Raw genomic sequence first — 230,686 nt, 5'->3', positions numbered from 1 at the left:
TGCCGACGGGGACGTCGGCGATGCACGACCACGATCGAGGCGAGACCTGTGGGATCTGACGAAGCAACGACCTGGGGGCGGGTCGACGAGAACGGGACGGTGTACGTCCGGTACGAAGACGGCGAGCGAGCCGTCGGCGAGTACCCGGACGCCACCGCGGACGAGGCCCTCGCCTACTTCGCGCGGAAGTACGCCGACCTGGAGGGCCAGGTGAAGATCGCCGAGCAGCGCGTCCAGCGCGGCGCCAGCGCGAACGACGTGTCCCGTACCGTCGCACACCTCCGCGAGCAGCTCGCCGACGCCCGCGTCGTCGGTGACATCAAGTCGCTCGAGGACCGCGTGCAGGCGCTCACCGACCAGGTCGGGTCGCTCACGAAGGAGCAGGCCGAGCAGGCGCAGCAGGCGCTGACCGAGGCGCTCGCGTACCGCGCCGCCCTCGTGGAAGAGGCCGAGGGCCTCGCGGCGGTGGACCCGGCGCGTGCCCAGTGGAAGCAGATCACCGCGCAGCTCGACGACGTGTTCGCACGGTGGCAGCAGCACCAGCACGACGGCCCGCGCATCCCCAAGAACGAGGCCAACGAGCTCTGGAAGCGGTTCCGCGCCGCCCGCTCGACCGTGGACCAGCACCGTCGGGCGTTCTACTCGGAACTCGACGCCCAGCACCGCGACGCCCGGAGCCGCAAGCAGGACCTCGTCGCGCAGGCCGAAGCGCTCGCGCCGCGCGGCTCCGACGCGATCCCGACCTACCGGCAGCTGCTGGACGACTGGAAGCGTGCGGGCCGGGCGGGCAAGCGGCACGACGACGCACTGTGGGCACGGTTCAAGGCGGCCGGTGACGTCCTCTTCGAGCAGCGTCACGCCGAGGCTGCCATCGAGAACGAGGAGTTCTCCGCCAACCTCGAGGCCAAGCAGGCACTCCTGACCGAGGCCGAGCCGCTGCTGCAGGAGACCGACCGGGTGGCCGCGCGTCGGACCCTCACGGGCATCCAGCGCCGGTGGGACGAGATCGGCAAGGTGCCCCGCGGGGACGTCCGTCGCATCGAGGACCGCCTGCGCCAGATCGAGGACCACGTCCGGAGCCTCGAGGACGAGCACTGGAAGGCCTCGGACCCGGAGCGCAAGGCCCGGCAGACCGGCCTCGCGAGCCAGCTCGAGGACGCCATCGGCAAGCTCGAGTCCGAGCTCGCGGCGGCGAAGGAGTCCGGGGACGCCCGGAAGATCAAGGACGCGCAAGAGGCCCTCGACGCCCGGAAGATCTGGCTCGACGCGCTCGGCGGCTGATCGTCGCACCGCACGCAGGACGCCCCGCGACCGATCGGTCGCGGGGCGTCTTGCGTGTGTGGGCTCGGCGCGCGATCGGGCCCGGTCGTCGGCGTGCGTACTTCCCCGAGAGCGACACAGTTGCGGGTCGTGCGCCCGGAGTTCTGTCGCGATCTCGAGAGCGACACGACGAGCCTGTCGCTTTTGCGGAACAGACGCCGGGCCAGTGGCCGGCCGGCTCGGGGGCGCACGCACGACGCTCGTGCCGCGCGGCCGACGTCAGACGGGTGCGGGCAACCCGAGGAGCAGGCGGATGTCGCGGTCGTCCTGCCGCATCTGCTCGGCGAGCTCGTCCATGGACGAGAACTTCACCATGCCGCGGACGTACGAGACGAACAAGACCGCGATCGTGTCGCCGTAGAGGTCGATGTCGACGTCGAGCAGGTGCGCCTCGATCTGCTTCTCCGGCACCCCCTCGAACGTCGGGTTGTTGCCGACCGACACCGCCGCCGGGTACACCGTGCCCTCGTGCAGCACACGAGCGGCGTAGACACCGTCGGCGGGGACGAAGCCCTCGCAGTGCGGGTCGAGGTTGGCGGTCGGGTACCCCATCGCGCGGCCCCGCTGGTTGCCGTGCACGACGACGCTGCGCACCGCGTGCTCGCGGCCGAGGAGCCGCGCGGCCTCGGCGACACGCCCGACACCGAGGAGCTCGCGGATCCACGTCGAGGACACCCGACGCTCGCCGGCCGGCCGGACGTCGTCGACGAGGTCCACGTCGTCGATGAGCTCGACCGTGAACCCGTACCGCTCCCCCAGACGGCGGAGCAGCGCGACGTCGCCGGCGCCGCGACGACCGAAGCGGAAGTCGCTCCCGACGAACACCAACCGTGCGTGCAGCGTGCCGACGAGGATCTCGGACACGAAGTCCTCGGGCTCCTTCGACTGGAGGTCCTGGTCGAAGTGCAGGAGCACCGTCGCGTCGACACCCACCTGGTCGAGCAGCTCCCGACGCTGCGCCGTGCTCGTCAGCGCCGGCGGGGTCTTCACGGGGTCGATCACGCTGAGCGGGTGACGATCGAAGGTGACGACGGTCGACACGAGTCCCTGCTGCTCCGCCGCGCGTTCGAGGTGCGCGATGACGGCACGGTGGCCGACGTGCACGCCGTCGAACTTGCCGATGGTCACGGCGCTCGGCCCGAAGCCGTCGGCCACGTCGGCGAGGTCGTCGTAGTACTGCACGGGGGTCCCTACTCGCCCACGCGGGCGGTCGTGGACGGGTCGGTCCGGTCAGCGGTCGACGCGGTCGCCGCCGTGCGGTGGTGCTTGCGGAGCCACCACAGTCCCGCGATCGGCAGCACGAGCGGCGCGAAGAGGTACCCGAGGCCGTAGTACGACCAGACGGTGTCGTCCGGGAAGAGCTGGCGGTCGAGCAACGAGAGGGTCCCGACGACGAGGACACCGGCCATCTCGAAGCCGATCGTGACGCAGGCCACGCGGTACCAGGCGCGACCGGGCGCGATCAGGGCGATCATCGCGACGATGTACACGACGGCCGCGACCGCGCTCAGCGTGTAGGCGAACGGTGCGAAGGAGAACTTCTCGATGATCTGCACGACACTGCGACCCGTCGCGGCCAGCGCGAGGATGCCGTAGACGGCGATGAGGACGCGGCCGACGCCGGTCGCGAGTGAGGATCTGGTCGCCATTGCACCGATTCTACCGACGCCCACCGTCACCGATGACCGGGACGTCACGGGTCGTCGGGTCAGGTCAGTGCGAACCAGATCTGGTACATCCGGTAGACCATCACGGCGACGGTGAACGCTCCGGCGCCGAGGACGACCGTGCTCCACCGCGTCCGGTCGATGAGCGCCCAGACGATGGCCGCCGGCGGGACGAGGAGCACCGACACCGCGTACACGCCGAACTCGAGTGCGTTGCCCTGCGGCGGGCTGCCGACCGCGGGCAGCACGAGCGAGATGACGCCCTGCGCGAGCAGCAGCAGCTCCACGAGGACGAGCGAGCCGACCGTGTAGTCGTTGGGCTTCCGACCGACGAAGCCGACGACGACCGCGAACAGCCCGGCGACGACCGCCACGACGAGCTGCACCCACATGAACCACTCGATCACGGGTCAGGCTCCCGTCGGGGTGGAGAGGGCAGTCGGGAAGTTGGTGATGACCCGGAGCTGGCCACGACGGACGGAGACCAGCCCGACGAGGCGGTCCGACCCCGAGGCGATGGCGGCGACCGGGCCGTCGTGGTCCGGGTGCTCGGCGCGCACGCGCTTGCCGTCCGCGAGGTCCTTCGCAGCGACCGGGTCGAGCGCGACCGTCGGGAAGAGGGTCCGCGCCACGTCGACGGGACGCAGGAGCGCTGCCCGCACGTCGACCGAGTCGTCCTCGATGTCGACCGCGTCGTCGACGTGGAACGGCCCGACGTCGATGCGCCGGAGTGCGGTGAGGTGCGCTCCGGTGCCGAGCGCGGCCCCGACGTCGCGAGCGAGTGCACGGACGTACGTCCCCGACGAGCAGGCGACCACGACGTCGAGGTCGACCACCTGCACCTCGGCACCGTCCACGGAGACCGTGTGCTCCTGACGGCCGGTCACGTCGAAGCGCGACACCGTGACCGTTCGGGACTTGAGCACGACCTCCTCGCCCTTCCGCGCGAGGTCGTACGCTCGACGGCCGTCGACCTTGATGGCGCTCACGGTCGAGGGCACCTGGTCGATCGTGCCGCGTTGTGCCGCGACCGCCGTCTCGACAGCGGCCTCGGACACGTCCGCGCCGGAGACGCCCGTCGCCGCGGTCGGGTCGCCGTCGGCGTCGTCGGAGTCCGTCGAGACACCGAGACGGATCGTCGCGGTGTACGTCTTGCCGAGGCCGACGAGGTGCGTCAGCAGCCGGGTGGACGGCCCGGCACCGAGCAGCAGCAGCCCGGTGGCCATCGGGTCGAGGGTGCCGGCGTGGCCGATCTTCTTCAGGCCGAGCCGACGTCGAGCGATCGACACGACCCGGTGACTGGAGATCCCCTGCGGCTTGTCGACGAGGAGGATCCCGTCCGGCGGCGATTCGAGCACCCGGAGAGGTTACCAGCGCCCGTCACGACCGCGGTCCGTTCAGCAGGCGTCGTTCCACTCGCGGCGGGGGTGCTCAGGGTCGGTGACGTCGAGCACGGCGGACGCGGCGATCTTGACGTCCGCCCGGCGTTCGAGCCGTCCCTCCTCTTGCTCGACCCACAGCGACCACCGCCACAGGCCACGGACGCCCGGGTCGAGGACGCCGTGACCGTGCACCACGAGCACGCCGGGACCTGAACCGGTGGAGCGGAACGGTGCGACGAGCTCGGACCGGAGCTGGTCGGCCGACGCCGAGGGGGCCGCAGCGGCCATCGCCTGCACCCCGTGCTGCTCGAAGCCGGCGACGAGCGCCGCGGCCACGTGCTCGAGGTCGGTCCCGGACTGTCCGTCGATCCCGACGACGGTCCGGTTCGTGCCGACCTGCGCGATCGCCTCGGCCGCGATCGCGGCCATGGTGTCGGTCTCCTGCGGTGCCCAGCGTGCCATGCACCCCACCGTAGGCTGTCCTGGTGAACGCGAGTCGAGCCTCCGGGCCGGGTGTGGAGAACGCGCGACCTGTGGACGGCACCGCCGAGACCGGCGCCCCCGACATCGCCACCCCGCTCATCGCGTGGTTCCGCGCCGAGGCGCGCGACCTCCCCTGGCGCCGTCCCGGCTTCCCCGCCTGGGGCACGCTCGTGAGCGAGATCATGCTGCAGCAGACGCAGGTCGCGCGTGTGGTCCCCCGACTGGAGGCGTGGCTCACCCGCTGGCCGACCCCTCGCGACCTCGCGCAGTCGCCACCGTCCGACGCGGTGCGCGCGTGGGACCGGCTCGGCTACCCGAGACGGGCGCTCGCGCTGCACGCGGCCGCGACGGCGATCGCCGAACAGCACGACAACGTCGTGCCGCGCGACGTCGACGCGCTCCTCGCGCTGCCCGGCATCGGCGACTACACGGCACGGGCCGTCGCGGTCTTCGCCTACGGCGACCGGCACCCCGTGGTCGACGTCAACGTCCGCCGCGTCCTCGCACGGGCCCTGCTCGGTCAGGGTCAGCCCGGTCCCGCGAAGGCGAAGCAGGACCTCCCGCTCATGGAGTCGGTGCTGCCGGCGGACCGCGACGACGCCGCCGCCACGAACGCCGCGGTGATGGAACTCGGAGCGCTCGTCTGCGTCGCCCGCTCCCCCGCGTGCGACGCCTGCCCGATCGCGGACCGCTGCGCCTGGCGCGCCGCCGGGTACCCGGACCACGACGGGCCGCGCGCACCGAAGCAGGCCAGGTTCGCCGGGAGCGACCGGCAGGTGCGGGGCCTCATCATGGCGGAGCTCCGCGCGAGCGACGTGCCGGTGCTCCGGCCGGAGATCGACCTCGTCTGGCCGGACGCCGAACAGCGGGAGCGTGCACTCGCCTCGCTCGTCCGCGACGGACTGGCCGTCGGCGACGATGCGGGCGGGTACACGCTCCCGGTCGGCTGAGGACTACGCCCGAGCGGCGTCGTCCTCCTCCTCGTCGTCGTCGTGCTTGTACGGGTCGGCGTCGCCGGCGTACTGCGCTCCCGCCGAGGCGGCACGGACCTGCGCGTCCCGGACCTGCGCCTGCGCGAGCAGGTCCTCCATGTGCGCCGAGGTCTCCGGGAGCGCGTCCGCGATGAACTCGAGGGACGGGGTGAGCCGCGCCGTGATGTTCTTGCCGACCTCGCTGCGGAGCATGCCGGTCGCCGCCTTGAGCGCCGCTGCCGAGTCGGCGCGCTCCTCGTCGGTGCCGTACACGGTGTAGAACACGGACGCGTGCTGCAGGTCCCCCGTGACACGGACGTCGGTGATCGTCACGAAGCCGAGTCGCGGGTCGCGGAGGCCTTTGTCGAGCCGGCGTGCGACGACTTCCTTGATGCGGTCCGCCATCTTGCGGGCGCGCTGCGGGTCAGCCATGGGTGCCTCCTGGGGCAGGGATTCTTCTGGTGGAACGGGTGGACCCCGCCGCTCCCTGGGGGAACGGCGGGGTCCAGGATAGCCAGGCGACTAGTCGCGCGGCTTCTCGACGAGCTCGGTCGTCTCGATCTCGTCACCGATCTGGATGTCGTTGTACTTGCCCAGACCGATACCGGCCTCGAAGTCCGTGCGGACCTCGGTGACGTCGTCCTTGAAGCGACGCAGGGACTCGATCGCCAGACCGTCGGCGATGACGACACCCTCGCGGATGACGCGCGCCTTGGCGTTGCGGGTGATCGTGCCGGAACGGACGATGACACCGGCGATGTTGCCGAACTTGGAGGAACGGAACACCTCGCGGATCTCCGCGACGCCCGACTGGACCTCTTCGTACTCGGGCTTGAGCATGCCCTTGAGGGACTGCTCGATGTCCTCGAGTGCGTTATAGATGACCGAGTAGAAGCGCACGTCGATGCCTTCACGGGCTGCACGCTCGCGGGCCTTGACGTCCGGACGGACGTTGAAGCCGACGACGATCGCGTTGTCGATCGTGGCGAGGTCGATGTCCGACTCCGTGATCGCACCCACACCGCGGTGCAGGATGCGCAGCTGGACACTGTCGTCCACCTCGATGTCGAGGAGCGACTGCTCGAGTGCCTCGACGGCACCGGAGACGTCACCCTTGATGATGAGGTTGAGCGAGTCGACCTTGCCCTCTTCGAGTGCACGGGTGAAGTCCTCGAGCGAGATGCGCTTGCGGGCCTTGGCCAGCTGGGCGTTGCGCTCGGCGGCCTCACGCTTCTCGGCGATCTGACGAGCCGTGCGGTCCTCTTCCGTGACGAGGAACGTGTCACCGGCGCGCGGCACCGACGACAGACCCTGCACCTGAACCGGACGCGACGGGGTCGCTGCCTGGACGGCGACACCGTTCTCGTCCGTCATCGCACGGACGCGACCGTAGGCCGTGCCCGCGACGATGGCGTCACCGACGTGGAGCGTGCCGGACTGGATGAGCACGGTCGCCACCGAACCACGACCCTTGTCGAGTCGGGCTTCGATCGCCACACCGCGGGCGTCCTTGTCGGGGTTCGCACGCAGGTCGAGACCGGCGTCGGCCGTGAGCAGCACCGCGTCCAGGAGGTCCTGGATGCCGATGTTCTGACGGGCCGACACGTCGACGAACATGACGTCGCCGCCGTACTCCTCAGCCACCAGGTTGTACTCGGTGAGCTGCTGGCGGACCTTGGCCGGGTTCGCGCCTTCCTTGTCGATCTTGTTCACCGCGACCACGATCGGCACACCGGCCGACTGGGCGTGGTTCAGCGCCTCGATCGTCTGGGGCATGATGCCGTCGTCCGCCGCGACCACGAGGATCGCAATGTCGGTCACCTGCGCACCACGGGCACGCATGGCGGTGAACGCCTCGTGACCAGGGGTGTCGATGAAGGTGATCGGACGCTCGACGCCCTCGTGCTCGGTGACGATCTGGTACGCACCGATGTGCTGGGTGATGCCGCCGGCCTCGCCCTCGACGACCTTCGAGTTCCGGATCGCGTCGAGGAGGCGGGTCTTGCCGTGGTCGACGTGACCCATGACGGTGACCACCGGGGGCCGCTGCTGCAGCACCGAGTCGTCCTCGTCCTCGAGTTCGCCTTCGAGGTCGATGTCGAAGCCCTCGAGGAGCTCCTTGTCCTCGTCCTCCGGCGAGACGATCTGGATCTTGTAACCCAGCTCCTCACCGAGGACCTCGAACGTGGCCTCGTCCAGGGACTCCGTGGCGGTCGCCATCTCACCGAGGTGGAACAGCACCGTCACGAGGTTGCCGGGGCTCGCGTCGATCTTGTCCGCGAAGTCCGAGATGCTCGCACCGCGACGCAGACGGATGACCGTGGTGCCGTCGCCGCGCGGGACCTGCACGCCGCCGAGCGACGGCGCCTGACGCATCTCGTACTCGGCGCGCTTCGTCCGCTTCGACTTGCGGGCACGGCTCTTGCCGCCACCGCGACCGAACGCACCTGCGGTCCCACCACCGGGACCGCGGCCACGACCGCCACCACCGGCGGGACGCGGGCCGCTGAACGCCGGGCGGCTGAAGCCACCACCGGCGCCGCCACCGGCACCACCGGGACGGTTGAAGCCGCCGCCCTGACCGCCTCGGCCGCCACCCTGGCCCGGGCGCTGCCCGAAGCCGTTCGGACGACCCTGCTGGCCGGGGCCACCCGGACGGGGAGCACCGGGGCGCGGGACACCGGGACGCGGCGGGGCCGGACGCGGGATGCCGTTGCCGCCACCCTGACCGGCGGCCGGGCGCTGGCCCATGCCCTGGTTCTGCGAGTACGGGTTGTTGCCGGGGCGCGGCGGGCGGGAGCCCATGCCCTGGCTCGACGCGTAGGGGTTGTTGCCCGGACGCGCGCCCGGCTTCGGGCCACCCGGCTTGGGGCCGGCGGCCGTGTTCGGCTTCGGCGAAGCGGAACCGGTGGCCTGGCCACCCTTGTTCGCCGTGCCCGAGGCCTTCTCGGCCGCTGCGGCCTTCTGCGCGGCCTCTGCCTCGGCCTGACGCTGTGCGACCGACTTCGGCGCGGCCGGGGTCGGCGCGTCGGAGGCGGGCTGCTCAGCGGCGGGTGCCTGCGGGGCAGGGGTCGGCGTCGCCGGACCCGGCTTCGCACCGGGCTTCGGCGCGGCGGAGCGGGATGCCGTGCCCGGCTTCGGGGCGGCGGCACCGGGCTTCGGCGCAGCTGCTCCGGCCGCGGGCGCGGCGGTGTTCGACGCCGAGGCGCCGGCCGCCTGCAGCGCAGCACGGAGCTTGCGCGCGACGGGGGGTTCCACACTGGAGCTCGGGCCCTTGACGAACTCGCCGAGCTCCTTGAGCTTCTCCATTGCGGTCTTGCTGTCGACACCGAGTTCGGATGCGATCTCGTGTACGCGTGGTTTTGCCACTGTTCTCCTTCACGGGTCCTGCCCCGTGAAGGGGCAGGACTCACTGGATGACGGGTCTCATTTCGAGCCGCTCATCAGTTGTCCATAAGCCGTTCAGCCTGTTCTGTCGTGTCCGGGCGCTCGGATGCCGGCGCGGCCGTGAGGCCTTGCAGGTACTCGAGGACCGAGGACGTGTCGGGTTCGCGATCCAGCCGAAGTGCCCGGCGGAATGCCCGGCGCTTGACGGCCAGCTCGTAGGCGTCGACGGTCGGGGTGAGCCACGCTCCCCGGCCCGGCATGACTGCCTTCGGATCCGCCACGACTCGCCCGTCGCCGAGGGCGACGACACGGAGGAGGGAGGATCGGGGCGCGCGACGGCGACTGCCGATGCACGTTCTGACGGGTTCCACCTTACTCCTTGCCTCGGACGGACGCGATCCGGCACGCCCGGTGGGCCCACGCCGGCAGCGAAACGCCGCCGACGCGACGCCGTCCGCGAGGCTGCGCCTGCGCGGTCACGCTCCGTTGCGACGGTTCGTCGCGGTCACTCGTCGCCGTCGAGGATCGAATCCGGTTGGATGTCGATCCGCGCACCGGTGAGCTTCGCGGCGAGACGGGCGTTCTGCCCCTCCTTGCCGATCGCGAGCGACAGCTGGTAGTCGGGTACGAGCGCACGGACGGCCTTCGTCGAGGCGTCGAGCACGAACGCACTCGTCACCTTCGCCGGCGACAGCGCGCTCGCCACGAACGTCGCGAGGTCGGGCGACCAGTCCACGATGTCGATCTTCTCGGCACCGAGCTCGGTCGTCACCGCACGGACGCGCGCACCGAGTTCGCCGATGCAGGCACCCTTCGCGTTGACGCCGGGCTCGTTGGCCTTGACCGCGAGCTTCGTGCGGTGGCCGGCCTCCCGGGCGAGCGAGGTGATCTCGACGACCCCCGACGCGATCTCCGGGACCTCGAGCGCGAACAGCTTCCGGACGAGCCCGGGGTGCGTGCGCGAGACGGTGATCTGCGGGCCCTTCGGACCACGGCCGACGCTCGTCACGTACACCCGGATGCGGCTGCCGTGCTTGTACTCCTCGCCCGGCACCTGCTCCTCGGGCGGCAGGATCGCCTCGACGGTGCCGAGGTCGACGTGCACCATCTTCGGGTTCGGCCCCTGCTGGATGACGCCGGCGACGATGTCGCCCTCCTTGCCGCGGAACTGGCCGAGGATCTTGTCGTCGCCGATGTCGCGGAGGCGCTGGTTGATGACCTGCTTCGCCGCGAACGCCGCGATGCGCCCGAAGTCGCTGGGCTGGTCGACGGCCTCGCCGACGACTGTGCCCTCCTCGTCGCGCTCGGGCACGTAGACGGAGACCTCGCCGCTCTTGCGGTCGAGCTCGACCCGGGACTGTGCGTCCGCCGGCTCGCCGTTCTCGGCGGTGTGCTTGTGGTAGGCCGTCAGGATCGCCTGCTCGATGATCTGGACGAGTTCTTCGAACGGGATCTCCCGCTCGCGCTCCATGAGTCGCAGGACTGCGAGATCGATCTTCACCGAGGTGCCTCCGTATTCAGCTGAGTCGCCTCCGCAGTGGAACGTCGCGGAAGTCGGCGACCAGCGTACCCCAGAACGGCCTGGAGGCGCGGTGCCAGCTGGCACCGCGCCTCCAGGCCGTCGTGTCGTCCCGTCGCGGGCGTGACTCGCTAGATCGCGCGGACCGCGTCGAGCAGCTCCGCGACCGGCACGTCGCGGCGCTCACCGGACGCGCGGTCCCAGAGCTCGACGACGCCGTCGGCGGCGTTCCGCCCCGCGACGACGACGATCGGCATGCCGAGGAGTTCCGCATCCCGGAGCTTCACGCCGGGCGACACCTTGGGACGGTCGTCGTAGACGACCTCGAAGCGGTCGCCTTCGAGCGTGTCGACGATCGAGGTCGCGAGGTCGTAGGCGACCGAGTCCTTGCCGGTCGCGACGACGTGTACGTCGAACGGCGCGACGTTCTTCGGCCAGACCAGGCCCTTCTCGTCGTTGTGCGCCTCGGCGAGGATCGCGAGGATCCGCGTCACGCCGATGCCGTACGAGCCCATCGTGACCGTCGCGAGCTTGCCGTTCTCGTCCTGCACCTTGAGGCCGAGCGCCTCGGCGTACTTCCGGCCGAGCTGGAAGACGTGGCCGATCTCCATGCCGCGAGCGGTCTCGAGCGGACCGGAGCCGTCCGGGGCCGGGTCGCCGGCGCGGACGTCGGAGACCTCGGCGACGCCGTCCGCCGTGAAGTCACGGCCCATGACGAGCCCGGACACGTGCACGCCGCGCTCGTTCGCCCCCGTGATCCAGGCCGTGCCGTCGACGACGCGGGGGTCGACGAAGTACCGGACGCCGGACGCGCTCTCGGCGCCGAGGACCTGCGGACCGATGTAGCCCTTCACGAAGACGCCGGGGTGCTGCTTGAAGTCGTCGTCGCCGGCGGCCTCGACCTCGGCGGGCGCGAAGGCCACCTCGGCGCGCTTGAGGTCGACCTCGCGGTCACCGGGCAGGCCGACGACGACGACCTCACGGGTGCCGTCGAGGTGCGTCAACGCGAGGACCACGTTCTTGAGCGTGTCAGCGGCGGTCCAGGGGGCGCCGTCGCGCGGGGCGACCTCGTTCGCGTGCGCCACGAGGGTGTCGATCGTGGGGGTGTCCGCCGCGGGGAGCAGTACCGGCTCCGGCTGCCCCTCGATCGGCAGCGACTCGGGCACCGGGGTGACGTAGGCCTCGACGTTCGCCGCGTAGCCGCCGGCGCTGCGCACGAAGGTGTCCTCGCCGACCGCGATCGGGTGCAGGAACTCCTCGGACTTCGAACCGCCCATGGCGCCGGCGTCCGCCTTGACGATCGCGTACTCGAGGCCGAGCCGGGCGAAGATCCGCTCGTAGGCGTCACGCATCGTCTGGTAGCTGCGGTCGAGACCGGCGTCGTCGATGTCGAACGAGTACGCGTCCTTCATCGTGAACTCGCGACCGCGCAGGAGACCGGCACGCGGGCGGGCCTCGTCGCGGTACTTGTCCTGGATCTGGAACAGCGTGACGGGGAGGTCCTTGTACGACGAGTACAGGTCCTTCACGAGCAGTGCGAAGAGCTCCTCGTGCGTCGGCGCGAGGAGGTAGTCGGCGTCCTTGCGGTCCTTGAGGCGGAAGATGCCGTCGCCGTACTCGGTCCAACGGTTCGTCGCCTCGTACGGCTCGCGCGGTGCGAGTGCCGGGAGCAGGACCTCCTGCGCACCCGCCGCGACCATCTCGTCGCGGATGATGCCCTCGATGCGGGCACGGACCCGGAGGCCCAGCGGCAGCCAGGCGAATATGCCCGGGGCCTGGCGACGGACGTACCCGGCGCGGACGAGCAGCTTCGCGCTCGTCACCTCGGCGTCGGAGGGGTCGTCGCGGAGCGTGCGGAGGAAGAGATGGGAGAGCCGTGTGACCACGGGGCAAGCCTAGCGGCGCGGCGCTCACCCAGCGGTCCCGGTGACGGACGGGAGGCGCGGTGCCAGCTGGCACCGCGCCTCCCGTCGGTCAGGCAGTGACCGCTACGGCGTCGTGATGACCTGGACGGAACCGGTGGCGGCCGCGGGACCCATCTCGTCGGCGAGGCGGTTCGCCTCCTCGATGAGGGTCTGGACGATCTCACGCTCGGGCACGGTCTTGATGACCTCGCCCTTGACGAAGATCTGGCCCTTGCCGTTGCCCGACGCGACGCCGAGGTCGGCCTCGCGGGCCTCACCGGGGCCGTTCACGACGCAGCCCATGACGGCGACGCGGAGCGGGACGGTCATGCCCTCGAGCCCCTTCGTGACGTCGTTCGCGAGCTGGTAGACGTCGACCTGCGCGCGGCCGCAGCTCGGGCACGAGACGATCTCGAGCTTGCGCTCACGGAGGTTGAGCGACTGCAGGATCTGCAGGCCGACCTTCACCTCCTGCACGGGCGGCGCGGAGAGCGAGACGCGGATGGTGTCGCCGATGCCCTCGGCCAGCAGGATGCCGAACGCCGTGGCGCTCTTGATGGTGCCCTGGAACTCCGGGCCGGCCTCGGTCACGCCGAGGTGCAGCGGCCAGTCGCCCGCCGCGGCGAGCTGCCGGTACGCCTTGACCATCACGATCGGGTCGTTGTGCTTGACCGAGATCTTGAAGTCGTGGAAGTCGTGCTCCTCGAAGAGGCTCGCTTCCCACACGGCCGACTCGACGAGCGCCTCGGGGGTGGCCTTGCCGTACTTCTGCAGCAGGCTCGGCTCGAGCGACCCCGCGTTCACGCCGATGCGGAGCGAGACGCCGGCGTCCTTCGCGGCCTTCGCGATCGCGCCGACCTGGTCGTCGAACTTCCGGATGTTGCCCGGGTTCACGCGGACCGCGGCGCACCCGGCGTCGATGGCCTGGAAGACGTACTTCGGCTGGAAGTGGATGTCGGCGATGACCGGGATCTGCGACTTCTTCGCGATGATCGGCAGCGCGTCGGCGTCGTCCTGGCTCGGGACGGCGACGCGGACGATGTCACAGCCGGACGCGGTGAGCTCGGCGATCTGCTGCAGCGTCGCGTTGATGTTCGTCGTGGGCGTCGTCGTCATCGACTGCACGGAGACCGGTGCGTCACCGCCCACGAGGACCTTGCCGACCCGGATCTGCCGCGACCTGCGACGCGGGCTCAGGGCTTCGGGGACTTTCGGCAGACCGAGGTTCACTGCTGGCACGGTCGTCACTCTACGCGGTCGCGGTGACGCGACCGCCGCCGTCTCACAGGCGGGACGCGGGCGGCGTCAGCTGCGCGCAGACGCCCGTCGCGTCGGCCGCGCTCAGAGGTCGTTCGCGGAGTCGACCACCGTGATCAGCGGCGCGTACAGCCGCATCGCCGCGAGAGCACGCTCGTGGTCCTCGTCGCTCGCACCCGCGCAGGCGTCCGCGACGACCGTGACGGTCGCACCGGCGTCCGCCGCCGCGAGCGCGGTCGACAGGACGCAGCAGTCGGTGGAGACACCGGTCAGCACCAGGTGCGGGTGGTCGCCGACGACGGCCTGGAGGCCCGTCCCCCACTTGCCGAACGTCGGTTCCGTCACGACAGGGTCGCCGCGGTCGGCAGCTGCGGTCGCGAAGGGCTCGGTCAGCGCGTACAGCGGGTCGGCGTCGGGCACGAGGGCGAACGGCCAGTCGCGGTAGTACGGCACCCACGCACCCTCGGGCCGCTCGGGCGCGACGAACCGGGTGAAGACGGTCCGACCGGTGAAGCGGGGCAGCAGGTGCTCGATCGCCATCCCGGCGTGGGCGTACCGCGGTGCAGCCCAGGGACTCTCCCCCGTGAAGACCTCCTGCATGTCGACGACGACGAGCCAGGCGTCGTCGGTCACCGTCATGCGCGGCCCTCCTGGCGGCGCACGGCTCCGGCCGAGAACAGGAGCGTGCCGAGGAAGCCGACGAGCAGCGCGACGAGGACGCCGAGGTTCGCGTACGCCCACGCGCCCTCACGGCCACCGAGCCCGAACGGTCCGAGCAGGTAGCCCTGCCAGTTGAGCCACGCGGGCACCCCGGACGTGTTGGTGACGAGGCCCCAGCCCAGCACCGTGCCGACCACCACGAGACCGATCGCGACCGCCCGCACGTCACCGTAGCGACCGCGTCGGTCCTCGAGCTCGGTCTCCGCGTAGTCACGACGACGGAGCAACACGTCCGCGACGAACACCCCGGCCCACGCCGCGATCGGGACACCGAGCGTGATGAGGAAGGACTGGAACGGACCGATGAAGTCCGGCGCGAAGAAGACGACGTAGACGGCGCCGGCAACCATGAACACACCGTCCACCCCGGCCGCGACGGGCCGCGGGATGCGCACGCCCGTGCTGAGCAGGGCGAGCCCGGACGAGTAGATGTCGAGGACCGCGCCGCCCACGAGTCCGAGGATCGCCACAAGGGCGAACGGGATGAGGAACCACACCGGGAGGATCGTGGTGAGCGCGCCGATCGGATCGCTGCCGACGGCGTCGTTCAGGTCCTTCGACGAGCCCGCCAGGAGCACGCCGAGGACCACGAGGATCGCCGGGGCGAGGGCACCGCCGAACGTCGTCCACCCCACCACGCCGCGGGTGGAGGACGTGCGGGGCAGGTAGCGCGAGTAGTCGGCTGCGGCGTTCACCCAGCCGAGACCGAAGCCGGTCATCACGAGGACGAGCGCCCCCACCACGTTCTGGGCACTCCCCGACGGGAGCGCGGCGACGCGTCCGAAGTCCATCGAGGGCACGGCGAGCACGATGTACACGACCGTGAGCACGGCGGTGATCACGGTGATCCACGTCTGCAGGCGCATGATGACGTCGAAGCCCGCGATCCCGGCACCGACGACGAGCGCGGCGACGACGATGAGGGCGACGACCTTCGTCAGCACGCCGCCGTCCCACCCGAGCTCGCGGAACACGGTCGACGTGGCGAGCACGGCCAGGGCTGCCAGCGCGGTCTCCCACCCGACCGTGAGCACCCAGCTCAGGAACGACGGCAGCCGGTTGCCGCGGACACCGAACGCCGCACGGCTGAGCACCATCGTCGGGGCGGACCCACGCTTGCCCGCGATGGCGACGACGCCGCACAGCAGGAACGAGAACGCGACGCCGACGACCGTGATGATCGTCGCCTGCCAGAACGAGATGCCGAACCCGAGCACGAACGAGCCGTAGCTCAGTCCGAGCACCGAGATGTTCGCGGCGAACCACGGCCAGAACAGCCCGCGGGGCGTGCCCTTCCGGTCGGCCTCGGCGATGACGTCGGTCCCCTGGCGCTCGACCGTGCGGACTTCCGGAGCAGTGCTCATGGGTGGAAGCGTAGTGCGCGGCCGCGGCGCCGTCGCTACCCGAAGAGGTTCACGGGGCGCACGATGTCGGCGTAGATGAGCAGGGCGCTCATGCCGGCGAGGAGCACCACGACCACCATCGTGAGCGGCATCGTCTTCGCGAGGTCGATCGGACCCGGGTCCGCCTTGCCGACGAGCTTGAACGACCGGCGCTTCACGGCCTCCCACAGCGCGCCCGCGATGTGCCCGCCGTCGAGCGGCAGGAGCGGCACCATGTTGAGGACGAACAGGCCGATGTTCAGCGACGCGAGCAGGCCGAGGATCGTGTACGCCTTGTCGACGACCGGCACGCCGGACATCGACGACACCTCGCCGATCGCACGGCCGACGCCGACGACCGACACCGGGCTGTCCTGCGACCGGGCCTGCGAGCCGAACGCCGCGTTCCACACCGCGACCAAGCGCTGCGGCAGGTCGATGATGAGGTGCGCGGACGCGGAGATCTGCGCGCCCGTCGCCGGGAGGACCGCGGCGGGCGACTGCCGGACGAGCGACTGGCCGATGCTGACGCCGACGACACCGACCTGCTGCGTCTTCGTCGTGCCGTCCTCGTTCTTGGCGACGGTGCCGTCGGACAGGTAGACGTCGCGCGTGGCGCGGACGGGCGTGATCTCGAGGGTCTTCCGCTCGCCGTCCCGCTCGACCACGACCGTGAGCTCCTTGCCGGCGCTCTTCTGGAACGCCGACGACACCTCGGCGATGGTCGGGTCGGACTTCCCGTCGACCGAGAGCACGACGTCACCGGACTCGATGCCCGCCTGCTTCGCCGGGGACACCGCGTCGCCCGAGGTGCACGTGGTCGTCTGGCTGTTCGGCAGCACGCAACCGACGCTCGACGTGAACGTCGTCGTCGGCGCCCCGAAGCCGCAGAGCAGCACGCCGAAGAGCACGATCCCGATGACCAGGTTCATCGCTGGGCCGGCGACCATGACGATGATCCGCTTCCACGGGGTCAGTCGGTAGAACGCCCGCGAGTCGTCCCCGCCGGACTCCGCGATCTGTTCGGCACTGGCCTGCCGGGCGTCCTGCACGAACGCCCCGTACATGCCCGTGTTCGTGATCGCGTTCGGCCTCCCCGACGCCCGCGGCTTGAGCATGCCGACCATCGAGATGTAGCCGCCGAGGAGGATCGGGCGGATGCCGTACTCGGTCTCGCCCCGCTTGAACGACCAGATCGCCTTGCCGAAGCCGAGCGAGTACTGCGTCACCTTCACGTTGAAGAGCTTCGCGAAGGAGAGGTGCCCGAGCTCGTGGAGTCCGATCGAGACCAGCAGGCCGACGATGAAGACGACCACGCCGAGGACGAAGAGCAGGACGGATTCGACGGTCACCGGGAAAGGGTACGGGACGCTTCCCAAGACGGAGCCGAGCGCTCTCTGAGAGGCTCACCGTGCCTCCAGGCAGGGTCGGTCACCTCCGGTGCTGCCCCGCCGACGTCGCAGCCGGGAGGCACGGTGCGGGTCAGCGCGTCAGCGCGCGGTCCGCTGCGGCGCGCGCCCAGCGCTCCGCTGCCAGCACGCCCTCGAGGGAGGACTCCCCCATCGCGTGCTCGTCGACGATCCGCTCGACCGTGTCGACGATGTCGAGGAAGCCGATCGCACCCGCGTGGAAGGCCGCGACGGCCTGCTCGTTCGCGGCGTTGAACACCGCCGGGAAGGTGCCGCCGGCCTCGCCGACGCGCTTCGCGAGCGCCACCGCGCCGAACGCGTCCGCGTCGAGGGGCTCGAACGTCCACGTGCTCGCGGTGGTCCAGTCGAGCGGCACGCCGACGCCGGGCACCCGGTCCGGCCAGGCCAGACCGAGCGCGATCGGGAGCCGCATGTCGGGCGGGGAGGCCTGCGCGATCGTCGAGCCATCGACGAACTCGACCATCGAGTGCACGATCGACTGGGCGTGCACGGTGACGTCGATGCGGTCGTAGGGGACGTCGAAGAGCAGGTGGGCCTCGATGACCTCGAGACCCTTGTTCACGAGCGTCGCCGAGTTCGTCGTGACGACGAGCCCCATGTCCCACGTCGGGTGGGCGAGCGCCTGCGCGGGCGTGACGTCACGGAGCTCGGCACGCGAGCGTCCCCGGAACGGGCCGCCGCTCGCGGTGAGGACGAGGCGGCGGACCTCGCCGGCGGAGCCGGAGCGCAGCGCCTGCGCGATCGCGGAGTGCTCGCTGTCCACCGGGACGATCTGCCCGGGGCGCGCGGCCGCCTGCACGAGCGGACCGCCGACGATGAGGCTCTCCTTGTTGGCGAGGGCGAGCGTCGCGCCGGAATCGAGGGCGGCGAGGGTCGGGCCGAGGCCGACCGACCCGGTGATCCCGTTGAGGACCACGTCGGCCTCGACGCTGCGGACGAGGCGCTCGGAGTCCTCGGCGCCGAAGGCGGTGTCGCGGACGCCGAAGCGTTCCGCCTGCTGCGCCACGAGGTCGCGGTTGCTGCCCGCGCTGAGGCCGACGACCTCGAAGCGGTCCGGGTTCCGCTCGACGACGTCGAGGGCCTGGGTGCCGATCGATCCGGTGCTGCCGAGGATGATGATCCGGCGCTTGGCGGGCTGCTCGGTGGCGGGTTGCTCGGTGGCGGGTTGCTCGGTGGCGGGTTGCTCGGTGGCCGGCTGCATGGCGGTCGACTCAGCCGAGGGCGAGGATGTCCACGACGAACACGAGGGGCGCGTTCGCCGGGATGCCCGACCCCTCGGGCGGGTTCGCACCGTAGGCGTCGGCCGCCGTCGTGACGATGAGCACCTGCGAGCCGACCTTCTGGCCGACGAGCCCGGTGACGAAGCCCTTGATGAGCTGGCCCTCGGACACCGTGAACGTGGTCGGCACGCCCTTCGACCATGACGAGTCGAACTCCTTGCCGCCCTGCAGCGTCACGCCCTTGTACTGCACGAGCGCCGTGTCGCCGTCCTTGATGGCCTGGCCGTCGCCCTGCTTGAGGACCTCTACCTCGGTCTTCGACGGAGCCTTCGCACCGGACGGCACCGTGATCTGCGGCTCGCCGTCGGCCTTGTCCTCGACGGTCGGCAGCGCCGGGTCCTGCTGCTGCGGGGTGCCGGTGGCCTTCGTCGGGATCTTCGACACGATGTCCGCGACCACGACGACGTCCCCGCCGGTGTTGAAGCCGATCGCGGAGGACTGCCCGACGGTCACGACGCGATCGCCGACCTTCGAGCAGGCGAGGATCGCGCCGAACCCGCTCCCACCGACCGAGAGCGCCTGCGGGTTGCCGGTGTCGAAGCCGACGCTGCCGAGCTTGGACGCGTCCTTCGCCTGGTACACGCTGTACGACACCTGCGCGTAGTCGCCCGACTTCAGTGAGGCACCGTCGCCCTTGACTGCGACCGTCATCTGGGGCTCCGACGCGCTGAGGCCCTTGGCGAACGACACCTTCGGAGCGGTCCCGCCGCCGACCGCACCGGAGACCTTCACCGAGTCGGACGACTTGCCCGGGTCCGGGCAGGACGTGATCGCGGCGGCGCTCGCACTCGCGCTGGACGTCGCGCTCGGCGACGAGGAGGCGCTCCCCGATCCGGAGCCGGAGCAGGCGGCGAGGCCCAGCACGACGGCGGGGACCAGGGCGATCGGGAGCAGGCGGAGACGCTTCACGGGACCTTAGTCTGCCGCACCCGCCGATGAGTCCCCTGCGAGGACCCGGATCTCGGGCTCGTGGTGGACGGGGAACGCAACGGAGCGCGCGATGAAGCAGAGGCGGTTGGCCTCGGCGTGGGCTGCGGCGGCGTCCTCGACCCGGTCTGCCTCGCGGATGGTCACGACCGGGTGCAGCGTCGTCTCCGTGAGTTCCCCGGAGCCGTCGCGGTTGAGGTTGAGGCTCGCGGTCGCGCGGTCCTCGTAGGCCACGACCGTGAAGCCCTGCTGCACGGCGACGTGCAGGTAGCTCAGCATGTGGCACTGCGCGAGGGCGGCGACGACGAGCTCCTCGGGGTTCCAGCGGTCGCGGTCGCCGCGGAAGGTGGGGTCGGCGGAGCCGGCGAGGTCGTGCTTGCCCGTGGCGGAGACGACGTGGTCGCGACCGTAGTCGCGGTAGCCGCTCGTCCCGGAGCCGCGGTCCCCGGTCCAACGGACGGACACGGCGTAGGAGTGGTCGGACACGTGTGGCTCCTCGTGGCGGTGGTGGCTCTGGTGACCCTGGCCGCGCGCTCTAGCATTGCGGCATGACTGAGCGCCATCCTCTCACCGCCGACGGATCCGTCGAACTCGCCGTCCTCGACCGCAACGGCTTCGACGAGAGCCGCCACGTCGGCGCGGGGGTGGTCGTCGCGGCCGACGGCAGCGTCATCGACTCGGTCGGTGACGTCGCTGCCAGCATCTACCCGCGGTCGACGATGAAGCCGTTCCAGGCACTCGCGGTCCGACGTGCCGGCGCGTCGTTCTCGGACGAGGAACTCGTGCTCTCCACCGCGAGCCACGCCGGCACCGTCGCGCACCAGGCCGTGGCACAGCACATGCTCGAGTCGTTCGACCACGTCGAGGCGGACCTCGGTTGCCCGCCAGACATGCCCTTCGACCGGGCGACCGCCCGCACGATGGACCAGCCACGACGCGTGGCGATGAACTGCTCGGGCAAGCACGCCGCCATGCTTGCTGCCTGCCGCGTCAACGGCTGGGACGAGCAGACCTACCTCGACGTCGACCACCCGATGCAGCGCTTGGTCCGCTCAACCGTCGAGGAGTACACCTCGGAGACCGTCGACCTCGTCGGCACCGACGGCTGCGGCGCCCCGGTCTTCCCGCTCACGCTCACCGGCCTCGCCCGCGGTTTCGCGGCCGTGGTGGCCCGCGCCGACGACGACTCGGCGGCCCTGACCGATGCGGTGCTGGCACACCCGTGGGCGATCGACGGTGTGGGTCGGGCGAACACGGTGACCATCGAGCGGCTGGGGGTCCTCGCGAAGCTCGGCGCCGAGGGGGTCATGGTGATGGGACTGCCCGGCGGGGCGGCCGTCGCGGTGAAGACCCTCGACGGGGCACAGCGTGCGGGGACGCTGGCCGCACTCACGCTGCTCGAGCGCAACGGCCTGGTGAGCACCGAGGGCGTCGCCGGCGTCATGGCGGCGACCGGTGAGCAGGTGCTCGGCGGGGGTGTTCCGGTGGGGGCCGTCCGCGTCGGAGCCGGCCTGCGCTGAGCCGAGCACGCAGGCGCCGTCGGGCGCGCTCGCGCGTGTCCCGGTCCGCTCCGCTCGGCACTGCCGGGGGTTCGACGCTCGGCAGGACCGGGAGGATCCGCACCGCGCGGCCGTCGTCCGTCCGCGCGGTGCAGCCGGTGCACCCCACCGTGACCAGGAGGTCCGCTCGTCGAGGGACTTGACCGTGCTCGGCCACGAGGACGACCGTCCGCCTCGACCCCGTCCGCGCGTCAGTGCAGACGACCACCGCGGTGCCGTCCCCGGGTGCCGTGAGCCCGCCGGGGAGGTCGTCGCTGTCCCGGACCTCGGCCGCGGCGGCGCGGCACTGTACCGCGATGGCGTCGAACACCGCTCGTGCGAGGGCTCCGCGCCCGACGACGACGACGTGCGGCGCATCGGTCCGGACGGCGCGAGCGTCGCCGAGCGCGTGCCCGACGAGCACCGATCGCTCGTGGTCGACGGCGAGTGTTCCGACCGGGTCCGCTGACGCCCGGGGCTCGTCAGGTGTCGGTCCGGCGCTGGTCGACGACACCGCAGCCGACCATCCGGTCACCTCCGGCTTCGGCGCTGCCCGGGCACCGCGGCACAGCGCGCGATCCGACAACGCGAGGACCAGCCCGGCGCCGATCGCCGCCGCGCGAGCGACCCCGGACGTCGCCGCGAGCACGCCGAGGGCGACCAGCCCGAGCGCGCCGACGACGAGCACGGTCCGCGCCACGAGGAGTTCCACTCCCCCATCGCACCAGCGCACCGTCCGTCGTCGAACGCTCCGCGAACGGCTTGTGGAGGCCGAACCGACCGACCGCTCCGGTGCAGGAGGGGCCTACTGGACGAGGAAGAACTGCTCCCCGATGTCGACCCGGGCACCGCGCTCCACCCGGTAGCGGCGTCCGGGCTCACAGCGCCGGATCGACCCGTCGATGTGCCGCACGACGGTGCCGTTGCCGGAGAAACGATCGGACACCCAGAGGTCTCCACCGTCGCGACCGAGCTCGAGGTGCGTCTTGGACACCGACTTGCCCGGGTCGTGGACGGTCAGGAGGTCGTCGAACCGCTCACCCGGCTGCGGGCGCGGCAGGCGGCCGAGGAGCCCGGTGCCGTGGACGCCGAAGCGCTCCCCGGTGCTGAAGTGCAGCACGAAGGGTGCGTGGGTCGGGGTCTTCGACACGATCCGGGTCTCGTCGACGTCCGGCTCCTCGTCTCGTGCACTGGCGTCGTGAGCGCTGTCGTCGGGAGCCGTGCCGTCGGGTAGGCCGTCATCGGGTGCGTCACCGTCGTCGAGTTCGGCGCCGGCACTGGACGGGACCACCGGGCGGCCGAGTGGCGTCGCCGGGAGCTGCGTCGGCGTGGGTTCCGGCAGCCCGGGGATGGGCGGGAGCGGCGCGGCCGTGGGGACGGGCGGCAACGGAGCCGAGGTCGGGGTCTGCCCGTCCGTGGCGACCGGTCCTGCCGTCGCCGACACGTCGGGGGTGTCGCCGTCCGGAGCCGGCGCCGCATGGAGTCCGCGGGGTCGGACGGCGGCGCGGAAGAGCTGGTCGTCGTCGTCCGCAGGTGAACCGCCGAGCGATGGCTCAGCGGCGGCGACCGGGTCGTCCAGCACGTCCGCTGAACCGTCCGCTGTGCCGGTCGAGGTGTCCGTTCCGGTCGCGACCTCGTCGTGCTCGGCGACGGTGTCGCCGGCCTCGGCGGGTCCGTCACCGTCTGCGGCCCAGTCGGGGCGAGCGACGGGCAGCGGGACGATCGGTCCGGTGAACGCTGCCGTCACCGCGGGGCGCACGGCGCCGCACTCGCCGCAGAAGATGTCGTCGGGCTCGAGCGTGTGGCCACACACGTGGCAGGTGGCTCCAGCGCTCCCGGGGCTGACGAGCGGTGTCGGCCGCTGGGTCGCGGGTCGCTGCGGGGCGGGCCGTCGGTCGATCAACGGCTCGACGACGGCAGTGTCCCCGGGCTGCGGCGGGGACGCCACGGGCGCGGGACGCTCAGGTTCTCCCTGCGTAGCCCCGCTCCCGTCGTCGGAAGGGGTCGTGCGCTGGCCGCCCGCGGCGGCGTCGGAGTGCTCGGTCGCATCGTCCGCGCCACCCCCGGGGGCGTGCGCCACGTCGGTCGACGACTCGGTCGTGGTGCTCTGGGTGGCCGAGTTGGACCGTCCGATCCACCACGACGGTGTCGACGGTTGTGCCGGGGCGGCCTCCCGAGCAACAGGCGGCTGCCACGACGGAGCGTCCTGCTGCACCGGTGACTCCCACACGGGTGCCGTCGGCGGGGCCGTCGGCGCCTGGGGTGCCGTGCCGTCCGCGACCGCGCCGCGCCGAACGCGCTCAGCGACCCGGGTGACCTCGGGATCGTCGTCGGTGGGGCCGGTCGTCGGCCGCGAGGCGAAGGCGTCCGGGTCGAGCGGCGGCTCGTCGATCGGCGCGCCGCCGGCGTTCGGCGTCCACGGCGTCGGCCCGGAGCCGGCGGCGTACGGATCGGTCGGCACCGAGCGCTGCGCTGGGTCGTCCGGACGGTGGACCGGTGTCGGCGCAGATGCCTGCTCGTCCTCGCGGTGCGAGCCCGTCAGCCACGCCCGGGTCGCCGGGTCGAGGGTCGCCTCGGGCAGCCAGGCGTCCGCAGCAGGGTCCGGGCGACGGCCGTGCACGTCGGGCTGGAGGAGCGGCGGCGGCGGTGCCTGTTCGACCGGTGCGGTGGCTGCCGGGAGTCGGCTCGCCGATGCCGTCACCGCACGTCCGCACTCACCGCAGAAGATCGCTCCGTCCGGGAGCGCCGAGCCGCAGTGTTCGCATCTGATCACGTGGTGCCTCTGTCCTCACTCGGCCGACCACCCTCGCGCTGGCGTCCACGAGGTCCGAACGGCCTCCGGCCATCGTAGTCACGTGACGTCCGACCGCCCTTCGAGCCGACGGCACCGACGATGCCCGTCACCGCGCTCCGACCGGCTGCAGCGACCCGCAGCGACCGGAGGGACACTGCGGACCGGAAGCGCTCCCGCCGGTTCCGTCCCGCGCGGAGGCTCGAGATCGCCTCGTCCGTCGCGGCCCACATCCGGTCGGCGGTCGGCGCGTCGACGTCGCTCGGCCCGAACACCGCGCGGTCCGCGAGTGCGGCGAGTCCGGGTCCGCCCTCCCCCGGCGCTCCCCGGACGCTCTCACGCCTCGTCGCCGACGGTTCGACGTCGTGTCCACGGTCCACCAGGGCATCGCGGTACTCGTCCCATGCGCCGACGACCCGTGCGCGCGGCGACGGAGCACGTCGTCGTCGCCGCCGTCGGAGACGCTTCACCAGGACGATCGCGGCGAAGGGCAGGAGCACGAGCGCGACCAGTGCGAGGACACCGAGTGCCCAGGGCAACACGGCGAGCAGGATCTGCAACCACAGGGGCTGCACCGACGGTGTGTCGCGGTCGCTCTGCGGAGGCGCTTGCTGGTCCTGGTCCTGCTGGTCCGCGGGAGGCGGCGGCACGACCGTCTCCGGGCGCGTGACCGGCTTCGGCGTCTCCTGCTGCGCGTCCGGGATCTTGCGGACAGTCGGGTTCGGGTTGAGCATCACCCATCCCCACTGCGCCGTGTCGACCTCGATACGAGCCGTGACGTCCGAACCGCGGAACGTCGTCGTCCCAGCGCTCGAAGACGACCCGGTACCGGAGTCACCGCCCTCGGTGAAGCCGAGCACCACCCGCGCGGGGAACCCGAGCTCCCGCGCCATGAGTGCGGCGGCGACGGCGTACTGCTCCTGGTCGCCGACCATGAGCGGCGACGTGAGGAGCTCGGTGATCCGGTCGGCGCCGTGACCCGAGCGGCTCGCGCGGTCGTCGCCCACGCCGTGACTCACGTAGCCGGTGCGCTTGAGCTCCTGCAGCATCGCGACGAGCTTCGCGCCGTCCGAGCCCGCTGCGTCCGTGTACGCCTCCGTCGTGTCCCGCACCGCGTCGGGCACACCCTGGAGCGCCGGGACCTCCGCCGAGCCCGGCCGCGCCGACGAGAGCTGCTCCTCCGTCGGTTGATCGGGCAGCACCGCGGTGAGGTCGTAGGTCGTCCCCTGCGTCACGCCACCCACCACCGCGCCGGTGCCGGTCGAGGCGTTGTAGAAGAAGGACGTACGGTCCCGGTCGGCCCGCCGCCCCGAGAAGTCGACCTGTTCGAGGTCGCCCACGGTCGGGAGCCAGACGCCGCGGTACCCCTCGACGGTCACCCCGACACGGACGGTCGTGCCGCGGACGCCGCGCACGTCGACCGAGGTCGGCACACGTTCGAAGGTCCCGGAGGCCGAGGCTCCGTCCGATCCGCCGACCCGGTAGACGACACCGTCGTAGGTGTCGAGCGTCGCGATGCGGACGAAGCCGTCCTCCGGCAGCCCGGTCACCCGGAGCTGCGCAGCATCGGCCTCGTCGGTCTCCTCGTAGGCCCGGAACCCGCTGAGCGGGCTCACGTAGTCGCGCGGGTCGAACGGCTTCACCACGTCGGTCCGCGCCACCGTGCGACCGACCGAGGGCGGCGCGACGAGGCCCAGACCGGTCGCCACGACGGCGGCCGCCACGATCGTGCCCGTCCCGACGAGCGCCGGACGGAGCACCGACCGGGCGATCGGGACGCGGGCACCGATGGTCGAGGCCACAGCGACGGCCCGACGCGCGTGCCGCGCGGTCAGTGTCCACACCAGCGCGATGCCGGCAAGCGCCACCGCGGTCACGACCGAGGTGTCGAGTCGGCTCGGCCCCACCACGATCCCGATGACGAAGAGGACGAGCGGCGCGATCGCGCCGAGTTCCTGCCGGGAGGCACGGGTCGCCACGCTCACGCCGGTCACGGTCACGACGAGGGCCGTGACGAAGTACGGGACGAGCAAGGCCTCGTACGAGCCGACCGGCAGGCTGATGGTCACCAGCTGCTTCCAGCCGAGGGCGACGCCGGCGAAGAGGTCGAGCAGCCCCCCACCGGTGGGCAGGACCCCGTTCGCCTCGCCCGGCACGGCGGCGGGAACCCCGGTGAGCGCGAACGCCGCGACCGTCGCGATGCCCACGACCGGGGACGACAAGCGGTACGCGGCGCCGAGGAGCGCGACCAGCGTGCCGGCCAGGATCGCCGTGACCGCGGCGACCACCATCGCACCGTCGCGGTACACGGGCCACCACGAGACGCTCGCGACCGCGACGAGCAACCAGACCACGAGGGTCCCGCCGACCAACCGCAGCGCGGAGACGCGGCGAGCACTGCGCCGGGCATCGCGACGCGCTGACCCTCGGGCGCGCACCGCGGGCGCGGGAGCAGGAGCGGGGGCGCTCATGCGGCAGCCGACCGGTGCAGCGCATGGCGCAGGTCGTCCAGGTAGCCGATGGTCATGACCGTCAGGCCCGCGACCCGCAGGAAGCGCGGCTGGGCCTCGGGCTCGCAGATGACGGCCACGACCTCGACCCCCACCGGGAACCGCGTCGCCGCGAGTCGGAGCGCTGGCAGCTCGACGGTCGACCCCACCACGAGGAACGCCACCGAGATGCCCGCCGTGTCGTTGCCCACGATGCGGGAGACCTCGGCGATCGGCAGACACGCCTCGGCCAGGCCGACGCGCGCGAAGTCGTCGAGGAGGCGGGTGGGGGTCACCGTCGGCAGCGGGTGCACGGCGTACACCGGGCGCTTGGCGAACTCCGGCGTGCGCTCGGACACCACGACCGTGACGTCGCGGCCGTCCCGGATCGCCCGGGTGCCGAGCGACGCCGCGGCGCTCACCGCGAGCTCGAACTCGTCGCCGTCCGCGAACTCCGCCCGGGAGACCCCGAGTGCGACGACGAGGTGCGAGCGACGGGTGTCCTCGAACTGGCGGACCATGAGCGCGCCGGACTTCGCGGTCGACTTCCAGTGGATCGTCCGTGGGTCGTCGCCGGGCAGGTACTCGCGGATGGCGTGGAACGCGATGTCGGCCGGGGACAGGTCCGTCGTCGCCTGTCCCTCGAGGTCGCGGACGAGCCCCGTGCTCGTCGAGGGGATCGCGATCGTCCGGGGGTGCACGATGACCTGCTCCCGCGCCGTCCACACGATCTCCCGACGGACGAGCCCGACCGGGTCGGCGCGCACACCGGTCACGGGCCCCACGTCGAGCACCCCACGGCGGGTGGTCGGTACCGGGACCTCGCGTTCGAACGACCCCTTCGCCGGCACTGCCGGGATCGCCACGTCGACGAGCCCGGGACCGACCGGGACCTCGACGGTGGTCGGCACCGACGGCAGGCGACCGGGGTTCTCCGCGGTCACGACGACGCCGGCCGGGTCCCCGACCGCGACCCGGTGCTGGGGCAGCCGCATGCGGATGAGGAGCCGCGAACGCCCGATCAGGGCGATCGCCGCGACCACGACGAGCAGCGCTCCTGCGAACCCGACGACGACGACCTCGCGGAGGCCGAGCCGGTACCCCGCGACGAACGCGACGAGCGTGAGCACCGCCACCGTCCAGCCCAGGCCGGTGACGACGGACGAGACCTCGCCCCAGGCGCGCTTGACGAGCCTCCAGGCCGATGCCCAGACCTGGACGAAGCCGACGACCGCGTCCGCTGCCACACCCTCGCGGTCGCCGACCAGGCGCGTCCGGACGTTGGTCAGGCCGGCGACCGTCCCGGTGCGCTCGTAGGCGCCCGCGCCCCGACGCGACCGCGTCGAGGAGGGGCGGCGCGAACGCGTCGAGACGGGCCGGCGGTCGGTCACGAGGAGACCCGGTCCGCAGGTGGCGGCGTCTCGACCAGGAGCTGCGACACGACGGCGTTGGCGCTGACGCCGTCGAACTCGGCCTCGGCGTCGAGCACCAGACGGTGCGCGAGCACCGGTACCGCGAGGGCCTTCACGTCGTCCGGCGTGACGTAGTGCCGGCCGTTCAGCGCCGCGAAGACGCGCGAGGCTCGCATGAGGCCCATCGCGCCGCGGACGCTGACGCCGAGACGGACCTCGCTGGCCGAGCGCGTCGCGTCGACCAGGCGGGCGACGTAGTCGGCGATCACCGCATCGACGTGGACCGACCGCGCGAGGGCAGCCATCTCCGTGATCGTCGCCGCGGGCACGACGCTCGCGAGCGGCACCGACGCTGAAGGAGCCGAGGACGTCTCGAGGATCTTCACCGTCGCGGCGTGGTCGGGGTAACCGATCGACGCCTTCATGAGGAACCGGTCGAGCTGCGCCTCCGGCAGACGGTACGTGCCGGCCTGCTCGACGGGGTTCTGTGTCGCGATGACCATGAACGGTGCGGCCAGCCGGTGGTTCACACCGTCGACCGTGACCGCGGACTCCTCCATCGCCTCGAGGAGGGCGGACTGGGTCTTCGGGCTCGCGCGGTTGATCTCGTCGGCGAGCACGATGTTCGAGAACACCGGGCCGCGGTGGAAGTCGAACTCCTGCGTGCGCTGGTCGTAGACGCTGATGCCGGTGATGTCGCCGGGCAGCAGGTCCGGCGTGAACTGGATGCGGTTCGTCGACCCCTGGACGCTCTGCGCCATGGCCCGGGCGAGGCTCGTCTTGCCGGTGCCGGGGACGTCCTCGAGCAGGAGGTGGCCCTCACTGAGCATCGCCGTGACCGCGAGGCGGATCACGAAGGTCTTCCCGAGGAGCACCTGCTCGATGTTGGTCACGATGCGGCCGGCGGCGTCGGCGAACCAGGTGGCCTGCTCCGGGGTCATGCTCATGCGGGGTCGTTCCTTCGGTGGTGAGTCGTGGGTCGTGTCGCGCTACTGGGAAGCGTAGGGCGTGATCGGCGCTGGGCTCAGTTGCCGGACGGGGTTGTGGAATCGGCAGGACCGATCAGCGTGCTCATTGCCCAGGGCCCCGGAACATCGAGTCGACGTAGGCAACCGCGCTCGCACCTTCTCCGTAGGTCAAGGTCGTTCTCACGCCCGCCAAGTAGTAACCGTCAGGGATCTGATCCCCTGGCTTCCACGCGACCTCGTTGCCGTCAGCGTCATCGTGCGTCGTCGAGCACCCGAGGCCGGCAACCGAACCGTTCGGACACACCGAGACCTCGTAGCTCGGCACGCCCCCGGTGTTCGCCGGCTCAGAGACGCCGATGACACCGTTCGCGTCACTCACACCGGGTCGCACGTTCACCGGCGTCGCCGTACCGATGCTGCCGGTCGACGCGCAGTAGCGATCATCGCTCGGAGTGCGGCACGCGGTGACACTCACGGAGAGTTCTGCGCCGTAGCGAGAGGGCGTCATGGTGACACCATCCGACGAGCCTTGGAGTCGCGCGCTTGTCCCGTCCGACAGCGTCACGACGTAGTGGTTGACGCGTCCGGCCGCGTTCAGCCCGGAGACGACCACGTCGAAGCGGCCCTCGCGGTCGGCGGTGTACGGCCCTCCGCTGCCGTCGACGTTCTCGACGCCGACGTTGCCTGTGGGCGCCCCCGGCGTCACGTAGGAGTCGACCGCGCTGTTCGTCACGGAGGCCGAGCAGAAGCCGAACGAGTTCACCGCGACGACCGCGTAGTACGCGCTCGAGCCGTCTGCAGCCGAGTCGTCCGTGAGAGTGCCAGCCGTCGACCGCGACCCCAGCGGCGCGCCGGAGGGACTCGTGCACGAGAAGTTCGGACCGTCGAGGCGGTACAGCGTGTACTGCGTCACCTGCGCCCCGTTCGGCGCGGCGTCGGCGAAGCTGATCGAGACGACGGTCCGGTCACCGGGAGAGCCGCCGGCCGAGGTGATCGGTGGCGCGCCGGGCTTCGTGACCGCGGTGCCCGACGCAGAACCGCTGTTCCACGTCACCACCGTGTTGTCGCGGTCCGCATCGTTGCGGGCCGAGACGGTCACGTCGTAGTTCGCCCCGCCCGTTGCCCCGTCGAACGAGGCGGACGTGGCGGTACCCGTGTGCCGGATCGTGTCGATTCCGTCGCCCTTGATCGTGACAACGTAGTCGTCGACGGCACTCCCTCGATTCGGCGCGGGGACAGCACTCCAGTTCACATCGAGACGACCGGGAGTTGACTGATCAGCCTTGACCGAGATGCCCGTCGGCGGCGCGGGCACGTAGTCGGCGCTCATCGGCACGGACTGTGCGGAGGGCTCGCTGTCCCCGACGGCGTTCGTCGCGACGACCGAGAACCGGTAGGAGGCCTTCGGGTCGAGACCCTTCACCTGGCAGACCGTCGCGGTCCCGCAGTCCTTCGAGACGCCGTTCGTCCCGGTGACCCGGTAGCCCGTGATCGGCGAGTTGTTCGCCTGGGGCGTCGACCACGTGAGCGACACCTGGCCGCCGTCGTAGGACCCCGTCCGGGTCGGGGCACCGGGCGCGTCCGGGACGTCCTGCACGGAGATCGTCACGTCGCCCCAGACGTACCGGTCGGGGTCGTTCGTGGCGTCGGCCACCTGGTACTGCAGGTGCGCGTCCACCGGCTTCGCCGTGTCAGACACCTGGACCTGGAGCCGCGACTTGTCGGCGCTCGGTGTCACGTTCACACCGGCCGGCAGGCCGCCGCCGAGTCCGCGGATGTCGACGACGCGGAGCCGCTCGCCCGGGAACGGATTCGTCGGCTGGTCGTTCGCGAGCACGTCGATGGTGGTCGTCTCGCCGCGCTTCGCGACGCTCTTGTCCGCACCGGGTTGCACGAGGGGACGGGTCGACGCGACCACGGACACGCTGACCGTTCCGGCACGGCCGGCGTTCGCGTCGTCGGCGACACCGACGCCGACCGACGCGGTGGTGTCCTTCTCCGCGGTGTCGGCCACCTTCACGATGAGCCGCTGCCCGGAGATCGTCGCCGAGACGCCCTCCGAGGGCTGACTCACGATCGAGTAGCGGAGCTCGGGGAGGTCCTTCGGGTACGGGTAGTCGGTCAGCTTCGCGAGGTCGATGGTGCGCGACGACCCGGGCTCCATGTCGAGAGCGGACCCGGAGAACGCCGGTGGCTGGTTCGACCGCGGCAACACCTTGATCGGGAGCACGAGTGTCGCGGTCCGCCCCTTGCCCCCGTTGGCGGACGAGCCGTCCGTGACCTCGAACGAGATCGACGCGTTGCCGTAGTAGAGCTTCGCCGAGGTGAACTGCAGCGTCGAAGAGTCGACGACCAGGTCCTGCCCGTTCGCGTGCGTCGCCTTCACGGTGCCGTCGTCGGTGATCGTCGCGGTCCGGCCGTTCGCGGTGACGACGTAGTCCGACAGCGGGATCCGCACGGTCGACTCGCTCTTCACGGTGATGGCCGGTGCCGTGCGGTCGATCTGCGGCAGGGCGTCGTCGAAGCCCGGCACGTTGATGAAGCCGTAGGAGACGATGTCCGGTCGGTCCTTCCGAGCGACCGAGAACGGGATCACCTGGGACTCGTCCGTCAGCCGGACGACGATCCGCTCGTCGTCGGTGAGCCTCGCGGTGTCGCCGTACCCGTCGACGACACCGACGGTGAGGTCGGCTGCGGTGCCCTCGGCGAAGAAGACGTTCTTGAGCACGTCGACCGTGACGCTCTGCCGCCGGATGATGTCCTGCAGGTCGAGCGTGGTGTCGTCGACCTCCGGACGGAGGGGCTGCGCGTCCTTGTCGACCGTGACCGTCAGGAACGCGGTGCTCGAGCCCCCGCTCTCGTTCGTCGCCGTGTACAACACCGCGAAGTCGCCGCTCGTCGCGGACTTCGGCGGAGTGACCCGGATCTGCTGCCCCCGGAGGACCTTCGCCCGCACGGTGTCGTCGGTCGGCTCGGCCTTCGTGACCGTGAGCTGACCGCCCTCGGGGTCGGAGTCGTTCTGGAGGACGCGCACGGTCACGGACCCACCGGGTCGGATCGTCACGTGGTCGGCCTCGGCCACCGGGTTCGACGCCTGCTCGGCACGAGGGGCGATGCCGACACGGACGGTCCCCGTGGCACGGGCACCGAGGGCGTCCACCACGGTGTAGGTGAACTCGTCGGTACCCGCCGAGTAGTCGCCGGCCTCGTAGGTCAGCGAATCGGACGACACGTCGCTCACGGAGCCCTTGTCCGGGTTCGAGCCGACCCCGACGAGCTGCACCGAGTCACCGTCCGGATCGATGCCGTTCAGCGGGATCGAGACCCGCACCGACCCGCCCGCCACCACGCGTGCGGTGACCGTCTGCGGGACCGGCGGGTTGTCCGTCGCCGTGTCCTTGTCACGGACCGAGATCGAGACCGTGGCGTCGGCGTACTGCCCGTCCGGACCCGCGACGCGGTACACCGCCGTGTAGCTGCCGGGGGTCTCCGGTGCGAGGTAGCGCAGGTGGTCGCCGGACACGAACAGCAGGCCGCCGTCGCCCGGGACGTTCTGCACGAGGTCCGGTTGCAGGGTGAGCGGCTCACCCTCGGGCTGCGTGTCGTTGTCGAGCACGGGGATGTTCGCCACGTCACCGACGCGGACCGTGGCGGTGTCGGGTTGGGCGACCGGCGGCTGGACCCGGTCGGGTTTCGGGATCTCGACGACCGTGATGGTGCCGGTCGCGGAGGCCAGGCCGTTGGTCTCGGTGTACCCGAAGGTCACGGGCCCGTCGAGCGGCGCCGTGAGGGTGATGCGGACCGTGTGCTGGTCGAGGATGCTCGTCTGCACACCCGACGCGCGGTCGGGGGCGTCGAGAGCGGTGACGAGGAGGACGCCGCCCGCCGGGTCGATGTCGGTCGCGGTGACGTCGGTGTCCTTCGTCGAGAGCGTGTTGACGAACACCGTCTTCGGCGTGGTGATCGGCGGCGTCGAGGCGTCCGGCGGCGCCTGGATCGTGACGCGGACCACGCCGCTGGTCGTCTTCGATCCGTCGGTCACGGTGTACTCGAGCTGGTGGTCGCCCGCGCCGGCGCCGACGACGCGGAACGTGCCGGAGTCGTAGCTCGGCGTGATGGTGAGGCCCTTGGACGACGACACGCTCGTGAGCGTCACCGTGCCGTTGCCGCCCCGGACGTGGTCGAGTGGGTCGACGGTGAACGCCTTGCCCGCGTACCCGGCGACGGGGAACGCGTCGGCGTAGAGCGGCACGCCGCCGGCCTTCGCGACCGTGACGGTCAGGGAGCCGCGGCCGTCCGCCTGGCCGTCGCTCACGACGAGCTGCACGGAACGGTCGCCTGTGCGTCCGCTCTTGTTGCGGTAGTCCAGCAGGCCGTCAGGGGTCGTCGAGACGGTGTCGCCGTCGGCTGCGGTCGCGGACTTCAGGTACACCGGGTCGCCGTCGGGGTCGACCCAGTCGCCCAGGACGTTCGAGACGACGTGTCCGTTCTGCACGACGTTCGCGCTGGTGTCCCGGACCTGGCGGGGCGCGTCGTTCTCGGACGGTTGCCGGACCGAGACGGTGACGGTCGCGGTGTCCGATCCGCCGTTGCCGTCGGTGATCGTGTAGGGGAACTTCACCGTGCCGCGAGCGCGGGAGGTCAACGTGATCTGGAGGCGCTGACCGTCGGCGACGATCGCGACGCGACCGATCGACTCGTCGATCTTCCCGACCTCCGAGACGATGATCGGGTCGCCGTTCGGGTCGTAGTCGTTGAGCAGGACCGGGAGGCTCGTGGTGCGTCCGGGACGCGCGCCCAGCGCGTCGTCGACCGCCACCGGCGGCTTCTGGTCCTTCTCGACCTCCGGGTCGTCGTCGGAGACCTGCTCCTGCTGCTGGTCGTCGTCCTTCTTGATCAGGTCGGACCAGTTGTCGATGAGCTGACCGCTCCGGTCGATGGCCCAGGACCGCCCGCTGTCGGGGTCGTTCGCGACCACCGTGCTGCCGTTGTGCAGGATCTGCAGGGCACCGCTGCTCGTCGCCTGCTCGAGGCGCTGCACCGCGCGGCCGTCACAGGTGTCGACCGCCTGTCCGCCGGCCCATGCACCGAAGACGCAGGCACCGTCGACGTAGGGACGCGCCGCGCGACCCGAGACCGCGAGCGGGGTCGCGTCGACCGCCCCGGACGGCGACACCCGGACGATCCCGGCCGTCCCGGCGACCACCACGCTGTCCCCGTCGGTCGTGGAACGCTGCAACGCGGGCTGGGCACCGACCCGGTCACCCAGCTCGACGCGGTCGCCGTCGATGGCGAGGACCCCGTCGGTCCGGTCGAGCACCGCGACGTTGCGGCCGAACGCCGCGACCTGGAGGTCGTGGTCGGCGTCCATCCGGACGGACCACTTCTGTGCCACCGACACGGTGGTGCCGAGGTCGACGAGCGAGGCGGTCGAGGTCTTCGGGGAGTAGACCGCGACGTGGTCGTCGGAGGCGTCGAACACCGCGTCGGCGCCGAGCGTCAGGTCCGCCTTGCTCGACGCGTCGAAGTCGGCGAGGTCCGCGGCGGGCGTCGTCCAGAGCTCTCCCGTGTCCGCGTTCCCGATGACGGCCGACGACCCCGCGAAGAACACCTGCGGGGACCCGGCCGGCAGCGTCACCGGGTCGCCCACGGTGGCGTCCGTGACGTCCACCTTGGCGACCGTGCCCTTCGTCTGGTCGACGCTGTAGACCGTGGAGCCGCGCTGGAGGACGGCCAACTGGTCGGTGGAGGTCTCGACCGCCGTGTTGAGTTCGAGGACACCGGTGTTGGCTCGTCCGATCGCCCCGTACTGCGACGACGGGACCCACACGGTGCCGTCGCCGAGGTCGACCCGCTGCGTGTGGTACCCGCTCGACGTCACGGCGGCCGTGGCGACCACGGCACCGACCACCACCGACGCTGCGGTGGTGATCGCCGCCGAGCGGTGCTTCGCGAGGAAGCCGCGGATCACCGGCCGCTCCCGATGGTCGCGCAGCGCTGCGCACTCGCGACGCCGGTCTTCCCGTCACGGTTGACCGCGACCGAGATGCACTCCTCGTCGCCACGCTGCCCGGAGACCACGAAGCTCGTCCCGGACTGCTGGCTCGACGCGCCGCTGGACGACACGACGTAGGTGTCCCCGCTGTCGAGACCGGGATCGGACCAGCGGAACGTCACGGACGTGGCGGTCGTGGTGGCGCGGACGTCCGACACGACCGGGATCGCTCCGCTGCCGAGCCGACCCACCACGACGACGGTCGCCACGGCCAGCGCGGCCACGACCACGACGGTCAGGGATCCCGCCCACAGCAGGGTCGAGCGGCTCCGGCGTCGCGCACGGGTCGTCGATCCGGTGCGGTGCACGGTGCCGACGCTCTGCGCGCCGATCGTCGCGACCCCGCCCTGCACCGCGCGGCGCGCTCGACGACGACCGCCCAGGCGGGACGGCGGCTGGAGTTCGCGGATCATCGTGCGGTCGCCCTCGGGCGCCGGAGTGGCGATGGCCCAGGCCTCGACCGCGACGTCGGCCGAGGTCTGCGGGATGCCGAGTTCGGCTTCGACCTGCTGGAACCCGCGGACGAGCTCCAGCACGGTCGCCGGACGCTGCTGGGGCTTGCGGGACATCGCGGCCGCGAGCAGACGCTCGAGCGTCGGTGGGACGTCCGTGCGCCCCGTGGGCTTCACCCCGCCCTTGTCGATCCGGCTCATCAGGTCGCCGGCGCCGTTCTTGCCCCCGCGGACCTCGAAGGGGCTCCGACCGGCCAGGAGCGAGTAGACGGTGGCCGCGAGCGAGTACACCTCGGACTGGATGGTGCCGCGCGACTCGTCGCCCAGGACCTCCGGCGCGGACCACGGGATCGACATGCCGACGGGTTCGTCGGGGTCGGACTCCCCCACCGTCGCGGCGATGCCGAAGTCGGACAGCACCGGGTTGCCGTAGGCGGTGAGGAGGATGTTCGAGGGCTTGATGTCGCGGTGCAGGACACCCTCACGGTGGGCGGTCTCGAGGGCGGCACCGATGCGGATCCCGATCGCGAGCACCTCGGAGACGGGGATCGGCTCGCGCCGGTACCGATCGCTCAGTGACGACGAGCAGAGCTCCATCACGAGGTACGGCCGGCCGTCGGCGGCGACGCTGGCCTGGAACACGGTGAGGATGGACGGGTGGGTGCTCAGCCGGGCCATCAGGTTCGCCTCGGCCTGGAACATCTGACGGACCCGGTCGTCGACGACCTCGTCCAGCAGCACCTTGACCGCGACCTTGCGACGGGGCATGTCCTGCTCGTAGAGGAAGACGTCCGCGAAGCCACCGGAGCCGAGGACGTGCACGGGGCTGAAGCCCGGGATCACGGGCGGGTCGGACGGCAGTCGTCGCGCCATGCTCCCCTCCTCCCCAGCCGTCGGACGGCCGGCACGCTCGTCACGGCCATGTCATTCTACGGAAGGCCCCCGACGCCCACCCGGGCACCCTGTGGACCCCACCAGCACGGACGACCCCAGTTCGGGGGTCAGTGTCGCGGCAGCGTGTCCTCGACGTCGCCGTCGTCGGGAGCACCGTCGACCTGCAGCACGACCACGGTCACGTTGTCGCGGCCGCCCGCGATGACCGCGTCGCCGACCAGGCGCTCCGCGAGTTCCTGCGCACCCTCGACACGCGCCGCGATGCGCGCGATGCCGACGTCGCCGAGCTCCTTCGTGAGACCGTCCGAGCACACGATGTAGCGGTCTCCCTGCCGGAGCGGCAGCGTCCACCAGTCCGGCTCCGGCGGCTCACCGAACCCGACGGCTCGGGTGATGACGTTGCTGTCCGGGTGGCGCTCGGCGTCCTCGGCGCGGAGGAGCCCGGCGTCGACCATCTCCTGCACGACCGAGTGGTCCACGGTCACGCGACGCATCACCCCGTCGTCGATCCGGTACGTCCGGGAGTCCCCGACGTTGAACACGAGCGCCGCCGGCTGACCCTGCGTCGCCACCAGCGCGATCCCGGTCACGGTCGTCCCCGCGCCGATCGCGTTGCCGCCCGCCGCCCGCTCGATGTCCGCGGTCGCGAGCAGGAGCGCACGCTGGATGCCCTGCCTGGTGGTGAACGGCTGCTCCGACACCTGCGCGAGGCGCCGGACGACGGCGTCGCTCGCACGGTCACCGGCGAGGTGGCCACCCATCCCGTCGGCGACGACGAAGAACGGGGCGCCGACGATGTAGCTGTCCTCGTTGTGGTCGCGACGACGTCCGACGTCGGTCGCCGCTCCCCACGACAGGGTGAGGACGGCGCCGTCGGCACCGGGGACGTCGATGGCGTGCGCGTTGGCTGCTCGGCCGAGTTCGGTCACGTGTACTGGATCGCTCTCTGGGGGGTCGGGGGCACGGCGGTCAGGGAACCGGTCACGGCCAGTCCGGCGGGGCGGGGACGGGATCCGCGGGCGGCACCCGGAGGTGTGGCGAGAGGATCTCGACGGCGTTGCCGTCACCGATCTCGACAACCGTACCCGTCAGGACCACCGCTGACCCACCCGACGCCAGTCGGAACGGCTTCCCCGCGACCGGCCGGACGACGGTCCCGTTGGTCGACCGGAGGTCCTCGACCACGGCCGCTTCGCCCGACGCCTGCAGGAGCACGTGCGACGACGAGACCTGTCCCGACGCCGAGTGCACGGTGACGAGCAGGGGCTCGGGTCCGCGCACGATCCGCGGCAGTGCGGGCCTCCGGCCCACGACCACCGGGCGGTCGAGCCGCAGCACGTGGTCGCCGATCCGGACCGACGGCGTGCGGGTGGTCCGTGGCGCGTCGGCCTGGAGGCCCGGTGCCGGTCCGCCGCTCGGCCCCCGGTCCGCATCGGGTCGCGCTGGTGCGCCCCGGACGGCGTCGTCCGTCGCCGGACCCGGTCCGCCGCGGGGCGAGCGAGCGGGACGGACGACCGTGTCGTCGTCGGGTACCGCACGGGAGGACGTGTCACCGCTGCGGGTGCGGATGACGGTGTCGCCGAACGGGTCGTCCGAGCCGTCCGGCCTGGGGCGGATGACCGTGTCGGCATCCGGCTCAGCTGAGCGGCGCCCGCGTGACCGGATGACCGTGTCGCCGAGGGGGTCGTCGCTGCCGGCGTCGACGTTACCGGGGTGAACGCGACCGGTGTCGACGCTGCCGCGAGCGTCTCGACGGTGCCGGATGACCGTGACGTCGACGTCGTCGACACCGTCGGCGGTGCCGTGTCCTTCGTCAGCGGTGTCGTCGTCGCGCACCCGGCCCCTCCCTCGCTGCTGGTCCAACCGTAGACGATGCGGTCGACCCTGCGCGTCATCGCCGTTCCCACGTCGGCGCGACGTCGCACCGGACCATCCTCAGCACGAGCGACGCCAAGGGGTCGTCGGCCGCCGTCTCGAGCGCGTACACCGCCCGGGTCCGTGCCCGCTCGGCCGAACCGAGGCCCCAGGCAGACCAGGCGGCGACCGCCAACGCGCCCGCCGCGCCGCGGGCGCACCCGTGCGGATCGTGTCCGGCGCGCCACAGCCGCCAGGCCTCGGCTGCCCGGTCGCCCGCGGTGCGCAACCGTGCCCGGTCGGGCATCGGCCCCGCGCCGGTGAGTGCCGGCGGGAGCCGGTCGACGAACGCGTCGAACGGGACCGCCGTCCGCGGATCGGGTTCGTTCGGGTCCGCGAGGTGCTCGAGGATGGCGAAGCGCGTCGCCAGCGCCGCGCACGACGTCAGCACCGCGACCGCGGCGAGTGGTGCGAGTGGCCGGTCGGCCGGGCCGTCCGTCAGGGCGGCGCAGGCCGCGCGGAGCGTCACCGCGGCAGCGATCTCACGCGGGTAGCGCACCGCTCGGTCGTGCTCGGATCGTGTCGTGGAGGGGATCATGCACGCCATCGAAGCGCGGTCCGTGCCTCCAGGCCGGTCGTCCGCAGCCGTCCGTGGACGGCGACCAGGCGCACCCCGCCTGTGCAGGAACGACCAGCGTCAGGTGCGGACCGTCTCGAGGGACTCGGCCACGAGGTCCCACCCCTCCGACGTGCGCTCGACGACCACACCGTGTTCGTCGGCCCACGCGACCAGCTCGTCCACGGTCGAGACGTCTGCGCGGGTCCGCCCGAGCAGCGAGACGAGGCGACCCTTCGCGGTCTTGTTCCAGTGGTTGAGCGCCTTGCGCCGACCACTGCCGTCCACGCTCACGACGCGAGGTACGAGTGCCTCGGGCACGGGGCCGAGCTGACGGTACCCCTCGGAGCGGAGGTCGAGGACGAGCCCGTCGGACCGCGAGGCGAGCGCCTCGGACGACACCGTCGGCCAGTGCGAAGCGAGCCGGAGCGTGCCGAGCCGCGAGTCGTGCGACAGCCGGTACGCCGGGATCGCGTCGCCCGCTCCGATCGGCCCGAACATCGCCGACTGCACGACGACGTGGTCGGACCACCACCGACGGGTCTCGTCGTCCGCCGACTGAGCGTCGAGCGGGTCGTAAAGCACCCCGGTGTAGCGGTCGATCGCCGGCATCGTCGGCGCCGTGTCCAGCACGAGGTTCCGGAACCGCTCGGCGATCGACTTCGGACCGAGCTTCAACGCCGTCCGGGCGGAGTCCTCCTCGGAACTGACGGAGCGGGCCGCGGTGATAACCGCGGCCCGCTCGTCGGACAGTTCCGGGAAGCTGAGCGCACGCAGGTCGAGCGTGCGGCTCGGGTCCCCGCCCTCCCGCTTCGTCTCCGAGGGCGGGAGGAGGACGGTCAGTCCGGTCAGGACGCCAGCGCGGCCTGCCGCGCCACGATCGTGACCGTGTCGTGCTCGACCGACAGGAAGCCGTCGGCGGCGTCCGCGGTCACCGTCGAGCCGTCGGCCCGGGTGATGCGGACCTGGCCCTCGGCGAGGGTCGCGAGCAACGGCTCGTGCCCCGCGAGGACACCGATCTGGCCCTCCGTCGTGCGAGCGACGACCATGGTGGCGTCGCCCGACCAGACCTCGCGGTCGGCCGAGACGACGCTCACGGTGAGTGCCGCCATGTCAGCGGTTCTCCTTCTGGATCTGCGCCCACTTCTCTTCCACGTCGTTGATGCCACCGACGTTGAAGAACGCCTGCGTCGCGACGTGGTCGAATTCGCCGTCGGCGATCGCGCGGAACGACTCGATGGTGTCCTTCAACGGGACGGTCGAACCCTCGACGCCCGTGAACTTCTTCGCCATGTACGTGTTCTGCGAGAGGAACTGCTGGATACGACGAGCGCGCTCGACCGTGATCTTGTCCTCTTCGGAGAGCTCGTCGACACCGAGGATCGCGATGATCTCCTGCAGTTCCTTGTTCTTCTGCAGGATCTGCTTGACACGCGTCGCGGTCTCGTAGTGGTCGGCGCCCAGGTACCGGGGGTCCATGATCCGCGACGTGGAGGTCAGCGGGTCGATGGCCGGGTAGAGACCCTGCGACGCGATCTCACGGGAGAGCTCGGTCGTGGCGTCGAGGTGCGCGAACGTGGTCGCCGGCGCCGGGTCGGTGTAGTCGTCAGCCGGCACGTAGATCGCCTGCAGCGAGGTGATCGAGTGACCGCGCGTCGAGGTGATGCGCTCCTGGAGCACACCCATCTCGTCGGCGAGGTTCGGCTGGTAACCCACGGCGGACGGCATGCGGCCGAGCAGCGTCGAGACCTCGGAACCGGCCTGCGTGAAGCGGAAGATGTTGTCGATGAAGAGGAGCACGTCCTGCTTCTGGACATCGCGGAAGTACTCCGCCATCGTCAGCGCCGACAGGGCCACGCGGAGGCGCGTTCCCGGCGGCTCGTCCATCTGGCCGAACACGAGGGCCGTCTTGTCGAAGACCCCGGCTTCTTCCATCTCGCCGATGAGGTCGTTGCCCTCACGGGTGCGCTCGCCGACACCGGCGAACACCGACACACCACCGTGGTCCTGCGCGACGCGCTGGATCATCTCCTGGATGAGGACCGTCTTGCCGACGCCCGCACCACCGAAGAGGCCGATCTTTCCACCCTGCACGTACGGGGTGAGGAGGTCGATCGACTTGATGCCCGTCTCGAACATCGAGGTCTTGGACTCGAGCTGGTCGAAGGCCGGAGCCTTGCGGTGGATCGGCCAACGCTCGGTGATCTCGAGCTGCTCGTCGGTGTTGAGCACGTTGCCCAGCACGTCGAAGACCTTGCCCTTGGTGACGTCACCGACGGGGACCGAGATCGGAGCGCCCGAGTCACGGACCTCCTGGCCACGGACCAGACCGTCGGTCGGCTTCAGGGAGATGGCGCGGACGAGGTCGTCGCCGAGGTGCTGCGCGACCTCGAGGCCGATCTCCTGCGACGAGTCACCGATGGTGACGGTCGTGTGCAGGAGGTTGTAGATGTCGGGGATGGCGTCGTGGGGGAACTCGATGTCGACGACGGGACCCGTGACACGGGCGATCCGGCCGACACCGGGCGCCGACGACGTCTCGACCGCGGTGGTGGCGGTGTCGGTCATGGCTGGTGCCTTCCTGAGGGTGGGTAACTGTCCGCGAACGACGCGGACTACTTCTTCTTCGACGAGAGGGCGTCGGCGCCGCCGACGATCTCGGAGATCTGCTGCGTGATCTCGGCCTGACGAGCGTTGTTCGCGAGGCGGGTGAAGTCACGGATGAGGGAGTCCGCGTTGTCACTCGCCGACTTCATCGCCTTCTGCCGGGCGGCGTGCTCGGAGGCAGCCGACTGCAGCATGGCGTTGAAGATGCGGCTCTCGATGTAGACCGGGAGCAGGGCGTCGAGCACGGCGTCCGCGTCGGGCTCGAACTCGTACAGCGGGAGCGGCTCGTCGTTCGACGGCGCCTCGACGCCCTCGACGACCTCGAGCGGGAGCAGCCGGACGACCTGCGGCTCCTGCGTCGCGATGCTCACGAAGCGGTTGAAGACGATGTGGATCTCGTCCACGCCGCCCTCGGCCGTGTCCTGGAGGAACTTGCCGACGACCGCGTCGCCGATCTCCTTGGCCGTCGAGAACTCGGGCTGGTCGGTGCCGCCGACCCACTGCTGCTCGGACGGGCGCTCACGGAAGCCGAAGTACCCGACCGCCTTGCGGCCGACGAGGTAGAACACGACGTCCTTGCCCTCGCTGCGGAGGAGGGACGCGAGTTCCTCACCCTGCTTGAGGACGTTCGTGCTGAACGCACCGTTCAGACCGCGGTCCGAGGTGAACAGCACGACGGCGGCGCGCGTCGACGACTCCGGCTCGGTGGTCAGCACGTGGTCGACGTTGGAGAACGTCGCCACGGCCGACACCGCCCGCGTCACGGCCCGCGAGTACGGACCGGACGCGGCCATGCGGGCCTGTGCCTTCTGGATCCGCGACGCCGAGATCAGTTCCATCGCGCGCGTGACCTTCTTCGTGGTCTTCGCGGACTTGATCCTCTGTCGGTAGACCCGGACCTGCGCTGCCATCTAGCGACGACCCTTGACGATCTGCTCCTGGTCGACGTCCTCGGCCGACGCAGCCTCGAACTGCTCCGAGCCGAGCGTCTTGCCGTCGCTCGTCTGGAAGCCCTTCTTGAAGGCGTCGATCTCGCGGTCCATCGCGGCGACAGTCTCGTCGCTGAGCTGGTTGGTCTCGCGGAGGGTGGTGAGGACGTCCGAGTTGCGGCGGAGGTGCTCCAGCAGCTCCGACTCGAAGCGCAGGACGTCGGACACGGGGACCTCGTCGAGCTTGCCGTTGGTACCGGCCCAGATCGAGACGACCTGCTCCTCGACCGGGTACGGCGAGTACTGCGGCTGCTTGAGGAGCTCGGTCAGGCGCGCACCACGGTCGAGCTGACGGCGCGACGCCTGGTCGAGGTCGGACGCGAACATCGCGAACGCCTCGAGCGAGCGGTACTGCGCGAGCTCGAGCTTGAGCGTGCCGGAGACCTTCTTGATCGACTTGACCTGCGCGTCACCGCCGACTCGGGAGACCGAGATACCCACGTCGACCGCCGGACGCTGGTTGGCGTTGAAGAGGTCGGACTGCAGGAAGATCTGGCCGTCCGTGATCGAGATCACGTTGGTCGGGATGTACGCCGACACGTCGTTCGCCTTGGTCTCGATGATCGGGAGACCCGTCATCGAGCCGGCGCCCAGGTCGTCCGACAGCTTCGCGCAACGCTCCAGCAGACGGGAGTGCAGGTAGAAGACGTCGCCCGGGTAGGCCTCGCGGCCCGGCGGACGGCGGAGGAGGAGGGACACGGCACGGTAGGCCTCGGCCTGCTTCGACAGGTCGTCGAAGATGATCAGGACGTGCTTGCCGCCGTACATCCAGTGCTGGCCGATGGCCGAGCCGGTGTAGGGGGCGAGGTACTTGAAGCCGGCCGGGTCGGAGGCGGGAGCAGCGACGATGGTGGTGTACTCCATCGCGCCGGCGTCCTCGAGCGCGCCCTTGACGGAGGCGATCGTGGAGCCCTTCTGACCGATGGCGACGTAGATGCAGCGGACCTGCTTGTTCTCGTCGCCGGAGTCCCAGTTGGCCTTCTGGTTGATGATCGTGTCGATCGCGATGGCCGTCTTGCCGGTCTGGCGGTCGCCGATGATCAGCTGACGCTGGCCGCGGCCGACGGGGATCATCGCGTCGATGGCCTTGATGCCGGTCTGGAGCGGCTCGTGGACCGACTTGCGGGACATGACGCCCGGAGCCTGGAGCTCGAGGGCACGACGACCCTCGGCTGCGATCTCGCCGAGACCGTCGATCGGGTTGCCGAGCGGGTCGACCACGCGACCGAGGAAGCCGTCGCCGACGGGGGCCGAGAGGACCTCGCCGGTACGGGTGACTTCCTGACCCTCTTCGATGCCGTCGAACTCGCCGAGCACGATGGCGCCGATCTCGTCCTCGTCGAGGTTCTGCGCGAGGCCGAGCGTGCCGTCCGCGAAGCGGATGAGCTCGTTGGCCATGACGCCGGGGAGGCCCTCGACGTGCGCGATGCCGTCACCGGCGTCGGTGACGTGCCCGACCTCGGCCGTGGAGGCCTTCGTCGGCTCGTAGTTCGAGACGAAGTCCTTCAGGGCATCACGGATCTCATCGGGGCTGATGGTGATGTCTGCCATGGGATTTTCCTTGTTGGTTTCCGGGGCCCTTCGGCTCCGAGAGGGTGATGCTGCCGTGACGACGACAGTTCCCGTTGTGGACTTGGGTGGGGCGGCTTCGACCGTACGCTCAGCCGGCCAGCTGGAGCCGGAGCTCCGCCAGGCGCGTGGACACGGTGCCGTCGATGACGTCGCCGCCGATCTGCACCCGGACCCCGCCGACGACCGAGGGGTCGACGACCTGGTTGATGCTGATGTCCTTGCTGTACCGCTCGCCGAGGCCGCGGGCCACGCGGGCCGACTGTCCGGCGTCGAGCGGCGTCGCGGTGATGACCGTCGCGACGAGCTTGTCCGCCTGGTCCGCCACGATCCGGCTCGCCTCACGCACCAGCTCGCCGATCCGACGACCGCGCGGCTGCTGCACGAGCGCCGAGAGGATCGTCACGGTCTGCTGCGACGCCTTGGAGCCGAGCAGCCGCTCGACGAGCGCGCCCTTCTCCGCCGGACTGCCGAGCTTGGTGCCGAGCGCCAGCTCGAGGTCGGCGTCCGAACGGACGGCGGTCTCGAAGGCGAACAGCTCCGACTCGATCGAGGTGCCCGTCCCCGCGGTGGCGGCGACGGCGCGGATGCCCGCGTCCTCGATGCCCGCGAGCAGGTCTTCCTGCGACGACCAGCGCGAGCCGGCCACCGCGGTCAGGACCGCACGCGTGGCGTCCGACTGACCGGCGAAGACGCGGTCGATGAGGACCTTCTTGCCGGCCGGGTCGGCCGTCGGGTCGGACAGCAGACCGAGCAGCTGCGGCGCACCGGCGATCGCACGCCCGGAGGCGAGGATCTCGGCACCCGTGGCCAGGTCGGCGCTGCTTCCGAGGTCGGCGAGCACCGCCCTCGTGGACGCGAGTGCTTCCCTGGTGGCGCTGCGCATGCTCAGCGCTCCCCGGCCTTGGAGGCCTCGAGGTCCGCGAGGAAGCGGTCCACGACGGCGTTCGACTTCGCGTCGTCCTTGAGGGACTCGCCGATCACACCGGACGCGAGGTCCAGCGCGAGCGAGCCGACCTCGGTGCGGAGCGACTGGAGCGCGCTCTGGCGCTCGGCCTCGATCTGCGCCTGGGCGTTGGCGGTGATGCGCGCGGCATCGGCAGCAGCCTGCTCGCGGACCTCGTTGCCGATCGCGGTCGCGTCGGCACGGGCCTGCTCACGGATGCGCGATGCCTCGGCACGCGCCTCCGCCAGCTGCTTGTTGTACTCGTCGAGCGCAGCGGCGGCCTGCTCCTGAGCTGCCTCCGCCTTCTTGATGCCACCTTCGATGGCCTCGGTGCGCTCGTCGAGCATCTTCGTGATCCGCGGGATGATGACCCGCCAGAAGACCAGGAGGATGACGACGAACGCAACCAGCGACCACACGATGTCGTACACCGGCGGGATGAGGGGACTGTGCGTCTCCTCCGCCGCGATGATCAGTGCGTTCTGCATCGACTGGCCTTTAGTTGGTGAAGATGAAGTACGTCGCGATACCGATGAAGGCGAGGGCCTCGGTGAAGGCGATACCGATGTACATGAGGGTCGTCAGGCGGCCCTGGAGCTCCGGCTGGCGAGCGACGGACTCGATCGTCTTGCCGACGACGATGCCCACGCCGATGGCCGGGCCGATCGCCGCGAGGCCGTAGCCCACCGTCGCGATGTTGCCGTTGATCTCCGCGAGAACGGTCGTTGCGTCCACGTGTGTTCCTTTCAGGTGCGGCCCGGCGGATGCCGTGCCGTATGGGGGGTCAGTACAGGTCAGTGCTCGTCAGCCAGCGCGAGCTGGATGTACACGGCGGTCAGCAGCATGAAGACGTACGCCTGCAGCAGCGCGACCAGGATCTCGAAGAAGCTGAACGCGATGCCGAACGCGAGCGTCCCGACGCCGAAGAGCTTGAAGGCACCCTCGGTGTCGAACAGGAAGAACTGCGTCGCTGCGAAGAACAGGACGAGCAGCAGGTGGCCGACGACCATGTTCATGAGGAGTCGGAGCGTCAGCGTCACCGGACGGAGCACGAAGGTCGAGACGAGCTCGATCGGCGTCACGATGATGTAGAGCGGCCACGGCACCCCGGGCGGGAACAGCGCGTTGCGGAGGAACGCGCCCGGGTGCTTCCGGAGGCCCGCGTAGATGAACGCCACGTAGGCGACGATCGCGAGGATCATCGGGTACGCGATGCGGCTGGTGCCCTGCAGGTTGAACCCGGGGATGAGACCCGTCAGGTTCAGGAACAGCACCGAGAAGAAGATCGTGGCCAGGAGTGGCAGGAAGCGCTTGCCGTCCTTCTCGCCGAGGTTGTCGAACGTGTTGCGACGGACGACGTCGAACGCGTACTCGATGAGCGCCTGACCGCGACCGGGGACGAGCTTCAGCGAGCGGGTCCCGACGATCCCGATGATCAGCAGCACCGCGACGGCGATGAAGCGGATGATGACGAGGCGGTCGATCTCGAACGGCGTCCCGGCGAAGAAGATCGCGTCAGGGAAGAACTCGTTGATCGACGGACCGTGGAACTCGGCGGCGTGGCTGCTCCCCGCCGCGACGGGGTTGACCGCAGCGGTGAGGGACAGGGGAAGAGCGTGGGATAGCAGCGCTGTCTCCTGTGTCGGCGCGCGCACACACGGCACGCGATGGTGGACTTTGTGGAGGCTCGTCCGCTCCGAGCGAGGCTCCGGACGCGGACTTCGAGAAGCCTATCAGGTGCGAGAGGCTTCCCGGGCTCTCAGTCGCGGGTGTCGTCCTTCTCAGGTTCCGAGGAGGAACCGGGCAGCGACACCCCGATCGGGACCCGCGCCTTCGCGACCGCGACGACGTCGATGACGAGCGACCCGACGACCCCGACGATGATCACGACCGCGAGGATCGGGAAGTCCACCCACGCACGGTCGCGCAGCGCCACGAGCACGACGATGAAGAGCACGAACTTCAGCAGCCAGGTCCCCATCACGATGCCGAAGAACGCACCGGAGATCATCTGCCCCTTGGAGACCCGGAGCGCGACGAGCACCGACAGTGCAGTGAGTCCGAGGAACACGACGCTCAGCACGGCGCCGAGCAGGCCACCCGCCAGCCCGGGCGTGCCGGCGACGAGGAGCCCCACGACTCCCCCGACGACGGCGAGGGCGACCGCGAGCAGGCCCGCCCAGACGAGGATGCGGCGGAACACCGGCCGGACGTGGTCGAGCGCGTTCGGTGCGGTCACGTGATGTCTCCAGGGATCGTGCGGTCGTTGGCGGCCCGGTCGAGCGGGTCGAGGCTGGCGTCCACCACGGCGGCGGAGCGGTTGGCGGTCTGGGCGGCGATCTCGGTGCGCTTGCGGCCGAGCGGGGCGAAGGTGGCGACGGCGCACACCGTGAACCCGACCGCGACGAACGCCACCACCCAGTACCAGTCGACGAAGAGGAAGAGCAGGCAGCCGAACGCGACGGTGGCGGTCCAGGCGTAGAAGATCAGTACCGCGTGGAAGTGCGAGTGCCCCATGTCGAGCAGGCGGTGGTGCAGGTGCTTCCGGTCGGCCGAGAACGGCGACTTCCCGGCACTGAGCCGCCGGGTGACCGCGAGCCCGAAGTCGAGGATCGGCACGATGAGGATCGCGAAGGGCAGCAGGATGGGGATGAACGCCGGCAGCAGGGCCTGGCGTGTCTGCACGGCCGCGGGGTCGATGTTGCCCGTGACGCTCACCGCGCTCGTGGCCATGAGGAAGCCCACGAGCAGCGCACCTGCGTCCCCCATGAAGAGCTTCGCCGGGTGCCAGTTCAGGATGAGGAAGCCGAAGCACGCCCCGACGAGGACCGCGGTCAGGAGCGACGGCAGGTTGAAGAAGAACTCCGTCTGCTGCACGACGCGGTTGATGAAGAACGTGTAGAGGAAGAACACCCCGCCGGCGATGATCGCCACCCCGGCGACGAGCCCGTCGAGCCCGTCGATGAAGTTCACCGCGTTCATCACGAGCACGACCGCCAACACCGTGAAGATGAGGCTCATGTAGGACGAACCGACTCCGAGCGTGTTCCCGATCGGCAGGGAGACGATCGCCACGCCCTGCCACGCCAGGATGCCGGCGGCGATGATCTGGCCCGCCAGCTTCGTCATCCAGTCGAGGTCCCAGATGTCGTCCGCGACGCCGAGGACCACGATGATCGTCGCTCCGCCGAGGACGGCGAGCACGCGCCCCGGTTCGGAGAACACGAGCCGGAAGTAGTCGGTCCCGGCGATCGACGGGAACAGGAACCAGGCGGCGAGCATCGCCACGATGACGCCGAGGTACATCGCGATCCCGCCGAGCCGGGGCGTCGGGGTGCGGTGCACGTCACGCTCGCGGACCTTCGGGTACCACCGGAACCGGACGCCGAGCTTCCACACCAGCCAGCTGATGCAGAAGCTCACGACCGCGGCGATGGCTCCCGCGAGCAGGTAGTACTTCACGCGATCAGGTCGGCTCCGACGACCCGCGCGATCTCGTCGTCGGGGATCACCCCGTGCCGCACGATCGTCAGCTTGTCGCCGGTCGAGAGCCCGGTCGCGTCGACGATGGTCGAGCCGGTCGACGCGGCGAACCCGTCGTGCACCTCGATCGGGCCGCCGTCGAGGTACACCGAGACGCTCTCGCCGAGCATCCGCTCCGCGGCGTCGACGTCCATCGCGGCCGGGTCGCCGGTGCTGTTCGCCGAGGAGACCGCGAGCGGCCCGACCTCCTGCAGCAGCTCGAGCGCGATCCGGGAGTCCGGCATGCGGAGCGCGACGGTCCCCCGGGTCTCGCCGAGGTCCCAGTCGAGCGACGGCTGTGCGCGGAGGATGACCGTGAGGCCACCGGGCCAGAACTCGTCGACGAGGTCGCGCACCTGCTGCGGCACCTCGCTCGCGAGCGCGTCGAGCGTGGGCGGCCCCGGGATGAGCACCGGCGGCGGGGACTGCCGCGTGCGGCCCTTCGCGTCGAGCAGCCGCTGCACGGCGGCCTGGCTGAAGGCGTCCGCGGCGAGGCCGTAGACGGTGTCGGTGGGGACGACGACGAGCTCTCCCCGTCCGAGCGCGGCACGTGCGAGCCGCATCCCGGTGAGGAGACCGTCGTTGTCGGTGCAGTCGTATCGGGAGGCCATGACTCGCACGATGATAGTGCGACACAATGGGTGGCATCGTGAACGAGACCGCCGTGCCCCCGCTCCTCTTCCTGTTCGACATGGACGAGGTCCTCGTCCGCTACGACTGGCGCGTGCGGATGGAGGCCCTCGCCGAGTTCACCGGACACGACTTCGCCGAGCTCCGCCGCCGCTGGTGGGACTGCGGGAACGAGGCCAGGGCCGAGGCCGGCCACTGGCCCGACGGGGACGCCTACCTCGCCGCGTTCGAGGACGCGATGGGCTGCGACGTCCCGGAGTCCGAGTGGGCACGCTTCCGCGGCGCGGCGATGACCGAGCTGCCCGAGCGGGTCGAGGCGGTCCGGATCGCGGCCGAGCACGGGCGCGTCGGGCTGCTGACGAACAACGGTCCGCTCGCCGGGCGCTGGATCGCGCGGTGGGTGCCGTCCCTCGCGGCGGTCTTCGGCGACCACCTCGACACGACGAGCAACTTCGGTGCACGCAAGCCCGAACCCGAGGTCTTCCTGCGGGCGCTCGAGCACCACGGCGTCCCGGCCGAGCGCACCTTCTTCGCCGACGACATGCCGGTCAACGTCGAGGGCGCGCGGAGCGTCGGCATCCACGCCGTCCTGGTCGAGGAGCACACCGATCTCCGCGAGGCGGTCCGCGCCTTCGTCGCGGAACAGGAGCAGGAGCGGGTCGCCTCCCCCGTCGCCTGATCGACGCGCCGCGTCACGACCGGCCGGGAGGCACGGCTCGCGTCCGCCCGCGGGTCGCGTCAGCGGGTGGCCGTCGTGGTGCGGTCGCGGCCGGTCAGGTCGACGTGCGTCTCCGGGGAACGGAACCCCCGCGCGGCGAGGACCTCGCGGACGCCCGCACCCTGCTGTTCCGCGTGCTCGACGACGAGCAGGCCGCCGGGCACGAGGAGGCGCCAGGCGGTCTCGGTGAGCGCACGGACGGCGTCGAGGCCGTCCGCTCCCCCGTACAGCGCGAGCGACGGGTCGTGGTCCCGGACCTCGGGGTCGACCGGCACCATGTCGTCGGGGACGTACGGCGGGTTCGACACGACGACGGAGACGGTGCCGTCGAGCTCGGGCAGCGCGTCGGCGAGGTCGCCCTCGACGAGCCGGACGGTGCCGCCGTGGGCGTCCACGTTGCGTCGGGTCCACGGCAGGGCCTCGGGTGAGCGCTCGACCGCGTACACGACCGCGTTCGGCACCTCGGTGTCCATCGCGATGGCGATGGCACCGCTGCCGGAGCCCAGGTCGACGGCCACGGGCGCGGGCAGCGCGGTGGCGCGGAGCGCGTCGATGCCGAACTGCACGACGCCCTCGGTCTCTGGTCGCGGGACGAACACGCCCGGTCCCACCGCGAGCGTGAGGGCACGGAAGTGCGCCTCGCCCGTGATGTGCTGGAGCGGCTCGCGGGTGGTCCGGCGAGCGACCGCGTGACGGAAGCGCTCGACGTGCTCCGGTGCGATCGCTCCCCCGGTCAGCGCCCGGGCCTGGACGGCGCCGCGCGAGGTGTCGGTCGCCCAGGCGAGCAGGAGCTCGGCGTCGACCAGTGGAGTCGGGACACCGGCACCGTCGAGCGCCGCGGTCGCCTGCTCGAGCAGGCGATCCGCAGCGAACGGGACGGGAGTGTCGGCGGTGATCCGAGCCTCCCGGCGGGGTTCGGTCACGCGTCCTGGTCGCCGATGGCGGCCAGGCGGGCCTCTTCGTCCGCCGTGATGGCGGACTGGATGACGGGTTCGAGCGCGCCGTTCATCACCCGGTCGAGGTCGTACGCCTTGTAGCCGGTCCGGTGATCCGCGATGCGGTTCTCCGGGAAGTTGTACGTGCGGATGCGCTCGGAACGGTCCATGCCGCGGATCTGCGACTTGCGCGCGTCCGAGGCGATCGCGTCGAGCTCCTCCTGCTGCTTCGCGAGGATGCGTGCACGGAGGACGCGCATGCCGGCCTCGCGGTTCTGCAGCTGCGACTTCTCGTTCTGCATCGCCACCGTGATGCCCGTGGGCAGGTGGGTGATGCGGACCGCGGAGTCCGTCGTGTTCACCGACTGACCGCCGGGACCGGAGGACCGGTACACGTCGATCTTGAGGTCGTTCTGGTTGATCTGGACCTCTTCGGGCTCGTCGACCTCGGGGAACACCAGCACGCCCGTGGTCGACGTGTGGATGCGCCCCTGCGACTCGGTCGCCGGCACCCGCTGCACGCGGTGCACGCCACCCTCGTACTTCAGGTGCGCCCAGACGCCCTGGGACGGGTCGGTCGCGTTCGACTTGATCGCGACCTGCACGTCCTTGTAGCCGCCGAGGTCGGACTCGGTGCGCTCGAGGAGCTCGACCTTCCAGCCCTTCGTCTCGGCGTAGTGCGAGTACATCCGCAGGAGGTCGGCCGCGAAGAGCGCCGACTCCTCGCCGCCCTCACCGCCCTTGATCTCCATGATGACGTCGCGGCCGTCGTCGGGGTCGCGCGGGATGAGCAGCCGACGGAGACGCTCCTGGCGCTCCTGCAGCTGCTCCTCGAGCGCGGGGACCTCGTCCGCGAACGCCTCGTCCTCGCGCGCGAGTTCCCGGGCGGCGGCGAGGTCGTCCCCCGCCGCCTGCCAGGACTCGTACGCGGACTTGATCTGGTTGAGCTCGGCGTACCGCCGGTTCACCTTCTTCGCACGGACCGGATCGGCGTGGAGCGCGGGGTCCGACAGCTGCTGCGTCAGGTCCTCGTGTTCCGCCAGCAGCCCCGCTACCGACTCGAACACCGGTTACTCCTGGTGGCCGTTGTGGTGCCCGCCGGTCGTGGGGACCGACTTCTGCACCTGGACCAGGAACTCGACGTTCGACTGCGTCTCCTTGAGGTTCCGCAGCACGATCTCGAGGGCCTGCTGCGGGTCGAGCCCGGCGAGGGCCCGGCGCAGGCGCCACGTGATCTTGACCTCGTCGGCGGAGAGCAGCTGCTCCTCGCGACGGGTGCCGGAGGCGTTGACGTCGACGGCCGGGAAGATCCGCTTGTCCGCGAGGTGGCGGTTGAGGCGGAGCTCCATGTTGCCGGTGCCCTTGAACTCCTCGAAGATGACCTCGTCCATCTTGGATCCGGTCTCGACGAGCGCGGTCGCGAGGATGGTCAGCGAGCCGCCGTCCTCGATGTTGCGCGCCGCGCCGAAGAAGCGCTTCGGCGGGTAGAGCGCGGCCGAGTCGACGCCACCGGAGAGCACGCGACCGGAGGCCGGCGTCGCCAGGTTGTAGGCGCGACCGAGGCGCGTGATCGAGTCGAGCAGCACGACGACGTCGTGACCGAGCTCGACCAGGCGCTTCGCACGCTCGATGGCGAGCTCGGCGACCGTGGTGTGGTCCTCCGCCGGACGGTCGAAGGTCGAGGCGATGACCTCGCCCTTCACCGAGCGCTGCATGTCGGTGACCTCTTCGGGCCGCTCGTCCACGAGCACGACCATGAGGTGCGCCTCGGGGTTGTTCTTCGCGATCGCGTTGGCGATGGCCTGGAGCACGACCGTCTTGCCGGCCTTGGGCGGCGAGACGATGAGGCCGCGCTGGCCCTTGCCGATCGGCGACACGAGGTCGATGATCCGCGTCGACAGCTTCTGCGGCTCGGTCTCGAGGCGCAGACGCTCGTTCGGGTACAGGGGCGTGAGGTCGGAGAAGTCCTTGCGGGCCGCCGCCTCCTCCGCGGTCTGCCCGTTGACGGTGTCGACCTTGACGAGCGCGTTGTACTTCTGACGGCTCTGCTGCTCGCCGCCCTGGGGCTGCTTGATCGAGCCGACGATCGCGTCGCCCTTGCGGAGGTGGTACTTCTTCACCTGGCCGAGCGAGACGTAGACGTCGCTCGGGCCGGGCAGGTAACCGGTCGTCCGCACGAAGGCGTAGTTGTCCAGGACGTCGAGGATGCCCGCGATCGGGATGAGGACGTCGTCCTCGGTGACCTCCGGCTCGAGGTCGTCCTGCTGGCCGCCACGGCCGCGCTTGCGGTCACGCTGACGACGGCTGCGGCCCTCGCCCTCCTGCGCGTCCTGCTGCGGGCCGTTCTGGTTGTTCTGCTTCTGCTGGCCGTTCTGCTGGCCCTGCTTCTGCTGACCGTTCTGGTCGTCCTGCTTCTGCTGGCCGTTCTGCTTCTGCTGGCCCTGCTTCTGCTGACCGTTCTGGTCGTCCTGCTTCTGTTGGCCCTGCTGGTCGTTGCCGCCCTGGCCGTTCCCGCCCTGACCGTTGCCGCCCTGGCCGTTCTGCTCGCCGTTCTCGGCGTTCTGGCCACGCCCACGACCACGACCACGGCTGCGGCGTCCGCGACGCGAGCCGCCCTCGCCCTGCTGGTCGCCCTCGCCGGACTCGCCGCCCTGCTCGCCCGCCTGCGTGGCGGAGTCGTCCTGGGCCTCCTGGCCGGCCTGCTGGCCGCCCTGCTGCTGACCGTCCTGCTGCTGGCCGCGCCCGCGGCGCTGGCCGGCAGCCTGCGCGGCCTCTTGCGCGTCCTTCTCGGCGCGGACCTGGTCGAGCCCGGCGAGGAGGTCCTCGGTGCCGGTGTGCCCGTGGTTCTGGTGCTCGGACGCCGACGTCGGCGCCGCGTTGACGGTGCCCGCCGAGGAGGCACGGCGCGAGCGACGCGCACGGCCGCCGGTCGGCTGGTCGGTCGCCTCGGCGCCGGTGGCGGCGCCCGAGGTCGCGTCCTGCGCGGACTGCTGCTGGGCGGCCGGCTCCGGCGCAGCGGCCGGCTCGGCCGTCAGCTGCTCGGTGGCGGGCTCGGGCAGCGTCGGCTGCTCGACGACCGGGGCCTCGGCGGCGGGGGCGTCGGCCGTCGCGGGGCGCTTGTCCTCGATCGTGGCGATGAGGTCGCCCTTGCGCATCTTCGACAGGCCCGTGATGCCGAGGGAGGAAGCGATGCGCTGGAGCTCCGGGAGGCGGAGGGCGCGCAGGTCGCTGGGGATCTCCACCGGGGTGGAGTCGTTGACGTTCGTCAAGGTCGGTGTTTCCTTTCGAACCGCAGAACGCGGAGAGTTTCCACCGCCCCGGATGCACAGGGGTGCACTGACCGTCGTTCAGACGACGGACCGGGAAACGGTGATCAGAAAGAGATTGCCCCCGCGCACCGGACCCTGCACCGGCGAGGATCGTTCCTGCTGCCTATGCGGGATCGGCTTGGAGCGCCGAGTGCGCTGCCACTGTAGCACCACCCAGGTCCACGGCCAGCATGAGCGGGCGCCAGTCCGACTCCGCGTGTCGCGTCACGAGGTCCGCCGCGGTGAGCCGCTGCGCCGGATCGCTGCCGAGGACGAGGAGGCTCGGGCCGGCCCCGGAGACGACCGCCGCGAGCCCGTGCTGCCGCAGGAGCCCGATGAGCGCGTCGGTCTCGGGCATGGCGCTCGCCCGGTACGCCTGGTGCAGACGGTCCTCGGTCGCCGCCAGGAGCAGCTCGGGGCTCTGGATCAGTGCCGCGACGAGGAGCGCCGACCGCGACACGTTGAACGCGGCGTCCTCGTGGGGCACGCTCGCGGGCTGCAGGGACCGTGCGAGCTTGGTCGACAGCGTCGAGGTCGGCACGAAGACCACCGGCGAGACGCCGCGGTGCACGAGCAGCCGCTTGTACGCCGGCCCGTCCGCGGTCATCCATGCGATGGTGAGGCCGCCGAAGAGCGCCGGCGCGACGTTGTCCGGGTGCCCCTCCATCTCCGTGGCGAGCGTCAGGAGCGTCGAGGCGTCGAGGTCGACGACCCCCGCGAGGAGACCCCGCGCCGCCATGAGTCCGGCGACGATCGCCGCCGCGCTCGACCCGAGTCCGCGGCCGTGCGGGATGGCGTTGACCGCGTGCAGCTCGAGACCCGGCTGCTCGGTCACGCCACCGGCCGCGAGCCCTCGGCGGACGGCCTGGACGACGAGGTTGGTGTCGTCCGTGGCGACCTCGCCGGCACCGACGCCCTCGACCGTCACGGTCGCACCGGGCTCCGGCCGGACACGCACGGTCACCTCGTCGTACAGCGACAGCGCGAGCCCGAGCGAGTCGAACCCCGGCCCGAGGTTCGCCGACGTCGCCGGCACCCGGACGCGTACCGCCCGTCCGGCCGGTACAGCGTGCTGGGCGGTCGCGCCCTCCCCCGGTCCGGACGAGCGGTGCGTGCTCACTCGGCGCCGACCAGTCCGAGCACGTCGGCGACGGACTTCGTGTCCACCGGCACGACCGTGGGCTGGACCTCGCTGCCGTCCTCGGTGCGGAGGGCCCACTGCGGGTCCTTCAGGCCGTGGCCGGTCACCGTGATGACGACCTTCGCGCCCTTGCCGACGACACCGGCATCAGCGCGCTCGAGGAGCCCGGCGACACCGATCGCGGAGGCCGGCTCGACGAAGACGCCGACCTCGGCCGACAGGATGTGGTGCGCGGCGAGGATCGCCTCGTCGGAGATGGCGCCGAAGTAGCCGTCGGTCTCCTCGCGCGCGTCGAGGGCGTACTGCCACGAGGCGGGGTTGCCGATGCGGATGGCGGACGCGATCGTCTCGGGCTTCGGGACGACCTCACCGCGGACGATCGGGGCCGAGCCTGCGGCTTGGAAGCCGAACATGCGCGGGAGCTTCGACGAACGACCGGCGGCGACGTCCTCGCGGTAGCCGCGGGAGTACGCCGTGTAGTTGCCGGCGTTGCCGACGGGCAGGAAGTGGAAGTCCGGCGCGTCACCGAGGACGTCGACGACCTCGAACGCAGCGGTCTTCTGACCCTCGATGCGGTCGTTGTTCACCGAGTTGACGAGGTGCACCGGGTAGTTCGCCGCGAGGTCGCGCGCGATGTCGAGGCAGTCGTCGAAGTTGCCCTGCACCTGGAGCAGCTGCCCGTCGTGCGCGATCGCCTGGCTGAGCTTGCCCATCGCGATCTTGCCCTCGGGGACGAGCACCGCGGCGGTGATGCCCGCGTGCGTGGCGTACGCGGCGGCCGACGCACTCGTGTTGCCGGTCGAGGCGCAGATGACGGCCTTGGCGCCGTGCTCGACGGCCTTCGAGATCGCCATCGTCATGCCGCGGTCCTTGAACGAACCCGTCGGGTTCATGCCCTCGAACTTGACGTAGACGTCCGCCCCGGTGCGCTCGGAGAGCCGTCGCGCCGGGATGAGCGGGGTGCCGCCCTCGCCGAGGGTGACGACGGGCGTCGCCTCGGTCACGTCGAGACGGTCGGCGTACTCGCGCAGGACTCCCTGCCACTGGTGGGCCATCAGGCTCCCCTTTGTATCGGTGTGCTGTTCGGGTGCGTGGGGGTGCGTGCGGCTCAGCCGCCGACGACCCGCAACACGCTGGTGATCTCGGCGACGACGTCCTCGTTGCGGAGCGCCACCACGGTGTCGTCGAGGTCGGACTCGCGCGCCAGGTGGGTGCCGATGACGAGCGTCGCGGTCGCACCGGTGCGGTCGGCACCGGGAGCGTCCGTCTGCAGCGCGCTGGTCTGTTCGACCGTCTCCACGCTGACGCCGTGCTTGGCCAGGACGCCCGCGACCGTCGACAGGACACCGGGGGCGTCCGCGACGTCGAGCGTGATCTGGTAGCGGGTGCGCACGGTCCCGATCGGGAACACGGGCAGGTCCGCCTGGGTCGACTCGGCGACGCCGGGGCCGCCGATGACGTGTCGGCGCGCGGCGGACACGAGGTCGCCGAGGACGGCGGAGGCCGTCTCGACGCCGCCGGCTCCGGCGCCGTAGAACATGAGGTCGCCAGCGGCCTCGGCCTCGACGAACACGGCGTTCTTCGCGCCGTGCACGCTCGCGAGCGGGTGCGACTCCGGCACGAGCGCCGGGTAGACGCGGGCGGAGACGCCCTCGCGGCCGTCCTCGTCGGTCAGGCGCTCGGCCGTCGCGAGGATCTTCACGACGTAGCCGGCCTTCCGGGCCGCGCGGACCTGGTCGATCGTGATCGCGGTGATGCCCTCCCGGTGGACGGCGACGAGCGGCACCGAGGTGTGGAACGCGAGCGAGGCGAGGATCGCGGCCTTCTGCGCGGCGTCGTAGCCCTCGATGTCGGCGGTCGGGTCGGCCTCGGCGTACCCGAGCTCGGTCGCGGTGGCGAGGGCGTCCTCGAACGTCGCGCCCTGGCGGTCCATCAGGTCGAGGATGAAGTTCGTGGTGCCGTTGACGATGCCCATGATGCGGACGATGCGGTCACCGGCGAGGGAGTCGTGCAGCGGGCGGATGATCGGGATCGCCCCGGCGACGGCGGCCTCGTAGTAGAGCTGCGCACCCACCTGCTCGGCGGCGGCGAAGAGCTCCGGTCCGTGGGTCGCGAGGAGCGCCTTGTTGCCCGTGACGACGTCCGCGCCGGACTGCAGCGCCTGGAGGACGAGCGTCCGCGCCGGCTCGATGCCGCCGATGAGCTCGACGACGATGTCGGCACCCAGGATCAGCGACTCGGCGTCGGTCGTGAAGAGGTCCTTCGGCAGGTCGACGTCCCGCTCCGCCTCGGTGTCGCGGACGGCGATCCCGACGAGCTCGAGGCCGGCGCCGGCACGCGAGGCGAGTTCGTCGCCGTGCTCCAGGAGGAGCCGCGCCACCTGCGACCCGACCGAGCCGGCTCCGAGCAGGGCGACGCGGACGTTGCGGTATTCGATCATCTGGGGGTGGTTCCTGTCGTTCGGGTGTGTCACCGGCCGGGGCCGGGTGCGGGGACGACCCCGGTGTCACGGGCGAGCAGGTCGTCGATCGACTCGCCCCGGACGAGGATACGGGCTGTGCCGTCCGCCACGGCGACGACCGGCGGGCGACCGACGTGGTTGTAGTTGCTCGCGAGGCTCCAGCAGTAGGCACCGGTCGCGGCGACCGCGAGGAGGTCGCCGCGGTGCACGTCGCCCGGCAGGTACTCGTCCTGCACGACGACGTCGCCGCTCTCGCAGTGCTTGCCGACGACCCGGCTGAGCACCGCCGGCGCGTCCGAGCTCCGGACGAGACGGGCGGTGTAGTCGGCGCCGTACAGCGCGGGGCGGGCGTTGTCGCTCATGCCGCCGTCGACGGACACGTACGTGCGGGTCGCGGTCGCCTCGGACACGGGCGCGTCGAGCTCCAGCGTCACGGGCTTGATCGTGCCGACGGAGTAGAGCGTGATGCCGGCGGGGCCGACGATGTACCGACCGGGTTCCACCGCGATCTCGGGCACCGGGATCCCGCGTTCCGCGCAGGCCTCGGCGACGATCGTGGCGAGGGCCTCGGCGACGTCCTCGGGCGCGAACGCCGAGTCGGCCTCGGTGTAGTCGATGCCCCATCCTCCGCCGAGGTTGAGCTCCGGCACCGGCCCCGTGGCCACGAGCGCTGCGTGCACGTCCATGAGGCGCCGGGCGGCCTCGCGGAAGCCGGACTCGTCGAAGATCTGCGAGCCGATGTGCGAGTGCAGGCCGACGAACGCGAGGGAGGGCTCCGCGCGGACCGCCGCCGCGGCCTGCTCGGCCTCGGTCAGCGGGATGCCGAACTTCTGGTCCTCGCGGGCGGTGGCGAGGTACTCGTGCGTGGAGGCGTGCACACCGCTGTTAATCCGGATGCGGACGCGCTGCACGACACCGGCGTCGGCGGCGGCCCGGGCGACGCGCTGCACCTCCTCGTGGCTGTCGAGGACGATCGTGCCGACCCCGACCTCGACGGCGCGGGCGATCTCGGCGTCGGACTTGTCGTTGCCGTGGAAGCCGAGCATCCCCGGGTCGACACCGCCGGCCAGGGCGACCGCGAGCTCCCCGCCGGTGCAGACGTCGACGCGGAGGTCCGCCTCGGCCATCCACGCGGCGACCTGGGTCGTCAGGAACGCCTTGCCGGCGTAGTAGACGTGCGCACGGGTGCCGATCCGGCCGAACGCGTCCGAGAAGGCGGTCCGCACACGCACGGCTCGGGACTGCACGTCGCGCTCGTCGACCACGTAGAGGGGTGTGCCGAACTGCCGGGCGAGGTCCGATGCGGTGATCCCGCCCACGGCGAGCTCGCCGTCGTCCGTCCGGGTCGCGGACGCGGGCCAGATGCGCGCCGTCAGCGCGGAGGCGTCCGTCGGGAACCGCAGCCGCGGCGGGGCAAGGGGGTTCTCGCTCACGGGACCCGATCCTACCGAGCCGTGAGGAGCCTCCCGTCCGGTGTTACGAGCAGGACCCCACGGACCGCAGCCCTTCCTCGCTGAGTGGCAGGGAGTCCGCGGTGACGCGGACGGTCGCGTCGCGTGCCGTGATGTCGAGGTCGCGCACCGCGAGCTGGGACGGCAGGAAGCGTGCGGTGCACACCTCGACCGGGACGTTCGTGACGCCGGGGATCGAGTCGACCTTGAGGCCGAGCGACGAGTTGGTGATGCGGACGCTCTTCGGGGTGATCGTCACGCCCTTGCCGTCGTCCTGCGTCACGACGTCGCCGCGCGCGGCGTAGGTGATGTCGTAGCCGAGGACGGCCGTCTTGCCGGAGAGCTCGACCCCGCCGTCGACGAGCTTCAGGCGTTCGAACAGCGGGCTGTACTTCGCGAGGTCGGAGACGCTGCTCGAGGCGAGGGTCACGGTGCCGTCGAGGTCGCGTACGTCCCCCTTGCCGTCGACGGGCACGTCGTGCACGGTGACGTCGGCGGCGAGCGGGATGCCGTCGACCGTGATCTTCCGCGAGGAGATCTCGACCTGGTCGAGCGTCCCGCCGATGAGCTGCGGGATGACGATGCCGTCCGCGTGCGCGTCGACCTGACCGGTGGTGCCCTCGGGGAGCGACTGCTCGACCTGTTGGGCGATGATCCGGTCGACGACACCGCGGAGGACGAACTCGGCGATCACCACGAGGGCGGCGAGGACGACGAGCACGACGACGAGGACGATCGGCCAGCGGCGGCGCTTCGGGCGGGCGGCGGGGGCGGCGGTCATGCGTCCCACCCTGCCAGCACCCACCGTCAGCCAGCCTGGAGGCGCGGCGTGCGCCCGGTGGGCGTCCGCCGCGGGTGCGCTGGGTGCGGCGGGGTGGTGCGCTGCGCGGGGTGGCGCGGTAGGCGGTGGCGCGGGGTGGCGCGGCGCGGTCTGTGTTCGCACAACCAGAGTCGTTCCGAACCGCGCGTCCGCGTGGTTCGGAACGACTCTGGTTGTGCGGCGCACGCGGCGGAGCGGGCGCCCTCGGCGAGGGCGTCCCGGCGCGTCCGGCGCGTCCGGCGCCAGCTGCATCCGCACGACCGAAGACATCCGGCACCAAGGGGAACCGTGGTGCCGAGTGTCTTCGGTTGGGCCGCGCCCGCGTGTGGCGGCGCAGCGCCCCCGCTACATGCGCTCGGGCGCACTCACCCCGAGGAGGCCGAGGCCGTTGCGGATGACCTGACCGGTGGCGTCGTTCAGCCAGAGGCGCGTGCGGTGGAGGTCCGTCACGGCCTCGTCCCCGAGCGGTGTCACGCGGCAGGAGTCGTACCAGCGGTGGTACAGCCCCGCGAGCTGCTCGATGTAGCGCGCGATGCGGTGCGGCTCGCGGAGCTCGGCGGCCTGCCGGACGACCCGCGGGTACTCGGCGAGGGCCCCGACGAGGGTGCTCTCGGTCTCGTGCGTCAGGAGCGAGGCGTCGAACGCGGACCGGTCGACCCCGGATGCGGCGGCGTTGCGGGCGACCGACTGCGTGCGGGCGTGGGCGTACTGCACGTAGAAGACCGGGTTGTCGTTGGTCCGCTTCGTGAGCAGGTCGAGGTCGATGTCGATCGAGGTGTCGCTCGCGAAGCGCACGAGGGCGTACCGGCCGGCGTCGACACCGACGGCGTCGACGAGGTCCTCCATCGTGACGATCGTGCCGTTGCGCTTCGACATGCGCATCGGCTCGCCGTCCTTGAGCAGGTTGACCATCTGCCCGATGAGGATCTCGAGGTTCGTGCCGGGCTCGTCACCGAACGCCGCGCATATCGCCATCATGCGGCCGACGTAGCCGTGGTGGTCGGCGCCGAGCATGATGAGGTTCCGCTCGAAGCCGCGCTCGCGCTTGTCGAGGTAGTACGCCAGGTCGCCCGCGATGTAGGCCGGCTGCCCGTCCGACTTGATGACGACGCGGTCCCGGTCGTCGCCGAAGTCGGTCGTGCGGAGCCAGAGCGCACCCTCGGCCTCGTACATCTCGCCGAGCGACTGCAGCCGCTCGATGGCCCGCTCGACGGCCTTCGACTCGTGCAGCGAGTTCTCGTGGAAGTACACGTCGAAGTCGACGCCGAAGTCGTGCAGCGACGACTTGATGTCCGCGAACATGAACTCGACGCCCTCGCGCCGGAACAGCTCCTGTGCCTCGTCGCGCGGCAGGTCCCGCACGTCGGTGCCGGCCGGCAGCGTGGCGATCACGCGCGCCGCGATCTCGCCGATGTACGCGCCGCCGTAGCCGTCCTCGGGCGTGGGCTCGCCGAGCGCCGACGCGACGAGGGACCGCGCGAAGCGGTCGATCTGCGCGCCGTGGTCGTTGAAGTAGTACTCGCGGGTGACGAGTCCGCCCTGCGCCTCGAACACGCGGGCGAGGCTGTCGCCGACCGCGGCCCAGCGGACGCCGCCCATGTGGATCGGACCGGTCGGGTTCGCGGAGACGAATTCGAGGTCGATCTTCACCCCGTCGTACAGGTCGCCCTGCCCGAACGCGGCGCCCTCGTCGACGATGGTCTTGGCGATCGCGCCGGCGGCGGCCGCGTCGAGCGTGATGTTGATGAACCCGGGGCCGGCGACGTCGACCGAGGCCACGCCGTCGAGCTCGGTCAGCTCCCCCGCGATCTCGGTCGCGAGCTCGCGCGGGTTCGTCCCGAGGCGCTTCGCCAGCTGCATCGCGGCGTTCGACGCCCAGTCACCGTGCGCCCGGTTCTTCGGCCGTTCGAGGGCCGCGTGCGACTCCTCGACCGTCACCGTGTCCGAGGCACCTCGTCGCTCCACGATCCCCGTCAGGATCGACAGGTACGCGGCGGAGAGTTCGGCTGGTGTCATAGCGGTCGATCCTACCGGCGTCCACGGGCCTCCCCGGACGATGCGCCATCATGGCCGGATGACCTCCCGCAGCCGCGTCCGGGCGATCAGCGCCGCCGTCCTCGCGACCACGTCCGTCGCCGTGCTCGCCGCGTGCTCCGGCGGCGGCGGAGCGGGTCCGACGCCGTCCGCGACGCCGATCGGGAAGCCCGTGTCGCAGACGTGCGCGGAGCTGCTCCCCCTCGAGTCGCTCGCGGTGTACGGCCAGGCGTTCGAGCAGGTCGAGTCCTACCGGCCCGCGAAGGGCACACCGGCGGCCCGGATCGTCCAGCAGCGGGGGCGCGCGTGCCAGTTCCGCGAGGTGTCGGACCACTCCGTGACGATCGCGTTCGCCGTCGCCGACCTGCCTGAGAAGTCGCTCACGAACCTCAAGGACGCGCTGTACCAGCGGGGCGGATCGGTGCCGACCTACACGGTCGAGGGGTACTTCGACCTGGCGGACGACGGGGTCGGGCGGGCGGACGCGTTCGCGGACCCGTACTGGATCACCGCGTCGTCGACGCTCTTCACCGAGCCGGGTGGCGCCCAGCCAGTGGTGGACGCCGTGCGCGGCGTCGTGAAGCCGACCGCGAAGTAGACGCGACCAGATGCCGGCCTGGAGGCCCGTGGCGGCCCCGCCCCGTGCCTCCCGGCCGTCCTGTGGTCACCCCTGAAACCACGAAACCCCCACTCGGTGAGTGGGGGTTTCCCTTGTGCCCCCAGGAGGATTCGAACCTCCGCCCCTGCCTCCGGAGGGCAGTGCTCTATCCCCTGAGCTATGGGGGCCCGGGGTGTCACCAACCGTAGCAGGTCTCCGGCACCCTCCCGGACCAGGCGTGTCGCGCGACGGCTCGCAGCGGTGTTTCCCGACGCGTCACGTCGACCCCCTAGGATCACGGCCCGGTCGCCCAGCACACGACCAGGGAGAGGACTCGATGACCAGCGCCACCGGGAACCCGCAGCTCGAGCTCGCGCGCGGCGCACACGCGCCCGCGCCCCGGACCCTCCTCGACGTCCTCACCGAGACCGCGACGACGCATCCGGACGCCCTCGCCCTCGAGGACCCCGACGGCACCCTCGACTACCGGGCCCTGCTGGCGGCCGTGCACGCGCAGGCCGACGACCTCGCACGCCGAGGCGTCCGTCGCGGCGACCGGGTCGGCGTCCGCATCCCGTCCGGCGGGCGCGACCTCTACGTGTCGATCCTCGCGCTGCTGGCGGCCGGCGCCGCGTACGTCCCGGTCGACGCCGACGACCCCGAGGAGCGGGCGATGCTCGTCTTCGGCGAGGCCGGTGTCGTGGGGGTCATCGGAGCAGGCGGGGTGCTCGCCGACCGCGAGGGCACGCCCCTGCCGGTGACCGACCCCGCGGCGAGCGCTGACCTCCCCCGGCTGGAGGACGACGCGTGGATCATCTTCACCTCGGGGTCGACCGGGGTGCCGAAGGGCGTGGCGGTGACGCACCTGAGTGCTGCGGCGTTCGTGGACGCCGAGGCGCGGATGTTCCTGCAGGACGCCCCGATCGGCCCGGGTGACCGGGTGCTGGCGGGGTTGAGCGTGGCGTTCGACGCGTCGTGCGAGGAGATGTGGCTGGCGTGGGGGCACGGTGCGTGCCTGGTGCCGGCGCCGCGGTCGCTGGTGCGGACGGGGGTGGACCTCGGGCCGTGGTTGATCGCGCACACGATCACGGTGGTGTCGACGGTGCCGACGCTCGCGGCGCTGTGGCCGGACGACGCGCTGGAGCAGGTCCGGCTGGTGATCTTCGGTGGTGAGGCGTGTCCCCCGGAGCTGGCGGCTCGGATCGCGTCGCGGGGCCGGGAGCTGTGGAACACGTACGGGCCGACCGAGGCGACCGTGGTGGCGTGTGGTGCGCTCATGGACGGGAGCGCACCGGTGCGGATCGGGCTGCCGTTGGACGGATGGGACCTGGCGGTGGTGGACGATGCCGGGCAGCGGGTCGCGCCGGGTGGTGTCGGCGAGCTGGTGATCGGCGGGGTCGGGCTGGGGCGGTACCTGGACCCCGCGAAGGACGCGGAGAAGTACGCGGCGTTCCCGGAGCTCGGGTGGGAGCGGGCGTACCGGAGCGGTGACCTGGTGCGGTACGAGCCCGAGGGGCTGGTGTTCCAGGGTCGGGCGGACGACCAGGTGAAGCTCGGTGGTCGGCGGATCGAGCTGGGTGAGGTGGACGCGGCGCTGCAGGCGTTGGACGGGGTGGCCGGTGGTGCTGCGGTGGTGCAGCGGACGCCGGCGGGCAACCAGGTGCTGGTCGGGTACGTGGCGCCGGTGGCGGGGCGGGCGGTGGACGTGGCGGCGGCGAACGCACGGTTGCGCGAGGAGCTGCCGGCGGCGCTGGTGCCGCTGGTGGCGGTCGTGGACTCGCTGCCGACGCGGACGTCAGGCAAGGTGGACCGTGCGGCGCTGCCGTGGCCGCTGCCGGGGGTCGCGGACGTCGCGGACCTGCCGGAGACGGTGGCGTGGATCGCGGAGCGGTGGTCGGCGATCCTCGGGGTGCCGGTGACGGGTGTGGACGACGACTTCTTCGCGCACGGTGGCGGGTCGTTGACGGCGGCGCAGCTGGTGTCGGCGATCCGCGAGAGGTTCCCGACGACGACCGTGGCGGACGTGTACGACCACCCCCGGATCGGTGCGTTGGCCGCGGCGCTGGACGAGTCCGGTGCGGCGGAGGCGTCGGAGCGCCCGGTGGCGCCGGTGTCCCCGGCGACGGGGTTCCTGCTGACGGTGCTCGGGCTGCCGGTGCAGGTGCTCCGCGGGTTGCGGGTGCTGACGTGGACGTCGCTGGTGTCGACCGTCCTGCACGCGACGTCGTTGCCGTTCCTGCCGTCGGTGCCGTGGCCGTGGCTCGTGCTCGCGCTGCTGGTGTTCGTCACCCCGGTGGGGAAGATGGCGGTGACGGTGCTGCTCGCGCGGCTGCTGCTGCTGGGTGTCCGGCCGGGCGACCATCCGCGTGGCGGGTCGGTGCACGTGCGGGTGTGGCTCGCGGAGCGGATCGCGGAGGCGGTGGACGGTCCGTCGACGGCCGGTGCGCCGTGGATCAGCTACTACGCGCGTGCGCTCGGGGCACGGATCGGGCGGGACGTGGACCTGCACGCGCTGCCCCCGGTGACGGGGATGCTGCGGGTGGGGGCCAGGGCGTCGATCGAGCCCGAGGTGGACCTCGCGGGGCACTGGGTGGACGGGGACGTGTTCCGGCTCGGGCCGGTGCGGGTGGACGCGGACGCGGTGGTGCGGAGCCGGTCGACGCTGCTGCCGGGCGCGCACGTGGGGGCCGGCGCCGAGGTCGAACCCGGTTCGTCGGTGACGGGCCGGGTCCCCGACGGCGAGCGGTGGGCGGGTTCGCCGGCGGAGCGCGTGGGGTCGGCTCGGCACGACCGGGAGGCACGACCCGCCTCCCGTCGACGCTGGCTCGTCGCGTACGGGGTCGGCTCGGTCGCGGTGGCCGGGCTGCCCGTCATAGGGGTCGCGGTGGGACTCGCGGTGACGGCGGCGCTGGTGGGTGCGGCGCCGAGCCTCGGGGCGGCGGTGCTCCGTGCGCTCGCGGTGGTGCCGCTCGCGACGGTCGTCGCCGGGCTCGTCTACGCACTGCTGGTGGTCGCGTCGGTGCGGCTGCTCGGCCTGGGGCTGCACGAGGGACGGCACCCGGTGCGGAGCCGGATCGGCTGGCAGGTGTGGACGACCGAGCGGGTGCTCGACGCTGCGCGGACGCTGCTCTTCCCGGTGTACGCCTCGCTCGTGACGCCGCTGTGGCTCCGGCTGCTGGGCGCGCGGGTCGGACGGAACACCGAGATCTCGACGGTCCTGCTCATCCCGGCGCTGACGCAGATCGCGTCGGGGGCGTTCCTCGCCGACGACACGATGGTCGCGACGTACGAGCTCGGCGGCGGTCGGGTGACGATCGGTCGGTCGAAGGTGGGTCGTCGCGCGTTCCTCGGGAACTCGGGGATGACGGGTGCCGGGCGGTCGGTCCCCCGCGAAGCCCTGGTGGCCGTGCTCTCCGCGGTGCCGAAGAAGGCCAAGCGCGGTTCGTCGTGGCTCGGGACCCCGCCCGTGCGGCTGCGGCGGGCGACGACGACGTTCGACGAGGAGCGCACGTTCCGGCCGCCACGGAGGCTCAAGGTCGCGCGCGGCTGCTGGGAGCTGCTGCGGCTCCTGGCGCCGATGGTGTCGGCGGCGATCGCACTCGGCGTCGTCGGGACGCTCCTCGGCCTGTGGTCGACGATCGGGCTCGGCTGGACCGTCCTGCTCGCGGGTCCGGTGCTCATCGTCGCCGGTGCGGTCGCGGCCGCGGTGTCGACCACGGCGAAGTGGGCCTTCGTCGGGCGGATCGACGCGGGCGAGCACCCGCTGTGGTCGTCGTTCGTGTGGCGGAACGAGGTGCAGGACACCTTCGTCGAGACCGTCGCTCGGCCGTGGTTCGCGGAGCAGTGCACGGGGACCCCGGCGCTCGCGGCGTGGCTGCGGACGCTCGGTGCGCGGATCGGCCGCGGGACGTGGATCGAGACGTACTGGCTCCCCGAGGCCGACCTCGTGGCGATCGGCGACGGCGCCACCGTGTCGCGCGGGACCGTCGTGCAGACGCACCTGTTCCACGACCGGGTGATGCAGCTCGACGCCGTCTGGCTCGACGCCGGCGCGACGCTCGGGCCGCACAGCGTCGTCCTGCCGGCGGCGGGGCTCGGCGCGGGGTCGACGGTCGGGCCGGCGTCGCTCGTGATGCGCGGGGAGCAGGTGCCGGCCGGGTCGCTGTGGTCGGGGAACCCCATCGCGCCGTGGGCCGCGCCGCCGTGGCTGTCCGGCGATCCCGCGTCCGGCGATCCTGCGCCCGGCGGCACCGCGCCGTCGGACGGCACCGCGCCGTCCGGAGGCACCGCGCCGTCCGGCGGCACCGCGCCGTCCGACGCTCCGGCCGCGGAGCGCGCTGCCGGGACGGACGGCTCCGTGGTCGTGCCAGACTGAGCGGCACCGTGAAGCCGATGACCAGCGCCGACCCGTACACCCCGCACAGCGGCGACCGTCGGTGGAGCGCGGTGCACTACGAGCTCCGGCTCGGGTACCGCGTCGCGACGAACCGCCTCGACGGCACCGCGACCGTCACGGCGCAGGCGCACGAGACCCTCGACCGGGTCGTCATCGACCTGCACGGCCTCACGGTCGACCGGGTCGACGTCGACGGGAAGCGCGCGAAGAAAGTCGGCACCGCGACCCACAAGCTGACGGTGACGCCGCAGGAGCCGATCGCGGCCGGTACGGAGTTCACCGTCCACGTCAAGTACCGCGGCACACCGCGGCCGATCCGGAGCCCCTGGGGACAGGTCGGCTGGGAGGAGCTCTCCGACGGCGTCATCGTCGCCGCGCAGCCGACGGGGGCGCCGTCGTGGTTCCCGTGCAACGACCGACCCGACGACAAGGCCACGTACCGGTTCGAGATCACCGCCGAGGCCGCGTACGACGTCCTCGCGAACGGCGAGCTGCTCGGCACCGACCGTGCGCGGGCCGGCACGACCTGGACGTACGCGACGACCGAGCCCATGGCGACGTACCTCGCGACCGTGCAGATCGGTCGGTACCGCACGACGAAGCTCCGGAGCCCGCACGTCCCGGTGACGCTGCACCACCCGGCGGACCTCCAGGCCGCGGCGAAGACCGACTTCGGCCGCGTGCCGGACATGCTCGCGCTCTACGCCGACCGGTTCGGCCCGTACCCGTTCCCCGCGTACGGCGTGGTCGTGACCGACGACGAGCTCGAGATCCCGCTCGAGGCCCACGGTCTCGCCGTCTTCGGCCGGAACCACGTCGACGGCGAGCACGGCACCGACCGGCTCATCGCGCACGAACTCGCCCACCAGTGGTTCGGCAACTCGGTGACCGTCGCACGCTGGCGCGACATCTGGCTGCACGAGGGCTTCGCCTGCTACGCCGAGTGGCTGTGGTCCGAGCACCGGGGCGGGGAGACGGCCGACGTGCTCGCCGCGCGGTACCGGCAGGGACTGCTCGACCAGCCGCAGGACCTCGTGGTCGGCGACCCGGGCGCCCGCGACATGTTCGACGACCGGGTCTACAAGCGCGGCGCCCTGGCCCTGCACGCGGTCCGCCGGACGTTCGGCGACGCCGCGTTCTTCGCCGGCCTCCGGACGATCACCGAGCGACACCGGCACGCGTCCGTCGCCCCCGAGCACGTGCTCGACGCCTTCGCCGGCAGCGCGGGGGTGTCCGTCGACGCCGTCCGAGCCGTGACGGCACCCTGGATCGAGGAACCGGGCGTCCCCGAGCTGCCCGCTGCCTGACGACCCACGGCGTCGGAGCAACGCGAGCCGAGCTGCCGGCGGGCAGCGTCAGGCGACGTCCGCGCGCGGGCGCGGCGCGGGCGCGGCGCGGGCGCGGGCGTGTCGCTGGCGGCGTCAGGCGACGCCCGCGGGCTCGTCGACGACGACGACCTCCCCGGCCCGACGCACCTCACGCCAGACCTCGTCGAGCGAGAGTCCCACGACCGCTGCCACCGCCGCGACGGTCCCGAACGACGGCGTCGCGATGCGTCCGGTCTCGATCTTCCGCAGGGTCTCGGGCGACACCCCGGCCGCGAGCGCGACGTCGAGCATCGACCGATCGGCTCGGGCGGCGCGGAGCAGCGCCCCGAGGGCACGACCGCGGGCGAGTTCGACGGGACTGAGCGGCAGACGGACCATGCACCGATAGTAATACCGGTACGATCATCCCGTGATCGAGATCCTGACCCCGGCCGAGGTCGACCGCGCCCGCCGCACCGGAGCGCTCGTCGGCACGATCCTGCAGACCCTCCGCGACCGCACGCGCGTCGGCACGAACCTGCTCGAGATCGACCGGTGGACGAAGCAGCTCATCGAGGACGCCGGCGCCGAGTCCTGCTACGTCGACTACGCCCCGTCGTTCGGCCGCGGCCCGTTCGGCCACCACGTCTGCACCGCCGTGAACGACGCCGTCCTGCACGGGCTCCCCCACGACCGGGCGCTCGCGGACGGTGACCTGCTCACCCTCGACCTCGCCGTGTCGCTCGACGGCATCGCCGCCGACGCGGCGATCAGCTTCGTCGTGGGGACCGTGGACCCCGCCGACGCCGCGCTGATCGACGCGACCGAACGCGCCCTCGCCGCGGGCATCGCCGCCGCACGCCCCGGCGCCCGTACCGGGGACCTGTCGCACGCGATCGGCACCGTGCTGGAGGACGCGGGCTACCCGGTCAACGTCGAGTTCGGCGGCCACGGCATCGGGTCGACCATGCACCAGGACCCGCACGTGTCGAACACCGGACGGCCCGGACGCGGCTACACCCTCCGCCCGGGGCTCCTCCTCGCGCTGGAGCCCTGGGTGATGGCCGACACCGACGTCCTCGTCACCGACCCGGACGGCTGGACGCTCCGCAGCGCCACCGGGGCCCGGACGGCGCACACCGAGCACACGATCGCGATCACCGAGGACGGCGCCGAGGTGCTCACGCTCCCCAGGTGACCGGTGCTCCCCCTGCGGCGACCGCGACCACGAGGTCGTGCTCGGGCCGCACGAGGACGACCGCCTGTGCCGCTCCGTCGAGGACGACCGTGCCGCGCTCGACGTCGACGTCGACCGACCGCGGGTCCACCCGGAGGCCCCGACCGTCCCGCTTGAGGACGGCCTCCTTCGCCGCCCAGCAGGCCGCGAGCACCCCGACGTCGCCCGCGGCACGGTCGATCTCCCCACACGTGAAGGCGTCGAGCGGCGCGCGCGCCACCCGGGACACGCGCTCGACGTCGACCCCGACGGCGTCGGGCGCGACCGCGAGGGCGGTCACGCCCGCGGTTCGGGACAGGCTCACGCCGACCTCCCGGCCACCGACGGTGGCCCACGGTCGACCGTGCGCGGTGCTGCCGCAGTGCGGGCAGCCGCGCCCCGTGCGCACCCCGACCACGTCCGCGCCCGTCACCGACGCGACGGCGGCGACCAGGGCCTCCCGGTCGGCTGCACGGTCCGCGCCCGCCGGACGGAGCGTCACGACGACGGACTGGAGGCACGACTCACCCACGCAGGAAGCCTACGTGGGGGAGGTGGTGCGGTCCGTGACGACGCAGTCGTGCGTGGTCTCAGGCGTGCGTGAGCGCGATCAGCGCGACGTTCATCGTGCTGTAGAGCCCCTCGGACCGCGTCGCCTGGCGCACGCGTCCACGGAGGACCTCGTACCGGCCGTCCTCCTCGCGCACGAAACCGATCACGCCGCTCGCCGGCGTCGACACCCGGTGGTAGCCGTCCTCGAGCGGGACGACCTCGGTGTTCAGTGTTCGCTCCATTGCTGTCCCCTTCCGCTCGTCGTCGAACAGTGGCGTCAGCATACCCCGATGTGGGGGACAAACGTCCGGCACCTGTGCGGATGACGAATGTTCATGCACAGTCCCGAGATGGCCGGTCCGACTCGTGCGCGCTCTGGATAGACTCCGGGCGGCGGCACCCCCGGGAGCCGTCCCGGGGCACGAGGACGGGTCCCGCGGCTCGGATGGAGGACGGATGCGCACGGTCCACGGCGGACGCTCGAACGAGGCCGGACCCGGTCCGGGGAGCGGGACGTCACGTCCTGTGCTCCGGTGGACCACCCGCCTGGTGACCGCCCTGCTCGCCGCGTTCCTCGTCCTCGCACCCGCGACCGCGTCGCACGCCACCGCCCCCTTCCAGCTCCAAGGCGGCGCGTACGTCGTCGACCAGGCGGACGCCCTGACCTCCGCGCAGCAGTCGCAGGTGGAACAGGCCGTGCAGGACCTCTACGACAGGACGAAGACCCAGCTCTACGTCGTGTACGTCCCGACCTTCTCGGACCCGTCCGACCACACCGCGTGGGGCGACGCGTTCCGCCAGCAGAACCAGATCGACTCGGACAGCATCGTGCTCGCGGTGGCGGTCGACGACCGCATCGCGGACGTCCACCAGACGAACGAGACCGACCTGACGTCGTCCGACGTCGAGAACGCCTACCAGGACGACGCCGTGCCGCAGCTCCGGGACGGCAACTGGGCGGCGGCCGCGACCGCGTTCGCCGACGGGCTCGCCCAGACGCAGGACCCGCCGAACCTCACCGCACTGTGGGTCGTGCTGCTCGTCGTCGTGGTCGCGATCGTCGTCGTGGTGCTCGTCGTCCGTGCGCGCAACAAACGCCGCACCGCGGCGGCGACCAAGGCGCAGGAGGAGTCCCTCGCGGGTCTCGAACGCACCGCCGGGGGTGCCCTCGTCACGATCGACGACGAACTGAAGACCGCCGAGCAGGAGGTCGGGTTCGCCACCGCCCAGTTCGGCGCCGACGCCGCGAAGCCCTTCGCCGACGCCGTGGCCACCGCGAAGCGCAACGTCCGCCAGGCGTTCACGTTCCAGCAGCAGCTCGACGACGAGATCCCGGACACCCCGCAGCAGCGCGCCGAGTGGGCGAACCAGATCATCGCCATCTGCGAGCAGGCGCACGCCGCGATCGAGGCGCAGACCCAGTCCTTCGACAAGCTCCGCTCGCTCGAGGACGGCGTCGAGGACGCGTCGACCGCCCTCGCAGCGGACGTCGCCTCGGCGCCCGCGTCCGTCGCCGCCGCCTCGGCCGCACTCGAGCGGGTCCGTGCGACGTACTCCGGCCGGACCCTCGCCACGGTGTCGGACAACGTCGACCAGGCGAAGCAGGTGCTCGACTACGCGACGGAACGGTCCGCAGCGGCGACCGCGGCGATCGCGGCCGGCGACAAGGGCGAAGCGGTCGTCGCCGTGCGGGACGCCCAGCACGCCCTCGCGCAGGTGCAGCAGCTGACGGCCTCCGCCACCGCCGCCGAGACGACCTTCGCCGAGGCGTCGGCACGCGCCCAGGCGATGCGCGCCGACGTCGAGGGCGACGTCGCAGCCGCACGGTCGATGCGAACGGACAGTCCCGAGCTCGTGGCGGCCGTGACCCAGGCCGAGACGGTCCTGCGGCAGGGCATCGACCCGAAGGACCCGATCTCCGCCGTCGACGCTCTGACGAAGGCGAACACCGACATCGACGCCGCGCTCGCGACCGCACGAGGTGTCGAGGAGCAGAACCAGCGCGCCGCACGAGCACTCGACGACGCCCTGCGCGACGCCCGCTCCCGGATCAGCCAGGCTCGCGAGTACATCGCCCTGCGTCGTGGAGCGGTCGGACCGACGGCACGGACCCGACTGTCCGAAGCCGAGCGCGCCCTCGACGACGCGGTCGACCTCGCCGCGACGAACCCGGGGCAGGCGCTCCAGGCCGCACGCGCGGCCGAGCAGTACGCCGCCGCCGCGATGGACGAGGCCGGCAACGACATGGGCGGCTGGCCCGGTGCCGGGGGCGGCGGCAACGGCGCACAGCTCGGCGGGCTCGTCACCGGGCTCGTCCTCGGTGGTCTCCTCGGCGGACGCGGCGGCTCGTTCGGCGGCGGCTCGTTCGGCGGCGGCGGGTTCGGGGGCGGCGGCTTCGGCGGTGGCGGCGGAGGCTTCGGCGGAGGCGGCGGGGGCGGCGGCGGCTTCTCCGGCGGCGGCCGCTTCTGAGCGGACCGCTCTTCTCCACGGCTCCCAGACGACGACTCCACGACCAGACAGCACGAAGCGGTACTCCTCCAGAAAGGGAACAGCAATGGCCAAGCAGACGATCTTCGGTCGCATCTCCTCGCTCATCCGGGCGAACGTGAACCAGCTCATCGACAACGCCGAGGACCCGCAGCTCATGCTGGACCAGCTCGTGCGTGACTACACGAACAACATCGCGGACGCCAAGACCGCGATCGCGCAGACCATCGGTAACCTCCGCCTGCTCGAGCAGGACCACGAGGAGGACAAGAAGGCCGCCACCGAGTGGGGCCAGAAGGCCGCCAACGCCTCGGCAGCGGCGGACAAGTACCGCGCCGAGGGCAAGACCGCCGACGCCGACAAGTTCGACAACCTCGCGAAGATCGCCATCGGCAAGCAGATCGCCGCCGAACAAGAGGTCAAGGACAACGAGGGGCCGCTCGCGACGCAGAACGAGCAGGTCGAGAAGCTCAAGTCCGGGCTGGCCGGCATGGAGCAGAAGCTCGAGGAGCTCAAGTCCAAGCGCGACTCGCTCGTCGCCCGCCAGAAGACGGCGGAGGCGCAGTCGAAGGTCAACGACGCCATCGGGAACATCGACATCACCGACCCGACGAGCGACCTCACCCGCTTCGAGGAGAAGGTCCGCCGCGAAGAGGCGAAGGTCCTCGGGCAGCAGGAGCTCCAGTCGTCGAGCCTCGACTCCCAGTTCGAGAGCCTCGAGGACGTCGGCAAGGACGCCGAGGTCGAGGCCCGGCTCGCAGCGCTCAAGGGCGGCGGATCGTCCAGCATCTGACCCGTCGCTCGGCGGGCTGACCCAGCACGCACCCAGCGCGCACCCCGGACGACGCCGGACCCGGCTGCCAGACTGGCACGATGCACTTCATCGTGGTCGGTCAGTGGCAGGGTTCGGCGTCGTCCCGTGCGATGCGGCTCGGGGACGGTGCGGCGGCGATCGCGGCGGACCTCCCCCGTGCCTCGACGACGGTGGTCGAGGTGCCACCGGGCGCCGGCGACCGACTCGAGACCGCGATCGCCCGCTACACGTCGGTCCGCCAGGTGGCCGAGCGGGTCGCCGAGGAGTCCAGCGTGGCGCCCGAGGCCCCGTTCGTCGTCGGCGGCGACGGCTCGTCGTTCCTCGGCGCGACCGTCGGCCTCGACGAGGACACCGCCTTCGTCCGGATCGCGGGGTCGAGCGGCTACCGTCCGCTGAACCGTGCCCAGCCGGTGGCGGCGGAGGCGGCGGCGCTGCGGCTCGTCGTCGACCGACCGGACGACCTGTTCCCCGACCTGCCCGTCCTGTCCGGGTCGAAGGTCGTCCTCGCGGGCGTCCGCGGTGCCGAGGACAGCGAGTCGACCGCGCTCGAGCGTGCCGGTGTCCACACCCTCGACGTGGACGCCGCGACCGCCGAGGCCGTCGCCGCCGCCGTCAGCGCCACCGGAGCCGGCTCGGTGTTCGTGCACGTCGACCTCGACGTGCTCGACCCCTCGGAGGTCGACGGGCTCCTCGAACCGGTGCCCTTCGGTCTCGACGGCGCCGGCCTGGTCGAGCTCATCCAGGCGGCGACGCGGGGCCGACGGCTCGTGGGTGCCGCCCTCACCGGGTTCGCACCGGTCGACCCGGACCGCGCCGTGGACGACCTGGGGGTGATCCTGCGGGCAGTCGGGGCACTCGCGAACGCGTCCAGGACGGTCTGACCGGCGCCGCGGCCCGCGTCGCGCCGACCGCCGCGCCGCGCTTCACGGTCGGCGTGCCGCGGCGAGGCAGCCCGCGTCGCGCGGACCGCCGCGCCGCGCCGCGGTACGCCTCACGGTCGGCGTGCCGTCACCGGGGCCGCGTAGGTTGGCCACATGACGGACTACGACCTCATCGTGATCGGCGCCGGCGCAGTCGGCGAGAACGTGGCGGACTACGCCCACAAGCGCGGGCTCTCGGTCGCGATCGTGGAGGCGGAGCTCGTCGGCGGCGAGTGCTCGTACTGGGCGTGCATGCCATCGAAGGCGCTCCTCCGCAGCGGCCACGCCCTCGAGGCGGCCAAGCGCCTCGACGGTGCCGCGCAGGCCGTCACGGGTGACCTCGACGCTGCACACGTGCTCGCCCGCCGCAACTCGTTCACGTCGGACTGGAAGGACGACGGGCAGGTGTCGTGGCTCGAGTCCGCCGACATCGCCCTCCTCCGCGGGCACGCACGCATCACCGGCGAGAAGACCATCGAGGTCGGCGGGGAGACCCACACCGCGCGTGCCGCCGTCGCCGTGGTCACCGGCTCGCTGCACACGCTCCCCGACGTCCCCGGCCTGGCCGACGCGCAGCCCTGGGGCACCCGCGAGGCCACGAGCGCACAGGAGGTCCCCGAGAGCCTCCTCGTCATCGGCGGCGGAGTGTCGGGCTCCGAACTCGCGACGGCGTGGGCGTCGCTCGGGTCGAAGGTCACCCTCGTCGCCCGGCACGGCCTGCTCGGCGGCATGGAGCCCTTCGCCGGCGAGCTCGTGGCCGACGCCCTCCGTGCCCGCGGCGTCGACGTCCGCACCGGCGTCAACCCCGTTCGGGTCGACCGCGACGAGCACGGCCTGGTCACCACCACGCTCGACGACGGCTCGACGGTCGTGACGAGCGAGGTCCTCGCCGCCACCGGTCGCCGTGCCCACACCGCCGACCTCGGCCTCGAGACCGTCGGCCTCGAGCCCGGCGCCTGGCTCGACGTCGACGACACGATGCTCGTGCACGGCACCGACTGGCTGTACGCGGTCGGCGACGTGAACCACCGCGTGCTCCTCACCCACCAGGGCAAGTACCAGGCTCGTGCCGCCGGCGAGGCGATCGCCGCCCGGTTCCAGGGCACGCCGCTGCACACGGAGCCGTGGGGTGCGCACGTCGCCACCGCCGACCACGCCGCCGCTCCGCAGGTGACGTTCACGGACCCCGAGGTCGCGAGCGTCGGGCTGACCGAGGCGACGGCACGCCAGCAGGGCATCGACGTCCGCACCGTCGAGTACGAGCTCGGCAACGTCGCGGGAGCCGCGCTGCAGGCCGACGGGTACACCGGCCGGGCGAACCTCGTCGTGGACGAGTCCCGCGGCGTCGTCGTCGGGGCGACCTTCGTCGGTCAGGACGTCGCCGAGATGCTGCACGCCGCGACGATCGCGGTCGTGGGCGAGGTCCCGATCGACCGCCTCTGGCACGCCGTCCCGGCCTACCCCACGATGAACGAGGTGTGGCTGCGACTCCTCGAGACCTACGGCCGTCCGGCGTGAACCCGTTCGTCGACTCGGTCGTGTCGCGGGCCGGCTGGCTCCTCGCGACCGCGGTCGGCCTCGCCGTCGGACTCCCGCTGTCGACGGGGCCGGTCCGGATCGTCGACGGGCTCGTCGTCTGCTCGGGCCTCCCCCGGTGGGCGTTCCGTCGCGGCGGCACCTGCGTCGGCTCGGTGTACCTGACGCGCGACAACGACGGCGACCGCGTGCTCCGGCACGAGCGGGTCCACGTCGCGCAGTGGAAGCGGTACGGCATGGCGATGCCCGTCCTCTACGCGATCGCGGGGCGCGATCCGCTCCGCAACCGGTTCGAGGTCGAGGCCGGTCTCGAGGACGGCGGCTACGTCCGCTGACCTGACCGTGGTCCGGACGGGAGGCCCGTGGCGGCGCCGCCACGCCTCCCGTCCGCCTGTTGGTCGCGCAACGCGCCGCGCGCGTGTCCCCGTGGTCGCAGAACGCGTCGTCCGCCGAGAACGTGAGCGGCGTGTCGTGCGACCAACGCCCGCCAAAGGGACGTCCGACGTCCGACGTCCGACTCCGGGACGGCGACCGCCGGGCCCGGGGCCGTCAGGCGGCGGGACGCCTCGGGACGACGAGCGGCGTGCCGGTCTCCGGGTCGGGGACGACGACGCACGGCAGGCCGAAGACGTCCTCCACGAGGGACGCCGTCAGGACCTCGGCCGGCGAGCCCGCCGCGACGATCGACCCCGCCCGCATCGCGATGAGGTGCGTCGCGTACCGGGCGGCCTGGTTGAGGTCGTGCAGCACGGCGACGACCGTCCGACCCGCACGGTGCAGCCCGGCCGCGAGTTCGAGCACGTCGTACTGGTGCGCGATGTCGAGGAACGTCGTGGGCTCGTCGAGCAGCACGATGTCGGTCTCCTGCGCGAGCACCATCGCGATCCACACGCGCTGCCGCTGCCCGCCCGAGAGCTCGTCGACGCTCCGGTCCGCGAGCGACACCGTGTCGGTCTGCTCGAGTGCCGCCTGCACCGCGGCCCGGTCCGACCCCGACGACGGGTGCAGGAGGTCCTGGTGCGGGAAGCGTCCACGGGACACGAGGTCGCGCACGGTGATGCCGTTCGGGGCGATCGGCGTCTGCGGCAGCATCGCGACCCGGCGCGCGGCGACCTTCGGGCGGAGGGACGAGATCGGCGCCCCGTCGAGGTACACGGCGCCCGCGCTCGGACGCATTGTGCGCGCGAAGGACTTGAGGAGCGTCGACTTCCCGCAGGCGTTCGGCCCGATGACGACGGTCAGTTCACCGTCCGGGACGTCCACGTCGAGGTCTGACACCACCACGCGGTCGTCGTACGCGAGCGTCAGCCCACGCGCACCGAGTGCGGTCGTCGGCAGGGCGGTGGTCGGCACCGCCGCGCTCAATGTTCGGCCTTGCCGTTCCGCCAGTAGCCCATGAACGCGACCTGCTCGCGGTCGAGGCCGACCCCGCGGACGAGGTGTCGGCGCAGCTCCTTCACGCAGCCGGCCTCCCCCGCGATCCAGGCGTAGACCGGGCGCTCGTCGACGGGCGCCGGGACCTCCCAGAGGACCTGCTCGTCGACGTCCACCTCGGTGAAGTCGGTGGTGTCCGCGCAGACCGCGGACGTCCCACCGGCCGTCGTCGCCGTGACGGTCGAGGCCCAGGCGTGCACCTGGTCGGTCATCCGCACACCGTGGGTGGCGCCGTTCCGGGCGATCCAGCGGACCTCGACCCCGGACGGCGCGGTGACCGGCAGGCGGTCGGCGTCGGTCGGCACCTCGATGAAGACGTGCCCGACGGTCGCGACGTCGAGCGCCTCGAGGATGGCGCAGATGGCGGGGGCGGCGGTCTCGTCGCCGGCGAGCAGGATGCGCGTGGCGGTCCCGGGGGCGAACTCGGCAGCGCCGGTCGGCAGCTCGTCGGGCGACTCGGGCACGCGGGGTCCGATGATCCGCAGCTCGTCACCGACCCGGCATCCGGACACCCAGCGCGAGGCGGGTCCTGCGTCGCCGTGCGCCACGAAGTCGATGTCGAGCTCGTGCGCGTCGGGCCGGAAGGACCGCACGGTGTACGTGCGGAGCGGGTTGCGCACCGCGTCGGGCAGGTCGCGCCAGGCGCCGTACCAGTCGCCGTCCTCGGGCAGCTCGGTGAAGCCGTGGCCCTCGATCGGCAGCATGACCTTGATGCGCTGGTCGAGCCCGACGGCGGAGAACTCCGCGAGAGCGTCGCCCGTCAGCGTCACACGCACGAAGTGCGGGGTGAGGGACGTGACGGCTGCCACGCGGACGGAGAAGATGCGGTACCGGGCTGCCACGTGTCCAAGTATGGCATGCCTTACCTAACGCGGCCAGGGTTCGGCGCGGTGGCAGGATCGTCGCGTGTCCGATGCCGCCCTGCCCGATGCAACCGACGAGTTCGCCGACCTCGCCCGCCTCGCCGCCGCGAGCGATGTGACGGAGCCGCTCCGCGCCTCCAGGCAGGCGGTCCGCACCGCGGACGGGCACGACGTCTCCGCGATCCGGTGGGGCGACCGGGAGGCCCGGATCACCTACCTGCACGGGCTCGGCATCGACGCGCACAGCTTCGACCAGACGGCGATCGCCGTCGGCGCGCCGGCGGTCGCGCTCGACCTGCCCGGGCACGGACGGTCGTCGTGGCGCGACGACGCCGACTACGGCGCGAGCGCGACCGCGCCGACCGTGCTCGCCGCGCTCGACGCGCTGAACGTGCCGCCGGGGGTCCTCGTCGGGCACTCGCTCGGCGCCATCCTCGCGGCGCGGATCGCCGCGACCGCTCCCCAGCGCGTCACGGGCCTCGTGCTGGTCGACATGTCCCCGGACTTCGCCCAGCGCGCCGTCGACCGCATCGCACGGGCCCTCGAGGACGAGGAGCCGTTCGCGTCCCTCGACGAGGTCGTCGACCGCGCCGTCGAGGCACGGGTGGGCGACGACCGGGACGTCCTGCTGCGCGAGGCCCGGCACACCACCCGGCTCGGTGCGGACGGACGACTCGTGCGCCGGCACCACTTCCCGCACCTGCCGACCGGCCGCACGGCGTCGGTCGGGCGGTTCGCGGACGCCTGGCCGGACCTCGAGGCGCTCGAGGCACCGATCCTCCTCGTGCGCGGTGACCGCGGCTACGTCTCGCCGAAGCTGCACGCGGGGTTCGCCGAACGCCTGCCGGACGCCCGCATCGTGACCGTCGAGTCGCGGCACGCGGTGCAGAACCAGGCCCCGCTCGAACTCGCCCGCGCGATCCGGGCATGGACCGAGGATCACGAATTGTTGCACCCGGAACAGAAACCGTCGCAGCACGGCTCCGCACGCCAGTAGTCTCGTGCGAGCGCCACGCGACGACCGTCGCCACGAGCGCCCGGAAGGAACCCACAACCCATGAGTCCGCTCCTCCCCCGCACCGCCGCGTCACGCCTCGCCGTCGTCGCGACCGCGGTGGCCGTGACGTCCGCGCTCGCGCTGACCGGCTGCTCCGGATCGTCGAACGAGCAGGGCGGCGCCGACGCCACCGTGCGCGTCGGCCTGGTGCTCGAGCCCACGAGCCTCGACATCCGCACCCAGTCCGGTGCCGCGCTCGACCAGGTGCTCATCGACAACGTGTACCAGGGGCTCGTCGGCCGCACGGCGGACGGCGACGTCCGCGACGTCCTCGCGTCCTCGCACGAGGTGTCCTCCGACGGCCGCACGTACACGTTCACGCTGCGGGAGGGCACGACGTTCCAGGACGGCAAGCCCGTCACCGCGGCGGACGTGGTGTGGTCGCTCGAGCAGGTCAAGGCGAACGACACCTACGTCGACTCCGCGCAGCTCGCGAACGTCTCGTCGATCACGTCGCCGTCGTCCGACACGGTCGTGCTCCAGCTCGCGAAGCCGGACTCCGACCTGCTCTGGAACCTCACCGGCCGCGCCGGCCTCGTGCTCGAGAAGGCGGCGAAGAACGACCTGTCCGACTCGGCGAACGGCACCGGCCCGTTCGAGGTCGCCTCGGTGAAGCAGGGCGACTCGATCACCTTCGAACGCAACGACGACTACTGGGGCACGAAGGCGAAGGTCGCCAAGGTCGTGTTCCGCTACATCACCGAGCCGTCGACCGCCGTCAACGCGATGGCGAACGGCGACCTCGACGTGCAGACCGCCGTCGACGGCACGCTCAAGAGCCAGCTCGAGGGCGACCAGGACATCACGCTCCACACCGGGAAGACGACCGACAAGTACACGTTGGCGTTCAACGACGCGAAGGCGCCCTTCACCGACAAGCGCGTGCGCCAGGCCATCCGGCAGGCCATCGACGCGAAGGCGATCATCAAGGCGATCGGCGGCACCGGTGTCGAGCAGGGCGGACCGATCCCGGCGCTCGACCCCGGCTACCAGGACCTCACCGCGATCGACGCGTACGACCCCGCGAACGCGAAGAAGCTCCTCGCCGCGGCCGGGAAGCCGAAGCTCGACCTCACGCTGACGTACGCGAACATCTACCCGACGACCATCGGCGACGTGCTGAAGTCGCAGCTCGCCGACGTCGGCATCACGCTCACGGTGAAGCGGGTCGACTTCGCGACGTGGCTCTCCACCGTGTTCCAGGCGCCGAAGTCGGGCGAGCGCACCTTCGACATGAGCATGGTCGACCACGTCGAGGCGCGCGACTTCGGCAACTGGGCGAACCCGGACTACTACTTCGGGTACGACAACCAGGAGGTCCAGGACCTCTACGCGCAGTCCGTCGCGGCGACGAGCGAGTCCGCCAAGGTCGAGGCACTCCGGAAGGCCGCGAAGATCGTCTCCGAGGACGCGGCCGGCGAGTGGCTGTACACGTCGACGTCGATCACCGCGGTCCGCAAGGGCGTCACGGGCGTCCCGTTCGACGGCACGAACTCGCGGCTCGACCTGTCGAAGCTCGCCGTCCGGTGAGCCGACGGTGACGGTCGCTCCCCGTAGCATCGACCCGTGACCCGGTTCCTGATCGGGCGGCTCCTGCTGCTCGTCGTCGGCCTGCTCGTGGCGAGCATCATCGTGTTCGCCACGCTGCGGGTGCTGCCGGGCGACGTCGCGCAGATCGTGGCCGGGACCCAGGCGACCCCGGAGCAGGTGGCGCAGCTGCGGCAGGAGCTCGGGCTCGACCGTCCGGTCGTCCTGCAGTACCTCGACTGGATCGGCGGGCTGTTCCGCGGCGACCTCGGTCGGTCGCTCGTGACCGACGGGCCCGTCGCGCCGGAGCTCGTCCAGAAGCTCAGCGTCACGCTGCCGCTCGCGGGCATGTCGCTCGTGGCGGCCCTCGTCCTCGGGGTCCCCCTCGGCGTACTGGCCGCCGTGCTCCGCAAGCGTGCGGGCGGGGCGGTCATCGGCTTCGTCGCGCAGGCCGTCGCGGCGGTGCCGATCGTCTGGGCCGGGATGCTCCTCGTGGCCCTGTTCGCGGTCACGCTGCACTGGCTGCCCACGCAGGGCTTCCCGCTCGACGGCTGGCAGGAGCCGGGCCGCGCGTTCTCCTCGCTCGTGCTCCCCGCGCTGACGATCGGCGCGGTCGAGGGCGCGGTCATCCTCCGGTTCACCCGTTCGGCGACGCTCAGCGTCCTCGACGCCGACCACGTCCGGACCGCGGCGGCGATCGGGCTCACCCGGACGCAGGCGCTCCTCCGGCACGGGCTGCCCTCGGTCGCGCTGACCGTGCTCGCGGTGCTCGGGGTGCAGATCGCCGGACTCCTCGTCGGCGCCGTCGTGGTCGAGCAGCTGTTCTCGCTGCCCGGGGTCGGCAGGATGCTCGTCACCGACGTGGGTCGCCGGGACGTCACGAAGGTGCAGTCGGAACTCCTCGTGCTCACCGGGCTCGTGCTGCTCGTCGGCTTCGCGGTCGACGTCGTGCACCGGACGCTCGACCCCCGGCAGCGGGAGGCCTCCTCGTGATCCGTCGTCTCCTCGCCCGCCCGACGGGTGTCTTCGCCGTGGTCGTGCTCGGCCTGCTCGTGGCCCTCGCCGCGGTGTCGCTCGTGTGGACGCCGCAGGACCCCTTCCGCGCCGACCCGTTCCACCAGTGGGAGGGCCCCAGCGCCGCACACTGGTTCGGCACCGACGCCTCCGGCCGGGACATCGCCAGCTACCTGCTCGCCGGCACCAGGACCACCGTCCTCGTCGCAGTCGGGTCCGGCGTGATCGCGAGCGTCGTCGGCATCGTCCTCACCGCGATCGGGTCGCTGACCGCGCGGTGGGTCCGGGAGGGCACGGCGGTCCTGCTCGACATCCTCGTGGCGTTCCCGACACTCCTCACCGCGATGCTCCTCACCGCGGTGTACGGCGGCTCGCTCGGCGTCGTGGTCGTCTCCGTCGGTCTGTCGTTCGGCGTGACGATCGCCCGCGTCGGCCGCGGGGAGATCCGCCGCATCGCCCGGAGCGACTACGTCACCGCGGCCCGCGCATCCGGGGTCGGGGGTGGCGGCGTGCTGCTGCGACACCTCGTCCCGAACGCCGCACCGCTCTTCACCGTGCAGCTCTCGCTCGCGATGGCGACAGCGGTGCTCGCCGAGGCGGGACTGTCGTACCTCGGCTACGGCGCCGGGTCGAATACGGCGTCGTGGGGGTCGCTCCTGTCCGACCTGCAGGCGTACATCGGCGTGCACCCGTGGAGTGCGACCTGGCCGGGCGCCTCGATCGCGCTCGTGGTCGCGGCGCTGTCGCTCCTCGGCGATGCCGTCCGTGACGCGACGGACCCGCGGCTGACCACGGCCGACCGGTCCTCCGACCCCGGCGCCGGTACTCCCGTCGGCGCCGCCGACGTGGCCGACGCGGGGACCGCGGCCACCACCGACGCCGGCACGGCCTCCGCCACCGACCGCGACCGCACAGCGGGCGCCGGACCGGGGGTGACCGCATGACCGAGCCGACCGGACAAGCCGGGCACGCCGTCCCGGTCGACGCGACCGGCGGGCTGGAGGTGCGCGACCTCACGGTCCGGATCGCGGGGCGGACGATCCTCGACCGCGTGACGTTCACCGTGCCTCCCGGCCGACGCCTCGGCGTCATCGGCGCGTCCGGCTCCGGCAAGTCGATGACCGCCCTCGCGCTGATGGGCCTGGAGCCCGCCGGGGCCGTCGTCACCGGGAGCATCCGGCTCGACGGCACCGAACTCGTGGGGCTGCCGGACCGGGAGCGCGCCCGCCACCGCGGATCCGGGATCGGGATGGTGTTCCAGGAGCCGGGCACCGCGCTCGACCCACTCCGTCGGGTCGGGGCGCAGATCGCCGAGCCGCTGCGGCTGCACCACGGCCTCGACCGTCGAGGAGCCGCACGCCGTGCGCGCTCGCTCGCCGCGGAGGTCGGCCTGCCGGACCCCGAGTCCCTGCTCCGGCAGTACCCGCACCAGCTCTCCGGCGGCCAGCGGCAGCGCGTCTGCATCGCGATGGCCGTCGCGGGCGAGCCGTCGTACCTCGTCGCCGACGAGCCGACGACCGCGCTCGACGTCACGACCGAGGCGCGCATCCTCGAGCTCTTCGAGCGACGCTCGGCGGGCACGGTCTTCGTCACGCACGACCTCGCCGTCCTCGCCCGGATCGCCGACACCGCGGTCGTGCTCGACGCGGGACGCGTGGTCGAGGAGGGTCCCGTGCAGCAGCTGCTGTCCGCGCCGTCGCACCCCGCGACCGCCGCCCTCGTGTCCGCCGCCCGGGCCACCGCCCGCCGCACGCCCGGAGGAGACCGGTGACCGCACTGCTCGAGGGCACCGGAATGCACCGGCACTACCGGCTCCCCCGCCGGGGCCCGTTCGAACCCGGGCCCGTCCGGACCGCGGTCGACGGCGTCGACCTGACGGTCGCCGCCGGCAGCCGCCTCGGCATCGTGGGCGAGTCCGGCTCCGGCAAGTCCACCCTGGTGCGACTGCTCGCCGGCCTGGAGGCACCCACCACCGGGACCGTGTCGGCCTCCGGACGGCCTGTGGTCGCGTCGGCGTCCGCGCGGGCGTTGCGCTGGTTCCGCCGCGAGACCGGCGTGGTGTTCCAGGACCCGTACGCCTCGCTCGACCCGCGGATGCGCGTGGGCGCGATCGTCGCCGAACCCCTGCGTGCCCTGCGGACCCCCGGCTCGCACGCGTCGCTCGTGGCGTCCGTGCTCGAGCGGGTGGACCTGCCCGCGGACGCCGTGACGCGGTACCCGCACGAGTTCTCCGGCGGGCAGCGGCAGCGCATCGCGATCGCCCGGGCCGTCGTGCACTCGCCGCGGATCCTGTTCGGCGACGAGCCGATGAGCGCCCTCGACGTGGTGGTCCGCGCCCGCGTGATCGAGCTGTTCCGGTCACTCGCCGACGACCTCGGGCTCACCCTCGTGCTCGTGTCGCACGACATCGGCGTGGTGCAGCGGCTGTGCGACACGGTCGCGGTGATGTCGGCGGGGAGGATCGTCGAGCACGGGCCGGTGTCGCTCCTCGACGCGCCGCAGCACCCGGTGACGCAGGCGCTCGTGGCGGCCGCACCGACGCTGCCGTAGGGCGCGGCGGGCGGGGTCGGAACGCGCGCGTTTCGGGGGCGTGGGTGACGGGCGCGGGTGACCGGGATGGGTGACGATGACCGCACGCCAGACCCGCGCTGTGCGAGTCGTGTTCGATCCGGCGGCAACCGTTGCCCGCTCCGTGGGACTCCGGGGACGATCGAGCCGGCCGACCGGCCGCTTCTCGAAGGGGAGAACGCATGAGCAAGTCGAACGACATCAGCAGACGGACCGCCCTCGGACTCGGCGCCGCGGGAGCCGCCACCGTCGCCTCGGGCATCCTGACACCGGGCGCCGCCCAGGCGGCCGGCCGCGGGACCGGCGCCGGACACGGGTTCGGCGTCGGGCACGGCTCGGGCACCCCACACGCCGCACCACGACTGACGAAGCGCTTCGAGCCCGACAGCACGACGGTGCTGAAGAACCCGCTTAACGGATGGGCCCTCTACGGCTCCGCGGAGCCGCCGGCCGACTACTGGACGAAGTACGACGACGTCACGCTGCCCGACGGCAGCTCGATCCGGATCTCGGACGTGGCCGGGGTGCTGTACATGCGGGTGTCGTGGACGATCCTCGAGCCTTCCGAGGGCGTCTACGGCTGGGACACGAACGCCGCCTTCGCCGGGATCCTCGCCGAGGCACGGTCCCGGGGCATGCGGCTCGCGTTCCGGGTCGTGGTGGACAGCCGCGACAAGGCGAACGACTTCACGCCGGCCTGGGTCCGCGAGGCCGGAGCGGTCGGGTACGAGAACCAGGTCGGATCGCACACGGTGTGGACCCCCTACCCCGACGACCCGGTGTTCCAGGCGAAGTACTCGGCGTTCGTCGCAGCCTTCGCCGCCCGCTACGACGACCCCGAGGTGACCGACTTCATCGACGGGTACGGCCTCGGCAAGTGGGGCGAGGGGCACTCGATGAAGTACCTCGACCCGGCGAACCGCAAGCAGGTGTTCGACTGGATCATCGACCTGTACCTCGAGCACTTCACGACGGTCCCGCTCGCGCTCAACTACCACCGGCTCATCGGGGCCGGCGGTGACGAGAGCTGGGGCGCACCGGACCCGGAGAGCGAGGCGCTCCTCGACTCCGCCTACGAGAAGGGCTACGTCCTCCGTCAGGACGCCTTCGGCATGACCGACTACTACGCCGACTGGGAGAAGTCGATGGCCGCGAAGTGGCGCCACCGTCGGCCGATCATCATGGAGGGCGGCTGGGTCACCGCGCAGCACGACGTCACGAAGGACCCCCGCGGGTACGAGGACGCGGCCGACGTCCGGCAGGGCGAGTTCGACGACTCCGCCGAGGCGCACGTCAACATGATGGACCTCCGCAACGGCGAGGCGCTGTCGTGGTTCACCGCCGAGACGTACCCGCTCACGAAGCGCTTCGACGCCGAGGGCGGCTACCGGCTCCACCCGTCCGAGGTCAGCGTGCCGACGGACGTCCGGGTCGGTTCCGCCGCCTCGATCTCGCACGAGTGGACGAACACGGGGTGGGGGTACCTGCCGTCCGACCTGCCGGTCTGGCGAGGCAAGTACAAGGCCGCGATCGGACTGCTCCGCGCCGACGACACCCCGGCGCGGGTCCTCGTCGATGCGGATCCGGAGCCGTCGGAATGGCGCAAGGGCTCGCCGAGGTCGTACACGTTCGCCCCGCGGATCACCGGCGTCGCCCCGGGTCGGTACCGATGGGGCATCGCGATCGTGGACACGACCCGCGGGAACGTGCCCGCCATCGCCCTCGGCGCGACCGGGGAGCGAGCGAACGGGTGGCTCGTGGTCGGGGACGTCACCGTCCGCTGAAGCGAGCCGCCACGACCTGGACGCGACGGCCTGGAGGCACGGCACCGGTTCGGCGGACCGGCACCGGGCCTCCAGGCCGTCGCGCGGGCGCGGGGCGCACGTCACGGAACACGCGCGTTCCGTCGGAGCGCGCGTCGTTCGACGGTCGCGACGTCGGAACGCCGCGCGTCCCGGTTCCCGCCCGACTCCCGCCGGACGCGCGCGGAGCGCGCTCAGGGCGCCCCGGCGAGGAACCGGAGGGCCTGCGCGACCAGCGCGCGGTGCGCCGGTGCGGCGAAGGACGCCGAGCCGTGGCCGAGTCCGTCGTAGACGGTGGTCCCGCCTCCCGGGCGGTCGTGCACCCAGACGAGCGGGTGGCGGATCCCGTCGTGCTCGTGGTCGACGAGCACACGCACGTCGGGTGCCACCCGCTGGTACGCGTACCGCTCGTCGTCGAGCGCGAAGTCGGACAAGCCGTCCGTGACCGGGTGTCCGTCGTCCACGACCTGCACCGTGCAGGGCCCCGACGGCGGGTGCATCGTCCTCCCCCGGTCCCACACCCCGCCGAGGACGCTCTCCCACCGCCCGTCCCCGGCGAACGACGTCGACGACACGTGCACGGCGAACACCGGTACGTCGCTGGCGAGGAGCCGACCGTACCCGGCCTCCGCCCACGACAGCGGTACCGGACGGTCGTCGCGCGGGAGTCCGACGTTCACGACCACGAGGGACGGGAGCGGTCCGGACGCGAAGGAGGCGAGGGCTGCGTCGACGTCCTCCGCCTGCGTCAACGGCACGCCGGCCTCGCGGCCGATGTCGACGAGCGCCCGGTTCGTCGCGTCGAACGGGTGCCAGGGATCCGTCCACCGCCCGACCCCGCCGAGCAGGACCGGACCGTCGGTCGGCCGCTCCGCCACGCGGTGGTGATCCGTCACGCGCGGGTGATCCGGAGCGTGTGCGATCCCGAGACCGCCGGGTCGCGTTGCACGAGCAGGATCCGGTGCAGGGCTGGCCCCCACGCGGCGCGGAGCTTCTCGTCGTCGAGGTCACGTCGTTCGACCTCGACCCCGAGGGCCGCGTCGACCGCGAGGTGGGCGGGTCCGACGAGGAGCCCGCCGGGCGTCGGCTGCGGCTCGTGCAGGGTCAGGACGACGAGGGTCATGGTGCCGGGGCGGCGGAACGTCCACTCGTCGTGCACCTCGACGCTGTCCGTCGTCCGGTCGATCGAGGCGACCCGTCGGGCACGCTCGAGCCCGGAGTCGGCCGGGTACGCGGCCGCGAGGTCCATCGACAGGGACGCCCGGCCGCCGTCGTCGGCGAACGTCGTGCCGGTCGCGCGGAACGCGGCCCCCTCGTGCTGTTCGACACCGTTCGGCCACGGCACGCTGTGCCAGCTCGACCGCATGGTCCAGATGCCGTACCGCGTGTCGGGCATGAAGGTCTCGCGATGGTACACGCCGACACCGGCGTCGACGACCACCGGTTCGCCGTCGAGCGACACGATCACCGAGCCCGCGTCGTTGTGGTTGTGACTGACGTCGTTGTGGCCACCCTTCGCGGACAGGAAGAACCCGTCGGCACGGGCGACGGCGACCTCGGTTCCGGGCAGGTACAGCGACCGCGGCATGCCCGGCGCCGCGGCACCGGCGCGCTGCCAGTCCGGCGTTCGGAGCTCGTGGAGCGTCCGGAGGAACAGCGGGGCGAGTTGCCCGTCGAAGCGCAGGGGGTGCCGACGTCCCATCCAGCGAGCGTGCTGCACGACGTCGTCGTCGCCGACCACGGCGCCGAAGCGGGCGAGGAGGTGCCAGTTCGCGTTCTCGGGGAGCACGGGTGACCCGTCCGAGTGGTTGACCTGGTGGTCGGCGTCGATCTGCATGCTCATCGGGAAGCGGGCCATCGCGGCCACGGGGGCGACCGTCCACCCGTCGAACGCCCCGTGGGTGACGGTGGTCAGCAGGTCGAGCGCCTCGAAGAGCGTCGCGCCGGCCCACCACCAGTACGTTGCCCCCTCGTCGCAGCTGCCGTCGTCGTCGTACCCGGCGCGGAAGCGGTCGAGGATGCCGAGCGCACGATCGAGGGTCGCGGTGAGCCGGCCGGCGTCCGGTTCGACCACGGCGGCGCAGACGAGGACGTTCGACACGATCCACGGCGCCCAGTTGTTCGGCGGTGCGTCGTCCGTGCCGTGCCAGAAGTACTCCTCCTGCTCCCACGGGTCGAGCACCCGCCGCCGCACCTCGTGGTGCACCCGCGCGCGGATGCCCGGGAAGTCCTGTTCGAGCCGCTCCCCCGCGAACGAGTCGATCGCGGCGAGCATCCCGCCGAGCGCGGCGTCGTTGAGGTCGAGCACATCACGGCCCGGTACCGGCAGGAACGGCCGTGCGCCGTCCTCTGGCAGGGCGTAGTGCGACGGCAGGCACCAGGCGCTCAGTTCGCAGAGGCGCCAGACCGTGTCGCCCAGGGTCGCCACCCACTCGTCGTCACCGGTGACGCCGAGCGCCAGGGACGCCGTCGCTGCGGACTCCATGACGTTGCGCAGCGACCGTTCGTAGGGCCGACGGTCGCCGTCGCGGCTGTAGGTCGCCCACCGGGCGAGCGTCGGGTACTCGACCAGCGCCGTGTCGCGCCGGTCCGCGGCGGTCGAGAGCAGTGCCTCCCGGTCGACGTCGGTGGCACCCGCCCACGCCGCACGGTCCCGCACGTCGGGGGCGGCGCGCCACGAGCGCGGTCGCACGGCGGCTCGCGCGGCAGGGGTGAGCCGAGCGGCGAAGGTGGTGGCGGAGGTGGACCGGACGGCGGGGTCGGCGGTCGGGGCATCCAGGGAGGAGGGCATCGTGTTCCTCAGGCTTGGACGGCGAAGCCGTCGGGGACGATCGGGTCGGTGAACGCGCCGGTGGCGGCGAACGCCACCGTCTCGCGGACGGCGTTGCCGGCGAGCCGGCGGAGCTCGTTGCCGAGCGAACCCGCGATGTGCGGGGTGATGAAGGTGTTCGGGGTGCTGCGGAGCCGAGCGCCGGCCGGCAGCACCTCGGGCTCGGTGACGTCGAGCACCGCGGCGAGGTCGCCCCGGTCGAGTCGGTCGGCGAGGGCCTCCTGGTCCACGATGCCACCCCGGGCGGTGTTGACGAGCGTGGCACCGGGGCGCATCAGGCCGAGCACGTGCCGGTCGACGAGGTTCCGGGTCGAGGGCAGCAGTGGTGCGTGCAGCGTCACGATGTCGCTCGCGGCCGCGAGGGTCTCGAGGTCGACGGCGGTCACCCCGAGCGAGGCGGCCTCCGCGGCGTCGAGGTACGGGTCGCTGACGAGCACCCGCACGTCGTGGTCGCGCAGCCGCTCGACGACGGCTCGTCCGACGCGGGACGCTCCGACGACGCCGACGGTGATGCCGTGCATGCCGATGACCGGCCAGGACCCCTCGACGTCGACGGGAGCGCCGTCGGACGCGGCGAGGGCGGACGCCGTCGCGAACGCGCGCTTCGCTGCCAGGACGATCATCGCGACCGCGAACTCGGCGACGGGGACGGCGTTGGCGGCCGCGGACGTCGTGACGACGATGTCCCGGGCCCAGACGTCGTCGTCGACCACGGGCTTCACGGACCCGGCGGAGTGGGCGATCGCCCGCAACCGGGGCATCCGGTCGAGTCGGCGGACGTCGAGCACCGGGCTCCCCCACCCGGTGATGATGCACTCGACGTCGGCGAGCAGGCCCGCGTCGCGCGGGTCGTCGGGGTCGAGCGGGCGGTCGTGCACGAGCCGGACGGCCGGCGCGGCGTGCAGGGCCGCGACGTCCGCGGGAGCGAACACCCGCTCGAACGTCGGTCCGGGCAGGACGAAGGCGACCGCGACGGGTCCGCGGTCGGGGCGGTCGTCGGTGGCGGTCGAGCGGGGTGTGACGGGGCGTGACGTCATCGTCGGACGGCTCCTCTCCGGAGTGCAGCGTGTCCATGCCAGTGCCCCACGGTGTGCGGGGTCAAGCACGGTCACGCAAACGCTCACGAACCGAACACGGGCGGTTCGGCCGTCGATCCCCGGACGCTGAGCGTCGGAGCCAGCGTCATGTGACGCCGAGCGAACCCGGTCTGCGCGGTCGCCGAGATCCGCTCGAAGCACATCGTCGCGGCGAAGCGGCCGACATCGTTCTTCGGCGGGGCGACGGCCGTGAGCGGGACCTCGGCGAGCGCTGCGACCTCGTCGTCGTACGCCACGACGGACAGGTCTCCCGGGATCGACAGGCCCATGGCGGTGAGCGTCTCGACGAACTCGACGGCGTAGTGGTCGGAGTGCACGAAGACCGCGGTGGTGTGCGAGTCGAGGCACCGGCGGATGTACGCCTCGGTGGCCGCCCCCACGCCCTGTGTCTCGTCGATGACCTCGACGGGGGCGTCCTGGTCGAGGCCGAGTTGACGGACGGTGCGTTCGTACCCGGTGCGGAGCTGCGGGGTGGTCGGGGTGTCGAACACGGCCATGCCGATCCGGTGGTGTCCGAGCGCGGCGAGGTGTCGGACGGCGATCGCTGCCCCGGCCTCGTGGTCGCTCCGGACAGACTCGAGGTCGGACCCGACGGGGGCCTCGGCGACGGAGCGTTCCACGACGACGACCGGCATGGGTGCGGCGTCGAGGAGCTCGAGCGTGTCGAAGGCGTCGGCGACGGTGGTGGTGACGAGGAGTCCGTCGACCCCGGCGGCGATGAGACGCTCGACCTGCTGGCGTTCGCGTGCCGGGTCGTACCGCGAGACGCCGAGGACGACGCGGCCGCCCAGTGCCTCGGTGCGCTCGGCGACGCCGGCGACGATCTTCGGGAAGTAGTAGCCGGGGTCGGGGACGACGAGGCCGAGGGTGAAGAGGGCCGCGGGTCCCGGTCCGTCGGGGTCGTTCGTCGGGCGCGGTGCCGGGCGGTGCGGGGCGCCGGCGGTGGGGAGGGTCTCGACCGAGACCGCCCCGCCGTGCACGCGTTTCACGAGGCCGCGGTCGGCGAGTTCTGCGAGGTCACGGCGCACGGTCATCGCGGAGATGCCCTCGCGGTCGGCGAAGTCCGAGGCGGAGAGGCTGCCGTGGACGCGCAGCTCGGCGAGGATGCGCTCTTGGCGCCTGGTCGGGTGCATCGTTGCTCCCCCGTGGTGGGTCGGTGTTCGTTTGGTGTGCGGGTGAATGGCCCGGGTTGACCGTCATCATACGGACGCCACAGGATGACGAAACCACCGGCGGGGTCCGCCGGTGTCGAGAGTCTCGTGAGCAAGGGAGCCACATGAGCGCGACGATGGTCGACCCGGCCACGAGGGCGGAGCCGGCACGGTCCGGCTCCGCTCCGGAGGTCAGGAAGGTCCCCTTCACCGCCCGGTTGCGGCGCGACTACCCGCTGCTGGTCATGGTGGCGCCCGCGGTCGTCCTGCTGCTGTTGTTCGTGTACGTGCCGTTGCTCGGCAACGTGATCGCGTTCATGGACTACCAGCCGTACATCCCGATCTCGCAGAGCCCGTGGGTGGGGGTGCAGAACTTCGCGGTGATGTTCGCCGACGCCGACTTCTGGCGGGCGACGATCAACACGCTGGAGATCACGTTCATCCAACTGGTGCTGTTCTTCCCGGTGCCGATCGCCCTTGCACTGCTCATCCACTCGCTGGTGTGGCCGTGGCTCCGGGCGACGGTGCAGTCGGTGCTGTACCTGCCGCACTTCCTGTCGTGGGTGATCGTCGTCGGCTTCTTCCAGCAGTCCCTGGGGTCGGGCGGCGTGCTGAACCACGCGTTGCGGCAGCTGGACGTCGGCACGGTCGGGATCATGAGCGACCCGGCGACGTTCAAGCTGCTGCTGACGAGCCAGGTGATCTGGAAGGACGCCGGGTGGGGGACGATCATCTTCCTCGCCGCGCTGGCCGCGATCGACGACAACCTGTACGAGGCCGCGGCGATCGACGGTGCCGGGGCGTGGAGCCGCTTCTGGCACGTGACGCTGCCCGGGATCCGGCCCATCATCGTCCTGCTGCTCATCCTGCGGCTCGGTGAGGCGCTGTCCGTGGGGTTCGAGCAGATCATCCTGCAGCGGAACGCCGTGGGGGCCGATGCGGCCGAAGTGCTCGACACGTACGTCTACTACCACGGGGTCATCGACGGGAACTGGTCCACCGGCATCGCCGTCGGCCTGGTGAAGGGCCTCGTCGGCTTCGTCCTCATCATGGCGGCGAACAAGGCCGCCCACATGCTCGGCGAGCAGGGAGTGTATTCACGATCATGAGCACCATCGTGCGCCCGGTCTGGGCCGGCAAACCGACCCCGGTGGTCCTCGCGCTGAAGGCGGTCGGCATCGTGCTGATCCTGGCCGTCATCCTGTTCCCGTTCCTCATCGTCTTCTCGACGAGCGTCTCGAGCCAGGACGACATCACCGCTGCGGGCGGCTACGTGGTATGGCCGAAGTCGTTCGACCTGTCCGCCTACGTGCAGATCCTGTCCGGCGGCGTCGTGACCCGCTCCGTCGTCGTCACGCTCCTCGTGACGATCGTCGGCACGGCGCTGAGCCTGGCCTCGACCGTGCTCGCGGCCTACGCGCTGAGTCGGACGGGTTCGCTGTTCCAGCGGCCGATCCTGACGTTCGTGCTCATCACGTTCCTGTTCGCCCCGGGGATGATCCCGCTCTACCTGATGGTGAAGCAGCTCGGGTTGCTCGACAACTACTGGGCGCTGATCCTGCCGAGTGCGTTCAGCGTGTTCAACATGGTCGTCGTCCGCGGGTTCATGATGAGCATCCCGCAGGAGCTGATCGACAGCGCCAAGATCGACGGCGCCGGCGAGTTCCGGATCCTGTGGCAGATCGTGCTGCCGCTGTCCCGCGCGGTGATCGCCGTCGTCGGCCTCTTCTACGCGGTGGGGTACTGGAACGCGTTCTTCAACGCCCTGCTGTACCTGTCGGACTCGACGAAGTGGACGCTCCAGCTCGTGCTGCGGACGTACGTGCTGCAGGGCTCGAACCTGGTGTCCGGTGCCGGTTCCGACGCGAGCATGCAGCCGCCCGCCGAGTCCGTCCAGATGGCGGTCGTCATGATCGCGATCATCCCGATCCTCGCCGCCTACCCGCTCGTGCAGCGCCACCTCACCAAGGGCGTGCTGACCGGCGCCGTCAAGGGCTGACGCGCCCGCCACCGGCCTGGAGGCACGTGGCGGCCCTGCACCGCGCCTCCCGTCCGGTGCTCCGCACCATCCGACCCGACCGCACGCTTCGAGGGAGAAGCCATGTCCGAATCCACTGCCGGCATCAGCCGGCGCACCCTGATCTCCGGCGCCGCCTTCGGGCTCGTCGCCCTCGGCGGCGTCGGCGGTCTCGCCGGCTGCTCCGGCGGCGGAACCGCCGCGACCATCTCCGACAGGGTGGCGGCCCTGCCGACGTACGTGCCGATCACGAAGGGACCGAAGCCGGACCTGCCCGGCAACGACAAGGTGCAGCCGGTCTACTACGCGTACCCGGAGGAGGGTGAGCTCTTCCGCTCGGTGGCGAGGGACCTGACGGTCGGCGGCACCACCACGGGCTTCGTCGTGACGTACTCGGCACCGCCGCCCGCGAACAACAGCTTCCTCGACTACATCGGCGAGGTCACCGACACGGAGTACGACCTGACGTTCGTGCCCGGCGACTCGTTCGACACGAAGTTCGCGACCATGACCGCGGGCAACGACATCCCCGGGATCGTCGAGTTCCTGACGTTCGCGATGCCGCCGCGGTTCCCGCAGCTCCTCGACGCGAAGTTCACCGACCTCTCCGAGTACCTGTCCGGCGACGCCGTGAAGGAGTACCCGAACCTCGCGAACATCCCCACGCCGTCGTGGCGGAGCGCGCGCATCAACGGCAAGATCTACGGCGTCCCGGAGCACCGCCCGCCGTTCGGTTCCGTGATGGTCTGTCGCCCGGACCTCATCGAGCAGCTCACCGGTTCGGCGCCGGCACCGAAGGACAAGGACGAGTTCTTCGACATGTGCAAGGACGTCACCGACGCGAAGGCGGGACGGTACGCCATCGCCGGCGGCGGCGGAGCAGCCGGGGTCGACTGGTCGTACGACTTCATCGGCGCCACGTTCGGCGTCCCGAACCAGTGGACGAGGACGAGCGGCGGCGAGCTCGTGCACAAGAACGAGACCGACGCCTGGCTGGAGACGCTGAGCTACGTCAAGAAGCTCTGGAACGCCGGTGTCTTCCACCCGGACACGCCGAGCCTCGAGAGCGCGAAGGCCAAGACGTACATCAACAACGGCACCGTGCTCATGCACCTCGACGGCATCTCGGCACTCCTCGACCAGACGATGCCGAAGGGGATCGTCACCGGCGGGGTCGTGCCGTTCGGGGCCGACGGCGGCGCCGGTGTGAACTACCAGGGCACGTCGAGCTTCTCGTTCGCCGCGCTGAAGAAGACCACACCCGACCGGGTGAAGGCGCAGCTGCGGCTCCTCGACTACCTGTCCGCACCCTTCGGCTCGCAGGAGGCGTTCACGCTCACGCACGGGAAGAAGAACGTGCACTACACCGGCAGTGGCCCGAACGCGTCGCTGACGAAGGTCGGCGAGCAGATGATCAACGCCAGTGCCCTCTACCGGCTCGCCGCCGGGCCGCAGGTGCTCAACACTGCGATCCGGATCGACGAGCAGCTGCGGCAGTCCCATGCGTACCAGGTGGCGACGCAGGACATGTTGCTGCCGAACCCGGTGGACGGGTACTACTCCCCGTCGGCGTCGTCCACGCAGTCGGCGAGCCAGGCGTTCAACCTGCTGTGCAACGACTACGTGCTCGGGCGGACGAACCTCGCGAAGGTGGAGGCCGGTGTGAAGACCTGGACCGCCGCGGCGGGCGACAAGATGCGTCGCGAGTACACCGAGGCGATGGAGAAGCAGGGCGAGGCGTAGCGGGGCGCGTCCTCTGCAGGACCGCGCGCGTTCCGACACGCGACGCGCCCCGCGCCCCGCGCACACCCGGCCACGATCCGGACGGGAGGCCCGTGGGGGCGCCGCAACGGGCCTCCCGTCCGGATCGTGCCGGTCTGAGCGATGGAACGCGCGCCTTTCGACGTGCCGCGCGTCGATCGACGCGCGCCTCGTCGAGACGCGCGCGTCCCGTCGCCTCCGACCGGGCGCGCCCGGCGGGCACCGCCGGTCAGGCGGTCCAGGCGGGCGGGTGCCGCCGCTGCCAGCGGAGCCGGCGCTCGAGCTGGGCGCCGATCGCCAGCAGCACCCGTTCCCCACCCGGTCGCCCGATGAGCTGCACCCCCATCGGGAGCCCGGCGCCGTCGGGGTGGTCGTCGTCCGTCACATCCACCGGCAGCGTGATCGCGGGCAGCCCGGACACGTTCGCCATCGAGGTCCACGGCGAGTACGCGCACTGCCGCCGGAAGTCCTCCTCCGGGTCGTCGCCGTACCAGCCGAGCGGCCGGGGCGTCAGCGCCAGCGTCGGGGTGAGCACGGCGTCGAAGCGGTCGAACGCGCCGATGAGCGACACCGAGAACGCGTCGAGCGCCGTCATCGCGTCGAGCACCTGCGTCCCCGTGAGGTGCTGCCCCCGGTCCACGAGCCACCCGACGAGGGGCGTGGTAGCGCGCAGGTCGATGCCCGGCACGAGGGGAAGTCGGGCGGCACTCGACTCCCACGCCACGCGGAACGCCTCGGCGTAGGGCGTGCGGGGCATCGCGACGTCCTCGATGCCGTGTCCGACCTCACCGAGCACCCGGATCGCGGTCGCCACCGCGGCCCGGGCAGCCGGGTCGACCACGACGTCGACGGTGTCGTCCCACGGCGAGCCGTCGAGGACGCCGACCACGAAGCGCCCCTCTCCACGGACGGCCGCCGCGGTGAACGGGCCGTCGCCGACGTCGGGCGTCACGAGCGCGTACGGCTCCGGTTCGTCGAGGCCCGTCGGACGCACGAGGGCGTCCAGCGACATGCCGGCGTCCGCGACCGACCGCGTGAGCGGCCCGGCGACCGAGAGCCCGCCGACACCCGACCGGCCCGGCATCGCGGGGACGCGGCCACGGCTCGGCTTCAGCCCGACGAGCCCCGTGGCCGCCGCCGGGATCCGTACCGATCCGCCGCCGTCGCTGCCGATCGCCGCGGGGAGCAGTCCGGCGGCGACCGCCACCGCGGCGCCGCTCGAGCTCCCGCCCGGCGCACGCGCGGTGTCGTACGGGTTGCGGGTCGTGCCGAAGCGGGTCTCGGAGGACGACGACATCCCGAACTCGGGCGAGGCCGTCTTGCCGAGACTGACGCTGCCCGCGGCGTCCGCCGCGGCGACGAGCGGGTGGTCGGCGCTCGCCGACCGCGCGGGCAGGCTGGTCGTGCCGTTGCGCGTGACGACGCCCGCCCGGTCGTACAGGTCCTTGTCCGCAGCCGGGAGGCCCCACAGCGGCCGCGACGTCGGCACCCGTTCGCCGAGGTGGTCGGCACGGTCGCGCGCGGCCTCGGCCGTCACGGTCACGAACGCGCCGAGGCCCGCTCCGGCCGGTCCGTCCGAGTCCAACCGCTCGATCCGAGCGAGGTAGTGGTCGACCGCCTCGCGCGCGGTCACCTCACCGCGACGGATCCAGTCCCAGAGTTCCTGGGCGGACAGGTGGTGCAGTTCGAACACGGGGCCAGCCTAGGCGGCGCCCGCGCCCGGCCCACCGAGTTCCCCGGCCTGTGGAACGATCCGGAACACCACAGCACGCTCGCGGGTTGTCCCCCGCGTTCCCGACGCGCCCCTGGCGCGTCCCCGACGAAAGGTGTCCGACGTGACGATGACCGTCCTGCTCGAGGTGCAGCTCCGCGACGACCTGCCCGCCGACCAGATCGAGACCGCGATCCGCACGACGCTCGACCAGACCCGGGCCTTCGCGGGCAACGAGTCGCTCGAGGTGATCGTCGAGGACGCCGACCCGAACCACGTGGTGGTCGTCGAACGCTGGGCGACGGCAGCCGACCACGCCGCCTACGTCGCGTGGCGTGCGACGCCGGAGGGAGCAGCGCGTGAGCTCGGGTCCGTGATCGCCGGGCCGCCGACGACCCGGACGTTCGACCGGTCCATCACGCTCGACTGACCGCCCCTGCGCGGCGCGTCCGTCAGCCGCGGGCGCGACGGTAGCGGACGTGCGTCGTCAACGGCGAGTGCAGCACCTCGACCGGTTCGAAGCCGAACGACTGCGATCCGTCGAAGAGGCGCTCCCCGCTCCCCAGCAGTACGGGTGCGATGTCCAGCGTCAACTCGTCGACCACGTCCGCGGCGAGCGCCTGCCGGACGGTCGACGCTCCCCCGGCGATGTCGACGCCCCGCCCGTCAGCGGCCTCGACGGCGCGGGCGTACGCGGTGTCGAACCCCTCGGTGACGAAGTGGAACGTCGTGCCGCCCGCCATCTCGATCGGCTCGTGCTCGTGGTGGGTGAGGACGAAGACGGGTGCGTGGTAGGGCGGTTCCGGCCCCCACCATCCCTCCCACGGCTCGTCCCAGGTTCCCCGGACGGGTCCGAACATGTTCCGGCCCATGACGTACGCTCCGCGCGGCCGCATGAGCCACGAGGCGGCGGTGCGGTCGGCTTCGCCCACCTCGACACCCGGCATGTGCCAGGTGTGCAGTTCTCCGCCGCGGACGCCGAGCGGGTGGTCGAGACTCTGGTCCGGGCCGGCCACGAAGCCGTCGAGCGAGATCGACATGTGGCAGGTGGTGTCGGTGGTGGTGTCCTCGGTCATCGCGCGCTCCTCGTCGACGGTGGTGCCTCGATCATGGCAGGCGGGACGCGCTGGGGATGGGACGATTGGCGGATGACCGCCACCCTCGTCGCCAAGGACCTCGCCGGCGGGTACGCCGCCCGCACGCTGTTCGAGGGTGTCGACCTCACGGTCGCACCCGGCGACGTGATCGGCGTCGTCGGTGTGAACGGCGCCGGCAAGTCGACGCTGCTCCGTCTCCTCGCCGGGGTCGACGAGCCGCTCGCTGGCACGGTGTCGACGTCGCCGCCGGGCGCGTTCGTCGGCTGGCTGCCGCAGGAGCACGACCGGGTCGAGGGTGAGACGGTCGCCGGGTACGTCGCGCGACGGACCGGCAGCACGGCCGCGACGGTGGCGATGGATCAGTCGGCCGAAGCGCTCGGTGCCCCCGGTGCGGACGACGCAGCCGGTGAGACGTACTCGGTCGCGCTCGAGCGGTGGTTGGCGTCGGGAGCCGCGGACCTCGACGAACGGCTACCGGTCGTGCTCACCGAGCTCGGGCTGGCGAACGACCTGGACGGGCACGGTGTCGGGCCGGACTCGCTCATGACCTCGCTGTCCGGTGGCCAGGCGGCACGGGTGGGTCTCGCCGCGCTGTTGCTGTCCCGCTTCGACGTCGTGCTCCTCGACGAGCCCACGAACGACCTCGACCTGGACGGCCTCGCGCGGTTGGAGCAGTTCGTGCAGGGGCTGCGGGGCGGAGCCGTGCTCGTGAGCCACGACCGCGAGTTCCTCGCCCGCTCGGTCACCGCGGTGCTCGAACTCGACCTGGCGCAGTCGTCGAACCGGCTGTTCGGTGGTGGCTACGACGCCTACCTCGAGGAGCGCGAGATCGCACGCCAGCACAAGCGCGACGCCTACGAGGAGTACGCGGCGACCAAGGCCGACCTGGTCTCCCGTGCCCGCACCCAGCGCGAATGGTCGAGCCAGGGTGTCCGCAACGCCATGCGCAAGAACCCGGACAACGACAAGATCCGACGGCGCGCGGCGAGCGAATCGAGCGAGAAGCAGGCGCAGAAGGTCCGCCAGATGGAGTCGCGCATCGCCCGCCTCGACGAGGTCGAGGAGCCGCGCAAGGAGTGGCGCCTCGAGTTCACCATCGGGCAGGCACCGCGGTCGTCGGCGGTCGTCGCCACGCTCGCCGACGCCACCTTCACGCAGGGGGACTTCACCCTCGGCCCGGTGTCGCTCCAGGTGGACGGTGGGGACCGCATCGGCATCACCGGCCCGAACGGTGCCGGCAAGTCGACGCTCCTGCGCGCCCTGCTCGGTCGGCAGGCGCCCACGACGGGATCGGCGTCGCTCGGGTCGAGCGTGGCGATCGGCGAGGTGGACCAGGCGCGAGCGGCGTTCTCCGGGCCCGAGCCCCTGGCCGCCGCGTTCGAGGCACTCGTGCCGGAGTACGCCACCGCCGACGTCCGGACCCTGCTCGCGAAGTTCGGCCTCAAGGCGGACCACGTCGGACGGGCGGCAGCCGACCTGTCACCGGGCGAACGCACCCGGGCAGGCCTCGCGCTGCTGCAGGCCAGGGGTGTGAACGTCCTCGTCCTCGACGAACCGACGAACCACCTCGACCTCGCCGCCATCGAGCAGCTCGAGCAGGCGCTCGAGTCCTACGACGGCACGCTCCTGCTCGTCACGCACGACCGGCGGATGCTCGACACGGTCCGGCTCGACCGCCACTGGCACGTCGAGGACGGGCGCGTGTCCGAGCGCTGATCCCACGGCTCAGGACGCCGACGGCACCCCGTGTGCCGAACCGTCCGACCCACCACCGCGCACCCACGAGCCGAGGACCGGGCGCACCTCGACGAAGCCGCCCTGGACCGCCGCCGGGTTCGCACGGGCGATCGCGACCGCGGCGTCGAGGTCATCGGCCTCGACCACGCCGACCCGTCGAGCGCGGACGCTCCCGCGGCTCCCGGCGCCGGCCCGTCCGCGTCGATCCGGACCACCTCGTCGGTCGGGCCGAACGCGAACGCGGCGACGAGCGCTCCGGAGCCGATGAGGTCCTGCGCGTGGGCGTCGTGGGCGGCGAGGTCGTCCGGCGCCGGGTCGCCCGGGCCTCCGTGGATCAGGATGACGAAGTGTGGCATGGCCAGAGGTCTACTCCCCCACAGCGCAGGAGGGAAGGGCGAGACCCGGACTGCTCCGCGCAGTCCGGGTGCGGCGAGCGGACGAGGTGGTGGCAACAGATGGCAACACGATGCGAGTGCTTGCACGGAACGATCGCCGTCCACAGGATGTTGACGTTGCCATCGGGGGCAACCACGACCCAGGAGGGGGCGGATCGATGGAGATTCGCACGACCAGGCCCGGTGTGCCGGGCACGACCAGGCCCAGCACACCGGGCACGACCAGACCCGGCACACCGGGCACGACCAGACGGTGGCGCGGCATCGTCGCCGTGGCCGTCGCCACAGCACTCGCCGTCACCGGGCTGACCGCCGCACCGGCCGTCGCGGCGAGCGCCGGGACGACCGACTCCTCGTTCCGACCGGGCGAGCCGTGGCTCGACGACCAGGGGCAACCGATCCAGGGCCACGGCGGCCAGGTCGTGACGGCGACGGACGGTGACGGGAAGACGATCTACTACTGGTACGGCGAGGACCGGACCAACGGGTACAGCGACACCCGGGGCGTCCACGTCTACGAGTCGCGAGACCTGTACCACTGGAAGGACGACGGTCTCGCGCTCCGCACGATGACGAGCCGCGCGGACTTCGACGACCCGTACTTCGCGGCGCTCTACGGCGGCTACGACCAGACGCAGCGTGACGCCGTGTACCGCGACCTCGGCGTCACCGCTCCGAGCACCACCCGCCCCGGTGCGATCCTCGAGCGGCCGAAGGTCATCCACAACGCGAAGACCGGCCAGTGGGTCATGTGGGTGCACGCCGACGGGCCGACCGACTCGTCCGACGCGCAGTACGCGAAGGCGCAGGCCGGTGTGGCCGTGTCCGACTCGCCCACGGGGCCGTTCCGGTACATCGACTCGTACCGCCTCGACCGTGTGCCGGCCGACGACCCGACGAACCACCAGCCGGACTCCCCCGGCATGGCCCGTGACATGAACCTGTTCGTCGACGACGACGGTACGGCGTACATCGTGTACGCGAGTGAGGAGAACCTCACGCTCTACATCTCGAAGCTCGACGCGGACTACACGGACCTGTCCGCCGACCCGACGAAGGCGGTGGAGGGCGTCGACTTCCGCCGGCCGCAGCCGTGGATCGGCGGGCAGCGCGAGGCTCCGGCCATCACGAAGGTGGGTGGGACCTACTACCTCGTGACCTCGGGAGCGACGGGGTGGGCACCGAACGCAGCGGCGTACGCCACCGCGACGGACATCCTCGGCACGTGGACCGCGCACGGCAACCCCGCGACGGGCACGGGTGCGGACACGACGTGCGACTCGCAGAGCACGTCCTTGCTGAACCTCGGCGACGGTCGCGTGGTGTACCTCGGCGACCGGTGGAACAACGCCGAGGACCTCCGCACCGCCCCGAGCGTGTGGCTGCCCGTGACGTTCGGTGAGGGCGGGTCGATGTCGTTCTCGTGCGACGCCGGCGAGTGGTCGCTCGCGGACCTGCACCCGTACGCTCCGTGGACGGTGACCACCACGGTGCCCGGGCAGGTCACGCTCGGCGACACCGGCGCGCTGCCGAAGCGCGTCAGCGTCCGCGAGGGCGGCACGACCCGGACACGTGGACAGGAGACCCACCGCGTCACCTGGGCGGCGACGGCACTGCGGACCGCCGGCGAGCAGACCGTCACCGGGACACTCGACGACGGTCGGACGTTCACCCGCCCGGTGACGGTGCTGCCGAAGCACCTCGCCTACTTCGTCGACGCCGGTGGTCCGAGCACCCCGGACGGTCAGGGCACCGCGGACCACGCTGCCGACCTCGCGTTCCTGCAACGCCGTGGCGACCGGTTGCTGAACAGCGTCGCCGACCAGCGGTTCGGCGCCGACCCGCGGACCGGGGACCACTGGGGGTACTTCGGCACCACCGGCGGCGTCTCGGGCACGAGCGGCGGGACGATCACGTCGACCGTGCGCTGGCAGGCGGACGCCACCGACCTCGAGTACGCGCTCGGCGGACTCGGGAAGGGCCGCTACCGCGTGGACGTCGGCTTCTGGGACCCGTGGACGAAGAGCGCTCCCGGTCGTGCGGCGGCCGTCAGCGTCAACGGGACGACCGTCGCGACGGAGCAGCCGATCGACGGCTCGTTCCGCACGCTGACGTCGACCGCGAAGGTCGGGAAGGACGGCGTCGTCGACCTCCGCATCAGCCCGGCGACGAAGTACGGCATCCAGGTGAGCTGGATCATGGTGTCGAAGGCCTGAGCAAGCCGGGCACCCGGACGCGGACGCGCCCCCTCCCTGATCCGGAGGGGGCGCGTCCGCGCAGTGGTGCACAGTGCTTCAGTGCACCCCGAGCCCGAGGCGCTCGACCACCTCGTCGGCCTCCTCCTCCGGCGTGCGGTCCGCGGCGACGGTGACGTGCGCCTCGTCCGCCCCCGGCACCTCCAGCGTCGCGAGCTGCGAGGCGAGGAGCGAGGTCGGCATGAAGTGCCCCGAGCGCGCCGCCATCCGGTCCGCGATGAGCGCACCGTCCCCCGCGACGTGGACGAAGACGACCCCCGGTGCGCGGAGCACGTCGCGGTACGACCGCTTCAGCGCCGAGCACGTCACGACACCAGGGGTACCGGCGTCGAGGTGGTCCCGGATCCACCCCGCCACGACGTCGAGCCACGGCCACCGGTCCTCGTCGGTGAGCGGCGTCCCGGCCTGCATCTTGTCGACGTTCGACCGCGGGTGCATCGCGTCACCCTCCGCGAAGTCCCATCCGAGGCGCTCGGCGACGGTCGCGGCGACCGTGGACTTCCCGGTGCCGGACACCCCCATGACGACGAGCACGCGAGCGTCCAGCACCTCGGACCGACCGGCGCCCGCGCCCGCGCCCGCGCCCGAGGTCACAGGAACACCCCGGCCAGCAGGACGCCCCCGAGCCCGAAGACCGAGATGAGGCACTCCAGCACCGTCCACGTCTTGAACGTCTGCCCCACCGTGGTGCCGAGGTAGCCCTTCACCAGCCAGAAGCCGGCGTCGTTCACGTGTGACAGGAACACCGACCCGGCACCGATCGCGAGCACGAGCAGCGAGGTCATCGGCTGGGACAGGTCGCTCGCGATCGGCGCCATGATGCCCGCGGCCGTCACGGTGGCGACCGTCGCCGAACCCGTCGCGACCCGGACGAGCGCCGACACCACCCAGGCGACGAGCAGCACGGAGATGCCGGAGTCCTTCACGGCGTCGGCGATGACCCCGCCGATCCCGGTGTCGATGAGCACCTGCTTGAACCCACCGCCGGCTCCCACGATGAGCAGCACCCCGGCCACCGGCGGCAGCGCGCTCTCGAGCGACTTCGCGACGGCCGAGCGGTCCATCCCGCCGCCGATCGCGAAGAACACCATCGCGAAGACGGCCGCGATCCCGATCGCGATCATCGGCGTCCCGAGGAAGTCGAGCACGCTCACCCACGATCCGGCGGCGTCGGGCGCGACGGCCTCGCGGATCGCCTGGGCGAGCATGAGGACCACCGGCAGGAGGATGCCGACGAGCGCGGTGGTGAACGACGGGCTGCGCGGCTCGCTGATCACGCGGGTGAAGTCGCTCTTGCCGTTCGGCAGGGAGGCCGTGTCCTGCGTGGCGGGGCCGCGCCGTGCCTCCCGTCCGGCCGAGGCGGGGTCGTCGTGACCGCCGGCCGATCCGCGCGACCCGAACATGTCCGGGGCCGGGATGTCGACCCAGCGCGCGGCGAAGCGCGCGAAGACCGGACCGGCGAGCACGATGACCGGGATCGCCAGGACGATGCCGAAGGCGAGGGTCGTGCCGAGGTTCGCGCCCACCGTGGAGATCGCGACGAGCGGACCGGGGTGCGGCGGCACGAAGGCGTGCATCGTCGACAGGCCGACGAGTGCGGGCACCGCGATCTTCATGATCGGCACGTCACTGCGCTTCGCCACGAGCACGATGATCGGGATGAGGAGGACCAGACCGACCTCGAAGAACATCGGCAGACCGATCAGCGCGCCGATGAGTGCCATGGTCCAGGGCAGTGCGGCCTTCGACGACCGCCGGACGAGGGTGTCCACCACACGGTCGGCCGCACCGGAGTCGACGAGGAGCTTGCCGAACATCGAGCCGAGGCCGACGAGGATGCCGACGCTCGTCATCGTCGCACCGAACCCGTTGCCGAAGCTCGTGACCGCCTTGTCCGGGGCGAGCCCTGCACCGATGCCGACGCCGAGCGCGCCGATCGTCAGGGCGATGAACGGGTGGACCTTGAGCCACGTGATGAGCGCGATGATGACGACGATGCCGATCAGCGCGGCGATGATCAGCTGCGCGACCGGCCCGGACGGGCCGACGGTCGGCGCTGCACCCCCCTCTGCTGCGAGGACGGTCGTGTGGGCGGTGGCCGCCGTGAGCGCGTGAGGCATCTGCGCCCCTTCCTGGAGTCGCATCCGCGGGACTCCGTCGCCTTCGTGTGCTGGTCCGAGCGTTCCGCGGGACCGGCCGGTCTGCGCGTTCCCACGGACCGGCCGGCCCGGCGGTGCGCCGCCGACCCGAATAATCTGATTAATCAGACTATACGATGATCCCCAGCGCGGCACGCGCCCTCCGGCGCAGTCTGCCGCTTCGATGGACACGACGTCACGGCGCCGCGTGACACGTACTGCACGGAGGAACGATGCCGACGCCCCGCGGACTGCACGCCCAGGTGCTCGACACCCTCGGGCAGCGGATCGTCGACGGGGTACTCACCCCGGGAACGGTCGTCCGGCCCGAGCTCGTGGCCGCGGAGTTCGCCGTCTCGCGATCGGTCGTCCGCGAGGCGCTGCGCGTCCTCCAGTCACTCGGCCTCGTGGAGCCCCGGCAGCGGGTCGGCACGCAGGTGCTCGGCATCGGGTCGTGGGAGCTGCTCGCGCCCACGGTCATCCGGTGGCGCGGCGCCTCCCCCGCGTACTTCGTGCAGCAACGGGAGCTCCTCGAGCTGCGGCTCGGTGTCGAACCGGTCGCCGCCGCACTCGCGGCAGCCGCCCCGGACACGGCGGCCGTCGGGGCGGTGTCGGCGGCCGCAGCGGACATGCTGGCGGCGTGCGCCCGGGAGGACAGCCGCGCCTACCTCGAGGCCGACGTCCGCTTCCACCGCGCCCTGCTCGACGCCTCGGGGAACGCCGTGTTCCGCCACTTCGCCGGCACCGTCGAGGCGCTGCTCCGGACGCGGACCTCGGAGTCGCGGGACACCATCACCCGGTGGACGCGGGACGCCGCGGAGCGGCACGAGGCGGTGGCGCGGGCCGTCGCGGACGGTGACGCCGTCCGGGCCTCGGACGCGACGACGGCGCTGGTGCGGGTGACGCGGGACGAGTTCTTCGCGGAGGCGCCGACGCGCTGAGTGCGCGGGCGCTGGGCGCGTGCGGCAGTCGCCGGGTCGCGCTGGTCGCACGACATGCCGTCCGCGCGCCGCGCTGGTCGTTCGACACGCCGCGGACGGCGGCGCGGGCCGACACCTCCTGCGACCAGGCCGGGTACCGATCTCGCGTGGCGACCCCGGTCCGGACGGGAGGCACGGTGCCGGTCCGCCACGAGCCCCCCGTCCGGTGGTGCCACGTCACGGGCGCACGCGCCGCGCTGGTCGCACGACACGCCGTCCGCGCACCGCGCTGGTCGCACGACCCGTCGCTGACGGCGGCGCCGGACGACGCGTTCTGCGACCAGCGGGACGAGCGCCGACTCAGCGCCCGGCGCGACCCCGGGCGAAGAGGCGCGGACCGCGCAGACGGAGCCGCATCGTCACCGTGCCGAGCCATCGGTCGTACTTGTAGCCGACCTTGCCCATGCGCCCGACCTCCTCGAAGCCGAGTCGCTCGTGCAGACGGATCGACGCCTCGGCCTGACGGTCGGCGATGACGGCGACGACCTCGCGGACACCGGCGGCGCGGCACTCCTCGATCAGTGCCTCCATGAGCGCCCGCCCGAGTCCCTTGCCGCCCGCCGCCGCACCGAGGTAGATCGAGTCCTCGACGACGTGGTTCGAACGGTCGCGAGGGTTCCACGGGTCCACGAGCGCGTATCCGAGCACCTGGCCCGAGGGGTTCTCCGCGACCAGGAACGGCAGCCCCCGCCGGCGGATCTCGTCGTACCGCTGCTTCCAGCGCGCGAACGTGAACGCCGACGGGTCGAAGGTGACCGAGGAGTTCCGGACGTAGTGCGTGTGGATCTCCCGCACGTCGGGGAGGTCGCGCGGCTCGGCGGCGCGGATCGTGTACGTGAACGCGGACTCCTGCGGGACGGGGGCGCGCAGGTGTCGCGGCAGGACCCGCCGTCGCTGGTATTCCTCCTCGAGCACGGGTCGAGCCTACGGGGCGGCGGAGCCGCGGGCCCCGAGACTCGTGGTCAGCGACCGTTCTCGCGCGTCCTGCCGCGGGACACGTCGCTCAGCCCGAGACTCGGCCAGACGGCAGCCGGCAGCCGGCAGCCGCCGACAGCCGGCCGGACGCGTCAGACGGGCAGTGACCAGTCCACCGGCTCCGCGCCCTGTGCCACGAGCAGCTCGTTCACCTGCGAGAACGGTCGGCTGCCGAAGAACCCGCGGCGGGCACTCAGGGGCGAGGGGTGCGCCGACGCGACGACCGGCGTGTCCCCGAGCAGCGGTCGCACCGTCGCCGCCTGCGCTCCCCAGAGGACGGCGACGAGGGGCGCTCCCCGGGCGACGAGTGCACGGACGGCCTGGTCCGTGACGGCCTCCCAGCCCTTCCCCCGGTGGCTCCCGGCGTCGCCCGCGCGGACCGTGAGCACCCGGTTGAGCAGCAGCACGCCGCGCGACGACCACGCCCTGAGGTCCCCGTGCGCCGGGGGCTCCACGCCGAGGTCGTCGCGGAGTTCGGCGTAGATGTTCGCGAGGCTGCGCGGCACCGGCCGGACCTCGGGGTCGACGGCGAACGACAGGCCGATCGGGTGGCCGGGGGTCGGGTACGGGTCCTGCCCGAGCACGAGCACCCGGACGTCGTCGAAGGGATCGCGGAACGCGCGCAGCACGTCGGCGCCGGCCGGGAGGTACGGCCGCCCGGCCGCGACCTCGGCCCGGAGCCAGGCGCCCATCCGGTGGACGTCGTCCTCGACGGGGGCGAGCGCGGCCGCCCACCCGGGGTCGACGAGCTCGGCGAGCGGCCGCGGCTCCACGCCCGCTACGCGCCCATGGTGGCGACGGACACGGACTCGTCGCCCGCGATCACCCGCCAGACACTGCCGGTCCCCCGGACTTCGAGCGCACCCTCGCCGACCACGAGCGTGGTGTCCTCGTCGATCGCGAGGCCCGCCGTGACGAACTCGGCCTCGGCGGCGGCGATGAGCCGCGCGAGCGTCCCCGCCTGCACGGCGTGCACGTCCACGGTGAGGTCGATCAGCCCGAGGCCCTCACGGAGCTCGACCTCGTCGAGTCCCTCGGAGGCCTCCTCCGGGCAGATCTCGACCCCGCCGATGCGCCAGCCGCCCACGAGGGCGCGGTCGGCCGCGATCATCGCTCCCGCCGAGTAGCCGAGGTACGGCAGCCCGTCGCTGACGAGCAGACGGAGCTGGTCGACGATCGGCGCGACCGCGGTGAGGTAGTCGGGTGTGACGCCACCGGCGACGACGAGGGCGTCCACGTCGCTCAGCACGGTCGTGTCGAAGGCCGCACCCGCCGCGACCTCGGTCACGATCGTCTCGGCCTGCCGCGCGCCGCCGAGGGTCTCGGCGATGTCCGCGGTGCTCGACGGCGAGGTCCCGTCGGCGCGTGCGACGGAGAGGACCGCGATGCGCGGGACGGTCCGGCCGACGGCGGCCGCGCGTGCGGTGGCCTCGGCGGTGAACGGGGCGGCGACGTCCGCTGTGGCGAGGAGGCCCCCGCCGACGAGGTGGATGCTCACGACTCGGCCGTCACCGGGGCGAGGGCGCTCCACGGGAACGTGATCCAGCCGTCGACCCGACGCCAGACGTGGTCGGGCTCGAGGACGGTGCCGGGCTTCGAGTACAGGCAGGCGCTGCGGACCTCGGCACCGGCGTTCGCGATGATGTCGACCACGAGGCGCAGCGTGCGGCCGGAGTCGGAGACGTCGTCCACGACGAGCACCTTCTTGCCGGCGAGGGCCGGGGCGTCGAGCGCGGGGGCGAGGATGACCGGCTCCTCGAGTCGCTGTTCCACGTCGGTGTAGAACTCGACGTTGATCGAGCCGCACTCCTTGGTGCCGAGCGCGTACGCCACGGCTCCGGCGATGATCAGCCCGCCGCGGGCGACCGCGACGACGACCTCGGGCTCGAACCCGGACGACAGGACGTCCTTGGCGAGCAGGCGCGCGGCGTCGCCGAACTCCAGCCAGCCGAGCACCTCGGGCCCGCTCGTGACGGTCACGGTCGACGGAGCCTGGGCCACCGGCTCGGATTCGCTGCTGATCGGCATCCGACCACGGTACCGGCAGGGACCCCGCGCCCGCGACCCGCATCCCGCGCCCGGGCGCGTGCGCACGCGCGCGCCCACGCCCACGAGGGCCGCGCGGTCGCGTGGGTCAGTCGCGCGGCGTCAACCGCCCCCGCGCCAGCTTGTGCTGCGCCGACTGCGCCACCGGTCGGACGGTCACGAGGTCGAGGTTCACGTGCGCGGGCAGCTCGACCGCGTGCGCGATCGCCTCTGCGACGTCCTCGGCCACGAGCGGCTCCGGCACGTCGTCGTAGACCGCTGCGGCCTTGGCCTCGTCGCCGCGGAACCGGGTGAGCGCGAACTCGTCCGTCTTCACCAGGCCCGGAGCGATCTCCACGACCCGGATCGGCTCGCCGTTCAGCTCCAGCCGGAGGGCCCCGACGAGGGCGTGCTCGGCGAACTTCGCGGCGTTGTACCCGCCGCCGTTCTCGTACGCCACGTGCCCGGCCGTCGAGGTCACCGTGACGATGTCGGCGTGCCCGTTGCTCCGCGCGGTCCCGCGCAGCGCCGGGAGCAGCGCGGCCGTGACCTGCTTCGTGCCGATGACGTTCACCTCGAACATGGCGCGCCAGTCCTCGACGTCGGACTCCTCGACCGACGCCGACCCGAGGGCACCGCCGGCGTTGTTGACGAGCACGTCCACGCCGCCGAGCTCCGCCACCCGGCTCGCGAGCGCCGCGACGGCCGACGGGTCGGTGACGTCCACCACGAGGTACGTCGCACCGGTCTCCTCGGCGAGCGCCTGCAGCTTGGCCTCGCGACGGGCGACGGCGAGCACGTCCCAGCCTCGGGAGCGCAGGAGTCGGACGGTCGCGGCGCCGATGCCCGAGCTGGCTCCGGTGACGACTGCGCGACGAGGTGCCATGGGTGTTCCTCCGAACGCCTGGGTGTGGACACGGGTGTGGGTCACGAGCGTACCGACCACGACGTCGCGCCAGCCGGTAGCGTGGCGGGCCATGACGAGAGAAGCGGCTCCGGTGGCCCCCGCCGGGCTCGAGCCGGGGCGGGCGAAGCTGCGCATCCCGATGTGGGACACCGCGCGGTTCCTCGCGGTCACGCTCGTCGTCATCGGGCACGCGATCCAGCGCCAGACGAGCGACAGTGAGCACGCGCTCGCCCTCTACACGTTCATCTACGCCTTCCACATGCCGGCGTTCGGCGTGATCAGTGGCTACTTCTCGTCGGCCGCGACCCCGACCGCGGACCGGATGAAGCGGACGATCACGGACATCGTGGTGCCGTACATCATCATGCAGACGATCTGGACCGTCGTGCAGGCGATCGTCGAGGGCGGCAAGCAGTTCAACCCGACGCAGCCGACCTGGACGCTCTGGTTCCTGCTCGCCCTCGGGATCTTCCGGCTGATCCTGCCGTACCTCGCGCAGCTGCGGTGGCCGCTGTTCTGGGCCGTGGTGTTCAGCATCGGCGTGGGCTACTTCGACAACGTCGACTCGACGCTCTCGCTGAGCCGCGCGATCAGCCTGCTGCCGTTCTTCCTCGTCGGCTGGCAGGTCAAGCAGTGGGGGCTCTTCGACCGCTGGTACGACGCCCCCCGGCGGACCGTGGTGCGCGTGCGGGTGATCGCGGCCGCGGTGTTCGCGGCGTGGGCGGTGTCGTGTGCGATCTGGATCCCCCAGTTCAAGGAGTTCGACCTCCACCACTGGTTCTTCTACGACGACTCGTACTCGGGGCTCGGCGAGGACGCGTGGTGGGCGGGAGCGGTCCGCTTCGGCCTGATGCTGCTCGCCGCGGTGCTCACGGCGTCGTTCCTCCTGCTGGTGCCCCGACGGACGGTCTGGATCACCCGGTTCGGTGCGGCGACGATGTACGTCTACCTGCTGCACACGTTCGTCCTCTACCCGATCCGTGAGTCCGGCGTCCTCGCCGGTGAGCACTCGGCCTGGCCGTACGTGCTCCTCATGGTCGTGGTCGCCTGCGCGGTGAGCCTCTTCCTGGCGCAGCCGTTCGTGCGCAGCGCGATGCGCTGGCTCCTCGAGCCGAGGGTCGGTTGGCTGTTCCGGAAGGACGAGGTGCGGTAGGCGCGCTGCGGGCGGTGTGCTGCGCCGACCGGGAGGCACGGGTCGCCCCCGCGACGTCCGTTACGTCGCGTGGCGGGCACGCTGGTGCGGACCCGACCACCTGCGTACCGTGACGAGCGACGCAGCGCTGCCCCGGGCCTCCCGGCCGGTGCGCCGCCCATCCCGAGAACCGCACCCGACAGGAGCACCGATGAGCACGAACGACGCCGCCGCCTGGCGGTTCGAGACGACCCAGGTCCACGCCGGCGCCCAGCCGGACCCGACGACCGGTGCGCGTGCCACGCCGATCTACAAGACGACCTCGTACGTCTTCGAGAACTCGGACCACGCCCGCGACCTGTTCGCGCTCGCGCAGCCGGGCAACATCTACTCCCGGATCATGAACCCGACGAACGACGTCGTCGAGCAGCGCATCGCCGCGCTCGAGGGCGGCACAGGGGCGCTGCTGGTGTCCTCCGGGCAGGCCGCGGAGACGTACGCGGTGCTCAACATCGCGGGTGCGGGCGACCACATCGTGTCCTCGTCGTCGATCTACGGCGGCACGTACAACCTGTTCAAGTACACGCTCGCGAAGCTCGGCATCGAGACCACCTTCGTGGAGGACCAGGACGACCCCGAGGAGTGGCGTCGCGCCGTCCGACCGAACACGAAGCTGTTCTTCGCGGAGACGGTCGGCAACCCGAAGATCAACGTCCTCGACATCGCCACCGTGTCGGACATCGCGCACGAGGCCGGTGTCCCGCTGATCGTCGACAACACGATCGCGACGCCGTACCTCATCCGTCCGTTCGAGCACGGGGCCGACATCGTCGTCCACTCGGCGACGAAGTTCCTCGGCGGACACGGCACCGTCATCGGCGGCGTGATCGTCGACGGTGGCCGGTTCGTCTGGTCGGACCACGCCGAGAAGTTCCCGGAGTTCAGCACGCCCGACCCGTCGTACCACGGTGCGGTGTTCTCGCAGGCGGTCGGCGACCCGCTCGCCTACATCATCAAGGCACGGGTGCAGCTGCTCCGTGACCTCGGCGCGTCGAACTCCCCCGACACGGCGTTCGCGCTCCTGCAGGGCATCGAGACGCTGTCGCTCCGCATCGAGCGGCACGTGTCGAACGCACAGGAGATCGCGGAGTGGCTCGACCGCCACCCCGACGTCGCCTCGGTGTCGTACGCCGGGCTGCCCACGTCCCCCTGGTACGCCGCTGCGAACAAGTACGCACCGAAGGGCGTCGGTGCGGTGCTGTCGTTCGAGCTCAAGGGCGGCGTGGACGCGGGCAAGGCGTTCGTGGACAACCTGCGGCTGTTCTCGCACCTCGCGAACATCGGCGACGTGCGCTCGCTCGTGATCCACCCGGCGTCGACCACGCACTCGCAGCTCACCCCTGAGCAGCAGCTGACGACCGGGGTAACGCCGGGGCTCGTCCGCCTGTCGGTCGGGATCGAGAACGTCGAGGACCTGCGGGCCGACCTCGAGGCCGGGCTCGCCGCGGCCCGTGCCGAGTCGGAGCGCCTCCGCGCCTGACGCGGGTGCACACCGGCTCGCCCGCTGCCCCTCTTCCACGAAACGCGCGCGTCCCGACGTCCCACGTGTCGATCGACACGTGGGACGTCGCTTGTTGCACCCACATCGAACGTGACGTCGTGACCGCGACGAAACACCGGTCGATCGACGCGTGCTTCGTCGCACGCACAACGCGACCACGCGGCGCGCGCGCGACACGACCGCGTGGCGCACGCACTCCGCGACCACGAGCCACCGGGCCGGCCACACGCCCGGGGTGACGTAACACGGCGGCGGTGACCCGTGCCTCCCGGCAGACTGGTCGGACGATGGACTGGCAGACGACCCCCGAGGACTCCGTGCCGTCCTCCCTCGTGCCCGGGACCGAACTCGGCACCCTCGGCAAGCCGCCGGTCACGGGCGCATGGCGGCCCGGCGACCACCCCGGCAGCCGACACTTCGCGAGCCTCGGCGAGCAGTGGGTCCGTGGCGGGCACCTGCCGAACGTCCGGGTCGCCTACGAGACCTGGGGCACGCTGTCCCCGGAGCGCGACAACGCCGTGCTGGTGTTCCACGCGCTCACCGGCGACTCGCACGTCACGGGCGAGGCCGGCCCGGGGCACCGCACCGCCGGCTGGTGGGGCGACGTCGTCGGACCGGGCCGCGCCATCGACACCGACCGCTGGTTCGTCGTCGTCCCGAACATGCTCGGCAGCTGCCAGGGGACGACCGGCCCCTCGTCGGTCGCACCGGACGGGGTCGAGTGGGGCGCACGCTTCCCGTTCGTCACGGTGCGCGACCAGGTCGCCGTGCAGGTCCAGCTCGCCGACCGACTCGGGATCGAGCGGTTCGCCGGCGTCGTCGGTGGGTCGATGGGCGGCATGCACGCCCTCGAGTTCGCGATCACCCACCCCGACCGCGTCGCGCGGCTCGCCGTCCTCGCATCGACGGCGCAGACCACCGCCGACCAGATCGCCGCGAACTCGCTGCAGCGTGCCGCCATCCAGATGGACCCCGGGTTCGCGGACGGCGACTACCACGACGCCGCCCCGGGCGAGGGACCGCACCGGGGGCTCGCACTCGCCCGCCGCATGGCGCTCATGACCTACCGGGCGCCCGACGAGCTCAACGGTCGCTTCGACCGGTCGTGGCAGAGCGACGTGTCGCCGCTCGGAGACGACGGCCGGTTCTCGGTGGAGAGCTACCTCGACTTCCACGGCAACAAGTTCACCCGGCGGTTCGACGCGGGCTCGTACGTGACGCTGACGCACGCGATGGACTCGCACGACGTCGGGGCCGGCCGCGGAGGCGTGGCCGCCGCGCTCGGACGGGTGACCGCGCGCACGCTCGTCATCGGGGTGTCGAGCGACCGGTTGTTCCCCGTCGAGGACCAGCACCGGATCGCCGCGGGCATCCCGGACACCCTCGACGGCGACCGCGCCACGGTGGTGACGAGCGAGTTCGGGCACGACGGGTTCCTCATAGAGCAGGAGGCCGTCGGGGCGCACCTCCGGCGGCTGTTCAGCTGACGGGCGTGGTGGGCGCGGGCCGCGTGGGCGGCGGTGGGCCGCAGGACCGCGGACGGGGCCCGCGCGGATGCGGACGCGGACTGCTGGGGCGCGGACGCGGGCTGCGGGGGCGCGGACCCGGGCCGCGTCGGGCGTATTGCATCGCACCTGCGATCACAATTCGGTTCCCATCCGGTACGGCCCCGCGCGCCGAACACCCCCCAACGGGTGCCGTGCGTGGAATGATGGCGTGGTGCTCGGCTGACCGAGTCTCGACTTCGCACCACGACCACCGCACAGGACTTCGATGGAACTGATCGCACAGGAACGCGACCGGCTGCTCCGGTCGATCACCCGTGTCGTCGGCATCGTCTGCACCCTCATCAGCCTCGTCGCCGTGCTCGTCTCGTTCGCGGTCCCCGTCGGGCTCCTCCTCGGAGCCGTCGCGTGCATCGCGGCGATGATCGCCGGCTTCGTCGTGTTCGGGTCGAGCGGCTCGGTGTGGTGGACCGCCGTCATCCTCGCCGGCGGTCTCGGTGCGCTCGCGATCCTGCTCGTCGGAGCGGACGACGCCACGCGCCCGGTGATCGCGAGCGCCGTCATGCCGCTCGCTGCCGGAGGCGTCTCCGCACCGCTCATGGCCCAGCGCGGACACCCCGTCGGACTCGGCCTGACCCTCGCCGCCGGCGCCGCCACCGCCGTGGGCATGACCTGGGCGACGGGATCGTTCCTGTCCGTCGCGACCGCCGGGGCACTCCTCGGCTGGGTGCTCATCGCGGTCGTGACCGTCTGGATCTCCCGGAGCATCCCGCGCGTCGCCCGCCGCATCTACAGCATCGGCACCGCCCACCGAGCGGAGCGCCAAGCGAGCGAGACCGAGGCCCAGCGTCGGCAGGGCGCGCGGCTCCTGCACGACACCGTGCTCGCGACCCTGACGCTCCTCGCCCACTCCGGCGTCGGCGTCTCGGAGCAGGCTATGCGCGAACAGGCCGCCGAGGACGCGCGGCTGCTCCGACACCTCCGTCTCGGTGCGACCCCGCAGCCGCAGCAGTCCGGTGACTACTCGCTCACCCGCGAGGAGGAGTCCCCGCTCGGCCAGACCCTCGAGTCGGTCAAGCAGCGCTTCGGCCGCATGGGGCTCGAGGTCAGCTGGCACGGCACCGGTCAGGTGCTGCTGCCGTCCAACGTCCTCGACGCCTTCCTCCTGGCGCTCGGCGAGTGCCTCGAGAACGTCCGTCGGCACGCCGGCGTCGGCGAGGCGCACGTGACGATCGTGCACGACAACGAGATGGTCCGCGCGATGGTCACGGACTCGGGCGTCGGCTTCGACCTCACCCACGTCAGCGCCGAGCGGCTCGGCTTCAAGGAGAGCGTCGTGAACCGCCTCCGCGAGGTCGGTGGCGACGCGAAGCTGTTCTCCGCGCCGGGCTCCGGCACGACCGTCGTCCTGGAGGCCCCGCGATGAGCCAGCACCGTCCCGCAGGTCCTGCGTTCCGGCGGACGGGGCCGACGCTGTGAGCCGCGTCCCCGAGGACACCATCAGTCGCGGACTGCCCGGTGAGACCGTGCAGTCCGCTCCGCGGACCCGCCGGGAGGCACGGGAGCGGTATCGGGGCAGCGAACGTCGGCAGGCACGCGGCCTGCCGTCGACCTCCACCGGCGCCCGTTCGCTGCGCCAGGCGGCGAAGCCGGGCGCGTCGCTCGGTGCCGGGTACCTCGGCGCCGGAGCAGCCGTGCTCACCGCGATCGAGGCCGTCGCCGGCATCGTGCTGTTCCTCGCCCGCTGGCCCGAGTACAGCGACCCGTGGCTTCCCGCCGCCGCGTGGGGGCTCTACATCGTCGCCGCGCTCGGGGTCGGCTTGAGCCTGCTGACGTACGGCGAGCGACTCACCGGGGTCGCGTTCGCACTCATCTGCGTGGTGCTCGTCTGTGTCGTGACACTCGACTTCATCGGGATCTGGCCCGAGCACGACATCGCGCACTTCGCCACCGCGTCGATCGCCGCCGGGTTCGCCCTGCTCCCGATCGCATCGCTGCGGCCGGCGCGCGAGGTGGCGGCGGCCATCGTCGTCCTCGGCATCACCTTCATCGTGACGTGCCTCGTCTCGACCCCCGTGACGACCGACACGCTGCCCGGGATGGTGTCCCTCGTCGCCCTGGTCGTCGTGCCGCCCTCGCTCGCCCTGTTCGTCGTGCACCGCTTCCGCCAACTCGTGCAGAAGGAGCTCGACCGCGTCCTCGTGCAGAGCAACGTCCAGGCGCCGCAGTTCGCCGTGGGCATGCTCGCGTCGGATGAGCTCGCCCGGCTCGACCTCGCAGCCGAGAAGCTCCTCGACGCCGTCGCGAACGGCTCCGACCCGCTGCCGCTCTCCGACGCCTCGGCCTCGGTCGCGGCGTCGCTCGCCACCGAGCTCCGACTGCACCTCATCGAAGGCCGTCGCGAGACGTGGCTGTACCACGCCATCACCGAGTCCGACCACCTCGGCCGCGCGGTGAGCGTCGCCGACCCGGGCTCGCTCGCCGGGCACCTCTCCCCCGCCCAGCGCGACGGACTCCTCCAGGCCCTGTGGCAGATGGCCGGCGACGGACGGACCGCACAGCCGGGTCAGCCCGTCGTGGCCGTGGCGCTCGGCCCCGTCGGGTCGGACGGCCACCCCGTCACCGACGAGACGATGGACGTCCCGATCGTCATCGAGTCGCGGAGCGTCACGCGTCGACGACTCGGCCCGGCGACGTGGAGCGCCCTGCACCGCATCGGCCCGTTCACCGAGACCGTCCAGGACGGCACGCTGCGCATCGTGGCGCACTGCGTCGTCAACCGCCACCCGACGATGTAGCCGTCGCGCGGACCGACCGGCTGGACCCGAACAACCGGACACCCTGACCAGCCTGCCCGTACCGCGCGTCCGGTCCGCCTAGGATCGGCACAGCCCCCGAGAAAGGACGCCAGCATGGCGACTCCAGAGGAACCGATCCGACTCGCACTCGTCGACGACCACAAGATGCTCCTCGGCGCACTCACGGAGTGGATCCGCAGCGCCGCCGACGACATCACCCTCGTGGCCGCCGTCACGACCTGGCCGGAGCTGCTCACCAACCCCGCGTTCCCGGTCGACGTGGTGCTGCTCGACCTCGACCTCAAGGACTCGATCCCGGTCTCGCTCAAGATCTCCACGCTGAAGACCGCCGGCGTCAAGACCGTGGTGATGAGCACGTACTCCGAGCCGAACGTCGTCCGCGAGGCCCTCGCCTCCGGTGCGCTCGGCTACCTCGTGAAGAGCGAGGACGCGGACATGATCGTCGAGGCGATCCGCTCCGCCCAACGCGGCGAGCAGTACGTCTCCGCCGAGCTCGACCTCGCGATCAACTCCGGCGACGTCGGCGGCGTGCCGAAGCTCAGCGCCCAGGAGCGTCGCGTCATGGCGCTGTACGGCGGCGGCGAGCCCGTGAAGAGCGTGGCGTACCAGCTCGGCATCTCCGAGGAGACCGCGAAGAGCTACCTCAAGCGCATCCGCGAGAAGTACCGCGTGGCCGGGTTCGACGTCGGCACGAAGGTGGCGCTCCGGAAGCGGGCGATCACCGACGGCATCATCGTGCAGGACGGCAGCCCGGTCGGCCTGTAGCGCCGACGGCAGGGCGGCCTGTCCGCCGCCCCGCGACGCACCGCACAACCGGAGTCACCCCGAACCGCGCCGATGCGTGGTTCGGGGTGTCTTTGGTTGTGCGGACGCGATCCGCGCCGCGAGCCTCCGGGTCAGACGGTCGGGACGGGTGCCGTGATCGGGCCGGTGGACGGGTGCGACGAGCGCAGCGCCGCACGTGCCGTCGACCGCCGCTCGACCCCGTAGCTGACCGCCGTGACGCCGACGCCGAGGAGCGCGAGCACGATCCCGAGCCAGCCCGGTGCGAGGAACCCGAACCCCGCCGCGATGACCGCTCCGCCGAGGGCCGCACCGAGCGAGTTGCCGATGTTGAACGCCGAGTGGTTCAGCGCCGCCGCGATCGTCCGGGCATCGCCCGCCACGTCCATCAGCCGCGACTGGACGGCGGGCGGGATCGCCGACGAGGTCGCGCCGATGAGGAACGCGCCCACGAACATCCCGACCACCCACTGCGCCGTCAGGACCGTGACGAGGAGCGCCCCGACGAGCGCCAGGAGCCCGACGTAGATCGTGCGCTTCACGCTGTGGTCGGCAAGGTGCCCGCCGACGACCCCGCCGACGACCATGCCGAGCCCGACCACCACGAGGACGAGCGGCACCGCGGACTCGCTCAGCCCGGTGACGTTCTGGACGATCGGCGAGATGTACGAGTACACCGCGAAGAAGCCCCCGAAGCCGATCGCGCCGAGGCCCATCACGATCCAGAGCTGCGGCTCACGGAAGGCCCGCAGCTCGCGGCCGATCGTGGCGTGCTCGTCCTTCGCGGACCGCGGCACGAACGCGGCGACGGCGAGGAACGTCAGCGCGAAGAGCGCGGCGACGACGCCGTACGCGATGCGCCAACCGGCGACCTGTCCGACCCAGGTGATCGCGGGCACGCCGACGACGTTCGCGACCGAGAGCCCGAGGAGGACCATCGCGATGCCCTTGCCGCGCTTGCCCGGTCCCATCATGTCGCCGGCGACGATCGAGGCGATGCCGAAGTAGGCGCCGTGGGGCAGGCCGGCGACGAACCGTGCGACGAGCACCAGCCCGAACGACGGCAGCACGGCGCTCGCGACCGTGGCGAGGACGAACCCGACGAGCAGCACGAGGATGAGGCCCTTGCGCGGGAACTTCGCGGACATCGCGGCGATGGTGGGGGCACCGACGACCACCCCGAGCGCGTAGGCACTGACGAGCCACCCGGCGTGGGCGATGCCCGCGTCGGGGTTCGCCGCGTACTGCGACGGCAGCAGGGCCTCGGCGATGTTCGGGAGCAGCCCCATCGCCACGAACTCGGTCGATCCGATCGCGAACCCGCCGAGGGCGAGGGCGATCAGCGCGGCGGCGCGGCGCGCAGGCGTGAGGTGGGTCATGGTGCCTGTCTCTCGGACGGGAGGAGCGGGTCGGCCCGGCACGCCGTCGAGCGGCCCACGGGCGGTGCGGTGGGCCGACCGGGACGGCGGGGCACGCGCTGGTCGCGCGGCGCACCCCTCGGCGGCCCCGTCGCGAACGGCGGGCACCACCCGGATCGGGCGTCCCGGTTCAGCGGCGAACGGGTCACAGGTCGGTCGTGCCGACCTGCTCCCAGCAGTGTAGAACGCTCCAACCAACCGACGGAAGACGACGTGCCGAATCGATTCGACCGGTCACGAAGAGGTCGGCCGGAACGGACGCCCGGCCGAGGAGGTCAGGCCGCTCGACGCTCCGGCACGGTCCGAGCAGGTGCAGCGGTGGCCTCCGGGAGCTCGTCACGGTGGACCCAGCCCGCGCCGCACTCGCTGCAGGTCGCCCAGGCGTGCTGACCGTCGGCGTCCGAGTCGATGACGACCGAACGCAGGTCGCAGTCGGGGCACCAGCCGTCGTGCATCATGAGCAGCTCCTCGTCGTCGTGCGGACGCCCGCTGCGTCCGACACCGACAGGAGACACCCGACCACCGACATCCGTGGGAGGCGCGCGGCGTGTCGCGGCCGCACCGGGCGTGTGCCCAGGGCGGTCGCCCCGTCAGCGGTCGAGGGCTGCCTCGAGCCGTTCGACCTTGCCGTCCAGCTCACCCGTGTGCCCCGGGCGGATGTCGGCCTTGAGCACGAGCGAGACCCGCGTCCCGAACGGCGCGACGGCCTCGGTGGCGCGCTTCACGACGTCCATGACCTCGTTCCACTCCCCCTCGAGCTCGGTGAACATCGACGAGGTGCGGTTCGGCAGCCCGCTCTCGCGGACGACCCGGACGGCGGCGGCCACGGCGTCGTGCACGGAGCCGTCCTCGGTTGCGGCGGGACCACCGGACGGTGCGACGGAGAACGCGACGATCATGGGTCCATCCTGACTCGCGGACGCACCGAGCGCGCCGCGCCCGACGATGCACCCGCCGACGGAGCACCAGACGAGGGGGCAGCCGACGCGCCCGACCCGAGCCGCACCAGCCCGACGATCCCCCACACGAGCAGGACGACCTCGAGCACGTTCCGGAGCGTCAGCACCACGAGGATCCACGGCTGCACGGTGAGCACCTGGTCGTAGTAGCCGGGGTAGATCAGCTGCGTGAGGAACGCCGTCGGCAACGCGAGCACTGCGATCGGCAGGAACCGCCGCGCACTCGCCCGCCCGGCGACGAGCCCCCAGACCACGGGCACCGCGAACCAGCCGATGTACTGCGGCGACCCGACCTTGTTCGTCGCGACGAGTGCGGCGACGAGCACGAGCGCGAGGAGCGGCGCCGCCTGGGCCCGGGGTGCGCCGCGCCGCACGGCGAGCAGCGCGAGGACCACCCCGGCGAGCACGACGAGCGCCATGAGCGGCGTCGACACCGCCGCGGCGGCGTGGGTCCCCGCGCCGGACACCTCGAACGTCAGGATCTCGCGGTCGTAGTACACGGCGGCCCCGGGCACGCGGAGCGCCGCCGCCCACATGAACGGCGTCGCGAGGGGCGACTCGATCTGGAGCGCGCGGCCGCTCTGCTGCCCGACGAAGGAGAAGAGGTACGCCGCACCCCCGTAGAGCACGTCGACGAGCACGATGAGCGCCGTCGTCACGAGGGCACCCACGACCACACCACGCCGGTGCCCACGACGCAGGAGCACGAGGACGCCGACGAGTGCGGCGGGCCACACCTTCGTCCACGCCGCGAGGGTGAAGAGCACCGACGCGACGGCCGGCCGCGTCACCACGAACGCGACGCCGGCGAGCGCGAGGACGGTCGCCACGGTGTCGATGCGCCCGAGCGCGATCGGCCCGAGCGCGAGCAGGAAGGCGAGCCACCACCAGACCACGCGGATCCGGACGGTGCCGACGCGGGCCCGGAAGCGCCAGAGCACCACGCAGACGACGGCGTCGAGCAGCACCATGAGCACGAGCCACCCGGTGCCGATCGACGCGACACCGCCGAGCGCGGCCGCGGCCATCGGGACGATCGCGAGGATCGGGTACACCCACGCCTCGTCGACGCCGACCCAGAAGTGCGACTGCTGGCCGGTCTCGATCCAGCGACGGTAGGTGATCGTCACGTCACCGAGCGGCAGGTTGCCGGAGGTCGTCGTCAGCCACCACAGCACGGCGTGGACGGCGACGAACGCCGCGCCGAACAGGACGGGCTCGACCCAGGTTCTGCGCTGCACCGGACGAGCGTACCGACCCAGCGTGCGGGAACCCCGACAGGGGTGCCGGAGGTGACCGCTCGACGGCCGGGAGGCGCGGTGCGGGCCCGACCCGCGCCTCCCGGCCGTCAGGCGGTCGCGTCCCTGGCGGCGGGCCCGACGTCAGTCGGCGTCGCCGTCGACCGCGAGGTCGCGGACGACGCCGCCCACTCGCTCGGCCAGCCCGGTGATCGGGAACGGACCGCCGCGCGAGGCGCGGCGCGCCGCGAGGCCGTGCACGACGGCAGCCGTCGCCGCGAGGTGCGCCAGGTCGGACGGCGTGAGGGTGCGGCCGGAAGCCTCGGCGAGACCCTGCCGTGCCGCGACGAGCGCGCCGAGCACCCCGCCGAGTGCGTCCCCGGCCCCCGCGGTGGCGAGCCACGGCGTGGCGGAGGACGCGACGAGCGCGACGGTGCCGTCCGGTGTCACGACGTGGGTCCGCTCGCCCTTGAGGAGCACGACGCTCCCGGTCTGCCGGGCGGCGCGCAGTGCGGCGGCTGCGGGGTCCGCCTCGACGTCGTCGCGGGACTCGCCGAGGAGCGACGCGGCCTCGCCGGCGTGCGGCGTGAGCACCGCGAGCGGACCGAGGTCGACGAGCGGGATCGCGCCCGCGTCGACGACCACCGGGACGCCGTCGTCGGAGGCGTGGCGGAAGGCGTCGGCGGTGGCCGGGTCGAGGTCGTCGAGCGACGGCGCGGAGATGCCCGAGCCGACGAGCCACGCCTGCACCCGGCCGACGCCGGACACGACCTCCGGCCGGCGGGTGAGCACGTGCTCGGTCGCACGGTCCGGCCCGACGTAGCGGACCATACCGACGCCGGTGTGCACGGCCGCGTCGACCCCGAGGACGGCCGCGCCCGGGTACCGGTCGGAGCCGGTCGCGACGCCGAGCACCCCGCGGCGGTACTTCGTGGACTCCCCGTGCGGCACGGTGATCCACGCGGCGGCGTCGGACGGTCGGAAGGGCACGGGATCGCTCATCGTCCCGACAGTACGGTGGGGCGCATGAGTCTGTTCCTCCCCGGTCGTGTGGTGGTCTTCGACTACGGGGAGGTGATCAGCCGGACGCCGCATGCGTCACGGGACGCCCTCGTCGCCGCGACGGGCGTGCCCGCTGCCGAGCTGTTCCCCGTCTACCAAGAGCTCCGGCACGACCTCGACCGGGGCGACCTCTCGGTGCTGGCGTACTGGCGGGCCATCGGTGCCCGGGTCGGTCGGACCTGGAGCGTCACGGACGTGCACCGGTTCTGGGCGATCGACTTCACCGGCTGGTTCGAGGTCGAGCCGGAGACCCTCGCGATCGTCGAGGAGCTGCACGACGCCGGCACCCGGCTGGCCCTGCTGTCGAACGCCGGCTTCGACTTCGGTGACCCGTACCGCCGTTCGCCGATGGGGTCGCTGTTCGAGACCGTCGTCGTCAGCGCCGAGGACCACGTGCTCAAGCCCGAGCCGTCCATCTACCGCGACACGTGCGACCGTCTGGGAATCACGCCCGAGCAGATGGTGTTCGTCGACAACAGGGCCGAGAACGCCGCCGGTGCGGAAGCGATCGGGGCGGTCGGTCACCACTACACGTCCCCCGCCGGCCTGCGGTCCTTCCTGCAGGACCTGGCGGCGACGACCGCCGAAGGAGCACCCGCGTGACGCACGTCCTGTTCGAGCCGATCACCATCCGCGACCTCACCGTCCGCAACCGCATCTGGGTCTCCCCGATGTGCCAGTACTCGGTCGAGGCCCAGGACGGCGTCCCGACCCCGTGGCACCTCGTGCACCTCGGGTCGTTCGCGAAGGGCGGCGCGGGCGCGGTCGTGGTCGAGGCGACCGGCGTCGTCCCCGAGGGGCGGATCAGCCCGCAGGACCTCGGGTTGTGGAACGACGAGCAACGCGACGCCTTCCGTCCCATCGTCGACTTCGTTCACTCGCAGGGCGCGGCCGCCGGCATCCAGCTCGCCCACGCCGGCCGCAAGGCCTCGACGTTCCGCCCGTGGGAGTCCGAGCACGGCTCGGTGCCGGTCGAGCAGGGCGGGTGGCAGACCGTCGCCCCGTCGGCCGAGTCCTTCGACGGCTACGCCGAGCCCCGCGAGCTGGCCGCCGAGGACGTCCGGGTCGTCGCGCTGTCCTTCGCCGCGGCCGCTCGTCGCGCGATCGACGCCGGCTTCGACCTCGTCGAGCTGCACGCCGCGCACGGGTACCTGCTGCACCAGTTCCTCTCCCCGCTGTCGAACCACCGCGAGGACCAGTACGGCGGGTCGCTCGAGAACCGCGCCCGCGCACTCCTCGAGGTGCTCGACGCCGTCCGCGCCGAGGTCGGCGAGGGCTTCCCGGTCGTCGTCCGGTTCTCGGCGACCGACTGGGTCGACGGCGGCCTGACGCTCGAGGAGACCGTGCAGGTCGCGCGGTGGGCAGTCGAGCACGGCGCCGACCTCGCCGACGTCTCGACGGGCGGCAACGTGTCGAGCGCGCCCATCCCGGTCGGCCCGGGCTACCAGGTGCCGTTCGCCGCGGCGGTCAAGCGCGAGGCCGGCATCGGGACGATCGCGGTCGGGATGATCTCGGACGCGTTCCAGGCCGAGCAGATTGTCGCGACCGGGCAGGCCGACGTCGTCATGGTCGGACGGGAGTTCCTCCGCGACCCGTCGTTCGCCCTGCGTGCGGCGGTGGAGCTCGGCGTGCACGTGGACTACGAGCCGCAGCAGTACCACCGGGCCCGGGTGACCGCCTAGGCCGTCCCTGTACATCCTCTCGGCTTCCCGACGGCCACCCGGTACGATGATGAGCACTGTGGACGATCCTCCGAATGCCTCTTCGCCCTCCCACTCATCCGCCGCTCACACGGTGAGCATCTCCTCCCCGCACGGTCCGGGGGGTGAAGAATGAGTCCGATCGACGTCGTCATGCTGATCGGTGGCATCCTGCTGACGCTCGGCACGGGTGTCTTCGTCGCGTCCGAGTTCGCGCTCGTGAACCTCGACCGCGCCGAGGTCGAGGCCCGTCGCGACCGCGGCGAGTCCGGCCTCGCGCCGGTCATCGGTGCGCTCAAGGTCACCTCGACGCACCTCTCCAGCGCGCAGCTCGGCATCACCCTGACGACGCTGCTCACGGGCTACCTGCTCGAGCCGTCGATCGCGACGCTGCTCGAGGCGCCCTTCCTCGCGATGCAGCTGCCCGAAGCCGTGGTCGAGACCGTCGGGTCGATCGTCGCGCTCGTCATCGCGACGCTGCTCTCGATGATCCTCGGTGAACTCGTGCCGAAGAACTTCGCGCTCGCGCTGCCGCTGCAGACGGCGAAGATCGTCGTCCCGCTGCAGATCGCGTTCACGACGGTGTTCAGGCCGGCCGTCGCCGTCCTCAACGGCACCGCGAACGCTGTCCTCCGGGCGATGGGCATCGAGCCGCAGGAAGAGCTCTCCGGTGCCCGCAGCGCCGAGGAGCTCACGTCGCTGCTGCGTCGCTCCGCGTCCGAGGGCTCCCTCGAGCAGGACACCGCGACGCTCCTCGAGCGGACCATCTCGTTCTCCGAGCTCGACGCCGGCGAGGTCATGACGCCGCGGCCGCGCCTGTCCACCATCCGGGTGTCCGAGTCCGCCGAGGCGGTCCTCGCCCTCGCCCGGAAGACCGGGTTCAGCCGGTTCCCCGTCATCGAGGAGGACGCGGACGACGTCGTCGGCATCGTGCACGTCAAGCAGGCCGTCGCCGTTCCGCGCGAGAAGCGTCCGGAGGTCCCCGTCGGGGCCCTCATGACCGACGCCGAGCGGGTCCCCGAGACCATGCCCGGCGACGCCCTGCTCGCCGAGGTCCGCAGCCGCGGCTACCAGATGGTCATCGTCGTCGACGAGTACGGCGGCACCGCCGGGGTCGTCACGCTCGAGGACCTCGTCGAGGAGATCGTCGGCGAGGTGTCCGACGAGCACGACCGTGCCCGCATCGACGTGGTCCGCTCCCGCGGCTGGCTGACGTTCCCCGGGCTCCTCCGCCCGGACGAGCTCGAGGACCGCGCCGGCGTGACCGTGCCGGAGGACGGCCCCTACGAGACCGTCGGCGGGTTCGTCATGTCGACGCTCGGACGCCTGCCCGTCGTCGGCGACGAGGTCGCGATCGACGGCGGCGTCTTCCGCGTCGAGCGCCTCGACGGCCGCCGGGTGGACCGGATCCGGTACACCCCCACCGCGCCCGAGCCGACCGGGACCCCCGCCGCGCAGTCCCCCGCGACCGCGATCATCATCCCCGCGACGAAGTCCACGCCGACCGTCGACACCACGACCACGAAGGGCGGCACCCGATGACCACCGTCACCGTCCTCGCCGCCGGCGAGTCCGCCTCGTCCGCCTCCGACTGGTGGGGCATCTTCTGGCTCGTCGTGCTGCTGCTCGGCAACGCCTACTTCGTCGCGGCCGAGTTCGCCGTGATCTCCGCCCGACGCTCCCAGATCGAGCCACGGGCCGAGGCCGGGTCGAAGGCCGCGCAGATGACGCTCTGGGCGATGGAGCACGCCACGCGCATGCTCGCCACCACCCAGCTCGGCATCACGGTCTGCTCGCTGCTCATCCTCAACGTCTCCGAGCCGGCGATCCACCACCTGCTCGAGGGGCCGCTGCACCTCACCGGGTGGAGCGTCGAGGTGATCGGCACGGTCGCCTTCGTGTTCACGCTGCTCCTCGTGTCGTTCCTGCACGTCGTGTTCGGCGAGATGGTCCCGAAGAACATCTCCTTCTCGATGCCCGACCGCGCCGCGCTCATGCTCGTCCCGACGCTCTGGTACATCGGCCACGGCCTGCACTGGGTCATCGTCGGGCTGAACGAGGCCGCGAACGGCGTGCTCCGGCTGTTCAAGGTCGAGCCGAAGGACGAGGCCGTCAGCGCCTTCACCGTGGAGGAGGTGCAGACGATCGTCGAGCAGTCCCGCCGCGAGGGCACGCTCGTCGACAACGGCGGCACGCTCCGGATGGCGTTCGAGTTCACCGAGAAGAAGGTCAAGGACGTCGCGGTGCCGATGGCCGAGCTCGTCACCCTGCCCGAGGACGCCACCCCGGGTGACGTCGAGCGGGCTGTGGCGCAGCGCGGGTTCTCCCGGTACGTGCTCGTCGGCGAGGACGGCTCCCCCACGGGCTACGTGCACGTGAAGGACGTCATCGACCTGCGCCCGGACGAGTACGACGACCCGGTGCCGCCGAAGCGCATCCGGCAGCTCATCTCGCTCTACACCGAGACCGACCTCGAGGACGCCCTCGCGACCATGCGCGGCGCCGGTCGTCACGTGGCGCGGGCGTTCGACGCCGAGGGGCGCACGCTGGGCGTGCTGTTCCTCGAGGACATCCTCGAGGAGCTCGTCGGCGAGGTCGAGGACGCGACCCGACGCCGCTGACGCGCGCAACGACGGACGGGCGCGCCCCGCTCAGCGGCGACGCGAAGCGTTGCGCGGGGCGCGCCGACCGAGCTTGCGAGGGAGGGGTGCCAGCTGGCACCGTGCCTCCCGTCCGTCCTGTGGTCACGACCAGGGCGACACGCGCCCTGGTCGCGCTACCAGCTGACCGGCAGCGGCTTGCCCTCCTCGTAGCCGGCGGCCGACTGGATGCCGACGAGGGCCCGCTCGTGGAACTCGGCGAGCGACGTCGCCCCCGCGTACGTCGCCGAGCTGCGGATGCCCGTCGTGATCATGTCGAGCAGGTCCTCGACGCTCGGCCGCTCCGGGTCGAGGTAGATCGTCGACGACGAGATGCCCTCCGCGAAGAGCGCCTTCCGCGCCCGCTCGTACGGGTCGAGTCGCTCGAAGCGTTCCCGGACGGCCTTCGCCGACGCCATGCCCCAGCTCTCCTTGTACGCCTTGCCCGCGGCGTCGCGACGGAGCACACCCGGTGCCTCCAGCGTCCCGGCGAACCACGAGCCGATCATCACGGCAGACGCCCCGGCGGCCAGCGCGAGCGCGACGTCGCGGGGGTAGCGCACGCCGCCGTCGGCCCAGACGTGGGCGCCGAGGGACTTCGCGGCCGCCGCGGTCTCGAGCACCGCGGAGAACTGCGGACGGCCGACCGCGGTCATCATGCGGGTGGTGCACATCGCGCCGGGGCCGACGCCGACCTTGATGATCGATGCGCCGGCGCCGACGAGGTGCGCGACCGCGTCGGCGGTGACGACGTTGCCCGCGACGAGCGGGATGCCGAGCCCCAGCGAGGCGACCGTGTCGAGGGCGCGGAGCATGCCCTCCTGGTGGCCGTGCGCGGTGTCGAGGACGAGCACGTCGACGCCGGCCGCGGCGAGGGCCTTCGCCTTCGCGGCGACGTCGCCGTTGATGCCGAGCGCCGCGGCGACGCGGAGACGACCGTCGGCGTCGACCGCGGGCGTGTAGATGTCGGAGCGGATGGCGCTCGTCGGGCTCGTGGTCCCGACGACGCGGCCGTGGCTCGTGACCGGGGCGAAGTCGACCTCCGCCGCGGTGAGGACGTCGTAGACGTGTCGAGGGGTGCCGGCGTCCTCGGCGTCGATGCCGGTGGAGGCGCCGTGCAGGAGGTCGCCGAGGGTCGCGTCCTGACCCGCCGTGCCGAGCCGTGTCGCGGGAACGCAGCCGAGGTACGCACCGCTGCCGTCGCGCACCACGACGCCGCGCCCGGCGACCGGGAGGAGCTGCTCGAGCGCCTCGGCGACCGTGGTGTCGGCGCCGAGGTCGACCGCGGTGTCGAACGCCACCGGCTGGTCCTTCACCCAGCGGATCGCGGCGTCGAGGTCCTGCAGGTGCATGTCCTGCGGCAGGACGCCGAGGCCGCCGCGGCGGGCGAGGGTGGCGGCGAGCCGCGGCCCGGTCACCGAGTTCATGTTCGCGCTGATGATCGGGATCGTCGCCCCGGAGCCGTCGTTCGCCGCGAGGTCCACGTCGAAGCGGCTCGTCACCCCCGACCGGCTGGGGACGAGGAAGACGTCGGAGTAGGTCAGGTCGTGCGTCGGCCGCGTCTCGTAGAACCTCATGGGCCCACTGTACGGCGGCACAGGGGGTGCGGACCGCCCCGTCGGCGCCCGCGGTGCGAGCGGTGACGCGCTCGTCCGGCACGACACGCCAGGCGTCCGCCGGGAGGCACGAATCGCGTCCGGCGGTCACCGAACGGTCATCCGGGAACGGCTAGGCTTCCACGCAGTACGGCAGCAGGGTTGCTGCGTACGACACACACGAGCATCTATCGACGGAGAGTGGGCGATCGGCTGTGTCGAGCCATCTGACCGGAACTGACGAGACCGCGGGCGAATTCGGGGCCAACGAGTGGCTCGTCGACGAGCTCTACGAGCAGTTCGTCGCGGACAAGACCTCGGTCGACGAGTCCTGGTGGCCGGTCCTCGAGAAGTTCCACCGCTCCCAGACCGGGCAGGCATCGCCCGCGCCGTCCGCACCTGCTCCCTCGGGGACCACGCCCGCCGCGCAGTCGAGCACGCAGCAGCCGGCGACCGGTGACGCCCCGGCCGAGGCGAAGTCCGGCCCGATCCAGGCGAAGACCACCTCGCGCCAGCCGACGCCGCAGCCGATCCCCGCCGAGGCGAACGACGCCACGGACGAGCACGAGGAGACCCACGAGGACGTGGCCACCCCGCTCCGGGGCATGGCGAAGACCCTGGCGTCGAACATGGACGCCTCCCTGACGGTCCCGACCGCGACGAGCGTCCGGACGATCCCGGCGAAGCTCATGATCGACAACCGGATCGTCATCAACAACCACCTCCGACGGGCCCGCGGCGGGAAGATCTCGTTCACGCACCTCATCGGGTGGGCGATGGTGCAGGCCCTCAAGGAGTTCCCGAGCCAGAACGTCTTCTACGAGGAGCGCGACGGCAAGCCGTTCGTGGTCGAGCCCGCCCACGTCGGACTCGGCATCGCGATCGACGTCCCGAAGAAGGACGGCACCCGTTCCCTCCTCGTGCCGAGCATCAAACGTGCCGAGAGCCTGACGTTCGGGCAGTTCCTCTCCGCCTACGAGGACCTCGTCAAGCGCGCCCGCGACAACAAGCTCACGCCGGCGGACTTCCAGGGCACGACGATCTCGCTGACGAACCCGGGCGGCATCGGCACCGTGCACTCGGTCCCGCGCCTCACCAAGGGTCAGGGCTGCATCATCGGCGCCGGCGCCCTCGAGTACCCGGCGCAGTTCCAGGGCTCGGCGGAGAAGACCCTCGTCGAGCTCGGCATCGGCAAGACGATCACGCTCACGAGCACCTACGACCACCGCGTCATCCAGGGCGCCGGCTCAGGCGAGTACCTCAAGAAGGTGCACGAGCGCCTCATCGGGGGCCACGGCTTCTACGAGGGGATCTTCGCCGCGCTGCGCATCCCCTACAAGCCGATCCAGTGGGCGAACGACATCAACGTCGACCTCGCGCACCGCGTCAACAAGACCGCGCGCGTGCAGGAGCTCATCAACAGCTTCCGCGTCCGCGGGCACCTGATGGCGGACATCGACCCGCTCGAGTACCGCCAGCGCACCCACCCGGACCTCGAGATCGAGAGCCACGGGCTGACCTTCTGGGACCTCGACCGCGAGTTCGTCACGGGCGGGCTGGCCGGCACGACGAACGCTCCGCTCCGCGACGTCCTCGGCATCCTGCGCGATGCGTACTGCCGCACGACCGGTGTCGAGTACATGCACATCCAGGACCCGGAGCAGCGCCGCTGGGTGCAGTCGCACATCGAGGTCCCCTACGCGAAGCCGTCGAAGGACGAACAGCTCCGCGTCCTCGGCAAGCTCAACGAGGCCGAGGCGTTCGAGACGTTCCTGCAGACGAAGTACGTCGGGCAGAAGCGCTTCTCGCTCGAGGGCGGCGAGTCGACGATCGCGTTCCTCGACACCCTCATCCAGCAGGCCGCCGGCGCCGGACTCGAGGAGGTCGCGATCGGCATGGCCCACCGCGGCCGCCTCAACGTCCTCACGAACATCGCCGGCAAGACGTACGGCCAGATCTTCCGCGAGTTCGAGGGCTCCTCGTTGCCGGGCTCCGTGTCCGGTCAGGGCTCCGGTGACGTGAAGTACCACGTCGGCACCGAGGGCGTGTTCCGTGCGAGCGACGGCACGGCGATCCCGGTGACGATCGCGGCGAACCCGTCGCACCTCGAAGCGGTCGACGGCGTGCTCGAGGGCATCGTCCGCGCGAAGCAGGAGAAGCAGGGCCCCGGGTCGACGAACGTGCTGCCGGTGCTCGTCCACGGCGACGCGGCGATGGCCGGTCAGGGCGTCGTGGTCGAGACCCTGCAGATGTCGCAGCTCCGCGGCTACCGCACGGGCGGCACGGTCCACCTCGTCATCAACAACCAGGTCGGGTTCACGACCCCGCCGGAGTCCGCCCGCAGCTCGGTGTACTCCACGGACGTCGCCAAGACGATCCAGGCGCCGATCTTCCACGTGAACGGCGACGACCCCGAGGCCGTGTCCCGCGTCGCGGAGCTCGCCTTCGCCTACCGCGAGGAGTTCCACCGCGACGTCGTCATCGATCTCATCTGCTACCGCCGACGCGGACACAACGAGGGCGACGACCCCTCGATGACGCAGCCGCTCATGTACAACCTCATCGAGGCGAAGCGCTCCGTCCGCACGCTCTACACCGAGGCGCTCGTCGGCCGCGGCGACATCACGCAGGAGGAGTACGACGAGGCGCACCGCGACTTCCAGGACCGCCTGGAGCGCGCGTTCGCCGAGACGCACGAGGCGCAGACCGGCACGATCCCGGTCATCACGGGCGACGACGACGGCGCCGTGAACGGCCTCGAGCGCCCGACCTCGCAGCGGGACGACTCCGAGAACGACGTGCACGAGACCGCCGTCCCCGAGGACCTCGTCCGAGCGGTCGGCGACGCGCACAGCAACCCGCCCGCGGGGTTCTCCATCCACCCGAAGCTCCAGCAGCTGCTCGCGAAGCGCACCGACATGACGCGCAACGGCGGCATCGACTGGGCGATGGCCGAGCTCATCGCGATCGGCTCGGTCCTCGTCGAGGGCAAGCCCGTCCGCCTCGCCGGCCAGGACGCCCGACGCGGCACGTTCGTCCAGCGCCAGGCCGTCTTCCACGACCGGGTGAACGGACAGGAGTGGCTCCCGCTCGCGAACCTCACCGAGGACCAGGCCCGCTTCACCATCTACGACTCGCTGCTGAGCGAGTACGCGGCGATGGCGTTCGAGTACGGCTACTCGGTCGAGCGTCCCGAGGCCCTCGTGCTCTGGGAGGCGCAGTTCGGTGACTTCGCCAACGGTGCCCAGACGGTCATCGACGAGTTCATCTCGTCCGCCGAGCAGAAGTGGGGACAGCGCTCGGGCCTCGTGCTCCTGCTCCCCCACGGCTACGAGGGCCAGGGACCGGACCACTCGTCCGCACGCATCGAGCGCTACCTGCAGCTCTTCGCCGAGGACAACATGGTGATCGCCCGGCCGTCGACCCCGGCGTCGTGGTTCCACCTGCTGCGTCGCCAGGCCTGGGAACGGCCGCAGAAGCCGCTCATCGTGTTCACCCCGAAGGCGATGCTGCGCCTTCGCCAGGCGACGAGCCCCGTCGAGGCGTTCACGAACGGCACCTTCGAGGAGGTCGTCGACGACGACCGCCAGCTCGACGCCGGTGCCGTGCGTCGCGTGGTGCTGCACTCCGGCAAGGTCCACCACGACCTCCGCGCCGAGGCCGAGAAGACCGGCCGGGGCGACGTCGCCCTCGTCCGGCTGGAGCAGCTCGCGCCGCTGCCCCTCGAGCGCATCCTCGAGGTCCTCGGCCGCTACCCGGACGCCGAGGTCGTCTGGGCGCAGGAGGAACCCGAGAACCAGGGTGCCTGGCCGTTCGTGTGCATGAACCTCTCGCCGCACCTGCAGGGTCGGCCGCTCTCGGTCGCGTCGCGGCCGGCGAGTGCCGCACCCGCGACGGGGTCGTCGAAGCGCTCCGCCCAGGAGGCCACCGAGGTCATCCGCACCGCGCTGGGTTCGTCGGACCAGCGCTGAGCGGGAACAGGGCGAGGGCGGTCGCGCAGTGCGCGGCCGCCCTCGCCCCGTCCCGTCGGTCCGACCTCACACGATGCGGGTGTACCGGACTCCGGCCTCGTGGTACCCGCGCTTCTGGTAGAAGCGGTGCGCGCTGTCCGTCGCGGCCGCACTGACCGCGCTGAGGCGACGCGCACCCTGCTCGGCGGCCCACGTCTCGAACGTGCCGAGGAGCGCCGAACCGGTGCCGTGCCTCCTGGCCGAGTCGTCGACGACGAGCAGCAGCAGCTGCGCCGTCGGCTCGTCCGAGGCGTACGCCCACGTGACCTGCGCTCCCGCGACGGCCACCGCTCGCCCGTCCTCACCGCGCACCAACCAGGTGCGGTGCCCGGCCGCCGGCGTGAGCCGCTCGAGCCGGGAGCGCATGTCGGCCGGGTCGACCTCGTGGCCGAGGAGGCGGACGAGGGCGCTGACGTCGGCGACGTCGGCGTCGGACCAGGTGGTGACGGACTCGACAGCAAGGGTCATGTCGCGACCCTACCGAGCACGGACGGCGTGTGACGACACGCTGACCGGGCTCGCAGGCCGGCCGCCGCGCCGCCGACCAGCGTCAGTGCGTCGCCTGCTCCACGCGGATGCGGGCGAGGACCTCGGCGCGCAGCTGCTCGGGAGCGGTCTCCTTGCAGGCACGTCGGACGGTCTCGATGAGGACGACGCCGACGCGGTGCTCGCTCGTGCAGTCCTCGCAGTCCTCCATGTGCTCGCGGATGTCCGCCGCGTCCTCGCGGCAGAGCTCGCCGTGCAGGAACTCCTCGAGCTCCGCCTTGGCCTTCGAGCAGTCGCAGCCGCTCATCGTGCTTCCTTCCCTTCGACGCGACCCGAGGTCGCAACTGGCTTCCGGCCGCGTCCGCGCATCGTCGCCGTCGACGCTGCGTCCGGGACGATGCCGGTCTCACGGGCGTGGTCCGCCAGCAGCCCCCGGAGGAGGCGGCGGCCACGGTGGAGACGGCTCATGACCGTCCCCACGGGGGTCTTCATGATGTCGGCGATCTCCTGGTAGGAGAAGCCCTCGACGTCCGCGAAGTACACGGCCATGCGGAAGTCCTCGGGGATCGCCTGCAGGGCGTCCTTCACCGCCGACGAGGGCAGGTGGTCGATGGCGTCCGCCTCGGCCGAGCGCGCCGAGATCGACTGCGTGACGCTCTCCGCGCCGCCGAGCTGCCAGTCCTCGAGCTCGTCGATGGTGCCCTGGTACGGGTTCCGCTGGTTCTTGCGGTACGTGTTGATGAACGTGTTCGTGAGGATCCGGTACAGCCAGGCCTTGAGGTTCGTGCCCTGCCGGAACTGCCGGAAGGCTGCGAACGCCTTGACGAAGGTCTCCTGCACGAGGTCGGACGCGTCGGCGGGGTTGCGGGTCATCCGCATCGCCGCGCCGTACAGCTGGTCCATGAACGGCAGCGCCTGCGTCTCGAAGAGGGCGCGGAGCTCCGACTCGGACACGGTCGTCTCGTCGGCGAGGACCTCGTCCTCGTCCTGGACCGCGTCGAGCTGCGCCTCGGTCTCCTCGACCAGGTCGTGCGGAGCCGCAACGTCGTCCGGTCCCGCGACGTCGTGCGGTGCTGCCTGCGGTTCGTCGGTGGTCATCACGGCCGAGTCTAGGCCGAGCGTGGTGACCGCGACGGGCAGGTGCGTCCGCTCGCGCGTCAGGGTTGCTGTCGCCAATGGTCCTCCCGGTGGATTCAGTACCCTGGTGAACCGATGGCTGCCACGACGCATTCCCACCAGGCCCCCGCCCCTTGGACCGCCCCCCGCGCGCGCGGTCCGCTGCGCGGCGACGTCGCGCTGCCCGGGTCGAAGTCGCTGACCAACCGGGAGCTCGTGCTCGCCGCCCTCGCGGACGGTCCGTCCACCATCCGGCTGCCGTTGCACTCGCGCGACTCGGCCCTGATGGTCGCCGGGCTCCGGCAACTGGGGGTGGGCATCGAAGAGGTCGCCCCCGGGTCCGACGGCGCACCCGGTGTCCCGAACCCGTACGGCCCGGACCTCCGGATCACCCCGGCGTCGATGCACGGCGACGTCCGCATCGACTGCGGCCTCGCCGGCACCGTGATGCGCTTCCTGCCACCGCTCGCCGCGCTGGCCATCGGACCGGTCACGATCGACGGCGACCCGTACGCGCGGAAGCGGCCGATGGGCGCGATCATCCGTGCGCTCGTCGACCTCGGCGTCGACGTCACCGACGACGGCGACGGCGCGATGCCGTTCTCCTTCACCGGCACGGGCACGGTCCGCGGCGGCTCGCTGACGATCGACGCATCCGCGTCGTCGCAGTTCGTCTCCGGCCTCCTGCTGTCGGCGCCGCGCTTCACCGAGGGTCTCCACCTCGTGCACGCGGGCGAGCGGCTGCCGAGCCTGCCGCACATCGACATGACGGTCGAGGTCCTCCGGGCCCGTGGCGTGCGCGTCGACCAGCCCGCCGTCGGCGAGTGGGTCGTGCACCCCGGCCGGATCGCCGCGCGCGACGTCACCATCGAGCCCGACCTGTCGAACGCCGCGCCGTTCGCGGTCGCCGCCCTCGTCGCGGGCGGCACGGTCCGCATCCGCACCTGGCCGACCGAGACGACCCAGGTCGGTGCCGACCTCGAGACGCTCCTGCCGCTGTGGGGCGCCACCGTGACGCGGGACGGCGACGACCTCGTGTTCGACGGCGGCGTCGGGGTGGCGGGTGGGGCCTCCCTGCCGGGTGTCGAGCTGGACCTCACGCGCGGCGGCGAGCTGGCCCCGGCGCTCGTCGCGCTCGCGGCCCTCGCGGACACGCCGAGCGAGATCACCGGCATCGGCCACCTCCGTGGACACGAAACGGACCGCCTCGCCGCGCTGGCGGCGGACCTGAACCGGACGGGAGGCGCGGTGCACCAACTCGACGACGGCCTCCGGATCGAGCCCGCTCCCCTCCACGGCGCCGACTGGGCCGCGTACGACGACCACCGGATGGCGACGGCCGGCGCGGTCGTGGGCCTCGTCGTCGACGGCGTCGCCGTCGACGACATCGGCTCGACCGCGAAGACCCTGCCCCAGTTCCCCGAGCTGTGGGCGTCGCTCGTGGCGTCCGGCAGCGACACCCGGTCGGCGTCCTCGGGCGGGGTGACCCCGTGAGCTGGTGGGACGACGTCGACGGCGACGACACGGACGACGACGAGCCGTACGGACAGTACGAGTCGAAGGTCCGCATCCGGCCCAACCCGAAGGGCAACCGGCCGCGCACGAAGGTCCGACCGACGTACGAGGACGCTCCGATCGGCTGGGTGACGAACGTCGACCGCGGGCGGTACGGCGTCCTGGTCGGCTCCGGCGGTGCGGACGAGCGGGTGATCACGGCCACGAAGGCCCGGGAGCTCGGCAAGAAGTCGGTCGTCACGGGCGACCACGTCTCCCTCGTCGGCGACCTGTCCGGCGAACCGGGCTCGCTCGCGCGCATCGTGAAGGTCGCCGACCGCACCACGCTCCTCCGCCGCAGCGCCGACGACACCGACGAGGTCGAGCGCGTCATCGTCGCCAACGCCGACCAGATGCTCGTCGTGGTGGCGGCGGCCGACCCCGAGCCGCGGACCCGACTCATCGACCGCTACCTCGTGGCGGCGTTCGACGCGGGACTCGACCCGATCCTCTGCATCACGAAGACGGACCTCGCCGACCCGGCGCCGTTCCTCGAGCACTTCGCGTGCCTCTCCTTGCGGATCGTCACGAGCCGCTCGGACGACGTGCCGTTCGACGCCCTGCACGAGGTCCTCGACGACCGGGTCACCGTCACCGTGGGGCACTCGGGCGTCGGGAAGTCGACGCTCGTGAACGCCATCACCGGCGCGACCCGGGCGACCGGGCACGTCAACGCCGTGACGGGCCGGGGGCGGCACACGTCGTCCTCGTCGATCGCGCTGCGGGTGCGGGACGGCGGCTGGATCATCGACACCCCCGGCGTCCGGTCGTTCGGCCTCGGACACGTCGACCCCGCGAACGTCTTCCGGGCGTTCGCCTCCCACGCGGTGCCCGTGCGGGAGCCCGTCGACGGCATCCCCCTGTCGCAGGCGCACGACTGGGAGATCGTGGACCGGGTCGCGGACGGCGAGCTCGGGCCGACCGGGGTCGAGCGGCTCGACTCGTTCCGTGCACTGCTGACCGGGATGGGCGCGGAGGACCCCGGGCAGGAGTAGCCCACCACGACCGGGCTGGCGCGCTGGCACGCTCCCTCCCTCCCGGCGCGGTCACGACCCCCCGCTCGGGTCCGCCGCGCGGTCACCAACGGTCGCTCCGTCGACGCCACATCGACCGGTCGTGACCGCTCGGCACCAGGGTCGCGGGGCGTCGTGACCGTTCGGCACCGGGCCCGCGGGGTGCCCTGGACTCCCGACGCGCCGCGCCGGGTGTATCGTTGCCGCCTGTGTCTGAAGTTGCAAAGTACAACTACGTCTCGTCGAGTGCGACCCACGCCGCCCCGAGGGTCCACCACCCCCGACCGGACAGCGTGTGGCGCCCGAAGGGCCTCGGCGCGGTGCTGCGCCACTTCGGGTCGCACATCCTCGTCCCGCTGTTCCTCGCCGCCGGCATGGGTCTGGCGTACCTCGGCGCCTTCCACGCCCCGACGCCGCACGACCTCCCGGTCGGGATCATCGGCGAGGGCGCCGCGACGCAGGTGTTCGCCCAGACCGTGACGGACCGCTCGGACGGCGCCCTCGTCGCGCACGTCGTCGCGGACACCGGCCGTGCCGAACAGCAGGTCCGCGACCGCGAGCTCGCCGCCGTGTACGCCCCGACGAGCACCGGCGCGACCCTCTACGTCTCGAGCGCCGCGTCCGAGACGACCGCCACCGCCGCGCAGAAGGTGTTCCTGCCGATCGCCTACGGGCAGCACCTGCCGTTCCGTGTCGTCGACGTCGTGCCCGCGGGCGCGCAGGACTCCACCGGGCAGGGCCTGTTCTTCCTGCTGGTCGGCCTGAGCGTCGGCGGGTACGCGTCGGCGATCGCCGTCGCGGCCGTCGCGACGAAGCTCCGGGGAGTCTGGACGGCCGTGGTCGGACTCGCCACCGCGGGCGTCGTCGCCGGGATCGGGGTCGTCGTCGCCGGTCCGGTGTACGGCGTCGTCGCGACCCACCGGTGGGAGGTCTTCCTCGTCGCGTGGCTCTACGACGCGGTGATCGTGGCGCTCGGCGTCGGCCTGCACCCGGTGCTCGGCCGGTGGACCACCCCGATCCTCACGATGCTCTTCGTCATGCTCAACTTCACGAGCTCGGGCGGCATCTTCCAGCCGGCGTTCCAGCCGGGCTTCTTCGCCGCGCTCAACACGTTCTGGAGCGGAGCCGCGTGGCTCCAGGTCGCGCAGGCCCTGCAGTACTTCCCCGACGCGTCCGTCGGTCGGCCGATGCTCGTACTGACGCTCTGGCTGGTCGTGGCCGTGCTGCTGTGCGTCGTCGTGCACGGCCTGGTCGCCCGCCGCACCCGCATCGCCCGCGAGCGCGTCGTGACCGCGCAGGAGGAGGACGAGGTCGTCGCCGCCTGAACGGCCTCCCGGGCGGACGCTACGCTCGTCGCGTGGACCTCAGCGCCGACCTCGACTTCGCCCGCTCGCTCGCCGACACCGCCGACGCGATCAGCCTCGAGCGCTTCCGCGCTGCCGACCTGCACGTGTCGAAGAAGGCCGACAGCACGCACGTCACGGACGCCGACCAGGCGGTCGAGCGTGCCCTGCGGGAGCGACTCGCCGCCGAACGGCCGGACGACGCCTTCCTCGGCGAGGAGACCACGGCGGACACCGGCGCCGACGCGGTCAGCGAGGGGCACCGGCAGTGGGTGGTCGACCCGATCGACGGCACCGCGAACTACCTCCGGGGCGTGCCGGTGTGGGCGACGCTCATCTCCCTCGCCGTGGACGGTCGACCGGTCCTCGGCGTCGTGAGCGCGCCGGCGCTCGGCAAGCGCTGGTGGGCCGCCGAGGGGCTCGGCGCGCACTCGTTCGACGGACCGCTCCGCGTCTCCGGCATCGACGAGCTCGGCGACGCGAGCCTCAGCTACAACAGCATCCAGCAGTGGGACGAGGACGACCGGCTGGACTCGTTGGTCGCTCTGTCCCGGACGGTCTGGCGCACCCGGGCCTACGGCGACATGTGGTCGTACATGATGGTCGCCGAGGGTGTCCTCGACGTCGCCGGCGAACCGGACCTCAAGCCGTGGGACATCGCCGCGCTGGTCCCCATCGTCGAGGAGGCCGGCGGCCGGTTCACCTCCCTCGACGGCGATCCCGGGCCCTGGCACGGCAGCGCGCTCGCCACGAACGGCCTCGTGCACGACGCCGTGGTCGAGCTCCTCCGACGCTGACACGCCGCCGGACGATCCGGAGAACGCACACGCCCCTCCGGTCGGAGCGGTCGGACACCCCCCTCGTTCGGGTACGTCACTCGATACCCGCGCGTACCCCACCGGCGCCCGACCTGTCGAACCGGTTCGACGCCGGTGCCGGAACAGCCCGCGAACCCCGCCGATCCGGCCACGCCGGGTGCGGACGACGCTGTACCCCATTGCCGTACCACACGCCCCGGTGGCCGCTCCCCACCACGGGGGTACCGCCCCCCGGACTGGGGACACGCGGGGGGTGAAATGTCCGCGAACGACCGGTCCACCTCGGCCGGACCTGGGTTACTGTCAACGGGACGCCAGGTCAGGTGACGTCTCGGATTCCCTAGATCCGGCACGGAGCGCGACCCGGTGCCAGTTCGTCGAAGACCCTAACCCGAGGGGTGATACAGACGATGACATCATCGTTCCCGAGCGGAACCGAGTGCACCCTCACTCGTCGTCCGCATTCCAACCACGAAGCTCTCCCACGACCGGTCCGTCGCGCGGTTTCCCTCCGCGTCCTCGACCGCTCCGCCTCTGCGCGCCCGTCCTTCGCTGCATCCGTCCCCGTACCCGGGAGCCGGTGAGTCATGGCACTCACCGGTCGCCGTCTCGAGGTCGACCGGATTGCGACCCTCGCCATGCTCCCTCGGGAGTCGGCGATGGTCGTGGTCGGCGACCCTGGTTCCGGGCGCAGCAGCGTCCTCGACGCGGTCGCACACCGCGTCTCCCTCCCCGTCGTCCGCGTCGGTGTGAACGGCAGTGAGTCCCACTGGCCCCTGGCCGGCGTGACTGCGCTCTTCACCGCCCTGGACGACCCCCGCGCCACCGCGCACATCGCCCACCTCCTGCAGGCGGGCAGCACCGGTGGCCAGGCCCCCGCCCGCGCCGGGCTCGCCGCTGCGCACGACTTCCTCGAAGCCGTGCACACGCTGACCCTGCCGCCGACGGTCGTCCTCATCGACGACCTCGACCGGATGGACTCGGAGAGCCAGGAGCTCATCGCGTTCCTCGCCGGTCGACTGGCCGGCACCGCGCTCCGCGTGGTCGCGTCCGTCCGCACCGTCCCCGCCGACGGCCCCCTCGCTGCGCTCCCCGCGCTGCGCCTGGAGCCGCTCAGCGAGGACGACTCGCTCACCCTCGCACGGACCACCGCCGCCGAGGACGCGAACGACGGCGTCCTGGCGGTCCTCGCCCAGGAGACCGGCGGCAACCCCGGCGTCCTGCGCGAGCAGCTCGCGGGCCTCAGCCGCGGCCAGCTCAACGGCACCGAGCCGCTCGTGCTGCCGCTCCGCCCCTCGAAGACGACGGAAGCGATCGCCTCCGCCGTGCTCGACGCCGCTGCGGGACGCGATCTGGACGTCCTCGCTCGGCTCGCCCTCGTGCCGACCGCGACCACCACCGGGTGGGACCGCGACGCCATCGACGACCTCGCCGACGCGGGGCTCGTCACGGTGCGCGGCCAGCAGGTGTCGGTCACGAACCCGCTCGTGCGCTCGTCGCTGTACTGGGGCACCGCCTCCCGGGACCGCCGTGCGGCACACACCGCCCTCGCGGCGATCACCGCGGACACCGACCAGCGCGCCCAGGCCTGGCACCGGAGCTTCGTCGACGACGTCCCCGACGCCGTCGCCCTGCTCCGGGCAGCCCGGTCGTACGTGGTGGACGGCAACACCACCGCGGCGACCGCGCTCACCGAACGAGCCCTGCTCGTCGGCGGCGGCACCGAGGACGAGCACGAGGCGCTGCTCGGCGTGGCCGAGGTCATGCTGGCGAACCGGCTCCTCAGCGGCGCGGCGCGGTACCTCGCGGCGATCCGTCCGTTCCGCGCCACCGTCACCGAGGTCCGACGACTGCGCCTGCAGTACTCCGTCGAGTTCCTCAGCGGTGACGCCGTGCACGCCGACGAGCTGCTCGTCCCGGCGGACACGACGGACCCCGCCGAGACGGACGCCGTCGCGGGGCTGCTCGCCACGGTGGCCTGCTTCCGCGCCGAGGTGTGGGAGCTGGACCAGGCGCGGGACCTCCTGCACCGAGCCGAGCCGTACCTCGACACGGCCTCGCCGCACACGCTCGAGATCGCGTCGACGGCCCGTGACGTGATCGCGGCCGTCGACGGAACGCTGCCGGCCGACGCGGAGCTGCACGACGGGCTCTCGGCGACCGTGCTGCTCGGCATGTCCGACCCGGCGCTGCTCCTCCTCGCCCACGCCCTGAGCCTCGGCGAGCGCTACCGCAGCGCACGTCGGGTGTTCGCCCTGGTGCTCGCCCGTGGGCCGCAGACGCCCCTGGTGTGGACCGAGGCGGCGCGGTACCTGTCCGCCGACAACGAGGTGCGCTCCGGGAACTTCCGGCAGGCGCTCCGCGCGATCGACGTGTGGGAGGCCGGCTCGGCGGCGGCGGAGCGGCTGCGTGAGCCGTCGCGGGTGATCGCCATCGCGTGGCGGCACTTCGCCGAGGGTCGTTCCGCAGAGGCGCTCGACGTCCTCGACGCCTGCCTGGCGCAGCGGTCGACGAACCGGCTCTGGGGCGCCACGGCGAAGCTGCACGCCCTGCGTGGCCAGGTGCTGCTGCTCGACGGCCGGCTCGAGGAGGCGGCGGTGGCCCTCGAGGCCGCCGACGCCATCGGCCGCCCGCTGCGGAACCCGGTCCTGCTCCGGCACCTCGCCGACCTGGTGGAGGCGTACGTGCGCCTCGGTCGGGTCGACGACGCCCGGGCGATCACGGCCCGCCTCGCGGCGGACCACCACGCCCGACCGTCGCGGTGGGGTGCGCTCGTCCTCGCGAGGAGCCTGGCGCTCGTCGCGGACGACACGACGCGGGAGACCGCACGTCGCCGCGCGCTCGAACTGTTCCAGCCGCACGACTCGCAGTACGAGCGGGCTCGGACGTTCGCAGCACTGGCCGCGGTCGGGACACCGACCGAGCGTCCGCGCCTCGGTGCGGCGGCTGCGGCCGCCTACGAGGCGGCGGGCCTGCGCCGACCGCTCGTCACGCCGGCTCCGTCGGTCGCGATGCCGTCCTTCGGCGCGTCGCTGGTCCGGTCGGGTCCGACGGCCTCGGGGCCCGTCCCCGGGACGCCGCGGAGCGCCCCGGACGCGTCGGCGGCCTTCACGTCGCTCACCGCCGAGGAACGCGCCGTCGTGCAGAAGGTGACCGAGGGGTACCGCAACCGCGAGATCGCCTCGTCGCTGTTCATGTCGCAGCGGACGGTGGAGCTGCGGCTCACGCAGATCTACCGCAAGGTGGGTGCGCGGTCGCGCTCGCACCTGGTCGCGCTCCTCACCTGATCGAGGTGACCGCGCGGTCGTGACGCGACCACAGGACGGACGGGAGGCCCGGTACCAGCTGGTACCGGGCCTCCCGTCCGTCGTCTGCGTGCGCCGCGCCGGGGGCGAGTGACCCCCGGATGCGGGGTTCCGCACGGCCGCACGCGCGGTGCGGTCGCCGCGCGGGGAACCGCAAGAGCGGCCGGACGTGGTTGCCCTGGCCACCACGCGCGGGTGACGCTTCTCCTGCACCGACCGCCGTGCTCCTCCGGGAGCCCGACCGCGGTACCCCGTTCGGTACCCGAACCGTCGGCTCACCAGACCGCCGTCGTCCGTCCTCGCCTGATCCGGGGACGGGCGGCGGCCCTCGAGCCGGCGGACCGAGCGCGCGGCAGACCCGACGGCGGTCGGTGCCGATCCCCCAGCACCACCCCCAGCAGTGCCCGACCCGAAGGGACGCCCGATGTGCGGCATCATCGCGGCCCGCGTCAGTGACGACGCGAGCCCCTACCTGCTCGACGGTCTCGAACGCCTCGAGTACCGCGGCTACGACTCGGCCGGCATCGCGGTCCGGACAGCTTCCGGTGGTACCGAGACGATCCGGTCGGTGTCCCGCGTCGGCGACCTCCGGACGCTCGTCGCCGCGCGCTCGGGCGACGCGCTCACCGGGGTCGGCATCGGACACACCCGCTGGGCCACCCACGGTGCCGTCCGCGAGGCGAACGCGCACCCGCACGCCGACTGCGGCGGCCGGGTGAGCGTCGTGCACAACGGCATCGTCGAGAACGCCGACGAACTGCGCGCGACCCTGGAGCGTCAGGGCCACGTGTTCCGGTCCGACGTCGACTCCGAGGTCATCGCGCACCTCGTCGAACGAGCCCTCGCGGTGGACCCGGACCTCATGCTCGCGGTGCAGATCGCGACCGCACAGCTCGAGGGGTCGTGGGCCGTCGTCGTGCTCGACGCCCGCGACGGTCGGATGGTCGTCGCCGCGGACCGCTCCCCGCTCGTGGTCGCACGGTCGGCCCGTGGCGACTTCGTGGCGAGCGACGTCGGCGCCATCGCGGAGTGGTGCGAGACGTTCGTGGCGCTGCGGGACGGCGACGTCGTCGAGCTCGGCGAGGCGTGGACGTGGTCGTCCGGTGGCGTCACGGTGCCGGTGCCGTTCCCGACGCCGTCCCCGTTCGCCGCGACGGCGCTCGACCTCGGCGACCACCCGGACCACATGGCGAAGGAGATCGAGGAGCAGCCCGCCGTCGTGTCGTCGATCCTCGAGCGGGTCGCGCGGCGTGCCGTCGACGGCAGCATGTGGGTGGGTCTCGGGCTGCCCGGGTTCCACCGGCTCGCGATCGTGGCGTGCGGGACGTCCCTCAACGCCGGGCACGTGATCGCCACGGCGCTGCGCGGCATCGGCGGGGTCCCGACGGACATCGTCGTGGCGAGCGAGGCCGACCAGGCGGTGCTCGGCGCCGGGACGCTCGTGGTGGCGATCAGCCAGTCCGGGGAGACCGCCGACGTCCTCCGGGCGCTCGACCGGTTCGACGACCGGCACCCGGTGCTCGCGCTCACGAACAACCTGCACTCGTCGCTCGCCCGTCGGGCGGACGCGGTGCTCGACTGCCACGCCGGCCCGGAGATCGGTGTGGCGGCGACGAAGACGTTCACGGCGCAGGTCGTGGTCGGTGTGGCGGCGATGATCTCGGCGATGGTCGCGTCCGGGCGGATCGGCACCGCCCGTGCGGCCGCGCTCGTCGGCGAGCTGTCCGAGCTGCCCGGGCGGGTGGAGCACGCCGCGGCGATCGCCGCCGACCGCATCCCCCTCCTCGTCGCGAGCGTCCGGGAGGCGTCCGGCTTCCTGTTCCTCGGACGTGGTCAAGGCCTCGCGTACGCGGCGGAGGGTGCCCTGAAGCTCAAGGAGCTCAGCTACCGGTGGGCCGAGGCGTACCCGGCGGGCGAGCTGAAGCACGGCCCGCTGGCGCTCGTCGACGAGGGCACCCCGGTCGTCGTCGTCGACCACGGCGAGCACCGGCTGCAGGCGAACATCGCCGAGGTCCGTGCCCGCGGCGGCTTCGTGATCACGATCGGCGGTGAGGGCTCGGACATCCCGGCGCTCGCGGGTCGGGCGTCGAGCGGGCTGACCTGGGGCGCGAGCACCGCGCCGTGGGGTCCGCTCGAGGCCGTCGTGCCGCTGCAGATGCTCGCGCGCGAACTCGCCCTCCAGCTCGGGTGCGACGTGGACAAGCCCCGGAACCTCGCGAAGTCGGTGACGGTCGAATAGCCAGGCACCGGCCCGTGAACCGTCTGACGGTGTTCCTCGCTGTCCTCGCCGGGCTGACGATCATCGCCACCGTGGTGGTCGTCGCCTGGGTGCTCTCGCCCTGATCACCGTCGCTCGGCTGATCCTCGGCCTCCTCGGCGGCGGGGCTGTCATGCTGGTCGCTTGACCACCGCAGCCCCGCCCCTCGTCTTCGTCGCCCTGCTCGTCGGCGCCGTCCTGCCGTTCGTGCCCGTCGTGGGGCGGGTGGCACGCATCGCGGCGACCATCGTGCACGAGGTCGGACACGTCGTCGTGGTGGTGCCGTTCGGCGGGCAGATCCGGCGCATCGACCTGCACCCGGACGGCTCCGGTGAGGCCTGGGTGCAGCTCGGACGGGTGCCGGGCGCGATCCGCTGGCTCGTGCGGGTGCTCAACCTGTACGCGGGCTACAGCGCGCCGCTCTGGGCGGGTGTGCTGCTCGTCACGGGGGTGCTGCACGGGTCGCGGTGGCTGCCGGTCGCCGTGCTCGGGGTCGTGGGGATCGTCGCGCTGCTGTTCGTGCGGAACTGGTTCGGGCTGCTCGTGGTGGTCGGCTTCGACGCGCTCGCGCTGTGGGTGGCCGTCCGTCCGTCGGACCTCACCGTGCTCGTCGTGGCCGCGGTCGGCGCCCTCTTCGTGGTCGACGGACTGCGGTCGGTGGCGCAGGTCGCTCGGTGGTTGCTCACCGGTGCCCGGGTGCAGACGGACTTCCACATCGCCGCGGCGGAGATGCGGGTGCCGGCGTCGCTCTGGTTCGTCCTGTTCGTGGTCGTGAACGGCGTGGCCGTGTGGCTCGCCCGTGTCCCCCTCGCCGAGTCCTGGGCCACGGTCGCCGCGGGCGTCCGCGCCCTGTTCTGACGCGGGGGGCGCAGCGCCGGCGCCGGGCGGGCCGGCGGGGCGGGTCGGCGCCGCTGTCGAACGACACCACCGCTGTCGACCGACGTCGACGATGTCGTTCCCGCGCGCGTGCAACAGTTGCACGCGCGGGCGAGCGACACCACCGCAGTCGTACGACGACGACGGTGTCGTCCCGCCCGCAGCGCAGCGACACTGCCCGGACCACGCCCGACGAGGCACACGACGCCGCGCCCGACGAGACACGGCCCACTCCGCCCGACGGCACCCGCCCGCGCGACCTGGGACGATGGGCCGATGCGCCTCGCCGACGTCACCACCGCCCTCGCCCGCACCGACGACGACGTGCCCGGGGTCGTCGCGGCACGGCGGTTCGTGGCGGAGCACGGTGACGCGGCACTCCGGCGCGAGGGCGGTCCGGAGCACCTCACGGCGTCGTGCTTCGTGTTCTCCCCCGACCTCGGCCAGACCCTGCTCTGCCTGCACCGGAAGGGCGGCTTCTGGGTGCAGGTCGGCGGGCACGCCGAACCGGACGACGGGGACCTCGCGGACACCGCCCGACGCGAGGCCCGCGAAGAGTCCGGCATCACCGACCTCGAGCTGCTCGACGGCCGCGTCGTCGACGTCGACCGGCACGACCTCCACAGCGGCTTCGGGGCGTGCACGGCGCACTGGGACGTCGGGTTCGTGGCACTCGTCGACCCGTCGAGCGGGACCGCGGTCAGCGACGAGAGCGACGACGTCCGGTGGTTCCCCGTCGATGACCTGCCGGACGCCATGCCGTCGACGTTCCCCCACCGACTCCTCGCCGCACGCGAAGCCGCACGCGAAGCCGCACGCGAAGCCGCGCGCCCTGCCGCGCGCAACGCCGCCAGTGAAGCCACACGCGACGCGACGCGCAACGCCGACAGCGCCGGCTGATCACCCCGCCCGACGCGCCTCACTCCCAGGGGTGCTGCTCCAGCGCCACGGGGTCGAACACCTGTCCGCCGGCCACGACGAGCGACCGCGGGACCCGCCGCACCAGCGCGTCCATCGGGTTCTCCGCATCGACGAGCACCACGTCCGCCCGCGCCCCGGTCACGAGGTCGTGCACCTCGTCCGTGACGAACGCCCCGCCGTCCCGCGACGCGAGTTCCACGACCCGCAGCAGGCCCTGGTCGTGGACGACGCCCCCGGCGCGGGCGTACTGCCACGCGATCCCGAGCAGGTCCCCGTCACCGTAGGGGCTCCACAGATCGCGGATCCCGTCGGTGCCGAGGCCGAACCGGACCCCGGCGGCGTCGAACTCGTGCAACGGCAGCTGGCGCATCCGCACCGGTGCCACGGTGGTCATCGTCACGCCGAGTCCTGCCATCCGGGCGAGCAGGTCCCGCCGCCGCACGGGTTCCACGTCGACGATCGCGAACCCGTGTGCGATGTTCACCTTCCCGGGCGCGATCCCGTCGCGTTCGACCCGGTCGAGCACGAGGTCGAACGCGAACGCTCCGAGCTCGGCCGGCTCGTGGAGGTGCAGGTCGATGCCGCAGCCGGTGTCGGCGGCGATGGCGAACAGGCCGTCGAGCTGGCCGACCGGGTCGCGGTCGATGAGCGACGGGTCGAGCCCACCGATGTGCTCCGCACCGGCGAGCGCCGCCTGACGGAGGAGGTCGAGGACACCGGGCCGACGGAGCACCCCGTCCTGCGGGAACGCCACGATCGCGACCTCGACGGCGTCGTCGAGCGCCTCCGCGGCCGCACGGACGGCGTGGATGCCGCGGAGCCCGACCCCGAGGTCGACATCGACGTGTGTGCGGACCCGCGTGGTGCCGGTCCGGAGCCCTTCGCGCAGCACTCGCGTGGCGACGTCGACGCCCGGGATGCCGAGGGCGTCCCGCCGGGCCCGCTCGTGGGCGATGCGGCCCTGGGTGCCGGCCTCTCCGCCGTAGGACTCCCACGGCCGACCCCACCAGCTCTTGTCGACGTGCGCGTGGGCGTTGACGAGCCCCGGGAGCGCGAGGTGGCCGTACCCGTCCACGACAGCCGCTCCCTCGGGCGCCGACGAGCCGGTCGGGACCACCGCGGCGATGCGGTCGCCGGCCACGAGGACGTCGGACGGGTCACCACCCCAGGGTCGGACGTTGCGGAGGACCAGGTCGACGTCGTCGTGGAGCATGCCCCCAGCGTGGCAGAGGTCCCGCGGCACCGCCCCGACGGCTCGGACCGATTGGACCTCCGGTCGTAACCAACCGCAGCAATCGCCTGTCCTCCGAGCGCGGCGTGCGAGGGTACCGACACCCGACGACCGGTGGAGGAACGATGAGCAACGAGGAGCACGGCCACCCGACCGAGCACGGCTTCGCGACCGAGCAGGTGCACGGCGGCTTCGTGCCCGATGCCGCGCACGGCGCACGGGTGCCCGCGATCCACATGTCCTCCGGGTTCCTCTTCGACGACTTCGACCAGGCCCGCGACCGCTTCGCCGGCACCGACGACGGCTACACGTACACCCGCCTCGGCAACCCCACGAACGCGGACGTCGAGCGCCGCATCGCCCTGCTCGAGCGCAGCACCGAGGCGATCCTGGTCGGCAGTGGCCAGGCGGCAGCGACGGTCGCGTTCCTCGGGCTGCTGCAGGCCGGCGACCACGTCGTCAGCGCGCGGAGCATCTACGAGGGCACCCGCGGCCTGCTCCTGCAGAACCTCGGCCGACTCGGCATCGAGGTGGACTTCGTCGCCGACGCCCGCGACCTCGACGCCTGGGCCGCCGCGGTCCGGCCGAACACGAAGGCGTTCTTCGCCGAGACGATCCCGAACCCGAAGAACGACGTCCTCGACATCACGGGCGTGGCCGACGTCGCGCACCGGGCGGGTGTGCCGCTCGTCGTCGACAACACCCTCGCCACCCCGTACCTCGTGCGGCCGGTGGAGCACGGCGCGGACATCGTCGTGCACTCCGCGTCGAAGTTCCTCTCGGGACACGGCGCCGGGCTCGGCGGCGTCGTGGTCGACGGCGGCACGTTCGACTGGTCGGCAGCACCCGAGCGGTGGACGCACCTGACGAGTCCGGAGCGGTCGCTCGGCGGGCAGAGCTACGTCGAGCGCTTCGGCAACCGGGCGTTCGTCGTGTACGCACGGGACGTCATCGCCTCCCGCATCGGACCGACCCCGTCGCCGTTCAACGCGTTCCTGCTCCGCCAGGGCATCGAGACGCTGAGCCTCCGTGTCGAGCGCCACAGCGCGAACGCGCTGGCCGTCGCGGAGTACCTGGACCAGCAGCCGGAGGTGAGGAGCGTCGACCACGCAGGCCTGGCCTCCAGTCCGTTCCACGACCTCGCCCAGCGCTACCTGCCGCGCGGTGCCGGCTCCGTCTTCGCGTTCACGCTCGCCGGCGGCGAAGCCGCCGCACGCACCTTCATCGACGCCGTGCAGCTGTTCAGCCGGATGACCCACCTCGGCGACGTGCGGTCGCTCATCCTGCACCCCGCCACGACCACCCACGCCGGCCGCACGCCCGAGGAACGCGCCGAGCAGGGCATCTGGGACGGCCTGATCCGACTGTCGGTCGGCATCGAGGACGTCGCGGACCTGGTGCGCGACCTCGACCGCGGCTTCGCAGCGATCCGCGAGGGTCGCGCCGACGCGCGCCCGGTGACCGGCCTGGAGGCACGGGTCGACCCCGCCTCGGAGGCCGCCTCGCTCGCGCACACCGTCCCGCAGGGGCACGTCATCGCCGAGGAGGTCTGAGCATGGCGGACCTGCAGCACTTCGGGTACTTCTTCTCGCGCGGGTTCGGTCCGCAGGCATGGGGTCGGGACGACTGGCACTGGGGCCACGACTGGACGAAGCCGGACCTCTACCAGCAGTCCGTCCGTGCCCTCGAGCAGGCCGGCATGGACCTCGTGATCGCCGAGGACGCGATCTCGCTCGGGAACCCGTCGACGCTCGACCTCCGCATCCGACAGGCGTACGGCGGACCGAAGCACGACCCGCTGATGCTCGCGCCGTACCTGTTCGCCGCGACCTCGCACATCGGCATTGCGCCGACGATCAACGCCGGGTTCACGCCGCCGTACCTCGCCGCACGGCAGGCCGCCACGCTCGCGCACCTCTCCGGCGACCGGTTCGGCCTCAACGTGGTGACCGACACCGGCAGCGCCCGGCACGCCGGCCTCGCGCCGCTGCCGCACGACGCCGCGTACGACCGCGCCGAGGAGTGGCTGCAGCTCGTCCGTCGGCTCTGGCACTCGTGGGGGTCGCACGGCTCCGACGGGGGTGCCGGCTACGTCGGGGACCCGTCCGACTGGCACTTCGCGAACGGCGACGCGCTCGACGCGTTCCACCACGAGGGCGCGTACTTCACCGCCGACGGGCCGCTCAACGCGCTCCCCCTCGACAGCGACCCGGTGATCGTCTCCCCCGGCGGCTCCGGCCGTGGGCTCGGGTTCGCCGGAACGCACTCCGACGTGCAGCTCGCCCTCGCGCCCCTGTCCGCGGCGGCGGTCCGCGACTACCGCTCCCGCGTGCTCACGGCTGCCTCGGACGCCGGCCGCTCCGCCGACGACATCCGCGTGCTCTTCGTGCTGAAGCCCGTCGTGGTGTCCTCGCCCGAGGAGGCCGACCGGATCGTCGCCGCCTCCGCGCACCCGACCGACGAGGCCCTGCGCGCCGCCGCGGTCGCGTGGTCGAGCGACTCCGAGACCGACCTGCTCTCGCTCGACCTCGACGGGCCGATCCCCGCCGGGACCTTCGGCGACCACGTCTCGGCCGGCACGATCCGCGGCCTCGTCGGGGACACCCCGGACGCGCCGCTCCGGGAGCTGCTGACCCGCAAGGCCCGACTCGGCCGGATCAGCACCCGGGACGGCTTCGTCGGCACGGCGGACGAGTTCGGCGACTTCGTGGAGGAGCTCGGCGCGGACGCCGAGAACGACGGCTTCATCTTCTCTGGCGACCTGCACCCGGCGCAGGTGTACCGGATGCTCGGCGACCTCGTCCCGGTGCTCCGGCAGCGCGGGCTGCTCCGTCGGGAGTACGGCGACGGCGGGATCCGCGGCAACCTGTTCGACTTCTGACCGGTGCGGCGGCTCAGGCCCCTGCGCCGCCGTCGACCGGGACGATCGCTCCGGTGACGGCGGATGCTCGGTCACTCAGCAACCAGCACGCCGCCTGCGCCACCTCCTCCGGCTCCGCCATCCGACCCAGCGGGATCGACGCGTCGATCTGCGCCCGGATCCCGGGGGTGGCAGCTTCCCACTCGTCGATCATCCGTGTCGCCGTCCCGCCCGGGGTGAGGCCGTTCACCCGGATGCCCTGCGGCGCCCAGGTGACCGCGGCCGTCTCGGTGATGCTGTTGAGCGCCCGCTTCATCGCACCGTAGGCCGGGAGCGCCGGGTTGGCGCGTCGGCTGCCGATGCTCGAGGTGTTCACGACGGCGCCGCCGCCCGTCCGCCGCATGAGGGCCGCTTCGGCGACCATCGCCCGCCAGTGCCCGCGGAAGTTCACCGCGAACTGCAGGTCGATGTCTTCGTCGGACGTCTCGTCGAGCGGACCGGGTGCCTGGATCGCCGCGCCGTTGTTGAACGCCCCGTCGAGCCGACCGTGCAGCCGGTCGACCGCGGCCACGGCGTCGACGATGCTCGTGGCGTCGGCGAGGTCGAGGCGCACGGCGTCGGCCGTGCCTCCGTCGCGCCGGATGTCGGCCACGACGGCGTCGAGCGCCGCGGTCTGGCGCGCGGCAAGCACGACCCGAGCGCCCTCGTGGGCGAAGAGCCGCGCGGCCGCTTCGCCGATGCCGCGGCTCGCGCCGGTCACGAGGACGACGCGGTCCTGCAGGAGTCCGGCAGTGGTGTGGATGGTGGTGTCGTTCGTCATGTCTCGACCCTCGCCGCTCCCGGACGTTCGGTTCCAGGTACGAGCGGTACCAGGATCCGGACGGGGCACGGCGACACAATGTCGGTGTGGACAGACCAGAGCTCGCCGCGTTCCTGCGGTCCCGTCGTGAGCGGCTGCGGCCCGAGGACGTGGGACTCCCCTCGGGCCCGCGTCGCCGGACACCCGGGCTCCGGCGTGAGGAGGTCGCGGTGACCGCGCACATCTCCACCGAGTACTACGTCCGCCTCGAGCAGGGTCGGGCGCCGCGTCCGTCGGCCGAGGTGCTCGCTGCGCTGGCCTCCGCCCTCCTGTTGACGGACGCGGAACGATCGCACCTGCACGTGCTCGCCGGCACCGCTCCCGCTCCGGCGCCGCACCATCGACGCGACGTGCACCCGACCGTCCAGGCAGTGCTCGACGGGCTCCCCGGGGCGGTCGGGTTCGTCGTGTCCGCGGCGTTCGAGGTCCTCGCCTGGAACGAGCTCGCAACGCTGCTGATGGAGGACTTCGGCGCGCTGCGGCCCGAGGAACGGAACCTCGCTCGCCGTGCCTTCGCGGACGGTCGGTCCCTGTACGGAGCGGCGGACGGTTCGGCGTTCCGGCACGAGGTCGTCCACGGCCTCAGGGGCGCTGCGGCACGGTACCCGGACGACCCGGACATCGCGATGCTCGTCGCCGAGCTCCGGGGCGGCAGCGACGTCTTCATGCGCCTGTGGGATCGCCACGACGTGCAGGTCGCCCCGGCGCTCACGAAGTGCTTCGACAACGCGGTCGTCGGGCGGGTCACCGTCGACTGCGTCGCCCTGGACGTGCCGGACCGTGACCAGCATGTCGTCCTGTACACGCCGGTCGGGCCGACCGATGCCGAGAAGCTCGCGCTGCTCGCCCTGGTCGGGAAGAACACGCCGGTGTCGGCCTGAGCCCCGTCCGTCCTGTCGCCGGTCAGTGACGGACCGGCTCCACCACGTTGGACTCCTCGACCTCACGGACGTCCTCGGCGGTGCGGAGGATCTCCTCGCGGGAACTCGCCGAGTTGACCGCCCAGTAGTAGATCACCAGCGAGAAGACGGCCACCACCACGATGTCGACCCACAGCGGGAAGATCGGGTTCTTGAGCGGCCCGAAGTCGCTGAGGAACACGATCAACCCCATGCCGATCAGGTAGGGCAGCAGCCACTGCGCCGCCTTCCAGTCCCAGCGCGGCCGGACGCTCGATGCACCGCGGAACACGTTGTTCAGGACGATGACCACGGCACCGATGAGGATCGCGACGCCGAGCTTCCAGTCGGTGTCCCACCCGGTCCAGAGGATGATGAGGTTCGCGACGATGAACGCGATCGGTGAGAACACCGCCGCGGCCGGCATGCGGTAGGGGCGCTCGATCTCGGGGATGCGCTTCCGGAACGCCCCGAGTGCCAGCGGCGCGCCGGCGTACATGAGCACGGACGCGCTCGTGATGAGGCTGACGAGGCCCTGCCACGACGGGAACGGCGCGAAGCAGGCGCAACCGACCACGAACGCGGTGACCAGTCCGACCCACGGCACGCCGGCCTTCGTCGTCCACTCGAACGCCTTCGGGAAGTACCCGTTCCGGCTCAGCCCGTAGGAGATGCGGGTCGTCGCCGTGACGTAGATCAGCCCGGTGCCACCGGGAGAGATGATCGCGTCGATGAAGATGATCACCGCGAGCCAGGTGATCCCGGCCGCCATGGCGATGTCGGCGAACGGGCCGGTGTACTTGGTGAAGTCCGCGGTCGCCCACGAGCCCTGGATCGCGCCGGACTGCAGCGCGCCGAGGAACACGACCTGCAGCAGCAGGTAGATCACCAGGCCGATGACGACCGACCCGATGACGGCACGCGGGATGTCACGCTTCGGGTTCTTCGCCTCGCCGGCGAGCTGGTCGGCCTGCTCGAACCCGAGGAACGCGAAGATGATGCCCGACGTCGACACGGCCGCGAGGATGCCCTTCGCGCCACCGGGGAGGAACCCGTCCGCTGCCGTGAAGTTGCGGCCGTGGAAGCCGCTGAACGCCAGGACGATGATGACGAGCAGGGGGATGGCGACCTTCCACCAGGTCGCGGCCGAGTTCGTGTTCGCGAGGATGCGGACGCTCAGGAGGTTGACCACCGTGACGACCGCCATGAGGACGATCGCGACCGCGATGCCCGACCCCGTGAGGAGTTGCTGCGTCTCGCCGTTCACGAGGACCGTGTGGAGCCAGGGGTGCGCGAACTGCCAGTGCTGCGCGTACTTGATCATCGCCTCGACCTCGATCGGGGCGACGGTCACGGACTGCAACCACGAGAACCAGCCGAAGGACGCTCCCGCGATGCCGCCGAAGGCGATGTGCGGGAAGCGCGCGGTGCCGCCGGCGATCGGGAACATGCCGCCGAGCTCGGCGTGCACGAGCGCGAGGACGAGGACGGCCACGCCGCCGATGAGCCACGAGATGATCGCGGCGGGGCCCGCCGTCTTCAGGGCTTCCTGCGAACCGAAGAGCCACCCGGATCCGATGATGGACCCGGTCGATGCCCAGATCAGGCCGATGAAGCCGACGTTGCGCTTCAGGCCGGAGTCCGGCAGCGCCTGTGTCGTCGTTGTTGCCACTGTTGCTCCTGTCGAGTGACGCGAGCCCCGCGATCGTGGGGAGCGCGTGCATCGACAATGGCACCGGACAGGAGTCTCGCCGGATTATTTAACGAGGTGGAAACATTTCCCCTGTACAATCCCTCAGGCTATTTCCCGCCGGACTTCTTCTTGCCGTCCTTCTTGTCGGACTTCTTCTTGCTGTCCTTCTTCTTGTCCGACTTCTTCTTGCCGTCCTTCTTGTCGGACTTCTTCTTGCCGTCCTTCTTGTCGGACTTCTTCTTGTCCGACTTCTTCCTGCGGTCTTGGTCCTGGTCCTCGGCCTGGGTCTCGGCCGGCTGCTCCGGTGCCGCGGACTCCGATCGGGGCGCGGGTTCGTCGTCCACGACGCCGTCGACCGGCTCGACCACGACCGCGGCCCCCGTGTCCGCCGCGACGTCGACCACCTGCTCCTCGACCACGGGCGCGAGCGCGTCGTCCACCCGCTCGACGATCAGCTCGGCGCCGTCCTCCGCCAGTCGGAGCAGCCCCTGCGCAGCACGCACCCGGGTCGTCGTGCGACGCCCGAGCACGTCGGCGCGGGCCCCCTCGAGGAGCGCCCGGAGCGACCGTTCCGCGACCGAGCGGCCCCGCGGCGCGGATCGGTCGAGGCGGTCGAGTTCCCCGGCGACACCGGCGACGTCGTCGGCGACCCGTTCGTGCCGGACGGACTCGATGAGCGCGGCGACGACGGCCGCGGCGCGCTCGACGGCCGCCGATCGCTGGTCGAGGACGACGAGCATCTCGAACACCGCGCCGTAGGTGACGGTCTCGACACGGACGGGCTCCGCACCGCGCCCGCGGAGGACGAGCTTCGCCTCGGGGTCCGGCAACCACGGGATGAGCGCGGCGACGGTGGCCACGGAGCCGACGATGCGCTCGTACTCCCCCAGGCCCAGACGCTCCTGCTCACGCAGACGGACTCGGATCGCGATCTCCTGCACCACACTCGCACCTCTCGTCAGGGCGCGGGCGTGTCTCCGCGCCGATGGGTCCGAGCGTATTCGGTGTGCCCGGAAGGACGACGAGTGCGGGGCGACACGACGAACGCCCCACTCGTGCGAGCGGGGCGTCCGGGTGGAACTCGGCGTGACAGTGGCCCGACGACCGGCAGGTGGTGGAGATGGGGGGAATCGAACCCCCGTCCATCGCTGCAATTCGACGTCTTCTACGGGCGTATCCGGATCAGGCGTTCTGCTCGGCCCCGTCCATTGCTACCGGCTTCTTGGACGACGGGCCCAGTCCCAGTGCAAGTCCCGCACGGCCCTGAGGCGCAACCGTGCAGCAAGTCCTCTGGATGACGCCGGGATCAGGTTAGGGGACGGTCACCTGGCCGACGGACTTCATGTGCTGGGCTGCTTACGCAGCGAGAGCGAAGTCAGTGCGCTTGGAATTGGCACTTGTTGTTTTCCACGGATCGTTCACGAGATGACCGTGGGTCCTCGGCCCGCTTCCCGTCGGCACACAGGCAATGTCGAAACCGATCATCCCCATGCAGGCCGGACGTGCGAGCCACTGTCACGCTGTTGAGTTACCAGTCCGCCGTCCAGGCGGTCCCTCAGTCTAGTCGACCGAGGTGCGTCGCGCTACTCGCCGACGCGGTTCCGGGTGCGCATGGCCCGCTCGGCCTCGCGCTTGTCGGTCTTCTCGCGCAGCGCCTGACGCTTGTCGAACTCGCGCTTGCCCTTCGCGACCGCGATCTCCACCTTGGCGCGGCCGTCGTGGAAGTAGATCTGCAGCGGCACGAGCGTGTAGCCGCCCTGCGCCGTCTTGTGCGAGATCTTGACGATCTGCTGCTTGTGCAGGAGGAGCTTGCGCTTGCGCCGCGGCGAGTGGTTGTTCCAGGTCCCCTCGGTGTACTCGGGGATGTGCACGGCGTCGAGCCAGGCTTCGCCACCGTCGATGAACGCGTACCCGTCGACGAGCGAAGCACGCCCCTGCCGGAGCGACTTCACCTCGGTGCCGGAGAGCACCATGCCTGCTTCGTACGTGTCCTCGATGAGGTAGTCGTGGCGGGCGCGACGGTTCGTGGCGACGATCTTCTCACCGCGTTCCTTGGCCATGACGACTCCTCTCGTGGGTGTGCGGTCCGGACCCGGTGTCCGGCGCAGCCCTCCAGCGTACTGAACACCGCGGTGGTGCCGCACCTTCCCGGCGCGTCGGACGCGCTCGAGGCGCACGCTCCGGGGCCGAGACTCGGCTCCGCGGACAGTTTGAGGGAACGGAGACCGCGGAACTGTCCGCCAGGCCGAGACCCGCGTGCGCCGGTACTCGCGTGCGCCGGTACTCGCGTGCACGGAGCGCCGCGGTCAGACCTTCAGGTAGCGCCGGATCGCGACGAACGCCGACAGTCCGGCGAGCAGGACGCCGATGACGACCACCGCCGGGACGACCACGGCCGCGTCCCCCATGCCGATGAACGCCGTCCCGGAGAACCGCACCGCGAGGTAGTTCCGGACGAAGAACCACACCACGGCCGTGATCGCCCCGCCGGCGAGGACCGCCCCGATGGCCGCGGCGATCACCCCCTCGAGCACGAACGGCGTCTGGATGAACCGGTTCGACGCACCGACCAACCGCATGATGCCGAGCTCCCGCCGTCGGCTGAAGGCCGAGAGCCGGATCGTGGTGGCGATGAGGAGCACGGCCGCGACGAGCATCAGCGCGGCGATGCCGATCGCCGTGTACGACGACGCGTTCAGCAGGTTGAAGATCGGCTGCAGGTAGCCGCGCTGGTCGACCACGCTCTGCACGCCGGCGACCTTCGACAGGCTCTCCACGAGGACGTCGGACTGCGACGGGTTCTTGAGGTTCACCCAGTACGTCTCGTTGAGGTACTCGGGCTTCACGAACTCCGTCGCGGGCGAGTCCTTGAACTGCTGCTTGAACCGGGTGTAGGCGTCCTGCTGGTTCTCGAAGTAGAACTTCTCGATGTAGGGCTTCAGCGTCGACGACTCGAGCTGCGACTCCACCTGCTGGCGCTGGTCGTCGGTGGCCTTGGCTCCCGTGCAGTTGCCGGTCGTGTCGGTGTCGGTGCACAGGTAGACGGCGACCTGCGCCCGGTCGTACCAGTACCCCTTCATCTGGTTGATCTGCATCTGGAGCAGGATCGCGGTCCCGACGAAGGTCAGCGAGATGAACGTCACGAGGACGACCGACACGACCATCGACGCGTTGCGCCGCAGGCCAGAGCCGACCTCGGACATGACGAGCCCGAGCCTCATCGGATGATCCCCGGGATGGTCTGGATGCCGGTGGTGTTCGACACGGTGTTGCCTCGCTGGATCGGGACGGCCTGGGTCTGGTAGCCGCCGGACTGCTCGTCGCGCAGGATCGTGCCGTTCGACAGCTCGATCACGCGGCGCTGCATCTGGTTCACGATGCTGGCGTCGTGCGTCGCCATGAGCACGGTCGTACCGCCCTGGTTGATGCGCTCGAGGAGGGCCATGATGCCGGCCGACGTGGTCGGGTCGAGGTTCCCCGTCGGTTCGTCGGCGAGCAGGATCGCCGGCTTGTTCACGACGGCGCGGGCGATCGCCACGCGCTGCTGCTCACCGCCGGAGAGCTCGTGCGGCATGCGGGTCGCCTTGCCGGCGAGGCCGACGAGCTTGAGCACGTCGGTGACGGCCTCGCTGATGAACCCCTTGCTCTTCCCGATGACCTGCAGCGAGAACGCGACGTTGTCGAAGACGTTCTTGTTCGGGAGGAGGCGGAAGTCCTGGAACACCACGCCGAGGTTGCGGCGGAAGTACGGGACCTTGCGCGACGACAGGGAGCCGAGGCGCTGCCCGAGGACGTGGATCTGCCCGCGGGAGGGCTTCTCCTCCTTGAGCACGAGGCGCAGGAAGCTGGACTTGCCGGAGCCGGACGCGCCCACGAGGAAGACGAACTCGCCCTTGAGGATCTCGAGGGAGATGTCGTCGAGCGCAGGACTCGGGTTGCCCGAGTACACCTTGGTGACCTGGTCGAATTTGATCATGACCGGTTCAGGGTAGGTCGCCCGGGGCGGAATCGGGTCGAGGCGCGCGGCTCAGGTCCCCGCGGATCCACTCAGTCGTCGTCGGACTGCTTGCGCCAGCGGATGCCCGCGTTGATGAAGCCGTCGAGGTCGCCGTCGAAGACCGCGGACGGGTTGTTGACCTCGTGCTCGCTCCGCAGGTCCTTCACCATCTGGTACGGCGCGAGGACGTACGAGCGGATCTGGTCGCCCCAGCTCGCGGTGATGTTGCCCGCGAGCTCCTTCTTCTTCGCGTTCTCCTCTTCCTTCTTGAGGAGGAGCAGGCGCGACTGCAGGACACGCATGGCGGCGGCGCGGTTCTGGATCTGCGACTTCTCGTTCTGCATCGACACCACGGTGCCGGTCGGCAGGTGGGTGATGCGGACGGCGGAGTCGGTCGTGTTGACGGACTGCCCACCGGGGCCGGACGAGCGGAACACGTCGACCCGGATGTCGTTCTCGGGGATGTCGATGGCCTCGGTCTCGGGCATGAGCGGGATGACCTCGACCGCGGCGAACGAGGTCTGTCGCTTGCCGGCCGCACCGAACGGCGACATCCGGACGAGCCGGTGGGTGCCGGCCTCGACCGAGAGGGTGCCGAACGCGTGCGGCGCGTCGACCTCGAACGTGGCGGACTTGATGCCGGCTTCTTCCGCGTAGGAGGTGTCCATCACGGTCGTCTTGTAGCCGTGCTGCTCGGCGTAGCGCAGGTACATGCGCAGGAGCATCTCGGCGAAGTCGGCGGCGTCGACGCCGCCGGCGCCGGCGCGGATCGTGATGACGGCCGGCCGATCGTCGTACTCACCGTCGAGGAGCGTCTGCACCTCGAGGTCGCCCATGGTCTTCTGGATCGCCTTGAGCTCGGCCTCGGCCTCGTCCGCCGAGTCCTGGTCGTCGGCCTCGTTCGCCATCTCGACGAGGACCTCGAGGTCGTCGATGCGCTGTTCGGTGTCGGTGATCTTCCGCAGCTCGGCCTGGCGGTGCGAGAGCGCACTCGTCACCTGCTGCGCGTGCTCGACGTCGTCCCACAGGTCGGGTGCGCCGGCCTGCTCGCTGAGCTCGGCGATCTCGCGCTGCAGGCGGTCGACGTCGACCACGGAGCGGATGTTGCCGAACGTCTCACGGAGGGCGGAGAGTTGCTCGGAGAAGTCCAGTTCGACCATGATCGTCGATCCTACCGGCGCGGCCGGGCCGGGAGGCACGCCCCACCCCGGTCGGTGGGCGACCGTGGCCGCGTGGTCGGCTGTGCAGGAACGGCGGTCAGCGCCCGAGCGCCGGTTCGCGCGACGCCATCCCGGCCGCGCCGGCCCGCGCCACCGCGTCGGGCAGCGCGGACAGGAACGCGTCGACGTCGGCGTCGGTCGAGGTGTGCCCGAGCGTGATCCGGAGGGCACCGCGGGCGTCCTGCTCGTCGAGCCCCATCGCGAGGAGCACGTGTGAGGCCTCGGGCACGCCGGCCTGGCAGGCGGAGCCGGTCGACACCGCGACCCCCGCGGCGTCGAGGAGGAAGAGGAGCGAGTCGCCCTCGCACCCCGGGAACGTGAAGTGCGCGTTCCCCGGCAGCCGGTCGACCGGGTCGCCCATGAGCACCGCGGACGGCACCGCCGCCCGCACGCCCGACACGAGCCGGTCGCGCAGTGCCCGGACGGTGTCGTCCCCGGCCGCGGCCACCGCCGCCGCTGCCGTCGCGGCCACGCCGAACGCCGCCGCGGCCGGAGCGTCCTGCGTCCCGCTCCGCACCTGACGCTGCTGCCCTCCGCCGTGGATGAGCGGCTCGACCGTGGCGCGCCGCCCGAGGACGAGCGCCCCGATGCCGACCGGGCCGCCGACCTTGTGCGCCGAGACGCTCAGCGCGTCGAGTCCGGAGTCCCGGAACGACACCGGGACCTGCCCGTAGGCGGCGACCGCGTCGCTGTGCACCGGCACGCCGGCGGCGTGCGCGGCCTCGACGATCCGCCGCACCGGCTGGATGGTGCCGACCTCGTTGTTGGCCCAGAGGAACGTGACCAGGGCCACGTCGTCCGCGGAGGCGAGCCGTGCCTCCAGGGCGGCAGTGTCGACGCGACCCTCCGCGTCCAACGGGACCACGTCGACGACCGCGCCCTCGTGGCGCTCGAGCCACTCGACCGTGTCGACCGTCGCGTGGTGCTCGCCCGCCGGCACGACGATGCGGGGGCGCGGGCGGTCCTGCTGCCGTGCCCAGAACAGCCCCTTCACCGCCAGGTTGATGCTCTCGGTCCCGCCGGAGGTGAAGACGACCTCGACCGGGTCCGCGTCGAGCGACCGCGCGACGGCGGCACGTCCGTCCTCGAGCAGCATCTTGGCCCGCTGCCCGGCACTGTGGATCGAGGAGGGGTTGCCGACGGTCTGCAGCGCGGCGGTGAAGGCGGCGAGCGCACCGGGCGTGATCGGCGTCGTCGCGGCGTGGTCCAGGTAGACGCTCACCCTGCTCTCCCATCGACGGATCGTGCCCCCTGATCGGGCGTTTCCAGGATACCTGTGGGCCCTCGTACCCTTGTCGTCATGCACGAGACCGCGACCGAGGCCCTCCCGGGGTTCGTCCTCGGCGACGGCGGCGGCCGCTTCACGGTGCGTTCGGCGTCCGCCACCGCACTCATGCTCGTCGTCGAGGGCCGCGGCACGCACGCGCTGACCCGCGACCCGGACGGTGACCGCTGGTCGGTGGAGGTCCCCGGTGTCGTCCCCGGAGACCGGTACCACCTGCTCGCCGACGGACCGACCGGCCCACGGCACGCGTTCGACCCGGCGCTCCCCCTGCTCGACCCCGCAGCGCGCGGCATCGTGGCGGTCGGCGCCGGGTCCGGCCCCGGCGCCCGGTGGAGCGCCGAGGTGGTCGACGAAACGTTCGACTGGGGCGGCTCGGTGGCGCCGTGCACCCCGCGTGACCGGGTGGTCGTGTACGAGGCGAACGTCCGCACCCTCACCGCCGCGAACCCGCACCTGCCCGAGGACCTCCGCGGCACGTACGCCGGCATCGCGCACGAGAGCACGATCGCGCACCTGCACCGGCTCGGCGTCACCACGCTCGAGCTCCTGCCGGTGCACGCGTTCGACACCGAGCGGTGGCTCCGGGACGCCGGACGTGAGAACGCCTGGGGCTACAACACGCTCGGCTTCTTCGCGCCGCACGCCGCGCACGCCTCCCCCGCCGCCCGGGCTGCCGGCGCCTCCGCCGTGCTCCGCGAGTTCAAGGGCATGGTGCGGCTCCTGCACGAGGCCGGCATCCAGGTCGTCCTCGACGTCGTCTACAACCACACCGCGGAAGAAGGGCTCGGCGGGCCGACGTCGTCGCTCCGCGGCCTGGACGGCGCGAACCACTACCGGTGGGCGGCGGACGCGGACGCCTACTACGACACCACCGGCTGCGGGAACACGCTCGACACCTCCGTCGCGGCGAGCGCCGACCTCGTCGTCGACAGCCTCCGCTACTGGGCGAAGGAGGTCCGGGTCGACGGCTTCCGGTTCGACCTCATGGCCTCGCTCGCCCGTGACGCCCGGCACGTGTTCGATCCGGCGCACCCGCTGCTCGAGCGGATCCGGGAGCACCCCGACCTGCAGGACGTGCTCGTGGTCGCCGAGCCGTGGGACGTCGGGCCGGACGGGTGGCGCACCGGGTCGTTCGGCGGCGCCGGCTCGGGCACGAGCGAGTGGAACGACGGCTTCCGGAACACGGTCCGGCAGTTCTGGCTCACCGACATCGCCGAGGAGCGCCGCAACGGCGCACCGCGCACCGGCATCGGGGCGCTCGCCGGAGCCCTGACCGGCTCACGCCACGTGTTCGGCGCGGAGCGCGGGCCGCTCGCCGGCGTCAACTTCGTCACCGCCCACGACGGCTTCACGCTGCTCGACCTCGTGTCGTACGACCGCAAGCACAACACGGCGAACGGCGAGGAGAACCGCGACGGCTCGGACGACAACCGCTCGTTCAACCACGGCATCGAGGGAGACACGGCCGACCGGGGCGTCCGCGCGGCGCGTGGTCGGAGCATGCGCAACCTCCTCGGGACGCTCCTGCTCTCCGCCGGCGTGCCGATGCTCACCGCGGGCGACGAGCGGAGCCGCACCCAGCACGGCAACAACAACGCCTACGTCGTGTCGGAGGACCTCACCCCGGTCGACTGGTCCGACGACGAGGACGCCGAGTCGACCACGAACACCGTCGCCGAACTGACCCGGCTCCGCGCGGCGCACCCGGCGCTCCGGCCGACGCGCTTCGGCGTCGAGGGTCAGGAGACCCCCGGTGCCTCGCGGATGACCTGGTACGGCCCCGACGGCGGCCCGATGACCCTCGAGGGTTGGGACCAGCCGATCCACCGGGCGCTGCAGTACTTCGTGGAGTCGACCCCGGACCACGAGCCGTACGACCGCGTGCTCGTGGTCGTGCACGGGAGCGGCCGGACGCGGGACATCACGCTGCCGGCGCGCGACGACGTCCTCGGCTACCGGTTGGCGTGGTCGAGCGAGAAGCACCGCGACCACGAGCGTCTCCGGCCTGCGGGTCAGGTGTTCACGGCGTACGGGCCGGGCATCCACGTCTTCGAGATCGCCTAGGGCAGCCCCGCTTCGTCGGCGCGCACGCCGGTGCGGACGGGCCGCCGTGCGCGCGCCGGTGCGGACGGCCGCCCTGCGCGCGCCGGTGCGGACGGGCGGTCGTGCGCCTGTCGGCGCGCGACCGGACGCCGGACGGGAGGCGCGGTGCGGGGCCGCCACGGGCCTCCCGTCCGTTGCGGCGCACCTCCAGGGCCGCTCCTCCACAGGCGCGAAGCACGCGCTCGTCGTCCACACGACACGCCTTCCGGAGAACGCCGTCGCGGCTTCCGGGTAGCGTCGGCTCCGTGGCCACCGCAGACCGACCCCGGCGACCGAAGCCCGGGCGCATCCCCATCACCGAACTCGCACCCGCGACGCCGAACGGTTACCCCAGCAAGGCGTTCGACGGCGAGGTGATCACGTTCGGCGCGACCGTCTTCCGCGAAGGGCACGGCATCATCGGCGCCGACCTCGTGCTCGAGCGTCCCGACGGCGGCACCAGGACCGTCCCGCTCACCCTCGTCGCCGCCGGGACCGACCGGTACGAGGCGACCGTGCAGGTCGACCACGTCGGCGTCTGGTCGTGGCACGTCGAGTCGTACTCCGACGACTGGGCCACGTGGGTGCACGCCGCGCGCCTGAAGATCGCGGCCGGCGTCGACACCGAGGCCACGCTCCTCGACGGCGGCGTGCTGCTCGACCGACTCGCGACGGAGACGGACTCCCCCGCCGCCACGCGCGCCGCGGCCCGCATCCGCGACACCTCGCTGGACGCTGCCGAACGCCTCGCCGCGATCGACGACCCTCGGATCACGAGCGAGGTCGAGGACGCGCCGCTCACCTCACTGCGGACCCACTCGCCGACGCAGCTGCTCGACGTCGAGCGCACCCGCGCCGGTGTCGGTGCCTGGTACGAGTTCTTCCCACGGAGCGAGGGTGCGAAGAAGAACGCCGACGGCTCCTGGAAGAGCGGTGACTTCCGCACCGCAGCCCGTCGCCTGCCCGCGGTCGCCCGGATGGGCTTCGACGTGGTCTACCTCCCGCCGATCCACCCCATCGGCACGACCGCGCGCAAGGGCCCGAACAACACGCTGACACCCGGCCCGCACGACCCCGGCAGCCCCTGGGCCATCGGATCGGCCGAGGGCGGCCACGACGCGATCCACCCCGACCTCGGCACCGAGGACGACTTCCGCGAGTTCGTCGAGACCGCCAAGAACACCGGGATGGAGGTCGCGCTCGACTTCGCTCTCCAGTGCTCCCCCGACCACCCGTGGGTCACCGAGCACCCGGACTGGTTCACCCAGCGCGCGGACGGCTCCATCGCCACGGCCGAGAACCCGCCGAAGCGCTACCAGGACATCTACCCGATCCAGTTCGACGCGGACCCCGAGGGCCTCGTCACCGAGGTGCTGCGCGTCCTGCGGCACTGGATGTCGTTCGGCGTGCGGATCTTCCGCGTCGACAACCCGCACACGAAGCCGCTCTGGTTCTGGGAGCGGGTCATCCGCGAGATCCGTGACGAACACCCGGACACGGTGTTCCTCGCCGAGGCGTTCACCCGCCCGGCGATGATGCGGGCGCTCGCCGAGGTCGGGTTCCAGCAGTCGTACACGTACTTCACCTGGCGGAACACGCGCGAAGAGATCGAGTCCTACTTCGAGGAACTCAGCCACGAGACGAGCGCGTACCTGCGCCCGAACCTCTTCGTGAACACACCGGACATCCTCACCGAGTACCTGCAGTTCGGCGGCCGAGCGGGCTACAAGGTCCGTGCCGCCCTCGCCGCGACGGGTGCGCCGACGTGGGGCATGTACTCCGGGTACGAGCTCTTCGAGGACGTCGCCCGACCGGGGTCCGAGGAGAACATCGACAACGAGAAGTACGAGTACAAGCCGCGCGACTTCGCCCTCGCCGAGGCCGAGGGTGCGAGCCTGGCGCCGTACGTCACGATGCTCAACCGCTTCCGTGCAGCGCACCCGGCGCTCCGGCAGCTCCGGAACCTGCACGTGCACCACTCCGAGGACCCGGCGATCGTCGTGTACTCCAAGCACCTGCCGGGGCGGTTCGTCCGTTCCGGCCGCGACGACACCGTGATCGTCGTCGCCAACGTCGACCCCCACTCGGCCCGTGAGACCACGGTGCACCTCGACCTGGCCGCCCTCGGGCTCGCCACCGAGGAGCCGTTCGACGTCCGCGACGTCGTCACCGGGCAGCGCTGGGTGTGGGGCTCGTCGAACTACGTACGCCTGGACGCCTTCCAGGAGCCCGTGCACCTGCTCGTCGTGGAGGGACCGCACCGATGACCGACGCCGACAAGACGCCGAAGGACAGCGGGACGGAGGCACAGCCCACCCCGCCGCAGCCCGGTCGTGGTCAGGGGCCGAGCGTGCCCCCCGTGCCGCCCCCGCCGCCGCCCGTGCTCCCGCGTCGGATGCCCGAGGACACCCCTCGGCCGACCCACCCGGCGCAGCACGTCGCTGCTCCCGCGACGGACGGCCCGACGGTGCCCGCCGCCGCGTCAGGCGCGTCGCGTCCTCCCGAGCCGCGCTACGAGCCCCGGGTCTCCGGACCCGGCGAAGACCTGCCCGGTGCCCCCGCACCGGCGAAGGAAGCGCCGGACCGCGGTGTCCCCGAGTCCGCGACGCTCGCCGGCCACGCTCCCGACGCGGCGCACCCCCGTCACCTGACGACCGCGGTCGACGACGGTGCCGACGCCCCGACCTCCGAGGGCGGTGCACCGCTGGCCGACGCCCAGCCGGGCGCCTCGACGTCAGCACCGGCCCCCGTGGCGAGCGGTACCACCTCGGCGCCGTCGCCCGACGGCCCGCGTCCGGCCCCGGTCGAGGACTGGCTCCGCCAGCAGGTCGCCGAGGCCCGCTGGTCGCAGCCGCACGACGTCCTGGGCCCGCACCCCGTCGACGGCGGCACGAGCGTCCGCGTCGTCCGGCACCTCGCGAGCGCGGTCCGGATCGTCCGACCCGACGGCGACGACATCGAACTGGTGCACGAGGGAGACGGCCTCTGGGCCGGCGCGACCGAGGGCACCCTCGGCCGCTACCGGGTCGAGGCCGACTACGACCCGGACCCCTCCGGTGACACGGACGACATCACCTGGACGACCGACGACGCCTACCGCTTCGCCCCCACCATCGGCGAGCTCGACCTGCACCTCTTCGGCGAAGGCCGCGACGAGCAGCTCTGGCACCACCTCGGCGCGCACGTGCAGACGGTCGACGGCGTCGACGGCGTCGCGTTCACCGTGTGGGCGCCCCGCGCCACCGCCGTCCGGGTCATCGGCGACTTCGAGGGCTGGGAGGGCCGCACGACCGCGATGCGCCGGCTGAACGACCTCGGCGTGTGGGAGCTCTTCTGGCCGGGCGCCCTCGAGGGCCAGCGGTACAAGTTCCAGATCCTCACCGACTCCGGGTGGGTGGAGCGCGCGGACCCGTTCGCGCGTCGCACCGAGGTCCCGCCGGCGACGGCGTCCGTCATCACGGCGTCCTCGTACACGTGGTCCGACGGCGACACCGCCTGGATGGAGCACCGCGCGCGGACCACGACGCACGACCGTCCGATGAGCGTCTACGAGGTGCACCTCGGGTCGTGGCGTCCTGGGTTGTCCTACCGCGAGGTCGCCGACCAGCTCATCGGCCACGTGCAGTTCCTCGGGTTCACCCACGTCGAGTTCCTGCCGCTCGCCGAGCACCCGTTCGGTGGGTCGTGGGGCTACCAGGTCACCGGGTACTACGCCCCGACGGCACGGTTCGGCTCCCCCGACGACCTCCGGTACCTCGTCGACCGACTGCACTCGGCCGGCATCGGCGTGATCATGGACTGGGTGCCCGGGCACTTCCCGAAGGACGAGTGGGCCCTCGCGAAGTTCGATGGACACGCCCTCTTCGAGCACCCGGATCCCCGGCGCGGCGAACAGCTCGACTGGGGCACCTACGTGTTCGACTTCGGTCAGCCGCAGGTCCGCAACTTCCTGGTCGCGAACGCGCTGTACTGGCTCGAGGAGTTCCACATCGACGGCCTCCGCGTCGACGCCGTGGCCTCGATGCTGTACCTCGACTACTCCCGCACCGACTGGCTGCCGAACATCCACGGCGGACGCGAGTACCTCGAGGCGATCTCCTTCCTGCAGGAGACCAACGCCACCGCGTACAAGCGCTACCCGGGCATCGTCATGATCGCCGAGGAGAGCACCTCGTGGCCGGGTGTCACCCAGCCGACGAGCGCGGGCGGCCTCGGGTTCGGGCAGAAGTGGAACATGGGGTGGATGCACGACTCGCTCGAGTACATCGGCCGCGAGCCCGTGCACCGCAGCTACCACCACGACGAGATCACGTTCTCGCTCGTGTACGCGTTCAGCGAGCAGTTCACCCTGCCGATCAGCCACGACGAGGTCGTGCACGGCAAGGGGTCGCTGTTCGGGAAGATGCCCGGGGACGAGTGGCAGAAGCTCGCGAACGTGCGGGCCTACCTGGCGTTCATGTGGGCGCACCCGGGCAAGCAGCTGCTGTTCATGGGCCAGGAGTTCGCCCAGGCGCAGGAGTGGTCCGAGGCACGAGGGCTCGACTGGTGGCACCTCGACGACCCCGGCCACCGTGGCGTGCAGGACCTCGTCGCCGCGCTCAACCGCGTCTACCGCGACACACCGGCGCTGTGGACCCACGACTCGACCCCGGACGGCTTCGAGTGGATCGAGGGCGGCGACGCTCCGCACTCGACGCTCGGGTTCCTCCGCAAGGACGGCGACGACCGCCTCGCGGTGTTCGTCAACTTCTCCGGGGTGCCGGTCGAGCGACGGTTCGGTCTCCCCGCGGCCGGCCAGTGGCACGAGGTGCTGAACACCGACGCCGCCGAGTACGGCGGGTCGGGCGTGGGCAACCTCGGCGTCGTCACCGCCGAGGACACGCCGTGGGCGGGCCGTCCGGCATCGGCGAACCTCGTGGTGCCGCCGCTCGGCGCGGTCTGGCTGAAGCTCGCCCGCTGACGCCGACCGCGACCGAGACGCGACCGCGAGACGGACGGGAGGCCCGGTGCCAGCTGGCACCGGGCCTCCCGTCCGTCCGTGGTCGCGTGTCGCGGGTGGTCACGCGAATCCGCCGGTCCACAGGTCGCGAACCACAGAAGCGACATCGAACCAGCGCGAGAGCCTGGTTCGATGTCGCTTCCACGGTGTGACAGCGCGTCCGCGCGCGGACGCGCCCGGCGTGCTCGACCGCGCGTCAGTACAGCGCGCTGGCGAGGCGCCTGCGGGCGGCGACGACCCGCGGGTCGTCGGTCCCGATGAGCTCGAAGTACTCCACGAGTCGGACGCGCACGGCCTCGCGGTCGGCGCCGAACACGGTCGGCACGAGGTCGAGGAGCCGTCCGAACGCGTCGTCGACGTGCCCGCCGCTGATGTCGAGGTCGGCGACGGCGAGCTGCGCCTCGACGTCGGTCGGTGCCGCGGCCGCTGCGCTCCGGACCTCGTCGGCGGTCCGGCCGTTCAGCCGGTCGAGGAGCGAGACCTGCGCCAGCCCGGCGACCGCCATCTGGTCGTTCGGGTCCTGCGCGATCGCGGTCTTGTACTCCTGGATCGCCGTCGCGTAGTCGCCCTGCTCGATCGCGTCGTACGCGGCCTGGTGGTGCGGCGGCAGCGGCTCCGGCTCGGGCTCGCCCTGCTCGGCGGCGTCCGCCGGCACGGCGCCGTCGACGGTGACCCGACCGGAGACGCCGTTCTGCTCGGCGGCGGCGAGGACTTGCTCGTAGACGTCGCGCACCTGGGCCTCCGGGAGCGCGCCGACGAAGAGCCCGAGGGGGCGGCCGCCGATGAGGGCCGCGACGGTCGGGATCGACTGCGCCTGGAACGCCTGCACGAGCTGCGGGTTCGTGTCCGCGTCCACCTTGGCGAGCAGCACCCGGCCGTCGTACTCGGCGGTGAGCTGCTCGAGGATCGGCGAGAGCTGCTTGCACGGCCCGCACCACTCGGCCCAGATGTCGACGATGACCGGGACGACGGTCGAGAGCTGCAGGACGTCCTGGAACGTCTGGTCGGTGACGTCGAGGACGAGGGACGGGACGGTCAGGTCTGCGCTGCCTTCGGCACCGCTGCCGGCAGCAGCGACACTGCCCGTCGCATCGCTGCCGGGCGCACCGGGCCCGGCCGGGGCGGGCGCTCCCGGGGCCGTCGCCGGACGCTGCGCCCGGTCGACGAGGGACGACAGATCGACCGCGCCGCGGAGTCCGGACGGGGTCGGGGGGACGTTGCTCATTGCACCTCACTCGCGGCGGTCAGGCCCTGCGTGAAGCCGAGCAGGACCGCCTTCTCATCGGAGCCGACGGGCGGCACGTAGAACAGGACCTGCACGCCGTAGGTGGCGCTGATCCCCTTCTTGCTGGAGTCGACACCGGAGAGCGCCTTCACGGCCCCCTCGGTGTTCACCTCTGCGCCGGACGCCGTCGGCGTGACCTTCTCGACCTCGTCGAGGTCAGCGGAGACCAGTGCGCCGGCCTTGTCGGTGGCGAACGCGACCGCGCTGTCGTCGGGGATCTCCGACGAGTAGTCGATCTTCGCGGTGTCCGGCAGCGCCTTGGCCTTCTTGTCCTTGTACGCCTTGCCGATCGTGGACCGGAGGGCGTCACCGTCGACGTCGAACAGGTCGGCGTACTCGCTCTTCGTGTCCTTCGCGAGGACGTCGGCGTAGGCGGTCGCGACCTGGTCCGGCTCGATCGTCAGGAGCTTCGTGGTCGGTGCGAGCAGCGCGGCACCCACCGAGGTCGGCGCGAGGGTGGGGATCTGCGCGTCGGCCTCGAGCGAGACGTCGTACGCGACCTTGTACGGGTCACGCGCGGTCTCCTGGGTCAGGGTGAGGGCCTGGGGCGCCGCCGTCTTCGCCGAGCAGTCCGCTGCGGTGATCGCGAAGATGGTGCGCGGCCAGGTGTCGGTCTGCTGCGGGAGCGCCACGCACACCTCGTCCGCGGAGATCTTCGGCGGGGCGTCGACGTCGGAGTCCTTCGCGCGGATCGTGTAGTTGGCCTCGCGGAGCTCCAGCGCGGCGCCGGTGAAGCGCTCGGCCGCGAGCTTCGCGTCGCGGGCGGTGTCGGCCTTCCGTGCGGTCGTCGCCACGCGCTCGACGATCCGCTTGATCTGCTGCTTCGTCGCCGCGACCGGCTCGGACTGGTCGGCCGTTCCGGAGGCGGTGGGCGTCGGGGTGGGCGTCGTGTCGCCACCCTGGGGCCAGTACTCGGCGGAGCAGCCGGCGAGGGTCAGCGCGCCGACGAGCACGACCGGGCCGGCGACGAACGCCCGACGACCACGACGGCCGCGGCTCGGCACCTGCGCGCCGGCGGCGGCGGCACGGCGCGAGGCACGCACGCGCGGCGGACGCGTCCCCCCGCTGCGACGACGCGGACCACGGCCGCGGCGCTGGTGCACGATCGCCCAGACCAGGAGCGCGATCCCGCCGAGCAGGAACACCCCGCCGGCGACGAGCAGCGGCCCGACCGACGGCGTCGCGGTGTCCCGGGGCCAGGTGACGGAGACGTCGCTCGGAGCGGCGTCCTTGCCGTCGCCGACGATGACGACCGAGACGTCCTCGGGGAGCCGCACGGTGAACTGCCCCGCGCCGTCGTACTCCTGGTACCAGAGGTCGCTGCCCGCGGGGTCCGGCACGCTCGTGCCGGAGCCGGTCGTGCGGCCCTGCAGGGTGCCGTCCTCGGCGTCGAAGCGCAGCGTCGTGTGCGCGGCGTCACCGACCCACGCGAGCACGTCGGAGGTCTTGCCGTAGGCGGCGAACACGTCGCCGGAGCCCTTGACGTTGATCTCCTGGTAGCCCGGGTTCGCGTTGAGGGTCGTGCCGGGGATGACGGTCACCGGGGCGGAGGTCTTCGCCGTGGAGGCGGCGACGAGCGAGGACGGGGGCGCGAAGACGGTGCGCTGACCGACCGCGAGGCCGACCAGCAGCAGGCCGACCACGAAACTGACGATCGCCAGGACGAACCGCACGGAACTCTCTCCCTACCGCGCCGGGGTGGGGAATCGGCGCCGGATCAGCGGTCCACGATACCGAGCATCCCTGTGGAGTGCATCCTGCGCGGTCCTCCCCGCCCCAGACTCCCAGGTCAGTGGTCTCCCAGGTCAGGCGCTCCCGGGCCAGGGAACTCCAGGTCACGGCCACGCTACGATCGACCCGCGGGCCGCACGGGTCCGCCGGCGAGCACCAGGAGCGACACGTGGCGAACGACGAGGCAGAGTTCGGTTCGGAACTGCGGGGGTACCGCCGCGACGAGGTGGACCGCGCGCTCGGCGACCTCCGGCGTGAGCTCATCAAGTCGAACAAGGACCGCGCGGACGCCGCCAAGGAGATCCGTCTCCTCCAGTCCCGCGTCTCCGACCTCCAGGGCGAGCTCGACGAGGCGGGCACACCCACGTACAGCGGACTCGGTACCCGCCTCGAGTCCACCCTCCGCGTCGCCGAGGAGCAGTCGACCCGCCTCATCAGCCAGGCCGACATCGACGCCCAGCGGCTGCGCGCCTCGAGCCGGGCCGAGGCCGACCGCCTGGTGCGCGAGGCCCAGGACGAAGCCCGCGACACCCTCGAGGACGCCCGCACCCGCGCCACCGACGAACTCGCCCGTGCCCGCGCCGAAGCGGCCGACACCGTCGAGCGCGCCCGCGCCGAGGCCGGGCTGCTCCTGCAGGACGCCCGGAACGAGGGCGCCGCCGTCCGCGGAGCCGCGGTCACCGAGGCCGCAGAGGTCCGCTCGGTCGCCATCCGCGAGACGAACGCCCTGCGCGCCCGGGTCGAGCACGAGGTCGCCGAGCTCCGTGAGACCGCGCACCGTGAGTCCGCCGACGCCCGCGCCGCCGCCGCCGACCTCGACCGCGAGACCGAGCACCGCCGCGCCGAGTTCGAGGCGGACCACGCCCGCCGCGTCGAGGACCTCGACCGGACCGAGACCGAGCGTCGTGCCGCACTCGACCGCGAGGTCACCGAGGGCAGGGCAACCTGGCACCACGAGCGGGACGAGCAGCAGCGGGCCCACGCGCTCGAGCTCGAGACCGGACGCGCCGACCTCGCCGCCGAGGTCGACCGACGTCGCGCCGAACTGGACGCCGAGCTCGCCGACCGCCGCCGCGAGACCGCCGAGGAGCTCGCCGCCGCACGTGCCGAGTGGGACCGGGAACTCGCCTCAGCCCGCACCGCCCTCGCCCAGGAGGTCGAAGCGGCCCGCGCGCAGCTCCGTGTCGACGAGGAGCAGACCCGCACCGAGAACGAGCGCCTCGTGCAGGAGACCGCGGACCGCACCGCCCGTGAGCTCGAGGAGCACCGGACGCGCATCGAGCGCGAGCGCGCTGAGGCCGACGCCACACTCGAGCGCGCGGTCGGTGACCACGAGGCCGAGCTCGCCGCCCGCCGCGACCGCGAGCACGGCGAGCTCGACACGGAGATCGCCGACCGCCGTGCCGCGGACATCGGAGCCCTGGAGGCCGAGCGCACCGCACTCCGACAGGAGATCGACACCGCCCGTGCCGCGCTCGCCCGTGAGCGTGACGAGGCCGCGGCAGACATCGCCCGGATGCGCGACGACGCCCGGACCGCACTCGAGTCCGAGCTGGCGGCCCGCCGGGACGACGCCGAGCAGGAGTACCTCCAGAAGCACCACGAGACGGTCACCGAGACGCAGAAGTACCTCGACGAGGCGAACCTGCAGCTCGCCGAGGCCACCCGTCGCGCGAGCGAGGCCCGGGAGCGTGCCGAGCGGCTCCAGCAGGAGGCCGACGACCTCGAGCGGACGAGCACGGCCGAGGCGCAGGAGCACGCGCGCACGATCGTCGCGGACGCGCAGGAGCGGGTCCACCGCATGGTCGAGGACGCCGAGAGCCGCACCGCCGGCATCGTCGCGGACGCCGAGGACCGACTCGCCGCGATCCGCACCGAGCGCGACGCCGTCGCCGGCTACCTCGAGAACCTGCGCGGCGTGCTGACGCACGCGACGGGCCTCCTGGGCACCCAGGACGGGGTTTCGGACCAGGGCACGGCAGATGCCGACGCGACCGAGGACGCGGCCGCGCGCTGACACCACCGGACGGACGGGAGGCACGTGGCGACGCCGCCACGGGCCTCCCGTCCGTCACGACGTCCCGTCCCTGACCCGGGGGCGCCCGGCGAGGACCGCCGACGGTCGTCAGACCGGCCAGCGGGTCGGGAGCGGCGCGCTGCCGGGGACGACGAGGTCGGCGATGCGGTCGAGCACGATGCGGACGTACCGCTCCCCCACCCAGAGGTGCTTCGCGCCCTCGACCGGCTCGACCCGGATGTCCGGCGCGACGGCGAACCGCGCGCGGGCAGCGTCGGGCTGGAGGAAGTCGTCGTGCTCCGGGACGAGGGCGACGACCGGGACGCCGGCGTCGGTCCACGCGGCGAGCTCCTCGTCGGTCGTCCGGTGGAGCGGCGGCGACAGCAGCACCACGCCTGCGATGCGACCCGCGCGCACGTGCTCGAGGGCGTGCTTGAGGATCACCTCGGTGCCGAACGACCACCCGACGAGCCAGGGCGTCGGCAGACCACGTTCCACGACGTCGGAGACGGCGGCGCGGAGGTCGAAGCCCTCGGACACGCCGTCCCCGAAGACACCCTCGGAGGTGCCGCGCGGCGAGGACACCGAGCGGAAGTTGAAGCGCTGCACCGCGATGTCGGCGAGCGCGGGCAACCGAGCGGCGGCCTTCTTCAGGACGTGCGAGTCCATGAACCCCTGCGCGGTGGGCAGCGGGTGCAGGGTCACGATCGTGCCGCGGGCGGGACGCTCCAGGGGTTCGGCGAGCTCGCCGACGAGGGTCAGGTGGTCGTCCGTGACGAGCTCGATGTCGGTCCGCCGTGCGGGCAGCTCAGTGCCCGACCGGATCTCGACGGGCTCGGGCCGGTTCTGCTCGTGCCGGGTCTGCTCGGTCATGCGATGCTCCAGCAGTGGTTGTGCCAGTGACGGCGGGACGCGAGGTCGGCTTCGTCGCCGAGCACCCCGTCGGCACGCCAGACGACGACGTGTGCGGTGCCGGGCAGCACCGTGCCGCCGCAGCCCGGGCAGACGTACTCCTTCTGCGCAGACGCTGCCGAGACGGGCTGGACCGTGTACTCACGGCCGCGACGGAACTCGGTCCGCTTCCACCCGCTCATGAGGCGGTCGAGGCCGGCCTCTTCCTCGGCTTCGGGCCCGCGACCGCGAGGTCGCCGCGGCCGGTTGCTCCGCGGCACCCCGGCAGCCGATCAGTACCAGTTGTTGGCGACGCTGTGCCCCCAGGCGCCGCAGGGGGTGCCGTAGACGCCGGCGATGTAGTTCAGGCCCCACGTGATCTGGGTCGCCGGGTTCGTCTGCCAGTCGGCGCCCGCGGTCGCCATCTTGCTGCCGGGGAGCGCCTGCGGGATGCCGTAGGCACCGCTCGGGTTGTAGGCGTTGACCCGCCAGCCGGACTCCTTGTTCCACAGCGACACGAGGCAGCTGTACTGGTCCGAGCCCCATCCACGGGCCGTCACCATCTGCTGGGCGATGGCCTGCGCGCTGCCCGGGTCGGGCGTCGCGGCCGGTGCGGCGAGCGTGTTCGTGGCGGAGACCTGCGTCGTCGAGCTGTCGTCCGTGCTGTCCGCGTCGGCGGTGGAGTCGTCCGTGGGTGCCTTGGTGACCTTCGGCTTCGGGACGCTCACGTCGTACCCGTCGCGGTCGGCGTCGAACGCGGCGTACGTGCCGTGCGGCGAGTACTGCTGCGGCGCCGCGGCCGGAGCCTTCGCGAGCACGGCGGTCTGCACGGCCGCCTGTGCAACGTCGGGCTGCATCGGGTTGAAGAGCGAACCGCCCACGAACCCGAAGACGGCGAAGAACGAGAGCGCGGGGATCGTCGCACGCTTGCGCATGAACGAGTTGACGCCGCGCATCGGCTGCTCGTGCACCGGCTTCGACCGGATCGCCGCGGTCGTCACGCGGGCGCGACGCTGCTTGACGATGCGGGGGTCGGCCGGGGTGCTCGGCACCGCGTGCGCGACCGCCGCGTCGGACACCCGGTTGGCCGCGACCGACTTCGGTGCGACGAGCACCGGACCCGTGACCTCGGGGATCGTCTGGGGAGCGGTCGCCCGGGTGGACGGGTCCGCGGAGAGGACCGAGGTGCCCGTGGTGCGGGTTCGGTTCAGTGCCGCGCGGCGTTCACCCGAGACCGTGCGGTCGAGGTGCTCGCGAGGATCGCGGTCGGAGCTGGAGTCTGCCGTGTGCCTGCCCATGAGTCCGACCAGGATAACGGAAGCATCACGGAAAGCGAAGCACTTCCGGCGCGCGCGTCGTCAGCGGACGGCGAGCATGACCTCGACCACGGCGTCGAGGACCGCGTCGACCTGGGCTTCCCGGTAGCCGCCGTGCTTCGGCCGGAACACGACCGACCGCACCTCGGTGAGGCTGAGGGGCTTGCCGTCACGGAAGTACCCGGCGAGCCGTGCGGCGAAGGCATCGACGTCCTTCGGGTGGTACCCGGTGCCGAGGAAGCTGACGCGCGAGAACCGCTGCCCGTCCGGACGCTCCAGCCGGGCGACGACGTCGGAGGCCTTCGTGCGCGCCTCGGCGTACCAGGCCTTCTTGCCACCGTCGGCGATCTCGCGCTCGCGCTCGCGTGCGGCGAAGGCGTCCTCGAGCCGCTCGAGCGCGGCGTCGACGTGCGCGGTCGAGTAGCCGCCCTTGCGCATCGAGAAGGCGGTCGCGCGGATCTTCGCCGCCTCGAGCCCCGGCTCGGTGTCGTTCGCCGTGTAGGCACGACGGGCGTCCTCGAGGAAGCGCTCGACCTCGTCGACGTCGTACCCGAGGGTCTTGCGTGCTGCGTTCGGGAAGGTGGTGGCCACGGCGACATTCTGCCAGCACCGTTCCCTGGTGCGACCTGGACGCGCGGGCACACCCCTCAGGGAACGGGCACGACGGACCTCAGTGGTTGACGATGAGGAACAGCACGTACGCCACGGCGGCCGACGGCAGGATGCTGTCGATCCGGTCGAGCAGTCCCCCGTGCCCGGGCAGGAACGAGGAGATGTCCTTGATCCCGAGGTCGCGCTTGATCATCGACTCGGTGAGGTCGCCGAGGGTCGCCGACCCGGAGATGAGCACCCCGAGGACGACGCCCGTCCACCAGGGCAGCCCGAGCAGCAGGATGCTCACGACGATGCCGACGATGATGCTCGCCGCCACCGAGCCCGCGAAGCCCTCCCACGTCTTCTTCGGGCTGATCCGCGGCGCCATCGGGTGCTTGCCGAGGTTGAGCCCCGTGGCGTAGGCCCCGGTGTCCACCGCGACGACGACGAGGATGAACGCGATCACCCACAACTGCCCCCGGTCCTCGCGGGAGAGCAGGACGACGCACGCTCCGAGCAGGGAGATGTACGCCTGCACGAACAACCCGTTCGTGAGGTCGCGCGCGACGTTGCCCGCCGGGGGCTTCGTGCGCGCGAACGCCACCTCCACCAGCCGCCACGCGCTGATGAGCACGATGCCGCCGAGCAGCGTGAACAGCGCCGGGACCTGGCCGCCGATGAAGGCTGCCGGGACGATCGCGATCGCGACGGCGACGCTCGGGATCCGCGGGACGTCGCGGCCCGCGAAGCGCATGGCGCTCGCGAGTTCGTACACGCCGACGCCGAGGAGGAACGCCGCGACCACCATGAAGGCGGGCTTCCAGATCAGGAGCGCCGCGAGCATGACGACCGCGAACGCGAGCGCGATGCCGATCGCTGCCGGCAGGTTGCGCCCGGTCCGGGCCGTCAGTGCTTCGTTGCGGGCGTCGAAGTCCGCTCGACGCCGCTGGATGGAGGCCTCGAAGTCGGACCGCGCTGCGCGGGCCCGAGCGTCGAAGTCTTGGCGGAGACCCCGTTTGGCGGGTTCCTGGGTCGTGGGGCGGTCACCGCCCTGGTCGTGACGACGCATCAGACCTCGAGGAGTTCGGCTTCCTTCTTCTTCAGCGCGTCGTCGATCTGGTCGACGTGCTTCTTCGTGATGACGTCGAGCTCCTTGTCGCCGCGGGCGATCTCGTCGTCCGAGATCTCGCCCTTGAGCGCGTCGAGGTCGTCCTTGGCCTTGCGGCGGATGTTGCGCACGACGACCTTGTGGTCCTCACCCTTGCCGCGGACGAGCTTGACGAACTCCTTGCGGCGGTCCTGCGTGAGCTCGGGGATCGTCACGCGGACGACGTCGCCGTCGTTCGACGGGCTGGCGCCGAGGTTCGGGAACGTCGCGATGGCGCGTTCGATCTCCTTGAGCGCGGACTTGTCGTAGGGCGTCACGACAAGCGTGCGCGCCTCCGGGGTCTGCAGGCCGGCGAGCTGCGCGAGCGGCGTCGGCGTGCCGTAGTAGTCGACCGGGATCTTCTGGAAGAGCGCGGCGTTGATGCGTCCGGTACGGACGGTCGCGAAGTCGTCCTTGGCGACGTCGACGGCCTTCGCCATCTTCTCGGTGGCTTCGGTCAGGACATCACTGATCACGGTGGTTCTCCTTCGGTACTGCGTCGAGTCTAGTCAGCGGTCGGGGTCAGTTGCTGACGACCGTGCCGATCCGCTCACCACGGATCGCCGCAGCGACGTTGCCCTCGCCCTCCATGCCGAACACGTGCATCGGCATGCCGTTGTCCATGCAGAGCGAGAACGCCGTGGCGTCCACGACCTTGAGTCCCTTGAGGAGTGCGTCCTGGTAGGTCACGTGGTGCAGCTTCTCGGCGGAGGCGTCCTTCTTCGGGTCCGCTGTGTAGACGCCGTCGACGCCGTTCTTGGCGACGAGGACCTCGTGCGCGTCGATCTCCAGCGCTCGCTGCGCCGCGACGGTGTCGGTGGAGAAGTAGGGCAGGCCCGCACCGGCGCCGAAGATGACGATCCGGCCCTTCTCGAGGTGCCGCTCGGCGCGTCGCGGGATGTACGGCTCGGCGACCTGAGTCATGCTGATCGCGGACTGCACGCGCGTGGCGGCCCCGGCCTGCTCGAGGAAGTCCTGCAGCGCGAGGGCGTTCATCACCGTGCCGAGCATGCCCATGTAGTCCGCGCGGCCGCGGTCCATGCCGCGCTGGGACAGCTCGGCGCCGCGGAAGAAGTTCCCGCCGCCGACGACGATCGCGACCTCGACCTCCTGCGCCGCCGAGGCGATCTCCTTGGCGATCGTGCTGATGACGTCCGGGTTCACCCCGAGGGACCCGGCACCGAACGCCTCCCCCGACAGCTTCAGCAGGACGCGGCGTCGCCCGGTCTTCTCGTTCGTCATGTGGTCGGACCCTTCGTCGAATGTCTCGTGGGAATCTACTCGCGCACCCGACGGCGCGCGAAAAACGGGGCCCGGAACCAGATGCTGGTTCCGAGCCCCGTCACGGGTTCGTTACGCGCCGACCTTGACGCGGGCGAAGCCCTGGATCGTGATGCCGGCGTTCTCGGCGGCCTTCGCGACGGAGATCTTGTTGTCCTTCGCGTAGTCCTGCTCGAGGAGCGCGACCTGCTTGCGGTACGCGTTCAGGCGACCCTCGACGATCTTCGGGAGGGCGGCCTCCGGCTTGCCCTCCTCGCGCGTGATCGCCTCGACGGTCGCGCGCTCCTTCTCGATGTCCTCGGCCGGGATCTCGTCGCGCGTGAGGTACGTCGGGTTCGCGAAGGCGATGTGCTGCGCGATCGAACGGGCCTCGGCGGCGTCGTCACCCTCGTAGGCGACGACGACGGCGATCTGCGGCGGGAGGTCCTGCGAGGTCTTGTGCAGGTAGATCTCGAAGGCCGAGCCCTCGACACGGCGGACCGTGCGGATCTCGATCTTCTCGCCGAGCTGCGCAGCGGCCTCGTTCACGACGTCGAGGACGGTCTTGCCGTCGGCCTCGGCGGCGTTCGCGGACGCGACGTCGGTCGCACCGGCGGCGGCGACGGCCGCGAGGACCTTGTCACCGAGCGCGACGAAGCGCTCGTTCTTCGCGACGAAGTCGGTCTCGCTGGCGAGCTCGACGACGGTCGCGGCACCGTTCTCGGCCGAGGCCACGACGATGCCCTCGGAGGTGGCGCGGTCGTCACGCTTGGCGACGGCCTTGGCACCCTTGATGCGGAGGAGCTCGACGGCCTTGTCGTAGTCGCCGTCGGCCTCGACGAGCGCGTTCTTGGCGTCCATCATGCCGGCGCCGAGGTCGTCACGGAGCTTCTTCACGTCAGCAGCGGTGAAGTTTGCCATTGACTGGAGTCCTTTCTGGACTTGCGTGTGTGGGACGTGGAGCGGGGCGCCGGACCGACACGGTCCGACGCCCCAGGAGGTCACTCGGCGGAGGTGGCGTCCGCGTTCTTGGAGGCCTCGGCGATCGGCTCGCCGATCTCCTTCTCGGCGACCTGCGCGTCGGCGTCGTTCTCCTCGACCGGGGTCTCGGCGACCGGGGCCTCGGCAGCGGCCGGCGCGGCCTGCTCGCCACCGAGGAGCTCCTGCTCCCACTCGGCCAGCGGCTCGGCCTCTTCCTCGTCGCCGCCGTTGTGGCGGGTCTTGAGGCCCTCGGCAGCGGCGTCGGCGACGATGCGCGTCAGGAGACCGACGGAGCGGATCGCGTCGTCGTTGCCCGGGATCGGGTAGGTGATCTCGTCCGGGTCGCAGTTGGTGTCGAGAATGCCGATGATCGGGATACCGAGCTTCTGCGCCTCGTCGACCGCGAGGTGCTCCTTCTTGGTGTCGACGATCCAGAGCGCGCTCGGGGTCCGCGTGAGGTTGCGGATACCACCGAGGGTCTTGTGGAGCTTGTCCAGCTCGCGCTTCTTGATGAGGAGCTCCTTCTTGGTGAAGCCCTTCGTCGTGTCGTCGAAATCGATCTCCTCGAGCTCCTTCATGCGCGCGAGGCGCTTGGAGACCGTCTGGAAGTTCGTGAGCAGACCGCCGAGCCAACGCTGGTTGACGTACGGCTGGCCGACGCGGGTCGCCTGCTCGGCGATGGAGCCCTGCGCCTGCTTCTTGGTGCCCACGAAGAGGATCGTGCCGCCGTGCGCGACCGTCTCCTTGACGAAGTCGTACGCACGGTCGATGAAGGCCAGCGACTGCTGCAGGTCGATGATGTGGATGCCCGAGCGCTCGGCGAGGATGAATCGCTTCACCTTCGGGTTCCACCGACGGGTCTGGTGTCCGAAGTGGACGCCGCTGTCGAGCAGCTGGCGGATGGTGACGACGGCCATGCCGTCCCTCCTTGTTCTCGGCGCGCGGCTGTTCGAGCCGCGTGCACGGTTGCGGTTGTGTCGGTCACGACCGGTGGTCGTGGCCCCTGGTGCCCCACCCCGGACGGCCGCCCGCTCGCGAGAGCGGGACCGGTGGCCGTGGGGTGCGTGTGGACACGCGAAGTCAGCGCGCTCAGCGCGCTGCTGGACAAATGCTAACAGACCGGAGGCCCGGATCACGCACGCCGACCGGCGCGAGTGATCCGGGCCTCCAGGCCGACGACCGGACGATCAGGACTTGGCGTCGACCGTCTCGCCCTCGGCCGTGATGCCCATCTCCTCGAGCGAACGGCCCTTGGTCTCCGGGATCTTCTTGATGACGAAGAACAGGGACAGGAGCGCGAAGAGCGCGTAGATGCCGTAGGTCACGGTGAGGTTGAAGCCGGAGAGCACCGGGAACGAGATCGTGACCACGAAGTTCGCGATCCAGTTCGCCGCCGACCCGACACCGAGCGCCGTCGCACGGATGCGGTTCGGGAACATCTCGCCGAGCAGCACCCACATGAGCGGGCCCCACGTGGCGCCGAACGACACCACGAACAGGTTCGCGAAGATGAGGGCGATGAGGCCCCACGCGCCGGGCAGCTGCGGCGCGCCGTCCACGATGGTGGCCTGCGAGAACGCGATCGCGACCATCGCCAGCGACACGAACATGCCCGTCGAACCGGCCACGAGGAGCGGCTTCCGGCCGAGCTTGTCGACCGTGAAGATCGCGATGAAGGTGACCGCGACGTTGACGACCGAGGTGATCGTCGAGATCAGGAAGGACTGGTCCTCCTTGAAGCCGACGGCCTGCCAGAGCGTCGTCGAGTAGTAGAAGATCACGTTGATGCCGACGAACTGCTGCAGCACGGCGAGGATGATGCCGACCCAGACGATCGGCTGGAGGCCGAAGCGGTTGCCCCGGATGGAGCCCTTCTTCTCGTTGGCCTCCTTCTCGATACCGTCCTGGATCTCCTCAAGGCTGGTGTTCACGGTGTCGCGGGGGACGATCTTCTCCATGACCCCGCGCGCATCGTCCTTGCGGCCCTTCGCGAGGAGGAAGCGCGGCGACTCCGGCAGGGTGATCGCGAGCACGCCGTAGACCACCGACGGCACGACGCCGACGAGGAACATCCAGCGCCAGGCGGCCAGCCCGAGCACCTGCTCCGAGGCACCGCCGGCGGTCACCGCGAAGATCTGGTCGGAGAGGAGCGCGGCGAAGATACCGAGGGTGATCGCGAGCTGCTGGAACGAGGCCAGGCGACCGCGGATGGCCTTCGGCGAGACCTCCGAGATGTATGCCGGCGCGATGACCGACGCGGTCCCGATGCCGAGGCCGCCGACGAGGCGCCAGATCACGAGGTCCCACGTCGCGAACGCGAACGCGCTCCCGATCGAGCTCACGAAGAAGAGCACCGCCGCCCAGAACATGACGCGCGTGCGGCCCCAGCGGTCGGCGAGCCGGCCGGCGAAGTAGGCACCGAAGGCGCAGCCGATCAGGGCGGAGGCAACGGCGAAGCCGCTGGCGGCCTCGGACAGGCCGAACTCGCCCTTGATCGCGTCGACTGCTCCGTTGATGACGGAGGAGTCGAATCCGAAGAGGAACCCACCGACCGCCGCCGCGATGGCGAACAGGGTGACCTTCCCCTTGAACGCACGGTCCTCACCGTGCTGGGTGGACGTGTTCGACACGGTGCTCCTGGTTCTTGCCGCCGTGCTGGGTGGCGCACGGTGCTCCGGCGGTCGGCTGGTTCGCCGTCCGAGCGGCGTTGCGTGTTCCGGAGCGGCCCCGACTGTACTCCTCGGACGACGTGTGGTCATAACCGGTTCGTTCCGCTGCGGTCGGGCGGTGGGGTTGCGTGCTCCGGGCCGTGGGGTCGCTTCCACGGAACGTGCGCGGTTCGACGCCGCGCGCGTCGATCGACCGGTGCGGGGTCGGAACGCGCGCGGTTCGTGGTCTCCGCGACTCCTGCACCGGCCGGGAGGCACGGCTCACCGCCCACAGGTGGGCTGCGGTCGCGTGCATGGCCGGGTGGTGGACGCGACGATCGGGCGCATGGACGTTCTGGTGAGGACCACGGTCGGAGTGGTTGCGTGCGTGGCCGTGGCGGCGGCTGCGCTGGTCGGCCCGGAGGTCGGGCGCGCCGGGGTCGGGCGCGCGGTGGTCGAGCGCGCCGGGGTCGGGCTCGTGGCGGGCGGTGCGGACAGTGCGGACGGCGCGCCGTGGGTGTGGCCGACGGGTTCGCGCGTGGTCGTGCGGCCGTGGGAAGCGCCGGCCGACGACTACGCGGCCGGACACCGGGGCATCGACGTCCCGGCGTCGATCGGCACCCCGGCGGTCGCGGTGGCGGACGGCACGGTCTCGTTCGCGGGTGCGGTCGCCGGCAGGTCGGTGGTGTCGGTCGAACACGGCGGCGGGCTGGTGAGCACACTGGACTCGGTCACCCCTGACGTGACGACCGGTGACGCCGTCTCGCAGGGTGAGGTGGTCGGGCGGGTCGCCGTCGGTCACTGCCCGGCGACCGATCCGTGCGTGCACCTCGGCGCCCGGCTCGACGACCGGTACGTCGACCCGACACCGTACCTGCCCGCGGCGGCGTGGCCCGTGCTGCTGCCGGAGTCCGACTGGCGCGGATGAACGGTCGGTGCTCGGTGCGCGGTGCGCGGTGCTCGGGCGCTCGGTGCGCGGGCGCTCGGCGTCAGGCGCGGGGGTGCGCCGTCCGGTAGACCTCGCGGAGTCGGGCCGAGGACACGTGGGTGTAGATCTGCGTCGTCCCGAGGCTCGCGTGACCGAGCAGTTCCTGCACCGCTCGGAGGTCCGCTCCCCCGTCCAGGAGGTGCGTCGCCGCGGTGTGCCGGAAGGTGTGCGGGCCGCTCGGCCCCTCCCCGGGCAGGTCCTGCAGGAGGCGGGCGACGACACGGTAGGCACTCCGCGTCCCCAGCCTGCCGCCCCGGTCACCGAGGAAGAGTGCTCGCTCGGTACCGTCGCTCGCACTCGCACTCGCGCTCGCGCTCGCGCTCGTCGACCGTGCCGTGCCGCTCGCTCCACCCGTCGCCGTGCGCCGCGCAGCGAGGACGGGGCGTCCCCGGTCGAGCCACGCCTCGAGTGCATCCCGCGCCGGCACCCCGAACGGCACCACCCGCTCCCTGCCGCCCTTCCCGAGCACGCGGACGGTCAGCCGGCTCCTGTCCACGTCGACGACGTCGATGCCGACGAGCTCACTGACCCGGATCGCCGCTGCGTAGAGCAGCTCGACGACGGCCAGGTCGCGCAGTGCACCGGGGTCGTCGGTGCCCGCACGGGCCGCGAGCCCGTCGAGCAACGCCCGCACCTGGTCGGTCGAGACCACGCGGGGCAGGTGCGACGCTCCCTTGGGCGCTCGGAGTCGGACACCGGGGTCGGACGCGAGGAGCCCGGTCTCGCTCGCCCACCTGGTGAAGGCCCGGACGGACGACGACCGCCGGGCGATCGTTGCCCGCGCCAACGAGCGCTGGTCCGCCTCCCACAGCCAGTCGCGGAGCAGTTCGAGCGAGACACTCCCGACGTCCGCCACGCCCCGTGCCGCAGCGAAGCCGACGAACTGCTCGAGGTCGTTCGCGTACGCACGGAGGGTCTGCTCGCTGAGTCCGCGCGCGTGTCGGGCGTGTCCGAGGAAGCCGTCGACCACCCGGTCGAGGTCCCGCGCGTCGCTCGTGCCGTCCACGGCCCCAGGCTACGACTCACCGCTGCGTCACCCTCGACCACCCGCCGACGCCGTGCTGCACCAGCCCCTGGACCTGCGCGAGTGCCAGGGCATCGGTCGCGTCGGCGATCGACAACCCGCTGCGCCGTGCGACCTCGTCGACGGACAGGGAACGACGACCCAGGGCGTCGAGCGCCCGCAGGACGTCCGGGTCGTCGTGCACGAGCAACGGTGTGCCCGTCGACTGCAGGACCACTCCGCCGCGTTGCTCGATCGCGGCGGCGGCCGCCTCGTCCGGGTGCACCATCAGCTGCGCACGCCCCTGCGCCACGAGCCGGTGACACCCGACGGACGCGGCCGAGGAGAACGCCCCGGGCACCGCGAACACCGTCCGTCCGAGCTGCCCGGCGTGGTGGGCGGTGTTGAGCGCTCCCGAGCGTGCCCCCGCCTCGACCACCACGGTCACGTCGGCCAGCGCGGCGATGAGCCGGTTGCGGGCGAGGAAGCGCCAGCGCGAGGGACGGGTCCCCGGCGGCGACTCGGCGATCACCGCTCCGCGCTGCGACACGTTGCGGAGCAGCTCGACGTTGCCGGTCGGGTAGAGCTGGTCGACCCCGCCGGCGAGCACCGCGACCGTGGTGGCCCCCGCGGCGATCGCCACCCGGTGCGCGGTGGCGTCGATGCCGTACGCTCCCCCGCTGACGACGACGCACCCGGCATCGACGGCCCGCGAGCTGATGTCCGCCGCCGCCTCCGAGCCCGCGATCGTGTTCGCCCGCGATCCGACGACCGCGACGGCAGGCGGCTCGAGCACCGAGGGCGACGCACCGAGGGCCGAACGGCTCCAGAGCACGAGCGGTGCATGGTGTCCGAGGTCGTCCACCCGCTCCGGCCACCCGGGACCACCCGGGACGAGCAGCCGCGCCCCCACCGCCTCCGCCGCGGCCAGGACCGCACCGACGTCGGCGGTCGCGAGTCGTGGCCGCCACCGATCGACGGCCTTCGTCAGCGCTCGGGCGTAGGCCGAGGGGTCGTCGGTGCCCGCGACACCGCGCTCGACACAGACCCCGAGGAGGCCGTCGATGCCGTCGTCCGACGCGGCGAGGACCGACTCGAACGCCGGTGCCGCGCCGAGGCCGTCCACGAGCCCCCCGGCGATCGCGTCGCCGGGTTCGGCGACGACGGACCACGCGACCCGCGTGGCGACCTCGACCGCGTCGAACGAGCCGCGAGCGCCGCGACCGCCGACCCCGTCGCCCTCACCGCCGCTGCGCCCCGCCGCCCGTGCCCGGCCCGTGGCGCGTGCCACCGCGTCGAGGAGCTCCGGCCGCCCGTGCCGGCTCACAGCGCGCTCCGCAGTGCCAGGGCTCCCGCCACGTGGTCCGCGGTCGGCCGGTCTGCCTCGGCGAGGTCCGCGAGCGTCCACGCCAGGCGCATGACACGGTCCCAGCCGCGCATCGTGATCGCGCCGCGGTCGAGCGCCTTGTCGATGACCGTGGTCGACCCGGGATCGCCACGACCGTCGCGTCGGAGCCACGTGCCCGCGACGTCGGCGTTTCGGGTCCACCCGGTCCCGGCCAGTCGCGCGGCGGCTCGTGCGCGGGCAGCGGCGACGAGCGCCCGGGCCTCCGCGGTCGTCGGCGCCCGATCGGCGGCGCCACGCACCGCTGCCGACGTGACCCGCGGGACCTGGACCCGGATGTCGATGCGGTCGAGCAGCGGCCCGGACAACCGTGCGAGGTACCGCCGGACGGTGCTCGGCGAGCACTCGCACGGTGCGCTGTGCGCGATGCCCGCGTGCCCGCACGGGCACGGGTTCGCCGCCAGGACGACCTGGCACCGCGCAGGGAACTCGACGGCCCCGGCCGACCGGTGGATGCTGATCCGCCCGGACTCGAGCGGCTGCCGCAGCGCGTCGAGCACGGCTCGCGGGAACTCGGGGGCTTCGTCGAGGAACAGCACGCCGTGCGTCGCTCGGGAGACGGCGCCCGGCCGGATGACGCCGGACCCGCCACCGATGAGCGCGACGGCCGAGGCGGAGTGGTGCGGCGCCTCCCACGGTGGCCGTCGCGTCCATGACCGCACCCCGTGACCGGCGACCGACCGTACGGCGGCGACCTCGAGCGCCGCAGCGTCGTCGAGGTCCGGCAGGATCCCGGGGAGCCGCTCGGCCAGCATGGTCTTGCCGGCACCGGGCGACCCGAGCATGAGGACGTGGTGTCCACCGGCGGCGGCCGCCAGGACCGCTCGCACGCCGACCTCGTTGCCGACGACCTCGCCGAGTTCCGGCACCGGTCGGGCCGAGGACTCGGGGCCGGGTGCAGCGGACACCACCGGGTCGACGTCGACCGGTGGCAGGACGGCGCCGGCGTCGATCGCCGCGGCGCGGAGCGAGTCGACCCCCGTGACGGCCAGGCCGCTGACGATCTCGGCTTCGTCGACGTTGCCGGTCGGGACCACCGCGCGACGGATGCCGGCGTTCCGCGCGGCGAGGAGCATCGGGATGATCCCGACCACGGGGCGCAGCCGGCCGTCGAGCCCGAGCTCGCCGAGGTGGACCGTCGCCGGTGACACGTGCGGAGCCGTGCCGGCGCCGGCGAGCACGGCCATGGCGATCGCGAGGTCGAACCCCGACCCGCGCTTCGGCACCGCCGCGGGTGTGAGGTTCACGGTGATGCGTCTGGCCGGCAGCGGACACCCCGCGTTCGCCGCGGCCGAGCGCACCCGCTCGCGGGCCTCACCGAGGGCGGTGTCGGGCAGCCCGATGATCCGGAACGCCGGCAGCTGGCTGGTCAGGTGCGCCTCCACCTCCACCAGCCGCCCGCTGACCCCGAGCAGGGCCACCGCCGCTGCCCGTCCGATGCCGGTCACAGGACGCCCGCCACGTGCTCGACGGCGCTTCGAGGACCGTCGACGTGCACCGCGATCGCGTCGATCCGGATCGAGCGTGCGCGCACGTCGGGGTGCTCGGAGAACCACGCGGGCACGAGACGGCGCAACCGCGCGACCTTCGCGTCGGTGATCGCCTCGAACGGGTGCCCGGTCGATCCGCCTGCGCGCGTCTTCACCTCGATGAAGACGAGCGCGTCACCGTCCCACGCGATCAGGTCGATCTCGCCCCGAGCACACCGCCAGTTGCGTTCGACCAGCTCGTAACCGCGTTCCGTCAACCACTCCGCCGCGATGGATTCGCCGTGCGCGCCGAGTGGTGTCGTCGTTCCGTTTGCCATGTTCCGCCTCCGACGCCAGGTTGCGGCATCGTCGGCACTGCCCAGTTCGGAAGAGCGGAGATTGTGGACAGAGAGGGAGAACGAAAATGCTGTGCAGGAATGACGAACGGGCCCGGACGATCACTCGCCCGAGCCCGTTCGACGCACGGTCAGTGCGCGGCCGCGTAGGCCTCCTGCACCTGGGTCGAGATACGCCCACGGGACGAGACCTCGTACCCGTTGTCCTTCGCCCATTCGCGGATCTTCGCGAGCTCTTCCGAGTTGCCACGCTTGGGGGTCGGCTTCGACGCGCCACCGCCGCTGCTGGAGCGACGGCCGCTCACCTTTCGTGCGGCCGCCACGTAGTCCGAGATCGCCTCGCGGAACTTGTCGACGTTGTCGTTGGAGAGGTCGATCTCGTACGTCGACCCGTCGAACGCGAACTCGACCGTACGGCCTTCTCCAGCGGTGATCGGCGAATCGTCGAGGTCGTCGACGAGCTGGACGGTGACCTTCTGTGCCATTGCGACTCCTTGATCGGGGAAAGTCTTCGCGATCAAGGTATCGTACGGAAATGCATTCCGCCGCTCCCGTGACGGTGATTCCCAGAAAGAATCACTCGTCGAGTGCGAGTTCCTTCGGCAATTCCAGTTCGCGCGCCGTCAGTTCTTCGACGTTCACGTCCTTGAAGGTGAGCACCCGAACAGATTTCACGAACCGATCGGAACGGTAGACGTCCCACACCCAGACATCCTTCATCGACAACTCGAAGTAGAAGTCGTGTTCGGTGTCCCGGCGGACGAGTTCGACCTCGTTCGCCAGGTAGAAACGTCGCTCGGTCTCGACCACGTACCGGAACTGCGACACGACGTCGCGGTACTCGCGGTACAGGGCCAGTTCGACCTCGCGGTCGTAGTCGTCGAATTCGTCGTCATCCATCGCGCCCCACAGTCTACGGCGATGCCGTACGCACGTCCCACACCGAGGCCACACCTCACCCGACGGCGTCGAGCTCCGCGAACCCGTCGAGCGTGACCGTGGACGCCTGGTGCAGCCACGACTTCCGGTGCAGTGCGTGTGCCCCGACGCTCCGGATTCCGTCGTAGTGCGCCGTCGAGCCGTAGCCCTTGTTCGACGCCCAGGCATAGTGCGGCGCGTCGTCGTGCGCGGCCACCATCAACGCGTCGCGGGCGACCTTCGCGACGACCGACGCGGCCGCGACGGACGCGCAGTCCCGGTCCGCCTTGACCCGGACGACGACGTCGATCGGGTCGACCCCGGCGACCGACGCCGCCGGCACCGCGCGGGAGAGCCAGTCGAACGACCCGTCGAGCACGACCACCGCGCCGTCGAGCGACACCCCGCCCGCCACGAGCCGCGCGAGCGCCGCAGCACCCGCCTGCCCGAGCGCCGGCACGATGCCCTGCCGGTCGACGACCTCGGCGGACGCCATGCCCACCGCCGTGGGCGCCCAGCGCTCGACGACGGGCACGAGGGCGTCCCGTCGGGCGGCGCTGAGGAGCTTCGAGTCCGCGAGGCCCTGCGGCACGCGGCCGATGTCGATCGTCACCGCCGCGACACCGACGGCGACGGGACCCGCGATCGCGCCGCGCCCGACCTCGTCCATGCCGATCACCGTGACCCGCCCGTCACCGAGCAGGCGCTTCTCGACGCGCAGGGAGGGCCGGACCGCGGTCACTCGTCCCGCTCCTGGACGCCGGCGAAGACGTCGGGGTAGTCGTCGAGCCACGTCCAGCGGCTGGTGGGCCACGAGATCACGAACGCTCGTCCGGTGACGTCGGACAGCGGCACGAAGCCCTTGGACGGGGTGTCGCCGTTGTACCGCGAGTCCTTCGAGTCGTTGCGGTTGTCGCCCATCACCCAGATGGTGCCCTTCGGCACCGTCACGGAGAAGTTCGTCGCCGACGCCGGCGCACCCGCCGGGAGCTTGAGGTACGGCTCCTTGATCGGCACACCGTTGACGGACATCTGCCCGAGGTCGTTGCAGCAGGACACTGTGTCACCCGGCAGGCCGATGACCCGCTTGATGAGGTGGTCGTCGCTGTCGCCGGTGCCCAGACCGATCTGCGTGAGGACCCAGTCGGCCGCCTTGCCGACAGGTGTCGTCGGGGTCACGTTCGGCACGTCCGAGCCGGTGAGCCAGCCACCCGGGTCCTTGAAGACCACCACGTCGCCACGCTTGAGCGAGACCACGTCGGGCACCAGTTCGTTGACGATGACCCGGTCGTTGATCTGCAGCGTGTTCTCCATCGACGCCGACGGGATGTAGAACGAGCGGATCAGGAACGTCTTGACGAGGAACGACACGAGCAACGCCGCGATGAAGATGATGACGAGGTCGCGGATGAAGGTGAGGACGCCGTTGCGCTTCTTGCCCGAGCGTGGCCGCAGCGTCGGTTCCTTCGTCGTGTCGGTCATTTCCACTCTCGTTCGTGCACGGCTCCCCCGCGGACGGCGACCCCGTGCCACGGGATGCGTCCGGGAACGGGAAGAGCCCCCATCCACGCACAACCGTACATGGACGAGGGCTCGTCAGCGGCGTCCGGCTCGCGGCCGCCCACTGCGAAGGCGATCAGGCGTCGCGCTTCTCCTTGATCTTGCGGCGGGCCGCCTTGCCGCGGAGCTCGCGCAGGTAGTAGAGCTTCGCACGACGGACGTCACCGCGGGTGACGACCTCGATGTGGTCGATGATCGGCGAGTGCACCGGGAACCAGCGCTCGACGCCGACCTGGAAGCTCACCTTGCGGACCTTGAAGGTCTCGCCGAGGCCGTGGCCCTGGCGCGCGATGACGACACCCTGGAAGACCTGGATACGCGAGCGGGTGCCCTCGATGATGTTGACGTGCACCTTGATGGTGTCGCCGGGGCGGAAGTCGGGGACGTCGGTGCGCAGCGACGCTGCGTCGACGGAGTCGAGGAGCTGGCTCATGATGGGTCTACTCTCTGCGGACGCACACGGGTCGCCGCGGATCGGTTTCGGAAAGTGTGTGGTTCGTGCCCGGTGTCGGCGACTCCCCCGTGGCAGAGTCCAGCCAGGGCACAGCGATCAATCTTGCCACACGACGTCCAGGACACAAAACGAACGCGGCTCCCGGCAGGATGGTCGCATGATCGAACTCCGCACGCCCGCCGAACTCGACGGCCTCCGCGTCACCGGCCGCTTCGTCGCCGACGTCCTCGACGAACTGCTCGAGACGGTCGACGTCGGGGTGAACCTGCTCGACCTCGACCGGGTGGCCGCCAGCATGATCGCGGACCGCGGCGCCGAGAGCTGCTACGTCGACTACCACCCGTCGTTCGGCAAGAGCCCCTTCGGCAGGAACCTGTGCACCTCGGTCAACGACGCCGCCCTGCACGGCCTACCGTACGACCGCGTGCTCGTCGACGGCGACCTGGTCAGCCTCGACTTCGCCGCGAGCGTCGACGGCTGGGTCGCGGACTCGGCCGTGACGGTGCAGGTCGGCACACCGCGCGACGACGACCAGCGGCTCGTGGACACGGTCGAACGGGCGCTGGCCGCGGGCATCGCGCAGTTCCGTGTCGGGAACAAGCTCGGCGACGTCTCGTACGCCATCGGCCACGTCGCGCACGAGGCCGGCTACGCCGTCAACACACAGTTCGGTGGCCACGGTGTCGGCCGGACGATGCACGGCGAACCGCACGTCCCGAACGACGGTCGACCCGGTCGCGGGCTGAAGCTCCGTCCCGGCCTGGTGGTCGCGATCGAACCGTGGCTCATGCAGGGCACGGACGAGCTGTACCAGGACGACGACGGCTGGACCCTGAAGAGCGCCGACGGCTCGCGCGCCGCGCACGTCGAGCACACGGTGGCCGTCACCGAGGCCGGCCCCGAGGTCCTCACCCTGCGGCGCGCCCAGCGCGCCGAGGCCGCCTCCTGACGGGCGGAAGGCGTCACCGCCCGGTTGCACGACATGCCGCGTGCAGCGCGCTGGTCGCAGGACGGGTCGGCTCGGCGGGCCATCCGCGACACTTCCTGCGACCAACGCGACCAGCCGACCGGCAGGACGGGCGCGGCCGCCAGCGTGCCCGGTAGACGGACTGGAGGCACGGTGCGGGCCCGCACCGCGCCTCCAGGCCGGGACGGCGGAGCCGGCTACTCCGGTTCCGGCAGCAGGTCCGGCCGCACGCGTCGCGTGCGCTCGACCTGCTGCTCGTGCCGCCACGCGGCGACGCGGGCGTGGTGCCCGCTGAGCAGGACGTCGGGCACGTCGAGACCGCGCCACGACGAGGGCTTCGTGTACGAGGGGTACTCGAGCAGGCCGTCCTCGTGGGACTCCTCGACGAGCGACTCCGGGTTGCCGACGACGCCCGGCACGAGCCGCCCGACGGCTTCGATCATCGCCATCGCCGCGACCTCGCCGCCGTTCAGCACGTAGTCACCCAGCGACAGCTCGACGACGTCGGCCCGCTCGGACGCCCACGCGAACACGCGCGCGTCGATGCCCTCGTACCGCCCGCAGGCGAACACGAGGTGGTCCGAGGTCGACGCGAGCGACCGAGCGATCGACTGGGTGAACCGGGTGCCCGCAGGTGTGGGGACCACGAGCGTCGACGAGCCGTCGGACCGCAGGACCGACTCGAGCGCCAGCGCCCACGGCTCGGGCTTCATCACCATGCCGGCACCGCCGCCGTACGGGGTGTCGTCGACGGTGCGGTGCCGGTCGGTGGTCCAGTCACGCAGGTCGTGCACGTGGAGGTCGAGCAGTCCGTCGACGCGCGCCTTGCCGAGCAGCGAGACGTCGAGCACCGAGAAGAACTCGGGGAAGATCGTGACGATGTCGATGCGCACGGCGCTACCCCTGGTCGGACGGCGAGACCGTCTCGGGACGGGAGGTGTCCTCGGGGTCCTCGAACAGCCCGGTCGGCGGGGTCACCGTGACGGTCCCGGCGGCGATGTCGACCGCGGGCACGATCGCCGAGACGAAGGGCACGAGCACCTCGCCGCGGTCCGGGGTGTCGATGGCGAGGAGGTCCTGCGCCGGGAGGTGGTCGACGCGTGCGACGGTGCCGACCTCGACGCCGTCGCGGAGCACGCGGAGTCCGACCAGCTGGTGGTCGTACCAGGCGTCGTCCTCGCCGGTCTCGGCGTCGGTGTCCTGCTCGACCCAGAGGATGGCCCGCGCGAGCGTCTCAGCGGCGGTGCGGTCCTCGATGCCCTCGAAGAAGGCGACCGGGTGGCCGTTGTACCAGCGGAGTTCGTCCAGCGTGATGGTCTTGCCCGACCACGGGGAGTCTTCCGGGACCTGGAGCGTGAAGGTCGCTCCGGACGTGAACCGACGATCCGGGTCGTCGGTGTAGAGCTCGAGCTTGATGCCGCCCTTGAGCCCGTGCGCCTTCGTGATGCGACCCACCCGGAGCTGGGTCGTCTCCCTAGGAATCGGTGTCGACCACGTCGACCCGCACCCGCTTGCCGTCGGCGAGAGCCGAGACGAGGGTGCGGAGCGCCTTTGCGGTCCGTCCGGCGCGACCGATCACGCGGCCGAGGTCCTCGGGGTGCACACGCACCTCGAGGACCTCGCCCCGCGCGGAGGTGGAACTGGCGACGCGCACGTCGTCCGGGTGATCGACGATCCCCTTGACGAGGTGCGTCAGCGCGGATTCGAGCAAGGAATTACGCCTCGGTCGTCTCGGCTGCGTCGTCGGCCGGAGTCTCCTCAGCGGCGGCCGGGGCCTCCGCCTTCTTCTCCGACTTCGGCTTGAGGACGGCCTTCTTCGAGGAGTCGGCGACGAAGGCCTGCTTCGGCTCCGCGACCTTCACCTTGGAGGCGGTGTCCTTCTCGCCCTTGAACTTCGCCCAGTCACCGGTGAGCTTGAGCAGCGCGGCGACCTGCTCGGTCGGCTGCGCGCCGACGGAGAGCCAGTACTGCGCACGGTCCGAGTCGATCTCGATGACCGAGGGCTCCTCGGTGGGGTGGTACTTGCCGATCTCCTCGATCGAACGGCCGTCGCGCTTGGTGTGCGAGTCCGCGACGACGATGCGGTAGTACGGCGCACGGATCTTACCGAGACGCTTGAGACGGATCTTGACAGCCACAAATGCTCCTGTTGCGTGTTGTTGTGGTTGAACCGGACCGCGGGCGTGGGGGCACACACGGTGGAAGCTCGATGAGAGTCGTGCACAGCTGGATAGAGGGTCGAGCAGGCACGATTCGACCGTTCATTGTTGCAGATTCCGCGTCAGGGCGCGAGTCGACGCACCGCTTCGAGTGCCTCGCTCGTGGCACGGACGGCGTCGACGCTCCGTGCGTCGCGTGCACCACCGACCACCTCGCACGGGACGCCCGCGGAGCGCAGGCCCTCGACGAGCTCGTCCGCGTCGCCTCGACGCTCCTGTCCGGCGCACACCACCACGGTGTCCGCCGGGACCGATCGCTCCTCACCGTCCTCGTCGCGGATCCACAGGGCACCGGGCTCGATGCGCAGGTACTCCTGCACGCCTCCCACCATGCGGACCCCGGCGTCCCGGAGCCGACCGATCGCCACCCATCGGGAGGTGATGCCGATGCCGGCGCCGAACTTGCCGCTGCGGCGCAGCACCGTGACGTCGGATCCCGGACGCAGCACGCGTGCCGCCGCCGGGAGCCGCTGCGGCACGTCACCGACGATCTCGTCGCTGACGTCGACGTCCCAGCGCTGCCCGAACTCCGTGGCGCGCGCCGCTTCGTCCGGCGACTCGACGAGGAACGCCGCCGTGTCGACGCCGATCCCGCCGCCGCCGACGATCGCCACGGTGCCAGCGGGCACGCCCTCCCGGAGCGCCCGCTCGTACGACACCACGTGCGGCAGCGACGCCCCGGGGACGTCGACCTCGCGGGGCACGACCCCCACGGCGACCACGACCGCGTCGCTCCCGGCGAGGTCCTCGGCGGTCGCGGCGCGTCCGAGGTGCACGGTCGCCCCGCGCTCGGCGAGTTCGGCCCTGGCGGCACGGACGGTCGCGGCGTAGTCCTCCTTGCCCGGCACGAGCGATGCCAGCTCGAACTGCCCGCCGAGTCGGTCGGAGGCCTCCCAAACGGTCACGGCGTGTCCTCGGCGGGCGGCGTCGACGGCCGCGGCGAGCCCGGCGGGTCCACCGCCGACGACGTCGACGCGCTTCGGGGTGGTGGTGGGACGGAGCGGGAACGCGACCTCGCGCCCGGCGCGGGGGTTCACGAGGCAGGACACGGGCGCGCCGACGATCGACCGGTCGAGGCACGCCTGGTTGCAGCCGATGCACGTGTTGACGAGGTCGTACGCGCCGGCGAGCGAGCGCTGCACGAGCGCGGGGTCGGCGAGGAACGGGCGCGCGAGGGCGACGGCGTCGACCAGGCCGTCGGCGAGCACGGCCTCCCCGTCGCGGAGGTCCGTCATCCGGTTCGACGCGATCACCCGCACGTCCGGGTACCCGGCGTCGCGGACCACGCCGGCGATGCGGTTCGCGTACGACAGCCAGGCGCCGTGCGGCACCGCTGCCTGGACGGTCGGGGTGCGGGACTCGTGCCACCCGATGCCGACGGAGATCCCGTCGAGCCCGAGGGGCAGCAGCTCGTGCACGAGCGCGTCGACCTCGTCGTCGCTCGTCGACCCGGGCATGAGGTCCGCACCGGACAACCGGATCGTCACCGCGAGGTCGGGCACCGCGGCACGGACGGCGCGCACGACCGCCACGGCGAAGCGCCGACGACGTTCCGGCGAGCCGCCCCACTCGTCGTCGCGCAGGTTCGTGAGCGGCGACTGGAACTGGTTGATGAGGTACCCCTCGGACGCCATGATCTCGACGCCGTCGAAGCCGATGTCCCGAGCCGACCGCGCGGCTGCCGCGAAGTCCTCGATCGTGCGCTCGACCTCGGCGGCGGTCAGCTCCTCCGGGACCACGCCCCGCGCGGCCGCCCACGGCAGGGCCGACGGAGCCACGGCGCGCTGTGGCCGGCCGTGCCGGTCGACCATGCCGCCCACGAGCGCGTAGCGACCGGCGTGGAAGAGCTGGGCGAGCACGGCGCCACCGGCGTCGTGCACCGCGTCGACCGCGACGCGGAAGCGCTCGTCGGCGCCGTCCACGCCGAACACCGCGAAGTCGGGGCCGCCCCGGGCCTCGTCGCTCACGGCGATGCCGCCCGTCACGATGAGCGCCGCTCCGCCCTCTGCACGCTCGCGGTAGAACGCCGCCATGCCGGCCCCGCCGTCGTCGTGCACCTCGAGCCCGGTGTGCATCGACCCCATCACCACCCGGTTCCGGAGGGTCAGCGGGCCGAGGCTCCACGGCGAGGAGACGACGGCGAGGTCGGGCATGGCGACGGTGCTCATGCCCCCTACTCTGCCGCAGGCAGGACGGCGTCACGCAGGGGCGACGTCGTGTCGGCCCAGAAGGGCGGGGCGATCACGGTCAGCCCCCCGTCGACCGACAGCGTCTGCCCCGTGATGTACGACGCCTTGTCGGACAGCAGGAAGTCGACCGCGTCCGCCATGTCGTCGGCGGTGCCCGGCCGCTGGAGCGGGAGCTTCTCGATGACCGACGACATCGGCGCCATCCCCGGCACGGCACCGTAGAAGTAGTCGAGCGAGTCGGTGTCGATGAGGCCGCCGTTGACCGCGTTCACCGTGATCTGCCGCGGTCCGAACTCGACCGCCATGTACTTCGTGTACGCCTCGGTCATCGCCTTCGCAGCGCCGAGGGCCGCGTAGGTCGGGAACGCCCGGAGCGACCCGTACGAGGTCACGACGACGATCCGGCCTCCGCGGTCCATGAGCTCGGCCGCCCGCTGCGCACCGAGCACGAACGAGCGGGCGTTGGTCGCGTAGCTGCGGTCGAGGTGGTGCAGCTTGAGGCCCGCGACGGGCTTGAACGCGCTCGCGGCGGCGTTCGCGACGAACATGTCGAGCCGGCCGTAGGTGTCGCGGACGAGGTCGAACAACGCGTCGATCGACTCCGGCTGCTCGATGTCGACCTGGGCGGTGATGCCGTCGCCACCGGCCGCGCGCACGTCGGCGAGCGACTCCTCGGCCAGGTCGGCGTTGCCCTTGTACGTCACCACGACGGTGACGCCGCGCTGGCCGAGCTTCTGTGCGAGGAGGCGGCCGATGCCGCGGGAGGCTCCCGTGATGAGCGCGATGGGTGCGGTGGTTGCAGCCAATGTGTTCCTTGCGTTCTCAGGGCCTGGAGGCGCGGTGCGGGCCCGCACCGCGCCTCCAGGCCGTCGTGTGGTTGCGGATCAGAACCCGGCCTGGCCGGTGACGATGGCGCGGCCGACGACCAGCTTCTGGATCTCGTTGGTGCCCTCCTCGAAGCGCTGCGCGCGCGCGTCGCGGTAGACGCGCTCGATCGCGTTGCGCTTCCAGTAGCCCTGGCCGCCGTGCACCTGCAGTGCCTTGTCGGTCACCCGGGCGAGCATGTCGACCGCGACCATCTTCGAGGCGCTCGAGAGCGTGCCGGCGTCGGGACGGCCCTCCTCGTAGGCGCGAGCGGCCTCGAGCACGAGGGCGCGGGCGGCGGCGATGTCGGCGTAGTTCTCGGCCAGGTAGAACTGGATCGCCTGGCGGCTGGAGAGCTTCTTGCCGAAGGTCTCGCGTTCGTTCGCGTACGCGACCGCGAGTTCGTTCGCCCGCTCGGCGAGGCCGACGGCACTCATCGCGACCGAGACGCGGCTCGGCAGGAGGAAGCCGCCGAGGGCGACCTCGAGGCCCTGGCCCTCCGCGCCGAGGCGGGCGGAGGCGGGGATCGGGGTCTCGGTGAAGCGGAGGATCGCGTGGTCGGTGCCGCGGATGCCCATCGTGTCGGAGTCGTCGATCACCTCGGCGCCGGGCAGGCCGGAGTTCGGCATGAGGAACGCGACGGTGCCGTCCTGGCCGGAGGTGCCCTCGAGGCGGGCGGCGATGAGCCAGTGGTCGGCCTTGACGCCGAACGTGATGAGGTGCTTCTCGCCGTTCATCACGTAGGTGTCGCCCTCGCGGCGGACCGTGGTGCGGATGTCCGCACCGGTGCCGGCCGTGGCCTCGGTGAGCGTGAACGCGACGAGGGTGTCCCCCGCGACGCTCGGCTTCACGACCTGCTCGATCTGCTCCGGCGTCGCGTAGGGCTCCATGGCGCGCCAGGTGCCGTTGATCACGTGCACGAGCATGCGGATGGACGCGTGCGAGCGGGAGACGATCTCCATGACCTCGAGGTACTTCGAGAACGGGATCCCCGCGCCACCGAGCTCCGGCGGTGCGGCGAGGCTGAGCCAGCCGTTCTCCTTGAGCTCCTGGAACAGCTCCGGGGCGACCCGGCCGGTGCGCTCGATCTCCTCGGCCCACTCCTCACCGCGGCCGCGCACCCACGCGGTCACCTCGGCCTTGAGCTGCTCGAAGGCCGCTTCGTCGAAGGCCTCGGTCGTCTGCTCGACGATCGTCATCGTGTCTCGTTCTCCTTCGTGGTGGTGGGGGCGTCCGCGACGAGTTCCGCAGCGCGGTCGCGCAGCACGTTCTTCTGCACCTTCCCGACCGCGTTGCGCGGCAGCTCGTCGATGTACTCGAGCCGCTCCGGCCAGTAGTACTTGCTCACGCCCGCGTTGTCGAGGTACCGCTGCATCCCCCGGTGGTCGAGCCGCTCCCCCGCCGCCGGCACGACGAACGCGCAGGCACGCTCACCGAGGCGCTCGTCGGGCATCGCCACGATCGCGACGTCGGTGACGAGGGGGTGCTGGTAGAGGAGGTTCTCGATCTCCACGACCGGGATCTTCTCGCCACCGCGGTTGATGACGTCCTTGACGCGTCCGGTGATCGAGAGGAAGCCCTTCTCGTCGACCGTCGCGAGGTCGCCCGTGCGGTACCAGCCGTCCTCGGTGAAGACGTCGTCGGTGAGGTCCGGACGGTCGAGGTAGCCGTCGAACATCGTCGGCGAGTGCAGCTCGAAGTTGCCCTCGGTGCCGGCGGGGAGCTCGTGGCCCTCGTCGTCGACGATGCGGATCCGGATCCCCGGGAGCGCCCGGCCGTCGTGCCCGTACGCGTCGGCTGGGTCGTCGGACGGGCTGGACAGTGCGCCGAGGCAGGTCTCGCTCGTGCCGAACGCCCCGAGGATCGCGCTCCCGAGCACCGTGCTCGCCCGCTGCGCGAGCGCCCGTGGGACCGCGGCGCCCGTCGGGACGAAGACGCGCAGGCTCTCGGGTGCGGGTGCTCCGCCCTCGACGAGGTCGACGAGGTCGGTCAGGAACGGTGTCGCGCACTGCACGAACGACGCCTTCGCGACACCGAACGCCTGCTCGAGCGCGACCCGGCCGTCCCACACCGGCTGGATGACCTGCGGAGCACCGAGCCGGAACGCGAGCAGCATGCCGTACAGGAACCCGGTCTGGTGGGCGAGCGGCGACGGGATGTAGATCCGGTCGTCGGCGGTGAGCCCGGACTGCGCGACGTGCATCGCGGTCGCGAGGCCGAGCGTCCGGTGCGGGTGCTGCACGCCCTTCGGCTCACCGGTGGTGCCGGACGTGAAGAGCAGCTGGCAGACGTCGTCCGGGCCGGGAGCGCGGGAACGGATCTGGTCGACGTCCACGTGCACCGAGCCGAGCGCCGCGTCGAACCAACGCCAGTTCCAGTCACTCGCCGCGACCCGCTCGGCAGCGTCGGCCGGTAGGGGCGCCTGGTCGTTCGGCACGTCGCCCTGGCCTCGGGCCTCGGCGCGGAGGACGACGACGTGCTCGACCGACAGTCGCCGGCGCTGCGCCCGTGCCTCGTCGACGACGTCGAGGAGTTCCAGCGCGGGCCGGCGCTTGCGGAACACGTTCGGCAGGAACACCACGCGGGCCTTCGACCGGGCGAGGGTCATGGTGGTCTCACGGGGACCGAAGACCGGCATGATCGGGGTCGCGACGGCACCGATCTGGACCGCGCCGAGCGTGATGGAGACGAACTCGCGCCAGTTCGGCAGCTGCATCGCGACGGACTCGCCCCGACGGACGCCGAGTTCGAGCAGCAGCGCCGAGACCCGGTCGGCCTCGTCCTGCAGCTGCTTCCAGGTGGTCTCGACGGGGACTGCGCCGCCGACCTCGATGACCGCGAGGCCGTCCGGGTCCTGCTCGGACAGCGCCCGGACCTTCTCGCTGAGGACGAGCGGCTCGGCGTCGACCCCGACGACCTCGGGGACGTCGGGAGCCGTCGCGGGCGCGGCGTCCGCTGGACCCTGCATGTCGGGCGTGTCGGTGTCCTCACCGAGATCGGTCGGCTCGGACGTGGCGGCGTCCATCCGGTCGTCCCGGTCGGCACGGGCCAGCAGGGCGTCACCGACCTCCATGTCGAGACCGACGCCGTTCATCGCCTCGAGGAAGGTCGGGTACGAGATGCGGTAGGCGCGCGGGTACGTCAGGGAGCTGGTGCCCTCGGCCTTCGACGCGGCGACGGCGAGGGACATGAGCACGCGGTGGTCGTTGAAGGACGACATCGGGGAGCCGTGCAGCCCGCCGGGGCGGACTCCGGTCACGCGCAGTTCGTCGGCACCCTGCTCGGCGCGACCGCCCATGCGGTTGAGCTGGAGCATCGCGGCGACGCGGTCGGACTCCTTCAGCCGGATGTGCGCGACGTTCCAGAGGCGGGTCGTGCCCTCGGCGAAGGTCGCCATCGTGGACAGGACGGGCAGGAGGTCCGGGATCGGCCGGCAGTCGATGTCGAGGGCCCGGAGCGGCGACCCGTCGTGCTGGATCCGCACGAAGCCGGTCGCTTCGTCGATCCGCATCGGCACCCCCATCGCGGCGGCGAGGTCGAGGAACTCGCTCTCCGGGTGGTCGGTCTCCGCCGTGGTGGTCGCCCGCATGCCCCGGAGCAGCAGATCCGACTCGCGGATGCCGGCGGCCGCGATCCCGAACGCCGCCGAACCGATGTCCGGCGGGATGACGTAGTCGTGCGGGGTCGCCTGCTGCCCGGCCGGGATCCGGTACTCGAGCCAGTCGTCGGAGACCTCGACGGTGAGCCCGAACTCGCGCATCATCCGGACGGTCAGCTCGACGTACGGCTGCTCGTTCAGCCGACCGCCCGTGACGTGGATCCGGGTCTCCTGCTCGGCGAAGGGCGCGACGAGGAGCAGCCCGGAGATCCACTGCGACAGCGTGCCGGCGATCGAGACGTCGCCCCCTCGGGGTCGCCTCGGCTGGACCGTGACCGGTGGGCAGTCGTTCGTCGCCTCGAGGTCGATGCCCATCTGCGTGAGCGAGGTGAGCAGCGCCTTGATCGGTCGGCGTTGGAAGTACTTCATGCCGACGAGCGTCATCGGGCGGTCGGCCAGCGAGGCGAGCCCGGTCATGAAGTACAGCGTCGTACCGGAGGACCCCATGTTGAGGATCCCGTCCGCGCCGCGCGAGCCGTGGTCGACGACGTCCGTCGCCGCGTAGCGGCCGCCGAGGCCGGTGACGTGGTACTCGTCCCCTCGACGCTTGACGTCGACGCCGAGGGCCCGGAGCGTGCCGACGGTCCACTCGACCTGCCGGGTGGAACTGATGCCGGAGACGACGCTCGTCCCCTTCGCGAGTGATGCCAGCACCAGCGCTCGGTGCGCGTGGTACTTGGAGACCGGGACGTCGATCTCCCCGACGAGTGGTGCGGACGAACCGCGCACGACCAACTGCATGCGGACCTCTTCCCTGTGAGCGATTCCACGGTAGTACCGTGATGGAACAACTTGGTGGAGCGAGGTGCACGACCGGTGACGGCGTTCCTTGTGCATGTCCGACAACCGACCGGCAGGATGGCCGCATGGACATCCGCTTCACAGAGTCCCACCCGTCGACCATCGGTGTCGAGTGGGAACTCCCCCTGGTCGACCGGGACACCGGCGACCTCACCCCCCGGGCCCCGGCGGTGATCAGGGCGGTGCAGGAGCGGCTCGGTGACCCGGACAAGGTCACCGAGGAACTCTTGACGAACACCGTCGAGGTCGTCACCGGCGTGCACACCACCGTCGAGGGCGCCACGTCCGAGCTCTCCGGGATCATCGGCGAGGTGATCGACGCCGCCGAACCCCTGGACGCCCAGGTCATGTGCTCCGGCACGCATCCGTTCGCACTGTGGGACCAGCAGGAGATCACGGCGGACAGTGAGCACTACAACACGCTCATCGACCGCACGCGCTGGTGGGGCCGGCAGATGCTCATCTGGGGCGTGCACGTGCACGTCGGGATCGACGACCGCGACAAGGCGGTGCCGATCATGAACGCGATGCTCGCCTACGTGCCGCACCTGCAGGCGTTCACCGCGTCGAGCCCGTTCTGGGCCGGCACCGACACCGGCTACGCCTCGAACCGTGCACTCATGTTCCAGCAGCTGCCGACGGGCGGACTGCCGCCGGGCATCGACGACTGGAGCGGCTTCGAGACCGTCGTCGACGACCTCACCAAGACCGGCGTGATCGACGGGTTCAAGGACCTCCGCTGGGACATCCGCCCCTCACCGGGCTGGGGCACGCTCGAGAACCGGGTGTCCGACGGCATCTCGACCCTGCACGAGGTCGGCGCGGTCACCGCCTTCGTCCAGTGCCTCGTCACCGCGCTGTCGGACCGGCTCGACCGCGGCGAGGTCCTGCCGTCGATGCAGCAGTGGTTCATCCGCGAGAACAAGTGGCGCGCGGCCCGCTACGGCATGGAGGCGGAGATCATCACCAACGCCGCCGGTGACGAACGGCTCGTCACCGACGAGGTGCACGACCTCGTCGAGCGCCTCGACCCGATCGCGGAGCGGCTCGGCTGCCAGCAGGAGCTGCACCACCTCGACACGATGATCGAGCAGGGGGCGTCGTACCAGCGGCAGCTCCAGGTCGCGCGCGAGAACGGTGGGGACCTCCGCGCGGTCGTCCGCCACCTGGTCACCGAGCTGCGCGACTCGCTCTAGTCGCCACCAGACAGACGGACGGGAGGCGCGGTGCCAGCTGGCACCGCGCCTCCCGTCCGTCTGGTGGTCGCGTCAGCGACCTCGCGTCAGCGACCGAGGAACTTCTGCAGCGACTGCATCTCTTCCTCGGTGGGCGCCTTCGGGTTCTTCGCGTTGGCACCGCCGAACCCGAAACCGGAGCCCTGCGGCGCCTGCTGCTGCGGCTGCGCCGCCGCACCCGACGCGAGCGCGGCGCGCTTCGCGGGGTTGCCGACCTTCTTCTTCTTCGCACCGCCCTGCTGCTGCTTCTTCTTGCCGCCGTGCATGCCCGGGATGGGACCCATGCCCGGCATCTGCGGAACGCCACCGCGGGCGACGGTCTTCATCATCTTCGCCGCCTGCTCGAAGCGGTTCACGAGGGCGTTGACCTCGGTCACCGTGGTCCCCGAACCCTTCGCGATGCGGAGACGACGCGAGCCGTTGAGGAGCTTCGGGAGCTGGCGCTCCTGCTTCGTCATCGACTGGATGATCGCCTCGGTCCGGACGATCTCGCCCTCGTCGAAGTTGTCGAGCGCCTCGCGCATGCCCTTCGCGCCCGGGAGCATGCCGAGCATGCCCTTGATGGAGCCGGCCTTGCGGAGCTGCTGCATCTGGCCGAGGAAGTCGTCCAGCGTGAACGAGTCGCTCGCGATCTTCTCGGCGACCGCGCGGGCTTCCTCTTCGTCGAACGCCTGCTGGGCCTGCTCGATGAGCGAGAGGATGTCGCCGAGGTCGAGGATGCGGCTCGCCATGCGGTCCGGGTGGAACGGCTCGAAGTCGTCGAGCCCCTCACCCGTGGACGCGAACATGATCGGGCGGCCGGTGATGCTCGCGACCGAGAGGGCCGCACCACCGCGGGCGTCACCGTCGAGCTTGGACAGGACGACGCCGGTGAAGTCCACCCCGTCTTGGAAGGCGCGGGCCGTGGCCACGGCGTCCTGACCGATCATCGCGTCGATGACGAACAGGACCTCGTCCGGATCGACGGCCTTGCGGATGTTCGCGGCCTGCTTCATCAGCTCGGCGTCCACACCGAGGCGACCGGCGGTGTCGACGATGACGGTGTCGTACTGCTGGTCGACGGCGGCCTTGATCGCGTTCTTCGCGACCTTCACCGGGTCGCCGACGCCGTTGCCGGGCTCCGGCGCGAAGACGTGCACGCCCGCCTGTTCACCCACGACCTGGAGCTGCTGCACCGCGTTCGGACGCTGGAGGTCGGCCGCGACGAGCATCGGGGTGTGGCCGTCCTTCTTGAGCCACTTGCCGAGCTTGCCCGCGAGCGTCGTCTTGCCCGCACCCTGGAGGCCCGCGAGCATGATGACCGTCGGCGGACGCTTCGCGAACTCGAGGCGGCGCTGCTGCCCGCCGAGGATGCCGACGAGTTCCTCGTTGACGATCTGGACGACCTGCTGCGCCGGGTTGAGCGCCTTGTTCACCTCGTCCGAGAGCGCACGCTCGCGGATGGAGGCGGTGAAGGACTTGACGACCTCGAGCGCGACGTCGGCGTCGAGGAGCGCCCGTCGGATCTCGCGGACGGTGCCGTCGACGTCGGACGGGGACAGGCGACCCTTGCTCCGCAGGTTGCGGAAGGTCTCTGTCAGCCGGTCGGAGAGTGAACCGAATTGCGCCATGATCCGTCGATTCTACAAGGCGACCACCGACCGTCCCGACCGCGACCACGACCGCGCCAGCACCATCGGACTACCGTCGGGCTCGTGCGACTGAGGGAGATCGACGCGGGCGGCTGGCTGCGTGCAGCGGGAGCAGCCGTCATCGCGGCCGTCCTGGCGGGCGTGTTCGCCGCGACGTTCCCGATCGCAGCCTGGCTCACGGTCGGGATCGGCGTCGGGTCCGGAGCGGCGATCCTGGTCCTGGTCGTCGCAGCCTGGGCGGGAGCAGGCGGGTACTCGGCGCACCGAGCACTGCGCGACTGGGTGCGCGGCGGCCCCGAACCGGACAGGCTCCCGGTTGGTCAGCGCGTCCGGTACCTGTCGAGCGTGATCGGCCGGACCGGATGGTACGCGTGGGGCGGCGTGGTGTTCAGCCTCGCGTTCCTCCTCCTCGGGATCAGCGACGTCCTCGGCGAGCAGGACCTCCGTCATGCCGTGATCATGTTCGGGACGGCGCTCGTCTGGGGGATCATCGCTGTGCACTCCCTGACCGTGGAGCGGCCGCACCGAGCACGAGCCCGGGAGCTCTACGAGGGACAGTTGGCCACGGCTGACGGAGTCCCGGGATCACCGTAAGCGCACCCCCGGCGCGGGTTCGATGAGCGTGCCGAGCCCGATGTCGACGACCACCGGAGCGGTCGACGCGCGGCGGTCGAGCGTCGGGAACCACTTCCGCTCCGTGGACACCAGGACGAGCAGCCCGTCGACGTCCCCGACCGGCGCGAACCCGGCGTCGGGCGGCCCGCCGTACGGGTGGACACCGTGGTGTCCGAGGGCATCGACCACCCCGAGGACGTCGGGGACGGCGATGCCCACCTCGCTGACCGAGCCGGGCAACCCCTGCCCAGGACCGGGCGGCAGGTCGCGGCGTTCGATGAGTTCGAGGAGCTGCTCGTCCGGGCCGTCGAAGTACACCGAGCGCGAGTTCCATCCGGGCGGGCCCTCGAACACCTCCTCGCCGTCTCGCGCGTGGAGCACCCGGGCTCGCTCGGTGATCCACGACCGCGCGGAGTCGAACGTCCCGGTCGGGATCGTGAACGCGAGGTGGTGCGCACCGGTCATCCCGTCCAGGTGGTCGAACACGAGGGTGGTCCGCCCCACCGAGACGAGCACGGCGGCGCCCTCATCGGAGACCGGACAGCCGAGGCGTCGGTAGAAGTCCGCGACCTCGTTCGGGGCGCGGGTCGTGAGGTGGACTCGTCGAATGTGCATGCAGCCATCTCACGACCTCGACCACGGTTGAGGTCAAGCCCCGACGAGAAACGAGGAGTGGTTGTTGTACGGCGTCCAGAAACTGCCGTACGCTGACGCCCATGCCGGAACTCGAGATCGTCCGGGTGCCGGGGCTGCTCGCCTACGCCGAGGGCCTCGCACTGCAACAGCGCCTCCGCGCCGACGTCGTGGCCGGTCGCTCCCCCGGCGCGCTCGTCCTCTGCGAGCACCCGTCCGTGTACACCGCAGGGCGCCGCACCGAGCCGAGCGACCTGCCCACCGACGGCTCTCCGGTGGTCGAGGTCGACCGCGGCGGCCGCATCACCTGGCACGGCCCCGGCCAGCTCGTGGCCTACCCGATCGTCCGGTTGGCCCGGCCGATCGACGTCGTGGCATGGGTGCGCGACCTCGAACAGGTCCTCATCGACGCGGCCGCCGCCGTGGGTGTCACAGCCGAACGGGTCGACGGCCGCAGCGGAGCCTGGGTCCCCCGATCGGACGGCTCCAACCACGACAAGGTCGGTGCCATCGGCCTGCACGTGGCGGAGGGCGTCACGAGTCACGGGATCGCGATCAACTGCGACAACGCCCTCGACGCCTACGCCGCGATCGTCCCGTGCGGCATCGCCGACGCCGGGGTCACGACCCTGGGTCGCGCGGCCGGACGTCCCGTCGCCGTGGACGAGGTCGCCGGACTCGTCGCGCCGCTCGTGCCGGCGGCTCTCGACGGCATGCACGCAGGCCGACGGATCGCGTCAGCCGGCCACCCCGCCAGCCCGGACCGGTCAGCCGGGGGCGAGCCGCGCCTCCCGTCCGACCCGGACCGCACCACCGACCTGCAGGAGGTCCCCGCATGACGCTCGCTCCCGAAGGCCGCCGCCTGCTCCGCGTCGAGGCCCGGAACGCCGAGACGCCGATCGAGACGAAGCCCGCGTGGATCAAGACCCGCGCCACGCAGGGCCCGGAGTTCCGCGACCTGTCCGCCCTCGTCAGGGACAAGCAGCTCCACACCGTCTGCCAGGAGGCCGGCTGCCCGAACATCTTCGAGTGCTGGGAGGACCGCGAGGCGACGTTCCTCATCGGTGGCTCGCAGTGCACCCGGCGGTGCGACTTCTGCCAGATCGACACCGGCAAGCCGAGCCCGCTCGACCGTGGGGAGCCCCGGCGCGTGGCGGACTCGGTCGTGTCGATGGGCCTCAAGTACGCGACCGTGACCGGCGTCGCCCGGGACGACCTCGACGACGGCGGCGCCTGGCTGTACGCCGAGACGATCCGCCAGATCCACGAGCACTCCCCCGGGACCGGCGTCGAGGTCCTCGTACCGGACTTCAACGGCCGCCCGGACCAGCTCGGCCAGGTGTTCGACGCACGCCCCGAGGTCTTCGCCCACAACGTCGAGACGGTGCCGCGCATCTTCAAGCGGATCCGTCCGGCGTTCCGGTTCGAGCGCTCGCTCGACGTCATCACGCAGGGCCGCGACGCCGGTCTCGTGACGAAGTCGAACCTCATCCTCGGCATGGGCGAGGAGCGGCACGAGGTCATCGACGCGCTCGAGCAGCTGTACGAGGCGGGCACGGACATCATCACGCTGACCCAGTACCTCCGGCCGTCGCCGCGACACCTGCCGGTCGCGCGCTGGGTGAAGCCCGAAGAGTTCGTCGACCTCCGCGAGATCGCCGAGGACATCGGGTTCTCGGGCGTGCTCGCCGGGCCGCTGGTGCGGTCGTCCTACCGCGCGGGTCGCCTGTGGGCGCGGGCGACGGTGGCGCGCGGCGGTTCGGTCCCGGAGCACCTGTCGCACCTGCTGGAGGCCCCGGCCGGCCGTCAGGCCGTCTGAGGCGCGAGCGCGGGGCAGTGCTCGCAGCACGAAAGCGACAGGACCACGCGAACGGTGCAGCGCAAACTGTCGCTTTCGCGAACGCGCGGGACCACAGAACGGACGGGAGGCGCGGTGCCAGCTGGCACCGCGCCTCCCGTCCGTCAGTCGGTCGCGTCAGGCGCGACCGCGGATGCTCCGGAGCAGCCACCCGATGATCGCGAGGATGACGATCACGAGCCCCACCCAGAGCAGGAACTTGAGGGCACCGACGAAGATGCCGCTGAAGAGCAGGACGAGGCCGACGATGATCGCGATGATCAGCAGTGCGGGCATGGGGGTCTCCAATCCCTGGAACGAGACCGAGCGGGTGCCCGGGCCGACCGAGACGCTACTCGTCACCGGGTGACCGCGTTCGCGGACGGGTGTCGCGCAGCCGCGCAGGCGGAGATCCTCAGCCGACGAGGTTCTGCACGAACACGTGCGGCGTGAAGCCCGTGAGGTCGTTGATGCCCTCGCCCTGCCCGATGAGCTTGATCGGGATGCCGGTCTTCTCCTGCACGCTCAGCACGAACCCGGCCTTCGCGGAGCCGTCGAGCTTCGTGATGACGAGCCCGGTGACGCCCGCGCCCTCGATGAAGGCCTGTGCCTGCGCGAGCCCGTTCTGACCCGTCGTGGCGTCGAGCACGAGGAGCACCTCGGCGATCTCGGTCTGCTTCTCGACCACGCGCTTGATCTTCGACAGTTCGTCCATCAGCCCGGCCTTGGTGTGCAGCCGGCCCGCGGTGTCGATGACGACGATCTCGGTGCCCTCGCGCATCGCCTTCTCGACCGTCTGGTACGCCACGGAGGCGGGGTCCTGCCCGGGCTGCGCGGGCCGCACGACGTCGACGCCGGCGCGCTCCGCCCACGTCGCGACCTGCTCCACCGCGGCCGCACGGAAGGTGTCCGCCGCGCCGACCACGACGGTGCGGTCGTACGTCTTGAGGAACTTCGCGAACTTGCCGATCGTGGTGGTCTTGCCGACGCCGTTCACGCCGACGACGAGCACGACGGCCGGCCGGTTACTGAGCTTCAGCGTGGTGTCGAGCTTGGACAGCCGTTCCTCGAGGACCTCGCGGAGCATGCGCTGCAGGTCGGCGGGGTCCGTCGTGCCGTAGCGGTCGACGCGCTCGTGGAGGTCCTCGATGATCGCCTCGGAGATGTCCGGGCCGAAGTCGGCACCGATGAGCGCGGTCTCGAGGTCGTCCCACGTGGTCTCGTCGATCGTCTTGCGCTGGAACAGCCCGCGCAGCCGGGAGGACAGTGACCAGGAACTCGCCATGTTCCCAGCTTAGAGCGCGGCGGGTGTGCGCCGTGCCCGGTATCCTCGACTCCTGAAGGGGAGTATTCCTCCTCGGTGACCTCGTCAGTACGGTGCGGAACGATCCGGACCCGGGGCACCGGCCCCCGGCCCGACACACGGACCGACGGGTGGAAGAGACCTTCAGGCTCCTGCGCGCGCTGCGCGCTCTTGACCTGAAGGGAAACCCGTGGACGTCCCCATCCTCGTCTGGTTGATCACCATCGCCGGCATCCTCGGCCTGCTGATCTTCGACTTCTACTCGCACGTGCGCACACCGCACGTCCCGCACATCAAGGAATCGGCGTTCTGGTCCGCGTTCTACGTCGGCCTCGCCATCCTGTTCGGTGTCGGCATCCTCGTCTTCGGCGGCGGGCAGGCCGGTGGCGAGTACTTCGCCGGCTGGCTGACCGAGAAGGCGCTGTCGGTCGACAACCTGTTCGTCTTCCTCATCATCATGTCGAGCTTCGCGGTGCCGAAGGAGTACCAGCAGAAGGTCCTGCTGGTGGGCGTCGCGATCGCACTCGTTGCCCGCGGTGTGTTCATCGCCCTCGGCGTCACGATCATCGAGAACTTCTCGTGGGTGTTCTACCTGTTCGGCGCACTGCTGTTCTGGCTCGCCTGGTCACAGGCGAAGGGCGGCGGGCACGACGACTCCGAAGGCGACTCGAAGCTCATCCGCACGCTCCGCAAGGTGATCCCGACGACCGACGACTACCACGGCGACAAGCTCACCGCGAAGATCGACGGCAAGCGCCTCTTCACCCCGATGCTGCTCGTCATGGTCGCGATCGGCCTCACGGACGTGCTCTTCGCCCTCGACTCGATCCCGGCGATCTTCGGTCTGACGCAGGACGCCTTCATCGTGTTCACCGCGAACGCGTTCTCGCTCCTGGGTCTGCGCCAGCTCTACTTCCTCATCGCCGGCCTGCTCGAGCGCCTCATCTACCTCGGCCAGGGCCTGGCCGTCATCCTCGCCTTCATCGGCGTGAAGCTCGTGTTCCACGCGATGCACGTCAACGAGCTGCCGTTCATCAACGGCGGTGAGCACATCGAGTGGGCCCCCGAGATCCCGATCTGGTTCTCGCTGAGCTTCATCGCGCTGACGATCGCGGTCGCGACGGTCGCCTCGCTGGTGGTCTCGAAGAAGCGGCAGGAGCGCGGGCTCACCCCGACGGGGCAGCCGAAGGAGGCCGTGGAGGCCGACGCGAAGTAGTCGTCACCACCTGACGGACGGGCGCGCCCCGCTCAGCGGCAACGCGAAGCGTTGGGCGGGGCGCGCCGACCGAGCCTGCGAGGGAGGACGGTGCCAGCTGGCACCGCGCCTCCCGTCCGTCGTCCGGTTCGCGGAAGCGACAGATCCGGCGAGCTGGCCCCGGTTCACTTCGCGAAAGCGACAGATCCGTCGGGCCGGAGCGCGGCGATCTGTCGCTTTCGCGAAAGCGACAGATCGCCGGCGGCGCTACGCGACCGCGTCCGCCGGCTCCGCCGACCGGGCCTGCACGCGCTGCCCGACCACGGCGGACACGCCGTCCTGCCGCATCGACACGCCGTACAGCGCGTCCGCGATCTCCATCGTCCGCTTCTGGTGCGTGATGACGATGAGCTGCGACGCCTCGCGCAGCCGCTCGAACACGGTCAGGAGCCGCCCGAGGTTGGCGTCGTCGAGCGCCGCCTCGACCTCGTCCATGATGTAGAACGGCGACGGGCGCGCGGTGAAGATCGCGACGAGGAGCGCCACCGCCGCCAGGGACCGCTCCCCGCCGGACAGCAGGGTCAGCCGGTCGATCTTCTTCCCGGCGGGCTTCACCTGCACGTCGATACCGGTTGCGAGCAGGTCGTCCGGGTTCGTCAGCGTGATCGACCCCGAGCCACCCGGGAACAGGATCGGGAAGATGACGTCGAAGGCCTCGCGGGTGTCGTGGAACGCGGCCTCGAAGATGGTCTGCATCTTCTGGTCGAGCTCCTCGATGATCGTCATGAGGTCCGTCCGGGTCTTCTGCAGGTCCTCGAGCTGCTCGGCGAGGAACGCGTGCCGCTGCTCGAGCGCCTGGAACTCCTCGAGTGCGAGCGGGTTCACCTTGCCGAGCTGGCCGAGGTCACGCTCGGCTGCCTTCAGCCGACGCTCCTGCTCGGCCCGGACGTACGGGACGGTCTCGACCGCGTCGGGGTCGACGTCGTCGGTGGCGTCGTACTCGGGCAGTGCCGGACCACCGGGGAGGGTGGACTCGGCGTCGACGAGGACCTCATCGGCCTCGTCCTCGTCAGCCACGGCCGGCTCGGCCTCGTCGTCCGCGGTCACCGCAGGGGCTGCCGCTGCGGCCCGGGCGCGCTCGGCCTCCCGATGCCTCCGCGCGAGCATCCGCGGGTCCACGAGCACGTCGACGGGGACCGGCACGTGCGGACCGTACTCGGCCACGAGGACCGTCTCGACCAGCCCGAGTTCGCTCTGCGCCCGGTCGAGGATGCCCGACACGTGCAGCTTCTTCTCGTAGATCTCCATCTCGAGGGAGTGCACGCCGTCGGTCAGGGTCTGGAGGCGGTCGCGGAGCTCGCGTTCCTCGTTCCGGATCGTCTGCAGCTCGGTGTTGCGCTTCGACCGCTCGGACTCCTCGTTCGCGAGGCGCACGCGGGCCTCGGCGAGCGATCGGTCGACCGCACCGAGCACCCCGGGGAGGTCGGCGAGGACCCCCTCGGCGACGGCGATCTGTCCGCGCCGGACGACCGCACGCCGGGCGGCTTCCTCGGCCGCGGCACGCTCGGCCCGGAGCTGGCGTTCGAGCCCGGCGGCCCGGTTCCGTTCGGCCCGCACCCGCTCGCGCACCGTCTCCACCTGGATGCGCTGCTCGATCTCGGCCGCACGGGCCGCCTCGAGTGCGTCCAGCAGGGCCGGGCGTCCGGACGCGTCCACGGTCGGCCGCGGCTGGTCGGTGAACGCCACGAGGGCCGCGTCGGCCTCGGCGAGCACGGCCTCGGCGGACTCGACCGCACCGTCCGTCTCGGCGAGGGCCGCTCGGAGACGCTCGACCTCGGCCGCCGCGTTCTCGGCGCGCGCCCGCGACGACGCGCTGCTGCGGTCGTACTCGGCTGCGGCCTTCGCGTGCGCGCGGGACGCCTGGTCGGCCTCCTCCGCCCGTCGTCTCGCCTCGTCGACGGCGGCACGAGCGGCCTGGAGGCGCGTGGCGGCGTCCTCGACGTCGCTCGCGACCGCGTCCCGCCGGGTCACGGCGTCGTCGCGCTCCGCGACGAGCTCGATGCGGCTGGTCATCCGCTCTCCGCCGCCCGTGACGCGGACGGCCCGGACGACGTCACCGGACCGCGTGACGACCGTGGCCTGCGGGGCGGCGGTGAGCACGGCCTCCAGGTCGACGTCCTCGTCCACCGCGATCAGTGTGGCCCGCAGGACCGCGGCGATCGCCGCGGGTCCCTGCACGAGGTCGACGGCGCGGCGGACCCCGGCGGGGAGCCGGTCGGGCAGCGTCCCCGCGCCGGCGGAGGCGGCCGGGTCGGGGTCGGCGACCACCACGTCGACGCGACCGAGGTCCGCGGTCCGGGCGTGATCGACGGCGTCGAGCGCGACCGCCCGGTCCGTTGCGAGCACGGCGTCGGCGAGTCCGTCGAGGGCGACGGCGACCGCGCCCTCGTAGCCGGGCTCGACGGTGAGGCTGTCCGCGAGCCGGCCGGCGATGCCGGCACGGCCGGCCTCGATGAGGGCCTGCGACCCGTCGCGGACGTCGATCGACATCGCGAGGGCCGTGACCCGGGCGTCGAGCGCGTCCCGCTCGCGTTCGAGGGCGTGGAGTCGGTCGCGGAGCTCGTCGCGCGTCGTCTGGGCTGCCTGCTGCTGCTCGCGGGTGGTCGTGACGGCGGCGGTCAGCGCAGCGTCGTCGACACCCTCGGACGGGTCGGCCCCGATGTCGGCGAGGGCCGCGGCGGCACGCTCGGCGCGGTCGGTCGCCTCGGCCAGCGCGCGTTCGCGGCGCTCCCGGTCGGCCACCGCCGAGCCCCGCTTGGACCGGGCGACGTCGACGGCGGACGCCAGCCGCTGTGCCTCGAGGTCGTGCTGCGAGACCAGGGCGGCCTGGGCGGCGATCTGCTCGTCGAGGGCGTCGAGCGCAGCCCGCGCTTCCTGCACCCGGGCCGCGGCGGCACCGGAGTCGGCGGCCATCTCCTCGGCGCGGGTCTCGAGCCGGTCGGCCTCGTCGCGGACGGACTGCACACGCTCCGGTGTCACCGTCGGACCCTGCTGCGGGGCGTCGGCCTGCTGCGCGAGGAACATCAGGCGCTGGTTCGCGAGGCTCGACAGGCCGCGGAGCCGTTCCTGGACGCTCTCCAGCCGGTGCACCACCGTGCGGGCACGGTCGACATCGTCGCCGACCATGCTCTGCTCGACCTGCTGCTGCCGGGCGCGGGTGCGGTCGAGGCGTTCCTGCAGCACGATGCGCTCGGACTTCCGGCCGGTCTCGACCTCGAGGTGCTCGTGGAGCTCCCGCCGGAGCCGGACCACGTCGTCGGCGAGGATGCGCGCCTTGGCGTCCCGGGCGACGGCCGCGACCGACTGGGCCTTCCGCGCGACCTCGGCTTGTCGTCCGAGCGGCTTGAGCTGTCGGCGGATCTCGCCCGCGAGGTCGGACAGCCGTGTGAGGTTCGTCTGCATCGCCTCGAGCTTGCGGAGCGTCTTCTCCTTGCGGCGACGGTGCTTGAGGATGCCCGCGGCCTCCTCGATGAACCCCCTCCGGTCCTCCGGGGTGGCGTGCAGCACCTTGTCGAGCTGCCCCTGGCCGACGATGACGTGCATCTCGCGCCCGAGGCCGGTGTCGCTGAGGAGCTCCTGCACGTCGAGCAGGCGGCAGTTCTCGCCGTTGATGGCGTACTCGCTCCCGCCGTTGCGGAAGAGGGTGCGGGAGATCGTCACCTCGGAGTACTCGATCGGCAGCAGGCCGTCGGTGTTGTCGATCGTCAGGAGCACCTGCGCGCGACCGAGCGGACCGCGGGTCGAGGTGCCGGCGAAGATGACGTCCTCCATCTTGCCGCCGCGGAGGGTCTTCGCGCCCTGCTCCCCCATCACCCACGCGAGGGCGTCGACCACGTTCGACTTGCCGGAACCGTTCGGCCCGACGATGCAGGTGACACCGGGCTCGAACGCGAACGTCGTCGGCTGCGCGAAGGACTTGAACCCCTTGATGGTCAGGCTCTTCAAGTACATGCGGTCTCCGGGCGGTCTGCTGCGCTGCTGCGGGCTGTGCTGCTGGCTGTGCTGCTGCGGGCAGGCTAACGCCTGCGGGCGCGGGGGCGCGGTTGGCACACGGGGCAGATGTGGCTCGACCGGTTCATGAAGGCCTCACGGACGATCGTCGTGCCGCACCGGGGGCACGGCTTCCCCTGCTGCCCGTAGACGTTGAGCCGCTGCGAGAAGTACCCGGACTGCCCGTTCACGTTGACGTACTGCGCGTCGAAGCTCGTGCCACCGTCCTCGAGCGCCCGTCCGAGGACGCTCCGCACCTCGCTCAGGAGCGCGCGCAGGTCGGCTCGGGTGAGGCGCTCCGCGGGGCGGTCGTAGTGGAGCCTCGCAGCCCACAGCGACTCGTCGGCGTAGATGTTGCCGATGCCGCTCACGACGCCCTGGTCGAGGAGCACGCGCTTGATGCCGCTCGCCCGCTTCCGTGCGACGGCGATGAACCGGTCGTCGTCGAACGCCGGGTCGAGCGGGTCCCGCGCGATGTGCGACACCTGGTGCGGGATGCTCCGACGCCACGGCGCGTCCGGGTCCGTCGCGTCGACGTGCCCGGCGAAGCCGGCGGGAGCGCCGTCGACGGTCGGCACCATCGGATCGAGCGCCATCGACCCGAAGGTGCGCTGGTCGACGAACTCGAGCTGGACGGGGGCTTCGGGCGTGCCGTCGCGGTCCGTGCCCGCGGGCTGCACGTCGATGAGGATGCGGCGGTGCTTCGCGGCCGGTCGGTCCCGTCCGAGGAGCACCTGGCCGGACATGCCGAGGTGCGTCACGAGCGCCTCCGGACGATCGCCGTCGAGCTCGGGGCGCAACGGGAACCAGAGGAACTTGCCACGTCGGACGGCCGCGGCGATGGTCCGGCCGGTGAGCCGGTCGGCGAAGTCCTCCGCCGGGCCGTCGTGCCGGGTGAGTGCGCGGTCGTCGACGACGTCCACGTGGAGCACGCGGGCACCGCTGACGGCGGGTTCGAGGCCGGCGCGGACGACCTCGACCTCGGGGAGCTCGGGCACCGGTTACGCGGTCCGGGCCGCGCTGTCGGCGTCGGCACCCGCGCTCGGCGAGCCGTCGCGGCCGGAGAGCTTCGTCCAGGCTTGGAGCGCTGCAGCCATCTCGGCAGCCTTCTTGCTCGATCCGGCGCCGGCGGAGACGTCCTCGCCCTGCAGCACCACGGTGGCGTGGAAGGTCTTGTCGTGATCAGGACCCTCTTCGGTGACCCGGTACGCGGGGTTGCCGAGCGCGAGCGTCGCAGCGAGCTCCTGCAGGCTCGTCTTCGGGTCCATCGCGGCACCGAAGCGGTCCGGGTCGACCAGGAGCGGCTCGACCAGGCGGAGCACGAGCTCGGTCGCCGGGTCGGGACCCGCGGAGAGGTACGTCGCACCGATCACGGCCTCGACGGTGTCGGCGAGGATCGACGACTTGTCACGGCCGCCTGTCTGCTCCTCGCCCTTGCCGAGCCGGAGGTACTGGCCGAGCCCGATGATGCGGGCGATCTCGGCGAGGGCGACCGTCGAGACGAGGCTCGCACGGCGCTTGGCCAGCTCGCCCTCGTCGAGGTCGGGGAACGACCGGAAGAGCTTCACGGTCACGGCCTGGCCGAGGATCGAGTCGCCGAGGAACTCGAGCCGCTCGTTGTGCCCGATGCCACCGTGCTCGTACGCGTACGAGCGGTGCGTCAGGGCGAGTTGGAGCAGCTCGAGGTCGATGTCGACGGCGAGCTGCCCGCGCAGACGAACGACGTCCGGCCCCACGGGGCGGGACCCCGTGGCGCCGGACGTCGTGGTCATGCGTTCGGTCCGATCAGACGTCGGCGACCTTGCGGCCCTTGTACTCCATGTACAGCGGGGTGCCGGCCGAGTCCTCGACGACCTTCGCACGGTGCGGCAGGCTGTAGGTGACCTTGCCGTTCTCGATCGTCTTCACGAGCTGGACCGGCGCGGCCTTCCACTGCGAACGACGGGCGTGCGTGTTGGCACGGGACTGCTTGCGCTTGGGAACGGCCATGGTGGTTCTCTTTCGGTTGGTCGGTGGTCAGTGGCGAGGGCGGTTCAGGCCGACGTGCGGCCGTCGCCCTCGGGGCTCTGGTCAGGGGTGTTGCTGTCGTCGGTCGGCTGGAAACCGCTCAGAGCGGCCCAGCGCGGGTCCAGGACCTCGCGAGGGGTAAGGTCCTCGAGGTCAGCCAGACGCTCACCCGTCTCCGGGTCGAGGCCTGGGCAGTCCGGTCGGCAGACCGGCTGGAACGGCAGCGACAGCACCACCGCATCTCGAACGACCGGTTCGCAGTCCACGTGGTCATCGCGAACGAAGAAGTCGAAATCCTCCGAGACATCGTACGCGAAGAGCTCCGCGAAATCGACCTCGACGGGTTCGCTGATCTCGATCAGGCACCGGGAACACTCCCCGAACGCCTCGGCCGACGCGTGTCCGGACACGAGGACGCCCTCGTGCAGCCCCTCGAGGCGGACGTCGAGGTGCATCGGCGCGCCCTGACGGACGGAGATGACCCCGGCACCCATCGCGTCCGGCACCTCGACGTCGAGCGAGTGCTCGCGCATCTCGCCCGGACGGTGCGCGAGGTCGCGCACGCGCAGGGCGTAGGGGCTGTTCACGGGGGAAGACACGATCGACAAGCCTAGCGGCATCCGGACGGTACGTCGAGGCGGGCGGTCCGCGTGTCCTCGCCGGATGCCCGGGTCAGCGGCCCGTCTGCTCTGCCAGGGCGCGCGCCACCACCTCGGGCACGTACGGGGTGACGTCGCCCCCGAGGGTGGACACCTGCCGGATGAGCGAACTCGACACGTGGGCGCGTGAGGCCTCGGGCAGCAGGAACACCGTCTCGACGTCGGCGAGGTGTCGGTTCATGATCGCCATCGGGGTCTCGTACGCGACGTCCTCGCCGGAGCGGACACCCTTCACGAGGACCGTCGCACCGACCTGCCGGCAGTAGTCGACCAGGAGCCCGGCGGTCCACTCCCCGACCCGCACGTTGTCCCGCACGCCGGTCTCGACGAGTGACTCCTCGATGAGCCGGACCCGCTCGGCGGCCTCGAACATCGCGGGCTTCTTGTCGGGGTTGTGCACCACGAGGACGTGGACCTCGTCGAACAGTCCCGCCGCACGCCCGATCACGTCGAGGTGCCCGAGGGTCACGGGGTCGAAGGAGCCGGGGACGACCGCGATCTGCGCCATGCCAGCGACCCTACCGGGCGCCCGGCGAACGGCTCAGTTCTTGCCGAGGAAGGCCGCGTCGGACTCGTCCAGGCGGCGGGCGAGGGCTTCCCGGAGCGCCGGGTGCCCCTCCAGCTCCGGGTCCGGCTCGAGGACGCGCTCGGCTTCCTCGCGAGCGTCGACGATGAGGTCGGCGTGCTCGACGACGCGCAGCAGGTTGAGTGACGAACGACCGCCGGACTGCCGCTCCCCCAGCACGTCGCCCTCGCGCCGGAGCTCGAGGTCGACCCGCGCGAGCTCGAACCCGTCGTCGGAGGCGGCCACGGCGTCGACGCGCTCCCGCGACGGGGACTCGAGCTCGGCCGTGGTCACGAGCAGGCACACGCCGGCGTACTGCCCGCGGCCGATGCGCCCACGGAGCTGGTGCAGCTGTGACACCCCGAACCGGTCGGCGTCGAGCACCGCCATCATCGAGGCGTTCGGCACGTCGACCCCGACCTCGATGACGGTCGTCGCGACGAGGACGTCGATGCCCCCGGCGGCGAAGGTCGTCATGACGCGGTCCTTCTCGTCGGCGGTCATCCGCCCGTGCAGCACCTCGATGCGGCGGCCGTCGAGCACCGGCATCTGCCGCATGCGCTCCGCCGTCGCGAGCACCGTCGCCGGGGCGCGCTTCGGCGTGTCGTCGTCGGCCGGGGCCTCGGGTGCGGGTTCGCCGTCGTCCTCGGCGTGCACGTCGTCGATCGCCGGGCACACCACGAAGGCCTGACGCCCGGCGGCGAGCTCCTCGGCCATGCGCGACCAGATGCGGGTCTCCCAGCCGGGGTGCTCGGCGAGCCCGACGGTGAAGGTCTCGACGCCGGCGCGGCCCGACGGCACCCCGGCGATGGTGGAGACGTCGAGGTCGCCGAACACCGTCATCGCGACCGTGCGCGGGATCGGCGTGGCGGTGAGGACGAGGACGTGCGGCGGGGTCTGGCCCTTGGTGCGCAGGGCCTCGCGCTGCTCGACGCCGAAGCGGTGCTGCTCGTCGACCACCACGAGTCCGAGTTCGGCGAAGTCGACCCGGTCACCGAGGAGCGCGTGCGTCCCGACGACGAGCCGTGAGCTGCCGGACGCCGCCGCGAGCAGGGCACGTCGACGCTCGTCGGTCGACTGTGACCCGGTCAGGATCACCGGACGCAGCTCGGCCGCGAGGTCGGGCCCGAGGAACTTCACGATCGACCGCAGGTGCTGCGCGGCGAGGACCTCGGTCGGGGCGATGAGTGCCGACTGCCCGCCGGACTCCGCCACCGTGAGCATCGCCCGGATCGCCACGAGGGTCTTGCCGGAGCCGACCTCGCCCTGGACGAGCCGGTGCATCGGCCAGGTGCCGGCCAGGTCCGACGCGATCTCGGCCCCGACGGCTCGCTGGTCGTCGGTGAGCGTGAACGGCAGGGAGGCGTCGAAGCGTTCGAGGATGCCCCCGCGCGCGGCCGACCGCGGGGTCGACGCCACCGCGCGCGCGGCGATCCGGCGCTGCACGAGGGCGGTCTGCAGGACGAAGGCCTCGCGGTAGCGGAGGGCGTCCTGCGCGCGCTTGAAGTCGGCGACCTTCTCGGGGCGGTGCAGCAGTTCGAGCGCACGTCGGTAGGGGACGAGGTCGAGCCGGGCGCGGACGGACGCCGGGATCGGGTCGTCGAGGTCGGGCAGGGTGTCGAGCACCACGCCGATGGCCTTCGCGATCTGCCACGACGACAGCGACGCGGTGGCCGGGTAGATCGGGATCGGCTGCCGCGACCAGCGGATGGCTTCGTCCGAGCCGGGGTCCGCCAGGGACCGGGGGTCGTCGCGGTCGAACAGCTCGTAGTCGGGGTGCGCGAGCTGCCGGGCGCCGCGGTAGTCGCCGACCTTGCCGGCGAAGACCCCGCGCGCACCGGGCACGAGGTCCTTCGTGCGCCAGCCCTGGTTGAAGAACGTGAGCGTGAGCAGGCCCTTGCCGTCGCCGATCTTGGCTTCGAGGATCGACCCGCGACGGGCACGCATCGTGCGTTCGCGGACGTCGACGACCTCGGCGACGATGGTCACCGACTCGCCGATCGCGAGCGAGTCCAGCGCGGTCAGGGCGCCACGCTCGGCGTACCGGCGCGGCGCGTGCTCGAGGAGCTCCCCCACCGTGCGGTACCCGAAGGCCTTCTCGACGGCGCTCGCGGTCCGGCCGCCGAGCACGCTCGACAGTCGGCTGTCGAGCCCGCCGTCGGCAGACGGAACGGGCGCGGCCGGGGCAGCGTTCGGACCGGTGGTGACCACACGACAACGCTACCCGGCACGGCCGACGCGCACCGTGCCTCCAGGCCGGCCTGTGGAGAACGCCGGGGCGTCGTCCCGGGCCGATACGGTGGCTGCATGACCCGCATCATCGCCGGCGCCGCCGGCTCCACGACGCTCCGGGTGCCGAAGTCCGGCACCCGGCCGACGAGCGACCGCGTGCGCGAGGCGCTGTTCTCGTCGCTCGAGTCGCGGGGGCTGGTCGACGACACGGCGGTGGCCGACCTCTACGCGGGCACGGGCGCCCTCGGGCTCGAGGCGGCGTCGCGTGGCGCGGTCGAGGTCGTCCTCGTCGACCGCGCGTCCGGCGCGGCGGCGGCGTGCAAGGAGAACGCCCGCGCGGTGCAGAAGCGCGTGCCCGGCGTGCGGATCGACGTGCACGCGCAACCCGCGCTCGGGTTCCTGCGGCAGACGGTGCGGACGTTCGACCTGGTGTTCATCGACCCGCCGTACGAGGTCACCGAGCACGAGATCGGCGAGGTGCTCGAGGCACTCGTGCCACGGCTGACGCGCGACGCCGTGGTCGTCGTGGAGCGCAGCAAGCGGTCCCCGGAGCCGACGTGGCCGGCGGGGCTCGAGCCGTTCAGCAAGCGCAGCTACGGGGAGACCGTCGCGTGGGAGGCCGTGGTCGCCGCCGTCTGAGCGTCACGCTCATAGTGTGGCCGGCCTGGAGGCACGGATCGGTTCCGTCAGCTCCGCTCGCCTCCGCCGACGGGGCGGGACAGGTCGCGTGGCAGGTCGTCTCGCGCGCGGTGCGCCGCGGTGCGCGCGCAGCTCAGCCCGTCGCACCGTCCCAGTCCGCGTAGGGGTCCCAGCCCGTCGTCGGGACCGGTTCGCCGCCGCGGAGGACGTCGTGCCCGGCCCGGTCCCGCACCTCCCCGACGCGGCGGAAGCCCCCGGGCAGGACGGCCTCGGCGGGGAACGTCGCGAGGAGCCCGTGGTCCTCGCCGCCGTGCAGGGCGAACGCGTCCGGGACCGCCCGCGGATCGAGGTCGAGCGTCACCCGGCTCGCCCGCGCCAGCCGTCCACCGTCGATCGCCAGCCCGTCCGAGAGGTCCAGCATCGCGGTCGCGCCGGTCTCCGCCGCGAGCACACCGTCACCGATCGGCGGGACCGGGCGTCGCTGCCGGGCGACGTCCGGATCGGCGTCGGCACCGCTCGCGACCGTCGCGGTGCGCGAGGGCTCCCCGGACCCGTCCACCCCGTCGCGGAAGAGCCGTGCGAGCCCGCGGCCGGCGCGGCCGAGCTCTCCGGACACGGCGACGACGTCACCGGGGCGTGCGCCCGACCGGAGCACCGGCGCGTGACCGGCGAGGTCACCGAACGCGGTGACCGCGACCGTGAACGTCGACGAGGTGGAGAGGTCGCCGCCGACGACGCCGCAGCCGGGGGCGAGGGCCTCGACCGCGAGGCGCACCCCGTCGGCGAACCGTTCGAGCACGGTCACCGGCGTGTCCTGCGGGGCCGCGAGCGCGATGACGAGCCCGGTCGGCCGGGCCCCCATCGCGGCGACGTCGGACAGGTTCGTCGCGGCGGCCTTCCAGCCGATGTCCTCCGGCGAGGACCACGCCCAGCGGAAGTCCGGGCCGTGCACCATCATGTCCGTGGTCACGACGTACCGGCCGTCGGGAGCGGCGAGGACCGCGCAGTCGTCACCGGGGCCGACCATCGGGTCGCCGACCGGGAGTCGTCGGACGATGCGGTCGAGGACGTCGAGCTCGCCGACCTCCCCCACGGTCGGTGCGGGCTGGTCCCGGTGCTGCGCGTCCACACGAGAACGGTAGCCTGGACGTCGATGGACACCGCTCGCCGCACCACCCGCACCACCGCGATCGTCGGTGTGGCGATCGCCCTCGCCGCCGGGCTCACCGGGTGCACGAACGCCGTCTCGATGACCGCGGCACCGTCCGCGAACGTCGCTGCGTGCGCCGACGCCCAGGTGCGGCTGCCGAGCGTCGTCGGCCAGGACGCCGCGCTGCGGAACACCGACGCCCAGTCGACCGCCGCGTGGGGCGACCCGGCTGTGGCGATCTACCACTGCGGCGTCGCGGTGCCGACCGTGTCCGACCTGCCGTGCTTCTCGAAGGGGTCGGTCGACTGGATCCGGGACGACCGTGGCGCGCAGATCGTGTACACGACCTTCGGCCGGTCTCCTGCGGTGCAGGTCGTCATCGAGTCCTCGAAGGCGACCGACCAGGTCCTGCAGGACATCGGGACCGCGGTGTCGACGCTGCCGAAGGACGGGCACCGATGCCTCGACCCGTCCGAGGTCAACGGCTGACGCTCTCCGTCGTCGAACGGAGGACGCCCGAGAGCATCCGGTCCGCGAAAGCGACAGTTGCGACCCGTCGCTTTCGCAAGAGCGACAGATCGGCGGCGTCAACGGGCCGCGGACTGTCGCTTTCGCATGAGCGACAGCCGCGCGCGGGCCGCTCGCGGCGCGGCGGCTCAGCGGACGGCGGCGCGGCCCAGCTCGATGAGCTCGGTGACGAGCTCGCCGTACGAGACACCCGTGGCCGCCCAGCAGCGCGGGTACATCGACAGCGGCGTGAACCCCGGCATCGTGTTCACCTCGTTGACCACGAAGCCGTCGTCGGTCAGGAAGCAGTCGACCCGGGCGAGCCCGGCCCCGCCGACGGCCTCGAACGCGCGGGCACCGATGGAGCGGATCTCGTCGGTCTGCGAGTCGGTCAGGGGCGCCGGGCACAGCAGCGACTCGTCGCCGCCGAGGTACTTCGACTCGAAGTCGTAGAAGCCGTCCTCCGGCACGACGATCTCGCCGGGGAGGCTCGTGCGCGGCACTCCGTCGCGGCCCTCGAGCACGGCGACCTCGACCTCGCGGCCGACCACCCGCGGCTCGACGATCACCTTCGAGTCGTGCTCGAACGCCAGGTCCATCGCGGCACCGAGCTGCGACGGCTCGTCCACGCGCGAGACGCCCATGCTCGAACCGGCCCGGGCAGGCTTCACGAACACCGGGAACCCGTGCGCGGCCACCGACTCGGCGACGTCCACCGGGTCGGACGCCCACTGCCGACGGAGCACGGTCGTCCACGGAGCGACCCGCAGGCCGGCGTGTTCGAGCACGGCCTTCGCCACGTGCTTGTCCATCGCCAGGGCGCTCGCGAGCACCCCGTCGCCGACGTACGGCAGGCCGGCGATCTCGAGCAGACCCTGGATCGTGCCGTCCTCGCCGAACGGACCGTGCAGGATCGGGAACACCACGTCGACGTCGGGCACCGTCGTGACCGCGCCGTCGGCGTGCGACACGACGAGGTCCCGCGACGCCGGGGAGGTCGGGAAGGCCACCCGGGTGCCGTTGTCGAGGACCTCGGGCAGGTGGCGGTCGTGGATCGCCCAGCGCGCCGGGTCGTCGACCTGCAGGGTGAACGCGCCGTCCTTCGTGATCCCGATCGGCACGATGTCGTAGGCGTCCCGGTCGACGACGTCCATGATCCCGCCGGCGGTCACGCAACTGATCGCGTGCTCGCTGGAACGGCCGCCGAAGAGGACGGCGACGGTGGTCTTGGCCATGGAGGACCCCCTGGGTGGTCGCGGACCCGTCACTCGCCCTGGGGCTCGTCGGTCTCGGTGAGGTGCGGCGCGATGTTGCGCGGGTCGAGCCTACCGGCGAGGACCTCGCCCACCTGGCTGACGATGGGCATGTCGACGCCGTTCGCGGCCGCGAGCTCGAGGATCGGCGCGACGGACGCGAGCCCCTCGGCGGTCTGGTTCATCTGCCGGACGACCTCGTCGAAGCGGTAGCCCTGACCGAGCAGGCGGCCCGCGGTGTTGTTGCGGGACAGCGGCGACTGGCAGGTGGCGATGAGGTCGCCGAGGCCGGCCAGACCGGACAGCGTCGAGGGCTGCGCGCCGAGCGACACCGCGAACTCGGTCATCTCGGCGAGGCCGCGCGTGATGATCGACGCCTTCGTGTTCTCGCCGTAGCCGACGCCGTCCACGATGCCGATGGCGACCGCGATGAGGTTCTTCAGCACACCGCCGAACTCGGTGCCGATCACGTCGGTGTTGATGAACGACCGGAAGTACGGGTTCGTGGCGACCGCGGCGACCGCGGTCGCGGTGTCGAGCGACGACGACGACACGACGGCCGCGGTGGGCTGCCGTCGAGCGATCTCGAGGGCGAGGTTCGGACCGCTCGCGACGGCGATGCGGTCACGGTCGATGCCGAGTCCCTCGTGCAGGACCTCGCTCATCCGCAGCCCGGTGGCCTTCTCGACGCCCTTCATGAGGCTGACGACCGGGACGTCCTCGGGCAGGAGCGGCGCGATCGCGGCGAGGTTCGACCGCAGCGACTGCGACGGCACCGACACGTAGACCTGCTGTGCACCGTCGAGCACGGCGGACAGCGACGTCGAGGCGGTGAGCGTCCGCGGCAGGTTGATGCCGGGCAGGTACTCCGAGTTCCGCTTCGTCTCGGTGATCTCGCGCGCCACCTCGGGGCGACGCGCCCACACGATGGTGTCGGCCCCGCCCTCGGCGAGCACCTTCGCGAACGTGGTCCCCCAGCTGCCGGCGCCGATCACGGCGACCCGCGGCTTGTCGGTCGTCTGCATGACCACGCGGATCGCTGCGGTGTCGACGGCTCCGGGCGCGGCGACCGCGGGGTCCGGGTGGTCCTCGTGCGGGCGGAGGCCCGGTCCCTGGTCACTCAAACTTGCCGGTCTCCTTCTGGTTGTTCGCGGCCGGGTCCCAGCGGGTCGCCGGCGCCTGCTCGCCGCGGAGCTCCTCGAGCAGCTCGGTGATGCGCTGCATGACGATCCCGGTCGCCTCGACGAGCATCTGCTGGTCGATCGGACGACCGCGGTAGGCCGAGAGGTCGACCTCGTCGCCGACGATGACGTCGACACGGGTCGGCGGGAACAACTTCAGCTTCTTCCCGTAGCGCGCCATGATCCCCTGCGTGCCCCAGTGGGCCATGGGGATGAGCGGCACGTCGTTCTCGAGCGCGATCCGGACCGCGCCGGTCTTCCCGCGCATCGGCCAGAGGTCGGGGTCACGGGTCAGCGTGCCCTCGGGGTACACGATGATCGCACCGCCCTGCTCGATGACGGACTTGCCGCCGCCGAGCGGGTCGCTGAGCCGGGTCCGGCCGGAGCGTTCGACCGGGATCTGCCCCATGCCGGACATGAGCTTGCCGAACACCGGGACCTTGAAGAGCGACGCTTTCGCCAGGAACCGCGGCGCGCGGCGGGACAGCCAGACGGCCGTGCCCACCACGAGCGGGTCGATGTTCGTGAAGTGGTTCGGTGCGAGCACGAAGGCGCCGCCCTCGGGCAGGCGCTTCGGCCCGTGCCAGTGGTAGCGCGCGGAGAACCGGAAGACCGGGATCACCACCGACGCGGTGATGCGGAACGCGGTGTTCAGCTCACCGCGGCGCCACCGGCGCCCAGGGTTGGGCAGACCGGTCGAGACCTGCGAGGCGGAGCCGCGCCGCGCCTCCAGGCCGTCACCCGAAGCAGCCACGACGCTCAGCCGGCGAAGTCGAAGTCGGCGCCGAGCTTGCGGAGCTTCGGGATGAAGTGCTCGTAGCCCCGGCTGATGATGCCGACGTTGGAGATGCGCGACTCTCCCTCGGCGGTCAGGGCCGCGATGAGGTGGCTGAAGCCACCGCGGAGGTCCGGCACGCGGACGTCCGCGGCGTGGAGCGTGGTCGGACCGGTGATGACCGCGGCCTGCTCGAACGGGCGGCGGGCGACGCGACGGTCGTGTCCGGGCAGCCCCTCCTTGTGGACGACGATGTCGGCGCCCATCTCGTTCAGCGCGTCGGTGAAGCCGAAGCGGTTCTCGTAGACGGTCTCGTGCACGATGCTCTGGCCGTCCGCCTGCGTGAGTGCCACGATGAGCGGCTGCTGCCAGTCCGTCATGAACCCGGGGTGCACGTCCGTCTCGACGACCACGGGGCGGAGGACCTCGCGCTCGCGGTAGAAGCGGATGCCGTCCTCCTGGATGTCGAACCCGCCGCCGACCTTGCGGAAGACGTTGAGGAACGTCATGAGCTCCTGCTGCTTCGCGCCCTCGACGAAGATGTCGCCGTTGGTCGCGAGCGCGGCCGAGGCCCAGCTCGCGGCCTCGTTGCGGTCGTTGATCGCGCGGTGCGTGTAGCCGCGGAGCGACTCGACGCCCTCGATGAAGATCGTGCGGTTCGGCTCGACAGTGACGATCGCGCCCATCTTCTGCAGGATCGCGATGAGGTCCATGATCTCGGGCTCGATCGCGGCGTTGCGGAGCTCGGTGACACCCGTGGCGAGGACGGACGAGAGCAGCACCTGCTCGGTCGCGCCGACGCTCGGGTAGGGCAGCTCGATCTTCGCGCCGCGCAGACCGTCCGGTGCCGTCAGGTGGATGCCGTTGACCTGCTTGTCGACCACGGCACCCATCGCCCGGAGGGCGTCGAGGTGGAAGTCGATCGGGCGGTCGCCGATGCGGCAGCCGCCGAGGTCGGGGATGAACGCTTCGCCGAGCTTGTGCAGCAGCGGGCCGCAGAACAGGATCGGGATGCGGCTCGACCCGGCGTGCGCGTCGATCTCGGCGAAGTGCGCCGACTCGACGTTCGACGGGTCGAGGATGAGCTCGCCTCGTGCAGGATCCGTGATGCGCACGCCGTGGACCTCGAGCAGGCCGCGGACGACCTTGACGTCGGAGATGTCCGGGACGTCCTTGAGGATCGACGGGGTGTCGCCCAGGAGTGCCGCCACCATGGCCTTCGTCGCGAGGTTCTTGGCCCCGCGGACCTCGATGCGTCCCACGAGCGGCTTGCCGCCACGGATGACGATCTCGTCCGACTTGAGCCCCACGCGAGCCCCAGCGGCTGCGGCGTCCTGTACGAGAGAGTTCACTACTTCACCGGCAATGTCTTCGGCCGCCAACGGGAGCGGCGGGATTCGAACTCCGTGATCGCGGTCTCGTCACGGAGGGTGAGCCCGATGTCGTCGAGCCCTTCCATCAACCGCCAACGAGTGTAAGCGTCGATCTCGAAGGGCACGTCCACATCGCCCAGCGACACGCGCTGCGCCTCGAGGTCGACCGTCGCGGAGACCCCGGGGTTCCGCTCGATCTCGGCCCAGAGCGCCTCGACTTCCGATTCGGTCACGATCGCCGTGACGAGCCCCTGCTTGCCGGCGTTGCCCTTGAAGATGTCCGCGAACCGGGACGACACGACGACCTGAAACCCGAAGTCGCGGAGCGCCCAGACGGCGTGCTCGCGGGACGATCCGGTGCCGAAGTCGGGCCCGGCGACCAGGACCTTCGCGCCCTGGTACTCGGGCTGGTTCAGCACGAAGTCGGGGTCCTGGCGCCATCCGGCGAACAGGGCGTCCTCGAAGCCGGTCTTCGTGACGCGCTTGAGGTAGACCGCGGGGATGATCTGGTCGGTGTCGACGTTCGAGCGCTTGAGCGGCGCGGCGATCCCGGAGACGGTGGTGATCTTGTCCATCAGTTCGCTCCTTCAGCGGTCGTCGCCGTCGCGGCGTCGTCGGTCACCGATGCGATCGCATCGTCGGTCTCCAGGTCCCACGGGCTCGACAGCGTCCCGCGCACAGCGGTGGCGGCGGCGACGAGCGGCGACACGAGGTGGGTCCGCCCGCCCTTGCCCTGCCGGCCCTCGAAGTTGCGGTTCGAGGTGGAGGCGCAGCGCTCCCCCGGCGCGAGCTGGTCGGGGTTCATGCCGAGGCACATCGAGCAGCCGGCGAACCGCCACTCGGCTCCGAAGTCCGTGAACACCTTGTCCAGCCCCTCGGCTTCGGCCTCGAGCCGGACGCGCGCGGAGCCCGGCACCACCATCACGCGGACACCCTCGGCCTTCGTGCGGCCCTGGATGATCGACGCGAAGGCCCGGAGGTCCTCGATGCGGGAGTTCGTGCACGAGCCCATGAACACCGCGTCGACGGCGATGTCCTTCATCGGCGTGCCGGCCTGCAGGTCCATGTACTCCAGCGCGCGCGACGCGGCGGCCTGGTCGTTCGGGTCGCTGTAGTCGGACGGGTCCGGCACGTTCTCGGACAGCGAGACGCCCTGACCGGGGTTGGTGCCCCAGGTGACGAAGGGCTCGAGCTCGTCGGCGTCGATGAACACCTCGGCGTCGAACACCGCGTCGTCGTCGGTGCGCAGGGTCTCCCAGTACGCGACGGCGTCGTCCCAGTCCTGCCCGGTCGGCGCGTGGTCGCGGCCCTGGACGTAGTCGTAGGTGGTCTGGTCGGGAGCGACCATGCCCGCGCGGGCGCCGGCCTCGATCGACATGTTGCAGATCGTCATGCGGCCCTCCATCGAGAGCGCGCGGATCGCGGAGCCGCGGTACTCGAGCACGTAGCCCTGCCCGCCGCCGGTGCCGATCTCCGCGATGACCGCGAGGATGATGTCCTTCGCCGTCACGCCGGGGCGCAGGGTCCCCTCGACCGTGATCGCCATCGTCTTGAAGGGCTTGAGCGGCAGGGTCTGCGTCGCGAGCACGTGTTCGACCTCGGACGTGCCGATGCCGAACGCCATCGCGCCGAACGCGCCGTGGGTCGACGTGTGGGAGTCGCCGCACACGACGGTGATGCCCGGCATGGTCAGCCCGAGCTGCGGACCGACCACGTGGACGATCCCCTGCTCCTTGTCGCCGAGCGAGTGCAGGCGGACACCGAACTCCGCGCAGTTGCGGCGGAGCGTCTCGATCTGGGTGCGGCTCGTCGGGTCGGCGATGGGCCGGTCGATCGCGAGGGTCGGCGTGTTGTGGTCCTCGGTCGCGATCGTCAGGTCGAGCCGTCGCACCGGCCGGCCGGCCTGGCGCAGACCGTCGAACGCCTGCGGGCTCGTGACCTCGTGCACGAGGTGGAGGTCGATGTAGAGGAGGTCCGGCTTGCCGTCCTCGCCCTTGACCACGACGTGGTCGTCCCACACCTTCTCGGCGAGCGTCTTTCCCATCGGCCCGGCCCTTCCTCGTTGACGTCGGTACGCCGCTGTCGCGGCTCGTGGGGGTCACTCTAGCAGGTTGGTATACCAACGTGCGTCCGCACTGCCTGGAGGCCCGTGGCGGGCCCCGCCATGAGCCTCAGGGCGGGTTGCCCCCACCGCCGGGTGGCACGGCGCGGGTCGGCGACACCCGTCGCGGTGGGAAGATGGGTCACGACATGACGACACCTGCGCACTCGACCCGGACCGTTAACCTCGAGGGCGCAGCACGCGCCGCGATCGCCGGTGGCGCTCCGCTCGCCGTGCTCATCACCCTCGGGATGCCCGGCTATGCGGCGTTCGCGATGTTCGCCGGGTTCACCGCGATCTTCGGTGCGACCGAGCCCTACCGGCAGCGCGCCGTCACGACGGGTGTCGCCGGGGCACTGCAGACCGTAAGCATGCTCGCGGGCGTGGGCGTCGCGCTCCTCGGGCACCCGCTCTGGCTGCAGGCGGTCGGACTCGTGGTCGTGCTCGTCGTCGCCGTGTGCACGCTCACCGTGCTCCGGACGATCCCCGCACAGCCGATCTTCCCGGTGTTCGCGTTCGTGGTGTCCGCGCTCGTGCCGCTCCGGCCGGCCGACGTCCCGACGGTGCTGGTGGTCATCGTCTGCTCGGTCGCGTGGGCGTGGGCGGTGGCGATGTCGGGCGCCGTGCTCCGACGGGTGCTCCACCCGCGGGCACCGCACCGGTTCCGGCCGCTCGCGCCGCGGAAGCACCGCTCCCTCGACGTCCTCCGCACCCCGGCACTCCGCGAGACCGTCGCCCTCAACGTCGTCGGGTCCCTCGTGGCGGGTGGCATCGCCGAGGCCCTCCCCGGGCTCGGGCACCCCTACTGGGCGGTGATCGCGGTCGTGTCGACGCTCCCGGCGCTCCGGCAGCGGCACACGCTCCGCCGTGCGTGGCAGCGTGTCATCGGGACCGTCGGCGGCACGGTCATCGCGGTCGGCATCCTGCTGCTCGAGCCGAGCGTGTGGTGGATCGTCGTGATCGCCGTGGTGGGGCAGTTCTTCGCCGAGATCTTCGTCGCGCGGCGCTATGCCGTGACGCTGCTCTTCCTCACGCCGCTCGCCCTCGCGGTGTCGTGGCTGAGCCTGCCCGAGGCGCCGGAGCTCCTTGCACTCGACCGCATCGCGCAGACCGTGCTCGGGGCGCTCGTCAGCGTGGCGCTGCTCCTCGTCGGACGCGCGATCGAGCGTCGCCGGGGCCGTCCGCTGGGTGCGACGAGCGCGATCCCGACCGTCTGAGGCGGACGCGCGGAACCAGGGTCCGGACACAGCACCGCGCGGTACCACGGTGTGGTGTCCGGACCCTGGTTCCGGCGGGAGCTCAGTCGCGCGGCTCGACGTTCCAGGAGTCGATGACGGGGCGGCCGTGCTCGTAGCCGAGCGAGCTCACCGTCGCGGTGCCGAGCTTGAGCACCGCCCCGTCCTGCGGTGCCAGACGGATCCAGGCGGCCCCGAGCGCGCGGAGGACGTGCCCGTGCGCGACCACGATCGCGTCGTCACCCTCGGCGAGCACCGGACGGACACGGTTCAGGACGCGCTCGACCCGGACCCGGACCTCGGCGGCGTTCTCACCGGGGGTCTCGCCAGCGGGCACCCCGTCGGTCCAGAGGTCCCACGGGCCGTGGCGCAGCACCTTGATCTGCGGTGTGGTCAGCCCCTCGTACGCGCCGTAGTCCCACTCGTAGAGGTCCTCGTCGAGCTCCGGGTCCACCCCGACCAGCTCCGCGGTGCGTCGAGCACGCTGCAGGGGGCTCGACAGCGCGAGCGCGAAGGAGCGGTCCGCGAGGTACCGGCCGGCGCGCTCCGCCTGCTCGACACCGTGCTCGGTGAGCGGGATGTCAGTGCGGCCGGTGTGCTGCCCGCTCTTCGACCACTCCGTCTCTCCGTGACGGACGAGGACGAGTTCGCCGGGGCGTTCCGAGGTCATGTGTTCCTTCCGATGAGCAGGCCGAGCGCGGCTGCGCCGACCGAGACGACGAGCATCCCGAGGCCGTTCAGGACGGCGAGCCGGGGCTTGCCGGATCGGAGGAGCTGCACGGTCTCGACGCTCGCCGTCGAGAACGTCGTGTACCCACCCATCATGCCCGTCCCGAGCACGGCGACCACCGGGAGGGCCAGTGCTCCGGACTGTCCCGCCCCCGTGAGGACGCCGAGCACGAGCGAACCGGAGACGTTGATGACGAGCGTGCCGAGCGGGAACGCGGTCACACGGGCCTTCACGGCACCGTCGAGCACGAAGCGCAGGGCTGCCCCCACCCCGCCCCCGACCGCGATGACCAGGAGTTCGAGCGGGTTCACGAGGCACCCCCCACGCGACGCGGCCGCAGCACCGCGGCGAGCCACAACCCGGCGACCACCGCCGCGAGTCCGAGCACGACCGACAGGAGCGCGTAGCCGCTCCCGGCCGTCCAGCGACCGGCGTCGAGCAGCTGCGCGGTGTCGTCCGCGAGGGTGCTGTACGTCGTGAAGCCGCCGAGCACGCCCGTCCCGACGAACAACCGGAGCCCGCGGCGTCGGCCGACGTCGGGACCGCGGTGCGCGAGGGCCTCGAGCAGCAGCCCGAGGCAGAACGCACCGACGACGTTGATCGCGAGGATCGTCCAGCTGATCCCCTGCCCGGGCGGGAACGCGGCGGCGAGCAGTGCGCGGAGGCCGGTGCCGATCGCACCGCCGACGGCGACGAGGCCGAGGAAGCGCCAGCGGAGGTGGACGGGTCGGTCGTGGGGCACGGGTCTCCTTTCGAGGGACGACGGCGCGGGCGCGGGCGCGGGCACGGGCACGGAATTGCGGCGGGTGCACTGTAGCGCGCCGCGTGCTCGGAGCCGCCACACTGGCGGAGTGCGCATCTCCACCCTGGCCTGGGTCACCACCGCCCCCGCTCGCGGGCTCGACGAGGACGAGGACCTCGCGCTCGCCGCACTCCGACGGACGGGTGTCACCGTCGACGTCGTGGACTGGGACGACCCCGACGTCGACTGGTCCGCCCACGACCGGGTCGTCCTGCGGTCCACATGGGACTACGACGACCGGCTCGACGAGTTCGTCGCGTGGTTGCGCCGGGTGGCGCAGCAGACCGAGCTCGTCAACCCGCTGCCCGCGGTCCTCTGGAGCACCGACAAGCAGTATCTCCGCGAGCTCGCCGACGCCGGGGTCCCGATCACAACGACCACCTTCGTCCGACCCGGCGAGACCCCGGCGTTCCCCGACGGCCGGTTCGTCGTGAAGCCCGCGGTGGGCGCCGGGAGTCGCGGGGCGGCGTCGTACTGGCCGACGCAGCACGGCGTTGCCGCCGACCACGTGCGGGCGCTGCACGACGCCGGCCAGGTCGTGCTCGTCCAGCCGTTCGTGCACTCCGTCCCGGTCGAGGGCGAGTGGCCGGTCGTGTTCCTCGGCGGCGCGTACAGCCACGCGGCGAGCAAGCGGGTCGCCCTGCCCGAGGCCGCGCTCATCGAGGACCTGTTCGCCGCCGAGGTGAACGCGCCGCACGTGGCGACGGCCGAGCAGGTCGAGGTCGCCCGGGCGGCCGTGGCCGTCGTCGCCGCCCGGTTCGGCGTCCTGCCGTACGCCCGGGTCGACCTCGTCCGCGCGGACGACGGGTCCTCGCTCGTGCTGGAGGTCGAACTCGTCGAACCCTCGCTCTTCCTGCCCCAGGCCGACCCGGGCGCCGCTGACCGACTCGCGGCGGCACTGATCGGCTGACGCCGGGCACTGCTCAGTCGACGACCGCTGCGACCGCCTCGATCTCCACGAGCTGGTCGTCGTACCCGAGCACGGTGACGCCGAGCAGCGTGCTCGGCACGTCGTGGTCGCCCATCGCCCGCCGCACGACCTCCCACGCCGTCACGAGGTCCGCCTGCCGCGACGACGCGACGAGCACCCGGGTGCTGATGAGGTCCTCGACCGACGCACCCGCGGCGGCGAGTGCCGTCCGCAGGTTCGCGATGCACTGTCCGGCCTGTCCGGCGTGGTCCCCCACGGCCACGGTCCGGCCGTCGGCGTCGAGGGGGCAGGCTCCGGCGAGGAACACGAGCCGTGCCCCCGCCGGTGCCGTCGCGGCGTACGCGTACTCCGCGACGTCGCTCAGCGCTGCGGACCGGATGAGCTGCACGGCGGAGGGCATGGTCCGACCTTTCCAGGCTCCCGGTGGCAGCGCCAGGCCGACGCCCCGCCGTCAGCGCCGTCCGATCGGGTTCGGCATCCGCCCCGCCCGGATGAGCGACTCCGTCTGCCCGGTCAGGTCGACCATCTGCACGGTGTTCTTCAGCTGCAACCGGTTCAGGCACGAGTGCTCGAAGTCCGGCACGCGGAGGTCGATCGGCCGCGCCCGTCCGACTGCGGCAGCGTCCACGCACTCCCCGACGAGCCGCCAGAACACCACACCCGGCAGCACCCCGTCCTCGTCGAGGATCGCTGCGAGGTACCGGAGCACCCCGTCGAACACGTCGGTGAACACGCCGAGCGCCGCTTCGTCGTCGTCCACCGGCTGCACGATCCGCTCGGTCCCCACCGGCACCGGGACGTCTCCGACGACCACGACCTCCTCCCCGATGTCCTTCATGAACACCCGGGACACTGCCCCGTCGCGCAGGACGAGCACGAGGTTCTCGCCGTGCGGCATGAACAGCAGCTGGTGCTCGGTGAGGCAGTGGACGACCGGCCGCAGGTAGGCGTCGAGGTACCGGCGCACCCACGTGGCCGCGTCCAGCGCGGACTGCTCGACGAGGGCCGCGGCGACGGACCGGCCCCGAGCGTCCCGGTGCAGCAGTGCGGCCATCGTGGTCGGCCGCTCCCCGGGATGGAGCAGGGGCACCGGGC

General features: G+C 71.9%; 201 protein-coding genes, 1 tRNA gene and 1 other RNA gene (1 of these 203 running past the window's edge). 65 read left to right on the top strand and 138 right to left on the bottom strand.

The window, feature by feature from the left end:
• The first annotated feature begins 48 nt into the window (after positions 1-48).
• Positions 49-1,281 (top strand): DUF349 domain-containing protein, encoded by a 1,233-nt coding sequence (locus QPJ90_RS12940; protein ID WP_290131604.1) that lies wholly within the window; start codon positions 49-51, stop codon positions 1,279-1,281.
• 258 nt (positions 1,282-1,539) lie between these two features.
• On the opposite strand, the gene QPJ90_RS12935 is transcribed toward QPJ90_RS12940, so the two are convergent.
• The 5 genes from QPJ90_RS12935 to QPJ90_RS12915 are packed head-to-tail and all read right to left on the bottom strand — an operon-like array spanning position 1,540 to position 4,831.
• Positions 1,540-2,502, bottom strand: coding sequence for a bifunctional riboflavin kinase/FAD synthetase (locus QPJ90_RS12935; RefSeq protein ID WP_290131603.1), 963 nt, complete (start codon positions 2,500-2,502; stop codon positions 1,540-1,542).
• Between the two features lie 8 nt (positions 2,503-2,510).
• The gene (locus tag QPJ90_RS12930; protein ID WP_290131602.1) at positions 2,511-2,969 is read right to left on the bottom strand and encodes a hypothetical protein; all 459 of its coding nucleotides are present in this window, start codon (positions 2,967-2,969) and stop codon (positions 2,511-2,513) included.
• A gap of 59 nt (positions 2,970-3,028) precedes the next feature.
• Positions 3,029-3,394, bottom strand: a complete 366-nt coding sequence (locus QPJ90_RS12925; protein ID WP_290131601.1) for a hypothetical protein — start codon at positions 3,392-3,394, stop codon at positions 3,029-3,031.
• Between the two features lie 3 nt (positions 3,395-3,397).
• On the bottom strand, positions 3,398-4,345 hold the full coding sequence (gene truB / locus QPJ90_RS12920) for a tRNA pseudouridine(55) synthase TruB (RefSeq protein WP_290131600.1): 948 nt from the start codon (positions 4,343-4,345) through the stop codon (positions 3,398-3,400).
• Between the two features lie 39 nt (positions 4,346-4,384).
• Positions 4,385-4,831, bottom strand: coding sequence for a hypothetical protein (locus tag QPJ90_RS12915; RefSeq protein WP_290131599.1), 447 nt, complete (start codon positions 4,829-4,831; stop codon positions 4,385-4,387).
• Between the two features lie 71 nt (positions 4,832-4,902).
• Here QPJ90_RS12915 and QPJ90_RS12910 point away from each other — a divergent pair, with 71 nt between their 5' ends.
• Positions 4,903-5,802 carry an A/G-specific adenine glycosylase gene (locus QPJ90_RS12910; protein WP_290134229.1) on the top strand — a complete coding sequence of 300 codons (900 nt, stop codon included), beginning with the start codon at positions 4,903-4,905 and terminating at the stop codon, positions 5,800-5,802.
• 3 nt (positions 5,803-5,805) lie between these two features.
• Here the strand turns inward: QPJ90_RS12910 and rbfA are convergent, their stop codons facing one another.
• From rbfA to QPJ90_RS12850, 12 genes are all read right to left on the bottom strand, one after another.
• Positions 5,806-6,255 carry a 30S ribosome-binding factor RbfA gene (rbfA, locus tag QPJ90_RS12905; RefSeq protein WP_290131598.1) on the bottom strand — a complete coding sequence of 150 codons (450 nt, stop codon included), beginning with the start codon at positions 6,253-6,255 and terminating at the stop codon, positions 5,806-5,808.
• Positions 6,256-6,345: 90 nt separating this feature from the next.
• The gene (infB, locus tag QPJ90_RS12900; RefSeq protein WP_290131597.1) at positions 6,346-9,192 is read right to left on the bottom strand and encodes a translation initiation factor IF-2; all 2,847 of its coding nucleotides are present in this window, start codon (positions 9,190-9,192) and stop codon (positions 6,346-6,348) included.
• Positions 9,193-9,266: 74 nt separating this feature from the next.
• Complete coding sequence (locus QPJ90_RS12895; protein ID WP_058726537.1) at positions 9,267-9,581, bottom strand: YlxR family protein; 315 nt, start codon at positions 9,579-9,581, stop codon at positions 9,267-9,269.
• A gap of 134 nt (positions 9,582-9,715) precedes the next feature.
• Positions 9,716-10,711 (bottom strand): transcription termination factor NusA, encoded by a 996-nt coding sequence (gene nusA / locus QPJ90_RS12890; RefSeq protein ID WP_290131596.1) that lies wholly within the window; start codon positions 10,709-10,711, stop codon positions 9,716-9,718.
• A gap of 149 nt (positions 10,712-10,860) precedes the next feature.
• The gene (locus tag QPJ90_RS12885; RefSeq protein ID WP_290131595.1) at positions 10,861-12,615 is read right to left on the bottom strand and encodes a proline--tRNA ligase; all 1,755 of its coding nucleotides are present in this window, start codon (positions 12,613-12,615) and stop codon (positions 10,861-10,863) included.
• A gap of 102 nt (positions 12,616-12,717) precedes the next feature.
• Complete coding sequence (ispG, locus tag QPJ90_RS12880; protein ID WP_290131594.1) at positions 12,718-13,872, bottom strand: flavodoxin-dependent (E)-4-hydroxy-3-methylbut-2-enyl-diphosphate synthase; 1,155 nt, start codon at positions 13,870-13,872, stop codon at positions 12,718-12,720.
• Between the two features lie 102 nt (positions 13,873-13,974).
• Complete coding sequence (locus tag QPJ90_RS12875) at positions 13,975-14,529, bottom strand: cysteine hydrolase (protein ID WP_290131593.1); 555 nt, start codon at positions 14,527-14,529, stop codon at positions 13,975-13,977.
• The gene (locus tag QPJ90_RS12870; RefSeq protein WP_290131592.1) at positions 14,526-15,974 is read right to left on the bottom strand and encodes a cytosine permease; all 1,449 of its coding nucleotides are present in this window, start codon (positions 15,972-15,974) and stop codon (positions 14,526-14,528) included. Before QPJ90_RS12870 ends, QPJ90_RS12875 begins: the two co-directional genes overlap by 4 nt.
• A gap of 35 nt (positions 15,975-16,009) precedes the next feature.
• Positions 16,010-17,344 (bottom strand): site-2 protease family protein, encoded by a 1,335-nt coding sequence (locus QPJ90_RS12865; protein WP_290131591.1) that lies wholly within the window; start codon positions 17,342-17,344, stop codon positions 16,010-16,012.
• 130 nt (positions 17,345-17,474) lie between these two features.
• On the bottom strand, positions 17,475-18,623 hold the full coding sequence (dxr, locus tag QPJ90_RS12860; RefSeq protein ID WP_290131590.1) for a 1-deoxy-D-xylulose-5-phosphate reductoisomerase: 1,149 nt from the start codon (positions 18,621-18,623) through the stop codon (positions 17,475-17,477).
• Between the two features lie 10 nt (positions 18,624-18,633).
• The gene (locus tag QPJ90_RS12855; protein ID WP_290131589.1) at positions 18,634-19,611 is read right to left on the bottom strand and encodes an FKBP-type peptidyl-prolyl cis-trans isomerase; all 978 of its coding nucleotides are present in this window, start codon (positions 19,609-19,611) and stop codon (positions 18,634-18,636) included.
• Positions 19,612-19,617: 6 nt separating this feature from the next.
• Positions 19,618-20,115, bottom strand: coding sequence for an OsmC family protein (locus tag QPJ90_RS12850; protein WP_290131588.1), 498 nt, complete (start codon positions 20,113-20,115; stop codon positions 19,618-19,620).
• 62 nt (positions 20,116-20,177) lie between these two features.
• Here QPJ90_RS12850 and QPJ90_RS12845 point away from each other — a divergent pair, with 62 nt between their 5' ends.
• Positions 20,178-21,149: an asparaginase gene (locus QPJ90_RS12845; RefSeq protein ID WP_290131587.1), complete on the top strand. Its 972-nt coding sequence runs from the start codon at positions 20,178-20,180 to the stop codon at positions 21,147-21,149.
• Positions 21,150-21,333: 184 nt separating this feature from the next.
• On the top strand, positions 21,334-21,636 hold the full coding sequence (locus QPJ90_RS12840) for a hypothetical protein (protein ID WP_290131586.1): 303 nt from the start codon (positions 21,334-21,336) through the stop codon (positions 21,634-21,636).
• 336 nt (positions 21,637-21,972) lie between these two features.
• On the opposite strand, the gene QPJ90_RS12835 is transcribed toward QPJ90_RS12840, so the two are convergent.
• From QPJ90_RS12835 to QPJ90_RS12735, 21 genes are all read right to left on the bottom strand, one after another.
• Complete coding sequence (locus tag QPJ90_RS12835; protein ID WP_290131585.1) at positions 21,973-23,940, bottom strand: zinc-ribbon domain-containing protein; 1,968 nt, start codon at positions 23,938-23,940, stop codon at positions 21,973-21,975.
• Positions 23,937-26,429 carry a transglutaminase domain-containing protein gene (locus tag QPJ90_RS12830; protein ID WP_290131584.1) on the bottom strand — a complete coding sequence of 831 codons (2,493 nt, stop codon included), beginning with the start codon at positions 26,427-26,429 and terminating at the stop codon, positions 23,937-23,939. Before QPJ90_RS12830 ends, QPJ90_RS12835 begins: the two co-directional genes overlap by 4 nt.
• Positions 26,426-27,838 (bottom strand): DUF58 domain-containing protein, encoded by a 1,413-nt coding sequence (locus QPJ90_RS12825; protein ID WP_290131583.1) that lies wholly within the window; start codon positions 27,836-27,838, stop codon positions 26,426-26,428. The genes QPJ90_RS12830 and QPJ90_RS12825 overlap by 4 nt, the downstream gene beginning before the upstream one ends.
• The gene (locus tag QPJ90_RS12820; RefSeq protein WP_058725311.1) at positions 27,835-28,806 is read right to left on the bottom strand and encodes a MoxR family ATPase; all 972 of its coding nucleotides are present in this window, start codon (positions 28,804-28,806) and stop codon (positions 27,835-27,837) included. The genes QPJ90_RS12825 and QPJ90_RS12820 overlap by 4 nt, the downstream gene beginning before the upstream one ends.
• A 124-nt stretch (positions 28,807-28,930) precedes the next feature.
• Positions 28,931-34,798, bottom strand: coding sequence for an Ig-like domain-containing protein (locus QPJ90_RS12815; protein WP_290131582.1), 5,868 nt, complete (start codon positions 34,796-34,798; stop codon positions 28,931-28,933).
• Positions 34,795-36,207 (bottom strand): serine/threonine-protein kinase, encoded by a 1,413-nt coding sequence (locus QPJ90_RS12810; protein ID WP_290131581.1) that lies wholly within the window; start codon positions 36,205-36,207, stop codon positions 34,795-34,797. The genes QPJ90_RS12815 and QPJ90_RS12810 overlap by 4 nt, the downstream gene beginning before the upstream one ends.
• A 128-nt stretch (positions 36,208-36,335) precedes the next feature.
• Positions 36,336-37,157 carry a protein phosphatase 2C domain-containing protein gene (locus tag QPJ90_RS12805; RefSeq protein WP_290131580.1) on the bottom strand — a complete coding sequence of 274 codons (822 nt, stop codon included), beginning with the start codon at positions 37,155-37,157 and terminating at the stop codon, positions 36,336-36,338.
• A gap of 52 nt (positions 37,158-37,209) precedes the next feature.
• On the bottom strand, positions 37,210-38,064 hold the full coding sequence (locus QPJ90_RS12800; RefSeq protein ID WP_290131579.1) for an FHA domain-containing protein: 855 nt from the start codon (positions 38,062-38,064) through the stop codon (positions 37,210-37,212).
• Positions 38,065-38,119: 55 nt separating this feature from the next.
• Complete coding sequence (locus tag QPJ90_RS12795; RefSeq protein ID WP_290131578.1) at positions 38,120-38,680, bottom strand: hypothetical protein; 561 nt, start codon at positions 38,678-38,680, stop codon at positions 38,120-38,122.
• 99 nt (positions 38,681-38,779) lie between these two features.
• The gene (locus tag QPJ90_RS12790) at positions 38,780-39,541 is read right to left on the bottom strand and encodes a peroxide stress protein YaaA (RefSeq protein WP_290134228.1); all 762 of its coding nucleotides are present in this window, start codon (positions 39,539-39,541) and stop codon (positions 38,780-38,782) included.
• Positions 39,542-39,546: 5 nt separating this feature from the next.
• Positions 39,547-39,810 (bottom strand): F0F1 ATP synthase subunit epsilon, encoded by a 264-nt coding sequence (locus QPJ90_RS12785; protein WP_022905158.1) that lies wholly within the window; start codon positions 39,808-39,810, stop codon positions 39,547-39,549.
• A gap of 1 nt (position 39,811) precedes the next feature.
• Complete coding sequence (gene atpD, locus QPJ90_RS12780) at positions 39,812-41,266, bottom strand: F0F1 ATP synthase subunit beta (protein WP_290131577.1); 1,455 nt, start codon at positions 41,264-41,266, stop codon at positions 39,812-39,814.
• 47 nt (positions 41,267-41,313) lie between these two features.
• Positions 41,314-42,216 carry a F0F1 ATP synthase subunit gamma gene (locus tag QPJ90_RS12775; RefSeq protein ID WP_290131576.1) on the bottom strand — a complete coding sequence of 301 codons (903 nt, stop codon included), beginning with the start codon at positions 42,214-42,216 and terminating at the stop codon, positions 41,314-41,316.
• Entirely contained in the window at positions 42,217-43,845 is a 1,629-nt protein-coding gene (gene atpA / locus QPJ90_RS12770) for a F0F1 ATP synthase subunit alpha (protein ID WP_290131575.1), read from the bottom strand.
• Positions 43,846-43,954: 109 nt separating this feature from the next.
• Positions 43,955-44,749: a F0F1 ATP synthase subunit delta gene (locus QPJ90_RS12765; protein ID WP_290131574.1), complete on the bottom strand. Its 795-nt coding sequence runs from the start codon at positions 44,747-44,749 to the stop codon at positions 43,955-43,957.
• Between the two features lie 2 nt (positions 44,750-44,751).
• Positions 44,752-45,297: a F0F1 ATP synthase subunit B gene (locus QPJ90_RS12760; protein ID WP_290131573.1), complete on the bottom strand. Its 546-nt coding sequence runs from the start codon at positions 45,295-45,297 to the stop codon at positions 44,752-44,754.
• Between the two features lie 10 nt (positions 45,298-45,307).
• Complete coding sequence (atpE, locus tag QPJ90_RS12755; RefSeq protein WP_027465781.1) at positions 45,308-45,544, bottom strand: ATP synthase F0 subunit C; 237 nt, start codon at positions 45,542-45,544, stop codon at positions 45,308-45,310.
• A gap of 59 nt (positions 45,545-45,603) precedes the next feature.
• Positions 45,604-46,416: a F0F1 ATP synthase subunit A gene (gene atpB / locus QPJ90_RS12750; RefSeq protein WP_290134227.1), complete on the bottom strand. Its 813-nt coding sequence runs from the start codon at positions 46,414-46,416 to the stop codon at positions 45,604-45,606.
• 152 nt (positions 46,417-46,568) lie between these two features.
• Positions 46,569-47,048 carry a hypothetical protein gene (locus QPJ90_RS12745; RefSeq protein WP_290131572.1) on the bottom strand — a complete coding sequence of 160 codons (480 nt, stop codon included), beginning with the start codon at positions 47,046-47,048 and terminating at the stop codon, positions 46,569-46,571.
• Positions 47,045-48,271 carry an MraY family glycosyltransferase gene (locus QPJ90_RS12740; protein ID WP_290131571.1) on the bottom strand — a complete coding sequence of 409 codons (1,227 nt, stop codon included), beginning with the start codon at positions 48,269-48,271 and terminating at the stop codon, positions 47,045-47,047. The genes QPJ90_RS12745 and QPJ90_RS12740 overlap by 4 nt, the downstream gene beginning before the upstream one ends.
• Positions 48,268-48,942, bottom strand: coding sequence for an L-threonylcarbamoyladenylate synthase (locus QPJ90_RS12735; protein ID WP_290131570.1), 675 nt, complete (start codon positions 48,940-48,942; stop codon positions 48,268-48,270). Before QPJ90_RS12735 ends, QPJ90_RS12740 begins: the two co-directional genes overlap by 4 nt.
• A gap of 38 nt (positions 48,943-48,980) precedes the next feature.
• On the opposite strand from QPJ90_RS12735, the gene QPJ90_RS12730 reads away from it, so the two are divergent.
• Complete coding sequence (locus QPJ90_RS12730; RefSeq protein WP_290131569.1) at positions 48,981-49,640, top strand: HAD-IA family hydrolase; 660 nt, start codon at positions 48,981-48,983, stop codon at positions 49,638-49,640.
• Between the two features lie 59 nt (positions 49,641-49,699).
• Here the strand turns inward: QPJ90_RS12730 and prmC are convergent, their stop codons facing one another.
• The 9 genes from prmC to argS form a co-directional block, all read right to left on the bottom strand.
• Entirely contained in the window at positions 49,700-50,536 is an 837-nt protein-coding gene (gene prmC, locus QPJ90_RS12725; RefSeq protein WP_290134226.1) for a peptide chain release factor N(5)-glutamine methyltransferase, read from the bottom strand.
• Between the two features lie 62 nt (positions 50,537-50,598).
• On the bottom strand, positions 50,599-51,681 hold the full coding sequence (gene prfA / locus QPJ90_RS12720) for a peptide chain release factor 1 (protein ID WP_290131568.1): 1,083 nt from the start codon (positions 51,679-51,681) through the stop codon (positions 50,599-50,601).
• Positions 51,682-51,684: 3 nt separating this feature from the next.
• Positions 51,685-53,883 carry a transcription termination factor Rho gene (gene rho / locus QPJ90_RS12715; RefSeq protein ID WP_290131567.1) on the bottom strand — a complete coding sequence of 733 codons (2,199 nt, stop codon included), beginning with the start codon at positions 53,881-53,883 and terminating at the stop codon, positions 51,685-51,687.
• 163 nt (positions 53,884-54,046) lie between these two features.
• Positions 54,047-54,958 (bottom strand): homoserine kinase, encoded by a 912-nt coding sequence (gene thrB, locus QPJ90_RS12710; RefSeq protein ID WP_290131566.1) that lies wholly within the window; start codon positions 54,956-54,958, stop codon positions 54,047-54,049.
• Positions 54,959-55,038: 80 nt separating this feature from the next.
• Positions 55,039-56,118, bottom strand: coding sequence for a threonine synthase (gene thrC / locus QPJ90_RS12705; RefSeq protein ID WP_290131565.1), 1,080 nt, complete (start codon positions 56,116-56,118; stop codon positions 55,039-55,041).
• Positions 56,119-56,171: 53 nt separating this feature from the next.
• Positions 56,172-57,503: a homoserine dehydrogenase gene (locus QPJ90_RS12700; RefSeq protein WP_290131564.1), complete on the bottom strand. Its 1,332-nt coding sequence runs from the start codon at positions 57,501-57,503 to the stop codon at positions 56,172-56,174.
• A 29-nt stretch (positions 57,504-57,532) separates the two neighbouring features.
• On the bottom strand, positions 57,533-58,957 hold the full coding sequence (gene lysA, locus QPJ90_RS12695; RefSeq protein ID WP_290131563.1) for a diaminopimelate decarboxylase: 1,425 nt from the start codon (positions 58,955-58,957) through the stop codon (positions 57,533-57,535).
• Positions 58,958-59,000: 43 nt separating this feature from the next.
• A complete protein-coding gene (locus tag QPJ90_RS12690; RefSeq protein ID WP_290131562.1) occupies positions 59,001-59,756 on the bottom strand; it encodes an LmeA family phospholipid-binding protein in 756 nt (251 codons plus the stop codon).
• Between the two features lie 384 nt (positions 59,757-60,140).
• On the bottom strand, positions 60,141-61,811 hold the full coding sequence (gene argS, locus QPJ90_RS12685; protein ID WP_290131561.1) for an arginine--tRNA ligase: 1,671 nt from the start codon (positions 61,809-61,811) through the stop codon (positions 60,141-60,143).
• A gap of 58 nt (positions 61,812-61,869) precedes the next feature.
• Between argS and QPJ90_RS12680 the strand changes: the two genes are divergently transcribed.
• Positions 61,870-62,427, top strand: a complete 558-nt coding sequence (locus tag QPJ90_RS12680; protein WP_290131560.1) for a hypothetical protein — start codon at positions 61,870-61,872, stop codon at positions 62,425-62,427.
• 116 nt (positions 62,428-62,543) lie between these two features.
• Here QPJ90_RS12680 and QPJ90_RS12675 read toward each other — a convergent pair.
• Positions 62,544-62,615, bottom strand: a tRNA-Arg gene (locus QPJ90_RS12675).
• 149 nt (positions 62,616-62,764) lie between these two features.
• Between QPJ90_RS12675 and QPJ90_RS12670 the strand changes: the two genes are divergently transcribed.
• Both QPJ90_RS12670 and QPJ90_RS12665 read left to right on the top strand, forming a co-directional pair.
• Positions 62,765-66,802, top strand: a complete 4,038-nt coding sequence (locus QPJ90_RS12670) for a Pls/PosA family non-ribosomal peptide synthetase (protein ID WP_290131559.1) — start codon at positions 62,765-62,767, stop codon at positions 66,800-66,802.
• Positions 66,803-66,819: 17 nt separating this feature from the next.
• Positions 66,820-68,130 (top strand): M1 family metallopeptidase, encoded by a 1,311-nt coding sequence (locus tag QPJ90_RS12665; RefSeq protein WP_290131558.1) that lies wholly within the window; start codon positions 66,820-66,822, stop codon positions 68,128-68,130.
• A gap of 114 nt (positions 68,131-68,244) precedes the next feature.
• Here QPJ90_RS12665 and QPJ90_RS12660 read toward each other — a convergent pair whose 3' ends face one another.
• Positions 68,245-68,529, bottom strand: coding sequence for a helix-turn-helix transcriptional regulator (locus QPJ90_RS12660; protein ID WP_290131557.1), 285 nt, complete (start codon positions 68,527-68,529; stop codon positions 68,245-68,247).
• Positions 68,530-68,560: 31 nt separating this feature from the next.
• On the opposite strand from QPJ90_RS12660, the gene map (QPJ90_RS12655) reads away from it, so the two are divergent.
• Positions 68,561-69,328, top strand: a complete 768-nt coding sequence (gene map / locus QPJ90_RS12655) for a type I methionyl aminopeptidase (RefSeq protein WP_290131556.1) — start codon at positions 68,561-68,563, stop codon at positions 69,326-69,328.
• Here map (QPJ90_RS12655) and QPJ90_RS12650 read toward each other — a convergent pair.
• Together QPJ90_RS12650 and QPJ90_RS12645 are read right to left on the bottom strand one after the other, a co-directional pair.
• A complete protein-coding gene (locus QPJ90_RS12650) occupies positions 69,312-69,878 on the bottom strand; it encodes a 4'-phosphopantetheinyl transferase superfamily protein (RefSeq protein WP_290131555.1) in 567 nt (188 codons plus the stop codon). The two genes, map (QPJ90_RS12655) and QPJ90_RS12650, sit on opposite strands and share 17 nt — an antisense overlap.
• A 58-nt stretch (positions 69,879-69,936) precedes the next feature.
• Complete coding sequence (locus QPJ90_RS12645; protein WP_290131554.1) at positions 69,937-70,140, bottom strand: hypothetical protein; 204 nt, start codon at positions 70,138-70,140, stop codon at positions 69,937-69,939.
• 307 nt (positions 70,141-70,447) lie between these two features.
• On the opposite strand from QPJ90_RS12645, the gene QPJ90_RS12640 reads away from it, so the two are divergent.
• The 5 genes from QPJ90_RS12640 to QPJ90_RS12620 all read left to right on the top strand — a co-directional run bounded on the left by QPJ90_RS12640 (position 70,448) and on the right by QPJ90_RS12620 (position 75,990).
• Positions 70,448-72,367: a TPM domain-containing protein gene (locus QPJ90_RS12640; protein WP_290131553.1), complete on the top strand. Its 1,920-nt coding sequence runs from the start codon at positions 70,448-70,450 to the stop codon at positions 72,365-72,367.
• A gap of 85 nt (positions 72,368-72,452) precedes the next feature.
• A complete protein-coding gene (locus tag QPJ90_RS12635; RefSeq protein WP_290131552.1) occupies positions 72,453-73,178 on the top strand; it encodes a PspA/IM30 family protein in 726 nt (241 codons plus the stop codon).
• 80 nt (positions 73,179-73,258) lie between these two features.
• Complete coding sequence (locus QPJ90_RS12630) at positions 73,259-74,080, top strand: arginase family protein (protein ID WP_290131551.1); 822 nt, start codon at positions 73,259-73,261, stop codon at positions 74,078-74,080.
• A 153-nt stretch (positions 74,081-74,233) separates the two neighbouring features.
• On the top strand, positions 74,234-75,637 hold the full coding sequence (locus tag QPJ90_RS12625; protein ID WP_290131550.1) for an NAD(P)/FAD-dependent oxidoreductase: 1,404 nt from the start codon (positions 74,234-74,236) through the stop codon (positions 75,635-75,637).
• Positions 75,634-75,990: a Fe-S oxidoreductase gene (locus QPJ90_RS12620; protein ID WP_290131549.1), complete on the top strand. Its 357-nt coding sequence runs from the start codon at positions 75,634-75,636 to the stop codon at positions 75,988-75,990. Before QPJ90_RS12625 ends, QPJ90_RS12620 begins: the two co-directional genes overlap by 4 nt.
• Before the next feature lie 214 nt (positions 75,991-76,204).
• Here the strand turns inward: QPJ90_RS12620 and QPJ90_RS12615 are convergent, their stop codons facing one another.
• Both QPJ90_RS12615 and QPJ90_RS12610 read right to left on the bottom strand, forming a co-directional pair.
• Complete coding sequence (locus QPJ90_RS12615) at positions 76,205-77,008, bottom strand: ABC transporter ATP-binding protein (RefSeq protein WP_290131548.1); 804 nt, start codon at positions 77,006-77,008, stop codon at positions 76,205-76,207.
• Positions 77,009-77,016: 8 nt separating this feature from the next.
• On the bottom strand, positions 77,017-77,931 hold the full coding sequence (locus QPJ90_RS12610) for a siderophore-interacting protein (protein ID WP_290131547.1): 915 nt from the start codon (positions 77,929-77,931) through the stop codon (positions 77,017-77,019).
• 64 nt (positions 77,932-77,995) lie between these two features.
• On the opposite strand from QPJ90_RS12610, the gene QPJ90_RS12605 reads away from it, so the two are divergent.
• The 7 genes from QPJ90_RS12605 (at position 77,996) to QPJ90_RS12575 (ending at position 85,902) form a co-directional block, all read left to right on the top strand.
• Positions 77,996-78,949, top strand: a complete 954-nt coding sequence (locus tag QPJ90_RS12605; protein ID WP_290131546.1) for an alpha/beta fold hydrolase — start codon at positions 77,996-77,998, stop codon at positions 78,947-78,949.
• 60 nt (positions 78,950-79,009) lie between these two features.
• A complete protein-coding gene (locus QPJ90_RS12600; RefSeq protein WP_290131545.1) occupies positions 79,010-80,539 on the top strand; it encodes an ABC transporter substrate-binding protein in 1,530 nt (509 codons plus the stop codon).
• Between the two features lie 36 nt (positions 80,540-80,575).
• Positions 80,576-81,529, top strand: a complete 954-nt coding sequence (locus QPJ90_RS12595) for an ABC transporter permease (protein WP_290131544.1) — start codon at positions 80,576-80,578, stop codon at positions 81,527-81,529.
• Positions 81,526-82,494 carry an ABC transporter permease gene (locus QPJ90_RS12590; RefSeq protein ID WP_290131543.1) on the top strand — a complete coding sequence of 323 codons (969 nt, stop codon included), beginning with the start codon at positions 81,526-81,528 and terminating at the stop codon, positions 82,492-82,494. The genes QPJ90_RS12595 and QPJ90_RS12590 overlap by 4 nt, the downstream gene beginning before the upstream one ends.
• A complete protein-coding gene (locus tag QPJ90_RS12585) occupies positions 82,491-83,321 on the top strand; it encodes an ABC transporter ATP-binding protein (RefSeq protein ID WP_290131542.1) in 831 nt (276 codons plus the stop codon). The genes QPJ90_RS12590 and QPJ90_RS12585 overlap by 4 nt, the downstream gene beginning before the upstream one ends.
• A 23-nt stretch (positions 83,322-83,344) precedes the next feature.
• A complete protein-coding gene (locus tag QPJ90_RS12580) occupies positions 83,345-84,100 on the top strand; it encodes an ABC transporter ATP-binding protein (protein WP_290134225.1) in 756 nt (251 codons plus the stop codon).
• A gap of 200 nt (positions 84,101-84,300) precedes the next feature.
• Entirely contained in the window at positions 84,301-85,902 is a 1,602-nt protein-coding gene (locus tag QPJ90_RS12575; protein ID WP_290131541.1) for a DUF4832 domain-containing protein, read from the top strand.
• Between the two features lie 212 nt (positions 85,903-86,114).
• Here QPJ90_RS12575 and QPJ90_RS12570 read toward each other — a convergent pair whose 3' ends face one another.
• From QPJ90_RS12570 to QPJ90_RS12555, 4 genes are all read right to left on the bottom strand, one after another.
• Positions 86,115-86,816 (bottom strand): ThuA domain-containing protein, encoded by a 702-nt coding sequence (locus QPJ90_RS12570; protein ID WP_290131540.1) that lies wholly within the window; start codon positions 86,814-86,816, stop codon positions 86,115-86,117.
• On the bottom strand, positions 86,813-88,711 hold the full coding sequence (locus QPJ90_RS12565) for a heparinase II/III family protein (RefSeq protein WP_290131539.1): 1,899 nt from the start codon (positions 88,709-88,711) through the stop codon (positions 86,813-86,815). The genes QPJ90_RS12570 and QPJ90_RS12565 overlap by 4 nt, the downstream gene beginning before the upstream one ends.
• 8 nt (positions 88,712-88,719) lie before the next feature.
• Entirely contained in the window at positions 88,720-89,787 is a 1,068-nt protein-coding gene (locus QPJ90_RS12560) for a hydroxyacid dehydrogenase (RefSeq protein WP_290131538.1), read from the bottom strand.
• Between the two features lie 83 nt (positions 89,788-89,870).
• A complete protein-coding gene (locus QPJ90_RS12555; protein WP_290131537.1) occupies positions 89,871-90,980 on the bottom strand; it encodes a substrate-binding domain-containing protein in 1,110 nt (369 codons plus the stop codon).
• Between the two features lie 143 nt (positions 90,981-91,123).
• Here QPJ90_RS12555 and QPJ90_RS12550 point away from each other — a divergent pair, with 143 nt between their 5' ends.
• The 3 genes from QPJ90_RS12550 to QPJ90_RS12540 all read left to right on the top strand — a co-directional run bounded on the left by QPJ90_RS12550 (position 91,124) and on the right by QPJ90_RS12540 (position 94,758).
• Complete coding sequence (locus QPJ90_RS12550) at positions 91,124-92,107, top strand: ABC transporter permease subunit (RefSeq protein ID WP_290131536.1); 984 nt, start codon at positions 91,124-91,126, stop codon at positions 92,105-92,107.
• Positions 92,104-92,997 carry a carbohydrate ABC transporter permease gene (locus QPJ90_RS12545; RefSeq protein ID WP_290131535.1) on the top strand — a complete coding sequence of 298 codons (894 nt, stop codon included), beginning with the start codon at positions 92,104-92,106 and terminating at the stop codon, positions 92,995-92,997. The genes QPJ90_RS12550 and QPJ90_RS12545 overlap by 4 nt, the downstream gene beginning before the upstream one ends.
• A gap of 102 nt (positions 92,998-93,099) precedes the next feature.
• Positions 93,100-94,758, top strand: a complete 1,659-nt coding sequence (locus tag QPJ90_RS12540; protein WP_290131534.1) for an extracellular solute-binding protein — start codon at positions 93,100-93,102, stop codon at positions 94,756-94,758.
• Positions 94,759-95,005: 247 nt separating this feature from the next.
• On the opposite strand, the gene QPJ90_RS12535 is transcribed toward QPJ90_RS12540, so the two are convergent.
• Positions 95,006-96,469: an amidase gene (locus QPJ90_RS12535; protein WP_290131533.1), complete on the bottom strand. Its 1,464-nt coding sequence runs from the start codon at positions 96,467-96,469 to the stop codon at positions 95,006-95,008.
• A gap of 148 nt (positions 96,470-96,617) precedes the next feature.
• On the opposite strand from QPJ90_RS12535, the gene QPJ90_RS12530 reads away from it, so the two are divergent.
• Positions 96,618-96,917, top strand: a complete 300-nt coding sequence (locus QPJ90_RS12530; protein WP_290134224.1) for an antibiotic biosynthesis monooxygenase — start codon at positions 96,618-96,620, stop codon at positions 96,915-96,917.
• Positions 96,918-96,939: 22 nt separating this feature from the next.
• Here QPJ90_RS12530 and QPJ90_RS12525 read toward each other — a convergent pair whose 3' ends face one another.
• On the bottom strand, positions 96,940-97,527 hold the full coding sequence (locus QPJ90_RS12525) for a dihydrofolate reductase family protein (RefSeq protein WP_290134223.1): 588 nt from the start codon (positions 97,525-97,527) through the stop codon (positions 96,940-96,942).
• Positions 97,528-97,635: 108 nt separating this feature from the next.
• Between QPJ90_RS12525 and QPJ90_RS12520 the strand changes: the two genes are divergently transcribed.
• Positions 97,636-99,300, top strand: coding sequence for an ABC-F family ATP-binding cassette domain-containing protein (locus tag QPJ90_RS12520; protein ID WP_290131532.1), 1,665 nt, complete (start codon positions 97,636-97,638; stop codon positions 99,298-99,300).
• Positions 99,301-99,309: 9 nt separating this feature from the next.
• On the opposite strand, the gene QPJ90_RS12515 is transcribed toward QPJ90_RS12520, so the two are convergent.
• On the bottom strand, positions 99,310-99,468 hold the full coding sequence (locus tag QPJ90_RS12515; protein ID WP_290131531.1) for a hypothetical protein: 159 nt from the start codon (positions 99,466-99,468) through the stop codon (positions 99,310-99,312).
• Positions 99,469-99,988: 520 nt separating this feature from the next.
• On the opposite strand from QPJ90_RS12515, the gene QPJ90_RS12510 reads away from it, so the two are divergent.
• Positions 99,989-101,932, top strand: a complete 1,944-nt coding sequence (locus QPJ90_RS12510; protein WP_290131530.1) for a glycoside hydrolase family 43 protein — start codon at positions 99,989-99,991, stop codon at positions 101,930-101,932.
• A 78-nt stretch (positions 101,933-102,010) separates the two neighbouring features.
• Here QPJ90_RS12510 and QPJ90_RS12505 read toward each other — a convergent pair whose 3' ends face one another.
• Together QPJ90_RS12505 and QPJ90_RS12500 are read right to left on the bottom strand one after the other, a co-directional pair.
• Positions 102,011-102,493: a gluconokinase gene (locus QPJ90_RS12505; protein ID WP_290134222.1), complete on the bottom strand. Its 483-nt coding sequence runs from the start codon at positions 102,491-102,493 to the stop codon at positions 102,011-102,013.
• Positions 102,494-102,561: 68 nt separating this feature from the next.
• The gene (locus QPJ90_RS12500; RefSeq protein WP_290131529.1) at positions 102,562-104,091 is read right to left on the bottom strand and encodes an SLC13 family permease; all 1,530 of its coding nucleotides are present in this window, start codon (positions 104,089-104,091) and stop codon (positions 102,562-102,564) included.
• A 251-nt stretch (positions 104,092-104,342) separates the two neighbouring features.
• On the opposite strand from QPJ90_RS12500, the gene QPJ90_RS12495 reads away from it, so the two are divergent.
• Positions 104,343-105,050 carry an FCD domain-containing protein gene (locus QPJ90_RS12495; protein ID WP_290131528.1) on the top strand — a complete coding sequence of 236 codons (708 nt, stop codon included), beginning with the start codon at positions 104,343-104,345 and terminating at the stop codon, positions 105,048-105,050.
• A 339-nt stretch (positions 105,051-105,389) separates the two neighbouring features.
• Here the strand turns inward: QPJ90_RS12495 and QPJ90_RS12490 are convergent, their stop codons facing one another.
• The 5 genes from QPJ90_RS12490 to QPJ90_RS12470 all read right to left on the bottom strand — a co-directional run bounded on the left by QPJ90_RS12490 (position 105,390) and on the right by QPJ90_RS12470 (position 108,975).
• Entirely contained in the window at positions 105,390-106,004 is a 615-nt protein-coding gene (locus QPJ90_RS12490; protein ID WP_290131527.1) for a GNAT family N-acetyltransferase, read from the bottom strand.
• 152 nt (positions 106,005-106,156) lie between these two features.
• Positions 106,157-106,837, bottom strand: a complete 681-nt coding sequence (locus tag QPJ90_RS12485) for a uracil-DNA glycosylase (protein WP_290131526.1) — start codon at positions 106,835-106,837, stop codon at positions 106,157-106,159.
• Between the two features lie 5 nt (positions 106,838-106,842).
• Entirely contained in the window at positions 106,843-107,562 is a 720-nt protein-coding gene (locus QPJ90_RS12480) for a Type 1 glutamine amidotransferase-like domain-containing protein (protein ID WP_290131525.1), read from the bottom strand.
• Positions 107,559-108,092: a phosphoribosyltransferase gene (locus QPJ90_RS12475; RefSeq protein WP_193750459.1), complete on the bottom strand. Its 534-nt coding sequence runs from the start codon at positions 108,090-108,092 to the stop codon at positions 107,559-107,561. The genes QPJ90_RS12480 and QPJ90_RS12475 overlap by 4 nt, the downstream gene beginning before the upstream one ends.
• A gap of 106 nt (positions 108,093-108,198) precedes the next feature.
• Complete coding sequence (locus QPJ90_RS12470; RefSeq protein WP_290131524.1) at positions 108,199-108,975, bottom strand: SDR family oxidoreductase; 777 nt, start codon at positions 108,973-108,975, stop codon at positions 108,199-108,201.
• Between the two features lie 91 nt (positions 108,976-109,066).
• On the opposite strand from QPJ90_RS12470, the gene QPJ90_RS12465 reads away from it, so the two are divergent.
• The 6 genes from QPJ90_RS12465 (at position 109,067) to QPJ90_RS12440 (ending at position 116,778) form a co-directional block, all read left to right on the top strand.
• The gene (locus tag QPJ90_RS12465) at positions 109,067-110,149 is read left to right on the top strand and encodes an acyltransferase family protein (RefSeq protein ID WP_290131523.1); all 1,083 of its coding nucleotides are present in this window, start codon (positions 109,067-109,069) and stop codon (positions 110,147-110,149) included.
• Positions 110,150-110,339: 190 nt separating this feature from the next.
• Positions 110,340-111,668: a bifunctional o-acetylhomoserine/o-acetylserine sulfhydrylase gene (locus tag QPJ90_RS12460; protein WP_290131522.1), complete on the top strand. Its 1,329-nt coding sequence runs from the start codon at positions 110,340-110,342 to the stop codon at positions 111,666-111,668.
• Positions 111,669-111,976: 308 nt separating this feature from the next.
• Positions 111,977-113,176 carry a homoserine O-acetyltransferase gene (locus QPJ90_RS12455; RefSeq protein ID WP_290131521.1) on the top strand — a complete coding sequence of 400 codons (1,200 nt, stop codon included), beginning with the start codon at positions 111,977-111,979 and terminating at the stop codon, positions 113,174-113,176.
• A gap of 286 nt (positions 113,177-113,462) precedes the next feature.
• A complete protein-coding gene (locus tag QPJ90_RS12450; protein ID WP_290131520.1) occupies positions 113,463-114,620 on the top strand; it encodes an ATP-binding protein in 1,158 nt (385 codons plus the stop codon).
• Between the two features lie 49 nt (positions 114,621-114,669).
• A complete protein-coding gene (locus QPJ90_RS12445; RefSeq protein ID WP_290131519.1) occupies positions 114,670-115,992 on the top strand; it encodes a hypothetical protein in 1,323 nt (440 codons plus the stop codon).
• Positions 115,993-116,106: 114 nt separating this feature from the next.
• Positions 116,107-116,778 carry a response regulator transcription factor gene (locus QPJ90_RS12440; protein ID WP_290131518.1) on the top strand — a complete coding sequence of 224 codons (672 nt, stop codon included), beginning with the start codon at positions 116,107-116,109 and terminating at the stop codon, positions 116,776-116,778.
• A gap of 131 nt (positions 116,779-116,909) precedes the next feature.
• On the opposite strand, the gene QPJ90_RS12435 is transcribed toward QPJ90_RS12440, so the two are convergent.
• From QPJ90_RS12435 to QPJ90_RS12415, 5 genes are all read right to left on the bottom strand, one after another.
• Positions 116,910-118,175 (bottom strand): MFS transporter, encoded by a 1,266-nt coding sequence (locus QPJ90_RS12435; RefSeq protein WP_290131517.1) that lies wholly within the window; start codon positions 118,173-118,175, stop codon positions 116,910-116,912.
• Between the two features lie 314 nt (positions 118,176-118,489).
• Positions 118,490-118,672: a hypothetical protein gene (locus QPJ90_RS12430; protein ID WP_290131516.1), complete on the bottom strand. Its 183-nt coding sequence runs from the start codon at positions 118,670-118,672 to the stop codon at positions 118,490-118,492.
• Between the two features lie 132 nt (positions 118,673-118,804).
• Complete coding sequence (locus QPJ90_RS12425) at positions 118,805-119,113, bottom strand: thiamine-binding protein (protein ID WP_290131515.1); 309 nt, start codon at positions 119,111-119,113, stop codon at positions 118,805-118,807.
• The gene (locus tag QPJ90_RS12420; protein ID WP_290131514.1) at positions 119,110-120,414 is read right to left on the bottom strand and encodes a glycosyltransferase family 87 protein; all 1,305 of its coding nucleotides are present in this window, start codon (positions 120,412-120,414) and stop codon (positions 119,110-119,112) included. The genes QPJ90_RS12425 and QPJ90_RS12420 overlap by 4 nt, the downstream gene beginning before the upstream one ends.
• A gap of 141 nt (positions 120,415-120,555) precedes the next feature.
• Positions 120,556-121,413: an ADP/ATP-dependent (S)-NAD(P)H-hydrate dehydratase gene (locus QPJ90_RS12415; protein WP_290131513.1), complete on the bottom strand. Its 858-nt coding sequence runs from the start codon at positions 121,411-121,413 to the stop codon at positions 120,556-120,558.
• A 24-nt stretch (positions 121,414-121,437) separates the two neighbouring features.
• Between QPJ90_RS12415 and QPJ90_RS12410 the strand changes: the two genes are divergently transcribed.
• The 4 genes from QPJ90_RS12410 to QPJ90_RS12395 all read left to right on the top strand — a co-directional run bounded on the left by QPJ90_RS12410 (position 121,438) and on the right by QPJ90_RS12395 (position 125,794).
• The gene (locus tag QPJ90_RS12410) at positions 121,438-122,076 is read left to right on the top strand and encodes an HAD family phosphatase (protein WP_290131512.1); all 639 of its coding nucleotides are present in this window, start codon (positions 121,438-121,440) and stop codon (positions 122,074-122,076) included.
• A complete protein-coding gene (locus QPJ90_RS12405) occupies positions 122,073-123,155 on the top strand; it encodes an NADH:flavin oxidoreductase/NADH oxidase (protein ID WP_290131511.1) in 1,083 nt (360 codons plus the stop codon). Before QPJ90_RS12410 ends, QPJ90_RS12405 begins: the two co-directional genes overlap by 4 nt.
• Before the next feature lie 150 nt (positions 123,156-123,305).
• Positions 123,306-124,715 (top strand): hemolysin family protein, encoded by a 1,410-nt coding sequence (locus QPJ90_RS12400; RefSeq protein ID WP_290131510.1) that lies wholly within the window; start codon positions 123,306-123,308, stop codon positions 124,713-124,715.
• The gene (locus QPJ90_RS12395; RefSeq protein WP_290131509.1) at positions 124,712-125,794 is read left to right on the top strand and encodes a hemolysin family protein; all 1,083 of its coding nucleotides are present in this window, start codon (positions 124,712-124,714) and stop codon (positions 125,792-125,794) included. Before QPJ90_RS12400 ends, QPJ90_RS12395 begins: the two co-directional genes overlap by 4 nt.
• A gap of 155 nt (positions 125,795-125,949) precedes the next feature.
• Here QPJ90_RS12395 and QPJ90_RS12390 read toward each other — a convergent pair whose 3' ends face one another.
• Complete coding sequence (locus tag QPJ90_RS12390) at positions 125,950-127,389, bottom strand: GuaB1 family IMP dehydrogenase-related protein (RefSeq protein WP_290131508.1); 1,440 nt, start codon at positions 127,387-127,389, stop codon at positions 125,950-125,952.
• Positions 127,390-127,622: 233 nt separating this feature from the next.
• On the opposite strand from QPJ90_RS12390, the gene QPJ90_RS12385 reads away from it, so the two are divergent.
• The gene (locus QPJ90_RS12385) at positions 127,623-131,378 is read left to right on the top strand and encodes a multifunctional oxoglutarate decarboxylase/oxoglutarate dehydrogenase thiamine pyrophosphate-binding subunit/dihydrolipoyllysine-residue succinyltransferase subunit (RefSeq protein ID WP_290131507.1); all 3,756 of its coding nucleotides are present in this window, start codon (positions 127,623-127,625) and stop codon (positions 131,376-131,378) included.
• Positions 131,379-131,444: 66 nt separating this feature from the next.
• Here QPJ90_RS12385 and QPJ90_RS12380 read toward each other — a convergent pair whose 3' ends face one another.
• The 3 genes from QPJ90_RS12380 to QPJ90_RS12370 form a co-directional block, all read right to left on the bottom strand.
• Complete coding sequence (locus QPJ90_RS12380; RefSeq protein ID WP_290131506.1) at positions 131,445-131,885, bottom strand: GNAT family N-acetyltransferase; 441 nt, start codon at positions 131,883-131,885, stop codon at positions 131,445-131,447.
• Positions 131,886-131,967: 82 nt separating this feature from the next.
• Positions 131,968-132,210, bottom strand: coding sequence for a zf-HC2 domain-containing protein (locus QPJ90_RS12375; RefSeq protein WP_058727081.1), 243 nt, complete (start codon positions 132,208-132,210; stop codon positions 131,968-131,970).
• A complete protein-coding gene (locus tag QPJ90_RS12370; RefSeq protein WP_290131505.1) occupies positions 132,207-133,001 on the bottom strand; it encodes a sigma-70 family RNA polymerase sigma factor in 795 nt (264 codons plus the stop codon). Before QPJ90_RS12370 ends, QPJ90_RS12375 begins: the two co-directional genes overlap by 4 nt.
• Before the next feature lie 114 nt (positions 133,002-133,115).
• On the opposite strand from QPJ90_RS12370, the gene aroA (QPJ90_RS12365) reads away from it, so the two are divergent.
• From aroA (QPJ90_RS12365) to QPJ90_RS12330, 8 genes are all read left to right on the top strand, one after another.
• Positions 133,116-134,513, top strand: coding sequence for a 3-phosphoshikimate 1-carboxyvinyltransferase (gene aroA / locus QPJ90_RS12365; protein WP_290131504.1), 1,398 nt, complete (start codon positions 133,116-133,118; stop codon positions 134,511-134,513).
• Positions 134,510-135,568, top strand: coding sequence for a ribosome small subunit-dependent GTPase A (rsgA, locus tag QPJ90_RS12360; protein WP_290131503.1), 1,059 nt, complete (start codon positions 134,510-134,512; stop codon positions 135,566-135,568). Before aroA (QPJ90_RS12365) ends, rsgA begins: the two co-directional genes overlap by 4 nt.
• Before the next feature lie 227 nt (positions 135,569-135,795).
• On the top strand, positions 135,796-136,911 hold the full coding sequence (locus tag QPJ90_RS12355; RefSeq protein WP_290131502.1) for a hypothetical protein: 1,116 nt from the start codon (positions 135,796-135,798) through the stop codon (positions 136,909-136,911).
• Between the two features lie 32 nt (positions 136,912-136,943).
• Positions 136,944-137,726 (top strand): inositol monophosphatase family protein, encoded by a 783-nt coding sequence (locus QPJ90_RS12350; protein ID WP_290131501.1) that lies wholly within the window; start codon positions 136,944-136,946, stop codon positions 137,724-137,726.
• Between the two features lie 608 nt (positions 137,727-138,334).
• Positions 138,335-141,034 (top strand): LuxR family transcriptional regulator, encoded by a 2,700-nt coding sequence (locus QPJ90_RS12345; protein WP_290131500.1) that lies wholly within the window; start codon positions 138,335-138,337, stop codon positions 141,032-141,034.
• 442 nt (positions 141,035-141,476) lie between these two features.
• Complete coding sequence (glmS, locus tag QPJ90_RS12340; protein ID WP_290131499.1) at positions 141,477-143,291, top strand: glutamine--fructose-6-phosphate transaminase (isomerizing); 1,815 nt, start codon at positions 141,477-141,479, stop codon at positions 143,289-143,291.
• Between the two features lie 162 nt (positions 143,292-143,453).
• Complete coding sequence (locus QPJ90_RS12335) at positions 143,454-144,167, top strand: M50 family metallopeptidase (protein WP_290131498.1); 714 nt, start codon at positions 143,454-143,456, stop codon at positions 144,165-144,167.
• A 294-nt stretch (positions 144,168-144,461) separates the two neighbouring features.
• On the top strand, positions 144,462-145,085 hold the full coding sequence (locus QPJ90_RS12330; protein ID WP_290131497.1) for an NUDIX domain-containing protein: 624 nt from the start codon (positions 144,462-144,464) through the stop codon (positions 145,083-145,085).
• A 19-nt stretch (positions 145,086-145,104) separates the two neighbouring features.
• On the opposite strand, the gene QPJ90_RS12325 is transcribed toward QPJ90_RS12330, so the two are convergent.
• Positions 145,105-146,319 carry an amidohydrolase family protein gene (locus QPJ90_RS12325; RefSeq protein WP_290131496.1) on the bottom strand — a complete coding sequence of 405 codons (1,215 nt, stop codon included), beginning with the start codon at positions 146,317-146,319 and terminating at the stop codon, positions 145,105-145,107.
• Positions 146,320-146,462: 143 nt separating this feature from the next.
• Here QPJ90_RS12325 and QPJ90_RS12320 point away from each other — a divergent pair, with 143 nt between their 5' ends.
• Both QPJ90_RS12320 and QPJ90_RS12315 read left to right on the top strand, forming a co-directional pair.
• Positions 146,463-147,890: a PLP-dependent transferase gene (locus QPJ90_RS12320; protein WP_290131495.1), complete on the top strand. Its 1,428-nt coding sequence runs from the start codon at positions 146,463-146,465 to the stop codon at positions 147,888-147,890.
• 2 nt (positions 147,891-147,892) lie between these two features.
• A complete protein-coding gene (locus QPJ90_RS12315; protein ID WP_290131494.1) occupies positions 147,893-149,218 on the top strand; it encodes an LLM class flavin-dependent oxidoreductase in 1,326 nt (441 codons plus the stop codon).
• Positions 149,219-149,231: 13 nt separating this feature from the next.
• On the opposite strand, the gene QPJ90_RS12310 is transcribed toward QPJ90_RS12315, so the two are convergent.
• Positions 149,232-150,017 carry an SDR family oxidoreductase gene (locus QPJ90_RS12310; RefSeq protein ID WP_290131493.1) on the bottom strand — a complete coding sequence of 262 codons (786 nt, stop codon included), beginning with the start codon at positions 150,015-150,017 and terminating at the stop codon, positions 149,232-149,234.
• A gap of 86 nt (positions 150,018-150,103) precedes the next feature.
• On the opposite strand from QPJ90_RS12310, the gene QPJ90_RS12305 reads away from it, so the two are divergent.
• Positions 150,104-150,937 (top strand): helix-turn-helix transcriptional regulator, encoded by an 834-nt coding sequence (locus QPJ90_RS12305; protein WP_290131492.1) that lies wholly within the window; start codon positions 150,104-150,106, stop codon positions 150,935-150,937.
• A gap of 22 nt (positions 150,938-150,959) precedes the next feature.
• Here the strand turns inward: QPJ90_RS12305 and QPJ90_RS12300 are convergent, their stop codons facing one another.
• The 8 genes from QPJ90_RS12300 to QPJ90_RS12265 all read right to left on the bottom strand — a co-directional run bounded on the left by QPJ90_RS12300 (position 150,960) and on the right by QPJ90_RS12265 (position 159,087).
• Positions 150,960-152,627, bottom strand: coding sequence for an APC family permease (locus tag QPJ90_RS12300; protein ID WP_290131491.1), 1,668 nt, complete (start codon positions 152,625-152,627; stop codon positions 150,960-150,962).
• A 128-nt stretch (positions 152,628-152,755) separates the two neighbouring features.
• Positions 152,756-153,592: a hypothetical protein gene (locus tag QPJ90_RS12295; RefSeq protein ID WP_290131490.1), complete on the bottom strand. Its 837-nt coding sequence runs from the start codon at positions 153,590-153,592 to the stop codon at positions 152,756-152,758.
• Positions 153,593-153,760: 168 nt separating this feature from the next.
• Positions 153,761-154,137, bottom strand: a transfer-messenger RNA (tmRNA) gene (gene ssrA / locus QPJ90_RS12290).
• 94 nt (positions 154,138-154,231) lie between these two features.
• Positions 154,232-154,708 carry an SsrA-binding protein SmpB gene (gene smpB, locus QPJ90_RS12285; protein WP_022904941.1) on the bottom strand — a complete coding sequence of 159 codons (477 nt, stop codon included), beginning with the start codon at positions 154,706-154,708 and terminating at the stop codon, positions 154,232-154,234.
• 246 nt (positions 154,709-154,954) lie between these two features.
• Positions 154,955-155,869 carry a permease-like cell division protein FtsX gene (gene ftsX / locus QPJ90_RS12280; RefSeq protein WP_290131489.1) on the bottom strand — a complete coding sequence of 305 codons (915 nt, stop codon included), beginning with the start codon at positions 155,867-155,869 and terminating at the stop codon, positions 154,955-154,957.
• Positions 155,866-156,624: a cell division ATP-binding protein FtsE gene (gene ftsE, locus QPJ90_RS12275; protein WP_058726342.1), complete on the bottom strand. Its 759-nt coding sequence runs from the start codon at positions 156,622-156,624 to the stop codon at positions 155,866-155,868. The genes ftsX and ftsE overlap by 4 nt, the downstream gene beginning before the upstream one ends.
• Before the next feature lie 71 nt (positions 156,625-156,695).
• Positions 156,696-157,805, bottom strand: a complete 1,110-nt coding sequence (gene prfB / locus QPJ90_RS12270) for a peptide chain release factor 2 (RefSeq protein ID WP_290131488.1) — start codon at positions 157,803-157,805, stop codon at positions 156,696-156,698.
• A gap of 97 nt (positions 157,806-157,902) precedes the next feature.
• A complete protein-coding gene (locus tag QPJ90_RS12265; protein WP_290131487.1) occupies positions 157,903-159,087 on the bottom strand; it encodes a cysteine desulfurase family protein in 1,185 nt (394 codons plus the stop codon).
• Between the two features lie 78 nt (positions 159,088-159,165).
• Between QPJ90_RS12265 and QPJ90_RS12260 the strand changes: the two genes are divergently transcribed.
• From QPJ90_RS12260 to glgB, 3 genes are all read left to right on the top strand, one after another.
• On the top strand, positions 159,166-161,214 hold the full coding sequence (locus QPJ90_RS12260) for a glycogen debranching enzyme (RefSeq protein ID WP_290131486.1): 2,049 nt from the start codon (positions 159,166-159,168) through the stop codon (positions 161,212-161,214).
• 284 nt (positions 161,215-161,498) lie between these two features.
• Entirely contained in the window at positions 161,499-163,499 is a 2,001-nt protein-coding gene (locus QPJ90_RS12255; RefSeq protein WP_290131485.1) for an alpha-1,4-glucan--maltose-1-phosphate maltosyltransferase, read from the top strand.
• Complete coding sequence (gene glgB / locus QPJ90_RS12250) at positions 163,496-166,192, top strand: 1,4-alpha-glucan branching protein GlgB (protein ID WP_290131484.1); 2,697 nt, start codon at positions 163,496-163,498, stop codon at positions 166,190-166,192. The genes QPJ90_RS12255 and glgB overlap by 4 nt, the downstream gene beginning before the upstream one ends.
• Before the next feature lie 235 nt (positions 166,193-166,427).
• Here the strand turns inward: glgB and QPJ90_RS12245 are convergent, their stop codons facing one another.
• Both QPJ90_RS12245 and QPJ90_RS12240 read right to left on the bottom strand, forming a co-directional pair.
• The gene (locus tag QPJ90_RS12245; protein WP_290131483.1) at positions 166,428-167,456 is read right to left on the bottom strand and encodes a tetratricopeptide repeat protein; all 1,029 of its coding nucleotides are present in this window, start codon (positions 167,454-167,456) and stop codon (positions 166,428-166,430) included.
• A complete protein-coding gene (locus tag QPJ90_RS12240; protein WP_290131482.1) occupies positions 167,453-169,189 on the bottom strand; it encodes a hypothetical protein in 1,737 nt (578 codons plus the stop codon). The genes QPJ90_RS12245 and QPJ90_RS12240 overlap by 4 nt, the downstream gene beginning before the upstream one ends.
• A gap of 227 nt (positions 169,190-169,416) precedes the next feature.
• On the opposite strand from QPJ90_RS12240, the gene QPJ90_RS12235 reads away from it, so the two are divergent.
• Entirely contained in the window at positions 169,417-171,264 is a 1,848-nt protein-coding gene (locus QPJ90_RS12235) for a DivIVA domain-containing protein (RefSeq protein ID WP_290131481.1), read from the top strand.
• 108 nt (positions 171,265-171,372) lie between these two features.
• Here the strand turns inward: QPJ90_RS12235 and QPJ90_RS12230 are convergent, their stop codons facing one another.
• From QPJ90_RS12230 to QPJ90_RS12185, 10 genes are all read right to left on the bottom strand, one after another.
• Positions 171,373-172,137, bottom strand: coding sequence for an alpha/beta hydrolase (locus QPJ90_RS12230; RefSeq protein ID WP_290131480.1), 765 nt, complete (start codon positions 172,135-172,137; stop codon positions 171,373-171,375).
• Entirely contained in the window at positions 172,134-172,436 is a 303-nt protein-coding gene (locus tag QPJ90_RS12225) for a hypothetical protein (RefSeq protein WP_290131479.1), read from the bottom strand. The genes QPJ90_RS12230 and QPJ90_RS12225 overlap by 4 nt, the downstream gene beginning before the upstream one ends.
• 12 nt (positions 172,437-172,448) lie before the next feature.
• Complete coding sequence (locus QPJ90_RS12220; protein WP_290131478.1) at positions 172,449-173,453, bottom strand: transglycosylase SLT domain-containing protein; 1,005 nt, start codon at positions 173,451-173,453, stop codon at positions 172,449-172,451.
• A gap of 60 nt (positions 173,454-173,513) precedes the next feature.
• Positions 173,514-174,062, bottom strand: a complete 549-nt coding sequence (locus QPJ90_RS12215; protein WP_290131477.1) for a DivIVA domain-containing protein — start codon at positions 174,060-174,062, stop codon at positions 173,514-173,516.
• Between the two features lie 79 nt (positions 174,063-174,141).
• Entirely contained in the window at positions 174,142-175,134 is a 993-nt protein-coding gene (locus tag QPJ90_RS12210) for a phosphatidate cytidylyltransferase (protein ID WP_290131476.1), read from the bottom strand.
• Positions 175,134-175,688, bottom strand: a complete 555-nt coding sequence (gene frr, locus QPJ90_RS12205; protein ID WP_290131475.1) for a ribosome recycling factor — start codon at positions 175,686-175,688, stop codon at positions 175,134-175,136. The genes QPJ90_RS12210 and frr overlap by 1 nt, the downstream gene beginning before the upstream one ends.
• A gap of 46 nt (positions 175,689-175,734) precedes the next feature.
• Positions 175,735-176,454, bottom strand: a complete 720-nt coding sequence (gene pyrH / locus QPJ90_RS12200; protein WP_290131474.1) for a UMP kinase — start codon at positions 176,452-176,454, stop codon at positions 175,735-175,737.
• Between the two features lie 111 nt (positions 176,455-176,565).
• The gene (gene tsf, locus QPJ90_RS12195; RefSeq protein ID WP_290131473.1) at positions 176,566-177,393 is read right to left on the bottom strand and encodes a translation elongation factor Ts; all 828 of its coding nucleotides are present in this window, start codon (positions 177,391-177,393) and stop codon (positions 176,566-176,568) included.
• A gap of 80 nt (positions 177,394-177,473) precedes the next feature.
• Positions 177,474-178,370 carry a 30S ribosomal protein S2 gene (gene rpsB / locus QPJ90_RS12190; RefSeq protein ID WP_290131472.1) on the bottom strand — a complete coding sequence of 299 codons (897 nt, stop codon included), beginning with the start codon at positions 178,368-178,370 and terminating at the stop codon, positions 177,474-177,476.
• 270 nt (positions 178,371-178,640) lie between these two features.
• Positions 178,641-180,083: a sugar porter family MFS transporter gene (locus tag QPJ90_RS12185; RefSeq protein ID WP_290131471.1), complete on the bottom strand. Its 1,443-nt coding sequence runs from the start codon at positions 180,081-180,083 to the stop codon at positions 178,641-178,643.
• Positions 180,084-180,447: 364 nt separating this feature from the next.
• Here QPJ90_RS12185 and QPJ90_RS12180 point away from each other — a divergent pair, with 364 nt between their 5' ends.
• The gene (locus tag QPJ90_RS12180; protein ID WP_290131470.1) at positions 180,448-181,029 is read left to right on the top strand and encodes a M23 family metallopeptidase; all 582 of its coding nucleotides are present in this window, start codon (positions 180,448-180,450) and stop codon (positions 181,027-181,029) included.
• A gap of 61 nt (positions 181,030-181,090) precedes the next feature.
• On the opposite strand, the gene QPJ90_RS12175 is transcribed toward QPJ90_RS12180, so the two are convergent.
• The 9 genes from QPJ90_RS12175 to rplS form a co-directional block, all read right to left on the bottom strand.
• Positions 181,091-182,095, bottom strand: a complete 1,005-nt coding sequence (locus QPJ90_RS12175) for a tyrosine recombinase XerC (RefSeq protein ID WP_290131469.1) — start codon at positions 182,093-182,095, stop codon at positions 181,091-181,093.
• Between the two features lie 16 nt (positions 182,096-182,111).
• Positions 182,112-183,419 (bottom strand): DNA-processing protein DprA, encoded by a 1,308-nt coding sequence (gene dprA / locus QPJ90_RS12170; RefSeq protein WP_290131468.1) that lies wholly within the window; start codon positions 183,417-183,419, stop codon positions 182,112-182,114.
• Complete coding sequence (locus QPJ90_RS12165) at positions 183,416-184,945, bottom strand: YifB family Mg chelatase-like AAA ATPase (RefSeq protein WP_290131467.1); 1,530 nt, start codon at positions 184,943-184,945, stop codon at positions 183,416-183,418. The genes dprA and QPJ90_RS12165 overlap by 4 nt, the downstream gene beginning before the upstream one ends.
• Positions 184,942-185,304 (bottom strand): YraN family protein, encoded by a 363-nt coding sequence (locus tag QPJ90_RS12160; RefSeq protein WP_290131466.1) that lies wholly within the window; start codon positions 185,302-185,304, stop codon positions 184,942-184,944. Before QPJ90_RS12160 ends, QPJ90_RS12165 begins: the two co-directional genes overlap by 4 nt.
• A gap of 149 nt (positions 185,305-185,453) precedes the next feature.
• Complete coding sequence (locus QPJ90_RS12155; RefSeq protein WP_290131465.1) at positions 185,454-185,807, bottom strand: Lsr2 family protein; 354 nt, start codon at positions 185,805-185,807, stop codon at positions 185,454-185,456.
• A 91-nt stretch (positions 185,808-185,898) separates the two neighbouring features.
• On the bottom strand, positions 185,899-186,222 hold the full coding sequence (locus QPJ90_RS12150) for a DUF2469 family protein (RefSeq protein ID WP_058726671.1): 324 nt from the start codon (positions 186,220-186,222) through the stop codon (positions 185,899-185,901).
• A 55-nt stretch (positions 186,223-186,277) separates the two neighbouring features.
• Entirely contained in the window at positions 186,278-186,982 is a 705-nt protein-coding gene (locus tag QPJ90_RS12145; protein WP_290131464.1) for a ribonuclease HII, read from the bottom strand.
• Positions 186,979-187,722: a signal peptidase I gene (gene lepB / locus QPJ90_RS12140; protein ID WP_290131463.1), complete on the bottom strand. Its 744-nt coding sequence runs from the start codon at positions 187,720-187,722 to the stop codon at positions 186,979-186,981. Before lepB ends, QPJ90_RS12145 begins: the two co-directional genes overlap by 4 nt.
• A gap of 154 nt (positions 187,723-187,876) precedes the next feature.
• On the bottom strand, positions 187,877-188,233 hold the full coding sequence (gene rplS / locus QPJ90_RS12135) for a 50S ribosomal protein L19 (protein ID WP_058726668.1): 357 nt from the start codon (positions 188,231-188,233) through the stop codon (positions 187,877-187,879).
• A 178-nt stretch (positions 188,234-188,411) separates the two neighbouring features.
• Here rplS and map (QPJ90_RS12130) point away from each other — a divergent pair, with 178 nt between their 5' ends.
• Entirely contained in the window at positions 188,412-189,203 is a 792-nt protein-coding gene (gene map, locus QPJ90_RS12130; RefSeq protein ID WP_290131462.1) for a type I methionyl aminopeptidase, read from the top strand.
• A 215-nt stretch (positions 189,204-189,418) separates the two neighbouring features.
• On the opposite strand, the gene trmD is transcribed toward map (QPJ90_RS12130), so the two are convergent.
• The 8 genes from trmD to aroA (QPJ90_RS12090) form a co-directional block, all read right to left on the bottom strand.
• Positions 189,419-190,114: a tRNA (guanosine(37)-N1)-methyltransferase TrmD gene (gene trmD, locus QPJ90_RS12125; RefSeq protein WP_290131461.1), complete on the bottom strand. Its 696-nt coding sequence runs from the start codon at positions 190,112-190,114 to the stop codon at positions 189,419-189,421.
• A gap of 4 nt (positions 190,115-190,118) precedes the next feature.
• On the bottom strand, positions 190,119-190,676 hold the full coding sequence (gene rimM / locus QPJ90_RS12120; protein ID WP_290131460.1) for a ribosome maturation factor RimM: 558 nt from the start codon (positions 190,674-190,676) through the stop codon (positions 190,119-190,121).
• A 19-nt stretch (positions 190,677-190,695) separates the two neighbouring features.
• On the bottom strand, positions 190,696-190,932 hold the full coding sequence (locus tag QPJ90_RS12115) for an RNA-binding protein (RefSeq protein WP_022902329.1): 237 nt from the start codon (positions 190,930-190,932) through the stop codon (positions 190,696-190,698).
• Positions 190,933-190,936: 4 nt separating this feature from the next.
• The gene (gene rpsP, locus QPJ90_RS12110) at positions 190,937-191,359 is read right to left on the bottom strand and encodes a 30S ribosomal protein S16 (RefSeq protein ID WP_290131459.1); all 423 of its coding nucleotides are present in this window, start codon (positions 191,357-191,359) and stop codon (positions 190,937-190,939) included.
• 143 nt (positions 191,360-191,502) lie between these two features.
• Positions 191,503-193,608, bottom strand: a complete 2,106-nt coding sequence (locus QPJ90_RS12105) for an FAD-dependent oxidoreductase (protein WP_290131458.1) — start codon at positions 193,606-193,608, stop codon at positions 191,503-191,505.
• Between the two features lie 5 nt (positions 193,609-193,613).
• Positions 193,614-194,435, bottom strand: a complete 822-nt coding sequence (locus QPJ90_RS12100) for an SDR family oxidoreductase (protein WP_290131457.1) — start codon at positions 194,433-194,435, stop codon at positions 193,614-193,616.
• A gap of 78 nt (positions 194,436-194,513) precedes the next feature.
• On the bottom strand, positions 194,514-195,692 hold the full coding sequence (locus QPJ90_RS12095; protein WP_290131456.1) for an acyl-CoA dehydrogenase family protein: 1,179 nt from the start codon (positions 195,690-195,692) through the stop codon (positions 194,514-194,516).
• Positions 195,689-198,892, bottom strand: coding sequence for a 3-phosphoshikimate 1-carboxyvinyltransferase (aroA, locus tag QPJ90_RS12090; protein WP_290131455.1), 3,204 nt, complete (start codon positions 198,890-198,892; stop codon positions 195,689-195,691). Before aroA (QPJ90_RS12090) ends, QPJ90_RS12095 begins: the two co-directional genes overlap by 4 nt.
• A 125-nt stretch (positions 198,893-199,017) precedes the next feature.
• Between aroA (QPJ90_RS12090) and QPJ90_RS12085 the strand changes: the two genes are divergently transcribed.
• Positions 199,018-200,148, top strand: coding sequence for a glutamate--cysteine ligase (locus QPJ90_RS12085; protein ID WP_290131454.1), 1,131 nt, complete (start codon positions 199,018-199,020; stop codon positions 200,146-200,148).
• A gap of 86 nt (positions 200,149-200,234) precedes the next feature.
• Here the strand turns inward: QPJ90_RS12085 and ffh are convergent, their stop codons facing one another.
• Positions 200,235-201,797, bottom strand: a complete 1,563-nt coding sequence (gene ffh / locus QPJ90_RS12080) for a signal recognition particle protein (RefSeq protein WP_290131453.1) — start codon at positions 201,795-201,797, stop codon at positions 200,235-200,237.
• Between the two features lie 84 nt (positions 201,798-201,881).
• On the opposite strand from ffh, the gene QPJ90_RS12075 reads away from it, so the two are divergent.
• Positions 201,882-202,412, top strand: a complete 531-nt coding sequence (locus QPJ90_RS12075) for a hypothetical protein (RefSeq protein WP_290131452.1) — start codon at positions 201,882-201,884, stop codon at positions 202,410-202,412.
• Here QPJ90_RS12075 and QPJ90_RS12070 read toward each other — a convergent pair.
• Positions 202,404-203,048: a hypothetical protein gene (locus QPJ90_RS12070; RefSeq protein WP_290131451.1), complete on the bottom strand. Its 645-nt coding sequence runs from the start codon at positions 203,046-203,048 to the stop codon at positions 202,404-202,406. The genes QPJ90_RS12075 and QPJ90_RS12070 overlap by 9 nt on opposite strands.
• A 101-nt stretch (positions 203,049-203,149) precedes the next feature.
• On the opposite strand from QPJ90_RS12070, the gene lipB reads away from it, so the two are divergent.
• Together lipB and lipA are read left to right on the top strand one after the other, a co-directional pair.
• On the top strand, positions 203,150-203,905 hold the full coding sequence (lipB, locus tag QPJ90_RS12065) for a lipoyl(octanoyl) transferase LipB (RefSeq protein ID WP_290131450.1): 756 nt from the start codon (positions 203,150-203,152) through the stop codon (positions 203,903-203,905).
• Complete coding sequence (lipA, locus tag QPJ90_RS12060) at positions 203,902-204,885, top strand: lipoyl synthase (protein ID WP_290131449.1); 984 nt, start codon at positions 203,902-203,904, stop codon at positions 204,883-204,885. The genes lipB and lipA overlap by 4 nt, the downstream gene beginning before the upstream one ends.
• Positions 204,886-205,041: 156 nt before the next feature.
• Here lipA and QPJ90_RS12055 read toward each other — a convergent pair whose 3' ends face one another.
• Both QPJ90_RS12055 and ftsY read right to left on the bottom strand, forming a co-directional pair.
• Positions 205,042-205,200: a DUF4175 domain-containing protein gene (locus QPJ90_RS12055; RefSeq protein WP_141399257.1), complete on the bottom strand. Its 159-nt coding sequence runs from the start codon at positions 205,198-205,200 to the stop codon at positions 205,042-205,044.
• A gap of 118 nt (positions 205,201-205,318) precedes the next feature.
• Complete coding sequence (gene ftsY, locus QPJ90_RS12050; RefSeq protein WP_058726656.1) at positions 205,319-206,188, bottom strand: signal recognition particle-docking protein FtsY; 870 nt, start codon at positions 206,186-206,188, stop codon at positions 205,319-205,321.
• Between the two features lie 208 nt (positions 206,189-206,396).
• On the opposite strand from ftsY, the gene QPJ90_RS12045 reads away from it, so the two are divergent.
• Complete coding sequence (locus QPJ90_RS12045; protein ID WP_290131448.1) at positions 206,397-207,422, top strand: TerC family protein; 1,026 nt, start codon at positions 206,397-206,399, stop codon at positions 207,420-207,422.
• 246 nt (positions 207,423-207,668) lie between these two features.
• On the opposite strand, the gene smc is transcribed toward QPJ90_RS12045, so the two are convergent.
• The 7 genes from smc to QPJ90_RS12010 all read right to left on the bottom strand — a co-directional run bounded on the left by smc (position 207,669) and on the right by QPJ90_RS12010 (position 216,893).
• Positions 207,669-211,412 (bottom strand): chromosome segregation protein SMC, encoded by a 3,744-nt coding sequence (gene smc / locus QPJ90_RS12040; RefSeq protein WP_290131447.1) that lies wholly within the window; start codon positions 211,410-211,412, stop codon positions 207,669-207,671.
• Between the two features lie 65 nt (positions 211,413-211,477).
• Positions 211,478-212,449 (bottom strand): bifunctional DNA-formamidopyrimidine glycosylase/DNA-(apurinic or apyrimidinic site) lyase, encoded by a 972-nt coding sequence (gene mutM, locus QPJ90_RS12035; protein ID WP_290131446.1) that lies wholly within the window; start codon positions 212,447-212,449, stop codon positions 211,478-211,480.
• Between the two features lie 3 nt (positions 212,450-212,452).
• Positions 212,453-213,223 carry a ribonuclease III gene (gene rnc, locus QPJ90_RS12030; protein WP_290131445.1) on the bottom strand — a complete coding sequence of 257 codons (771 nt, stop codon included), beginning with the start codon at positions 213,221-213,223 and terminating at the stop codon, positions 212,453-212,455.
• Between the two features lie 13 nt (positions 213,224-213,236).
• Complete coding sequence (gene rpmF, locus QPJ90_RS12025) at positions 213,237-213,440, bottom strand: 50S ribosomal protein L32 (protein WP_022905230.1); 204 nt, start codon at positions 213,438-213,440, stop codon at positions 213,237-213,239.
• 44 nt (positions 213,441-213,484) lie between these two features.
• Complete coding sequence (locus tag QPJ90_RS12020) at positions 213,485-214,057, bottom strand: DUF177 domain-containing protein (RefSeq protein WP_354670478.1); 573 nt, start codon at positions 214,055-214,057, stop codon at positions 213,485-213,487.
• Between the two features lie 73 nt (positions 214,058-214,130).
• Positions 214,131-214,625, bottom strand: a complete 495-nt coding sequence (coaD, locus tag QPJ90_RS12015; RefSeq protein ID WP_290131444.1) for a pantetheine-phosphate adenylyltransferase — start codon at positions 214,623-214,625, stop codon at positions 214,131-214,133.
• 33 nt (positions 214,626-214,658) lie between these two features.
• A complete protein-coding gene (locus QPJ90_RS12010; RefSeq protein ID WP_290131443.1) occupies positions 214,659-216,893 on the bottom strand; it encodes an ATP-dependent DNA helicase RecG in 2,235 nt (744 codons plus the stop codon).
• Between the two features lie 96 nt (positions 216,894-216,989).
• On the opposite strand from QPJ90_RS12010, the gene QPJ90_RS12005 reads away from it, so the two are divergent.
• Positions 216,990-217,553 carry an RsmD family RNA methyltransferase gene (locus QPJ90_RS12005; protein ID WP_290131442.1) on the top strand — a complete coding sequence of 188 codons (564 nt, stop codon included), beginning with the start codon at positions 216,990-216,992 and terminating at the stop codon, positions 217,551-217,553.
• Positions 217,554-217,686: 133 nt separating this feature from the next.
• On the opposite strand, the gene thiL is transcribed toward QPJ90_RS12005, so the two are convergent.
• A complete protein-coding gene (gene thiL / locus QPJ90_RS12000) occupies positions 217,687-218,682 on the bottom strand; it encodes a thiamine-phosphate kinase (protein WP_290131441.1) in 996 nt (331 codons plus the stop codon).
• A gap of 24 nt (positions 218,683-218,706) precedes the next feature.
• On the opposite strand from thiL, the gene QPJ90_RS11995 reads away from it, so the two are divergent.
• Positions 218,707-219,192, top strand: coding sequence for a DUF3515 family protein (locus QPJ90_RS11995; protein ID WP_290131440.1), 486 nt, complete (start codon positions 218,707-218,709; stop codon positions 219,190-219,192).
• A 167-nt stretch (positions 219,193-219,359) separates the two neighbouring features.
• On the opposite strand, the gene QPJ90_RS11990 is transcribed toward QPJ90_RS11995, so the two are convergent.
• From QPJ90_RS11990 to leuC, 6 genes are all read right to left on the bottom strand, one after another.
• Positions 219,360-220,445, bottom strand: coding sequence for a D-alanine--D-alanine ligase family protein (locus QPJ90_RS11990; protein WP_290131439.1), 1,086 nt, complete (start codon positions 220,443-220,445; stop codon positions 219,360-219,362).
• Between the two features lie 29 nt (positions 220,446-220,474).
• Positions 220,475-221,488 carry an NAD(P)H-dependent glycerol-3-phosphate dehydrogenase gene (locus tag QPJ90_RS11985; RefSeq protein ID WP_290134220.1) on the bottom strand — a complete coding sequence of 338 codons (1,014 nt, stop codon included), beginning with the start codon at positions 221,486-221,488 and terminating at the stop codon, positions 220,475-220,477.
• A gap of 91 nt (positions 221,489-221,579) precedes the next feature.
• Entirely contained in the window at positions 221,580-222,398 is an 819-nt protein-coding gene (locus QPJ90_RS11980; protein WP_290131438.1) for a lysophospholipid acyltransferase family protein, read from the bottom strand.
• Between the two features lie 5 nt (positions 222,399-222,403).
• Positions 222,404-223,771, bottom strand: coding sequence for a UDP-N-acetylglucosamine 1-carboxyvinyltransferase (gene murA / locus QPJ90_RS11975; RefSeq protein ID WP_290131437.1), 1,368 nt, complete (start codon positions 223,769-223,771; stop codon positions 222,404-222,406).
• Positions 223,771-224,367, bottom strand: coding sequence for a 3-isopropylmalate dehydratase small subunit (gene leuD, locus QPJ90_RS11970; RefSeq protein WP_290131436.1), 597 nt, complete (start codon positions 224,365-224,367; stop codon positions 223,771-223,773). The genes murA and leuD overlap by 1 nt, the downstream gene beginning before the upstream one ends.
• Entirely contained in the window at positions 224,367-225,836 is a 1,470-nt protein-coding gene (gene leuC, locus QPJ90_RS11965) for a 3-isopropylmalate dehydratase large subunit (protein WP_290131435.1), read from the bottom strand. Before leuC ends, leuD begins: the two co-directional genes overlap by 1 nt.
• 206 nt (positions 225,837-226,042) lie before the next feature.
• On the opposite strand from leuC, the gene QPJ90_RS11960 reads away from it, so the two are divergent.
• Positions 226,043-227,110: an FUSC family protein gene (locus QPJ90_RS11960; protein WP_290131434.1), complete on the top strand. Its 1,068-nt coding sequence runs from the start codon at positions 226,043-226,045 to the stop codon at positions 227,108-227,110.
• Positions 227,111-227,192: 82 nt separating this feature from the next.
• On the opposite strand, the gene QPJ90_RS11955 is transcribed toward QPJ90_RS11960, so the two are convergent.
• The 3 genes from QPJ90_RS11955 to QPJ90_RS11945 are packed head-to-tail and all read right to left on the bottom strand — an operon-like array spanning position 227,193 to position 228,600.
• Positions 227,193-227,798 carry a histidine phosphatase family protein gene (locus QPJ90_RS11955; RefSeq protein ID WP_290131433.1) on the bottom strand — a complete coding sequence of 202 codons (606 nt, stop codon included), beginning with the start codon at positions 227,796-227,798 and terminating at the stop codon, positions 227,193-227,195.
• Positions 227,795-228,169, bottom strand: a complete 375-nt coding sequence (gene crcB / locus QPJ90_RS11950; RefSeq protein WP_290131432.1) for a fluoride efflux transporter CrcB — start codon at positions 228,167-228,169, stop codon at positions 227,795-227,797. Before crcB ends, QPJ90_RS11955 begins: the two co-directional genes overlap by 4 nt.
• Positions 228,166-228,600 (bottom strand): CrcB family protein, encoded by a 435-nt coding sequence (locus tag QPJ90_RS11945; protein WP_290131431.1) that lies wholly within the window; start codon positions 228,598-228,600, stop codon positions 228,166-228,168. Before QPJ90_RS11945 ends, crcB begins: the two co-directional genes overlap by 4 nt.
• A 109-nt stretch (positions 228,601-228,709) precedes the next feature.
• Between QPJ90_RS11945 and QPJ90_RS11940 the strand changes: the two genes are divergently transcribed.
• Positions 228,710-229,570 (top strand): hypothetical protein, encoded by an 861-nt coding sequence (locus tag QPJ90_RS11940; protein WP_290131430.1) that lies wholly within the window; start codon positions 228,710-228,712, stop codon positions 229,568-229,570.
• 13 nt (positions 229,571-229,583) lie between these two features.
• Here the strand turns inward: QPJ90_RS11940 and QPJ90_RS11935 are convergent, their stop codons facing one another.
• A complete protein-coding gene (locus tag QPJ90_RS11935) occupies positions 229,584-229,991 on the bottom strand; it encodes a Rid family hydrolase (protein ID WP_290131429.1) in 408 nt (135 codons plus the stop codon).
• Between the two features lie 51 nt (positions 229,992-230,042).
• Positions 230,043-230,686 carry the final stretch of a GNAT family N-acetyltransferase gene (locus QPJ90_RS11930; RefSeq protein WP_290131428.1) on the bottom strand. It continues 1,696 nt past the right edge of the window, so only the last 644 of its 2,340 coding nucleotides appear in the window; its start codon lies beyond the right edge, outside the window; the stop codon is at positions 230,043-230,045.

It is taken from the genome of Curtobacterium sp. 458, from assembly GCF_030406605.1.
Taxonomy (GTDB): Bacteria; Actinomycetota; Actinomycetes; order Actinomycetales; family Microbacteriaceae; genus Curtobacterium.
The sequence above is the reverse complement of the archived record's forward strand: the minus strand, read 5'-3'. Positions and strand labels throughout refer to the sequence as shown.

Bases quoted from the DNA above. Each gene is read 5' to 3' on its own strand.
- QPJ90_RS12930 (WP_290131602.1), bottom strand. From the start codon at position 2,969: ATGGCGACCAGATCCTCACTCGCGACCGGCGTCGGCCGCGTCCTCATC.
- QPJ90_RS12915 (WP_290131599.1), bottom strand. From the start codon at position 4,831: ATGGCACGCTGGGCACCGCAGGAGACCGACACCATGGCCGCGATCGCG.
- rbfA (WP_290131598.1), bottom strand. From the start codon at position 6,255: ATGGCTGACCCGCAGCGCGCCCGCAAGATGGCGGACCGCATCAAGGAA.
- QPJ90_RS12875 (WP_290131593.1), bottom strand. From the start codon at position 14,529: ATGACGGTGACCGACGACGCCTGGCTCGTCGTCGTCGACATGCAGGAG.
- QPJ90_RS12870 (WP_290131592.1), bottom strand. From the start codon at position 15,974: ATGAGCACTGCTCCGGAAGTCCGCACGGTCGAGCGCCAGGGGACCGAC.
- dxr (WP_290131590.1), bottom strand. From the start codon at position 18,623: ATGCAGCCGGCCACCGAGCAACCCGCCACCGAGCAACCCGCCACCGAG.
- QPJ90_RS12845 (WP_290131587.1), top strand. From the start codon at position 20,178: ATGACTGAGCGCCATCCTCTCACCGCCGACGGATCCGTCGAACTCGCC.
- QPJ90_RS12830 (WP_290131584.1), bottom strand. From the start codon at position 26,429: ATGAGCGCCCCCGCTCCTGCTCCCGCGCCCGCGGTGCGCGCCCGAGGG.
- QPJ90_RS12820 (WP_058725311.1), bottom strand. From the start codon at position 28,806: ATGAGCATGACCCCGGAGCAGGCCACCTGGTTCGCCGACGCCGCCGGC.
- QPJ90_RS12810 (WP_290131581.1), bottom strand. From the start codon at position 36,207: ATGGCGCGACGACTGCCGTCCGACCCGCCCGTGATCCCGGGCTTCAGC.
- QPJ90_RS12795 (WP_290131578.1), bottom strand. From the start codon at position 38,680: ATGATCCCCTCCACGACACGATCCGAGCACGACCGAGCGGTGCGCTAC.
- QPJ90_RS12785 (WP_022905158.1), bottom strand. From the start codon at position 39,810: ATGGCGGCACTCACCGTGAGCGTCGTCTCGGCCGACCGCGAGGTCTGG.
- atpD (WP_290131577.1), bottom strand. From the start codon at position 41,266: ATGACCGACACCGCCACCACCGCGGTCGAGACGTCGTCGGCGCCCGGT.
- QPJ90_RS12775 (WP_290131576.1), bottom strand. From the start codon at position 42,216: ATGGCAGCGCAGGTCCGGGTCTACCGACAGAGGATCAAGTCCGCGAAG.
- atpA (WP_290131575.1), bottom strand. From the start codon at position 43,845: ATGGCAGACATCACCATCAGCCCCGATGAGATCCGTGATGCCCTGAAG.
- QPJ90_RS12765 (WP_290131574.1), bottom strand. From the start codon at position 44,749: ATGCGCAGCGCCACCAGGGAAGCACTCGCGTCCACGAGGGCGGTGCTC.
- QPJ90_RS12760 (WP_290131573.1), bottom strand. From the start codon at position 45,297: ATGCAGAACGCACTGATCATCGCGGCGGAGGAGACGCACAGTCCCCTC.
- QPJ90_RS12735 (WP_290131570.1), bottom strand. From the start codon at position 48,942: ATGGCCTCCCGATACGACTGCACCGACAACGACGGTCTCCTCACCGGG.
- thrC (WP_290131565.1), bottom strand. From the start codon at position 56,118: ATGGCCCACCAGTGGCAGGGAGTCCTGCGCGAGTACGCCGACCGTCTC.
- QPJ90_RS12700 (WP_290131564.1), bottom strand. From the start codon at position 57,503: ATGATCGAATACCGCAACGTCCGCGTCGCCCTGCTCGGAGCCGGCTCG.
- QPJ90_RS12690 (WP_290131562.1), bottom strand. From the start codon at position 59,756: ATGACCGCCGCCCCCGCCGCCCGCCCGAAGCGCCGCCGCTGGCCGATC.
- argS (WP_290131561.1), bottom strand. From the start codon at position 61,811: ATGACACCAGCCGAACTCTCCGCCGCGTACCTGTCGATCCTGACGGGG.
- QPJ90_RS12680 (WP_290131560.1), top strand. From the start codon at position 61,870: ATGACCTCCCGCAGCCGCGTCCGGGCGATCAGCGCCGCCGTCCTCGCG.
- QPJ90_RS12670 (WP_290131559.1), top strand. From the start codon at position 62,765: ATGACCAGCGCCACCGGGAACCCGCAGCTCGAGCTCGCGCGCGGCGCA.
- QPJ90_RS12665 (WP_290131558.1), top strand. From the start codon at position 66,820: ATGACCAGCGCCGACCCGTACACCCCGCACAGCGGCGACCGTCGGTGG.
- QPJ90_RS12660 (WP_290131557.1), bottom strand. From the start codon at position 68,529: ATGGTCCGTCTGCCGCTCAGTCCCGTCGAACTCGCCCGCGGTCGTGCC.
- QPJ90_RS12645 (WP_290131554.1), bottom strand. From the start codon at position 70,140: ATGGAGCGAACACTGAACACCGAGGTCGTCCCGCTCGAGGACGGCTAC.
- QPJ90_RS12635 (WP_290131552.1), top strand. From the start codon at position 72,453: ATGGCCAAGCAGACGATCTTCGGTCGCATCTCCTCGCTCATCCGGGCG.
- QPJ90_RS12630 (WP_290131551.1), top strand. From the start codon at position 73,259: ATGCACTTCATCGTGGTCGGTCAGTGGCAGGGTTCGGCGTCGTCCCGT.
- QPJ90_RS12625 (WP_290131550.1), top strand. From the start codon at position 74,234: ATGACGGACTACGACCTCATCGTGATCGGCGCCGGCGCAGTCGGCGAG.
- QPJ90_RS12600 (WP_290131545.1), top strand. From the start codon at position 79,010: ATGAGTCCGCTCCTCCCCCGCACCGCCGCGTCACGCCTCGCCGTCGTC.
- QPJ90_RS12585 (WP_290131542.1), top strand. From the start codon at position 82,491: ATGACCGAGCCGACCGGACAAGCCGGGCACGCCGTCCCGGTCGACGCG.
- QPJ90_RS12580 (WP_290134225.1), top strand. From the start codon at position 83,345: ATGCACCGGCACTACCGGCTCCCCCGCCGGGGCCCGTTCGAACCCGGG.
- QPJ90_RS12575 (WP_290131541.1), top strand. From the start codon at position 84,301: ATGAGCAAGTCGAACGACATCAGCAGACGGACCGCCCTCGGACTCGGC.
- QPJ90_RS12565 (WP_290131539.1), bottom strand. From the start codon at position 88,711: ATGCCCTCCTCCCTGGATGCCCCGACCGCCGACCCCGCCGTCCGGTCC.
- QPJ90_RS12560 (WP_290131538.1), bottom strand. From the start codon at position 89,787: ATGACGTCACGCCCCGTCACACCCCGCTCGACCGCCACCGACGACCGC.
- QPJ90_RS12555 (WP_290131537.1), bottom strand. From the start codon at position 90,980: ATGCACCCGACCAGGCGCCAAGAGCGCATCCTCGCCGAGCTGCGCGTC.
- QPJ90_RS12550 (WP_290131536.1), top strand. From the start codon at position 91,124: ATGAGCGCGACGATGGTCGACCCGGCCACGAGGGCGGAGCCGGCACGG.
- QPJ90_RS12545 (WP_290131535.1), top strand. From the start codon at position 92,104: ATGAGCACCATCGTGCGCCCGGTCTGGGCCGGCAAACCGACCCCGGTG.
- QPJ90_RS12540 (WP_290131534.1), top strand. From the start codon at position 93,100: ATGTCCGAATCCACTGCCGGCATCAGCCGGCGCACCCTGATCTCCGGC.
- QPJ90_RS12530 (WP_290134224.1), top strand. From the start codon at position 96,618: ATGACCGTCCTGCTCGAGGTGCAGCTCCGCGACGACCTGCCCGCCGAC.
- QPJ90_RS12525 (WP_290134223.1), bottom strand. From the start codon at position 97,527: ATGTCGATCTCGCTCGACGGCTTCGTGGCCGGCCCGGACCAGAGTCTC.
- QPJ90_RS12520 (WP_290131532.1), top strand. From the start codon at position 97,636: ATGACCGCCACCCTCGTCGCCAAGGACCTCGCCGGCGGGTACGCCGCC.
- QPJ90_RS12505 (WP_290134222.1), bottom strand. From the start codon at position 102,493: ATGGGGGTGTCCGGCACCGGGAAGTCCACGGTCGCCGCGACCGTCGCC.
- QPJ90_RS12500 (WP_290131529.1), bottom strand. From the start codon at position 104,091: ATGCCTCACGCGCTCACGGCGGCCACCGCCCACACGACCGTCCTCGCA.
- QPJ90_RS12495 (WP_290131528.1), top strand. From the start codon at position 104,343: ATGCCGACGCCCCGCGGACTGCACGCCCAGGTGCTCGACACCCTCGGG.
- QPJ90_RS12475 (WP_193750459.1), bottom strand. From the start codon at position 108,092: ATGCCGATCAGCAGCGAATCCGAGCCGGTGGCCCAGGCTCCGTCGACC.
- QPJ90_RS12470 (WP_290131524.1), bottom strand. From the start codon at position 108,975: ATGGCACCTCGTCGCGCAGTCGTCACCGGAGCCAGCTCGGGCATCGGC.
- QPJ90_RS12465 (WP_290131523.1), top strand. From the start codon at position 109,067: ATGACGAGAGAAGCGGCTCCGGTGGCCCCCGCCGGGCTCGAGCCGGGG.
- QPJ90_RS12460 (WP_290131522.1), top strand. From the start codon at position 110,340: ATGAGCACGAACGACGCCGCCGCCTGGCGGTTCGAGACGACCCAGGTC.
- QPJ90_RS12455 (WP_290131521.1), top strand. From the start codon at position 111,977: ATGGACTGGCAGACGACCCCCGAGGACTCCGTGCCGTCCTCCCTCGTG.
- QPJ90_RS12450 (WP_290131520.1), top strand. From the start codon at position 113,463: ATGGAACTGATCGCACAGGAACGCGACCGGCTGCTCCGGTCGATCACC.
- QPJ90_RS12440 (WP_290131518.1), top strand. From the start codon at position 116,107: ATGGCGACTCCAGAGGAACCGATCCGACTCGCACTCGTCGACGACCAC.
- QPJ90_RS12435 (WP_290131517.1), bottom strand. From the start codon at position 118,175: ATGACCCACCTCACGCCTGCGCGCCGCGCCGCCGCGCTGATCGCCCTC.
- QPJ90_RS12430 (WP_290131516.1), bottom strand. From the start codon at position 118,672: ATGATGCACGACGGCTGGTGCCCCGACTGCGACCTGCGTTCGGTCGTC.
- QPJ90_RS12425 (WP_290131515.1), bottom strand. From the start codon at position 119,113: ATGATCGTCGCGTTCTCCGTCGCACCGTCCGGTGGTCCCGCCGCAACC.
- QPJ90_RS12415 (WP_290131513.1), bottom strand. From the start codon at position 121,413: ATGAGCGATCCCGTGCCCTTCCGACCGTCCGACGCCGCCGCGTGGATC.
- QPJ90_RS12410 (WP_290131512.1), top strand. From the start codon at position 121,438: ATGAGTCTGTTCCTCCCCGGTCGTGTGGTGGTCTTCGACTACGGGGAG.
- QPJ90_RS12400 (WP_290131510.1), top strand. From the start codon at position 123,306: ATGAGTCCGATCGACGTCGTCATGCTGATCGGTGGCATCCTGCTGACG.
- QPJ90_RS12395 (WP_290131509.1), top strand. From the start codon at position 124,712: ATGACCACCGTCACCGTCCTCGCCGCCGGCGAGTCCGCCTCGTCCGCC.
- QPJ90_RS12390 (WP_290131508.1), bottom strand. From the start codon at position 127,389: ATGAGGTTCTACGAGACGCGGCCGACGCACGACCTGACCTACTCCGAC.
- QPJ90_RS12380 (WP_290131506.1), bottom strand. From the start codon at position 131,885: ATGACCCTTGCTGTCGAGTCCGTCACCACCTGGTCCGACGCCGACGTC.
- QPJ90_RS12375 (WP_058727081.1), bottom strand. From the start codon at position 132,210: ATGAGCGGCTGCGACTGCTCGAAGGCCAAGGCGGAGCTCGAGGAGTTC.
- QPJ90_RS12370 (WP_290131505.1), bottom strand. From the start codon at position 133,001: ATGACCACCGACGAACCGCAGGCAGCACCGCACGACGTCGCGGGACCG.
- aroA (WP_290131504.1), top strand. From the start codon at position 133,116: ATGGCTGCCACGACGCATTCCCACCAGGCCCCCGCCCCTTGGACCGCC.
- QPJ90_RS12345 (WP_290131500.1), top strand. From the start codon at position 138,335: ATGGCACTCACCGGTCGCCGTCTCGAGGTCGACCGGATTGCGACCCTC.
- glmS (WP_290131499.1), top strand. From the start codon at position 141,477: ATGTGCGGCATCATCGCGGCCCGCGTCAGTGACGACGCGAGCCCCTAC.
- QPJ90_RS12330 (WP_290131497.1), top strand. From the start codon at position 144,462: ATGCGCCTCGCCGACGTCACCACCGCCCTCGCCCGCACCGACGACGAC.
- QPJ90_RS12325 (WP_290131496.1), bottom strand. From the start codon at position 146,319: ATGCTCCACGACGACGTCGACCTGGTCCTCCGCAACGTCCGACCCTGG.
- QPJ90_RS12320 (WP_290131495.1), top strand. From the start codon at position 146,463: ATGAGCAACGAGGAGCACGGCCACCCGACCGAGCACGGCTTCGCGACC.
- QPJ90_RS12315 (WP_290131494.1), top strand. From the start codon at position 147,893: ATGGCGGACCTGCAGCACTTCGGGTACTTCTTCTCGCGCGGGTTCGGT.
- QPJ90_RS12310 (WP_290131493.1), bottom strand. From the start codon at position 150,017: ATGACGAACGACACCACCATCCACACCACTGCCGGACTCCTGCAGGAC.
- smpB (WP_022904941.1), bottom strand. From the start codon at position 154,708: ATGGCCAAGGAACGCGGTGAGAAGATCGTCGCCACGAACCGTCGCGCC.
- ftsX (WP_290131489.1), bottom strand. From the start codon at position 155,869: ATGAGGCTCGGGCTCGTCATGTCCGAGGTCGGCTCTGGCCTGCGGCGC.
- ftsE (WP_058726342.1), bottom strand. From the start codon at position 156,624: ATGATCAAATTCGACCAGGTCACCAAGGTGTACTCGGGCAACCCGAGT.
- prfB (WP_290131488.1), bottom strand. From the start codon at position 157,805: ATGGTCGAACTGGACTTCTCCGAGCAACTCTCCGCCCTCCGTGAGACG.
- QPJ90_RS12260 (WP_290131486.1), top strand. From the start codon at position 159,166: ATGCACGAGACCGCGACCGAGGCCCTCCCGGGGTTCGTCCTCGGCGAC.
- glgB (WP_290131484.1), top strand. From the start codon at position 163,496: ATGACCGACGCCGACAAGACGCCGAAGGACAGCGGGACGGAGGCACAG.
- QPJ90_RS12245 (WP_290131483.1), bottom strand. From the start codon at position 167,456: ATGAGCAACGTCCCCCCGACCCCGTCCGGACTCCGCGGCGCGGTCGAT.
- QPJ90_RS12230 (WP_290131480.1), bottom strand. From the start codon at position 172,137: ATGACCGAGCAGACCCGGCACGAGCAGAACCGGCCCGAGCCCGTCGAG.
- QPJ90_RS12220 (WP_290131478.1), bottom strand. From the start codon at position 173,453: ATGGGCAGGCACACGGCAGACTCCAGCTCCGACCGCGATCCTCGCGAG.
- QPJ90_RS12210 (WP_290131476.1), bottom strand. From the start codon at position 175,134: ATGCGTCGTCACGACCAGGGCGGTGACCGCCCCACGACCCAGGAACCC.
- pyrH (WP_290131474.1), bottom strand. From the start codon at position 176,454: ATGACGAACGAGAAGACCGGGCGACGCCGCGTCCTGCTGAAGCTGTCG.
- tsf (WP_290131473.1), bottom strand. From the start codon at position 177,393: ATGGCAAACTTCACCGCTGCTGACGTGAAGAAGCTCCGTGACGACCTC.
- rpsB (WP_290131472.1), bottom strand. From the start codon at position 178,370: ATGGCCGTCGTCACCATCCGCCAGCTGCTCGACAGCGGCGTCCACTTC.
- QPJ90_RS12180 (WP_290131470.1), top strand. From the start codon at position 180,448: ATGGACGTTCTGGTGAGGACCACGGTCGGAGTGGTTGCGTGCGTGGCC.
- QPJ90_RS12160 (WP_290131466.1), bottom strand. From the start codon at position 185,304: ATGGCAAACGGAACGACGACACCACTCGGCGCGCACGGCGAATCCATC.
- QPJ90_RS12155 (WP_290131465.1), bottom strand. From the start codon at position 185,807: ATGGCACAGAAGGTCACCGTCCAGCTCGTCGACGACCTCGACGATTCG.
- QPJ90_RS12150 (WP_058726671.1), bottom strand. From the start codon at position 186,222: ATGGATGACGACGAATTCGACGACTACGACCGCGAGGTCGAACTGGCC.
- lepB (WP_290131463.1), bottom strand. From the start codon at position 187,722: ATGACCGACACGACGAAGGAACCGACGCTGCGGCCACGCTCGGGCAAG.
- rplS (WP_058726668.1), bottom strand. From the start codon at position 188,233: ATGAGCCAGCTCCTCGACTCCGTCGACGCAGCGTCGCTGCGCACCGAC.
- map (WP_290131462.1), top strand. From the start codon at position 188,412: ATGATCGAACTCCGCACGCCCGCCGAACTCGACGGCCTCCGCGTCACC.
- QPJ90_RS12105 (WP_290131458.1), bottom strand. From the start codon at position 193,608: ATGAGCACCGTCGCCATGCCCGACCTCGCCGTCGTCTCCTCGCCGTGG.
- QPJ90_RS12095 (WP_290131456.1), bottom strand. From the start codon at position 195,692: ATGACGATCGTCGAGCAGACGACCGAGGCCTTCGACGAAGCGGCCTTC.
- aroA (WP_290131455.1), bottom strand. From the start codon at position 198,892: ATGCAGTTGGTCGTGCGCGGTTCGTCCGCACCACTCGTCGGGGAGATC.
- QPJ90_RS12085 (WP_290131454.1), top strand. From the start codon at position 199,018: ATGGACATCCGCTTCACAGAGTCCCACCCGTCGACCATCGGTGTCGAG.
- ffh (WP_290131453.1), bottom strand. From the start codon at position 201,797: ATGGCGCAATTCGGTTCACTCTCCGACCGGCTGACAGAGACCTTCCGC.
- QPJ90_RS12070 (WP_290131451.1), bottom strand. From the start codon at position 203,048: ATGCACATTCGACGAGTCCACCTCACGACCCGCGCCCCGAACGAGGTC.
- lipB (WP_290131450.1), top strand. From the start codon at position 203,150: ATGCCGGAACTCGAGATCGTCCGGGTGCCGGGGCTGCTCGCCTACGCC.
- lipA (WP_290131449.1), top strand. From the start codon at position 203,902: ATGACGCTCGCTCCCGAAGGCCGCCGCCTGCTCCGCGTCGAGGCCCGG.
- QPJ90_RS12055 (WP_141399257.1), bottom strand. From the start codon at position 205,200: ATGCCCGCACTGCTGATCATCGCGATCATCGTCGGCCTCGTCCTGCTC.
- ftsY (WP_058726656.1), bottom strand. From the start codon at position 206,188: ATGGCGAGTTCCTGGTCACTGTCCTCCCGGCTGCGCGGGCTGTTCCAG.
- smc (WP_290131447.1), bottom strand. From the start codon at position 211,412: ATGTACTTGAAGAGCCTGACCATCAAGGGGTTCAAGTCCTTCGCGCAG.
- rnc (WP_290131445.1), bottom strand. From the start codon at position 213,223: ATGACCACGACGTCCGGCGCCACGGGGTCCCGCCCCGTGGGGCCGGAC.
- rpmF (WP_022905230.1), bottom strand. From the start codon at position 213,440: ATGGCCGTTCCCAAGCGCAAGCAGTCCCGTGCCAACACGCACGCCCGT.
- coaD (WP_290131444.1), bottom strand. From the start codon at position 214,625: ATGGCGCAGATCGCGGTCGTCCCCGGCTCCTTCGACCCCGTGACCCTC.
- QPJ90_RS12005 (WP_290131442.1), top strand. From the start codon at position 216,990: ATGACCCGCATCATCGCCGGCGCCGCCGGCTCCACGACGCTCCGGGTG.
- QPJ90_RS11995 (WP_290131440.1), top strand. From the start codon at position 218,707: ATGGACACCGCTCGCCGCACCACCCGCACCACCGCGATCGTCGGTGTG.
- QPJ90_RS11990 (WP_290131439.1), bottom strand. From the start codon at position 220,445: ATGGCCAAGACCACCGTCGCCGTCCTCTTCGGCGGCCGTTCCAGCGAG.
- QPJ90_RS11985 (WP_290134220.1), bottom strand. From the start codon at position 221,488: ATGCAGACGACCGACAAGCCGCGGGTCGCCGTGATCGGCGCCGGCAGC.
- leuD (WP_290131436.1), bottom strand. From the start codon at position 224,367: ATGGACAAGATCACCACCGTCTCCGGGATCGCCGCGCCGCTCAAGCGC.
- leuC (WP_290131435.1), bottom strand. From the start codon at position 225,836: ATGGGAAAGACGCTCGCCGAGAAGGTGTGGGACGACCACGTCGTGGTC.
- QPJ90_RS11960 (WP_290131434.1), top strand. From the start codon at position 226,043: ATGACGACACCTGCGCACTCGACCCGGACCGTTAACCTCGAGGGCGCA.
- QPJ90_RS11955 (WP_290131433.1), bottom strand. From the start codon at position 227,798: ATGACCTCGGAACGCCCCGGCGAACTCGTCCTCGTCCGTCACGGAGAG.
- QPJ90_RS11935 (WP_290131429.1), bottom strand. From the start codon at position 229,991: ATGCCCTCCGCCGTGCAGCTCATCCGGTCCGCAGCGCTGAGCGACGTC.